Annotated in this window: 138 protein-coding genes (1 of these 138 cut by a window edge); 63 read left to right on the forward strand and 75 right to left on the reverse strand. The window is 44.0% G+C overall.

Features of this window, described 5'->3' with window-relative positions:
• Both R7H07_RS05425 and R7H07_RS05430 read right to left on the reverse strand, forming a co-directional pair.
• Window positions 1–435, reverse strand: the beginning of a protein-coding gene (locus R7H07_RS05425; RefSeq protein ID WP_172563276.1) for an Hsp70 family protein. 1,530 nt of this gene lie to the left of the window's left edge; only the first 435 of its 1,965 coding nucleotides appear in the window; it begins with the start codon at window positions 433–435; its stop codon lies beyond the left edge, outside the window.
• A complete protein-coding gene (locus tag R7H07_RS05430) occupies window positions 435–1,067 on the reverse strand; it encodes a DUF2760 domain-containing protein (RefSeq protein WP_005389474.1) in 633 nt (210 codons plus the stop codon). The genes R7H07_RS05425 and R7H07_RS05430 overlap by 1 nt, the downstream gene beginning before the upstream one ends.
• Window positions 1,068–1,358: 291 nt before the next feature.
• Here R7H07_RS05430 and R7H07_RS05435 point away from each other — a divergent pair, with 291 nt between their 5' ends.
• Both R7H07_RS05435 and R7H07_RS05440 read left to right on the forward strand, forming a co-directional pair.
• Window positions 1,359–2,900 carry a sensor domain-containing diguanylate cyclase gene (locus R7H07_RS05435; protein WP_064376582.1) on the forward strand — a complete coding sequence of 514 codons (1,542 nt, stop codon included), beginning with the start codon at window positions 1,359–1,361 and terminating at the stop codon, window positions 2,898–2,900.
• An 83-nt stretch (window positions 2,901–2,983) separates the two neighbouring features.
• Entirely contained in the window at window positions 2,984–3,514 is a 531-nt protein-coding gene (locus R7H07_RS05440) for a 3'-5' exonuclease (protein WP_005377684.1), read from the forward strand.
• A gap of 241 nt (window positions 3,515–3,755) precedes the next feature.
• On the opposite strand, the gene R7H07_RS05445 is transcribed toward R7H07_RS05440, so the two are convergent.
• The 3 genes from R7H07_RS05445 to R7H07_RS05455 form a co-directional block, all read right to left on the reverse strand.
• The gene (locus R7H07_RS05445) at window positions 3,756–4,196 is read right to left on the reverse strand and encodes a TerB family tellurite resistance protein (RefSeq protein ID WP_017820644.1); all 441 of its coding nucleotides are present in this window, start codon (window positions 4,194–4,196) and stop codon (window positions 3,756–3,758) included.
• A gap of 190 nt (window positions 4,197–4,386) precedes the next feature.
• The gene (locus tag R7H07_RS05450) at window positions 4,387–6,327 is read right to left on the reverse strand and encodes an alkaline phosphatase D family protein (protein WP_054576905.1); all 1,941 of its coding nucleotides are present in this window, start codon (window positions 6,325–6,327) and stop codon (window positions 4,387–4,389) included.
• 9 nt (window positions 6,328–6,336) lie between these two features.
• Complete coding sequence (locus tag R7H07_RS05455) at window positions 6,337–6,681, reverse strand: hypothetical protein (protein WP_042522920.1); 345 nt, start codon at window positions 6,679–6,681, stop codon at window positions 6,337–6,339.
• A 235-nt stretch (window positions 6,682–6,916) separates the two neighbouring features.
• On the opposite strand from R7H07_RS05455, the gene R7H07_RS05460 reads away from it, so the two are divergent.
• Window positions 6,917–8,221, forward strand: a complete 1,305-nt coding sequence (locus tag R7H07_RS05460) for a MipA/OmpV family protein (protein WP_054574175.1) — start codon at window positions 6,917–6,919, stop codon at window positions 8,219–8,221.
• A gap of 75 nt (window positions 8,222–8,296) precedes the next feature.
• A complete protein-coding gene (locus tag R7H07_RS05465) occupies window positions 8,297–8,671 on the forward strand; it encodes a hypothetical protein (RefSeq protein WP_025766684.1) in 375 nt (124 codons plus the stop codon).
• 94 nt (window positions 8,672–8,765) lie between these two features.
• Here R7H07_RS05465 and R7H07_RS05470 read toward each other — a convergent pair whose 3' ends face one another.
• On the reverse strand, window positions 8,766–9,350 hold the full coding sequence (locus R7H07_RS05470) for an FMN-dependent NADH-azoreductase (protein WP_206959210.1): 585 nt from the start codon (window positions 9,348–9,350) through the stop codon (window positions 8,766–8,768).
• A 185-nt stretch (window positions 9,351–9,535) separates the two neighbouring features.
• Between R7H07_RS05470 and hrpA the strand changes: the two genes are divergently transcribed.
• The 5 genes from hrpA (at window position 9,536) to R7H07_RS05495 (ending at window position 17,358) form a co-directional block, all read left to right on the forward strand.
• A complete protein-coding gene (hrpA, locus tag R7H07_RS05475) occupies window positions 9,536–13,522 on the forward strand; it encodes an ATP-dependent RNA helicase HrpA (RefSeq protein WP_170960422.1) in 3,987 nt (1,328 codons plus the stop codon).
• A gap of 182 nt (window positions 13,523–13,704) precedes the next feature.
• Window positions 13,705–14,184, forward strand: coding sequence for an outer membrane beta-barrel protein (locus R7H07_RS05480; RefSeq protein WP_021033871.1), 480 nt, complete (start codon window positions 13,705–13,707; stop codon window positions 14,182–14,184).
• Between the two features lie 199 nt (window positions 14,185–14,383).
• Window positions 14,384–14,899, forward strand: coding sequence for an outer membrane beta-barrel protein (locus R7H07_RS05485; protein WP_042522922.1), 516 nt, complete (start codon window positions 14,384–14,386; stop codon window positions 14,897–14,899).
• 362 nt (window positions 14,900–15,261) lie between these two features.
• Window positions 15,262–16,842, forward strand: coding sequence for a BCCT family transporter (locus tag R7H07_RS05490; RefSeq protein WP_005377659.1), 1,581 nt, complete (start codon window positions 15,262–15,264; stop codon window positions 16,840–16,842).
• Window positions 16,843–16,968: 126 nt separating this feature from the next.
• Complete coding sequence (locus tag R7H07_RS05495) at window positions 16,969–17,358, forward strand: ATP-binding protein (RefSeq protein ID WP_005377656.1); 390 nt, start codon at window positions 16,969–16,971, stop codon at window positions 17,356–17,358.
• A 19-nt stretch (window positions 17,359–17,377) separates the two neighbouring features.
• Here the strand turns inward: R7H07_RS05495 and R7H07_RS05500 are convergent, their stop codons facing one another.
• The 16 genes from R7H07_RS05500 to R7H07_RS05575 form a co-directional block, all read right to left on the reverse strand.
• Complete coding sequence (locus R7H07_RS05500; RefSeq protein ID WP_005377654.1) at window positions 17,378–18,016, reverse strand: sugar transferase; 639 nt, start codon at window positions 18,014–18,016, stop codon at window positions 17,378–17,380.
• A gap of 10 nt (window positions 18,017–18,026) precedes the next feature.
• Window positions 18,027–19,217 (reverse strand): glycosyltransferase family 2 protein, encoded by a 1,191-nt coding sequence (locus tag R7H07_RS05505; RefSeq protein ID WP_206959211.1) that lies wholly within the window; start codon window positions 19,215–19,217, stop codon window positions 18,027–18,029.
• Window positions 19,210–20,328: a glycosyltransferase gene (locus R7H07_RS05510; protein ID WP_206959212.1), complete on the reverse strand. Its 1,119-nt coding sequence runs from the start codon at window positions 20,326–20,328 to the stop codon at window positions 19,210–19,212. The genes R7H07_RS05505 and R7H07_RS05510 overlap by 8 nt, the downstream gene beginning before the upstream one ends.
• Before the next feature lie 221 nt (window positions 20,329–20,549).
• Window positions 20,550–21,983, reverse strand: coding sequence for a GumC family protein (locus tag R7H07_RS05515; protein ID WP_005377649.1), 1,434 nt, complete (start codon window positions 21,981–21,983; stop codon window positions 20,550–20,552).
• Entirely contained in the window at window positions 21,980–23,104 is a 1,125-nt protein-coding gene (locus R7H07_RS05520) for a glycosyltransferase (RefSeq protein WP_158173879.1), read from the reverse strand. The genes R7H07_RS05515 and R7H07_RS05520 overlap by 4 nt, the downstream gene beginning before the upstream one ends.
• A gap of 115 nt (window positions 23,105–23,219) precedes the next feature.
• Window positions 23,220–24,584 carry an O-antigen ligase family protein gene (locus R7H07_RS05525; RefSeq protein WP_005377645.1) on the reverse strand — a complete coding sequence of 455 codons (1,365 nt, stop codon included), beginning with the start codon at window positions 24,582–24,584 and terminating at the stop codon, window positions 23,220–23,222.
• The gene (locus tag R7H07_RS05530; RefSeq protein ID WP_017820656.1) at window positions 24,581–26,011 is read right to left on the reverse strand and encodes a lipopolysaccharide biosynthesis protein; all 1,431 of its coding nucleotides are present in this window, start codon (window positions 26,009–26,011) and stop codon (window positions 24,581–24,583) included. Before R7H07_RS05530 ends, R7H07_RS05525 begins: the two co-directional genes overlap by 4 nt.
• Entirely contained in the window at window positions 26,004–27,176 is a 1,173-nt protein-coding gene (locus R7H07_RS05535; protein ID WP_017634933.1) for a glycosyltransferase, read from the reverse strand. The genes R7H07_RS05530 and R7H07_RS05535 overlap by 8 nt, the downstream gene beginning before the upstream one ends.
• 11 nt (window positions 27,177–27,187) lie before the next feature.
• The gene (locus R7H07_RS05540; protein WP_158173880.1) at window positions 27,188–28,372 is read right to left on the reverse strand and encodes a glycosyltransferase; all 1,185 of its coding nucleotides are present in this window, start codon (window positions 28,370–28,372) and stop codon (window positions 27,188–27,190) included.
• Window positions 28,373–28,516: 144 nt separating this feature from the next.
• Window positions 28,517–29,587 carry a glycosyltransferase family 4 protein gene (locus R7H07_RS05545; RefSeq protein ID WP_053303084.1) on the reverse strand — a complete coding sequence of 357 codons (1,071 nt, stop codon included), beginning with the start codon at window positions 29,585–29,587 and terminating at the stop codon, window positions 28,517–28,519.
• Window positions 29,562–31,088, reverse strand: a complete 1,527-nt coding sequence (locus tag R7H07_RS05550) for a sigma-54-dependent transcriptional regulator (RefSeq protein ID WP_158173881.1) — start codon at window positions 31,086–31,088, stop codon at window positions 29,562–29,564. Before R7H07_RS05550 ends, R7H07_RS05545 begins: the two co-directional genes overlap by 26 nt.
• A 308-nt stretch (window positions 31,089–31,396) precedes the next feature.
• On the reverse strand, window positions 31,397–31,777 hold the full coding sequence (locus R7H07_RS05555; RefSeq protein ID WP_005377636.1) for an Hpt domain-containing protein: 381 nt from the start codon (window positions 31,775–31,777) through the stop codon (window positions 31,397–31,399).
• A gap of 11 nt (window positions 31,778–31,788) precedes the next feature.
• On the reverse strand, window positions 31,789–32,475 hold the full coding sequence (locus R7H07_RS05560) for an AAA family ATPase (protein ID WP_005377635.1): 687 nt from the start codon (window positions 32,473–32,475) through the stop codon (window positions 31,789–31,791).
• Window positions 32,475–34,577 (reverse strand): SLBB domain-containing protein, encoded by a 2,103-nt coding sequence (locus tag R7H07_RS05565; protein ID WP_206959213.1) that lies wholly within the window; start codon window positions 34,575–34,577, stop codon window positions 32,475–32,477. The genes R7H07_RS05560 and R7H07_RS05565 overlap by 1 nt, the downstream gene beginning before the upstream one ends.
• A complete protein-coding gene (locus tag R7H07_RS05570) occupies window positions 34,574–35,440 on the reverse strand; it encodes an OmpA family protein (RefSeq protein WP_191116135.1) in 867 nt (288 codons plus the stop codon). The genes R7H07_RS05565 and R7H07_RS05570 overlap by 4 nt, the downstream gene beginning before the upstream one ends.
• A gap of 26 nt (window positions 35,441–35,466) precedes the next feature.
• Window positions 35,467–35,787 carry an STAS domain-containing protein gene (locus R7H07_RS05575; RefSeq protein ID WP_017634929.1) on the reverse strand — a complete coding sequence of 107 codons (321 nt, stop codon included), beginning with the start codon at window positions 35,785–35,787 and terminating at the stop codon, window positions 35,467–35,469.
• 420 nt (window positions 35,788–36,207) lie between these two features.
• Here R7H07_RS05575 and R7H07_RS05580 point away from each other — a divergent pair, with 420 nt between their 5' ends.
• Window positions 36,208–37,053, forward strand: a complete 846-nt coding sequence (locus R7H07_RS05580; protein ID WP_206959214.1) for a DNA ligase — start codon at window positions 36,208–36,210, stop codon at window positions 37,051–37,053.
• Between the two features lie 15 nt (window positions 37,054–37,068).
• On the opposite strand, the gene R7H07_RS05585 is transcribed toward R7H07_RS05580, so the two are convergent.
• Complete coding sequence (locus R7H07_RS05585) at window positions 37,069–38,067, reverse strand: DUF3080 domain-containing protein (protein ID WP_042522941.1); 999 nt, start codon at window positions 38,065–38,067, stop codon at window positions 37,069–37,071.
• 134 nt (window positions 38,068–38,201) lie between these two features.
• Window positions 38,202–39,572 carry an MATE family efflux transporter gene (locus R7H07_RS05590; protein ID WP_206959215.1) on the reverse strand — a complete coding sequence of 457 codons (1,371 nt, stop codon included), beginning with the start codon at window positions 39,570–39,572 and terminating at the stop codon, window positions 38,202–38,204.
• Between the two features lie 392 nt (window positions 39,573–39,964).
• Here R7H07_RS05590 and R7H07_RS05595 point away from each other — a divergent pair, with 392 nt between their 5' ends.
• Complete coding sequence (locus R7H07_RS05595) at window positions 39,965–40,576, forward strand: riboflavin synthase (protein WP_054579486.1); 612 nt, start codon at window positions 39,965–39,967, stop codon at window positions 40,574–40,576.
• A 75-nt stretch (window positions 40,577–40,651) separates the two neighbouring features.
• Here R7H07_RS05595 and R7H07_RS05600 read toward each other — a convergent pair whose 3' ends face one another.
• Together R7H07_RS05600 and R7H07_RS05605 are read right to left on the reverse strand one after the other, a co-directional pair.
• Entirely contained in the window at window positions 40,652–40,846 is a 195-nt protein-coding gene (locus tag R7H07_RS05600) for a CPXCG motif-containing cysteine-rich protein (RefSeq protein WP_017634925.1), read from the reverse strand.
• A 253-nt stretch (window positions 40,847–41,099) separates the two neighbouring features.
• Complete coding sequence (locus tag R7H07_RS05605; protein ID WP_206959216.1) at window positions 41,100–41,966, reverse strand: fructosamine kinase family protein; 867 nt, start codon at window positions 41,964–41,966, stop codon at window positions 41,100–41,102.
• Window positions 41,967–42,190: 224 nt separating this feature from the next.
• On the opposite strand from R7H07_RS05605, the gene R7H07_RS05610 reads away from it, so the two are divergent.
• From R7H07_RS05610 to R7H07_RS05620, 3 genes are all read left to right on the forward strand, one after another.
• Window positions 42,191–43,165, forward strand: a complete 975-nt coding sequence (locus R7H07_RS05610) for a response regulator (RefSeq protein ID WP_021033872.1) — start codon at window positions 42,191–42,193, stop codon at window positions 43,163–43,165.
• The gene (locus tag R7H07_RS05615; protein WP_025766666.1) at window positions 43,165–44,127 is read left to right on the forward strand and encodes a GGDEF domain-containing protein; all 963 of its coding nucleotides are present in this window, start codon (window positions 43,165–43,167) and stop codon (window positions 44,125–44,127) included. Before R7H07_RS05610 ends, R7H07_RS05615 begins: the two co-directional genes overlap by 1 nt.
• 190 nt (window positions 44,128–44,317) lie before the next feature.
• A complete protein-coding gene (locus R7H07_RS05620) occupies window positions 44,318–44,662 on the forward strand; it encodes a DUF3802 family protein (RefSeq protein WP_005377620.1) in 345 nt (114 codons plus the stop codon).
• Between the two features lie 45 nt (window positions 44,663–44,707).
• Here the strand turns inward: R7H07_RS05620 and R7H07_RS05625 are convergent, their stop codons facing one another.
• A complete protein-coding gene (locus R7H07_RS05625; protein WP_064353906.1) occupies window positions 44,708–45,202 on the reverse strand; it encodes an NlpC/P60 family protein in 495 nt (164 codons plus the stop codon).
• A 134-nt stretch (window positions 45,203–45,336) separates the two neighbouring features.
• On the opposite strand from R7H07_RS05625, the gene R7H07_RS05630 reads away from it, so the two are divergent.
• The 5 genes from R7H07_RS05630 to R7H07_RS05650 all read left to right on the forward strand — a co-directional run bounded on the left by R7H07_RS05630 (window position 45,337) and on the right by R7H07_RS05650 (window position 49,231).
• Window positions 45,337–47,355, forward strand: coding sequence for a methyl-accepting chemotaxis protein (locus R7H07_RS05630; protein WP_206959217.1), 2,019 nt, complete (start codon window positions 45,337–45,339; stop codon window positions 47,353–47,355).
• 207 nt (window positions 47,356–47,562) lie between these two features.
• Entirely contained in the window at window positions 47,563–47,982 is a 420-nt protein-coding gene (locus tag R7H07_RS05635; protein WP_054574143.1) for an NUDIX domain-containing protein, read from the forward strand.
• Window positions 47,972–48,385, forward strand: a complete 414-nt coding sequence (locus R7H07_RS05640; RefSeq protein ID WP_206959219.1) for an NUDIX hydrolase — start codon at window positions 47,972–47,974, stop codon at window positions 48,383–48,385. The genes R7H07_RS05635 and R7H07_RS05640 overlap by 11 nt, the downstream gene beginning before the upstream one ends.
• A gap of 198 nt (window positions 48,386–48,583) precedes the next feature.
• Entirely contained in the window at window positions 48,584–48,964 is a 381-nt protein-coding gene (locus R7H07_RS05645; RefSeq protein WP_053307088.1) for a hypothetical protein, read from the forward strand.
• A 48-nt stretch (window positions 48,965–49,012) separates the two neighbouring features.
• The gene (locus tag R7H07_RS05650; protein ID WP_005389537.1) at window positions 49,013–49,231 is read left to right on the forward strand and encodes a hypothetical protein; all 219 of its coding nucleotides are present in this window, start codon (window positions 49,013–49,015) and stop codon (window positions 49,229–49,231) included.
• A gap of 103 nt (window positions 49,232–49,334) precedes the next feature.
• On the opposite strand, the gene R7H07_RS05655 is transcribed toward R7H07_RS05650, so the two are convergent.
• Window positions 49,335–50,150: a sterol desaturase family protein gene (locus R7H07_RS05655; RefSeq protein WP_206959222.1), complete on the reverse strand. Its 816-nt coding sequence runs from the start codon at window positions 50,148–50,150 to the stop codon at window positions 49,335–49,337.
• 140 nt (window positions 50,151–50,290) lie between these two features.
• Here R7H07_RS05655 and R7H07_RS05660 point away from each other — a divergent pair, with 140 nt between their 5' ends.
• Both R7H07_RS05660 and nagK read left to right on the forward strand, forming a co-directional pair.
• The gene (locus tag R7H07_RS05660) at window positions 50,291–51,040 is read left to right on the forward strand and encodes a tRNA-uridine aminocarboxypropyltransferase (RefSeq protein ID WP_053350551.1); all 750 of its coding nucleotides are present in this window, start codon (window positions 50,291–50,293) and stop codon (window positions 51,038–51,040) included.
• 175 nt (window positions 51,041–51,215) lie between these two features.
• Complete coding sequence (gene nagK, locus R7H07_RS05665; protein WP_017820672.1) at window positions 51,216–52,124, forward strand: N-acetylglucosamine kinase; 909 nt, start codon at window positions 51,216–51,218, stop codon at window positions 52,122–52,124.
• 202 nt (window positions 52,125–52,326) lie between these two features.
• Here the strand turns inward: nagK and R7H07_RS05670 are convergent, their stop codons facing one another.
• From R7H07_RS05670 to R7H07_RS05695, 6 genes are all read right to left on the reverse strand, one after another.
• On the reverse strand, window positions 52,327–52,593 hold the full coding sequence (locus R7H07_RS05670; RefSeq protein WP_005377584.1) for a DUF2960 domain-containing protein: 267 nt from the start codon (window positions 52,591–52,593) through the stop codon (window positions 52,327–52,329).
• 76 nt (window positions 52,594–52,669) lie between these two features.
• Window positions 52,670–54,448, reverse strand: a complete 1,779-nt coding sequence (locus R7H07_RS05675) for a bifunctional molybdopterin-guanine dinucleotide biosynthesis adaptor protein MobB/molybdopterin molybdotransferase MoeA (protein ID WP_206959224.1) — start codon at window positions 54,446–54,448, stop codon at window positions 52,670–52,672.
• Window positions 54,445–55,032: a molybdenum cofactor guanylyltransferase MobA gene (gene mobA, locus R7H07_RS05680; protein ID WP_005389527.1), complete on the reverse strand. Its 588-nt coding sequence runs from the start codon at window positions 55,030–55,032 to the stop codon at window positions 54,445–54,447. The genes R7H07_RS05675 and mobA overlap by 4 nt, the downstream gene beginning before the upstream one ends.
• Window positions 55,010–55,729, reverse strand: coding sequence for an energy-coupling factor ABC transporter ATP-binding protein (locus R7H07_RS05685; protein ID WP_017820675.1), 720 nt, complete (start codon window positions 55,727–55,729; stop codon window positions 55,010–55,012). The genes mobA and R7H07_RS05685 overlap by 23 nt, the downstream gene beginning before the upstream one ends.
• 50 nt (window positions 55,730–55,779) lie before the next feature.
• The gene (locus R7H07_RS05690; RefSeq protein ID WP_005389524.1) at window positions 55,780–56,478 is read right to left on the reverse strand and encodes an ABC transporter permease; all 699 of its coding nucleotides are present in this window, start codon (window positions 56,476–56,478) and stop codon (window positions 55,780–55,782) included.
• Between the two features lie 6 nt (window positions 56,479–56,484).
• Complete coding sequence (locus R7H07_RS05695) at window positions 56,485–57,303, reverse strand: substrate-binding domain-containing protein (RefSeq protein ID WP_005389522.1); 819 nt, start codon at window positions 57,301–57,303, stop codon at window positions 56,485–56,487.
• Between the two features lie 334 nt (window positions 57,304–57,637).
• Here R7H07_RS05695 and R7H07_RS05700 point away from each other — a divergent pair, with 334 nt between their 5' ends.
• The 3 genes from R7H07_RS05700 (at window position 57,638) to R7H07_RS05710 (ending at window position 62,927) form a co-directional block, all read left to right on the forward strand.
• On the forward strand, window positions 57,638–59,089 hold the full coding sequence (locus tag R7H07_RS05700; protein WP_017820677.1) for a sigma-54-dependent transcriptional regulator: 1,452 nt from the start codon (window positions 57,638–57,640) through the stop codon (window positions 59,087–59,089).
• On the forward strand, window positions 59,079–61,118 hold the full coding sequence (locus tag R7H07_RS05705) for a cache domain-containing protein (protein WP_017634912.1): 2,040 nt from the start codon (window positions 59,079–59,081) through the stop codon (window positions 61,116–61,118). The genes R7H07_RS05700 and R7H07_RS05705 overlap by 11 nt, the downstream gene beginning before the upstream one ends.
• 216 nt (window positions 61,119–61,334) lie before the next feature.
• Window positions 61,335–62,927 (forward strand): ABC-F family ATPase, encoded by a 1,593-nt coding sequence (locus R7H07_RS05710; protein ID WP_017634911.1) that lies wholly within the window; start codon window positions 61,335–61,337, stop codon window positions 62,925–62,927.
• 240 nt (window positions 62,928–63,167) lie between these two features.
• Here the strand turns inward: R7H07_RS05710 and R7H07_RS05715 are convergent, their stop codons facing one another.
• Entirely contained in the window at window positions 63,168–63,992 is an 825-nt protein-coding gene (locus tag R7H07_RS05715) for a formate dehydrogenase accessory sulfurtransferase FdhD (RefSeq protein WP_017820681.1), read from the reverse strand.
• Between the two features lie 323 nt (window positions 63,993–64,315).
• Here R7H07_RS05715 and R7H07_RS05720 point away from each other — a divergent pair, with 323 nt between their 5' ends.
• The 12 genes from R7H07_RS05720 to R7H07_RS05775 all read left to right on the forward strand — a co-directional run bounded on the left by R7H07_RS05720 (window position 64,316) and on the right by R7H07_RS05775 (window position 80,476).
• Window positions 64,316–64,780 (forward strand): DUF3305 domain-containing protein, encoded by a 465-nt coding sequence (locus tag R7H07_RS05720; RefSeq protein WP_017634910.1) that lies wholly within the window; start codon window positions 64,316–64,318, stop codon window positions 64,778–64,780.
• Window positions 64,770–65,399, forward strand: a complete 630-nt coding sequence (locus tag R7H07_RS05725; protein WP_206959226.1) for a DUF3306 domain-containing protein — start codon at window positions 64,770–64,772, stop codon at window positions 65,397–65,399. The genes R7H07_RS05720 and R7H07_RS05725 overlap by 11 nt, the downstream gene beginning before the upstream one ends.
• A gap of 308 nt (window positions 65,400–65,707) precedes the next feature.
• Window positions 65,708–67,369 carry a 4Fe-4S dicluster domain-containing protein gene (locus R7H07_RS05730; RefSeq protein ID WP_206959228.1) on the forward strand — a complete coding sequence of 554 codons (1,662 nt, stop codon included), beginning with the start codon at window positions 65,708–65,710 and terminating at the stop codon, window positions 67,367–67,369.
• Between the two features lie 9 nt (window positions 67,370–67,378).
• The gene (locus R7H07_RS05735) at window positions 67,379–68,005 is read left to right on the forward strand and encodes a molecular chaperone (RefSeq protein WP_017820684.1); all 627 of its coding nucleotides are present in this window, start codon (window positions 67,379–67,381) and stop codon (window positions 68,003–68,005) included.
• Between the two features lie 73 nt (window positions 68,006–68,078).
• Window positions 68,079–68,279, forward strand: coding sequence for a twin-arginine translocation signal domain-containing protein (locus tag R7H07_RS05740; protein ID WP_005377542.1), 201 nt, complete (start codon window positions 68,079–68,081; stop codon window positions 68,277–68,279).
• Window positions 68,280–68,289: 10 nt separating this feature from the next.
• Entirely contained in the window at window positions 68,290–71,145 is a 2,856-nt protein-coding gene (locus R7H07_RS05745) for a formate dehydrogenase subunit alpha (protein ID WP_005377539.1), read from the forward strand.
• 11 nt (window positions 71,146–71,156) lie between these two features.
• Window positions 71,157–71,765 (forward strand): formate dehydrogenase FDH3 subunit beta, encoded by a 609-nt coding sequence (gene fdh3B, locus R7H07_RS05750; RefSeq protein ID WP_005377536.1) that lies wholly within the window; start codon window positions 71,157–71,159, stop codon window positions 71,763–71,765.
• Between the two features lie 14 nt (window positions 71,766–71,779).
• Window positions 71,780–72,832: a formate dehydrogenase subunit gamma gene (locus R7H07_RS05755; RefSeq protein ID WP_065274532.1), complete on the forward strand. Its 1,053-nt coding sequence runs from the start codon at window positions 71,780–71,782 to the stop codon at window positions 72,830–72,832.
• On the forward strand, window positions 72,816–73,232 hold the full coding sequence (locus R7H07_RS05760; protein WP_005377532.1) for a membrane protein: 417 nt from the start codon (window positions 72,816–72,818) through the stop codon (window positions 73,230–73,232). The genes R7H07_RS05755 and R7H07_RS05760 overlap by 17 nt, the downstream gene beginning before the upstream one ends.
• A gap of 423 nt (window positions 73,233–73,655) precedes the next feature.
• Window positions 73,656–78,035, forward strand: coding sequence for an RHS repeat-associated core domain-containing protein (locus R7H07_RS05765; protein ID WP_206959230.1), 4,380 nt, complete (start codon window positions 73,656–73,658; stop codon window positions 78,033–78,035).
• Between the two features lie 16 nt (window positions 78,036–78,051).
• A complete protein-coding gene (locus tag R7H07_RS05770; protein ID WP_065274534.1) occupies window positions 78,052–78,933 on the forward strand; it encodes an immunity 49 family protein in 882 nt (293 codons plus the stop codon).
• Window positions 78,934–79,255: 322 nt separating this feature from the next.
• Window positions 79,256–80,476: an ammonium transporter gene (locus R7H07_RS05775; RefSeq protein ID WP_053307100.1), complete on the forward strand. Its 1,221-nt coding sequence runs from the start codon at window positions 79,256–79,258 to the stop codon at window positions 80,474–80,476.
• Window positions 80,477–80,508: 32 nt separating this feature from the next.
• On the opposite strand, the gene R7H07_RS05780 is transcribed toward R7H07_RS05775, so the two are convergent.
• Window positions 80,509–80,682, reverse strand: coding sequence for a hypothetical protein (locus R7H07_RS05780; RefSeq protein WP_005377524.1), 174 nt, complete (start codon window positions 80,680–80,682; stop codon window positions 80,509–80,511).
• 118 nt (window positions 80,683–80,800) lie between these two features.
• On the opposite strand from R7H07_RS05780, the gene cobB reads away from it, so the two are divergent.
• Window positions 80,801–81,532: a Sir2 family NAD+-dependent deacetylase gene (cobB, locus tag R7H07_RS05785; protein WP_065274535.1), complete on the forward strand. Its 732-nt coding sequence runs from the start codon at window positions 80,801–80,803 to the stop codon at window positions 81,530–81,532.
• A gap of 88 nt (window positions 81,533–81,620) precedes the next feature.
• Here cobB and R7H07_RS05790 read toward each other — a convergent pair whose 3' ends face one another.
• The 5 genes from R7H07_RS05790 to potA form a co-directional block, all read right to left on the reverse strand.
• A complete protein-coding gene (locus R7H07_RS05790) occupies window positions 81,621–82,658 on the reverse strand; it encodes an extracellular solute-binding protein (protein ID WP_025766646.1) in 1,038 nt (345 codons plus the stop codon).
• Window positions 82,659–82,907: 249 nt separating this feature from the next.
• Window positions 82,908–83,939, reverse strand: coding sequence for an extracellular solute-binding protein (locus R7H07_RS05795; RefSeq protein WP_017634902.1), 1,032 nt, complete (start codon window positions 83,937–83,939; stop codon window positions 82,908–82,910).
• A gap of 102 nt (window positions 83,940–84,041) precedes the next feature.
• Window positions 84,042–84,812, reverse strand: a complete 771-nt coding sequence (gene potC, locus R7H07_RS05800) for a spermidine/putrescine ABC transporter permease PotC (RefSeq protein ID WP_005389180.1) — start codon at window positions 84,810–84,812, stop codon at window positions 84,042–84,044.
• On the reverse strand, window positions 84,812–85,672 hold the full coding sequence (potB, locus tag R7H07_RS05805) for a spermidine/putrescine ABC transporter permease PotB (protein ID WP_005377512.1): 861 nt from the start codon (window positions 85,670–85,672) through the stop codon (window positions 84,812–84,814). Before potB ends, potC begins: the two co-directional genes overlap by 1 nt.
• The gene (potA, locus tag R7H07_RS05810; protein WP_017634901.1) at window positions 85,653–86,768 is read right to left on the reverse strand and encodes a spermidine/putrescine ABC transporter ATP-binding protein PotA; all 1,116 of its coding nucleotides are present in this window, start codon (window positions 86,766–86,768) and stop codon (window positions 85,653–85,655) included. The genes potB and potA overlap by 20 nt, the downstream gene beginning before the upstream one ends.
• A gap of 400 nt (window positions 86,769–87,168) precedes the next feature.
• On the opposite strand from potA, the gene R7H07_RS05815 reads away from it, so the two are divergent.
• The 4 genes from R7H07_RS05815 (at window position 87,169) to ttcA (ending at window position 90,563) form a co-directional block, all read left to right on the forward strand.
• On the forward strand, window positions 87,169–87,966 hold the full coding sequence (locus R7H07_RS05815; RefSeq protein WP_005377508.1) for a hypothetical protein: 798 nt from the start codon (window positions 87,169–87,171) through the stop codon (window positions 87,964–87,966).
• Entirely contained in the window at window positions 87,959–88,795 is an 837-nt protein-coding gene (locus tag R7H07_RS05820; protein ID WP_017634900.1) for a glucosaminidase domain-containing protein, read from the forward strand. Before R7H07_RS05815 ends, R7H07_RS05820 begins: the two co-directional genes overlap by 8 nt.
• A 13-nt stretch (window positions 88,796–88,808) precedes the next feature.
• On the forward strand, window positions 88,809–89,471 hold the full coding sequence (locus tag R7H07_RS05825) for a DUF2987 domain-containing protein (protein ID WP_042522976.1): 663 nt from the start codon (window positions 88,809–88,811) through the stop codon (window positions 89,469–89,471).
• A gap of 198 nt (window positions 89,472–89,669) precedes the next feature.
• Window positions 89,670–90,563 carry a tRNA 2-thiocytidine(32) synthetase TtcA gene (gene ttcA / locus R7H07_RS05830; RefSeq protein ID WP_005377502.1) on the forward strand — a complete coding sequence of 298 codons (894 nt, stop codon included), beginning with the start codon at window positions 89,670–89,672 and terminating at the stop codon, window positions 90,561–90,563.
• A gap of 140 nt (window positions 90,564–90,703) precedes the next feature.
• Here ttcA and uspE read toward each other — a convergent pair whose 3' ends face one another.
• From uspE to ccoN, 10 genes are all read right to left on the reverse strand, one after another.
• Window positions 90,704–91,651, reverse strand: coding sequence for a universal stress protein UspE (gene uspE, locus R7H07_RS05835; protein WP_054576884.1), 948 nt, complete (start codon window positions 91,649–91,651; stop codon window positions 90,704–90,706).
• A 180-nt stretch (window positions 91,652–91,831) separates the two neighbouring features.
• Complete coding sequence (locus R7H07_RS05840) at window positions 91,832–92,578, reverse strand: FNR family transcription factor (protein ID WP_005377497.1); 747 nt, start codon at window positions 92,576–92,578, stop codon at window positions 91,832–91,834.
• 90 nt (window positions 92,579–92,668) lie between these two features.
• Window positions 92,669–93,349: a sulfite exporter TauE/SafE family protein gene (locus R7H07_RS05845; RefSeq protein ID WP_017634899.1), complete on the reverse strand. Its 681-nt coding sequence runs from the start codon at window positions 93,347–93,349 to the stop codon at window positions 92,669–92,671.
• Between the two features lie 8 nt (window positions 93,350–93,357).
• On the reverse strand, window positions 93,358–93,522 hold the full coding sequence (gene ccoS / locus R7H07_RS05850; protein ID WP_005377493.1) for a cbb3-type cytochrome oxidase assembly protein CcoS: 165 nt from the start codon (window positions 93,520–93,522) through the stop codon (window positions 93,358–93,360).
• Window positions 93,523–93,537: 15 nt separating this feature from the next.
• Window positions 93,538–95,901, reverse strand: a complete 2,364-nt coding sequence (locus tag R7H07_RS05855; protein ID WP_206959232.1) for a heavy metal translocating P-type ATPase — start codon at window positions 95,899–95,901, stop codon at window positions 93,538–93,540.
• Between the two features lie 4 nt (window positions 95,902–95,905).
• The gene (locus tag R7H07_RS05860) at window positions 95,906–96,382 is read right to left on the reverse strand and encodes a FixH family protein (RefSeq protein WP_005377489.1); all 477 of its coding nucleotides are present in this window, start codon (window positions 96,380–96,382) and stop codon (window positions 95,906–95,908) included.
• Window positions 96,383–96,487: 105 nt separating this feature from the next.
• Window positions 96,488–97,462, reverse strand: coding sequence for a cytochrome-c oxidase, cbb3-type subunit III (gene ccoP, locus R7H07_RS05865; RefSeq protein WP_005377487.1), 975 nt, complete (start codon window positions 97,460–97,462; stop codon window positions 96,488–96,490).
• The gene (locus R7H07_RS05870; RefSeq protein ID WP_005377485.1) at window positions 97,462–97,635 is read right to left on the reverse strand and encodes a cbb3-type cytochrome oxidase subunit 3; all 174 of its coding nucleotides are present in this window, start codon (window positions 97,633–97,635) and stop codon (window positions 97,462–97,464) included. The genes ccoP and R7H07_RS05870 overlap by 1 nt, the downstream gene beginning before the upstream one ends.
• Window positions 97,636–97,644: 9 nt before the next feature.
• Window positions 97,645–98,265: a cytochrome-c oxidase, cbb3-type subunit II gene (ccoO, locus tag R7H07_RS05875; RefSeq protein WP_005377475.1), complete on the reverse strand. Its 621-nt coding sequence runs from the start codon at window positions 98,263–98,265 to the stop codon at window positions 97,645–97,647.
• A 12-nt stretch (window positions 98,266–98,277) separates the two neighbouring features.
• Window positions 98,278–99,705 carry a cytochrome-c oxidase, cbb3-type subunit I gene (gene ccoN, locus R7H07_RS05880; RefSeq protein WP_005396488.1) on the reverse strand — a complete coding sequence of 476 codons (1,428 nt, stop codon included), beginning with the start codon at window positions 99,703–99,705 and terminating at the stop codon, window positions 98,278–98,280.
• A gap of 257 nt (window positions 99,706–99,962) precedes the next feature.
• Between ccoN and R7H07_RS05885 the strand changes: the two genes are divergently transcribed.
• From R7H07_RS05885 to R7H07_RS05895, 3 genes are all read left to right on the forward strand, one after another.
• Complete coding sequence (locus R7H07_RS05885) at window positions 99,963–100,319, forward strand: hypothetical protein (protein ID WP_206959234.1); 357 nt, start codon at window positions 99,963–99,965, stop codon at window positions 100,317–100,319.
• Window positions 100,320–100,432: 113 nt separating this feature from the next.
• On the forward strand, window positions 100,433–101,614 hold the full coding sequence (locus R7H07_RS05890; protein WP_206959236.1) for an FIST signal transduction protein: 1,182 nt from the start codon (window positions 100,433–100,435) through the stop codon (window positions 101,612–101,614).
• Window positions 101,604–103,325 carry an ATP-binding protein gene (locus R7H07_RS05895; RefSeq protein ID WP_064377240.1) on the forward strand — a complete coding sequence of 574 codons (1,722 nt, stop codon included), beginning with the start codon at window positions 101,604–101,606 and terminating at the stop codon, window positions 103,323–103,325. Before R7H07_RS05890 ends, R7H07_RS05895 begins: the two co-directional genes overlap by 11 nt.
• Window positions 103,326–103,943: 618 nt before the next feature.
• Here R7H07_RS05895 and R7H07_RS05900 read toward each other — a convergent pair.
• The 3 genes from R7H07_RS05900 to matP all read right to left on the reverse strand — a co-directional run bounded on the left by R7H07_RS05900 (window position 103,944) and on the right by matP (window position 105,159).
• A complete protein-coding gene (locus R7H07_RS05900; RefSeq protein WP_065274540.1) occupies window positions 103,944–104,267 on the reverse strand; it encodes a hypothetical protein in 324 nt (107 codons plus the stop codon).
• A 115-nt stretch (window positions 104,268–104,382) separates the two neighbouring features.
• Window positions 104,383–104,694, reverse strand: coding sequence for a DUF3634 family protein (locus R7H07_RS05905; protein WP_005377468.1), 312 nt, complete (start codon window positions 104,692–104,694; stop codon window positions 104,383–104,385).
• A gap of 15 nt (window positions 104,695–104,709) precedes the next feature.
• Window positions 104,710–105,159, reverse strand: a complete 450-nt coding sequence (gene matP / locus R7H07_RS05910) for a macrodomain Ter protein MatP (RefSeq protein ID WP_005396497.1) — start codon at window positions 105,157–105,159, stop codon at window positions 104,710–104,712.
• 210 nt (window positions 105,160–105,369) lie between these two features.
• Here matP and R7H07_RS05915 point away from each other — a divergent pair, with 210 nt between their 5' ends.
• Together R7H07_RS05915 and fabA are read left to right on the forward strand one after the other, a co-directional pair.
• Complete coding sequence (locus R7H07_RS05915; protein ID WP_065274541.1) at window positions 105,370–107,010, forward strand: AAA family ATPase; 1,641 nt, start codon at window positions 105,370–105,372, stop codon at window positions 107,008–107,010.
• A gap of 70 nt (window positions 107,011–107,080) precedes the next feature.
• Complete coding sequence (gene fabA / locus R7H07_RS05920; RefSeq protein ID WP_005390081.1) at window positions 107,081–107,599, forward strand: bifunctional 3-hydroxydecanoyl-ACP dehydratase/trans-2-decenoyl-ACP isomerase; 519 nt, start codon at window positions 107,081–107,083, stop codon at window positions 107,597–107,599.
• Between the two features lie 140 nt (window positions 107,600–107,739).
• Here the strand turns inward: fabA and rmf are convergent, their stop codons facing one another.
• The 14 genes from rmf to R7H07_RS05990 form a co-directional block, all read right to left on the reverse strand.
• Window positions 107,740–107,913, reverse strand: coding sequence for a ribosome modulation factor (gene rmf / locus R7H07_RS05925; RefSeq protein ID WP_005377453.1), 174 nt, complete (start codon window positions 107,911–107,913; stop codon window positions 107,740–107,742).
• A gap of 181 nt (window positions 107,914–108,094) precedes the next feature.
• Complete coding sequence (locus R7H07_RS05930) at window positions 108,095–109,828, reverse strand: DUF3466 family protein (protein ID WP_065274542.1); 1,734 nt, start codon at window positions 109,826–109,828, stop codon at window positions 108,095–108,097.
• Between the two features lie 7 nt (window positions 109,829–109,835).
• Window positions 109,836–111,755 carry an ABC transporter ATP-binding protein gene (locus tag R7H07_RS05935; RefSeq protein WP_005377449.1) on the reverse strand — a complete coding sequence of 640 codons (1,920 nt, stop codon included), beginning with the start codon at window positions 111,753–111,755 and terminating at the stop codon, window positions 109,836–109,838.
• Window positions 111,733–111,975: a glutaredoxin family protein gene (locus R7H07_RS05940; RefSeq protein WP_017821808.1), complete on the reverse strand. Its 243-nt coding sequence runs from the start codon at window positions 111,973–111,975 to the stop codon at window positions 111,733–111,735. The genes R7H07_RS05935 and R7H07_RS05940 overlap by 23 nt, the downstream gene beginning before the upstream one ends.
• 21 nt (window positions 111,976–111,996) lie before the next feature.
• On the reverse strand, window positions 111,997–114,117 hold the full coding sequence (rlmKL, locus tag R7H07_RS05945) for a bifunctional 23S rRNA (guanine(2069)-N(7))-methyltransferase RlmK/23S rRNA (guanine(2445)-N(2))-methyltransferase RlmL (protein ID WP_054702333.1): 2,121 nt from the start codon (window positions 114,115–114,117) through the stop codon (window positions 111,997–111,999).
• Between the two features lie 486 nt (window positions 114,118–114,603).
• Window positions 114,604–115,146 carry a cell division protein ZapC gene (locus R7H07_RS05950; protein WP_005377444.1) on the reverse strand — a complete coding sequence of 181 codons (543 nt, stop codon included), beginning with the start codon at window positions 115,144–115,146 and terminating at the stop codon, window positions 114,604–114,606.
• A 168-nt stretch (window positions 115,147–115,314) separates the two neighbouring features.
• Window positions 115,315–116,325 (reverse strand): quinone-dependent dihydroorotate dehydrogenase, encoded by a 1,011-nt coding sequence (pyrD, locus tag R7H07_RS05955; RefSeq protein ID WP_017634281.1) that lies wholly within the window; start codon window positions 116,323–116,325, stop codon window positions 115,315–115,317.
• 311 nt (window positions 116,326–116,636) lie between these two features.
• Complete coding sequence (locus R7H07_RS05960) at window positions 116,637–121,478, reverse strand: NAD-glutamate dehydrogenase (RefSeq protein WP_206959238.1); 4,842 nt, start codon at window positions 121,476–121,478, stop codon at window positions 116,637–116,639.
• A gap of 201 nt (window positions 121,479–121,679) precedes the next feature.
• Window positions 121,680–121,898, reverse strand: a complete 219-nt coding sequence (locus tag R7H07_RS05965) for a DUF2835 domain-containing protein (RefSeq protein WP_005377440.1) — start codon at window positions 121,896–121,898, stop codon at window positions 121,680–121,682.
• 65 nt (window positions 121,899–121,963) lie between these two features.
• On the reverse strand, window positions 121,964–124,570 hold the full coding sequence (pepN, locus tag R7H07_RS05970) for an aminopeptidase N (protein WP_025766613.1): 2,607 nt from the start codon (window positions 124,568–124,570) through the stop codon (window positions 121,964–121,966).
• Between the two features lie 226 nt (window positions 124,571–124,796).
• The gene (locus R7H07_RS05975; protein WP_005377438.1) at window positions 124,797–125,462 is read right to left on the reverse strand and encodes a hypothetical protein; all 666 of its coding nucleotides are present in this window, start codon (window positions 125,460–125,462) and stop codon (window positions 124,797–124,799) included.
• A 194-nt stretch (window positions 125,463–125,656) separates the two neighbouring features.
• Complete coding sequence (gene prc, locus R7H07_RS05980) at window positions 125,657–127,663, reverse strand: carboxy terminal-processing peptidase (RefSeq protein ID WP_017634279.1); 2,007 nt, start codon at window positions 127,661–127,663, stop codon at window positions 125,657–125,659.
• Window positions 127,664–127,680: 17 nt separating this feature from the next.
• On the reverse strand, window positions 127,681–128,307 hold the full coding sequence (proQ, locus tag R7H07_RS05985; protein WP_065274544.1) for an RNA chaperone ProQ: 627 nt from the start codon (window positions 128,305–128,307) through the stop codon (window positions 127,681–127,683).
• Window positions 128,308–128,404: 97 nt separating this feature from the next.
• On the reverse strand, window positions 128,405–128,878 hold the full coding sequence (locus tag R7H07_RS05990; protein ID WP_005377433.1) for a GAF domain-containing protein: 474 nt from the start codon (window positions 128,876–128,878) through the stop codon (window positions 128,405–128,407).
• A 92-nt stretch (window positions 128,879–128,970) separates the two neighbouring features.
• Between R7H07_RS05990 and R7H07_RS05995 the strand changes: the two genes are divergently transcribed.
• The 4 genes from R7H07_RS05995 (at window position 128,971) to rsmF (ending at window position 136,270) form a co-directional block, all read left to right on the forward strand.
• Window positions 128,971–130,767 (forward strand): ABC transporter ATP-binding protein, encoded by a 1,797-nt coding sequence (locus R7H07_RS05995; RefSeq protein WP_005377431.1) that lies wholly within the window; start codon window positions 128,971–128,973, stop codon window positions 130,765–130,767.
• 24 nt (window positions 130,768–130,791) lie between these two features.
• The gene (locus R7H07_RS06000) at window positions 130,792–132,042 is read left to right on the forward strand and encodes a paraquat-inducible protein A (protein ID WP_005377429.1); all 1,251 of its coding nucleotides are present in this window, start codon (window positions 130,792–130,794) and stop codon (window positions 132,040–132,042) included.
• Complete coding sequence (locus tag R7H07_RS06005) at window positions 132,035–134,683, forward strand: PqiB family protein (RefSeq protein WP_170897057.1); 2,649 nt, start codon at window positions 132,035–132,037, stop codon at window positions 134,681–134,683. Before R7H07_RS06000 ends, R7H07_RS06005 begins: the two co-directional genes overlap by 8 nt.
• Window positions 134,684–134,833: 150 nt before the next feature.
• A complete protein-coding gene (gene rsmF, locus R7H07_RS06010; protein ID WP_031781146.1) occupies window positions 134,834–136,270 on the forward strand; it encodes a 16S rRNA (cytosine(1407)-C(5))-methyltransferase RsmF in 1,437 nt (478 codons plus the stop codon).
• 283 nt (window positions 136,271–136,553) lie between these two features.
• On the opposite strand, the gene R7H07_RS06015 is transcribed toward rsmF, so the two are convergent.
• The gene (locus tag R7H07_RS06015) at window positions 136,554–137,387 is read right to left on the reverse strand and encodes a S1 RNA-binding domain-containing protein (RefSeq protein ID WP_054702704.1); all 834 of its coding nucleotides are present in this window, start codon (window positions 137,385–137,387) and stop codon (window positions 136,554–136,556) included.
• Between the two features lie 192 nt (window positions 137,388–137,579).
• On the opposite strand from R7H07_RS06015, the gene R7H07_RS06020 reads away from it, so the two are divergent.
• Window positions 137,580–138,932: a hypothetical protein gene (locus tag R7H07_RS06020; RefSeq protein WP_005377421.1), complete on the forward strand. Its 1,353-nt coding sequence runs from the start codon at window positions 137,580–137,582 to the stop codon at window positions 138,930–138,932.
• Between the two features lie 33 nt (window positions 138,933–138,965).
• On the opposite strand, the gene R7H07_RS06025 is transcribed toward R7H07_RS06020, so the two are convergent.
• Window positions 138,966–139,463 carry a DUF4442 domain-containing protein gene (locus R7H07_RS06025; RefSeq protein WP_005377418.1) on the reverse strand — a complete coding sequence of 166 codons (498 nt, stop codon included), beginning with the start codon at window positions 139,461–139,463 and terminating at the stop codon, window positions 138,966–138,968.
• 372 nt (window positions 139,464–139,835) lie between these two features.
• Here R7H07_RS06025 and R7H07_RS06030 point away from each other — a divergent pair, with 372 nt between their 5' ends.
• Both R7H07_RS06030 and R7H07_RS06035 read left to right on the forward strand, forming a co-directional pair.
• Entirely contained in the window at window positions 139,836–140,894 is a 1,059-nt protein-coding gene (locus R7H07_RS06030) for a 3-deoxy-7-phosphoheptulonate synthase (RefSeq protein WP_206959240.1), read from the forward strand.
• A gap of 21 nt (window positions 140,895–140,915) precedes the next feature.
• A complete protein-coding gene (locus tag R7H07_RS06035) occupies window positions 140,916–141,398 on the forward strand; it encodes a YajQ family cyclic di-GMP-binding protein (protein WP_005377415.1) in 483 nt (160 codons plus the stop codon).
• 101 nt (window positions 141,399–141,499) lie between these two features.
• On the opposite strand, the gene R7H07_RS06040 is transcribed toward R7H07_RS06035, so the two are convergent.
• Window positions 141,500–142,420: a bifunctional precorrin-2 dehydrogenase/sirohydrochlorin ferrochelatase gene (locus R7H07_RS06040; RefSeq protein WP_005390199.1), complete on the reverse strand. Its 921-nt coding sequence runs from the start codon at window positions 142,418–142,420 to the stop codon at window positions 141,500–141,502.
• A gap of 460 nt (window positions 142,421–142,880) precedes the next feature.
• On the opposite strand from R7H07_RS06040, the gene R7H07_RS06045 reads away from it, so the two are divergent.
• The 5 genes from R7H07_RS06045 to R7H07_RS06065 all read left to right on the forward strand — a co-directional run bounded on the left by R7H07_RS06045 (window position 142,881) and on the right by R7H07_RS06065 (window position 148,116).
• The gene (locus R7H07_RS06045; protein WP_206959242.1) at window positions 142,881–143,909 is read left to right on the forward strand and encodes an amino acid ABC transporter substrate-binding protein; all 1,029 of its coding nucleotides are present in this window, start codon (window positions 142,881–142,883) and stop codon (window positions 143,907–143,909) included.
• A 217-nt stretch (window positions 143,910–144,126) separates the two neighbouring features.
• The gene (locus R7H07_RS06050) at window positions 144,127–145,332 is read left to right on the forward strand and encodes an amino acid ABC transporter permease (RefSeq protein ID WP_005377402.1); all 1,206 of its coding nucleotides are present in this window, start codon (window positions 144,127–144,129) and stop codon (window positions 145,330–145,332) included.
• Between the two features lies 1 nt (window position 145,333).
• Complete coding sequence (locus tag R7H07_RS06055; protein WP_005389988.1) at window positions 145,334–146,431, forward strand: amino acid ABC transporter permease; 1,098 nt, start codon at window positions 145,334–145,336, stop codon at window positions 146,429–146,431.
• A gap of 23 nt (window positions 146,432–146,454) precedes the next feature.
• A complete protein-coding gene (locus R7H07_RS06060; protein WP_005377400.1) occupies window positions 146,455–147,204 on the forward strand; it encodes an amino acid ABC transporter ATP-binding protein in 750 nt (249 codons plus the stop codon).
• Between the two features lie 249 nt (window positions 147,205–147,453).
• A complete protein-coding gene (locus R7H07_RS06065) occupies window positions 147,454–148,116 on the forward strand; it encodes a Bax inhibitor-1/YccA family protein (RefSeq protein WP_025766607.1) in 663 nt (220 codons plus the stop codon).
• A 76-nt stretch (window positions 148,117–148,192) separates the two neighbouring features.
• Here the strand turns inward: R7H07_RS06065 and R7H07_RS06070 are convergent, their stop codons facing one another.
• Window positions 148,193–148,567: a chromosome partitioning protein ParB gene (locus tag R7H07_RS06070; protein WP_025766606.1), complete on the reverse strand. Its 375-nt coding sequence runs from the start codon at window positions 148,565–148,567 to the stop codon at window positions 148,193–148,195.
• Between the two features lie 408 nt (window positions 148,568–148,975).
• Here R7H07_RS06070 and R7H07_RS06075 point away from each other — a divergent pair, with 408 nt between their 5' ends.
• Complete coding sequence (locus tag R7H07_RS06075; RefSeq protein WP_005377396.1) at window positions 148,976–149,305, forward strand: TusE/DsrC/DsvC family sulfur relay protein; 330 nt, start codon at window positions 148,976–148,978, stop codon at window positions 149,303–149,305.
• Window positions 149,306–149,307: 2 nt separating this feature from the next.
• On the opposite strand, the gene yccX is transcribed toward R7H07_RS06075, so the two are convergent.
• Complete coding sequence (yccX, locus tag R7H07_RS06080; RefSeq protein WP_017634611.1) at window positions 149,308–149,580, reverse strand: acylphosphatase; 273 nt, start codon at window positions 149,578–149,580, stop codon at window positions 149,308–149,310.
• Window positions 149,581–149,670: 90 nt separating this feature from the next.
• Here yccX and R7H07_RS06085 point away from each other — a divergent pair, with 90 nt between their 5' ends.
• On the forward strand, window positions 149,671–151,074 hold the full coding sequence (locus R7H07_RS06085; RefSeq protein WP_025766604.1) for a methyl-accepting chemotaxis protein: 1,404 nt from the start codon (window positions 149,671–149,673) through the stop codon (window positions 151,072–151,074).
• Window positions 151,075–151,234: 160 nt separating this feature from the next.
• Window positions 151,235–152,428, forward strand: a complete 1,194-nt coding sequence (locus R7H07_RS06090; RefSeq protein WP_054579311.1) for a class I SAM-dependent methyltransferase — start codon at window positions 151,235–151,237, stop codon at window positions 152,426–152,428.
• 52 nt (window positions 152,429–152,480) lie between these two features.
• Here R7H07_RS06090 and R7H07_RS06095 read toward each other — a convergent pair whose 3' ends face one another.
• Window positions 152,481–161,177, reverse strand: coding sequence for a Calx-beta domain-containing protein (locus R7H07_RS06095; protein WP_242539579.1), 8,697 nt, complete (start codon window positions 161,175–161,177; stop codon window positions 152,481–152,483).
• A gap of 389 nt (window positions 161,178–161,566) precedes the next feature.
• Here R7H07_RS06095 and R7H07_RS06100 point away from each other — a divergent pair, with 389 nt between their 5' ends.
• Both R7H07_RS06100 and R7H07_RS06105 read left to right on the forward strand, forming a co-directional pair.
• A complete protein-coding gene (locus tag R7H07_RS06100; RefSeq protein WP_021707835.1) occupies window positions 161,567–162,880 on the forward strand; it encodes a TolC family outer membrane protein in 1,314 nt (437 codons plus the stop codon).
• A 2-nt stretch (window positions 162,881–162,882) separates the two neighbouring features.
• On the forward strand, window positions 162,883–163,497 hold the full coding sequence (locus R7H07_RS06105; RefSeq protein ID WP_005377363.1) for an OmpA family protein: 615 nt from the start codon (window positions 162,883–162,885) through the stop codon (window positions 163,495–163,497).
• An 87-nt stretch (window positions 163,498–163,584) separates the two neighbouring features.
• On the opposite strand, the gene R7H07_RS06110 is transcribed toward R7H07_RS06105, so the two are convergent.
• Window positions 163,585–172,476, reverse strand: an 8,892-nt coding sequence (locus R7H07_RS06110; protein WP_318122873.1) for a tandem-95 repeat protein, incomplete at its 5' end; no start/stop codon positions are given.

Raw genomic sequence — 172,476 nt, forward strand, 5'->3', positions numbered from 1 at the left:
AGGGGATACTTTTTCCACTTCTTCTGGGCTACCTGCTGGCAGGAAAGCATCACGACGGTTCACACCTGCGTGGCAAAGCCAAGATTTCGCACTTGCAACAAGACGAATTGGTGTTTTTGAACCTAGGTTACGTGCAATTGCACCAACTAGAGCTTTTGGCTCGCTCGACCACGGAAGAACGCGTGATTGCGGGTTCATTTCGTGTTCGTGCGGCTGGTAAAGGAAAGAGCCTAATTGGCTGCGAGTCTCTACCGTACCCGGCGCAGTCAACTGCGGGATTGGCATCACTTCAACGCGAGCGTCTTCGTTGTGTGTATCAACAAAAGACATGACACAGTGTGTTGTACCTAAGTCGATACCAACACTGAATTTAGGTGTCTGTTGAGTTTCAACAGACGCTTCTTGAGAATGGTTTTCTTGGTTCATGTGTTCCATTACAGCTCAACCTCAGCTGGAGCGATCACAGAAGCATCGTAGTTCTCAGCAAGTTTAGGCAACGTCATTGATGTTGCTTTCCAGCCTTTGTGAACTAGCGTGCCGTTGAATGGCGCGCTGCCTGTTACGTTGCCAGTTAGGCGGATTTCTTGTGGGTTGAAGCCTTCTTCAACCGTAATGCGAGTTTCTTCGTCTTCGTTACGAACATGCGCTAGCGTCACGTAGTCGTTCAGTACTTTCTGACCGCCAGTGTGGATTACGCGAGCGGCTGCGCCTACTTCTTCATCAGAGAATGACGTTAGGTCTTCTTTTAGGAAGTCAATCAGGCGAGCTTCTTGTTGCATGATAGAAAGCAGCTGCATTGCAGAGTCCGTTGACGCGGTTGCAAGTTTTGATTCAACTTCCACCACTTTTTCAACGACTTTCTCTACTTCCACTACTTTTTCTACTTCAACGATCTTCTCAACTGGTTTCTCAACCTCGACGATTTTCTCGACTGGTTTTTCTACCACTTTCTCGACCACTTTTGATTTGCGCGACACTGCAACTAGAAGAAGCAAAACGCTCGATGCGGTTAGGCCAGCGTGAAGCATATCGAACGTTTGAGGAATTAGGTTCAAATCAATGTTCATGACGTTTTTTCTCTTTCTATTGATTTATTGGTGCTCAGTATTGGCTCATATTTGTTCACTAAAACGATCGTCTTTGCGATCTTGCACCAAGTTTAGACATTAAAATGATGACGGATGGTAGCATATTCAAGGCTTAAGGCTGTAATAATTCGTGACTATACCGTACGAACAGCGTGAAAAATCGACGATCAGACTCCCCAATATAGGTTGTTGCTTGATGTTTGTGCATTGCTAACGCAGTATTTCAATAGATCCCGAAGTTTAACTTACGGAAGTATCAAAAATTACGATATGACACAAAGCACCGCTCATAAGAGCTTTATAAAACGACATTCAGACTCTATTTTAGCTTTTTTGGCGACTTTATGTGTCACTGCTGGTGTAGTTGGTGCTGCTTATACAATGCAGCAACGGTATACACAGACTACGTTTGATACTTTAGCCGACCGACAAGCAGAATCACTTAAAGCAAACGTCGAGAATGATCTAAAGTTCATTGGTGCGGGCGCAAACTTTTTCCATTCGATTGAGCGAAGCTATTGGCCATCGTTTCCGATGTATGCGGAACAAGTGATTAACAGCTCGCGAAGTCTCATTGGACTTCAATGGATGCAAAAGGTCGAATTCGAAGATCTTGATGAGCATATTTTAAAGACCCGTCAAAAATTTCCAAACTTCCAACCGTTTACCGTTCCTAAAGATGGTCCCAAAACCTACGGGTACATTTTTGAACACAATGAGCCAATTTTCATCGCGTCGGATATCTACCCAAGAACACCGGAAAACCTTTCTCTATTGGGTTTCTATTTTTCGCGCAAACGCTTCGATTTAATCTTGGATGATATTTCCGAAAATGGGCGAGCGAATGTCTCGGATAAAGTTCGCTTACTGCAAGATGGTTATGACAAGTCCATACCTAAGACTGGGTTGCTGGTGTTCCATCCAGTGTTCGATTTCGAGAACAAATATTTATTAGGAGTAGTGACCGGTGTTATCCGAAGTACGGTTTACTTTGAGGATTTGATTACGAAAACCGCGACGGAGCTCGATATGTCGGTGCGCGTAGAAGACTTGGGATTCGACGCAGCAGATGACCCTGTTCTCTTTCAAAGTGCTAGCTGGGATAACATTCGAGGAACCGTTATAAGCCGAACCATTCAACTGCCTAACCGTGAATGGCGTATTGACTTTAAACTTTCTGACGCAGTCTCAGCTTGGGAGCGTTCTATTTTAGCGGGCACGACGCTAGCCGGATTGGTAATCGCCTTTTTGATCAGTTGGATTGTGAATTTACAGTCTCGAGAAAAAGAGCGCTTAGCGGTCATGTTGGAGCTCAAAACCGTTGAATTAAAAAGAATGGCAGAGCGAGACCCTCTAACTCAACTACTGAATCGCCGAGCCTTCAACGATCACTTGCTTAATCAGATAAACAAAGGTGTTAACTTCGCCTTGGTTGGTTTTGATATCGACCACTTCAAAGTGATTAATGACAAACACGGCCATTTAGGTGGAGATGAAGCGTTGCAACATGTCACTAAGCTGGTCAGTGCTAATTTAAAACCGGGAGATAAGTTTTACCGCGCTGGTGGTGACGAGTTTTGTATTATTTCTAAAGTCATTGATAGAGCGGTGCTAGAAGCTTACCTAGAAAAGTTACGGAGTGTTGTGGCAAGTACGGCTTTTGATTATGGTGATGCGTCGATCATCTGTACGTTGAGTATCGGTGCGGTTATCCATAAAGAAGAAGATCCTGAGAGCTTGTATCACAAAATGGACAGTCAACTCTATTTGAGTAAAAAAAACGGCCGTAATTATGTGTCGATCGGCGATTAAATGGGCGCACAAATTCGAGTTTTACGCCGTGTTACGATAGAATCGCACGCTTTAAATTTTTATGTTAGGAACCAAGGCAAACTATGAACCATAACCGTATTGTATGCTTCGATTTAGAAATGTGTTGCTGGAACGAAAATGGCGTCGGCAGCACGGGTGAAATTATCGAAGTGGGGTTAGCTGAAATAGATTTGTCTAAAGGTGAGATAGTCAAGCGTGCTCAATACTACGTGAAACCAGAACACGATGAAGTCTCTCTATTTTGCGCTGAGTTAACGGGCATCACACCACGTAAGATTGAAAAACAAGGACGCCCACTAGAAGAAGTGCTTAAATCCATGGTTAAGAACTTCGGTGGTCGCAACAAAATCTTTGCATCTTGGGGGCGGGATGACCTCATTCTTCTAGAAGAGTGTAAGCAAAAAGGTATTGAAGCACCATTCACAGAGTTCATCAACTTAGCGACACTCTACCGTATTCAAAATCGTCTTAAAGATAAACGTATAGGCCATCGAGCCGCTCAAGAAGCAAAAGGAATAGACTGGGAAGGGCGTCAACACTCTGGCTATGTAGATGCATACAACTTAGCTAAGCTTGCTTTGACCATGTTTTAGTTATTCGAACCTAGCTAGCTTGTAATTAAATTATCATCCAACCATTGTTGTTTTGTCATGCAGTCTGTTTAGTGTGGAAAGAGCTAAACACATACCTTGACCAGTATTTTAATAACAATGTCGTTGGCTTATTGAAAAACGCGCAGAGTGCGCGTTTTTTTATGGCTACAGAAGCGATATCTGTTGTCATCCTAGGGGTAGCTTAGAGTTAGCCAGCGACTTATATACTCATCTCGTCACTTTACTGAGACTGTAACTTCGCTCGAATGAACTCGCTGTGATCAACATAGAGTAGCTCTGCTGTTTTACGGATCACCGCGTCTTCTAGCGGGTCAATTTCGCCGTCTGCGTAAGCGACTTCCCACATGCTTTTGATTAAGTTGTAACGAGTTTCTTGAGTCAGTTCTCTTAGTTGAGAGGTAAAGTCGTACAGCGAAGCGGAATCTTTTATTTTCTGTTGCGCTTGCTCTAACAAAGTATTTGATTCTTCTTCATTTAACGACAGCAGTTTCATCAATAAAGAGCGCTTTGTTTCTTGTTCTCTATCATCGACACTATGGTCTGCACCAGAAACTTCACAAAGCAAACACGCGATAGCCATGTTAGGGGAAAGTGTGTTGGTTTGGCTTAAATCAGAGCCATCAATGAGTTGTTTAAATAATGATGTGAGAGAATTAAACATAATGAACACCGAGCTATTGTTTATTTGGTTAACATGGTAATAAATACGGAAGATCTCAAGGTGCGATACCAAATTTAGCACGCCGTTGACATTTAAGAACGGCCACTTTCTCCCCAAAAAAACCTAAACTCCTGAGTTAGTTCAAGGTGACTTGCCTCTTACAAAGGGCAAGTCATTTTGGGATTGATACTCAGCTTTCAGCACGTGTCGGTGGAAAATGAACTTCGTCACCATCACTCGTCAGAATACTAATTTGACTTGGTTTGCCTTCATCATCAAGGCGTAGCTCACCAATGGCACTATGGTTAACCAAGCGATAAAAGTTGTGCGTACTTGGTGCGCGTTTGTAAATCTTGAGTCGTTTACGTTTTGTGAACCAGTTTAAAGGTGAGCGAGGGCTGTATAGCAGTCTATCTAGGCCATCACACATATTGAGCAGTTGTGTAGGGAACTGATTTTTAATTCCACTACAGGTGATTTGATAGATATTCGGACTGTTTTTTCGATAGCGGAGCTTAATATCGTATGCAAAAGAGTAGTGCACGTCGCCAGAGAGAATAACAAAGTTAGTTGGTGTCTTTGTGTGTGTGAAAATACTAATAAGAGTATTCGCACTTCCGGGGTGAGCCATCCAGTTTTCAGCATCAACCATCAATGGTTTACCAAGCATGGTCACCACACGTTGTAGTGCTTCGATAAATTTCACACCAAACATTGGCGCGGCAGAAACAATAACAACCTTGTCTTGATGCACGAGCTCCTGATGGAACTCAATCATCGCTTCCCAGTCCATTAAGCCAGAAGGTTTGTTCATTTTAGACTCAGAACGCCAGCGTCTGGTTCGTGTATCTAGCACGACAACTTTTGGTGTCGTAGGAATGGTGTAGTGCCAATTCTCAAAGCGATACAAATATTGAATAAATGCATCTTGGGTTTGCGAGGTTCGCTCATCGATAAAGCGTTGAGCGAGGCTCATAAATTCATCATTGAATTTTTCTGGCGCATTTCCCCAACCTTGGCAAAGCCAGTAAGCAATCAAGCTATTACCGATAATGCGTTTTGCAAACGTGTTGCTGTATGCGGCTTGTTCCCAGCCTATGGTGAGATTCCAATCGTCGGTGACATCGTGATCATCAAAAATCATATAGGTTGGAATGTGAGCGAGTAAGCGTTGAACCTTGTCCAGACCTGCGACGAATTTATCAATTTGCTTTTTTTCTTCGCGCCATTGCTGCTGCCATTTGGGTTCAAGAACTTCTCCGCCGACAGTAAATTCGTTTTCTAACAAACGATCCGTTCGAACAAGCTTCCACAAGGTCGGAGACCAAACCAATAAGTACATTGCAAAGCACTCAGCAAAGCTTATTAGGTGATTCTCACACTCTTTGGCGCTGAATATTGGTGTCCCTCGGTGTGGAAAAAACTTACTTAGTAAACTGTCATCACTCACATAATGAGGCAACAATTTATCTCGACCATAATAGCAAGCAGGGTGTTGGTAGAGGTCATTGGTATTTTTTATCGGAGCTTGATCGAATTCTTCGCCTGGCAAACCCAATAAAGCTATGACTTGCTCAATGGCATCGAGAGTGGGGCCTGCAACATGGTCTGCATAGATTTGATCACCACTCATGATGAGCATATCTGGTCTCTCTTCAATGGATTGAGACGCGATTTTATGATCCGCAGCGACCAATGTATCATCACTGAAGTGATGGGGATTACGGCAAGAGCCATGTAGGAGATAATCCGCTTTTTCACTAACGAGGAACTCAATACCCAAGTTTGGCGTATTATCTCGCTCATAAGTCAGGTGAGGGAGCAGTTCCGTCACTAATCCATATTGCGTTTTTATTTGATAGCGTAACGCTTGATGGGTTGGAAACTCGCCTTCTAATTTAAGTAAGCAACACCACGCATTGAGGCCGATTTGAAGCTGTTCTTTTTGTTCACTTAAAGGGGCTTGATAAAGGATGGAGGCATTTTCATCCGTAATTTGCACCATACCCTCCAAGCGTTGGGTGGTGACTAGCCAAATATTGATTTCAGTTGCGGTCACTTTACGTAGGATCGGACCTGCAACGACAAGAGGAAGTGAAGAAATTTCAGTCGTGTTCATCAATGCTGGCAAAACGGCTCCTTATGTGTCAGCTTCTTCTTCTAATATTTCGATAACTTGCGAGCTACTAAGTTCATGTCCCATAAGGAACAAACCAAGCATCGCATCGACTTTTGACGCGTTATCACTGTCTTCATCCAAAATTTGCTGAAGCCGAGTTCTAATTAGGTCGATTTCGTGTTCGACGAAGCCACGCCCTTCTTCGTCACCTTGACCATCTTCTGGTGCATTATCAAAGTGCAAAAACAACATGTCACCATCGAGTTGAGTCCCTATCAACCTCTCTGGCAGCCATGCTTCTCCCATCACAATGTCTGTGTCTGCGGGTAAATGATTCAAGGTAGAGATGAGTTCTGATGCTTTCACTTTTTACTTCATTATGTTTGATTTAGAACTAAGCTAGAGTTTAAGCGCTTGTTGTAATGGTAAAATATTCGCAAACAAGCTCACCTAGTCGTGCAATATTAATATGATCTTGGGACTCAAACTGTCACGAGGATGACAACATTTTCCATTGTAACGGCTATCATCAGCAGAACATAAGCTTTTAATGGCAAATCATTGATGTTTGCCTGCTTCTCAACCAACATTTTTCGAACTCATGAAGAGATTAATTCTAACAACACTCGCTTTACCTTTAGCTGCGGCAGTTTCTTCTGCGCATGGTGCAGAAGAACAAACGTGGGGGATTGCTGCGATGTATCGCACAGCATCGATTCCGTTTTATACCGCCGATAATGACTCTACGGTGAGTACATTTGTACCAATGATGTTCTTTGAAAACGAACATGTGTATATCAATGGCATTGAAGGTGGCGCTTTTTTGCATAACGAGAGTGATTCCGACTGGCGCGCGAGCGCACTCATGCGATTGAGATTTGTCGATATTCCCATGTCGCTACAAAATGCTAATGAAGGAGACAGAGTCGATTTCGGTGGGCAAGTGCGTTATAGCATTAACGACAATTGGCGCGCAGAAGTAGAGCTGATGACGGACGACGAACTCCAGTTTCACTCTAATTACCGCCTTGCTGCCAATTATGTATTTGGGGATTGGGAATTAGAGCCATCGATTACGATTCGATACAAAGACGCTGATTTCAATAGTGAATATTATTCCTTTAAGGATATTACTGGCGAGAGAATTGGAGCTGGACTTGACACCAATCTTGGTATTAAAGCGCGTTACCATGTAACTTCAAATTTGTATTTATTGGGTGAGACGAGTGTTACTCGCTTAGATGATAACGCCTACAACAGTCAGCTTGTAGAAGATCGATATCAGGGAGAAGTGTTTGTCGGTTTTGGCTTTTTCAACGATCAAAGCAAAGTTCCGAAACCGACACTGAGCAATAAAGCATATCTACGTATTGCGCATGGTTGGGCGACGCCTTCGAACATCGGTGAAATATTTAGCTTTGAGAGAGAAAAAGACCCATACGACAATCAACTTACTTCATTGTTTTATGGGCATCCATTAACGGATGAGCTGTTTGGTTTTCCTCTTGATATTTATTTAACGCCAGGGTTGGTTCATCACTGGTCGTCCAGTGTTCAGTCTGCGAGCACAGAATACGTCATGGCGATTAAGGCTTATTATACGGTTAATTGGCCTACGACTTGGCGATTTGGTGTAGCGGAAGGTGTGTCATACATTGATAGCATTACCTATATTGAAGGCACAGAAATGGAAGACAAGGGTTATACACCAAGCAAGTTGCTCAACTACCTAGATTTCTCGTTTGATGTCAATGTAGGCGATCTCTTCAACCAAAAGAGCTGGAACAATATGTGGGTGGGCTATTCATTGCATCACCGCTCGGCGATTTTTGAAAGCGCTTCCCAGTTTGGACGAATTAAAGGTGGGAGCAACTACAATACTATTTATTTCCAGTTCGAGTTTTAGCGCATCGCGAGATGCATATGTCGGATTTGCAACTGACTTATTTATCGCCCATTATGAGTGATGATGAATAATACTATGCTGCTTTCAACGAGAAATTTCGTATATCGTGCCAGAGTTAAGGCTGTTTGTGATGCATCTGATGAATCGGATGGCATAAGCACCATGAGTATCGACTCCTCATTCAATCTTCAAATTGAAGCGATAAATTGTACCAACGCTGAATTTGCCAAACGCTTTTTTGCCATTCACGGAGAAGGGCACTTGGAGGGCGATGAATGGTTGGTGTTGTACGTCAACTCTCTTGACGTTAAGGCGGGAGACAATATAGAAATCCGTAGCGATGCCGCGTTTAATGCGATGATCGAGAATATGATAAGCGAAGCTGAGCGGTCTTTAGAAAAAGTCTACCTCGATGCAATACGCAACTTGGAGAAAGTGAATCGTTTTTGACGATGTAAGAGACCCTATAAATACGATCAAGGCATCAGGATCCAAAAAGGGATTGGCGCGAACCGATCCCTTTTGTATTCTGGTTTATTCTAACTTACGCCATTGTTGCAAGTTGGCTTTGCGCTTCTGAAATGCCTTTTGCAGCCGCATCTTCACCCATGTTTAGCGCTTCTGCGTAAACAAATTCCACATCAGTGATTCCTACAAAACCCAGCACAGTGCGTAGGTATGGCGTAACGTTGTCAGTTAGTGAATCTTTATGAATACCACCACGAGTCGTTATTACAATCGCCTTTTTACCTTCAATCAAACCTTGAACGCCGTTTTCTGTGTATTTGAATGTCACGCCTGCACGAGCAATCAAATCAATCCAGTTTTTAAGCTGAGTCGGGATGGTAAAGTTGTACATTGGAGCGGCAATAACCAAAGTGTCTGCGGCCTTTACTTCTTCAATAAGGGTGTCAGACAAGTCGACCACCGCTTGCTGTTCTTGTGAAAGATCTTCCGTAGCGCGCAGTGCAGTCGCAACGGCGAAGTCCAAAACAGGTAGCGGGTTTGCAGCCAAATCACGAACAGTAAGCTTGTCTTGGTCTACATTTTTGATGAAGTCTTCAACCAATTTGTTTGATTGAGAGTAATCGCCAAGGATGCTTGATTTTAGAGCTAGTACACGAGACATAATGGTTATTCCTTAAATAAGTGCTTTCGACTATGGGAGCCATTATAAGCAACGTAAGTGAGTTCAAAAGCCTAGCGATTCGCTGAACATGTTCGAAAAAATTGAATGAGCTTTCGGTTATCTTGTTACAGATCTTGTGTGATACAATCCGCGCAGTTTTTGTAATGAAAAGAATAGGAAACGCTTTGACTTCGTCACAGCCCCCAAAAAAGAATCTAGCTGAAGAGCAAGCGACACCGTCAAATGGTGCGCAAAAAGCGACAGCGAAACAAGCTCAAACACCTCAGGCTCAAGTGAATAGCGCGGCATCTCTGCGTAAAGCGCTGAATCAGTGCATGATGCGCGACCGTTTCCGCTTGAGTAAACGTATTTCTGGTGCAAGCAAAATTAAGAAGGACGCAGCGCGTAATGCTGTGTTCGACGAAATCGCATTAGACATCGCAAAATCCATGATGGTTGCAGAGCAGCGCAGCAACTACAAACCAACGATTGAATACCCAGAAATCCTGCCTGTAAGCCAAAAACGCGACGATATTGCGAAAGCGATCGAAGAAAACCAAGTGGTTATCGTCGCGGGTGAAACCGGTTCTGGTAAAACCACTCAGCTACCAAAAATCTGTGCTGAGCTTGGTCGCGGTAAATTTGGCCTGATTGGTCATACTCAGCCTCGTCGTCTTGCAGCGCGTTCGGTTGCTAACCGTATTGCCGAAGAGATGGAAACCAAGCTTGGTGAGTTTGTTGGTTACAAGGTTCGATTCAACGATCAGATCTCTGAAAATACCCAAATCAAATTGATGACGGACGGTATCTTGTTGGCTGAAATTCAGCATGACCGTTTCTTGAATCAATACGACACCATCATTATCGATGAAGCGCACGAGCGCAGCCTTAACATCGATTTCATCTTGGGTTACTTGAAAGAGTTGCTGCCACGTCGTCCTGATTTGAAAGTGATCATCACGTCGGCAACCATCGACCCAGAACGCTTCTCAAAACACTTCAACAATGCACCAATCATTGAAGTATCGGGTCGTACTTACCCAGTAGAAACACGTTACCGCCCACTAAGCGGTGATGACGACAATGATCGTGACCAGCTTGAAGGCATCTTCGAAGCGGTAGACGAACTGTGCGATGAAGGTTTAGGTGACATCCTGATTTTCATGAACGGTGAACGTGAAATCCGTGATACCGCAGATGCATTGTCCAAACGTAATCTGAAGAGCACGGAAATTGTGCCGCTTTACGCGCGTTTGTCGGCAGGTGAGCAGAATAAGATTTTCCAACCTCATACTGGTCGCCGAATTGTACTGGCAACCAACGTGGCAGAAACCTCGCTAACTGTTCCGGGCATTAAGTACGTTATCGACCCGGGTACGGCGCGTATCAGTCGATACAGTTACCGTACTAAGGTTCAGCGTCTTCCAATTGAGCCAGTTTCTCAGGCGAGTGCGAACCAGCGAAAAGGTCGTTGTGGTCGTGTGGAAGAGGGTATTTGTATTCGTCTGTACTCAGAGGAAGATTTTGAGTCACGCCCAGAGTTTACTGATCCTGAAATCCTACGTACCAATCTAGCGTCGGTTATCTTGCAAATGACGGCACTTGGTTTGGGTGATATTCAAGCGTTTCCGTTTGTGGAAGCACCGGATAAACGTAACATCCAAGACGGCGTACGTTTGCTGGAAGAGCTTGGTGCGATTAACTCTGAGGTAAAAGACCCGAAAAAGCGCCTGACTTCCATTGGTCGCCAATTAGCGCGTTTGCCAATCGATCCGCGCTTGGCGCGTATGGTATTGGAAGCGCCAAAATATGGTGCGCTTAAAGAAGTGATGATCATCGCAGCTGCCTTGTCGATTCAAGATCCACGCGAGCGTCCTTCCGACAAACAACAATCTTCAGACGATAAACATCGTCGCTTCTTCCATGAAGAGTCGGACTTCCTGACATTTGTGAATTTGTGGGAATACATCCAAAAGCAGCAAAAAGCCTTGTCTAGCAATCAGTTCCGCAAACAGTGTAAGCAAGACTATTTGAACTACTTGCGCGTTCGCGAGTGGCAAGATGTGTACTTCCAAATTCATCAGTCGATGCGTGAGATGGAGTTCAAGCTTAACGACGAGCCCGCTTCTTACCATGGCGTACACAGTGCCATTTTGGTTGGTTTGCTGTCGCACATCGGCATGAAAGACCAAGAAAAGAATGAATATCAAGGCGCTCGTAATGCTCGCTTTCATATCTTCCCAGCGTCGGGGTTATTCAAGAAACAACCTAAATGGATTATGTCAGCCGAGCTGGTGGAAACCTCAAAGCTTTGGGGTCGTATCATCGCAAAGATTCAACCAGAATGGATTGAGCCGTTAGCTAAACACCTTATTAAACGCAGTTACAGCGAACCACACTGGTCGAAGAAACGTGCGGCGGTGATGGCGCACGAGAAAGTCATGCTTTACGGCGTACCAATTGTACCGAAACGCTTGGTCAACTACGGCAGTATCGATTCGACCGTAAGTCGCGAAATCTTCATTCGTAGTGCATTGGTTGAGGGTGAATGGGAAACCAAACACGCGTTCTTTAAGCAAAACCGTAAGCTTCTGCAAGAAGTGGAAGAGCTTGAGCATAAATCTCGTCGTCGAGACATCTTAGTGGATGATGATGAGCTGTTTGATTTCTATGACCAACGTGTTGGTACTGAAGTCGTTTCTGGCAAACACTTCGATACGTGGTGGAAAAAGGCATCTAAAGAAAATCCGGAACTGCTGAACTTTGAAAAAGAGATGCTGTTCAAGGGTGATGCTAGCCATGTGACCGATTTGGATTACCCGAACTTCTGGCATCAAAATGGTTTGAAGCTCAAATTGAGTTACCAATTTGAACCAGGCGATGATAGTGACGGTGTCACAGTGCATTTGCCGTTGCCGATTTTAAACCAAGTTGAACCAGCGGGCTTTGATTGGCAGATCCCAGGTTTACGCCATGAGCTTGTGGTTAGCTTGATTAAATCGTTGCCAAAGACAATTCGTAAGAACTTTGTACCTGCGCCGAACTATGCCGATGCATTCTTAGCACGCGTTACGCCAATGGAAGCGCCGCTGTTAGATTCATTGGAGAAAGAGTTGCGACGCATGACGGGCGTAGAAGTGCTGCGTGAAGACTGGAACTTGGAACAAGTACCTGAGCACTTGAAAGTCACGTTTCGTGCGGTTGATCACCGAAATCGTAAACTGAAGGAAAACAAAGACCTTCATGAACTGAAAGAAAGTTTGAAAGACAAAGTTCAAGAAACGCTTTCCAAAGTTGCGGATGACGATATCGAACAGCAAGGTCTGCATACGTGGAGTTTTGGAGAATTGCCGAAAGTGTATCAACAAAAACGTGGCGGCTACGATGTAAAAGCGTATCCGGCGCTTGTTGATACCAAAGACAGCGTTGAAATCAAACTCTACGAAACGGAGTACGAGCAGATAACGGCAATGCGTGCTGGTCAGCGTCGCCTAATTTTATTGAACGTACCGTCGCCAATTAAATATTTGCACGCCAACTTACCGAACAAATCGAAGCTGGGTCTGTACTTTAATCCATACGGCAAAGTGCTTGATCTGATAGATGACTGCATTGCCTGTGGTGTCGATAAGCTTATTGAAGAGCAGGGTGGTTTAGTTTGGGAGCCAGAGAAGTTCGAAGCGTTGAAAGAACACGTTCGTGCTGAATTGGGTGACACCGTTGTAGAGATTGCTCAACAGGTTGAGACTATTCTGACCACGGCGTTTAGCATCAATAAGAAGCTAAAAGGCAAGATCGACTTCACAATGGCGTTTGCTCTGTCCGATATCAAAGCACAAATTGAAGGCTTGATCTTCAAAGGCTTTGCAACGGAATGTGGCTGGAAACGCTTGCCGGATATTCTTCGCTACATGCGCGCGATAGAGCGTCGTATGGAGAAGTTGCCAATCGATCCAAACAAAGATCGTTTACATATGCTGAAGATTGAATCTGTGACTCAAGACTATAAAGAGTTGCTGAACAAGATCCCGAAAGGTGTGGCCATTCCTGAAAATGTAAAAGAAGTGCGTTGGATGATTGAAGAGCTTCGCGTGAGTTACTTTGCTCAACAATTAGGCACTCCTTATCCTGTTTCTGATAAACGAGTCAAAAACGCGATTGATGCTTGCTAATCAACCAGTAAAATAGTGTCAGATTTGTAATTATCGCTTAAGAAGTTGCTGGTACACTAATTGCTAGTAACTCAATAAGCATTATTTTTTAGTTCTGGGAGGCAATAGTTCGCCTCCCTTTATTTGTAGTACCAACGACTGAGTTATGCAGACGTGGGAATAATAAAGAGTAAAGGTAGATGATGAAAAAAACTCTATTAGCAGTGGCGCTACTTGGCGCATCTTCTGCGGCAATGGCGGATTCTTGGATTTACGGTGGTGCAACAGTAGGTCAGTCTGACTACAAAGGTGAGACGGACACATCATACTCTGTTCACGTTGGTACAGGCATTCTACCTATCATTGGTGTTGAAGCTGGTGTAACACAACACGGTGAGTTCAACGTAAATGGTCAAGACACTAAGCTAACTTCTTACTACGCAGCACTTAAGCCAAGCATCGACTTCGGTCCGCTACACGTGTACGCAAAAGGTGGTTTCCATCAGTGGGACAAAAAAGTGAAAGGCGGCAAAGACGATGACGATTTGGACCTAATGTACGGTGTGGGTGCTGAGTACTTCATTTTTGGCCCGATGTCTGTTGGTGCTAGCTACATGAACTACACTGCTGGTAAAGACGATATCAGCACGTTCTCTGTTAACGCAACACTACATTTCCTATAAGCGTCAAGCTTTCTAACACCATATGAAACACACCGGCTTTATGTCGGTGTTTTTTTGTCTGGAAGTCACAAAACAAAAGTTGAACATAAATTATTCACTTTTAGAGTCTTAAAATGCCTATGCTTTCCAATATATAGTGGTGATTAAATGCGCATATTTGCGTAATGTTTCGCTTAGGAATCGATCAGGAAGGGATAGTATGAAAAAAACACTCTCGTTATTCGCTCTAACGTTGTGCTCAACGTCAGCAATGGCTGACTCTTGGATTTACGCTGGTGGCCAAATTGGTCAGTCCGATATCGACAGCGAAAATGATACAACCTACGGTATTCATGTCGGTACTGGTATTTTGCCGTTCATTGGCATTGAAGCAGGCTACTTTAATCACGGCAAAGTGGATTTATCTTTGAGTGGCAGCAGGGGTAGTGCTGATTTTGATTCATTCTATTTAGCGGCGAAACCTAGTATCGACTTCGGCCCGTTACACGTTTACGCAAAAGGCGGCATCAATGCATTCAACGTTGATTATGACGGCGGACTGAGAAACTTAGACAAAGATGATGGCGTCTCTTACATGTATAGTGTTGGTGCCGAATACTTCTTGCTTGACAATGTGTCTGTGGGCGCGAGTTATCAAGCGTTTGGCGTGGATATTGAAGGCGATAGCGATACCGTTAGCAGCGTAACAGGGAACATCACCTTCCATTTCTTATAACGCTCGCTGGATGAAAGGTTTGCTGATTTGGTTTCGTCGTTAATTGTGAAACCAAATCAGCGCAGGTCTTCTCTATTTGCGCAGTGACTGGCTATGAACTTAAGTATTTCTTGTGTCTTTTCTAGTCTACAACCTACGACAAAATCAATCGTTAGACCTCATAATTTTTGTGTTGATATTATTTCCCCTTCATCTGTCTTGAATTGAGCTTAAAATGCAATAAATCACGACTTTTTGCAAAAATATGTGATTGCTGCTAAAATTCGTCCCGCTTTAAAACTTTAGAGTTCAAATTAATGGAGGGCGGTATTGGAGTTCTTCTCACCTGAGGGGCGTTTCAAATTCACGTTAAATTTGTATTTATGGATAATGCATTTAAAAAATATAGTATTGATACAACCGATTATCAGGTTGGACAGGATAACGTTCAAAAGTGGGGATTCGATATACATAACCCGGTTTTTGGCATTAGTGCGGGGCTCGTTGTTTTCTGTCTGATTTCACTTCTTCTTGTTGAGCCAACCACTGCTCGAGACGTATTAAACGGTCTAAAAAACGGAATTATCGAACAGTTTGATGCGTTCTTTATGTGGTCGACAAACTTCTTCTTATTGTTCGCCGTTGCTCTTCTTTTTTCTCCGCTAGGTAAAATCCGCTTAGGAGGCAAAGAAGCAACGCCGGATCACTCAACCGTTTCTTGGTTGTCGATGCTTTTCGCCGCGGGTATGGGTATTGGTCTTCTGTTCTGGAGTGTGGCTGAGCCGACCGCGTATTTCACTGATTGGTGGGGAATGCCACTTAACGCAGTACCATACACCGAAGAAGCAAAATCCCTCGCGATGGGTGCCACTATGTTCCACTGGGGTGTACATGGTTGGAGTATTTACGCACTCGTTGCACTAGCATTAGCGTTTTTTGCCTTTAACAAAGGTTTACCACTTTCATTGCGCGCGGCGTTCTATCCAATTTTTGGTGACCGTGCATGGGGCTGGTTAGGTCACGTTATTGATATCCTTGCCGTTTTGTCGACGCTATTTGGTCTTGCAACGTCGCTAGGTCTGGGTGCTCAGCAGGCGACCAGTGGTATTAATCATGTCTTTGGTCTAGAAGGCGGCATTGGTACACAAATGATTGTGATCACCTTCGTTACCTTTATCGCGGTGCTATCAGTGATTCGTGGTATTGATGGTGGTGTTAAGCTACTGAGTAACGTCAATATGGTGGTTGCGTTTGCGCTGCTTATTTTCATTACCTTCATCACGTTTGATACGGCGTGGAGCTCGCTACGCGACACAACAATGGCTTACATTGAAAATATTATTCCATTGAGTAACCCTCACGGTCGTGAAGATGAAACTTGGATGCACGGCTGGACGGTATTCTACTGGGCTTGGTGGGTATCTTGGTCACCGTTTGTTGGTATGTTTATCGCGCGTGTGTCTAAAGGTCGTACGGTTCGAGAATTCTTATTCGCAGTCATCGTTATTCCTACAGTTGTTACTTTGATTTGGATGTCTGTGTTTGGTGGTATCGCGCTTGACCAAGTGGTGAATAAAGTTGGTGAGCTAGGTGCAAATGGCCTAACTGATATTTCATTGACTCTGTTCCATGTTTACGATGCGCTTCCGTATAGCTCAGTGATTTCAATGCTTTCTATCGTGCTGATTCTGGTATTCTTTATTACATCGTCAGACTCTGGCTCACTGGTTATCGATAGTATTACCGCCGGTGGTAAGATTGATGCACCAGTACCGCAACGCATTTTCTGGGCGTGTATTGAAGGTGCAATTGCAGCCGTAATGCTTTGGGTTGGTGGTAAAGAAGCCCTGCAAGCATTGCAATCAGGTGTTGTTGCAACAGGATTACCGTTTACTTTTGTTCTGCTGTTGATGTGCGTAAGTTTGGTGAAAGGGTTAAGAACAGAACTGCCAGCTTACAAATAAATACAACACGATCCATGATTGAGTTTAAATGCCGAGCCTAATGTGCTCGGCATTTTTTATTTCTACTTTTCTTTTCCAATAATTTCGTTACAGTTTAGGCTTATTCCCACCTCATTAAACTGCATTATGTCACTGGCTAAACTCATTCTTATTCGTGGACTTCCGGGTTCAGGTAAAACAACCTTAGCAAAACAACTAGCGATAGAGCTTGGTGCTAAGCATTTTGAAGCTGACATGTATTTTGAAAATGATGAAGGTGATTATCACTTTGAACCAGTTCAATTACCTCAAGCGCATGAGTGGTGTTTTCAGCAAACTAGAAAGTGGTTGAACAAAGGGAGAGTCGTGATTGTGAGCAATACGTTTGTTCGACATTGGGAGATGAAGCGTTACATGGACTACTGCATGAAGAAGCGCATCGAGGTGGAAATTAAAGTGTGCCACGGAGCGTATCAAAGCATTCATGATGTACCACCAGCGACGATAGAAAAGATGCGACGCCAGTGGCAAGAATGACCGTTACCAGAACCGGAAGTTATTGACCTCGTCCGTCAATCATCACAACGAATGTTTTGCTCATGATTGAAAGGTCCATTGAAATCCAAGAGTAAAACGAACCTAAGCTTAGTGCGTAACTGTGGTCAAACCCAACTTTGCGTCTTACATCTTCAATGCATGCATCATAGCCTTGGTTAACCTGAGCTAAGCCTGTGATACCTGGTAACACGCCATATGTGCGCTCTACAAAATAGGGGATTTCATCTTCCAATTTCTGGTAGAAAGCAGGGCGTTCTGGGCGCGGCCCAATCATCGACATTTCACCTCTCAACACATTAAACAGTTGAGGTAGTTCATCTAAACGCGTTTTGCGTAAAAAGCGTCCTACTGGCGTGATGCGGGGATCATTTTCAGTTGCCCATACTGCGCCAGAGCGTTGCTCTGCATCAATATACATGGTGCGAAACTTCATGATTTGAAAAAGATCCATTTTTTCTGGTGTGCAGCGTCCTACTCGCAATTGGCGATAAATCACAGGGCCTTTCGATGTGGTTTTGATCGCTAGCGCGATAAATGGGAATAGTGGTGCAGTGACGACCAAAATAAGCATTGCAACCAGTACATCAAACGTTCTTTTCGCGTGGCATACATTTGAATCGTAGCGTGAGTTTTTCATGATGCTTTCCTTATTGGTTGACGCGTTTCCAACGTCCATTTTCCATTCCGAGTAAATACTTCATACCGCCGATAAAGTTGGCGAGATGACCAATGACGATGTAGCTAATCAGCTTAAAAGGTTTAATTGTGTTAAGTGCTGGCATCAAGTAAGTGATAAGCGCGATGCTATAAATACCAACTTGTGCGGACATCATTACTTGAAACAGCGGATTGTGTGCCAGTAGTAGTGAGCAAATAAAGCAAACAATCATCAAATAGGGTGTTGCTAAGCGCAGAACCTTTCCCGATAGAAATGCAAAGGCAGTGCCACGATAACGAGGTAGTAGTAATTTCTTTAATTGCATGAGCTGCTGCATGTTACCCGCTGAAATTCTTAGGCGCCGCTTGAAATCTGCGTTGTCTGAGCTCTGTTCTAGTTCAAGAGCCAGCATGTTTGGCTCGTAAATAGCGCTATAGCCTCGCAAAACGATTCTCATAGGGAGAATAAAGTCGTCATTAATGGTGCTAACTTCCAGTGGTTCAAATAAGTGAGTTCTGAAAGTGTAAAACGCACCGTGGGAACCAATCGTTGAACCTAACAAGGATTCTTGGTGCTTTACTCGAGACTGGTATTGCCAATACGCCGCTTCACCTTGGTTATTAGTGCTCATTATTTGATATGTTGCGTTAACCACTCCAACGTTCTCATTTTGATAATGCTGACTAGCTAGCAACAGAGAATCGCAAGAAATCAATGCCGACGTGTCACTCAGTGCGGTAATGTCCGAGCTAACATGACGCATTTCTTCGTTGAGTAGGGCAACTTTACCGCGATTGATTTGGTGATCATTAATAATGAACAGAGTATCAGAGCAGATTGCTTCTTGAATTGTCGCTTGAGCAATCTCGGCTGTGTTATCTGTGCAGCCATCACATGCGATCACTACTCTTAACTTATCCCTTGGGTAATCTAGGCTCGCAAGGTTACGGATCTTCTCTGCTATCCATTGTTCTTCATTGTAGGCGGGCACGATGACAGTAATAGAGGGTAGCTGGCTGTCTGTTTTGGAGGCTTTGTAAGCTCGCTCTACAAATGGTGCTTTGGTTTCGTCTTGCTGTTTTAAAGGAAGCCACTTAAGGAGCAGTGGATACCCAACGTGATGATAGACAATCAAAAACGCGGATAAACCAAACCCTATAATCCAAAGTAAATCATTCATAGCTAGCCTCCTTGGCCAAACGTGAGTAGCGACTCACCATGTCTCTGATATCAAAGTGTTTGAGAATAAAAGTTCGAGGAGAATGGTGTGATGATTCCAGTTGCTGTGATAACGTTTCGGCCAACGAAAACACGCGATTTGCTTCAACCAGTGTGCTGTTGTTCGGACAGAGCGTCTCTTTCACGCCGCCAACATCCGTCGCGACGCAAGGAATGTCACATGCTTGAGCCTCGAGGGTTGAGAGAGGAAAGCCCTCTTGAAGTGATGGTAAGCAAAACAAATCTAGGCTTTGGTAAAAGCTGGGCATATCGTCCACCAAACCTAAAAAGGTTACTCGATCTTCAAGTTTTAACGTTCTAACTTGTGCTTCCAATTGAGCTCGCTGAGAACCATCTCCAGCAATGGCTAGGTGTGTGTTTGGCGCAAGATGAGAGAAGGCTTCGATAAGCACTTTATGGCCTTTAACTGCTTCTAAACGTCCAGCCACTCCAATCACGGTTTTGTTGGCTGGAAGCCCAAACAAGTTTCTCTTGGTTGCTTGGTTACCGCTTTGAAATTTCTGGCAATCGATCCCATTATGTATGGTGCAGACTTTGCGGTAATTCAGTTTTGTCTGGATTTGTTCGGCGACAAAGTTCGCATCGGCAACCACATGTGGACGAATCATTTTTAGCAAAAGGGACTGTAGTCGAGCTGATTTTTTGTTATTAAGGTGCCATGCGTCGTGTTCGGTATGAATAACTACAGGTACGTGCGCTAAACGTGCCGCAATACCACCATACAGAAGTGGGCCGATATGATGGGTGTGGACCACGTCAGGCTTAAGTCCTTTGAGCATGGAAGTCAGCGTACTGATGGTTTTTCCGCTGAATCCAGGTTTCTTATTAAGAAAGTGCAGTTGGCCTTGGTAGGGCAATAGTTTTTGCCAGCCTTGTAGTGCATGTTCTTTGCTTCCTTCTAAGCTCACGACAAAAACGGAATGGTTTGGCTGCGCAAAACGAATCATTTCTAGTACGAGCGTTTCTAGACCACCAGGAGCTAAGTGTTGCACGACGTGTAATATCACTTTTTTGCTGTGCTTAGTGTTATTGTGTTTTTGTCTGAATTCCATTTTCAAACCCTCGTTGAGTTCTTTGTTTATTTAGGAGTTGCAGACTGCGTGCCAAAAAATTAATCATTTAAAAACAATAGGTTAATATTGATGTTTGTGAGACTTTATGTTTATTCTCAATTTGAGATTCATATTAGTGGACATGCTATGAGGCTGTATAAGGCAGTAGTAAAAGAAAAGCACTCGCCGACCGAGTGCTTGTAAATGAGTTCTTATGGCGGTTAGTTTCCGTACACTACGTTAGGTAAAGTGGTGATGACAGGAACACCAAGGTGTTTTTCTAATGCTCTTTTAGAGCGGATAGAGTTATCGGCTAACTCTAGTATCGTCGCTAATCCAATGCCTAAACCAGCGCCACCAATAAATCCTAAAATGACAAATACAAAACTAGGTAAGTTAGTTGGAATCGTTGGCGTGAACGGTTCATCAATGATTTTTACGCGCTTATTCTCTTCAAACTCTCCCAAAGAACCCGTTAGTTGGGCCATCTCATAGCGTTCGACGAGTTCATCATACATTTCTCTCTTCACTGCGACGTCACGAGCTAAGCGGTTGATTTCTGTTGCTGTGCTCCCAAATTGGTGCGCATTTCGCTCTAATTCTTGGATCATGTCTCGCAAGCTGTTGGTTTCTTCCGTAAGTGCTTCAAAACGTCCGCGCATCATTTGTAATTGATGTAGTTGGGAGACAAGTAGAGGCTGTGCTTCGCCAAGACTGTTTACTGTGGTATTGCTCGCGATATCCCATAGTTGAGCACTGTTTAGTTCTGGTTGTTTAGAGTTCAAGAGTACCGAGCGTTCCTGCTCCAACCGGTTTAATTCTCGCAACTTACCTTGCACTAAACTATGCGCCTCTGTGTATTTAGCTCGAAGCAGGGTAAGTTCACTACGAATGTCGATGATTTGCTCTTCCAGTTTACCGATAACCGGGTTCGTTTTGGATAGTTGTTGATCCAAACTGCCTAGACTTCGTGAAACACCAGCAAGCTCCGCCTCCTTTTCGGCTAGCGTTTGTTTGAGGCTAGCAAGGCGAGTAAGGCTTTGAGCTTGCATTTCGGGCGTCGCGTCTGAGTAAGTATTTTTATACTCTGCAAAGGCTTGCTCTGCCTTGTCTAGTTCTTCCCTGCGTTTGTTGATATGGATAGTCAAAAAATGGCTCGAATCTTTAATCGAAGAACGCTCAGGAGCCAAAAGCTGTTCGACAAAATGCTCTCTGACAGACAGCAGCATCGACTCCATTCCTTCTGATTTACCACTTTGCAATTGAATTTGAATGAAGTCTTTACCGAGTGGCTGAACAGACAGGCGCGACGCAAGATCTTTTATGATGAACTCTTGCTCTTTTGCACTCATCTCGTCATTGATCAGCGATTGTTCTTTTGCGACAGAATACAAAACGTGTCGGCTTTTTAGCAGAGTACTGAGTGCGCTCAATCGGTCTTTAAGCATTGTTGAGACGGCAAGGTCTTGAAGGAACGGGTTCATTTTCGCTGTCTCTTGAATAAGCATGCTGGTATGAGCAACATAAGTCGTCGGAACCAGTTTACTTACGATGAAACCCAGCACAGGCAATACAAGCATAGGAATAACGATCATGTAGCGACGTCTCCAAGCTCCATGTAACAGTACGCTGAGGTTTTCTCTTAAATCGTTCATAGCGCCCTCACTAATTTCTCAACTTGGTTGGCTCTTGCTTCCCAGCTTTGCTGTTGAACATATTGCTTTGAGTTTGCTGGGGGTGGGATCAAGTGATCGAGACTGGCACATACGTCTTCTAAATTTTGAACTACATGTAGCATATGCTTGTAGGGCATTAATGCAGGAAACGGTGTGCTGATAACAGGGGTTCCTGTTGCCAAGTACTCAAGAAGTTTAAGCGGATTACATGCCTTGACTTGAGCGTTATCAACAAAGGGCAACCAACTGGCATCCCAGTGTTGGGAGTAACGTGGCAGAGTGTGATGCGCTCTCGGGCCCAGGTAGTATACGTTGCATCTTTGTGGAAGTGGATTATCACTGAACTCGTTAGGGCCGATGAACACGAGATCCCAGTCAGGCGCTTGGTCTGCGACTTGGGCAATTAAGTCGTAGTCTAACCATTCAGACAAACTGCCATAAAAGCCCAGCACTTTGCGACCATTATTAGGAAAATCTTCAGCCTTAGGTGCTGGCTCAGAAAACAGACTAAAGTCGACACCGTGAGGCAAAGTGACGGTTTTACCAGATGGAAATTTGGTGGAGAGTGTTTCGCTTGCCGTAAAGATAACGCTGGCCGCATTAACAAGAGTACGTTCGTGCTTGGCCACCGTGTCGTGGTCAACACCAGCTAAAGCGCTAAAGTCATCGCCACAATAGTAAATCAGTCCACGTGGGTTCATTTCTGCACAAAGATCGGCAGCAGTCGGGAGCGACGTCCAAAATACAGGCTTATCAAAACCAAGAGCTTGTAATTGTTTATTGAGTTGGTGTTTCATCATCTTAGCGGCCACTTTTCTTGCTAATGCAGAACTAGGGGCAGGAATGGTGAGCAAGTTGATGATGTGAATGTTTGGGTTTGTTTCAGAGTCCAATGTTGGCTTGTGTGAGCCTACGTTATGAAATACACGAGTGAGTTTGTTTAACGCACGCTGTATGTCTTTAGAATCCAGCTTAGGTTGACGAAGGCCAATGGAGTTAACCCAAAGGATTCGATGGTTCGCTGCTAGTTGCTTGACAATATGCTGAGTGGAAGAGGGTAACCCACCAAAATCTTCTCCAAATACTACGATGTCCGTCATGTGGCTCTCCTTGAGTCTTGGTTATTTGATTACTAATTAAGTGAGTAATCACAATGCGTGCCAAGGAATTAGCCATTTTAAAACAGTGAGTTATGGGTTTTGTTTATGTTTGAAACTAGGATTTCTCATTTTGACAGTCACTTTGAACAATTCGGCTAACGACAACTGTTAATGCCGCTAGAATGTAAATTGGCCAAGTGAAACCTTGAGTCAGAAACGTACCTGATACGATGGTACCGATAAGCCCACTTAACACGGCGTTTGCACCAACAGAGAGGGTGTAATCTGATTTTGGTGTCAACAATGAGATGGAATGCAAAGAGGTGCGGATCAATGACACAATTAAAGTAATGAACACCGCGAGCCCGACAAAACCCGTTTCTGCTAACACGCCAAACCAAGTGCTATGGACGGCGTGGTTGATACCATCCCAGTGTGGGCTGTAGAAATAGTAATTAAAGTAGAAGTTATCTAGACCTACGCCAGTCAACGGGTGATGCAGCGCCATTTTAAATGCCGCTTCCCACGCATAAAGTCGCCCCATCGCAGAGGCATCTATACCATCCTCAGCGGCTCCCCCCGATTCTCGTCCTGAAATACCAGCGAATGCGTAGAGTACGATCGCTGCGATAGCGCCTAATACCAAGACTAATGTTTTGCTTTTGATGTGTTTAAAAGCAAAGTAGGCAAATACAGACAGTGAACCTAGTAACCCCCCGCGGCTCTGCGTCTCAATGATCGCAAAGAACAAAACCAAACAGGTGATAAGGGCAAAGAGCCTGAGATGCTTGGGGGAATGCTTCTCCATCAATTGACTAACGGTAAAGGCAAGGGGAAACATCAGCACTAGTGCCAAATCGTTAGGATCGCCAAGTACTGAACCTATGGATCGTCCTATCGACACGCGCGTCCCTTCAACCAAATCAATGCCATTCGCAGCGTTTTGTAATGCCACTAAGCCAATCAATAATCCGGCGAAAATAATTGCTTTTGACATCTGTGCGAGCTGTGAAGGTTTAGTAATAAGCCAGGTGATGGCCAACGTCATAATGATGATTTTCCAATAGGTGTTTTTGAACACCGTTATTGCGATATCACGACTGGAAGCGAATATGATTCCGATGATCACCAGACCCCAAAATATACACAGCCACTTTAATGAAGGGTGCCAAAAAGCTGTAATCTGGCGGCTTATAAGAAGGTGAAAAGCGAGTGCGGCGAGTGCCCCCAATGATAACAGTAATGGGATCTTGAAGTTATAGATAACAGGAAAGGCTTCGTGAATACGAAAGAATGAAAAAATAACGAACAGTGTGACAAGCCAAAACGTTTGATTGAGAACAAACAGTAACGCGAGTGGTGCGAAACACAACGCAACAATCAAAATGGGATGAGGCATAACAATCCAAAGCAGGCCGATACAGACTGTAATCGTCAGTGCTGCGATGGACTGTTTTGTTCTCACCTTGGTTTCATTCATAACGAGTATCTCTTCACCTGTCCACGCCGTTTCACTATGTATCGAGTGAGAGCATTGAGCGTCTCTTTACTCATGTAGCGAGTGGCTATCCCTGCCAGCAAACTGCATGTCAAAATGCAAATTGCGATGGCGATTCCTATTGATTGTGAAGAGTGAAGCAGGAACAGTGCCACACCGGATATAATCTGTAATAAAACCATCAGACTGAGGTGAAAAGGCAACGTCATACATTGTTGGCCTACTACATAAGTCAGGCCCAACTTACACAGTTGTGCGTAATAAAGCGCAATGAACACCCCATAAATACCCAGAGAAGATAAGCCAAACAGCAAAGCAATCGCAACGCACGCAGAGACGACATTTATACCCAGTAGCCAGCGAGTACGACGCTTGTACAAAATGGAGATGTTAATCAACTCACTCCATTCTTTTAACATGGCGATAGGTAGCAAGAATAAGCTGAATAGTACCGCCTCATGATAGGTTTCTGGCAGTAAGTAGGTGATCATCACCATTGCTAATGTGCCGACCACTACACTCAAACCTGTAATGTAAATCATACCTAAGTGTGTGATGCGCACTGCTTCAGTGCTCTTGCGCCCTTCTAAGTAGTTAAATCGACGTGGCATCCACCACATGCCAAACGGCTGCACTAAAATACACATGCCCACTGCAAATTTTACCGCTATCGCGTAAATCCCTAACGTCGCAAGAGAAGTGTTGGCACCAATGAACCAGCGTTCAGCGCCATTGAGACAAAATGCTACTAAACCGGCCATCATCATTGGTAGGCAGTAGTTTAGGTATTGTTTTGCCAATGTCAGCTTAGGAAGGGTGACATTGTAACGGTTAACGATGTGCAGCCAAACAAATTGAGTAATAGCAGCCAACAAGCCCCCCCACAAAACAGAAATAACATGGGGATGAACAGACAGCGCCGCGACGATAAAAATGACCTGAAAAATGGTGGTAGTGACCATGACGTTAAGCAGTGTTCTTGCTTTGTCGTCTTGTGTTCTTAACCAGGCAGTGCCGATTGCAATACTGCCTTCTAGAACGATGGCAAACATAACAATAGCAAATTCGACTCGCGTAAAAGGCGCGGGAATGGGGGCGATTAAAATGATAGTGAGCAAGCTAAGAGCGACGACGCCAGCGATGAGTAAAGCAAGTGAGTACAGCTGGTTTAGTAGGCTTGTGCGCGTATTTTGATCCTTTTCAACGCCGACGAATCGATAAAGCGCTTCATGCAAAGCGAAACTGACAAACAAGGTCGTAACAACACCAAAGGTTGTTAGAAGCTCAAGCTTGCCCATTTGTTCTGGTGAGAGAAAGTGGGGCAATACAGGCAGCATGATTAGGCTGATGCTTTTATTGATCACTAAGGCGATAGCAAATAGCGTCATGTTGGTCATTGCTTTAGACATGATCATATCCTTTGATGTCTCGCGGTGTCTTGAGTGTGCAATCATTGTTGGTAGCAATTTCGGCAGCAAGGTGCTGGGCGATTGGCAAATAACAACGTTCGGCTGTGTATAGTTGAGAAACATTAAGTGCTTCGATACCCATCGTTACTTTCATCCACGGCGATTCATTCAAAAGGCGAATTGCGTTGTGTAGCGAAGCCACATTGTTAGGCGTGTATTTAATACAATTTCGGCCGTGAGTTAACACGCGGTCCCAATAACTATCATCATGTGGAATGACGACACACATACCTGCAGCGAGAGCCTCCAAAATAGATAACCCAAAAGGTTCGTTGATACTGGTGGAAACAAACACACCACACTGTGAACGCAATTCATCTAAGTTGTTTGGGCACTCATGCCATTCAACACCTTGTGTGTTGAAGTCCGGTGTTGAATATTCCACACCTGCCACGTTAGGTTTGATGTAACACACGGTGGATTTGATCTTTTTCGACTCATCAAGTGTTAAAGCGTCAAGCAAAAGATCGATGTTCTTCCATTTTAGTAAGCTAGCTGCCCAGAAAACGCGGCTTGAAATCGGATTCGCTTGTTTTGGCCAGCGATCTTTCGATAATCCATTAACAAACGTAGATGTATTCAAACCACACCAATAGCGTTCGGTGGCTGGCTTCTCTGTTTTGAGGTAGGCCTGTAATGCTTCTACCATTGATTCGCGGGTGTTTGCCAAGTAGTAAATTGCCGATGCTTTTACTAAGCAGTAGCCAGCAGATCTCGATCGTCCAATAGGGCCATGAACCATCTGTACCACAGGCTTTTTGCTAATTAATCGTAGTAAGTACAAAGGCATATCATTACTTGGGCAAGATAGGCCCAAAAAGCTATCTATTTTTGGCAGCTTCATGCACGCGTAGAGAAGTTGGAGAAAGTAGTAAGCGTTCATCAACCAGTAGGTCAGTCCATGAGTCGAGTTAAATGGTGATGGTTTTATTTTTATAACTTGCACACGCGGTGTATCACTAAGCAGTGACGCCCAATGCTCTGGATTTGTAGTGAGTAGATAACCAATCACGTTCAGCTTATCGCACTGCTTAAGGAGCTCTGCATTCGCGATTTTGGATCCACCTTGCATTGGGATGGCGTCGAACATCAATACACGTTTCATGACCGGGCTCCTCAATTGATGCTCAACCAGCGTGAAAGAGGCTTCATGCAGTGAGTCATTGGCATTGGTGTAATGGCGTTGTTATTAAGTTCACCTTCGTAAATACGTTCAATAGCGTTGATAGATGCAGTCGTCGTTAAGTTCTGGCTAGCATGTAGGTAAGCGTTTTCCGCCAGCTTGTTTCTTAATGCCGCGTCTTGCATGACTTGTTGAATCGCGTTTAACAGGCTCGCCATTCCACTGTTCTGGTACAGCAATGCAGAGTGATTATGCTCGAACAACTCAGGAATGCCTCCCGTTTTAGGAGCCACGATAGGCAGTTGAGCTAAAGCCGCTTCCCCGAGCACGAGACCAAAGGCCTCTTCATAGGCGCCGCTAATAAAAGCGTCTGCATTACCACACATCCACTCTCCGGCATTGTGTTGCTCCCCGACAAAGTGCACTCGCTCTTGGATACCAAGATCCGCGGCAAGCTGTTGCAATGCTTCTCTTTCTTCGCCGTCACCAACAATAACAAGGTGAGGGTTGTGGTGGTGGTAGTTGTGCATGCGCATTGCGCGAATAAGGCGGTCGAACCCTTTGCGCTTAATCAGCGAACCCACCGACAGAAAGGTAAAGGCCTGTGATGGGATTCCGAGTCGATCTTTAATGTCGATGGGTGTATCCACGCCTTGAAGTGACACGCCGTTGTGTACGACATGAAGTTGGTTTTGCGGGTAGCCGTCCTGAAGAATTTCGCGTCCAACATCTTTGCTAACGCAAATCAATTTTGGAGAGAGGTGAAGTCCGAGAGAGAAGCGATCGCGCAATGTATAATGGCAATGAAGTTGCGTGACAAGTGGTATATGATTCATGCGAGCAGCCAAACACATCCATTGACAAGGGCCGCCGCTATTGACGTGTACCAAGTCGATGCTGTGCTTTTCGATCAAAGCTGAGCCTTGTTTGATAAGGCTATTCCACCCGCTAATATCCCAGCGTGGAGCGCTCCAACCACCCACCAAATTGAAGGATGAATGTTCCGCTTCAATTCCGAGCGATTGGCACTTATCGATTAATGGTTGGCAGTTTGACCATACGAATGGCTCAAACTTATTGCGGTCGATTCCTGAAATGAGATCCAGAAGCACCACTTCACTGCCGCGAATCCAATTATCACCATAATGAACATATAGAATGCGTTTTGGCGTAGTCATAAGTCACCTCTGTCTCATCATTAATCTGCGTTAACTGCTGAGCTGCAATAGAGATGCCAAAATATGCCATTAGTTTATGTGACTGAATCTTATATGATATTTATGTTTGGAACTCATCATTCTCATATTGAGAACCAATATGGATTAGTGATCCGTTTCAATTTGATATTTTTGTAGCAATACGGGAATCACACTTTGCGCTGAGAAATCATCAATGATGGTTTGTCGAGCATTCTGGCGAATGAGTGATTGTTGCGCTTCACCAATCGACATCCAGTCATGAAGACATTTAGCAAGAGAGGGAATGTCTTCGACGATAAAACCATTTTTACCCGTTTGGATAATATCTGGAAGACGACCTACACGTAAGCTCATCACGGCAATGCCTCTCGACATGGCTTCAAGCGCCGCCATTGGAAGACCCTCATAACGAGAAGAGATAATAAGTACGCTGATATTTTCCCAAACACCTTCCATATCGGTTTGATGGCCGAAGAAAGCCACATTTGGAGGGGCAGCTTGATTAAGCGACTCTTTTTCCGGGCCATCACCGTACACACTAAACTGTAATGTTGGACAGAGCCTCGCTACCTCAATAAATTGATCGGCGCCTTTTTCCTGACTCAATCGGCCGACAAAAGCGATCTCCTGATAGTTGAGTTGACTGTTGGGAATCGAAACAAAGTTATTCAGCAGTTCTGAAGAACAAAAAACTTTGCGCTGAATACTTGGACTAACAGCAAAGCAATGGTTGGATAGGCAGCCTGAGCTTCTATCAAGCCAATCGTATAGCCATAGTTTCCCTGAGGACGATTCACCAGCATGATAAGTTGAAATCAAACGAGGAAACGTACGGGTGAGCAGTTTGGCGCAGCGCGACAAAATCGACGCTTTATAACCATGGGAGTGAACCACTGAGGGTTGGTGATTGGCGACGGCGCTTGTTAGGTGTTTAATTTTTAAAGCTTTATTGGGCTCGCCAGACAAATAGTTTAAGTAACTCACAGGGATCGCGACTTCTTTTGCCTTCTGTACAATCTGAGCGGCTGGCGAATACTCAGTGGTTAGCACAACTCGAGCTTTGTTTCCAAAGGCGATTAATCCCCGAGCTAGCTCGATAACGTGACTTTCAATGCCGCCGAATAGACGGCTATCAAGCAAGATCCAAATTTCACCAATGGCAGGTTTATCAAGATTGTTCGAGATTAATTTCATCCGCTTCCCACGCTTGTTTTTTTCGGTAAACCGTAGATGGGCTTAACTCCAGCATGACAGCGGCGTTGAGAACGTTGCCATCACAGTACGCAATTGCGTTTTGAATTGCTTCACGCTCTACTTGCCACATAGGGCGAATGGTTCCATCAGAGTTAAAGTACGGTGAGGTAGCAGCAGAGGACGGTGTACCAGGCTGCTCCGCTGCGGTAATCGACGGTTCGACCGCAGAAGGTGAAGGTTCCTCAGTATAACCAGGTGGTGGTGTGATTGGTGCAATGTTTGCTGACTCTTGAGCAACATGCGCAGGCGTCGTTGTTTTCGTCACTTTAGACTTTTTAGTAAGTTGAGCGGGTAGGTGGTTCACCGTGACTTTTTCGTCGTTATTAAGCACCACAATGTTACGTATGATGTTTTGTAGTTGCCTTACATTACCCGGCCATTCGTAATGCTTGATGATATGTTGAGCTTCGCTGTCGATTGTTGAGAATTTCTTTTTGTCCTGTTTGGCGTAAGTGGTCAAGAAGTACTTGGCAAGCGTGACAATGTCACTTCCTCGTTCACGTAATGGGGGCATATCGATAGGTATAACGTGCACACGGTAGTATAAGTCTTCACGAAAACGACCTTCTTCTACCTCTGTTAATGGATCTCGGTTAGTGGCACAAATGATTCTCACATCCACTTTCATTTCTCGAGTGCCACCAAGAGGGGTGTAAGTGCCCGTTTGTAGAAAGCGGAGCAACTTCTTTTGCATCTCTAGTTCCATTTCACACAGCTCATCAAGAAAAAGCGTGCCACCATGTGCCAGCGTCGCCGCACCTTTTCGATCTGTTGTTGCTCCAGTAAAGGCCCCTTTAACGTGACCAAAAATCTCACTTTCCATCAAATCTCGTGGAATAGCCCCACAGTTAATTGCAATAAAAGGCTTGTCTTTACGGTCGCTCTGGCGGTGGACGGCTTCAGCACAAACTTCTTTACCTGTGCCGCTTTCTCCCACAATAAACACACTGGCAGAAGTTGGCGCAACAGCATCAATGGTCTTGTATACCGCCTGCATCGGGAGGCTTGAACCGATGAATCCGTGATAGTTGTGGCGATCAAACTTGGACTGAATATTTTCCACCAAATCTTCCAATTTGGCGCGTTTGAGGTGCAATGCGACTGATGTTTTTAGGCGATCAGCGTTTATGGGCTTTTCTAAGAAATCTTCCGCACCTTTTTGAATTAGATTAACGGCTAAGTCGACGCTGCCGTGTGCCGTAGCAATAATAACGGACGTAGGAATGTCATTCTGGTTGATCCAATCCAACACGTCTTCGCCAGACATGTCGGGCAGTTTCAAATCGAGAATGATGAGCTGAGGTTTGCTTCTTTCAATAAATTGAATCGCGTCGCGACCTGTCTCGACATGAAAAATGTCATAAGGTTCGTCTTTCACATACTGCTTATAAAGTATGGCTAGTGAAGTAGAGTCCTCTACCAGTAACACCCTTGGTCTCATAGTCCCATCCCAACGTAGTTTGTTTCATTTTTTATGATTTTTGTCAGCACTACTATTTGGCATTATGAGTGGTTTATAGCTCTCTAGTGCTGAAAATTCTCAATTTGAGAAAAGCGTTATTTAAGTATTAGCACAAGGTAGGAAATTTGCGAAAAATCCATACTTTTTAATTGATTAAGTTATACCCAAATAATTTCAAGGTGTGTGGCTTGGCGAGGGTGACTGAATTTGGAGCCTAAATTTCTGAGATGATGTCGGCATCGCGCTTTATCAAACGCGATGCTTCGCTAGGGAGTAAGACACTGATACTACTCAAACCCTTGAGCTTTTCGCTTTTCTAACGCATCAAACGATTCATTGGCGAGTTGAGGAAGTGTTTCACAAAGCTCCAATGCTTTTGGTATTTTTCCTTCGACACAGTACTTCTCAATCATTCTTGCTTGTCTTGAAAGCGTTCGATTGCCTAGAGCGAGAGCAGAACTGCCCAGTGTGTGAACCTCGAACTCTAATGTTTGAAGATCTTTTGTGCTTAATGCTTGCTCTATTTTCTCCATGCGATCGCGTGACTCTTCGACATAGTGATCAATCAAGGTAGGGATGATTTCGGCGCACGTATCTTTGATCATTTGCTGAAGAATATGCTCATCCACTAATTCTTGCTCGATAGTCAATGTATTATTTATCGTCATAATAGCGCTCCCTATAACATAAACAGTTCGCTTTTTTTAATTTGCTGAGACAGTTTTTCTTTCCACTTTTTTGGTAAGAAACGCAGCTTGGAAACTTGGCGGATTAACTCATCTTTCAGGCTTGGAGTGTGCTTCATGTTCAGTACAGAACCAATCAAGTTCGCATCGCTAGCATCGAGTAGCTTTTTGGCTTGCTCGAGCTGGGTTGCAGTCGTAGAGCCATAATGCGCTACTAACAAAGTAGCATCACATACGCCAGCAATCACTTGAGGCGCAATATTGCTTCGGTTGACACTAAGAAGTGGTGATGTATCTATCACGACGCGCTCGTACTGCGTTAACCATTGTGCAATGTTTTGTTTCAGCGTTGTTGGGTCTCGGTACGCTAACTGAGTACTGGCGAGAGATGGAGCTGGGAGGCCGACTAAAGTTTGATGTGTATTCTCTCGTGTGATCAAATGGCCAACCTTCTCGTCATCATCAAATTCGTGAACAGTGTGATAAGCGGGTTTGAATAAGTTGAGGTCTACATACAAAGTATTGTGGCCTGCTAAAACCAAGCGCTCTGCAAGAGATGAAGCCACGGAAGTGACACCATCTTCAGATTTACAACCCACAACACAAATCGTTTTGTGGCCTTTCTGTTCACTCTGAAGATAAATTTGTTCAATCTCAGCGTGAGTTGCAGGAATAGTCATTACAACGCTCCTATTAACACGATGGTTGTGGTGATTTGTAAAATATCTCTTAATCCGGCCCTCGCTTTTTCAACAAAGCTTTCGTCTTTATGGGGAATGTAAATCGTGTCGCCTGCGCGAATGACTGGCAGCTCATAAATGTTGGCTGTTTTACTAAAGTTAACCAAATCAAATGTTCGGGCTTGGCCTTGGCAGCAAGACATATTGACCACACTGATCTTTTCAAGGTAGGCATTGTCAGTTGGTCCTCCTGCTTCCGCTAACAGATCAAGCACAGTCATGTTGTCATTGAATACGTACCGCCCTGGGTCTCTTACTTCACCTAATACGCGTACCGTGGACTCTTTTGAACGATCTAACCAGTTTTTGTTTTTTTCTGGAATGTAAATGGTATCACCAGGACGAACGTGGGGCAGAATTGACTCATCGCCTGTTTCAAAGTACATCGATAAATTCAATTTACTCACTTTGGCATAACCTAGGCCTCGGTGTGTGACACGGATGTTGTGAATATCTGCATCCATTGTCGGTCCATCGGCGGCAGACAAAATATCCAGAAAATGCATATCTTCGGTGAAACGATAGCGCCCAGGTGCATTGATCTGTCCGAAAACGTATATTGATGCGTCAGAGCTTTGGCTTACCCATTGCGATTTATTATCGGATGGGTCGTCAGGCAATGCATGTACCCTTACGACTGTACCAGCGGAAACTCGAGGTAGGCTTGATGTTGGCGAGCCATCCAGAATGTATTGGTCTAAGTCAAATTGTGTCATTTGACCGTTATTGGCGACTTCAATTTTGGTGGTATCAGCTCGTCGAGTTGGGCCACCAACGTGTGCAAGCAGATCAATCAAATCCATTTCGTCTGACCACTCGATACGTCCAGGGCGAACAACTTCTCCCATCACTGCGACCGCTCGACTAGGTGCTACTTTTAACCAAGACTTCTCATTGAAATCGGTTTTCTCCGGCACGAAAATCGCGTCTCCCGGTCCAACATTTGGTGGTCTGGTTGAAGATAGTCCTTCTGTATGCGCGGTAAGATCGAATTTGATGACTTTGCCATCGGCTTTTATAACGCGAATTTGGCGAGATTCTGCGTAGCGAGTGGGCCCGCCAGCGTTGGCGAGGATATCCATGAAGCTAGCGCCTTGCTTGCCTTCGTATGCCCCAGGATGGGCGACTTCACCCATCACGTAAACCACATTTGCACCTGCTTTGATTTCTTCTTCCTGTTTTGGGACAAAGATGGTGGCACCTGGCAGGATCTCTGGCAGTAGGCTTTGGTCTCCAGTATCAAGGTATTTTTTCAGGTTAAACATGGTTGGGTTATTGTTTGTTATCACGCGAATTTGCTCAACACTGGCATATCGTGTCACGCCGCCAGCTCGCATTACGACATCAACTAGCGTGGTGTTTGGCTTGTATGAGAACGAGCCAGGTGCGTTGACTTCACCAAAGACTTTGATTGCACGAGCGGAATCTGCGCTGTCACCTGAATTCGCGAGTTTTGCTGCATCAAACTCTTGCTCAATATTCCCTACGAGTGGGGAAGCGGGGACAAATAAGACATCCAGTGATTCTAGTTTTGGCAGTTGGCTATTGTCACCCGTATCAAGGAAGCGTTTGTAGTCAAATTCAATGTTTTTATTTCCACGTTTCACGATCATTTTATCAAGCTGAGCCCCAGCGCGCAGGCCGCCAGCTTCGTACACAAACATTTGAATGTTGGACCCAGAAGGTAAGGTATATTCACCGGGTTTGACCACGTAGCCTTGAACGGACACTAACAACTGTTGCTGTTTAATAAAAACTCGAGCGTTGTTAACGTCACGATACACGGTCTTTAGCCTGTCGATAATCACGTCTTGGAGTTGTTTTTCATTGTAGCCGGCCACTAATACAGGGCCGACTTCTGGTAAATTAATTCGTCCACGACGATCAACCTGAAACCCTTGGTTTAACGACGCCTCTCCAGGTAAGTTAATCTGTATTAAATCACCGACCTTAACAGTATTGCTCTCATCCGCTATGGAAGAAGGTACCCACGCGACCAGACACAACAACATTAAGAGGATAAATGGTTTCATCGTGTTCATAGCGCGCCTCCTGCCGTTGGGTTGCGGTTTATTGAGCTATCGCTATCTGAATTAGGGCTAATAACCTCGATGCTTACTCGACGATTAGTTAAACGCACGGCGGATGTTTCACCTTCATAGAGTGGCAGGTTATCTCCGACAGATTTGGTAGTGACTCTCTCTGAAGTGATACCAAATACGGTTAGGTAACGCTTTACTTGTTCCGCACGCGCTTGAGCAAGTTTCTGGTTGTAATCGGGTGTTCCAGTTGCATCCGCATGCCCCGTTACTACAAGAGATAGGTTGGGGTGGTCACGTAAAATGTAGGCTGCTTCTGCCAAATGTCCCATGTACTTCGGGTTGATTTCTGCTGAATCGACAGCAAACTGGTTGTCGATATTAAGTAGTGCATAGATATCCGAGACTATGTTTAGGTCGCTACGTAGAGCTTCAATATCATCGGGCGGTGTGCAAGTGGTTTGGCTCAGTACGTAGTCGAGTTGTTGTTCGAGCTGGTTTAAGCGTCGACGCTGAATCACAAGGTCGTTGACAGCGTCGAGTAAAAGCCCACCTTCTAACTCGCGCGCAATTCTATTTTGTTTTTCAAGGGCCTGAACAACTGCCGCAGGAAAACACCAGCGCGCGCCCTCTTGGATTAGTGCGTCTAGATGTAACTTGGTCAGTTGCCAATCAAACCTTAACCCATGTTCTGGACCTAAAGGCTCGTCAGGCATCACTGGGGAAAACTGATAATTCTCGATCGAGATATCTTGATAGCTTTCCGCCAAGCCACCTTTCCCGTGTTCTGGGTAGTCAAACGACGAACAACCAAACATGCCGACAACAAGACCGCTTACTGCATATCGTCGTATAAGATTTACCATGCCAACCTCCGTTTAAACCGGTATTTTTAGTGTCCTTTTGAGTTAACGGGAATGGCATGGTTGATACGAAGCAAGCTCATGATTTCTAAAGGTTGGCCTGATACGTTTTCAATACTCATGCTTCTTTCACGTTCAACTAGACGCTTATATAAGTAAACAATGGCACCAATCCCTGAAGAATCAAGAAATTGGACGTGCTGTAGGTTAATTTCGACTTCTTTGTGATGATTGTTGTGAATTACTTCATCAATGTGATGTTGTGCTTGTCGACAGCCACTTGCGTCTAAGTCACCAAAAAACTCAATGGCTAACTTGTCTTGATTGATTTCTAGTTTGCGTAATTCCATGACTCTGTCTCCGTTTGTTTTTCTAATTGGATATAGAGCAGGTAACGTGCCAATTTGAAATTAATTAAAAATCAAATAGTTAAATATTGTTAATGATATTGTTCAATTTGAGAAAGGACTGATTCTCAAATTGAGAATCAAAAACGCACACAGAAATGGTTTGCTTATAAGAGGTGTTGAGCCGAAAGAAGTCGTTAGAGCGGGGGGCATCATAATTAGATTCCACCTCGATTGACGAACCATCCGCCTTACGTGAATAACGTGTAACGACTAAATGCAAAACCTGTCATAAAGTTTATGATTATCTTTGCAAATTATTACTAATGTTGATTGTTATGAGTCGAAGAATAACTAGTAATAAATAGGTCATCGAGAGGACTTACGTTTCAATAAAGGCGATTTTTTGTACAAGGTCTTCTTATGCCATTAAAAATGACATTAATTGCGTTGGCTGTTATGGCTGCGTCTTCACAGCCTCAAGCGGATACTTCTCTCGCACCACCAGTTTCTCTTGCACAAAGCTATCAGGATGGCATTGATGTGTCTGAATATTGGTATAGCGAAAAACTTGATGGTGTTCGCGCTTATTGGACTGGGCAACATCTCGTGACGAGAAATGGTAAGCGAATCTACGCCCCAGATTGGTTTACAGGACCTTTGCCTGATTATCCGTTGGACGGTGAACTTTGGGCTGGGAGAGGTAACTTCCATCTTGTTCAGCAAACGGTATTAGATAAAACTCCTGTAGAGTCTGCTTGGCGACATATCGACTTTATGATCTTTGATATGCCATATTCCGCTGGTGATTATCGGAAGCGTTATTACAACATCAAAGCCTTAGTGCTTGAAGTCGACCAGCCTCATATCAAATATGTCGAGCACCGAGCCATTCAAAATGAAGCTCATCTGTTTACACAGTTGGATAAAATTTCAATATCCGACGGTGAAGGGGTGATGTTGCGGAAGGTATCAAGCCGCTATCAGGCTGGACGCGGTAGTGATTTGCTTAAACTAAAACGATACGCAGATGATGAAGCGTTAGTTGTGGGTTATAAGCCAGGAACAGGGCGCTTATTAGGTATGATGGGAGCAATGTTAGTTCGCTCACCAAATGGCATTGAGTTTTACATCGGTAGCGGATTTACCGATGAAGTGCGTCGCCAGCCTCCGAAAATTGGTTCAACCATTACATTTAGATATAACGGTTTTACACATACTGGTAAACCACGTTTTGCTCGATTCTTGCGTGAAAGGTTGAAGGAATAGAACGCTCTGCACTTACTAGTTGCCAACGGTTACGCCACATCGTTTGAAGAGACCCTGCCAAAACTGAACGTGGTTTAGGGTTTCTTGCCTAAATGTCCTATGTGCCTCAATGATGCCGTACTGGTGACCATGGAGTTGCATACGGTTCTCCACCAAAGTGGCACCATCATTAAGTTGTTGATAGGTACTGTCTAAATAAGCCAAATAAGGTTGCACTTCTTCAACGTAAATGGATTGAAAGACATTTCTTAAGTAGCGGAACTGGGTGGTGTCTCTGTTCGGCCCGCACAATACGTTGCTCTGGTTCTGCTCAAGTAGCTGAGTTGTTGCTTTTAACCAAAGGGATGTGTTTACCATCGAGTAGTAAAGTCGTCCGAGTAAACGAGATTTCTCTAACTCTTCTTGATATTGAGTAACTTCCACATCGGGTAGACGTGAGACCGCGCGGTGGGGTAAATCATACATTTCGCTGAAAATACGATAGACATCGTTAATGCGTGCAATATCATTCGTCGTATTTTGAGATAGCCAATCAGAGGCTGTTAGTTGCTTTTGCATGGCATCACTTACGAGTAGTAAGTTGTCGAGATGAATGTCTAGATGTTGCCACTTGGTTGAGTAAAGCTCTGTCAATGTCGCGCGTTCTTCATCGCTAAGTGGAAATTCGGATAAACATCGATTTATGACTCTTAAAAGGGCAGTTTGATAATCAAAATCATGAAAGGCATCCTGCACCTTTCCAAGTTGTGAGTTTTTCTCGGCAAGTAAATTAAAGAGTCCGCATTGTCGTAATTGATAGCTCTCTAGCAGGCCAATAGATAGCCTTGGCAATGGCTCGAACAAAACGCGTTTCGCAGGAATCGTTACCGTAGACTGTAATTCTATTGGAATAGCAGGAACGTCCAATACATTGGCTACACGTTGATGATACTTATCAAACATGGCGTTCTCTGGATTGAACCAGTTATCACAACCATTAAGAATCAAGATTAAGAACAATAAAATAGACCGCACAAATATCCTTTTTTATAACTTCGTATCCGTTGTCTAGAGAGCAAAATCAACCACTTCGCAATCTTGTTATAAGTATACTCAACCGTGTGATTATTCGATCAAAAAAGCCAGCGGATGCTGGCTTTTTTTACTTTTTATTGAACTGAAAAGTTCAATTGCACTTCTGGCTCTTGGCGATGCATCCAACGCATTCTGACGCCTAACATAAAGGCCGCAGAAGATAGGCCGATGATAAAACCAAGCCAGAAGCCTTGTGCTCCCATTGGCTCGACAATCCAGTCTGTACGGCCAAGGACGTAACCAATTGGCAGCCCAAGAATCCAATAAGCAATAAAAGTACGGTTGAAGATGGCTCGCATGTCTTTATAGCCGCGTAATGCACCAGCTGCGATCACTTGAACCGCATCCGTACATTGATAAACAGCGGCAAACACGAGCAGGTGCATCGCTAGAGTGATTACCTCTGGGTTGCTAGTATAAAGCTCGGCGATCCACTCACGAGACAAGACGGTTAAAATCGCTGTGAGAACGGACAATGCTAGACCAACCATAATGCCGACTCGTGACGCTACGCGCGCGCCATCTACGTTTTCTTCACCAAGTCGATGGCCGACACGAATGCTTACTGCTGCACCAATACTCATTGGTAGCATAAATACCAACGAGGAGAAGTTAATCGCGACTTGATGCGCTGCCACAATGATAGGACCCAGTGGTGAAACGAGCAGTGCAACAACAGCAAACAATGTCACTTCAAAAAACAGCGCTGCTGCAACAGGAAAGCCGAGCTTGAATAGACGAACTTGTGCTTTCCATTGTGGGCGATGCCATTCTCCAAATAGGTTGATGCTTTTCAATCGCTCTGATGTCATCACATACAGCAATAGCATGGCAAACATGACCCAGTAAACAATCGTGGTTGCTACACCACAGCCAACACCGCCTAATTCAGGTGCACCAAACTTGCCGTACACGAAAATCCAGTTTAGAGGAATGTTGAGCAGCAAACCGATAAAGCCAATCACCATTGCCGGCTTCGTCAATGACATACCATCCGTAAAGCTTCTAAGCGTTTGGAAAAGTAAAAAAGCGGGTACTGCTAATATAACGGCGTGAATGTATCCCACCGTTTTTTCAGCCATCAGTGCTTCAACATCCATCAGCCCGAGAATAAACTGGGTTTGAAGCAGGACTGCAATTATCGGCACACTGAGCAGCAATGCCAAGACGACGCCTTGCTGAATTTCAAACGGGATCTTCACTCTACGACCAGAGCCATTTAACTGTGCGACAACAGGGACCAATGCCATTAATAAACCCACCCCAAACAAAATGGATGGTAGCCAAATACTTGAAGCGACAGAAACCGCAGCCATGTCGGTGGCGCTAACGCCGCCAGCCATTACGGTATCAACAAACCCCATACCAGTTTGAGCGACAGATGCGATCAATACCGGGGTCGCCAATTTGATAAGACTTGATGCTTCTTCTTTATAGCGATGCACGAAAAATACTCCAGAGCGGAACAATAAGTTGAAAGAATGAGAGTACTCGAGGGCAAAAGATGTGGTGAACGGATCTGATGGTTGATTTTAGTCACGATAAGGTGAAAAAATGCCTCGGAGAAACTCCGCGCAAATGATAAACAATTGTATGTTTATATTCCATAGCTAGGTAGTGAATAGTCGATAACACTGACTGGACGCTCTCCAAGCTAAGGATACGCTTTTACTGAGAACAGCAGCGAATCATGGTAATGTTGAAGTATGCATGAGAACAAACCAGTGTTCATTAAGCCATGGCTTTATCGTCTGCGGTCTTTATTTCCGACCTGTAGCGCAGTGTTTAGGGCTTAGTCTTCGACTACAGTTGGTATTAAATCAATAGGTAAAAAGAAATGTTTACAGGAATAGTTCAGGGTACGGCGAAGGTCGTTAAAATTGATAAAAAAGAACGCTTTCAAACGCACGTTGTCGAGTTAAGCGATGAACTTTGTAAAGGGTTAGAAATTGGTGCATCCGTTGCACACAACGGATGTTGTCTAACTGTGACTAAGATCGAAGGCAACCTTATCAGTTTTGATTTAATGCAAGCGACATTGGCTCTTACTAATTTAGGTCGGCTGGTGGAAGGGGATAGCGTAAACATTGAGCGCGCGGCTAAGTTTGGTGACGAAATAGGCGGGCATGGTATGTCTGGTCATATTAGTTTAACGGCAGATATTGTCGATATCATCGATACGCCCAATAACCGCACGATTTGGTTCCAACTGCCGCAAGAATCAATGAAATATGTATTAGCGAAAGGTTACATTGGTTTAGATGGCTGCTCGCTAACTATTGGTGAAGTTGAAGCGTGTCGTTTTTCGGTACACCTAATTCCAGAAACCTTGCAGCGAACGCTTTTCGGAGTGAGACAAGTAGGGGAGCGCGTTAATATTGAGTTTGATCCTCAGACTCAAGCAATTGTTGATACTGTTGAGCGCGTTCTTGCAGCAAAACAGCTTTAGAATGAGAAAAAGGAGCCTAGTGCTCCTTTTTCATTTAAGCGTTTTTATATTTCTGATGTTCACATGCTCGAGCTGCTATTCGTAATTGTCATCGATAAATAGTTCGACCTTATCTTGTAACTCATCCACTCGCATATTTAGGTGGATAGCGTGGCAACAAGCTGGGCAATCATCATAAAACTCTTGGTCACCATTACTTGCATCTAATGTAATGCCGATAGAGTGTCCGCAATGCGGGCACTTTACATACCTTTCGGTATAATTTTTCATACAACAACTCCTAATCTCGCAGGGCTTTTAAACACACTATTCATCAAGGAAGCACAGCCCTTTACTTACTTTGCCTACAAGGAAAATAGGCACAATCCAAAGTTAAGTCTCCTTTGATATTAGGCAGAGTTGTTGCTAATTGAGTCGAAATAAGTACAAAACTTGACCCCAAACTCAACCTTGAGCTTAGGGTGATTTTCTGTAGTGATGTGCCTCGAGATTTTACATCTTGAAATATGCAGTGGCTTCCAAATTAATAAGAAATGATTTTATTAATAACCAGTTGAGCCTGTTCCAAGTAATGGCCGCCAAACAAATTACAATGGTTGAGAACATGGTAAAGGTTATAGATATCTTTACGTTCCTCATAGCTTGAAGAAAGTGGCATAACCGATTCGTAGCCTTGATAAAATTCTGGTTGAAATCCACCAAAAAGCTCTGTCATCGCAATATCACACTCCCTGTCCCCCCAATAGCACGCAGGATCGTAACAGATAGGACCGAATGCAGTGAGTGCCGCATTTCCATTCCATAAATCGCCATGCAACAAAGAAGGTTTCGGAGCATGGTTTGCTAGCCGCTGTTTTACGACGTCGATAAAGTCATCGATATCAACCAAGGTGACGCCTTTTTCTTTAAGGAGCTGTAATTGCCAACCTATGCGTTGCTCAGCAAAGAATACACACCATTTCTTGTGCCATTTGTTGGGCTGTAGAGTCGAACCAAGATAGTTGTCGGTATCAAAACCAAACTCTTTTTGCTCGCCCCACTGGTGTAGGTGAGCTAATTGCTGCCCAAATTTAAAGCTGTTGGGATCATCTTCTAATGGTTTCGTTGGAAGGTAGTTAAGAATTAGGAATGAGGCATTTTTGGTTTTACCAACCAATACCACCTCAGGTACAAATAGGGTGGATGTTTCACGCAAAAGATGCAGGCTTTCAGCTTCTACCTCAAATTTAGACAAAAACTCGCGATCGTTAATTTTCACAAAATAACGTTGCTCGCCATCATTGATCATGTAGCTTTCACTGATATCCCCACCAGACAGCCTTACTTTTTCCGTGATCTGGTAATCGAACAATAAAGTATCAGAAAGCTGTTGCGATATTGCTTGCCACATACAAAACCTCGCGAATCTATTTGACCACCAATAGTTTAGGATAAATAGCAGGGAGTTGGCGCTATGTTGAGCATACTTAGTAAAGAAACCTTCCTCTTAGTGTAGTCAATTTGTATAAATGTGAATCAAATCGCTTATAAGCCTCTGATTTGTTGGCTTAGCATATGGAGATGAACGTTTACAACAGGTATTATGATTTTTTTGACGTTAGTTCCATTGGTGGCATGAAAATACTGATATGTGATGACTCAGCTGTTGCAAGAAAGCTTATTGCGCGTTCTATCGTACAAGATACATCATTACATCTTATTGAAGCGCAAGATGGTTATGAGGCGCTTAATATTCTTGCTGAGCAAAATATCGATATTTTGTTTCTCGATTTAACGATGCCCATAATGGATGGTTTTGAGGTCCTCGAATCATTACCTGTTAGTCAGTACCCGACCAAAATCGTCATTATTTCTGGAGATGTTCAACAAGAGGCAAAACAGCGCTGTCTCGATCTTGGTGCTCAAGCTTTTATCGCTAAGCCTCTGACAGAAGAGCAGGTGCTACCACTATACGAACAATTAGGACTGCATTATGCGTTCAAACCTAGTCATTCGGTTGATTCTAAAAACCAGGGTTGCGAAGAGCTTTCCTTACTAGCCAAATTCCGTGAAATTGCGAACATTGCCCTTGGTAAAGGGGCTGCGATTATGGCCGACCATTTACATGAGTTCATCCAACTTCCTGTTCCTCATGTTGGACCTTTGTCCTACGGCGAGCTTCATATGACACTGGTTGATGTGGTTGGGCGTGACAGTTCCGTTGCGGTAGCGCAGAGGTTTGTCGGTGGTGGTATTCACGGGGAGGCACTGGTGTGCTTACGTGGTAGGGATATCAATCAGATTGGGGAAAAATTAGGTTACCTTCTTGAGTTTACGCCTCATAATGAAATCATCTTGAATATCTCTAACCTACTGGTTTCGTCATTTCTCACGTCGTTAGGCGATCAACTCGACAAGCAATTCTCACTTCGTCAGCCAGGCATTGTGGATACCTTAACACCTTATTGTGAAGAGCAAGGCGAGTTGGGCGAGCTCTTTACTATTGAATACACCTACATGGCAGAAGCGCTCGATTTCGAGTGCGAGGTACTGTTTTTAATTGATAAGCCATCCGTAGAAATAATCTATGAAATCATGGAGCTAATCTAATGTCCGATATCACGCTGGACATAGCAGACTTTCATTGGGTCACACAAATTCTCGATACGATGGATTCAGGGCTTATTGTTTTGGATCAAGAGTATAAAGTGTGTGTGTGGAACAGTTTTATGCAGTCATACAGTGGCGTTCTATCACAAGAAATTCTTGGTGAATGTTTATTTGAGCATTTTGAAGAGCTGCCAAGAACTTGGCTAGAAACCAAGATAAAAGCTGCCGCCGATCTGGAAACTCGTTCTTTTTCTAGCTGGGAAAACCGACCGTACCTTTTTAAGTTCAACAATTTTTCTCCGGTTTCAAACAGCAGTGATTTTATGTATCAAGATATCGTGATCACGCCGTTAATTGGGCTTTCAGGAGAGGTCAGCCACATAGCGATTCAAGTCAATGATGTTTCTGAAACTGCGAGAAATCGCATTCATTTGAAAGAAACAAATCAACATTTGTCGGAAATCAGTCGCAAAGATGGTTTAACAGGTTTATTTAATCGCGCTTATTGGGAGCAATCATTGAAAGATGAGTTTGCTCACTTAAAAGTTATCGACGGACCATGCTCATTAGTAATATTCGATATCGACCACTTTAAGAAGGTGAATGATACTTATGGTCACCCGACAGGGGACGAAGTCATTCGTCGAACCTCTGCCTTGTTGAGAAAAACAGCAAGAAGCAGTGACATCTGCGGTCGTTTTGGTGGTGAAGAGTTTACGGTACTACTTCCTCACACAAACCAGGAGCAAGCTTGCTATTTCGCAGAGCGTTTGCGCAAAAGAATTGAGCAAGAGATCGTGAAAGTGGAAGATTTTTTGATTAATTACACGATAAGTATTGGTGTTTGCGAGTATAAGCCTTATTTTGAAACTCACACTCAATGGTTAAAGAGTGCCGATGCTGCGCTGTATCGTGCAAAAGAAAATGGTCGTAACCAAACCTGTTTGCATGAAAATGACTGAAATATAAAAAGGTTTGAAGAAACCCTGTATCCGAATTCAGTGAAGCAAAGCTCAATTGTTTGAAAATCATCCAGTTGGTTCGTGAATGTTTGTTAATATGAAATAAGTTAATGAAATTTTCTCGGCATGTCTTACTATTGAAACTATTCTGCTTTCAGCTTCGAAGGCTTGCAATAAACGGAGAAAAACAGTGGTTTTAGAAACCGATGGATATCTCGCTCTTATCGAGCACTTGTCTCTAAATCTAGATATTTTTACGACCGAAATTGGCGACACTGGATCCGAAAGCATCGAAGATGTTGTCACCGATATGGTGGCTTCAAACATCATGGCGATTTTTGAGCAAAATCCAGAACTTCACTCGAGCGTACGCTTCAAATTGTTGAAAGAGGCTGATGCAGTTGTTGAAGATCTTGGTGAGATATTGGCTGGGGTATGGCATAAAAAAGCGACCAATGAACAGATCACGTTCCTTGATGAATACATCGCTCTGGTCAAAAATCTGTTCGATAATGCTGTTGCGACTTACGACTGATATTGTTTTAACTTACAGCAATGTCCGGTTAAAGAGTGAGAGGAGTTACATTGTAACTCTTCTTATTTGCCAAAACTTAGATGCCCAGTATGGGTTGTCGATTCTTGAAATAATCACACCTCTAGACGTCGATGCATGCATGAACTGCTTGTTACCCAAGTAAATTCCGACATGATAAGTTGTACGTCTTGTTTTAAAAAACACTAGATCCCCTTGCTTGGCATCCGTCCAACTTAACTCCACACCTTGCTTTGATTGCTGCTTCGTTGTCCTTGGTAACGAGAGCTGATAAGCCTCAATAAACGCTTTTTGTACAAATGCTGAGCAATCAATTCCAGATTTCTGTGTCCCGCCTAAGCGATAAGGCGTGCCGTGCCACTCTGTGTAAAAGTCGAACAAGTCAGGGTTGTCCGACAATAGCTGATTTGTAGGTGTTGTCACCTGTGCTTGCTTACTAGGCTCAGGCCCAGAAGAGCAGGCGCCTATTAGCACACTGATTATCAAAGGAAAATATACTCGACGCAAATCACCACCTGTCATCTCTATGACTCACAACTGAAATATTAGTGTCATAACCAATCCATAGTATGGGCTGCAAATCACGGTTTTGTCTCACAAATGTGACGGAATCACTGCAGAACCGATTCAACCTTAAGAAAGAATAAAAATTGATTATGGCAAAGCGAAAACGCTCACGCACATCACTTTCACTGATTCAGGCTGTCAGTGCAACATTTTTAACTATCATTGCTCTTGTTATAGCCCTTTCTGTCTCAAGTTTCAAAGGAATGGAACAGGTAGGGGAACAATTTGAAGACTTGTCGCAAAAAGCATTACCCATCGCGATGGCAAACGCAAAGTTAACCAGGAATGTATTGGAGATGGTTAAGCTACTCAACCATGGTATGCAGATTACTGAGCCGAAAGAGTTGCCTCTCATAAAAGAGCAAATCGACTCTCTTGCAACTCAAAGCACAACTTTGGTTGTGGAAGCGTCTGGTGTAGCTCAGCAACTCTCGGAGGAGTTAGACACCAAACTAGCGCGTTTACATAACATCACGCAGTCCATTTTGTTGAAGCAATCTTCGGTGATACAAATTCAAATCGATATTGATGCCGCTGTTGGTGGGTTTCGCTATGGGCTTAGCTCTATCGGTCCGGAAATGAATCGAATCAGTTCGTTCCTTAGTGCCGATAATCCTGAGTCGAGCGATGCCGCTAACCGTTTCATTGCTTCTGCAAGCTCAATGGAAAGTACGTTCTTAGTCATGATGATGCACTCAGAATTAAACAAAGCCGAAAAAGAATACCGAGAAATGCGAAATCGCATAGCAGGTATTAAACTCGCCTATGAAGACTTCCAATCTTTCCATCCTGAAGTAAGTGAATATGCAAGCTTAACCGCACCATATGAGATGGTGAAACAAGGCTTTAGTGAAAAGGGCGTGCTGCGTTTGATCCTCGCCAAACTAGAACAAGGGGAATTGCAACGTTCAGAGTTTAAACAGGCTTCGATGCTTGCGGATGAAACCATGCGGTTACTTGATCAAATCTCCCAAACCGCTGGTCAGTTGATCGATGAAAAGGAGCGGGTGGTCAACGAGACCATTGAATCGGTGAGCGTTGTGCTCGTGTTTGCGGCGTGTGTGATTTCTTTTATTATTCTGGTTACTTGGTTTAGTCTCAAGTCATGGACAAACCGAGGGTTAAGGAATGTACTAACGCGTCTTTCAGCACTTACCGAACATGATTTTCGTGACAAGGCAGAAGAAGTTGGCCCCTATGAGCTGAAAGAAGTAGCACGAAAGTTGAATCAAGTAATCGATTCCACACATGACTCCATTCAAACGGTGACGCGCAATTGTGAAACGCTTTATCAGACGGCAGAAGTAAGTCACAGTGCAGCCGAACAAACAAGTGATGGGTTGGCAACACAAAATGAAGCGTTGTCGAGTATGGTCACGACCATAACGCAGCTTGAAGCCTCTATTCGTGAAATAGCAATGGTGACAAATGCATCTTCACAGGACTCGCTCCTTGCAACCCAACACACTGAAAAAGGGGTTCAAGTCGTGGAACAAAACCGCGAACGTTTGGAGTCATTAGAAAGCTCTTTGGATGTAAATGAACAGTCAATGTTAGAGCTAGACCAGAGTGTTAAACAGATTCGTGAAATGGTGGATATGATCAGTGGGATCGCGGACAACACCAACTTACTTGCTCTCAACGCGGCAATAGAGGCTGCCCGTGCTGGTGAGCAAGGGCGTGGATTTGCGGTTGTCGCTGATGAAGTTCGCAAACTTGCAAGTGATACCTCTCAACAAACTACGAACATCCGAGAAATGATGAGCGAGCTTATTACTGCCGCAGAGCGCTCGCGCCAAGCAGTTAATGATTCAAGAGAAGAAATGACCCACGCGCTACAGTCCAGCAATGAAGTGAAATCGACATTCTCTGATATCAACCTCGCGGTTAAGCACATTCAAGAACGTGTTGAGCAAATCTCAGTTGCTACAGAAGAACAAGAACGAGCGACGGCAGATGTATCTCAATCCATCACACATATTTCTGATCTTGGCGAACGCACAAAGCTGCAGCTTGAGTCTATGGTTGAGAGTTCTGAGCAAGTGGCGGAAATTGCTGGGCACCAGCAAGCAATGCTGCACAAGTATGAGCTTCATCAGACCAAGTAAATGAGATGTTTCCACCGACTAAAAGCAGAACCTCGGTTCTGCTTTTTTGTTACGGCTACTCATTTAATGGCTCCTATTTGCATTGCAAAAGTGAGTTACATCTCATCTCGTTCATTTCTAAAGGGTTTAGTTATCACAACGTGATGTTAATGCTTTGTTCGAGGGACTCGTTGACTAGAATGTCGCCAGAATTCAAAGGAATGAATCATGCAGTTATCACAAAGAGCCAGCCTCATACTAGTTAATCATCACCAAGAACTTTTGCTTATCCATCGCGTTCGAAACGACAGACAGTATTGGGTTTTCCCTGGCGGCAGTGTTGAAGCAGGTGAGGAACCTGTTGAAGCTGCTAAAAGAGAAGCGCGGGAAGAAACCTCAATAGAACTTGGTTCGGTTAAGAAAGTTTTGGAACTCGAAAATCAAGGTCGCTTAGAAACCTATTTTCTTTCTTATGTAGGGAACTTAAAAGTGAAACTAGGGAGTGGGCCAGAGCAAATCAGAAAATCAGATGTTAATCAGTACCATTTGAAGTGGGTGCGTGTAGAGCAACTTCACTCGATTTCTTTATATCCAGAGAAAGCTAAAGCCTTTTGCTTGAACCATAAGGAGTGGTTTTGTGATCGATAAAGTTTGCCCCGTCGTTCTACGTAATCAAAATCAAGAGATCCTACTTTTTAAACATCCGTTGGCGGGTGTTCAGCTCGTCAAGGGCACTGTTGAAGTGTTTGATGAAAGTTACATCATAGCGGCCAAGCGGGAGCTCGCTGAGGAGTCTGGTATCACACATGTTCGTTCCGCACGATATTTATGCTCATGGGACAGTGGCTTTCAAAATCAAGTATGGCATTTTGTTTTGTGTGAGTGTGCTGACCTCGCTAATTCATGGCTGTTTCATACGCAAGACGATGGTGGACATGATTTCGCGTTCTTCTGGCACGATGTCGAGAGCGGCCTTCCCGCGAATACACATACTGTGTTTCAGCGCGGGCTGGAAAAGGTACGAGAGTTGATAAACCAAGGCGTGATTTAAAGGAGGGTTCTGTCGTTGCATTGGCGGATTTGGGACAATGACAAAGCAAACACTATGCTAAATAAAGAAGGTAGAGCAGCCGTTACTGTTCTCATCGTGTTGATAATGGCACTGTCGATCTCAAAAATGGCGATGGGATTACAAATGTTTAAGTGACTTCTATATGCTTTGCTCATTCATTCAGATAAGGAAACGGTAATGGATAAATTCGTCGTGTTTCTCTTATGCCTTTTTATGACAGTTGGCGGAGTGGTTCATCTTTATGACAACATTGTTGGTGGCTTTTTACCTTACGATTTTGCGCCACGCTGGTTGAATATGTATTGGAGCTCGTTGGGGCTGTTAGACTTATTAGCAGCGTATCTATTGGTCAAGCATCGCCGCTCTGGCCTAGTCGTTATGTTATTGATTCTTATAACCAATGTTATCTTTAGTTCCCACGCTCACTATACATTAGAAATATTAGATAACAACGTCGCCCTACAAATGAAGACACTGTTTTTAGGGTTCTCATTTGGGGTATCTATCTGGTTATGGAATGCGCGAAAACATAGTCAATCGCGCCAAATATTTCGTTAATTATTATTTTCACAACACTCGATTAAGGATTGTAAACAGGGACTCGTTATGAACGATTTTAAAGACTTGGCCAGTTTTGCTGGTTTCAGCGTACTGACAGGTTTGAGCTTTGCCACCACTTTCTTCAGCCTTGCTTTTCTATACAGCTCAATAGAGGCACAGCAAGTAATGAACACCAATGCTTTGGCATGTGCAGTGCTTGGTGTTGTTGGTTTATTTGTTGGTATTACTCAGTTAAACAAAAAGCGTCAGCTAGCAGAAAACTAATCTGTTCTTACACATCATGAGGATGAAGTAGTGTTTAACAGGGGTTTAGGCTTGGTCTATTCGTTTTGTTGACATACTTCATCCAACAATATTTTTTCAACCATTACTTCTTCTCTTTATTGTAGCGAAAGGGCTGCGTTAAAAGCTTATCTAATCTTTGCTCTTCTTCGTCTCTAATTTCCGGCACACCAATAACAACATCATCATGACCCAACTTAGGCTGAGCTCGGTATGTCCCAAAAAAGCGGTCCCAAACTGAAAGGAAAAAACCAAAGTTTGAGTGGGTCTCTTTTACTATCACTGAATGGTGCACGCGATGTATGTCTGGTGTAACGATGACGTTTCGCAGTTTTTGGTCTATGGATACAGCCAGTTTTGCATTACTGTGATTAAACATCGCGCTCGCATTAAGCACAATTTCAAATACCACAATTCCGATAGGTGAAACACCTAAGATAAACACGGCTGCAATTTTTACTCCCATTGAAATGATTATTTCGAAGGGATGAAAGCGTGCGCCTGTAGTGACGTCTATGTCGAGATCGGCGTGATGCATTCGGTGAATCTTCCACAGCGGCTTTACATGATGAAAGACAACATGCTGAGCGTAAATGACGAAATCAAGCAAAATGACGGTTAGAAAAATATTTAACCAAGCGGGGAGGGACAGAATATTGAGCAGCCCCCACTGTTGCTCCTGAGCTATGACCGCAGCTTGAAAGGCGGCGATAGGCATGATTAAAGCAATAACTAGGCTGTTAAAAGCGACCAATGACAAGTTATTGACCCAGCGAAACCTGCGCGAAGCGGTCAGTGTTTTTCTAGGCAATTTGTTCTCCCAAATGGCACAAAGCAATAATACGCCAAGGAAAAAGCCTAATCTGAGCCATGAGGGTTCTTGAAATGTCGTTTCTGTCACTGTCATTCCCTTATTTATTTCTTTATCTATGACCGAGATAAGTGTGAAATTATTTCAACACACTGCTGATGGGCTTATCTTGAGGCGAAACCATAATATCAGTAGAATCGCGCTCTACTTTTTACTTGGCATTACTTACCATGAGAATTCACGCTTTCCACCGTTTATATCAGTACCGACAATCTATCTCAACCAAGCCTTTCAACGCGCGTGGATGTAAAGTGGTTCGTTGCCAATATTGCCAGGTTTCTGAGCAACACTGTTTGTGCGACCTTCAGCCAAACATTAAGGCTAATATTGCATGTATGTTGATTGTTTCTGAAAACGAAGTATTTAAGCCAAGTAATACCGGTCGTCTAATCGCTGATACGATTCAAGAGACTTACGTGTATCAATGGAACCGAACAGAACCGTCTGAAGAGATGCTAGCGCTACTACAGGATGACAGTTACCAACCGGTGATTGTATTTCCTGCAGACTATGTGGATGATCCCTCTCGTTTAATTGAAGATCTAGAGCCAGGGCGATTGGTAAAAGAAGATGTCGAGAACAAAAAATGGTTGCTGATCTTTATTGATGGTAGCTGGCGTGAGGCACGAAAGATATTCCGTCGTTCTGATTTTCTTAAATCTTTGCCTGTGCTTTCCATTGAGCCGGAATCTCTGTCTGAATACATCATGCGCCGCTCCGAGAATGATCAGCATCTTTCAACCGCCGAAGTCGCGACATTAGTTTTAAAACAAGCTGGTGAGCCTAAAGCTGCGGAATGCCTTCAATTGTGGTTTGAAGCCTTCAGAGAAACTTACATGCTGAGCAAGACTCGAGTCAAAAACGACCCTAACCAGCCACACTTGAAACGTTTCAAAGAGTGGATGAAAACCGAGAGCTGACTCTAAGGAATGAGCTTTTGTTGATGGTATGTTGTTCAACTGGCTTCGGTGAGGGGATAAATCTGCATTCGGTCACGGTTTGCAGGCGTACAGATATGGATAATGCCATCAGTTTATACTTTTGACTCTAGCCATTTTTGAGAGTCGTTTGAAGCATTTTTTAGGAGAGAAATACATGTATTACGGCTTTGATGTCGGTGGCACTAAAATTGAATTTGGTGCATTTAACGAGAAGCTTGAGCGTGTAGCGACGGAACGTGTACCTACACCAACAGACAACTACGAGCTGCTGGTTGATACCATTGCGGAATTGGTGAACAAATACGATACAGAGTTTGGCTGCGAAGGTACGATTGGTCTTGGCTTGCCAGGTATGGAAGACGCCGATGATGCAACGGTACTAACAGTTAACGTTCCTGCGGCAAAAGGCAAACCACTTCGTGCTGATCTGGAAGCTAAAATCGGTCGCAGCGTAAAAATTGAAAACGATGCAAACTGTTTCGCGCTTTCTGAAGCCTGGGACGAAGATCTTCAAGATGAACCATCTGTACTAGGTTTGATCCTTGGTACTGGTTTTGGTGGCGGCTTTATCTACGAAGGCAAAGTATTCTCTGGCCGCAACCACGTAGCGGGTGAGGTGGGTCACACACGTCTTCCTATCGACGCATGGTTCCACCTAGGCGAAAACGCACCATTACTGGGTTGTGGCTGTGGCAACAAAGGCTGTTTAGATAGTTACCTATCTGGTCGTGGTTTCGAGCTTCTTTACGCGCATTACTACGGCGAAGAGAAGAAAGCGATCGACATTATTAAAGCGCACGTAGAGGGTGAGGAGAAAGCAGTAGAGCACGTCGAGCGCTTTATGGAGCTGCTAGCGATCTGCTTTGCAAACCTGTTTACTGCAACAGACCCACACACCGTTGTACTTGGTGGCGGCTTATCTAACTTCGAATTGATTTACGAAGAGATGCCAAAACGCATCCCTAAACACTTATTGTCTGTGGCTAAGTGTCCTAAGATCATCAAAGCAAAACACGGTGATTCAGGTGGTGTACGCGGCGCTGCGTTCTTAAACATCAAGTAATGACTTAAACCTTACTCGATATAAAGTAAGAAGAAATTTAAAGCCCCGTTTAGACTTTCAAGGTTAAACGGGGCTTTTACTTATATACCCAAGTAACTCATATACCTAAGTAATTTCGGTATGCTCGGGTATGGATCATGAACAAAAGTCGCATGCATAAAAAACTCACGACGAATCGTGAGTTTTCTGTTTGCAGCTAAGCTTATTTGTTCTTTTTGCCTACGCCCAGGTTTTCTTTTTGAGCTAGGGTGATTTTGCTAAAGCCTAATTTTCTGAAGTAGTTGTCGCGGTAGTTTCGCACCGCTTTAGTGTCAGACACTGCTTCGATTTGTTGCTCCATCTTTAGGAACTCAGTGATATCGATACCTTCGGCTTCTGCAACTGCTTCTTGAATGTTGCGGTGTTGCTGGTATGAGAACGTCAGTTCTTTGTCTTGGTCTTTGTAAGTGTAAAGAATGGTGCGAGCCATAGCTGTCTCTCTGAAAAGGTTTCTGTATATTAAACAAAAAGGCCAGACTCGCTGACCTTTGAATTTCTAGTTTGGGCTAGATTCTGCCTTGAAGTGGGATAATTGTCACGCTTTCTCCCGCTTTTACTGTATCAATAGCTGGGGAGATTTCGATCAAACAGTTTGCCTCACTCATTGAGCGTAAAATACCAGAGCCTTGCTTGCCTGTTGTACGAACGGTTAAACGGCCAGTGTTATCCAGTTCATAGATTCCTCGACTAAACTCGGTACGACCTTGGCGAGAGCGAAGGTTTTCAGTCGCGATGGCATTCACTTTCAGAGGCTTCCAGCCTTGTTCGCCTTGCATCTTACGCAGTGCAGGCTCGACAAAGTTGATGAATGAAACCATCACGGCAACAGGGTTGCCCGGCAGACCAAAGAACGGCTTGTTGTTGATTTGACCAAACGCTAATGGACGTCCCGGACGCATGTTGATTCGCCAAAAATCGATTTGACCAAGTTTATCCAAGGCAAGTTTGATGTAATCCGCATCACCAACGGATACGCCACCAGAAGTCATAACCACGTCCGCTTGCGCCGATGCGTTTTCCAATGCTTCAATCATTAACTGTTCGTTGTCTTCCAGAATACCGAAGTCCAAGATCTCGCAGCCGAGCTTTTCAAGCATGCCCATGATGGTAAAACGGTTGGAATCGTAGATAGAATTCGCTTTTTGCTCTGTTCCCGGCGCTTGTACTTCGTCACCGGTGGAGAACACGGCAACTTTCAATTTGCGGAACACATTCGCTTCACCAAAACCAAGCGAAGCGATCATGCCCATTTCTGGAGAGGCTAGGCGAGTGCCTGCGGTAAAGACGTCACTGCCGATAGTGAGATCTTCACCTGCTTGACGAACGTTTTGGCCTGCTTTGATATGCGCACCGTTAAAGGTGACCTTGTCACCTTCTTGAGAGGCTTGCTCACACATGACCACTGTGTCGCCGTTAAGTGGTGTTGGTGCGCCGGTCATGATTTTCACCGCTTGACCAACTTGAAGAGGCTGATCGTAAGCATGGCCCGCCATCACTTCAGCAACCACTTGGTAGCTATCACGGTCAACATCATCACTGCGGATGGCGTAACCGTCCATAGCGGAGTTGGTGTATTGCGGCACGTTTACTGGTGAAATGATATGTTCCGCAAGAACGCGGCCATAGGCGTTTTCAATCTTGCATGCTTCTATTTCCGAAACCGTGTTCACCAAAGAAAGGATTTTCTCTTGGCCTTGAACCACAGAAAGGAAAGCAGGAGAAAGTGTGTCGCAACATGCGGCTTCTTTCTCTTTGTTTTTTGGTGCTTTCGCTTCTTGAACATACTGAATAACGAACTGAGCAATCGCTTCAAGATCATTGATGTTCATTTGTGGCAGTTCAGAGTCCAACTCGCCGCCGTCTGAAGCGATAGCGATGATGTTTTCATCGTTTGGATAAAGCCAAGGCTTGCCGACTTCTTCACGGTGCAATTCGATTTTAGGAAACGCGATGTTTTTGCAGCCTTCGACCAAAACCACATCAAGCATGTCTTCATCAAAACGTGTTAATAGGAATTCAAACTCCGCTTCGGCTTCTGGCGTTTCTGTCATTAACGCAAAACGGTTGCGAGAAGCAATCAGCATTTGAGATGCACCAGCTTTGCGTAAACGGTAGCTGTCTTTACCCGGCTTATCGACATCGAAGTTGTGGTGCGCATGTTTTAGCATGCCAATGCGTAAACCTGCTTCGGTCAGCTTTGGCAATAGGGCTTCAAGTAGCGTGGTTTTGCCTGTGCCTGAATAAGCTGCAAAACCAAGAATAGGAATGTTTAGCGTGTGTTTCATGATTCTAATTGTCCAAATTGCGCCAGTTCTTCCGGAGTGTTCAAGTTGACGAAACAGTTTGGTGAGTCGCTAAAGTCAACGTAACTGGTGTTGCACTCTTTGTAGAGCAGAATGATTTTGCGGTCGCCACGTTCTAAAAACGCGGTGAGTTTTGGCAGTACGCGCTTGTGGTAGAGCGTAAAAACAGGTTGCTGATGGTCACCATCATGCGCGACCAAAATATCGCTGTCTTCTTTGACGGCCTGGCAGAAACGCTCGACAAGGTCGGTGTTAATTTGTGGACTATCGCAAGGTACAAATCCGACCCAGTCGGTTTCAGAATGCATCAAACCCGCGTGAATACCGCCCATAGGCCCAGGGAAATCTTTGAATTGATCACTAAATACGAAACCAAATTTGCTGTACGCATCTTGGTTTCGGTTGGCATTAATTAAAATGCGTGGAGTTTGTGGAGATAAACGTTCAATAACGTGCTCGATGAGTGGCTTCTGATTTAACTCAATCAGACCTTTATCTTTTCCACCCATACGGCTGGCTTGGCCACCAGCCAAAATGACCCAACTAGTTTGTGTTGGTTGAAGCATATGCATTCTCTTGGGATGTTTCTTTTGGTATGACATACAACAGAGGAGACTCTATCAAAGTCTTATCTTTAATCCACCACTGTTTTTTACATAAGTCGGTCAGTGCGTTGGCCTGATGGCTTGTCACCACGATACTGGAACCACGATCCAAAAGATCTTTCGCCATCACCACCAATCGTTCAATGGATTCTTGGTCTAAAGACGCACTTGGCTCATCCATCAACAAAATCGACGGTTTTAAGATCCAAGCTCTTGCCATGGCAACGCGCTGTTTTTCACCGCCGGACAACACGGAAATATGTTCGTCCGCTAAGGTTTCTAAACCTACCATGCGCAGCGCGTGAATAACTTGAGCTCGCTTATCTTTTTGCGTGTCTTGTTGATATTTCACTCCATAGACTACGTTTTCATATACAGTGCCGTCAAAAAGGTAAGGGGATTGATGGAGATAAATCACATCGACACGACCATTGCGACACGTCAGTCTTTTCAGCCACGTATCTTTTGGCGCAACAACATCGCCAGTAGAGGGTTTGAGCAAGCCAGCAAGGATTTTGAGTAGGGTAGTTTTGCCCACACCATTGTCACCCTTGAGATAAATGGCATCATTTGGGCCGATGGCTAACTCAGGGATGTGGAAAAGCACACGCTCTTTAAAGCGCATGGATAACTGTTCGGCGGTGATTTTTATAGTCATAATTCGCCTCGACATGGGGTTAATGGTGAGTCGTTTGTTTGCTTCATGTTCTATGTTCTGAGGTAGCCTTTGCCTCTCATGCTTGATAAGAAGAAGTTTAGAGCCAACGCTAAAGATAGTAATACAATTCCTAATGCAACTCCTTGCGCAAAAGCACCTTTACTGCTTTCCATTGCGATAGCCGTGGGAATATTTCGCGTCACGCCCATAATGTTCCCACCAACCATCATTGAGCAGCCCACCTCGGTCACGATACGTGAAAACCCTGCAATGATAGCCGCAAGTAGAGGAAAGCGGGTTTCCCAAATCATCGTAGCTGCCAAGCGCGGAATGGAGACGCCCAGCGTGATGGCAGTTTCCACTGCACGACGGTCGCTAGATTGTAATGCACCATGCATCATCGATACCAAAACAGGGAAGCAGATCACCATTTGGCCGAAGATCATTGCCTTCTGAGTGAACAGCATTTGCCAGTCTCCCCAAGGGCCAGCACGCGACAGCAACATGTACAGCAACAGGCCAATCACCACGGTAGGGACCGCTTGCAGCGTATTCACGATCGACAACAAAAACCATTTACCGCGAAAGTCGGTATACGCCAGTACAAAGGACATCAAAATAGCCGGCAATACCACTAGGGATATTGCCGTGATAGAAACACTAAAGGAGACCGCAACGATCTCCCATAGGTCTGCATCAAAATTCACCAGTAAGCGAAGCGCTTCCAGTGTTGTATCAGCAAGATTCATATTGCGTTATTTGCTCTCAGCATTCGCAACAAACAGTTGTTTACCGTTTAGGCGGAAACCATTGATAAGTTCCTGTCCGCGAGGGTTTACCAACCAATCACTGAATGCCTTCGCACCTTGGTAGTTAATCGTTGGGTAACGCTCAGGGTTAACAAGAATAACTTGGTACGGGTTAAACAGTTTTTCATCGCCTTGGAACAGAATTTCTAGATCCAATTTGTTTTGGTAAGCCAGCCATGTGCCGCGATCCGTCATGGTGTAGCCTTGCATTTCAGACGCCATGTTTAGAGTTGGGCCCATACCTTGACCTACGCTACGGTAGCCACCAAAGTTCGGTTCGATTTTAGTTTGAGCCCAGAAGCCCATTTCTTTTTTGTGCGTACCAGAATCATCGCCGCGAGAGATGAACGTTGCGTTTTTGTTTGCGATCTCTTTGAATACATCTAACACGCCTTCGTCATTTTTGATTGTTGCTGGGTCAGCTTTCGGGCCTACAATCACAAAGTCGTTGTACATTAGCTTGCGAGGTAAAACGCCGTAGCCTTTCTCAACAAATGCGCCTTCAGCTTTTGGTGCATGTGTCATCACCAAATCTACGTCACCGTTTTCGCCCATTTTTAAGGCTTTACCCGTACCTGCAGCAATAACATCGACTTTGTAGCCCGTGTCTTTTTCAAATTGTGGAAGTAGGTAATCAAGTAAACCTGAATGGTAAGTACTGGTTGTGGTTGCAAGGCGAACGTGTTCTCCGTCTTGAGCAGAAAACGCAGAGTAACTTACAAGCGTGATTGACGTTGCAGCCAGAGTTAGCGCAATTTTTTTCATTTTTATGTGTTCCTTTCCAATGATTCTTTGGAATCTCTCCAGGTTTTAGGGAGAAGCCTTTTTGGACGAGAGCGATTAGCGTAATACGCAAGTTGTCTCAGGGTGTTGGAATAAGCAAACATCAACATCCTGAGATCACTTAAATGCGCTCCGTATCCACCTTATAGCAAACAAGATGCCAACCTTTTACAAGCTTAAAGTGCTTGGTTTATGCACTAAATCATGGGGTTATTTGCATAAAAGTTTGCGTTGGTACAAAATGTCGCACTTTTTGTAGGGTATCTCTGTTTAAACTTGGTACACTCTGTCCCATCGAAATCCATCTGGGGTAAATATGTCTACTCAATCCCATCTTAGTACAAACCAACAATATAGCGCCTTTTCCGTACTGGTCGTCGATGATGAATTAGGCATGCAAGCCATCTTGAAAAAGGCATTGGGTAAGCTTTTTTCACATGTCGATACAGCTGGTAGCATCGAAGAAGCAGAACAACTGCGTAATTCTCGACATTATGATCTGATCTTACTGGATATTAATCTGCCAGGGCGTTCTGGAATTGAGTGGGAAGAAGCGTTTGAAGATGATGACAAACGTGCCGATGTGATTTTTATGACGGGTTATGCGGATTTAGAAATTGCCATTCGAGCGCTACAGCTCGGTGCTTCCGACTTTATCCTCAAACCATTCAACCTTGAGCAGATGTTAAAAGCGGTCAGTCGCTGTATGGATCGCCGTTTGAACGAACGCATGCAGTACGCCATGACACGCGATTACCAACGTCACAATACCTCAGAGATCATCGGCGGCTCAGAAAAAACGCGTCTGCTTAAGCAACTTATTAACCAATTTGCACCATCACGCGCTTCTGTTTTGGTGGAAGGTGAGTCGGGTACGGGTAAAGAACTAGTTGCACGAGGTATCCACCAGGCGAGTGGGAGAACGGGCCCGTTTGTGCCAATCAACTGCGGCGCGATTGCACCAGAGCTTTTAGAAAGTGAGTTGTTTGGTCATACATCGGGCGCGTTTACCGGTGCAAAAAAATCGCGTGAAGGTTTGTTCCGTGTTGCGAACGGTGGCACCTTATTTCTTGACGAAATCGGGGAGATGCCACTTGCAATGCAGGCATCATTATTACGTGTGTTAGAGCAGCGTACGATTCGCCCTGTCGGTTCAGAAAGAGAGATCAGTATTGATGTCCGTATCGTAGCGGCAACCAACCGAAACCTGCAAGAAGAGGTCAATCAAGGTAATTTCCGCAGTGACCTCTATTACCGTTTAAACGTTCTGAAAATTGAAGTGTGTCCGCTGCGAGAGCGCAAAACCGACTTATTTGAGTTGGTGCCATTTTTCAGCAATATGCTGACGCGCGAGCTCGGTATGCCTGCGCCCAAATGGGCTCACGAGGATATGGAAGCCATGAGTGAGTACGATTGGCCGGGAAACATTCGTGAGCTGAAAAACTTGATTGAGCGTTGTATCTTGCTTGGCAAACCACCTGCACACTATTGGCGAGAGCTGAATGGCGGGCATTCACTGCCTAATGTATCGATTACTGTTTCTCACTCTGCTGAGTTACCAACCTTTAGAGAAGGCAAAGAATTTACTGGCGAAGGCTATCCAAACAGCTGGACGTTAAAAGAAGTCGAGAAAGCACATATTAAACAAGTCGTTAACTTGCATGAAGGCAATAAGTCTGCTGCTGCTCGTGACTTGGGCGTAGCTCGCAAGACCTTAGAACGTAAGTACAAAGAATGGGATTCTGAGGATGAGGAATATGCCGACTAACGGCCCACAGCACAAAGGATTGTCAAAATGGACGCACCGTTTTAAAACCATGGTGCGTTATCGTTTGTTATTCTTAACCTCTGCGCCGATTTTCCTCACGTTGTTAGCTCTGATCGGCATTACCATTTATTGGTCTATTCATTACACGTGGCAAAATGCGCTGCTTGATGTCTCGGAGCGTCTTGGTGTTGCAAATAACAGCGTAACGTTGTTACAGCAAAAGCAAGCCAATTACGTGCGGGCGTTTGCCGATTCGTACGATTTCCGTATTCGCATTAATCAAGGAACGCCACAAGGTGACCTGCAAAAGTGGGTCACAGAGCAGAAGAAAAGATATGCTTTAGATTTTCTCTCTTTCCAACGCGTTAATTCCATGGAAAACAAATTCCGCTTTATGGATCTCACCAAGCGCGAATCGTTTTTTGATGTACTCAATAAAGAAGAACTCGAACGCCTCGATCCTGAACTCGCCAAACGAGCAGAAGTGCCTATTCTTGCTGATGGTGACAGGGAGGTGCGTGGGTTAGTCAGTCGGACCGTGATTCCGGTATACAGCCAAGCGAACGATTTGATCGGCTTTCTTGATGGTGGTTTGCTCCTTAACAACAGCACAGTGCTGGTGGATCAAATCCGCGATCTCATTTACTTAAGTGATAACGACCGCCTTCGCCCTGTGGGTACGTTGACGGTATTTCTCGATGATTTGCGTGTGAGTACCAACGTTCCTCTAGACAGCGATCATAGACTAGGGCGCGCTATAGGCACTCGCGTGAGCGCAGAAGTGTATAACCAAGTACTTTCTAAGGGTGAACAGTGGGTTGATCGCGCTTATGTGTATGACGCTTGGTATATTACGGCGTATCAACCAATCAAAGACCAATACGACAATGTTATTGGTATGCTTTATACCGGTTACCTCATGTGGCCATTCGTTAAAGCCTACATGACGAACATTGCCGAAATCAGCTTGATTACGGTTATGTTATTGCTGGTTTCCGGCGTGATGGTATATCGCGGTTCTTATGATCTGTTTCGACCGATCGAACGCATTCATAAAGTGGTGAAGCAGGTCCAACAAGGTAAAGAAAAACGGATTGGCCCGTTAGGATTAGATGCCGATCATGAACTTGCGCAGTTAGCCAGACAGTTTGATGATATGTTAGACGCGCTAGAAGAGCGCAAAATTGAACTGAAAAACTCCGCAGCTCAACTTGAATGCAAAGTTCAAGAGCGTACGGCAAGCCTGAGAGAAAAAACCCAAGATCTTGAACTGCATATTCAATTGCTCAACCAAACCCGCGACAAACTCGTTGTTCATGAAAAACTGGCAGCATTGGGAGAACTCACCGCGGGGATTGCTCACGAAATTAATAACCCAACCGCCGTGATTCTTGGCAACGTAGAATTGATCCATTTTGAATTGGGTGACGATGCAAGTCGAGTACAAGAGGAGATTGATGCGATTCACGCGCAAATTGATCGTATCCGCAATATCACGCGCAGTTTATTGCAATACAGTCGCCAAGGCGGTGTTCAAGATGAAATCACTTGGCAACATGTCAATCCTATCATTGATGAAAGCATCACCTTGGTTAAAACTGGCACCAAGAAACGCGACGTTGAGTTTGTGACTGACCTACAAGCGCATACGTCCGTTGAGATAAACCGTCACCACTTGCTACAAATCTTAGTTAATTTGCAAATGAACGCCATTCACGCAATGAGCGGTAAAGGAACTTTAACAGTAGTCAGTGAAGACTGGATTGAAGAGGGCGAAGTGAAAGGAGCCGCGATTCATGTTATCGATGAGGGCTGCGGTATTAAACCAGAAAACTTGAGTCGAATCTTCTCGCCATTTTACACAACTAAACGAGAAGGCACAGGGTTAGGGCTATCGGTCTCCCAAAGTATTCTCAGCCAAACGGGTGGTGAGTTAAAAGCAGAGTCTGAATGGGGAAAAGGCAGTAAATTCAGTATTTATTTACCTAAAAAAGCCGAACTGATCCTAGAGGTGACGAACATCGCTTAGTCACTTTTTTGAAGTATTAATGGAAAAAGAGCCACTGACGATAGTGGCTCTTTTTTGTATTTGATGAAGCATTTATGTTTACGCTTTTGCTTCTTAGAAACCTTACAATGATTTCACTTGGAGTGAATTAATAAAAACAACACTTGCAGTATGTAGCATGAACAAGTACCGTTGCCCGGTTTTTCTAAATACACCCCAATTGCTAAGGTAAAGGTTTTGATCTCCACAGCGAATATTACTCAACAATTCGGCGCTAAGCCGCTATTCGAAAACATTTCAGTTAAGTTCGGCGAAGGCAATCGCTACGGCTTAATTGGAGCTAACGGTTGTGGTAAATCAACCTTTATGAAGATCCTCAGCGGCGAGCTTGAGCAAACCAGCGGTAACGTAAGCTACGATCCAAACGAGCGCGTTGCAAAACTGAACCAGGACCAGTTCGCTTACGAAGAATTTACGGTAATCGATACCGTCATCATGGGCCATAAAGAGCTATGGGAAGTGAAGAAAGAGCGTGACCGCATCTACTCACTTGCTGAGATGAGCGAAGAAGACGGCATGAAAGTGGCTGACTTAGAAGTTCAGTTTGCTGAAATGGACGGCTACATGGCAGAAGCCAAAGCGGGCGAGCTTCTTCTTGCTGTAGGTATCCCAATGGAGCAACATTTCGGTCTAATGAGTGAAGTAGCACCAGGCTGGAAACTTCGTGTGCTTCTAGCGCAGGTTCTATTCGCAGACCCAGATGTGATGCTTCTTGACGAACCTACCAACAACTTGGACATGGACACAATCCGTTGGTTGGAAGACACGCTAAACGCGCGTAACTGCACAATGATCATCATTTCGCACGACCGTCACTTCCTAAACTCAGTATGTACACACATGGCTGACTTGGACTACGGTGAGCTACGCGTTTACCCAGGTAACTACGACGAGTACATGACGGCGGCTTCTCAAGCTCGCGAACGTCTACTAAACGACAACGCGAAGAAGAAAGCACAAATCGCTGAGCTACAAACGTTCGTTGCTCGTTTCTCTGCAAACGCATCGAAAGCAAAACAAGCGACATCTCGTGCTAAGCAAATCGACAAGATCAAACTGGATGAAGTTAAAGCGTCTAGCCGTCAAAACCCATTCATTCGTTTCGAACAGTCGAAAGAGCTGTTCCGTAACGCTCTGATTGTTGAAAACCTAAGCCAAGGATTCGAAGAGGACTTGTTCTCAGACTTCAATGCAATTTTTGAAGTGGGTGAGCGCGTTGCGATCATCGGTGAGAACGGTGTGGGTAAAACAACACTTCTAAACACGCTTGCTGGTGTGCTTGAACCGCGTGCGGGTGAGTACAAATGGTCTGAAAACTCAAACATCGGTTACTACGCGCAAGACCACGCGCATGACTTTGCAGAAGACATGAACCTAACGGATTGGATGGGTCAATGGCGTCAAGAAGGTGATGACGAGCAAGTCGTTCGTGGTTTCCTAGGTCGTATGCTGTTTGGCCAAGACGACATTAAGAAGTCAGTAAAAGTACTGTCTGGTGGTGAGCAAGGTCGTATGCTGCTTGGCAAGCTGATGATGCACAAGCCAAACATGTTGCTAATGGACGAACCAACCAACCACATGGATATGGAATCGATCGAATCTTTGAACACTGCGCTTGAGCAATACAAAGGCACGTTGTTCTTCGTATCTCACGACCGTGTATTCGTAGACTCACTAGCAACGCGTATTATCGAAATCCGCGATGGTAAAATCACAGACTTTAAAGGCACTTACTCTGAGTTCCTAAAATCTCGTGGTGTTGACGCGTAATTACTCGCAAAGCGTTTAAAAAGCAAAAGCCTCGCTATTTAGCGAGGCTTTTTTGATATTTGGCCTTAATCCTTAAACTGACCGGTTATATACGCATAGAGCCCGACCACGCCAAAGGTAATAATCATAGAAAGCATGATACCGCTGGGCGTAAGCAGAAAATTCCACAATTGGTCATTATTCATAGTCCACATCCTCTGTGAATCCGCATTATTGGTTTTAGTTTACACTGAAAAGGTGTTATTGGTTGCCTTTTACATCAAATTCAACCTTGTCGGCTCCTGTAAACACTTGGAAGCGCAAACCTTTCGCACGCGCAATGGTTGTAATACCAAATTGCTTCGCTAGATCTAACCCCATTTGAGTAACGCCAGAGCGAGAAAGCAGAACAGGAATGCCCATTTGAGCCACTTTAATCACCATCTCTGATGTAAGGCGACCAGTTGTGTAGAAAATTTTATCTTCACCTGTTTCTTCTTTGAGCCACATCTCACCTGCAAGTGTATCCACTGCGTTGTGACGGCCGACATCTTCCACAAATGACAACACTTCATTACCTTTGCAAACCGCACAGCCGTGTACTGCGCCCGCTTTTTTGTAGGTGTCGTTGTAATGAGTTAACGCTTCCAGCGCAGAATAAATTTCTGACTGCTTAAGAGGAACTTGAGGCACTTGATAATTTTCAAGCTGCTTCATCACGTTGCCATACATAGTGCCTTGGCCACAACCTGAGGTGACGGTTTTCTTTTTCAGGGCGCCTTCTAAGTGTTCAGTGTTTTCTTTAGTAATCACCGCTGCGGAATGCGTTTCCCAGTCAATAATAACGGATTCAATCGCGGCTGGGTCGGACAGGAAGCTTTGGTTTTTTAAATAACCCAGTACTAGTGCTTCTGGACGCGAACCTAGCGTCATGAGCGTGACCACTTCTTTCCAGTTCAGCATGACCGTAAGAGGACGCTCGCACGCGATTTGCTTTGTCAGTTTTTCGCCGTACTCGTCGTACACATCGACTTCAATGGTTTGCAGGGGATTTTCACTGGTTTTAATAATGTTTGGTTTCAGCACAGTCGTGTCCTAGTGATTAAGAGCGTTAGGTTGCTACGCATTTTAGCTTGTTAAGTGGTTAGCAAATCTCATTCCAAAATAGCGGTTCCCACAGAAATTGCGAGGTTTTATGTCAACAATGCATTAAAACTGCGAGTTCGCAGTAATGACACATCAATACATTTGAGTTTCGTCTAGTTTGGTACTTATAGCCTGAGGGAGTATATAGACTAAGTTATATCAGCTTGGCGCGTTTATTGCTTCGAAGACAATAAAAATGGTCGAAAACGGGGGCAAAATGTCCTGTGTGTTTTCAGACCAAAAATAGAAAGACTGGGTGAGTTATGTCGGATAAGAAAGATTTCGAAAAAAATTACGAAAAGACTGAGGATACATGGCCAATCGGCGTAGAGCTTGTTGAGCATGAGATCAGTACAGGGATTTGGGTGACAACCCAATGGCAGTTGACAGGGTTTGCGCTGAATCCGACGGAAGAGACTCCAGATGTTTGTCCGTTGCAATTACATAAAGATGAACGTACAGACTACCGCTTTAACTTAAGCTCTCTGCAACCTAAACTCTTTTTAGTGATGGATAACGTCGAGTCTGGTGAAAAACCAGCGATACAGTTACTGACGGCTTCACAATCTGTTGCGGCGCAATATATGGATGGTGATAACCTTGTACTATCTAACGATATGCCGTTAGCCGTTCAGGCTTGGATGGAAGCCTTTATCGGTCGCCACGGTGAGTTGTTAGAAGTAAGACGTAAGAAACGCAAAGGAGCGGGCAGAGCAAATGGCAACTAGTTTTTTAAGCCGTTGGTCGAAACGTAAGTTAGAAGAATCTTCCCAACATGATGAAGAGATCACGCCGATAGCAGAGACGGCGCAATCCGAAGATAGTGTCACAGCGCTTTCAAACGCTGACGAAAGCTCAGATGCTTTGAACGTCAATGAGGATAGTCAGGCTCCAGACATTACCGCGAGTGTAGAGACTGAAAAAACCGAAGAAATGTCTGTGGCGCAACTGCTGATTTCTGAAGCCTCAGAAAGCGTCAAGAAAGCTGCGCTGCGCAAAATGTTCTTGTCCGAAGAATTTAACGTGCGTGACGGCCTAGACGATTACGATGATGATTACAGTAACTTAAAGTCACTTTCTCAAGACGTCGCTGAGACGCTGCGTGATTGGGTTAAAGACAAAGTGGAAGACGAACCAGACGCTGAAACTGCGCAAGGGTCTGAGCTTAACGTTAACGATATCGCATCTGGGGTAGTTGAAGACGCAGAGTCAAACACCGACAAAAGTGGCCAAATTACTCAAGATGAAAATAAACTGTATATAAATACAGTTCCTGGCGAAGGTGATACTTTTGCTGAAGAATCACAGCCTAACGAGGTGAGACAAAATATACCACACAAAGAATAGGTACATTTTGACTAAACACTCAATGAGCCGGCTGAGACAAAATGTCTCAACCGGTTTTTTTATCCCTACTATTTGCCAGTAAAATTGATAACCTATTGATTTTTAGTTGATATTTTATTGGCATGACGCTTGCTATCTGTTGCTCAATACCAATCTGGTTGAAGTTAGTACGGACGCACTGCGTAGTATTCATCGCCTATAGATGGCGGAATAAGAATGCTCATTGATAAGTTAATCAGCAGAATCTCCGGCGCTAACTACACTAAGAGATGGAAAAGACTATCCATGTTCATAAATGGAATTGAGCAATGCTGAAACAATTATTAGAACAAGCAACTTCCAATAACGGTAAAGCGAGGCTGTACGCTTTCGAAAATACCGTAGAGTTGACCAATCTTATTCCACCAACCGTAAGCTATGAAAGCGGCGGTAATACTTTGATTGTGGGCCCAACAGCAATCATCGAAAGTGCGGCAGCGCAATTGTCGCAAATGAACAGCCTAACGCTGCTTTCTACCGATGGCGAAAAGGGCACAAATCCCGAGCTTTATTACGCCAATTCGGTTCAGGTTTCAGGGTTCTTAGGTACGTTTGAAGTTCTGATTGAAAATCATGGTTCGACCAACAATCTTGCCAAGGTCGCGATCAATAGCGATTGTTTCGATATCGTACTCGATCTTTGCCTTAACAGCTGCATGTCGGAAGAAGTCCCAGTACCGGGCTACTACCCAGTAGGTCGTGGCTATCCGAAACTGGCTGAAGCGTTGGAAGAGATTCCAACCTTAATGGGGACGTTCGATAAACCGAAATTTTTCCGTTTAGATACCGATTTATGTGCACACAGCTCTCGTGGCGTAAAAGGTTGCGAACGGTGTGTGGATGCTTGTCCGGCAGGGGCACTATCGAGTGAAGGCAGCGACAAAACGGGCCATCGCATCGCGATCAACCCATACCTATGTCAAGGCGTGGGTACTTGTGCTACAGCGTGTCCGACAGAAGCGATTCATTACGCACTGCCAAACCCTGAAGATACGCAAAAGTTTATTGAACGTACGCTCGCCAACTATGAGCAAGCGGGTGGTTTAGATCCTATCGTATTGATTTGCAGTTCTCGCCACGAGAGCTACAACGTGATGGCACTAAAAGCACTGCCAGATAATGTGATTCCAATTGTGGTGGAAGAACTGCCTTCGGTTGGTATTGATACTTGGTTCGCCGCGCTTGTGAATGGTGCTACTCAGGTGCTGTTTGCGGCTTCACGTTTTATGCCTCAAACCATTATTCGTGTGCTTAATAGCGAAGTAGGTATTGCTCAAGAGCTGCTCGGTCAGCTTGGTATCGCCAAAGAAACCATCGACATTCTGTATCTAGAGTCACTACGTGAAGGTGCTCCGACACTTTGTACCGAGTCTTTTGATTTGGCATTAGGAGACTTGCAAGGCAACAAACGTCAGCGTCTATTTACGGCGTTGGATGCGTTGTCCGCATCACGTATTCCAGTTGAGAACATTGTTGAACTTCCAGCGAACGCACCTTACGGCACAGTCTCTTGTGAAAGTAAAGGTTGTACGTTGTGTATGAGCTGTGTGGCGGTGTGTCCAACACGTGCATTGCATACGGACGGTCGATCTCCGTCGCTTAAATTCGTCGAGCAAGACTGCATTCAATGTGGGCTGTGCGAGAAAGCGTGTCCAGAGAAAGTGCTGACGCTTACTCCTCGTATGAACTGGGTGAAAGAAGAACGCCAGAAAGCGGTTGTGATTCATGAAGAAAAGGCAGCCGAGTGCATTCGTTGTCACAAGCCCTTTGCTCCGCAATCGATGATCGACATGCTACAAAATAAGTTACGCGGTCACTCTCATTTCTCTGATGAAGCGGCGATCAATCGTATCGCGATGTGTGAAGACTGCCGTGTGATCGACATGTTTGAGTCGATGGCAGAAGACCCAATGAAACAATTAAAATACTAGGAGCTCGCAGTGGACACACAACAAGAACAAACACTGAGAACAGACATTTATCTCGTTCTATCTGCACTTTTTCGTAGTGCGCCTAGTGATGAAATGCTGGCGTTCCTGAAATCGCTAGAAATTGAACCGTCTGAGAGCGCGATGCAAAAAGCTTGGCTCGCACTGCAACAAGCCGCGAACGAAGCGCAGCGAGAAGCGTTAGAAGAAGAATATCAAGATCTGTTTATTGGCATTGGACGTGGTGAAGTTGTGCCATTCGGATCTTGGCATCGCACTGGCTCGATGATGGAAAAACCGTTAGCGGAAATTCGTCGCGATTTGGATCTTTTAGGCATCGAACGAGAAGAGAACGTGAAAGAGCCTGAAGACCATATTTCTGCACTGTGCGAAGTGATGGCAATGCTGACAGGTGAAGAGGAAGAACTTCAACAAGCGGTGTTTAACAAACACATTGCTCCTTGGTTCCAATCTTTTACGCGCCAACTAGAGAGCGCCGAAAGCGTGAACTTCTACAAGCCAGCTGCACAGCTTTGCGATGCATTTTTAACGTTAGAGCAAGTCCGCTTTAGCGTGAACACCAAAAGCAGTAAGAACAAATTAAAAATTGATGTGAAAAACGTCACTGATTACGAGTAATCGAGCAGTACTTGGTCATATCGATAGAGAGGCATGAGTCTCCAAAGATCTACCGTAAGGTAAGGAAGCAATGATGAAAGATAATAAAGAAATAAACACAAGCCGTAGGGATCTCCTAAAAGGCTTCACAACCGCTGCCGTTGCCGGTGCTGTTGTTGCGGGAACCACGAAAGTGGCCGTTGCTTCAGAAACGGTTGAGCCTTCTGAAAACGACGTGAAGAAGAAAGGGTATCGTGAAACTCAACACATTCGCGATTACTACGACACACTTTAGGAGATAACGGATGAAACTTGTCAAACGCTCCGACAGTGTGAGCAAAGAAACGAACCAGCTTGGCGTATCTCGTCGTGCATTCATGAAAAACACTTCGCTTGCCGCTGGTGGCGCAGTGGTTGGTGCTAGTCTATTCGCACCGGGAATGATGAAAAAAGCGCAAGCAAAATCAGTCGATCCAGAAGCGAAAACAGAAGTAAAACGTACTATCTGTTCTCACTGTTCAGTGGGTTGTGGTATTTACGCAGAAGTTCAAAATGGTGTTTGGACGGGTCAAGAGCCTGCATTCGACCACCCATTTAACGCCGGTGGTCACTGTGCAAAAGGTGCAGCACTGCGTGAACATGGCCACGGTGAGCGCCGTCTTAAATACCCAATGAAGCTTGAAAACGGTAAGTGGAAAAAGCTTTCTTGGGATCAAGCGATCGAAGAAATCGGTAACAAGGTGATGGACATCCGTAAAGAGTCCGGCCCTGATTCGGTTTACTTCTTGGGAAGCGCAAAGCACAGCAACGAACAAGCGTATTTGTTCCGAAAAATGGCATCACTTTGGGGTACGAACAACGTTGACCACCAAGCGCGTATTTGTCACTCAACAACCGTGGCGGGTGTAGCGAATACTTGGGGTTACGGTGCGATGACCAACTCTTTCAATGACATGCACAACTGTAAGTCGATGCTATTCATTGGTTCAAACCCAGCTGAAGCACACCCAGTAGCGATGCAGCACATTCTGATCGCAAAAGAGAAGAACAACTGTAAGATCGTCGTAGCGGATCCTCGTCGTACACGTACGGCAGCAAAATCGGATCACTATGTCTCACTTCGTCCTGGTTCTGACGTAGCATTCATTTGGGGTGTGTTGTGGCACATCTTCGAAAACCAATGGGAAGATAAAGAGTTCATCCGTCAACGTGTATTCGGTATGGATGAGATCCGTGCTGAAGTGGCGAAATGGACGCCAGCAGAAGTTGAGCGCGTAACAGGCGTAAGCGAAGAAGACGTTTACCAAACAGCAAAACTGCTTTCTGAAAATCGCCCGGGCTGTATTGTTTGGTGTATGGGTGGTACTCAGCATACTACTGGTAACAACAACACACGTGCTTACTGTGTGCTTGAGCTAGCGCTTGGAAACATTGGTAAATCAGGCGGCGGTGCAAACATCTTCCGTGGTCACGATAACGTACAAGGCGCAACCGACCTTGGCGTGCTCTCTGACACGCTACCGGGCTACTACGGCCTTTCTGAAGGCGCTTGGCGTCATTGGTCAAAAGTGTGGGAAATCGATTACGAATGGATCAAAGGTCGTTTCGATGACAACGCTTATAGCGGTCAGAAACCAATGCACAGTGCAGGTATTCCTGTATCTCGTTGGGTTGATGGTGTACTGGAAAACAAAGACAACATTCGTCAACGCGAAAACATCCGTGCAATGTTCTACTGGGGACACGCAGTGAACTCTCAAACACGTGGTGTTGAGATGAAAAAAGCGATGCAGAAGTTGGACATGATGGTGATTGTGGACCCATACCCAACGGTTGCTGCGGTAATGAACGACCGTACCGACGGCGTTTACCTGCTTCCTGCAACAACACAGTTTGAAACACACGGCAGCGTTACCGCATCTAACCGCTCTCTACAATGGCGTGATCAGGTGATTGAACCTTTGTTTGAATCAAAACCAGACCACGAAATCATGTACCTGCTTTCGAAGAAACTGGGCTATTCCGATCTTCTGTTCAAAAACATCCGTGTTGAAAACAACCAGCCGGTGATTGAAGACCTAACGCGTGAATTCAACAAAGGCATGTGGACGATTGGTTACACAGGCCAAAGCCCAGAGCGTTTGAAAGCGCACCAACAAAACTGGCATACGTTCCACAAAACCACATTGGAAGCGGAAGGTGGCCCTGTCAACGGTGAAACCTACGGTCTACCTTGGCCATGTTGGGGTACACCAGAAATGAAACACCCAGGCACGCACATTCTGTACGATACGTCTAAGACGGTTGCAGAAGGTGGCGGTAACTTCCGTACGCGCTTTGGTGTGGAATTTGAAGGCAAGAGCCTACTTGCTGAAGACAGTTACTCGAAAGGCTGTGAGATCAAAGACGGTTACCCAGAGTTCACTGACAAGTTATTGAAACAACTTGGTTGGTGGGACGATCTAACTGCTGAAGAGAAAGTGGCAGCAGAGGGTAAAAACTGGAAGACTGACCTTTCTGGCGGTATTCAGCGTGTCGCGATAAAGCACGGTTGTATTCCATTTGGTAACGCGAAAGCGCGTGCGATTGTTTGGACGTTCCCAGACCGTGTGCCACTGCATCGTGAACCACTTTACACACCACGTCGTGACCTTGTAACGGATTACCCGACTTGGGAAGACAAAGATGCCATCTTCCGTGTACCTACGTTGTATAAATCCATTCAAGAACAAGACAAATCGGGCGAGTACCCAATCGTTCTGACTTCTGGCCGTCTGGTTGAATACGAAGGTGGTGGTGAAGAGACGCGTTCAAACCCTTGGCTTGCCGAGCTTCAACAAGAAATGTTTGTTGAAGTGAACCCGAAAGACGCGAACGATCTTGGCTTCAGAGATGGTGATGATGTTTGGGTTGAAGGTGCAGAGAAGGGACGAATCAAGGTGAAAGCGATGGTAACACGTCGTGTGAAACCTGGTTTGGCGTTCATTCCGTTCCACTTTGGCGGTAAGTTCGAAGGTGAAGACCTACGTCCTAAATACCCAGAAGGTACACAGCCTTACGTTGTTGGCGAATCGGCTAACACGGCAACCACTTACGGTTACGACCCGGTTACCTTGATGCAGGAAACCAAAGTAACTCTATGTAACATTCGTAAAGCGTAAGGAGTCTGACAATGGCACGAATGAAATTTCTATGTGACACCAAGCGCTGTATCGAGTGTAACGGCTGTGTTACTGCATGTAAGAACGAAAACGACGATGCGCTTGAATGGGGCATTCAACGTCGTCGCGTGGTAACACTAAACGACGGTGAAGCTGGTGAAAACTCTATCTCTGTTGCTTGTATGCACTGTACCGATGCACCTTGTATGGCAGTTTGTCCAGCAGACTGTTTCGAACATACCGAAGACGGCATCGTTCTTCACAATAAAGATCTGTGTATCGGTTGTGGTTACTGTTTGTTTGCTTGTCCGTTTGGCGCACCTCAATTTCCTAAACAAGAAGCGTTTGGTGAACGTGGCAAAATGGATAAATGTACTTTCTGCGCGGGCGGCCCAGAAACAGAGCCTGGCTCTGAGGAAGAACGTCAAAAATACGGTGCGAACCGTATCGCAGAAGGCAAGTTACCGATGTGTGCATCGCTTTGTTCAACCAAAGCGCTGCTTGCGGGTGACGCAGAGAAAGTCTCTGACATTTTCCGTCAACGTGTGGTAGAACGCGGCGCGAAAAACGCAGGTTGGACAGACGGAAACGATCTTTCTTACGATGCGACGAAAAGCTAAGTAAGGAGAGGCACATGTTAAACACGCTTAAACGTGCATCTTTAGCAATGCTGTCAATGATGACGGCATTGCTGCTGACTTTCGCAATGCCTGCTTCAGGAGAGGAACAATCTTCTAAAGTTATTCAACAGGAGATCACGCAACTCGCCGGGGCAGACTATTGGCGCGAAGTCAGAGAGGGGCAAGAAGGCTACACCACGTCCCAATCGCCAGAACATGGCGTATTGATCAGTAAACCTGGTGAGACTTGGTACATTCTAAAAGAGAAATGGATGTCTCCTGCTGGTGCTGTCGCGATTTTCGGCAGTATCGCGATGGTTATCATGGCTTACGTATTCGTTGGTCCTTTGATGCTTAGCAAGCCGCGTACTGGTAAAAAGATGAAGCGTTGGTCTCGTTTAGACCGCGCGCTTCACTGGAGTATGGCGTTTACATTCTTAACGTTGGCATTCAGTGGTTTGATGCTGGTTTACGGTAAGCACTTCTTAAAACCGTACGTTCCTACTGAGTTCTGGGGCTTTATCGTCATGTTGGCGAAGCAGTACCACAATTACATGGGACCATTGTTCTTCATTTTGCTGATGCTCGTGCTCTTTAAATGGTGGCGCAAGTCGATTCCAAACATGACTGATGTTCGTTGGTTCATGAAAATGGGCGGTATGGTTGGTAAACACAAAGGCACACATCCGTCAGCTGGTTTCTCAAACGGTGGTGAGAAGGCAATCTATTGGTTGTTAATCTTCTTTGGTGCTATCGCGGCAGTGAGTGGCTTAGTTCTGGACTTTCCTATCTTTGGCCAAACTCGCCGTGACATGGAGCTTTCTAACTTAGTTCATGCGATTTCGGCGCTGATTCTAATCTGTGGCTTTATCTTCCACATCTATATTGGTCTATTCGGAATGGAAGGTGCGCTAGAAGGCATGGTGACAGGTGAAGTTGATGAAACATGGGCGAAAGAGCATCACGATCTTTGGTATGAGGAAGTGAAGTCCAAAGAAGCGATGGGTGAAACAGATACGGCACAAACGGAAGTAAAAGGAGCGAAAGCGAATGAACAAACCTCATAACGGGATTTGGGTTGCGTACATCCTGAGCTGTCTGACCCCGTTTACGTTTCTGATCTCAGGCGTTATCGCAATTATCTATGCGGGTTACCGATTAGATAAGGGAGAAGACAGCGACGTAGTGATTTCTCATTACTACGGTTTAATTCGCACCTTCTTTCTCTACCTGACGTTTTTTGTTGTGTTGATCGTCACCGTCGCGACTTCTAACGGTGTACTCGTTGGCGTGAGTGATTATTGGTTGCATAGTACTTTGCTTGAAACCATCGCTTACTTTATTCCTTGGGTAGGGATGGTGTTTGCTGCATTAGCCATCTTGGTGTGGTTTATGCGAATGTTTCAAGGGATGCAGCAACTGCTCAATAACCAACCACACAGACCATCGACAGGTCCAAACCTTTAATCAGTATTCTTTAAGCAAAACCGCCGTAATAGGCGGTTTTTTTGTTGCTGTTTTGTCTCAAATATGAAGCGTTGAGTCGCAGTGGTGATACTTGATGCAACTTATTGAGTGAATTTACGTAACTGGGCAGAAAATCATAGTTAAGTAAGAAACATGTAAAAAAATCGCGTCACGATGAGACATTAGTCTCACTCACGCTATTGTTCATTTACTCAGGATTCATCGTCCCGTTAAAGTACGCTGCGCTCAGAAACTCAAAGAGTTGCATACGTGAAAATTGCCATCAATACATTCAGTCTACGCATACAGAGGAATCTCTATCGGAGGATGTTTGATTAAGGCATCTTGCTCTCACAAATAAAAAGAGCGAAACGAGCATTAAATGATGCGGCAAGGTAAGAAAAGGACAAACACGTTACGGCTATGATCCCTCAATTCGTCATTCCTATCACGAATCGCTTTGGCGAAAGTTATCACTTCTCTGGTCAGTTACTTACTAGCGGCGAACCTAAAACATTCGTGACCAAACAAGAGGCAATAGAGTTTCTTGAGAGCTTTGGTGAGCTTGACCTTCGCTCTGTCGAGGACTTGTTCTATACGATTGGTCAATTCAAGCCAAACATACCTGACGGTGAGCTTACTTCCCAACACTATAATTCAACGTTTGCCAATGCTTTGGTGAACGGTGATTTGCATGTCGCTCGAATTGTACCTACCGGCGAAAACTACGCACTCTCGTCAGCGGTTACGCCTCCACCGACTCAAAATACCGTCAATGCAAAACCATCGAAGGGAAAGGGGAAGTCGAATAAAAAGAGTGGCAGAAGTGCCGCATCCGCCAAGCCTCAGCAACAAAGCAGCGAAAAACATGAGAAAGCCGGTGATCCTGTATCACTTGTGACGGGTGAAGAAATTCTCGAACTCTATGATATCGAGCTACAACAAGGTACTACTTGGCAGCGTACTTACCGCTCTTCGCAGTCGGATGTAAATCATGGAATGGGCTTTGGTTGGCGACATGCATTTCAGTTTGAATTACGCGAAAAGACGGACGAGAAAGACAATGTTATCGCTTGGGAGTTTGTTGACGATAAGGCCGATATCACAGAATTTGAGCCAGTAGATATTGGAGCAACAAGTTACCAGATATACGCTGGTGCGAGCTGTTATTTCCTAAATTCAGCAACTCGGATCGTGACGCTCGCTAGTGGGCATCAATATCGATTTGAACAGAAAGATGATCGTTGGGTTGTTAAACAAGTCAGAAATGGCACGTTTTCAACGTTTCAACTGCAGTATTCTCGAAACCATCGATTGATCGAGATTGCATACAACAAGCGTCCGGTTCTTGAATGTCAATATGATAAGCAAGGACGCCTTGTAGAACTGCTAAATGCAAAGTCCCAAAAAGTTCTGACAACTTATACCTATGATGAGCACGATGATTTGGTCAGTGCAACTAATCATTTAGGCTTAAAGGAACAGTATCAATACCGCGGGCATTTAATTGTTAAACGTGTACGACCAACTGGCTTTACTCATTATTTTGAATGGGATGGCGAAGGTGCAAAAGCGAAATGCATCAGAAACGTTGGGGACGCAGGAATTTATGACTATCGCTTCCATTATCAAGGAAATCACTCTTCTTATTCTGACTCGTTAGATCATCAATGGTCTTTCTTGCATGACGAGCAGGGTAACTTACTCGAGAAAATAAGCCCCACAGGTAGAACTTGGCGATGGCAATATGATGAATTAGGGCGAAAAGCGCAAGCTATCTATCCTGATCAGTCAACGGTCAATTATCAATATAATCAGCATGGTCAATTAGTTTCTAAGTTTCATTCCTCTGGCAAAGAAATTCAATATGGTTATGACGGCTTAGGTAAGTTAGTTAAAACGGTTTCACCTGACGGGGATATCGAGAAGGCTTACTACAATAGCCTCGGTCAAAGAGTTTGGGATACCGATCAGTTCGGCTGTGTCACGGAATATGATTACGATAAACACGGTCAAGTCGTCAAAAAAGAGTCTGAAGATGGTAAGAAAAGTCAGTGGTGGTGGGATGAACAACAAAGACTTATCGCGAATGAAATAGACGGTACATTACTTCGTTATAGCTACAATGAAGAAGATTTAGTGAATGGCGTTGCTTATCCCGATGGGTGTATTGCTCAACTCGCTTATGATCAATTTGGCAGGCGTACATCAGTTCGTTATTTTAACGACGAAGACAAAGTCGGTTATAGCGAAGAATATTCTTACGATGAGCACAGCCGTGTTGCTCAGATTCGAACGCCAGCAGGCATTACCTCGTATCAATGGGGAGCACTCGCGCAACAAGAAGCAGTCATCTTTCCCGATGGCAGCCATATTTCTTACGAATACGATCAACAACGTAACCTGACTAAATTAGTTCGGAGTGACGGCTTAGAGTTCGAATTCCTGTATGACGATGAAGGCCAGCTGTCAGGAACTGTCGGGTTTGATAATCTACAAAGCCAATTTGATTATGATCATATGGGGCGAATCCATCGTAAGCAAGTCGCCGATAGGACGGTGCTGTATCGCTATGACGCTGCGGGTTATCTCAAGCACGTCAAAGCAGGAAATGGTAGCAGTATTGTAGAGAACCACTTCAATTATACGCTTGGTGGGCGACTTACTTTCGCATCCAATCGCCATCACACATTGCAATACCAATACTCTTCATTCGGGCATTTAACAAAGCGCATTCAAGGCCAGTTTGAGATAACGCAGGAGTTTAACAGAGTTGGCCAACGCGTATCTCAGGTACTGCCAGATAATACGGAGCTGAACTTCTCTTATGATCGATATGGGCGTTTTTCAGCGATTCGGTTTGGAAACCTAGATTTACCTCAAATCAAATTTCATTACGATGAAATGGGACGAGTTTCCCAAATTGAAACGGCATATTTTAATGAGCGCATCATTTATGATGGTGTTGGTCGTTTGGTTGAACAGCATTGGCCAGATAGAGAGAAAAAGTACGTTTACAATGCGCAAAACCGTATTTCATCAATCATTGATAATACGGCAGGAGCAACACACTATCAGTACGATGCCTTAGGGCAACTTAAACGAGTCAATGCTTCCGGAGATGTGACTAAATTTGAATACGATAGTTTTGGCAATCCTACTTTGCCAACTTCAGAGGTATTCGCTGATCGTATTGAAGTACACGATGGTGTCAGGTTCAAATATGACGCGCAAGGAAACCAGACAAAACGTGAGGGGCAAGGACACGTTCAGACTCGCGTATTTGATGCGTTAAATCAGCTCATTGAAGTTCACACCGACGATGGTATCAGTCAATATGAATATGATGCATTAGGGCGCAGAACGAAAAAAATTACACAAAAAGGCGTTACGGAGTTCCTGTGGGAAGGTGAACGTTTAATTGGTGAACGCTCTTCAGGTGCTTTCCGTTGGTACCTATATCAACCCGAAACTTACACGCCAGTGGCACTGCTAGAAAATGACGTTACTTATTGGTACCAGTGCGATCAAGTTGGTAAACCAGAGCGACTGATCGATTGCGAAGGGAATGTTGTATGGAGTGCCAGCTACGATGCTAACGGCTTTGCTCATGTACATATTGAAAATGTAGCAAATCCACTGCGTTTTCAAGGACAGTACTTCGATCAAGAAACCAACTTACATTACAACCTCGCTCGGTATTACGATCCTAAACTAGGACGTTTTATCCAACAAGATCCGATATCTATTGCTGGTGGTATTAATCATTACCAATATGCAGTCAACCCTATCCAGTGGATTGATCCAACAGGTTTCCTTTGTGAAGAAGGGCTAAAACGCTTGGGTCAAATGTTGGCAGAGTATCAGGCGCAAAGCGATGTTCCCCAAGAGGTTTGCGATCAGATTTTAGAAGCAGCAAAAGAGTCATCCGTCGGAGAAGATGGCGTTCGATCGCAAGTCAAAATCCGAAAACCCAAAGGTAAAAATCATATTCGATATGAATACGATTTAGACCATATTGATTGCGAGAGAAACGAGATTACTTTTTATCGTCATATCAATCATTCAGATGGCACCAGACACGAAGTGCAGTATGTTGTTGGGATTGAGGAGTTTGTAAATGCGCATGTTTTTGACTCAGAGAAAGTTGGTGGAGAGGAAGGTTGCACGATCTTCACTGAAGATCTTGTGCTGAATAAAGCAGAGTATAAAGAAAACTCAGAACTCAATATGAGTGATTATGAGCTAACAGAAAGAAACAAAGCAAAAATTGATGAATGCTTGAAAGAGCGTCAAGAGGCAATGGACGCTCGATCTGGCGAAGAGGGATATAACGCTCAAATTGGTAATATTAACCAACAGTCTGCAAAAATAGGTGAGTTGGCCGCGGATGACTTTGTCCGGAGTAAACGTCCTAATGCTAAGCTGCTTCATCCCAAAGATATTGGAACCTCAATTTCGAAGCCGGGCGACTTTGATATGGTTTACAAGGTGGAAGAGCCACCACCAGGCGAAATTATAATTGTTGAGGCTAAAGGTGGCAGCAGTTCGCTCGGTAGCCGTAAAATTGGCAATGAAGCATATCAACAAGGGACAAGCAAATATGCGGCGGAAATCGTTAAATTAATGTCTGAACAAAAAGCTGGTACAACAGAAAGAGCTGCTGCAGACGAAATTACATCAGCAGTGCAAGATGATATTCCAGTCAGGTATTTACATACCCAAGCAGAAATTGATGCTTCAGATGGCGTATCTAAAGTGAATGTAAAAGAGTTTGATATTAGCCTCGAAGAATTAGGTTAAGGGAAGTAAAGTTAGTATGAAAAAGATAAATAGAAAAGCAGCCTACGAGTTGAATACTGAGGAACTTAATTACTATACAAAACAAATAGAAAAAAACTTAGAGAAAAGAAAACATCGTATCACAATAAAGCGAGAAAACTTGATATATCTAACAGACGGGGTTTGGGAGCAAGTTAGGTTATATACTTTATTTCCAGTGTCTGAACTAAATGACCGAATAGGAACGCTGCGTCTATTTGAAGCCTCGATAATGCAAGCTAGCTATCATCGACTGGCTCAAAAACCTGAAAGCTCTTTGACGGTTAAGGTACCTGATCATCCTGAAATAACTTGGAAAGGCGAAGGTATTTTAAAAACAGGTTTCATTTGCCCCTCAATGTGGCTAGATGCGTATTTTACCTCTGTCATCGTTCGTGACAAAGCTAGCATGGACGTATTGGCAAACTTTCCTATTTCTTTGATGAGACAGAGCTCTACCAAAGCGGGTGAGCTGTCTTATATGCTAGTAGACGTCATTCAGTCGTTCCACAATCGCACATCAGATTATCCTGATAAGCTGGTTTCAGCAATGGACGCGGCGGTAGCTCAAGGAGATAACTGGGCGTTGGAAATTGCGATGGGGATCCTAGAAACCTTCGCAGCGCTCACTACTAATATTGGTTATGATTTTGAGGAAGCGCTCGTTAAAAACCTACAGTTCCAAGAGAAATATCATCTTAGAGAATTAGGACCAGATAGGATAGGCATCAGAACTTTTATCAACTTCCCTCTGCTTGGCATGGCTTGCATGTGGTACGACAAAGGCAACCGTCTATCTGTTGAAACTGGTTGGCTTCCTCCCTATCTTGTCGAAGGACGTTGGTTAGAAGATGTAAAAGCAGGGAAGATCACTCGATAAACCCCTTTAGTTAGCAATTCAGTATATAAGCCACCTCTCATGAGGTGGCTTTTACGTTTTGTTGAGCTATATGGTGCGCATTATGTTGGTGCACTAAAACCATATTGGTGCACTTATTAGCGTGTTAAGCACCATTTCAAGAATGCGTAGTTTTATTAAAGTTCATACAAAACAATAAATTAAAGTGTAAGTGTTAGAAATGTAAATTGTGGAATGAGAATTGCTCTGTTAGACGCTCTATAAATTAAGTTCACCAAATTGGTGATGAGCCTAACTTTGATGCACAGGATAAGTGCGCTACAGATCAACGGAGACAATCATAATGAGTGTAACTGCCAATCAGGTACACGGCGCTGTACAAACTCTCACGCAAAGTTCCGACACACTTTTCTTACTACTTGGCGCAATCATGGTTTTTTTGATGCATGCTGGTTTTGCTTTTCTTGAAGTAGGAACCGTGCGCCAAAAGAACCAAGTTAATGCTTTAGTTAAAATCTTGGCCGATTTCGGTATTTCCGCCATTGCGTATTTTTTCATTGGATACTGGGTCGCTTATGGCGGCACCTTCTTTGCCGATGCAGAGACGTTATCTCAAGGCAATGGTTACGAGTTGGTGAAGTTCTTTTTCTTGCTGACTTTCGCTGCAGCGATTCCTGCTATTGTTTCTGGTGGTATTGCAGAACGAGCTCGTTTTTATCCGATTCTAATCGCAACATTTTTCACTGTCGGCATCGTATACCCGTTATTTGAGGGAATGATCTGGAACGGAAACTTTGGTGTTCAAGCTTGGTTTGAAAATACCTTTGGTTATGGCTTCCACGATTTTGCAGGTTCAGTCGTTGTGCATGGTGTTGGCGGCTGGATAGCGCTTGTTGCCGTCGTGTTTTTGGGCATGAGAAAAGGCAGAGTTCGAGCAGGAAAGCACACCAACTTTGCACCTTCGAATATTCCATTTTTGGCCTTGGGAGCTTGGATCTTATGTGTGGGGTGGTTTGGCTTCAACGTCATGTCAGCTCAAACTGTGTCAGGCATAAGTGGCTTGGTGGCTATGAACTCATTGATGGCAATGGTCGGAGGCATTGTCGCGTCATTGTTGGCTGGTAAGAATGACCCTGGCTTTATTCATAACGGCCCACTGGCTGGCTTGGTTGCTGTATGTGCGGGCTCAGACTTAATGCATCCTATCGGTGCTTTAGTGACAGGTGCGATTGCTGGCGTGCTATTTGTTTATCTTTTTACCCACCTACAAAACAAAACCAAGATTGATGATGTGCTGGGTGTCTGGCCTTTACACGGTGTATGTGGCGCTTGGGGTGGTATTGCCGCTGGGATTTTTGGTCAAAGCGCATTGGGTGGGCTAGGTGGCGTGAGCATTATCGTTCAGCTTCTAGGAACGCTTTTGGGCCTTTCCATCGCAGCGCTTGGTGCACTTGTAGTCTACGGTGCGATTAATACCAGTATGGGACTGAGGCTTTCAGAAGAAGACGAATTCAATGGCGCTGACCTAGCCATTCATAAAATATCTTCGACCAACGAGGATTGAGGCCAATATGGGAGCGGCATAAAGCCGCTCTTTTAGCAATTGTCTTTCTTGGCTTGGCCCGGAGGACAGAAATTACCATTACCTCGATGGTCATCATCATTGGTGCTGACTCTTACCTTTACATCATCGACTTCGCCTTCAACATTGGTAAGTTGACAGCCTGCCAAAGTCAGAAGCAATGTAAACGTTAGAGATACTTGTCTCATTGCTGTTCCTCTTAAATTGTAATTCTAATAGTGACCATTACGACTATGGTCTAATCCATATTACTACTGTTGCTATTCTTTCAGTGTTAAGCTAATGAAAAAACAGCAAGGATGAGTTATGAATTTCCCTTATAGAAATATTGTAGTACTTACTGGTGCAGGTATCTCGGCCGAATCTGGTATTCAAACATTTCGTGCGCAAGATGGCCTATGGGAGAATCACCGTATCGAAGATGTAGCAACGCCTGAAGGGTTTGCTCACGATCCGGACCTTGTTCAAGACTTTTACAACCAACGCCGCAAGAAACTTCAAGATAATGCGATAAAGCCTAATGCAGCGCATGAAGCATTAGGTCGTTTAGAGGCTGAGTTAGAAGGTAAAGTGACGGTCATCACTCAAAATATAGACAACCTTCACGAAAGAGGCGGCAGTCAGAATGTGATTCACATGCATGGTGAGTTGCTCAAGGCGCGCTGTAGTGAATCTAACCAAGTAGTAGAGCACAATGAGGACATTAAGACAGGCGAACTTTGTCACTGTTGTCAGATCCCTTCACAAATGCGACCACATATTGTTTGGTTTGGTGAAATGCCACTGCGAATGGGTGATATCTACGCGTCATTAGAAGAAGCAGATTTGTTTATTTCTATTGGGACTTCTGGCGTTGTGTATCCCGCAGCAGGTTTTGTTCATGATGCAAAAATGCACGGCGCACATACCATTGAAATTAACCTAGAACCTAGTGCGGTAGAAAGTGAATTTGAGGAAAAACGCTACGGAAAAGCAAGCGTTGAGGTTCCAAAATTAGTTGACGAGATACTGGCTCTAGAAGGAAAAGAAAGAGCGTAATAACTTCAACAGGAAGAGTTTTTGTCTTGTCATTAAGAACAAAAAAGCGGCTCATGAGCCGCTTTTTCATATCTTTAAAACTAACGAATTAGTTGTTCACTTTTAGCTTTTGGAAGTACTCATCGTACATTACGCTCGCTTCGCCAACTTCATCTTGCCAAGTACCGCTGTCCATCACTTCTTGTGGTGGGAAGATGCTTGGATCATTAGCAAATTCTTTCGGTAGCAGATCGTGTGCCGTTTTAACTGGCGTAGGATAACCAATCTCTAGTGCAATCTTAGCTGCGTTCTCAGGACGTAGTAGGAAATCGATCATCTTATGAGCTGCGTCAACGTTCTTCGCACCAGCTGGAATTGCTAGGCTGTCCATCCAGAAGATAGTGCCTTTTTCTGGCCAGATGATGTCGATGTTCGCACCTTCTTGACGAGCCATGTATGCAGAACCGTTCCAAAGCATGCCTAGTGAAACTTCACCCGCAAGGTAAGGGTTTGCAGGAAAGTCTGAGTTAAATACTAATACGTTTGGCATTAGCTTTTTCAGTTCTTCGTAAGCGGCTTTGATTTCTTCTGGGTTAGTCGTGTTTGGTGAGTAACCAAGCTTAGTCAATGCAATGTGGAATACTTCGCGAGAATCATCCATCAGCATTAGTTGACCTTCCCACTTACTATCCCAAAAATCATCCCACTTAGTAACCGATGATTTGTCTAGCATGTCAGCATTGATACCAATACCGGTCGCACCCCAAATGTATGGGATAGAGTAGTTGTTGTTCGGATCGAACGGTTTGTTTAGGAAGTTAGTATCAAGATCGGCAAAATGAGATAATTTCTCTTTGTCGATCTGTTGTAGCATGCCTTCTTTACGCATTTTAGAGACGAAATAGGTAGACGGTACTACCAAGTCGTAACCAGAACCTTGAGTTTTTAGTTTTGCGTACATACTCTCGTTAGATTCGTATGTAGAGTAAATAACTTTGATTCCGGTTTCTTTTGTAAAGTCTTCAAGAACTTCGTTTGGAATGTATTCCGACCAGTTGTAGAAATACAGTTCTTGATCAGCAGCCATTGCAGGGGTAGCGATGAGCGTCGCTGCACATAGAGCGCTTGCGTAGAATTTACTTTTCATTTGTTTTCCGTTTTGTTTCGCGATTGGACAAGTCAATACTAGCTGGAGTTATCGAGTTGAGCCAAATCGCAGTAAGCACAAATATGTTCATTTAGCTTGAATATCGTTGTCTCCTTGTTATGAGACGATAAATCTATGATACCAAGACAAATAAACCTAGCAACGCGCGATTATATCAGCCTAAGACAAAAATAGGCAGCGTATTGCTGCCTATTTTCCTATGGTTGATGACTTGTTACACAAGCTAGATTATTGTCCCGCTTTCAGCTTGAGGAAATAATCTTCGTACTTAACGGTTAGATCACCAACCGCATCTTGCCATTCAACGCGGTCAAGGTCTTCTTGAGAAGGGAACAGTGGGGCAACGTCTTTAAACTTAGCATTCGATTCTTCCACCGCCGTTAGGTAGCCAGTATCACGAGAGATTTGCTCTGCGATTTCTGGGCGCAGTAGGAAGTCAATCATCTTGTGAGCGGCTTCTACGTTCTTCGCACCGGAAGAGATAGCGAAGTTATCAACCCAGCCGATACCGCCTTCTTTAGGAAAAACGAGTTTAAGGTTCAGGCCTTCACTTTGTGCCGCTGCGGCGCTACCGTTCCAAAGCATACCAACGCCCACTTCACCAGACATGTAAGGTGCGCCAGGGTTGTCAGAGTTGAAAACTAAAACGTTAGGCATCAACTTTTGTAGCTCAGCGTACGCTTCATCGATTTGCTTAGGGTCTTTTGAGTTACCTGAGTAGCCAAGTTTACGCAGAGCGATATGGAACACTTCACGAGTGTCGTCCATCAACATTACTTGACCTTCAAGCTCAGGCTTCCATAGGTCAGCCCAGCTTTGGAAGTCGTTTGGATCGTACATATCTGCGTTAACCGCTAGGCCTGTAATCGCAACAACGTGTGGGATAGAGTAGTCGTTACTTGGATCGTAAGGCTTGTCTAGGTAGTTTTTATCTAGGTTGCCGAAGTTTTTCAGCTTAGTCTTATCGATCTTTTGTAGCATGCCTTCGTCACGCATCTTCGCCACGAAGTACGTTGAAGGTACTACTAGGTCATAACCTTGGTTATGGGTTTTTAGCTTTGCATACAAAGTTTCGTTCGACTCGTAAGTCGAGTAGATCACTTTGATGCCAGTTTCTTTAGTAAATTGCTCTAGGATATTACTGTTGATGTAAGGACCCCAGTTCATAAATACTAGTTCTTTATCATCCGCTGTCGCTGTACCAGAGAACAGAGAAAGCGCACATGCACTACCAGCTAATAGAGTAGCCCATTTTTTCATTGACGTTAGCTCCAAACCAAACGTTGTCCAATTTTGGACGATAGATAGAAAAACAGAATGGCATGTAACCATTCTGTTTCGTGATGTTAACAGGTGCGGATTCTACTTCACTTTTTCTCTTGCTAGCAACTGAGAAATTACTACCAAGACCAAAGAAACAATCAACATCACCGTTGCTAGGGCGTTCACTTCCGGTGAAATGCCCACCTTAACCATGGAGTAAATCTTCAATGGCAAGATTTCGTATGTTGGACCCGTTACAAACGAGCTGATGATCACATCGTCCAAAGACAGGGTAAAGCTCAATAACCAACCTGCGGCAACCGCTGGTTTAGCGAGAGGAAGGATGATCTGTTTCAAGATAACCCACTCGCTTGCACCAAGGTCTTTTGCTGCTTCCAACATTTTCACATCAAAGCCATTTAAGCGGCTGTATACAGTTACCACAACGAATGGTAGACAAAAGGTGATGTGAGCAATCAATAGTGTAAAGAAGCCAAGCTGTGCGCCTAATACTAGGAACAGAGCAAGTAATGAAATCGCCATTACAATATCGGGAGACATCATCACGACAAACAGCATGCCGTTTACCGCACCTTTACCTTTGAACGAGTAACGGAATAGGGCAACGGCCGTTAAGCTACCAATGATGGTTGCTGCTGTCGCTGAGAATACCGCTACGTTCAATGAATGCCATGCAGCTTGCATTAGGCTGTCGTTATTTACTAAGGTTTCGTACCATTTCGTGGTGAAACCACCCCATTTCATACCAAATTTGTTGGCATTAAATGAGTTAACAATTAAGACGATGATTGGCAGATACAAAAATGCATACACCAGCGCCATAAAGCTAAATCTAACTGTGCGTCCCATTAGTCTAGCTCCACTTTCTTATTCAATAGTTTGCCTGCTCTGTAGTAAGCGTAAAGCATCACAGCCATTGCGAAGGTGAGGGCGATACTGGTCGCAGCACCAAATGGCCAGTCACGAGCGTTCAATACTTGGCTCTTAATAACGTTACCAATCAGTAGGTTCTTCGCACCACCAAGAAGGTCAGAGATGTAGAACATACCTAGTGCTGGTAGCAGAACCAACAAACAACCACCGATAATGCCAGGCATTGTCAGAGGTAGAATCACTTTCGTAATGGTTTGGAACTTGTTCGCACCAAGATCTTTCGCCGCCTCGATATAAGTGTTGTCCAACTTCTCGATTGCCGAGTAAAGCGGCAGAATCATAAATGGAAGCAGGATGTACACAAGACCAATCATTACTGCTGTTTCGGTGTACATAATACGTAATGGCTTATCGATGATTTCCATCGCCATTAATGATTTGTTCAAAATACCTTGTGTACCCAGAACAATCTTCAGGCCGTAAGTACGGATAAGAGAGTTTGTCCAAAAAGGTACGATAACTAAGAACAACATGAATGGGCGCCATTTCTCTGGCATTTTCGCTATGATGTAAGCAAATGGGTAACCAATTACTAAACACAACAACGTCGCCACGATCGCCATGTAGAACGAGTGCATCAGCACTTTCGCATACAAGGGGTCGAGTAGACGTAAGTAGTTGTCGAAAGTAAATGTCATTTCGATTAAGTTTGCTTCATCACGCGTTAAGAAACTCGTACCGATAATCATCACATTTGGTACCAACACGAAAAGTGTTAACCAACCGACGATTAAGGTAATGATCGCGTTTTGAAGATTAATCTTCTTGCTTATCATTGAGGACTACCTCCCAGCTCTCAACCCAAGTGATAGCGACTTTCTGGCCAAGTGAGTGGTCCACATCAGGATCATCTTCGTTAAAGAATTCGCTAACCATTACACGCATGCCCGAATCCAATTGGATAACTGAATCAAGCGTCATACCTTTATAGGTACGCTCTGTTACGTGACCTACGATGCCTTTTTCTTCAGACTCTTTGATCTCTTCGATACGTAAGTCTTCTGGGCGAAGTAGTACTTGCAGTTTTTCACCTGCTTGCGCTTCCTGATCGTAGTAAACAACAGATTCGACACCTTCGATTTCTGCACGGATACGTTTCTCGTCGATACGCTCTAGCATGGTTGCGTTGAATACGTTGATCTCACCGATAAAGCGAGCAACAAATAGGTTCTTCGGCTCTTCGTAAATCTCACGTGGAGAACCATCCTGCTCGATAACACCATCGCGCATTACAATAATGCGGTCAGACATCGATAGGGCTTCTTCCTGATCGTGCGTAACGAAGATAAAGGTAATACCAAGTTGACGCTGAAGCTGTTTAAGCTCGATTTGCATTTGCTTACGCAGTTTGTAATCAAGTGCCGATAGAGATTCATCTAGCAGCAGTACTTTTGGTTTGTTAACAACCGCACGCGCAATGGCGATACGTTGTTGCTGACCACCAGAAAGCTGATGAGGCTTACGCTGTGCCATTTTTTCTAGGCGCACCATGCGTAGCGCTTCCATTACTCGTGGTTCAATGTCCGCAGTAGGCGTTTTCTGCATACGAAGGCCAAAAGCGACATTCTCATATACGGTCATGTGTGGAAACAATGCGTAACTTTGAAATACCGTGTTGACGTGCCTTTGCTCTGCAGGAACCTGTGTTACATCCTGGTCATCCAAAATAATTTGACCGTTATCTGCCGTTTCAAAACCTGCAATCATGCGTAAAACTGTTGTCTTACCACAACCAGAAGGCCCGAGAATCGTCAGAAATTCACCATGATTAACATCCAGATTTAAATTACCGATGATTTCCTTACCATCGAAACTTTTACTAATACCAGATAAACGAATAACTGGCTTTCCTGCTTGCGGTTTTGCGTTCAACGTCTGTATTTCCCCCACGTTCAAGCCGGGATTATCCCAGCTGATGTGACACTAACCATTCACTTTTGAGGCGCGCATCATAATCACCAAAAGTGTGAAATTAAAGCATTTTCTTATCTTGAAACAGAAATAATTTTGCAGGAAAAAGCCATCATTCCTTACCATACTGTTTTTATGAGATTAATTGGCATCTAGACACAGTTTGATAGCACTAAACTTTGTTCAACAATTGTTTCAATTTCATGACCTTGAAAGTGGTCAATTATCAACCATACAGTTGAGATTGCAAGGATTGTAGGTGAGTTGTGATGTTAGATGTGGAAAGATTTCTTTATAATGACGATTACATTAATTGACTGGAATTCCAGTCAAAATTTTACAAGTTAGTCTTGGATAAACTATGAACGACGATTTTGAGAAAGATTTCAATCTTGGGGGGAGTGTAGAGCGAGCTTTGTCTGGCAACTACGAGCTTAAAGCTGGCGCGGTTTTTAACGAAGCTTGGCGAGCAACCATCCAGCACTTTTTATCATTTTCTCCTGCCATTATTGTATTGCTTTTTGTCCAGTTAGGTATTTTCTATATTGCATTAAAACTGCAGTTGGGCGATTTGACCGTTATTCTTGATGCGTTTGAGAACCCAGAGTCGTTCACAAACGATATTGTGTCTTCTATTTATGTCGCGAATTTCAGTTATGAGGTGATTAGCGCACCAATTTATGCGGGGATCAGCTTGATGGCTATGAGCCATGTCGCCGGCCTGAAGACTAAGTTGCGCCATGTTGGAAAGGGGTTGCAGTTCACCATTCCTGTTATTCTAGCAACGCTCATGAGCTTAATGCTACAAGGTGTGGTTGGTATGATTTTTCCTTTACTGTCGCTGTATCTTTCCTTGGCATTTAGTCACTCTATTTTGTTGATTTGTGAGAAAAGGGTGCCACCAATGCAAGCGTTGCTGTTATCACTTCGCGCAATCAACAAGAAGATTTTTGTGGTCGCGGGGCTTTACTTAGGCGTGATGTTAATGTTTATTATTGCAGCAATGTTCTACGGTATTGGCTTGATTTTTGTGCTGCCATTCTTCTTCCATTTGAAAGGCATACTCTACCGCGAAATGTTTGGAATTAAGCTTAAGATCGTTACAACACAGAAAAACGATAATGATCACGATGGTAACTCACAGGTGTTTGATGCCTAATTCTTTGAAATCAATAAGTTTACGAGTGGCGGCAACCTGTATAGCCGCCACTTTTATTTCTATAGGCCCATATTTACACTACGAGAAACAGTTTAAATATGTGGAAAATCCTGACGTACTCTCTGGCAAGATTAAGCATGTCGATTTATCACACTTGCCATACATCGGTGATATCCCAGACTTCAATTCAATAAAAGATACGAAAGAGAAAAAAGCTGCTTTTTTTGATTTTTTAAGGCCTAAAATTGCTCTTGAGAATCAACGAATTCGTCATGAGCGTGCCTTTCTTACCTCTTTAAAGGTGGGACAAGTGACGCAAGAACAACAAGAGTATGCTCAGCGGTTATCATCTCTGTATTCGTTGCCCTTGAGTAACGATAAGATTGATCAAGCATGGCTAGACGAGATGCTTGTGCGAGTGAACGTCTTACCTGAAGCCTTGGTTCTAACTCAAGCGGCAAATGAATCTGCGTGGGGCACTTCTCGTTTTGCTACTCAAGCAAACAACTTGTTCGGCCAATGGTGTTATAAAAAGGGCTGTGGAATTGTTCCAGCGCAACGTGGCGCTAACAAAGTTCATGAAGTTGAAAAATTCGATTCTGTACAACAGTCTGTTCATGGCTACTTTATGAATGTTAATCGAAACCCAGCGTATGCAGACCTGCGTGAAATCAGAACATCTCTGGCTGAAAAGAACAAGGGCTTGTTAACGGTTGCAACCGCGTCAGAGTTAACGCATGGGTTGCTAGCCTATTCTGAACGTGGCATCGCCTATGTACACGATCTTCGCGCTATGATTCGTCATAACAACGCCTACTGGACGCAATAAAATAACGGATAAAATGAAAAAGTTAAGCCTAAGTCTATTGGGAAGTGCGGCGCTAATTCTTGTATCGCCGATAACCCAAGCTCAAGAGTACATGTTCACGTACTCAAAGTTATACACTCAACTAAAAAACAACAATAAAGAAGGGCATGACGATGTGAAAGTTGGTGTCTTTTTTGTGGACGCAAAAACTAAACAAATTTGTACGATAGAAAAAGCTTGGATGGAAAAAGAAGAGCACTATGAAGAGTTTGTTATCCCTGCTTCACAAGAGTTGCCTTTACCTGTTGATAAAAACTTAAAGTCAGCGAATCCGTTGGTTTTTATCGATACCCCAAAAGATACACGTTGCGATTACTCACTTGTCGTGATGACCAAAGAACCATTACAGGGTAACGTTTCTTACGAGCAACTTAAGCCTCTTCTACCTCAAATGCAGACGATGCTGGAAGATTTAGGCGGTATGTTTGCGGGTTGGTTTACACCGGAAGTTCAAGGTGTGACGATGGAGTTTGCAAATCAACTGAATGATAAAGTGATTTTCTCAAACGGAACCGAAAAGCCAATTGTCAATGGCAAGATACAAGTCGCACTAAGTGAAATAGGGCAAGGTGGCACAATGACACTACCAGAACCGACGATGCGAGTGTTACCTTATCTACCTAACGCAAAGAAATGAACACTGAACGTTTAGAAAGGGCTGCAATCGCAGCTCTTTTTTAATTTTGACCGTAACTAAAGTATCTTTCACACTCTTTTCTTAAAGACTCAATAAGACAAACATTTAATCCTGCGTAAAAAGCTCGTATAATCCACGCCCCAAAGAAACCCATGTTAGGAAGTCCTAGTCGATTTATCGGCGATGTGAGAGCCCGCAATGAACCAAATAGATACAAGAAAAGAAACCCTAGAATTCAACAAGCTTCAGAAACGCCTAAGAAGACATGTTGGAAATGCCATTACTGATTACAACATGATCGAAGAAGGCGATGTTGTAATGGCATGTATTAGCGGTGGTAAAGATTCATTCGCGATGCTTGATATCCTGCTGAATCTTCAAAAAGCCGCACCGATCAAATTTGAAGTGGTTGCGGTAAACCTAGACCAAAAACAACCGGGCTTCCCTGAGCACATTCTGCCAGAGTATTTCGAAACACTGAACATCCCTTACTATATCGTCGATAAGGACACGTATTCCGTCGTAAAAGAGAAGGTACCAGAAGGCAAAACCACTTGTGGTCTGTGTTCACGCCTGCGACGTGGTACGCTGTATTCATTTGCAGAGAAGATTGGTGCAACTAAGCTTGCGCTAGGTCATCACATGGATGACATCGTCGAAACAATGTTCTTGAATATGTTCCACGGCTCTCGCCTTAAAGCGATGCCACCAAAGCTACGCTCTGATGATGGTCGTAACGTGGTCATTCGTCCATTGACTTACTGTCGTGAAAAAGATTTGATCAAATACGCTGAGCACAAGGATTTCCCAATAATTCCGTGTAACCTTTGTGGCTCTCAAGAGAACCTTCAGCGTCAATCTATAAAAGCAATGTTGATTGAATGGGATAAGAAGACGCCAGGGCGTGTGGAGGCAATTTTTAAATCAATTCAAAACGTAAGCCCAAGCCAACTAGCAGACCGCGAATTGTTCGACTTTGTTAACTTACCGCTAGATCGTGAAGGTAACCGCGAAGAGTATGAATTTAATGAGGCTGTCGTTTCTTCGACGAATATTGATGAATCGATGTTCATCGATGTTACGAACATCTAACTCGTAAAAAAGGAGGTCAATTAGACCTCCTTTTTTGTACCCAACGCTTTAACTGTTCCCAAACAAAAATCCCCCTGTATTGGGGGGATTTATTAGCGCTTATTTGAAAGCGCTCAATACATAGCGATACTAAGGAGAGATTAGGTTGCTGTATGTGGGTCGAGAGGGCTAATATAGCCTTTTGGTTTTAGAGCCAACACGTCGCAATTTATTTTATCAATTACGTGCTCCGCTGTATTACCAATAAAGACAGCCGAAAGCCCTGTTCGCCCTGTGGTACCTAAAATAACCATTGCTGCGTTCAAGCGCTCTGCAGCTGCCGGAATGACATCTTCAGGTAAACCTTGCTCAACTATCGTTTGTTCTTCATCAAGACCATGTTTTTGGCGTAGTGCTTTCATAGCCGTTAAATGATGACCTCGCACTGCATCGGTATAAGTCGTTGGGTCAAATTCAGGAAGTTCAATCGTAATATTCGCCGGTGTAACGGGGTAGGCGTTAACAAGATATGGCTTGGCCTCAAGCCGAGTGGTGATTTCTTTTAATCGCTCGACCATCGTATCGTTGAGATCAATATGAGTCGGGTTTTCTGAGCCCACATGTACTGAGGCAAGGATACTTGCTTGTTCCGGCCAAGCAGCATTCTTAATAAGAAGCACTGGAATAGGGCATTTTCGCAACAAGTGCCAATCTGTCGGTGTGAAAATGACAGACTCTAAAACATCATGCTTACGTGTGCCTTTGATGACTAGGTCATGATTGCCTGCATAGACTTCAGCAATAATCGCCTCATAAGGGCGGTTGTGCCAGACAACACAAACATCAAAGTCGAAGCCATCGTTTAGGTATGGTTGAGCAATTTTACGCATCCACTGCTCACGCTGATGAATGACACCTCGACGCATAGCATCTCTTTCATCCACTGATAGCATTGACGTCATGTCATACGAGAAATCGTAAATGGATAAAAAGAAAGTGATTCGGCTTCTAGATACACTTTTCTGAGCTAATTGAACAGCTCTTGCAAGTGCGGGCTGCTCATCATTATTGATGTCAGCTACAACAAGGATCTTACTGTATATACTCATAACTAAGCCCACTTCTATTGCAAAACCAGATACTGAATGTAAATTAAATCAGTATTTTGGAGTACTCACCGTACATTTTTACTGTAGCTTAGTTTGGAGAACTTTTTGAGGACTTTCGAAAGGAATTTATGAGAAATATGATGTAGCTCATTTTCGAGCTACATCAATAATTAGGGTGTATTATTCTTTAGTTACACCAGCAAGTTCCATCAATGCATCGTGGTCTAAGATAGTGATATATTTACCTTTTACGCTTAGGATCTCAGATTTCTGGAAACGACCTAACAAACGACTGATCGTTTCGACTGTAAGACCAAGGTAGTTGCCAATATCACCACGAGTCATAGTTAAACGAAACTCTCTAGGGCTGAAGCCACGCTGAGAAAAACGCGTTGATAGGTTGTAAAGGAAAGCAGCTAGTCGCTCTTCTGCGTTCTTTTTAGAAAGAAGCAAAATCATTTCCTGATCACCTTTAATTTCGTTACTCATCAAACGCATGATTTGCTGGCGAAGCTTAGGCATTTTACCCGATAGATCGTCTAAAATTTCGTATGGGATTTCACATACCATTGACGTTTCGAGTGCTTGAGCAAAGCTAGGGTGGGAGTCACCAGTGATAGCATCGAAACCGACTAAGTCTCCAGCTAAGTGAAACGCTGTGATTTGCTCATCACCTTGCTCTGTGATCGTATAGCTCTTGATGGTACCAGAGCGGATAGCGTATAGCGATTTTAGCTCATCACCGGCCTTAAAAAGCTCTTGTCCTTTTTGAATAGGCTTCTTACGTTCGATGATTTGGTCAAGCTGGTCAAGTTCTGCCTCATTTAGAGTGAACGGGATACACAGTTGACTAATGCTACAATCTTGGCAATGAATGGCGCAACCGCCTGATTGGATACGCTTTGTTGCAGGTTTTTCAGAAATCATAACAACCTTTCACTATTTGATATACATCAATATTTTAGCATCGCTTAATCTTAAAGGGTAGCAAAAATGTCACCTCAATAGAGTTTAACGTTATATGAAACCGAGTAACGCTAAGGCTCCTACAGCGGTATACGTACCATAGCCAATAAGGATTAATGCTGAAATATTTCTAAATATTAATGATTTTTGTAATTTCTGAAAATGATTGGCACCGTATCCAATAATAAGCATTGCAGGTAGTGTTCCGAGCCCAAACGCAAGCATAATTAGGCCGCCGTTCATCGCACTACCAGAAACCGCCGACCAAGTAAGCGCTGAATAAACTAAGCCACATGGTAACCAACCCCAAATAAAGCCAAATGGCAACGCGTGAAGAGGATGCTTTAGTGGCAACAGATTCTTCCCTGCCGGCGAGATAAAGCGCCAGATATACTGCCCTAGCTTTTCTATTAAAAGTAAGCCTTGCCACCATTTAGCAATATACAGCGCGACCAGAATCATGAATAAGGCCGCAATCAGCCTTAACCAAGCAAGAGAGTGCGTTAACCCACTAAGTTCAGATAAACCTGATATAGCACCACCGACTAATGCTCCTATTAAGGTATAACTGATCAATCGTCCGAGGTTGTAGAAGAGGGGGATAAGAGGGGTAGTTTTATTTTTAGCAGAAGAGCCCATGGTAAGCAGAGACGCGATACCACCACACATACCCATACAATGACCGGCTCCTACTAAGCCGATCATCAACGCACCGATAAAATCAGGAGTCATAAAGGTCGCTACTTTTTATCACTATTAGATTGGTCTTCTTCGTCGAGAAGAATGTTGTGCCCTTGCCGTTCAAGATCTTCAAACTGATCGCTTCTTACTGCCCAAAGAAAAACGGCGACAGCAACACAAACGAGAACGATAGCGATGGGAATCAATATATAAAGACTTTCCATGTTTGCTTTCTCTACTTATTTCTCTTTGAGCAGGCGCAAAGAGTTAGATACAACGATAATTGAGCTTGCAGACATGCCAACTACTGCAATGTAGGGAGCCACTAAACCTGCGACCGCCAAAGGCAAAATTAACAGGTTGTAACCCAAAGACCAAGCCAAGTTTTCTCGAATAATCTTTCTTGTACGCAGTGCAAGCAAACGTGCTTCTAGTAGCTTTTCGAGATTATCCCCAAGTAACGTCATATCTGCAGAAGCTTTAGCGACATCTGTACCACCGCCCATTGCGACAGAAAGGTGAGCTCCGGCGAGAGTCGGCGCGTCATTGATTCCATCACCAACCATCATAGTGATACTGTTTTCGTCCAAGCTCTTAAGGTATGCAAGCTTATCTTCTGGCTTTGCTGACGCGACGATGTGATCGATACCAATTTCATTCGCCACTGGTTGGGCGTTTGAGAGAGAATCACCAGTTAGCAGGGTTGTCTTAATTCCAGCGTCAGCAAAACGTTGAATAAAGGCTTTGCTTTCTTTTCGGATAGGGTCGCGGTAGTAAAAGCTAGCGACATGCTTGCCATCAACCGACAGATAGACCGCCTGGCTTTCACCACTTTCTTTGCCTTGAACAAAAGCAGCACTACCTATCTTAACGATTTTGCCATTCCACATACCCTCAATCCCTGAACCAATCACGTTTTGCACGTCAGACACGATAAAGTCATCATTGGTGTAAGTTGCAAAAGAACGAGCGATAGGGTGGTTTGCATGAGCCTCTAAAGCTGCAGCTAGTGATAGACAATCTTTCTGTGGGAGATCACTAAGTACCTTTGTTTCACAGATCTCAATATCACCTTTCGTTAGAGTGCCTGTTTTATCTACAACTAAGTGGTTGATCTTACATAGTGTCTCAAACACATGGCCTTTACGAAGCAAAATGCCAAAATTACCCATTCTAGAGGTAGCACAAGTGAGAGCGGTCGGAGTAGCCAGAGATAGCGCACATGGGCATGTAGCGACTAACACAGACAGCATGATCCAAAACGCATCATCTGGTTTTGTTTGATGCCAGTAAAACCAAGTACCAGCAGAGATAATAAGAATCACACCAACAAAGTAACGGGCGACAATGTCTGCAATTTCCGCAATTTTAGGTTTGGAGTGTTGAGCTTCATCTTGTAAACGCACGATGTTAGAAATCATTGAATCGGCCTTTGAGCTTACTACCTCAAGTTCAAATGATTCGTCTCCGTTTAGTGTTCCCGCATAGACGACATAGCCTTCTCGTTTCACAACGTGCACTGACTCACCCGTTAACATGGATTCATCAATATGAATACGGCCTGAAATAACTTTACCGTCAGCGGGGATATGTTCACCAGGTAGAACGCGAATACGATCGCCAACTTTTAGCGTCTTCACGGGGATCTGATCACCGTCCAGCGTTGTAGCAATTGCAGGAATCAACTTAAGAAGGTTACCACTCGCTGCAGCAGCTTTGCGACGAGCGCGCATCTCTAAGAATCGACCTACTAACAAAAAGAAGGTAAACATCGAGATAGATTCAAAGAAGACTTCGCCTTGTTCAGTTACTGTTGCAACTAAACTTGCAACATAGGCAAAGATCAACGCGATAGAAACCGGGACATCCATACCAAGGGTTCGACCTTTGATACTACGCCATGCGTTTAAGTAAAATGGAAGAGCGGAATAAAGCAAAACAGGAGTAGCAAAAATCAAACTTACCCAACGAAAGTAACTTTTAAACTCTGGCTCTAAATCACCAAAGACTTCGAGATACAGTGCAACGGCGAGCATCATGACCTGCATGGTTGCTAAACCTGCAATACCTAGTCGATATAGATATTGCTTCATCATTCGATGGTAAGAGGCTTCTTGCTTATCTGCTTCAAAAGGTGCAGCTTTGTAACCAAGTTTATGAATAACGGAAAGGAGCTCGCTTAACCGTACCTGAGTTTTATCCCAGGCTAGTAACGCTCGATTGGTGGTTGTATTAACACGGATAGATACCAACCCGGCCGTATTAGAAACTTGCTTTTCGATTAACCACGCACAAGCGGCACATGAAACGCCTTCCAAAGAAAGGGTTACTTCAGAAACATTTTCGCGATTTCGTACGAATTCAGATTGTACATCCGCATTGTCATAATGAATTAAAGCTTGGAGTTGCTCTGGTACTAGGTCTGCCTTTTCTGCAGGCGCAGTGCGGTATTGGTAATATGATACAAGACCACTATCTACAATAGTCTGCGCCACAGTTTCGCAGCCCGGACAACACATGTCGCGAATTTCACCCAATATTTCTACTTTGAAATCCGTGTTGGCTGGTACATCTTCACCGCAGTGATAACAGGATTTACACATATGCTTACTTCATTAACGGTGTTGAAGAGGCAGGAAACTCAACTTTACCTTGGATCATCCATTGCTTGTCGTGTGGTTGTAGTTCAACAAACCATGGTCCTTGAATAGATTCCTCAGCTTTTAGTCGGTAATTACCAGATGCATCCGCTGTTACAAGCTTTGTGAAGTCACGATCAGGAAGAGTACGATGAGTGAAAGTGGCCGTTAGAGCAGGGTAATGAGGTAGCTTCCCTTTAGCGAAAACAATCACAACATTGTTATTTTCAGAGGAAATCTCAGCGTTAAGACCTAGGTCACGAGCGACATTCATTTTACTAATGTCGATATTAATGCCTTTGCCTTTTTTATAGTAATCCTCGGCGACTAAAGAAACAGAGTTGTTCGAGAAAACGACCACAGTAATCACAGTCCAAACTACGACAGTAAGAGGAAGGATGATTAGGAACCACGGCCAAAATTGTTTATACCAAGGCTTTACCATAAAAAAGTTCTCAACAGCTAAATGAAAAAATGTAAGGCGTTAAATTTAAAGGAAAGACAGCCCCTATGAAAGGGGCTGTTATTGCTATGTTACGTAATATCTCAGTTACTTACTCTCTGAGTTACTTAAACTCCAGACATATGAGGCAACGAGCTGAACTTTATCTTCACCCAAAATGTCTTTCCACGCAGGCATTACGCCTGAGCGTCCGTTCATTACGGTTTCTGTTACAGCTGCACGAGAGTCACCAAATAACCAGTCTTGGTCTGTAAGGTCAGGCGCACCGACTGCAGGGTTACCCTTACCATCGGTACCATGACAAGCTGCACACACTACGAAGCGTGCTTTACCTGCCGCGGCTTCACGAGCATTTACTTTACGACCAGATAAACTAAGTGTGTAACTTACAACTTCTTGAACACCTTGCTCACCAAGGGCATCTTTCCATGCTGGCATTTGACCAATACGGCCGTGCATGATGGTTGTAACGATCGCTGCTGGCTCGCCACCATATAGCCATGCATCATCAGTCAGGTTAGGGAAGCCTTTCTGACCACGTGCATCAGAGCCATGGCATTGAGAACAGTTTTGCAAAAACAAACGCTGACCAACTTTTAATGCTTCAGGATCTTGCGCAATTTCAGGAATTGGGCGTAGACCACTGTCATTGTGCGCAAGTTTACGGAATGCTTCGCCGAAGTAAGCGTCGGCATCATCCAGTTCTTTTGCATATTGGTTTAGTTGCTTGTTCTCTTGTGCTGCAGCGATGGCTTCTTTTGACTCTTCTAGTGAGCGAACGGTTTGAGCCGAACTCTGCCAGTTTAAAAAGCCCTTGAAGCTACCTAGACCTGGGAATAGGGCAAGGTAAACTGCTGCGAACACAAATGTGCTTACAAACAGGTAAGTCCACCACTTTGGTAGAGGGTTGTTTAGCTCGCGAATACCATCGTACTCGTGGCCCATGTCTTCCCCTTCCTCGACGCCCATTTTATCTTTAGCGCACCAAGTCAGGAGAATCGCACAGCCTACTAGCGTACCGACAGTAATCACGATAATCCAGAGACTCCAGAATGTAGTCATTACTTCTTCACTCCTTGGTTATTAGGGGTCTTTTGTTCTTCGTCAGCAAACACCAAGTTGGCATCTTCTTCAAAGCGTGCTTTACGCTTTTTACTAAATGCCCACCATACGATGCCAATAAAACTAGCGAAGAGTACAACGGTATAAATACTATGAATTGTACCGAAATCCATATGATCCCCTTACTTCATTGCATGACCAAGAGACTGAAGGTAAGCGATGATTGCATCCATCTCTGTTTTACCTTCTACTTCTTTAGCCGAATTCGCGATCTCTTCATCAGTGTATGGAACGCCGAACTGATCACGAAATAGCTCAAGTTTCTTCTGAGTTAGCTTACCGTCTAAAACGTTTTCAGCTAGCCACGGGAAACCTGGCATGTTTGACTCAGGTACAAGCTCACGAGGATCTAACAGGTGAACACGGTGCCATTCGTCAGAATAACGACCACCAACACGAGCTAAATCCGGGCCTGTACGCTTAGAGCCCCAAAGGAATGGGTGTTCCCAAACACTCTCACCAGCAACAGAGTAGTGACCGTAACGTTCAGTCTCTGAGCGGAAAGGACGAACCATCTGGCTGTGACAGACGTTACAACCTTCACGGATGTAGATATCACGGCCTTCCATCTCCAAAGGAGTGTAAGCGCGCAGATTTTCTACAGGTTCAGTCGTTTGCTTTTGGAAAATCAGAGGCGTGATCTCTACAAGAGCACCCCAACTGATAGCAAACACGATAAAAATAGCCAACAAACCGACATTACGTTCTAAGATTTCATGGCGATTATTAGAATTATTACTCATTCTTAAATCTCCTTATGCCGGATGTGGGATAGCTTTTAGGCTTTCTTTAGGTGCACTTACCGTTTTGTACGTGTTGTATGCCATTAGGAACATACCAGATAGGAAGATAAATCCGCCTAGGAAACGTACAAAGTAGAACGGATAAGACGCTTCTACAGACTCAACAAAGCTGTAAGTTAGCGTACCGTCAGAGTTAACCGCGCGCCACATAAGACCTTGCATTACACCAGAGATCCACATCGCAACGATGTAAAGAACGGTACCGATTGTTGCTAGCCAGAAATGCACATTAACTAGACCAACAGAGTACATACGCTCTTGGCCAAATAGGCGAGGTACCAAGTGATATACAGAGCCGATAGAAACCATCGCAACCCAACCTAACGCACCAGAGTGAACGTGACCAATGGTCCAGTCGGTGTAGTGAGAAAGTGCGTTAACCGTCTTAATCGACATCATCGGGCCTTCAAAGGTAGACATACCGTAGAACGACAGTGAAACGATTAGGAAACGTAGGATAGGGTCATAACGAAGCTTATGCCATGCACCAGATAACGTCATAATACCGTTGATCATACCACCCCAAGAAGGAGCAAATAGAACCAGCGACATAACCATACCTAGAGACTGAGTCCAGTCTGGTAGCGCTGTATAATGAAGGTGGTGAGGGCCTGCCCAAATATATAGAGAAATAAGTGCCCAGAAGTGAACGATAGATAGACGGTAAGAATAAACAGGACGTTCAGCTTGTTTAGGAACGAAGTAGTACATCATACCTAGGAAACCGGCGGTCAGTAGGAAACCTACCGCATTGTGTCCATACCACCACTGAACCATCGCATCCACTGCGCCCGAGTAAATCGAGTAAGATTTACCAAGTGACACAGGAATAGCCATGCTGTTCACGATGTGAAGTACTGCTACTGTGATAATAAAGGCCCCGAAGAACCAGTTTGCCACATAAATATGTGACGTGTTTCGCTTCACTAGTGTGCCGAAGAACACCACCGCATATGATACCCATACTAGCGCAATTGCGATATCAATAGGCCATTCTAGCTCAGCATACTCTTTACCCGATGTTAAACCGAGAGGCAAAGTAATGGCTGCTGCCAGGATGATTGCTTGCCAACCCCAAAAGGTGAAGGCAACGAGTGGGCCACCAAAAAGACGTGTTTGACATGTGCGCTGTACAACATAATAAGACGTTGCGAACAGAGCACTGGTACCAAACGCAAAAATTACCGCATTAGTATGCAGTGGACGTAAGCGACTGTACGTCAACCACGGCGTATCAAAGTTTAGCTGTGGCCAAACTAATTGAGCGGCAATCAAAACACCAACAGCCATACCAACTATGCCCCATAAAATGGTCACAAGGGTAAATTGGCGAACGACTGTATAGTTGTAGTTTTGTTCAAGCTGCTTTACTTGGCTCATTTGCATGCTTCCAATTTCTAATTAACTACACTTTTACTTCCAACACGACTTGCGTCGTAACACCACCCAAGTAAACTCTAGAATTCAAGTGTTATCATCACCTTATTTCCATTGCTGACTTTAATAAAAAGTGGCATTTTCAGCGTGACACTATACTTGAATTAACAATTCAATGACAGGGTAGTAACCTTACTGGACCTCTGGAAATCATTTTTTATTTAAAAAGTTTGAAGTTTGTAACAAGGATATTAGTAATTATGCCTGCACAAAAGTTAACAAAGGCGCGACTTGCACAAATCTTAATCATGCTCAGTGTTTTAATAGGCGCATTTTTCTGGCGTACCTTTACACACGAGAGTGTTAATAGCGTTGACTGTTCACAAAAAGAACGATGCGATGTAACAATTGAAGGAGAAATAATCACGATTAATCGTGACTCAATGGGAATTTCGCTCGAAACGATAGAAAGTAGCACTCTAAAAATTGATCTAAATCAATCTGGTAATTTTATCAACTTCAACGAGAAGCATAAGTCAGTAGAATGGGACATCATGCCTGAATCGAAAAAAATCACCTTTAAAAAAGGTGAAAACATTGTTGTAGTTCAATTATAAATACGATCTATCACGAGATAATCGTAACTTATTAATGAAATTAACACCTTCTTACCTAGAGAAAATTGGTTGGAATGGTATAACAGCAGAGTGATATCCAATTATAAAATCGTATGCATTGCCAATCAGTTTTTACTCATATTAAAGATGAAGACTCAGCGATAAAAACGCTCAGGTCCGAATTGACACAACAGAACTTGTCTTACGTGATGTGTTACTACACGGAAGAATACAATTTCGAGTTGATTCGAGAAGCGTTTCTTGCGCATTTTCCTGGTGTGCCTTTTCATGGAGCCAGTTCATGTCAAGCCGTAATGACAGATCAGGGCTTTCATACAGGCCCAGTAATTGCGGCACTTGCTGTTTATGATACAGGTCCTCATGCTTATGGTACTGGTATTTCTAATCACAACTCAGGTGACAGCGTCACCAAGGCTTTGGATATGGCCCTTGAGAGCGCTAACCGTGTAGGAGAGGTACCAAACTTAATTCTACTTCATGCCACACCAGGGCAAGAGGAATCAATCATTGCGTCTATAGATGAAAGATTTGGAACTCTAATTCCAATTATTGGTGGTTCGGCCGCTGATAATAACATCGCTGGGAAATGGTCTGTGATAACCGCCCAAGGCTCTCAAACTTCAGGTTTAAGCTTAACTCTCTTTTACTCCTCTCAACCTGTTGATATCGCTTTTAGCGCTGGACATACACCAACTAATATCAAAGGTGTTGCAACCAAGACCAACGATAGATGCTTACTTGAAATTGATAACGAACCTGCGCTCAATGTTTATAGAAGGTGGACAAATCACCAGGATAACCAAGTAGGTAAAGATAATATGCTGTTTACAAACTCGAGTGCTTATCCATTAGGGCGGATCGCAGGTCATCTCTATGATCGCCCATATTACAAATTATCCCATCCGATCCGTGAGACGCCAGATGGTGGAATCGAGTTGTTTACACGAATAGAAGAGGGTGACGAGCTCACATTAATGAAAGGAAGTCGTGAGCATCTCGTTGCGCGCGCTGCAAAAGTCGTCAATGCCGCTTTTAACCAAAAATTAGAAGAGTCTCGAAAAATTGGAGTGATAAATATCTTTTGCGCAGGTCCCATGTTGCACTTAATGCAAGACATGAATAGCGTTTGTGAACAAATTAACCAAGAACTAGAACATTTGCCTTTTATTTGCCCTTTTACTTTCGGCGAGCAAGGTAGATTTATTGGTGGTGAGAATGGACATGGAAACCTGATGATTTCATCGGCTATATTCCATAAACCTTATGAAAGATAAATACTTAGACATATATCAACAGGAAGCGCTTCAAGAAGCGTTAGTTGAGCTAAAGCAGGCTAGACAAAGAGAACGACTACTCGCCGATGAAAACAAGGCCATTCTTTCCGCGATATCTGCGATGAGTGAGGCAAAGAATCGGCATGAGATATTTACGGGATTAAACAATGTCCTCAAAAAGTACATCAACTTCGATGATTTTATTGTACTGACTCGTGATGGTGAACGATATCCCTTCAAGACATTGATATCAACTAATAGCGTATTTGATAATGTATCCTGGTTACACGGTAACACCTATCAAAGAGCTCTCAATGGTGAATGCATTCTACTGTTCGAGCCAGATAAACTCGCTGAGTTTGTTAACTTAAACAGCTTTATAAAAAGCCATGTAAACTCGGTCGTTTTAACTGGTATACGTTCAGAAGTAACGCAAACCGTAATCCTACTTATTGGAGCTCAGAAAGGGCACTTTAGCATAGAGAATAAGGAAACCTTGAGGCGGTTTCGTCCCTTAATTGAAAGGGCGGTCATTGATATCGAGACCAAAGAGAAGTTACAACGTATCGTTGAGGTAAGAACAACTCAGCTCGCTAAAGCAAGAGAAGAAGCAGAGCTTGCGAACCGCTCTAAGTCGGAGTTCTTAGCGATGATGAGCCATGAAATAAGAACCCCTTTAAATTCCGTTCTTGGAATGCTAGATATACTGAAGCAATCAACCTTGTCAGAAGAACAAATTGATGCGTTGAGCCAAATGGAGTGCTCTGCAGAGTTACTTCTCGCGATAATCAGTGACATTCTTGATCTCTCTAAAATCGAGTCAGGTCGCTTTCAGCTCAATGAACAATGGATTAATTTAAGAGACACTGTCACTTTTGTCATTTCTCAGCAAAAACAAATAGCTAAGAAGAAAAATCTCCAATTTAAACTCAACTGTACTGTCACTAATGACAAACAATTTTGGATTGACTCCACGCGGTTATCTCAAATTCTGTTTAATCTAATAGGGAATGCAATAAAGTTTACAGACGAAGGTGAAGTAAAAGTTTCTGTATCTGAGCAAGATGCTGAACTTGTGATCTCAATATCTGACACTGGAATTGGTATATCTAAAGCAAAGCAAGAGCACTTGTTTACGGCATTTCATCAAGGAGACCGTTCCATCACGAGACGCTTCGGTGGTACAGGACTGGGGCTCGCAATAACCAAGCATTTAGTTGAAATGATGCGTGGAAAGATTGCCGTTAAAAGTGATGAGCATGTTGGTTCAACCTTTACGATTTCGATTCCAGTTTTGACTCGTTGTAATCAAAATCGTCCAGTTAGAATCGAAACCAATCAACCGACAAAAGCAATGGAACTTCTCGTCGTAGAAGATACCGAGTCGAATCAGTTCGTAATAAAGCTTATCTTAAATAAGCTTGGCCATAATGTTCATATCGCAAGCCATGGAGCAGAGGCATTAACATTTTTAGAAGAGAATGAGGATTTAATCGATTTGATTCTCATGGATGTCTCGATGCCAGTGATGGATGGAATTACCGCAACAAGACTTATTCGAGATAAAGGTCTCAGGACCCCAATTATAGCGTTAACTGCACATGCGTTAGAAAGCGATAGAGATAAATGCCTGGATGCCGGTATGGACGGATTCATTTCCAAGCCAGTTAGAAGACAAGATATCTTTGAAGCTATACAGTCATTTCAATAAGTAAAAAGGCGTTAATATAGATCTTAACAATCGATAGATTATTAAGATCTATATTAAGTATTTTATGGTAAATAACCATTATGTTTAATGCTCACAGTAAGGCCCTTAAATTTAAAATCTGCAGGGGAATAGGAGCATACTCAGACAACATTTGGCGTACGGCGATATACAATTTAACATAACACATATAATGCGCACCAAGGGGGGTGGAATCTCAAAGCAATAATGTCCGGTTTTAGCTACTTTAAAATGTCCTCCTAAGATTAACAACACTGTTTGCTTTTGAGGCTTTAACCGAGGTTCCCGTAGACTTGCAATCGCTAGTTTGGTTTGTGGTTATGCTTACGAAGCAAATCAAATCTCTTATTGAAAATTGATGCGCGCTTAGTCCTCGACTTACTTTACTGGTGTGTTCTTCCTTAAACACCTGAGAATCAATATATCTATGATGGTGACGGCCAACTCACTGAGTTCGCCATTCAATGTCATCACTACTTTAACGAACTCAAACGCGCTGCTGAGCAAAAATCAGCTAAACGCTCTAATCGCTCCGCAACGAAATCTGCCAAAAATCACGAGCTCAGTTCACTCGCTCTTAATCAAGGCGTTCTGAAACATTTATAAGCCTGTGGTTATATGGAGGCGAATGTACTTTTCGGGGTATTTGTAACGATAGCGTTTTCCTTTCTTCAAGTTGGACTTAACGTACCTACACACTTTTTGGTCACCACTGCCTGTTACTCTTTTTATTACTGCGTTTTTACTTTTGTGCTCCATTTCTATCATGACGTCACAATACCCTTGGTAGCCATCAAACTTATTGTCTACTTTCTTTTGAAGCTTAGTCTTAATCTTTTTAGCCAACAGGTTCGTTTCTGAATCGTCAGCAAAAACTGAAGTACTTGCAAAGATCAGTATCATTAAAGTTACAACGTATCTCATCGTTTTGGTCCGTTTATGTTGTTGGATTGTTCGATGATAAGTAATTTTTCTGTAGATACGAAAATGGGACGCCACATTGCGTCCCATTTAACATGATGAAGTAACTGATATGTAATTAAGCGCGCTTCTTGCCTTTGTTTGCTTTGAAGCCCTGATGAGGAAAAACGTTACGAATCCTCTGTTGAACTTTTTTGGGAATGCCTTTGGAAAAGCTTAAGCGCATTCCTGTTCGTTGGCTATACACCTTCATTTCACCAGTAAACGGGTTATGCTCACTAATATCCTGTAAGTTGTGTTTGAAAGAAGGAGGTAGATGCCCTTTTACGTTACTAATATGGCCATTATCGAACTTTACTTTTAACACCGGCCTATCGACTGCGATCAACCAAAAGATCACGATGGCTGCAATTAAGATTACATATAACATTTGGCACTCCCTATCCTAGCTAGATAGCAATTTACTCAAATCCTCTTTAATTGAGGTAACTTTTTGACTCGCTTTTTCACTTCTCGACGCTTCGGAAAGCAAATATTCAATTGCGTCAGATAACGTACAACCAAGTTCATTCGCTCTACTAGAAAGCTTTTCCCAAACTCGGTAATCTAAATCAATGGATTTCTTCTTTGTATGGACTTGCTCTGCATTGAAGTGACGTTTCCGTTTCGCTCGGATAGCCTGCTTGAGTTTATTATCTAACTCTTCTGACATGTGGTTTTCTATCCAAGCCAAGACAAGTGTAGGCTCGTGTTCAAGGCGTTTTAGTTCTGCGACCGCTGCATCTGCTTCGCTTGTATCAATATGTCGGGTAATCGCTTCACCATCTTTCCATTTTTTGATGAGATACTTCCATTTCCACCCACATTCTAGATTCTCAAGCTGTTGATATTTCATTTGTTCCGACCCATAAACATAACCTAGTGACAGCGTAACCCAGATGGTTTACTTGGGCAAATAAAACTCTTAGAAGTATCGATGTTGATCACTCATTTGTCTAAGTATTGTTCATTGAGAGTTGAATGCCGAGAGCAAACCAAATTGGTGCTAGGGTGTTATAGTCCGTTTCGTTATAATGTCGGCAAGATTGAATTACGATGAATTTTAATGAACCAACTTAATTGGCAAGACGTAACACCTTCACTTGAGCAGTACGAAGCACTTTTAAAGTCTGCACCTTCGTTACCAAAGAAGTCTTTTACTGATCTCCAACCGAGAATGTCGGCAACGATATCTCGTTTTTCAAAAATTTCCGGATTGACGCGAGTACTACTCATTAACTGCGTAGATAATTCTGTATATAGAGAGTTCATCAGTAAAGCTCTTCAGAGCCAGTCTAACGCTGCGATAGTTTTTTCGGAATCACTTGATGCCAAACGTTTATTTGACCGTTACAGTGTTGATGTAAGTGGTGATATTGCCTTCCAACCTGGTTTAATTTCACAGGCAGATAACGGTTACTTAATTGTACCGGCTAATCTAATTTTGGCTAACCCAGGACTTTGGCCAAATATAAAGTCTGCAATTCAACAAAACCTTATCGAGCCACTGAACCTAAGCCCTACTCGTTTACCTACTTCAGTACCGCAAGCTAAAGCTTATGATGTAAAACTGATTGTAACAGGAGAAAGAAGTCAGTTAGCAGAGCTAGAATACATCGATGAAGACTTCTGTTCTGGCTTTGCCATGTATACGGAAGTTGAAGAAGATATTCATCTGTCAGAGCAGAATTTGATAGATTACTTTGGTTTAGTGAACTGGATATGTTCTCAATATCAGCTGCCTCACTTAACTGAATGTGGTTTTAGAAGATTGTTGCTAGCCGGTATGAGATTTACTGAAGATCAACATTATCTGCCTTTAGGAGTAATGTGGCACTCTCAACTTCTAACGCTTGCCAGCCAGTTCAGTGATGGTCACGCATTAGATTACAAGTCGTTAGATAAAGCGATTGACGACAAGTATTACCGAGAATCTTACCTTCCTCAGCGTGCCGTGTACGATATTTTAGATGGACAAGTCATCATTGAGACAACTGGGGAACAAGTTGGTCAAATCAATGGCCTAACCGTTATTGAGATGGCTGGGCACCCTGTCAGCTATGGTGAGCCTGCACGAATATCTTGTGTAATTCATTTTGGTGATGGCGATGTTTCCGATGTTGAGCGCAAAGCTGAGCTTGGAGGCAATCTACATGCAAAAGGCATGATGATTATGCAAGCTTTCTTGAGCTCTGCTCTGAAACTGGATGAACCACTGCCTTACTCTGCCTCCATCGTATTTGAACAGTCTTATAGTGAAGTTGATGGTGACAGCGCATCTCTTGCAGAACTTTGTTGCTTGGTAAGTGCTTTATCTGAATCTCCAATTAATCAACAAGTTGCGGTTACAGGGGCTGTTGATCAGTTTGGTCGAGTGCAAGCCGTTGGTGGCTTGAACGAAAAAATTGAAGGTTTTTATCAGGTTTGTAAACATCAAGGTTTTACAGGAAATCAAGGTGTTGTGATGCCAAAATCAAACCTTAAACACCTTGCATTACATAAAGATGTAATAGAAAGCATTAAAAATGGTGAGTTCCATATTTGGTCCGTTTCTACCGTAGATGAAGCTATTCCGATTGTAATGAATAAACCTTTTAGAGGTGAAGACGATAGCATTATTGGCAAAATAGCGGAACGTATTGAAAACTTTGAAAGACATGAGCATCCAGAAGGAATTGTGCAGCGCATCAAAAACTGGTTTGTCTAGTACTGATCGGAGTTGTTTAGCGTACACGTGTTCACTAAGATGCAGCTATCAAAAATTGGAGTAATTGATAATGCAAAACAAACGTGATTCTTATAACCGTGACGATCTACTTGCTTCTAGCCAAGGCGAACTGTTTGGGCCTGGTTACCCTCAGCTTCCTGCGCCAAACATGCTAATGATGGATCGTGTTACTAAAATGTCTGAGACTGAAGGCGATTTTGGTAAAGGTTTGATCTTGGCGGAATTGGATATTACTCCAGATTTGTGGTTCTTTGACTGCCACTTCCCTGGCGACCCTGTAATGCCGGGTTGTCTTGGCCTTGATGCGATGTGGCAACTTGTTGGTTTCTTCCTTGGCTGGGTTGGTGGCAAAGGAAAAGGTCGTGCTCTGGGTGTTGGCGAAGTGAAGTTTACAGGTCAGATCCTGCCAACAGCGAAAAAAGTGACGTACGAAATCCACATGAAACGCGTTGTAAACCGTAAACTTGTGATGGGTTTGGCCGACGGTCGTGTATGTGTGGACGGCAAAGAAATCTACGTAGCAAAAGATTTGAAAGTTGGCTTGTTCCAAGACACTTCAAGCTTCTAATCACGATTTTAATCGATTTATTAAGGCTCCTATTTAGGAGCCTTTTTGTTGTCGAGTGTTAACCTACTTCCCTATGTCCCTATAATGTAGAAAAGGCTCCGTAGAGCCCTTTCGAATCCTTCTTTTTGTATGTGGAGAGTTTATTTGTAGAGACCAGATTGTCTTTCATCTCTGGCATCACGCCAACCACCTAACCAATACGACCGAGCATCAACTTGTTGATATGGGCAAGCCTCTTGAGACCTTCCATTCAACCCAGCTTTGTAGCCTTGAGATTGAGCTCGTTCTAGGCGATCACGCTTTTGTCTCTTCATAGTTAATTCCTCATACAGGTCCATTTACTAACGTACAGCTGTTATTGTGAAACTTTGATGGAGTTTTTATGACTCCACTTATAAGAATCGATCAAAGTAGGCAATTTCTCAAGGCATAAAAAAAGCAGAGACTCAAATGTGTGAGCCTCTGCTTGATTTAAAAATTACTGACGATTTTTAACTATTTTCTACGGAACCCAAACAATCCAAGCATGGTCAAAGCTAACCAACCAAGGCCTGCACCTTGACGCTCTGTCGTCGTTGAGTCAATGCTTCGAGATACGATGTCGTCCTTAGTTGCGTCAGCAATAGGTACTAGTTTGACTGCTACAATTTGCTCTTCAGAGCTACATGTAGCATTGTTTGCTGTTGTGCTATAACCACCTGCACATTTCATAGCAGTACCAGAGATCACACCTGCATCATTGATATCAGTTGCGTCGATAATACGGAACTGATTGTTTTGTTCAGAGTAATCACCGCCATTAGTCAAACTGTCTAGGAACCAAGCTTTTCCATTGAATAATGTTGCAGCACGTTCACTAGTCTCGCCACCTACGCTATATGGATAGACAAAACCGCGCTTACGACGTGGCTTGCCATCGTCTTCACGAGTCGTTTCCGCATCAAGTTGCCCGACGATTTCATTGTAAGAGTTGATACCGCCCATCTTACCGCCCGCACCGCTAAAGAAAATGCCAGTAGTTGGGTAAAAAGCGCTAATAGAATCCTTACGAACATCATCTACGATAAAGAGACGATTCGGAGCAGAGCCCGTTGGCATTAAGTATCCGCCCGAACGTTTCGCTTCACCAATAGCAACAAAATTAGAGTTAACGTCGGTTAAGCGTGAGTTTGTATGAACCGTATCATCACCTTCGCGCTGTCTAGCTCCTACAACAACTTTATTTTTCCAAGTTGCGTTTTCAACGCTACCTTCGGCTTCTAGAGTTCCGACAAAAACAGTCGCATTCAGGTAGTTATCATCACTGTAAGTGTTGTAACCTACGCCATAGACCGTTGTTCCATCAGTGACAAGGTCACGCATGCTCCCTTGAGCTAACCTTTCTCCATCTTTAGATGTGCCACTAGGCCAAGCCAATTCACTGACGGTTCCGCTTTGATCCCAAATCGCTGCTTTTGATGTGTGGTGAGATCCATTGGTATTGCTTGCTGTTCGAGAAACACTGCCAACAGTAAAAATGCCGTCTGTGCTCCAAGCATGGCTTTGCACAACACTTGCGTCACTATCGCCAGTAAGAATATTTGGCTCTACTGGTGCAACTACGGTATTTCGTGTTTCTAATGTAGAAGTATTTTCTGTGCTAACTTTACTCTGATTACCGACAGCTGCACCACCCTCGGTAAGCTGGTTGATAACATTGTTATATTCATTTTTATAAGCAGTAGAATCTTCTTCTATGAACGCTAACGCATTAGAAGTAAAGTCTTTACTACGTTCTTTATTCCACGGCGTCCAGTTTACTGAAGCCCAAGAGTCACAGGTGGAATAACGAAGCTGGTTGTAACAGTAACGCTCAAAGTCTTTGAGTTCTTGGATGTAATAAAAGCCAGCGTCTAATCCGAATGGGATTTCTTCACGATAGCTGTTCCCATCCACGGCTTGTGTCGCTGAAATCGGTGTAGTGCGAGTTTCCATTGCAAGTTTAAACTGCTCTGGCGTGCAGTTTGCTGCTGCATCAAAGCAGCCTAAAGCGAAAGGTGAACCTGTTGAAGGATCTGTACCTGCATCGCCCTGTTGAATTGCAACCCCGTAAGCCGTTTGGTAGTCACCGTTTGAACCATGATCCTGAGGTGAAACCTCAACAACTTGATACAATGCCGCCTGTGCGTTCATTGTGGTACCAACCATCATTGCAATGGCGGTCAATTTGAATTTATTACTACAATTCATTGAATTCTTAACTATCCTGTTGCATTGCTTCGAGTTCTTCCCATCTCTCGAATGCGATTTCCAACTCCTGCTCTAGTGCAGCAAGCTGTTCCAATACCGGCTGAGTTTGCTCTACAGGTTTAGCAAAGAACTCTGGATCGTTCACTTGCTCCTGAAGGCTCTCGATATCCGACTCTAATTGTTCAAGTTTAGCTGGTAGAGCCTCTAATTCTCTTTGCAGCTTATACGATAACTTCTTCGAATTGTTCTTAGGTTGCGTAGTTTTGGGAGTTTCCTCAACCACTTTCTCTTTCTTCGTTGGTTTTTCAACCTGACTGCGCGAAGCAAGAACTTGGTCACGCTGTTGTTTAGCATCATGATAACCACCAACGAACTCTTCGATTATACCGTTACCCTCAAAAATCCAGCTTGTTGTTACTGTGTTGTCTACGAACTCACGGTCGTGACTCACTAACAATAATGTACCCTGATAATTGGCAAGCATTTCTTCTAAAAGTTCCAACGTTTCGATATCCAAATCGTTAGTTGGTTCATCAAGAATAAGTAAGTTGTTTGGTTTCAACAAGATACGGGCTAGCAATAATCGGTTTTTCTCACCACCAGAAAGTGCCTTAACCGGGGTTCTGGCGCGCTTAGGTGCAAATAAGAAGTCTTGAAGATAACTCAGCGCATGACGCTGACGTCCCCCAACCATTACTTCTTGTTTCCCATCCGCTAAGTTATCGATCACTGTCTTTTCTGGATCCAAAATCTCTCGGTACTGATCAAAGTACGCGACTTCTAATTTTGTTCCGCAGTGTAAACGACCAGACTGCGCTTCCAATTGCCCCAATAGCAATTTAAGTACCGTACTCTTACCGCAGCCATTTGGTCCGATAAGTGCAATACGGTCACCACGCATGATGTTAAAGCTAAAGTCGTCGACAATTGTCTTGCCTTCGTAAGCAAAAGATACATTTTCTGCTTCAAATACAATCTTACCAGAACGAGAAGCATCATCGATGTTTAGGTTAACTTTACCTTGAACTTCACGACGGTCACGACGCTCTTCACGAAGTTTTTTAAGGGCTCGAACACGGCCTTCATTACGAGTACGACGTGCTTTAATGCCTTGACGAATCCACACTTCTTCCTGAGCTAGTTTCTTATCGAACTCAGCATTCTGCATTTCTTCGACGCGAAGCATTTCTTCTTTGTCATTCAAATACTGTTCGTAATTACCAGGGAAAGAAGCTAATTGACCGCGATCTAAGTCGACGATGCGTGTCGCCATCGACTTGATGAATGCACGGTCGTGAGAAATAAAGATGATCGAGCCTTTGAAGTCTTTTAAGAAGTTCTCTAACCATTCGATCGTTGTCACATCGAGATGGTTTGTTGGTTCATCAAGAAGCAATACATCAGGATCACAAACCAGCGCACGAGCTAAAGCAGCTTTACGTTGCCAGCCACCGGATAGATCGGTCAGTTTGGTTTCAGGGCTTAGTTTTAAAGCGCCAAGTACGTTCTTAACACGGTCATCAAAGCGCCAAGCATTAGAATGATCAAGCTGCTCTTGAACTTTCGCCAAACGGTTAATGTTCTTCTCACTTGGGTCTTGAGCAACAAGATCGAGAAGATCGTGATAAATCTTCAATTGTTCGCCGATTTCAGCCAAACCGCCAGATACGTATTCGTAAACCGTACCCTCTTGATTGCGCGGTGGATCTTGTTCAAGCCGAGAAACTACTACGTCTTGAGTTATTTGAATCTTGCCATCATCCAACAAAATGTCGCCGGCAAGCACTTTCATTAACGTGGACTTACCTGCTCCGTTACGACCAACTAAACAAACGCGTTCGTTTTCTTGAAGAGCGAACTCCGCTTTGTCTAGCAATGGGTGGTCACCAAATGCAAGTTGTGCGTTATGAATGGTAAGTAATGCCATTATTATCCAACCAATGTGTGAGTTGTTCTAAGTCAAACGGCCAGTTCAACTCAGAATCTTGATATTTTAATACGGGTATTGTGACGCCGTAACGAGAAAATAGTACATCATCAAACGCAATATCAATGATATCTGTTTGCTCGGCCAAACCGACTTGGTCTACTAGAGCAAATGCCATCTCACAAAGATGGCATCCCTCAGTGCTATACAATATCAGCACGTATTAATCCTTTTGTTTATACTACGCGTGCGTTACTAGCCAACAGTTATGAATCTGTTTATTACGCGCAAAATCTAATGGTAACGTTTGAGAAGAAATATTCTGAACCTTCAAACCCAATTCAGCGAGTGATTCTTCATCCATCTTGAAGTGACGTTTGTTATTTGAAAATACGATTGTGCCTTCACTTCTCAGTAAGCGTTTGAGGTTCTTCATTAGCTTAATGTGGTCACGTTGTACATCGAATGATGTTTCCATACGCTTAGAGTTAGAGAACGTAGGTGGGTCAATAAAGATCAAGTCGTATTCACCTTTTGCGTTTTCTAGCCATTGCAAACAGTCCGCTTGTTCATATTTATGTTGGCGCCCTACACAGCCATTAAGCTGCATATTGTCTTTCGCCCAATTCAAGTAGGTGTTTGACATATCGACAGTTGTAGTGGACCGAGCACCACCAACTGCAGCGTGCACTGTTGCACTGCCAGTGTAAGCAAACAAGTTAAGGAAATCTTTACCCTGTGCCATTTCGCCAAGACGACGACGAGTGATCTTATGATCCAAGAACAGGCCTGTGTCTAGGTAGTCATGAAGGTTCACGATCAGCTTCACACCGTACTCGTTTACTTCGAGCGTCTCTGATACCTGACCTAATTTTTGGTACTGGCTTCGACCTTTCTGCTTCTCACGAACTTTCAGTACAACTTTGTTCGCTTCAACACCGGTCACCTGAATCGTCGCACGGATAATGTCCGTTAGACGACGCTTGGCTTTTTCTTCAGGGATGTTCTTAGGTGCTGCGTACTCTTGAATCACAATTTGATCGCCGTACACGTCGATCGCTACGTTGTATTCTGGAAGGTCTGCATCGTAGATACGATAGCAGTCTAGTTTCTCTTTACGAGCCCACTTGCCAATCTTGCCAATGTTTTTCTTCAAACGGTTTGAGAAGTCTGGTGCGATTTGAACGTTAGTATCTGCACCTTTAACTTCATCAGCGCTGCGCTCGGCAATGCTGTAGTTCTTTTGGTGACACGGTAACGCACCGTTGTTCAATTTAAACTGTTTATCAGCGCGCATACGAAGGCAACTCAAGAGCTCGTCCGAGCTAGAGAAGATAGATGCTTTACATCCGCCAAACTCAGATTTTAGCTGTCCACCGAATGCGGTATAGAGCGCAATCAGCCCCGGCTCAGTTCCTAGACGCTCACCGTAAGGTGGGTTTGAAACGATAACACCGTGTTCAAATCCTGCGGGACGAGTAATAGTTGCAGCATCACCTTGCGCAAACTCAATCAACTCTTCAACACCTGCTCTGCGGGCGTTTTCTTGAGCGACTTTTAATACTTTGGGGTCGTTATCGAATCCAAAAAACTTAGCGTCAACTTTCTTGACACCCCGTCTAGCTTGAACATTAGCCTCTGATTTAATCTCAGCCCAGGTCTCCGGTTCAAAGTCTTCCAAAACTTCGAAGCCCCATTGTTTGCGCTTAACGCCAGGTGCCATGTTGGCTGCCATCATTGCCGCTTCAATAAGCAAAGTACCAGAACCACACATTGGATCGAGTAATGGTTGATGCCCATCCCAGCCACAACGCATGATAATCGCAGAAGCAAGCGTTTCACGTAATGGCGCACGACCCGATTCTGGTCGATAACCACGCTGATGAAGACCACTACCTACCATGTCTACCCCAAGCAACGCTTTATCTTTATGCAAACGAACGTGAATACGAATATCTGGGCGTTCTTTGCTGATATTAGGACGTGGCAAGCCTTTGTTCTCAAAGCAATCTACGATGCCATCTTTGACCTTCATAGCCCCGTATTGGCTATTTCTAATCTCACGGTTTGTGCCGTTAAAGTCCACAACAAAGCGTTTAGAGCTATGAAATTGGTTAACCCAGTTAATAGTGGAAGTGGATAGATACAAGTCCATGTCGTTGTTACACGTGAACTCAGATAAAACACGTACAAATCGAGACGCTAAACGGCTCCACAAACAACAGCGATAAACCTGTTCGTTTGTCGCTTTAAATTTTACGCCTGCCTGTACTGGTTTCGCATTTTCAATGCCTAGTTTAGTCAGTTCTTCAACAAGCAAATTTTCCATGCCATTTGAAGTTACCGCGAGATATTGATTCATAGTGTTCTTTCGCTGATAAAAAATGGCTTCAATTATACCTGACTTTACGATCAATGCCTCGTTTTTAAAGGTATTTTCCCACCCGTTAGTTCAAATCATCACCACTCAAATGATCTAAAACTTTCAACATCTTTAGTTTGAATGTTTTTCATTCATGAACGTATTTTGTTTCCTTTAGAAGAAGTGAATACTTATTTACGCTCATTTTGGTATATACCAGTGTGGATTGATTGATGTAAATTACTTACAAATACCCTTTATAGGGGAATAAATAGGGTTGTTTTAGGCGCTAGGTTGCCTAGTTAAAGGGGTAATCAAATTGAAATAAGTAAAATAAAAGTGACCAGCTTCATGTTTGCATGCATAGAAAACAAACAGTTTCATGGTATTTCGGATTGGAGTGTCAGAGGAAAGGACAAAAAAAATCGACCCACTAAGGTCGATTAAGGCAAACAAAGGAACGAAATAAAGAAAAATTAAACAGCTTTAACCCACCATTGCCATAGGGGTCATTGCAAAGAGGTGGTTTGCACAAGCCATGCGATCATGCATTACTTTAATCGGCTGCCCAAATTGAAGCGCCTTATTGCCATCAAGAACAAAGGCTTCTTGGTTAACATAAGCACATAAGCTCGATGTTTCGCCTGGTTCTAGAACGATGAACATACCATCAGAATATTGATTTGTGAGAAAGACCATGTCCCCTTCTTGAGGTTCATAATCAGAGGACTGTGCATCGAAGAACCAGCTCTTAGGCTGTACAGGTTTATGAAAACGCTTTGCAGCAACACAATACAGTGTTAATTCAGCTTGGCGATATTCACTGATATCGAGACAGCGAATGCGCTCATTAAACGTTTGAAATGCGCTGGCGTCATCAACGGTAAATTCACTGTTTGAGAAGGCACAGTTAACCAACAATTTTCGGGATAGATTGGTTTGGAAAATCATTTCCTCCCCCAGATCCAGCATTAAGCAAGCTTTTTGCTCGTCAAAATACCAATTCCATTTGTCGCTGGGTTTAAGCATTATTCCGTTCTCTCTTGACTAGTTAAATCAGTGGTAAAGAGGTAAGACGCTTAATTACCTACTCGTGATTTTTAAATTCTACAAACGAACGGATAAAAAAAAAGAGGAAACAAAGTCCTCTTTTTTATGTAACAGGTACTGATTTTTCAGTAGTTTTTGATGTATATGTTAAAGATTCTTAACAATATCACGTACGAGACCTGGGCCGTGGTAAATAAAGCCAGTATAGACTTGAACAAGTTTAGCGCCTGCCATGATCTTTTCTTTGGCTGCAACATAGGAATCTACACCACCAACACCGATAATTGGAAGTTTGTCTCCAAGCTCTTCATGAAGCTTACGTACGACCTCCGTAGAGCGTGATTGCACAGGGCGACCACTCAAGCCACCTGCCTCATTGGCGTGTTTCATCCCTTCTACGATCGTGCGATCCAAAGTTGTGTTAGTCGCGATCACACCATCTATATTGTTTTTCAATAAAGAATCGCAGATTTGGCAGATTTCATCGTCACTTAAATCTGGCGCAATCTTTAATGCTAACGGGACATACTTGTTGTACTTCTCTGATAACTCCGCTTGTTTCGCTTTTAATTCGGAAAGCAGTTCATCAAGCGCTTCACCATATTGAAGTGAACGAAGACCTGGAGTGTTTGGCGATGAGATGTTTACTGCAATATAGCCAGCATACTCATACACTTTTTCCATACAAATCAGGTAGTCCTCTGCCCCTTTTTCAATTGGCGTATCTTTATTTTTACCGATATTAATTCCGAGAACACAATTGAATTTTGCTCGTTTAACATTCTCGATCAAATTATCAACGCCTAGGTTATTAAAGCCCATGCGGTTGATGATCCCCTCTGCTTCCACTAAACGGAATAAGCGTGGTTTATCATTACCTGGTTGTGGTCGTGGCGTTACAGTGCCGACTTCGACAAAGCCAAAGCCCATGGCATCAAATGCTTCAATACATTCGCCGTTTTTATCTAAACCAGCCGCAAGACCAACAGGGTTACGGAATGTTAGACCCATACACTCAACTGGACGAGTTGGTAACTGTTGGCGGTAAAAGAGATCAAGTGGTGTGCCGTTAAAGCGTTGGAAGTTCTTGATTGCAAGATCATGTGCCTTCTCGGCATCGAGTTGGAAAAAGCCAGTTCTGGCTAGACGGTAAAGCATTGTGCCTCCGAAAGAAAAAAGCCCCGTATAAACGGGACAATATTATTTACCGTTTTTCATCGTAATTCAATGAAAATGAACGTAATAAGTAAAAACCTATATCTTTATAAGATTTTCAAATATAAAACAAACAATTACAATCAAGTTTCTGCGATAAAAATCGTAACTAACCGCTTAAAAGCAATCGATTTCACTCTGTTTTAATTTCAACTCAATGTGACAATGTAACTATTTTCGTTCCAAATGTGAATAATAGATAATAAAAAGCCCCGTTAAATAACGAGGCTTTTACTTATGACTTGATTATTCCACTACTCTTTCGATGAGCAGTTGAGGTTTAAAAGTACTAGCTCTCGAAGTGCTACAGAGAACTTAGCAAATTCGTGTACTGAGCCAACTTTGAACTCGTTTAAGATACTCTCCCAGCGGTGCAACGATTGCTCGTTAGTTTCAATCCAATCTTCTAACGCAGCCATCACGTCAAGCTCTTCGGTTGAGCAGCCACAAGTCAGTACCTGAGCGGTAAGTTGACGTTGTTGCCAGTCCAGATCTTCACGGAATGCCGCTCTTGCAAGTGCTTGCCAGTTGTTATCAACGGCTTGGCTATTAATTTGCTTCAAGAACCAATGCAACGATAAACGGTCACCCAAGTTAAAGTAGAGTTTCGATGCTTGCTCAACCGTTTTACCTGTTTCACTTGCTACTGATGAAATATCCAGTGCAGATTGTAAGCTTGATAAGCGGGCAACTTGGTGAGCGAGTTTCTCTTCAACCCCTTTCTCTATCCAACCTTGAGCCAACTCATTGTGTTCTTCAACTTCAGACTCAACTAACATAGTGTCTAGGGTTTCAGTGATAACATTGACATCTTGCTTGTAGATAGCAATCAACTCACCGACCGTGCATTTGCCGCTACGGTTACGAAGCAACCAGCGTGCAATTCGACGCAGTGCTCGGCGCACGTAAAACATAATTTCGTATTGAGCTTGCGCTGTCGTAACGTTATCAAGTTTGCGAGTTTGCTTGAGGATTTCTTCTAAATCAAAGATTTCTCTAGCCGCACTGTAAGCGTTGGCAATATCGACAACACTTGCACCAGTTTCTTCTTGCAAACGAGTAACGAAGTTACAGCCCATTTCATTAACCATCTGGTTAGCCAATGCTGTAGCGATAATTTCAGCTCGCAGTGGGTGATTAACCATTTGATCTTTATAGTTACGTCGTAACGCACTTGGGAAATATTCAACAAGTTGTTTTGCATGGAATTCATCATTTGCGATTTCATCCGTAACAAGTTGCTGTTTAAGTACCATTTTACCGTAGGCAACTAACACTGATAGCTCAGGGCGAGTCAGACCTAGTCCCTGTTTTTCACGCTCGATTAGCGTTTCATCATCAGGAATGTATTCGAGAGCACGGTCCAAGTACCCTGCTTTCTCCATAGTGTGGATGAATCGAATTTGCTCCTTAACAATGCCAACACCTTGCTGTTCAGTAACAGAGATCGACTCCGACTGACGGTAAGCATCATCCAAGACAATTTCACCCACTTCGTCTTCCATAGACTCTAGAATTTGGTTACGTTGCTTAACCGTAAGATCGCCATTTGAAACCAGTCCATTGAGGAAGATCTTGATGTTGACTTCATTATCCGAACAGTCAACGCCACCTACGTTATCAACGAAGTCCGTGTTCACTCGACCGCCAGTTAGTGCGTATTCGATACGACCAAGCTGAGTCATACCCAAGTTACCACCTTCGCCAACCACTTTGGCTCTTAAGTCACGGCCGTCAATGCGCAGCATGTCGTTAGCACGGTCACCAACATCTGTATGAGTTTCTGTCGATGATTTAACGTAAGTGCCGATACCACCGTTCCAAAGAAGATCGACTTTCATTTTCAAGATCATCTTTATCAGATCGTTAGGCGCTAAAGATGCTTTCTTCGTACCTAACATTTTCTGAATTTCTGGCGTCAACTGGATCGATTTTGATCGACGAGAGAAGATGCCACCACCTTGAGAGATCAAGTCTTTGTTGTAATCTTCCCAGCTTGATCTTGGCAAATTAAACAAGCGGTTACGCTCTTCCCAGCTGCTGGCTGAATCTGGATTTGGATCAATAAAGATGTGCATGTGGTTAAACGCAGCTTGCAATCGAATATGCTTCGATAACAGCATACCGTTACCGAACACGTCACCTGCCATATCACCTACACCGATTGCAGTAAAATCAGTGGTCTGACAGTTGATGCCCATTTCACGGAAGTGACGTTTAACAGATTCCCAACCACCTTTTGCGGTGATTCCCATTGCTTTGTGATCGTAACCGTTTGAACCACCTGAAGCGAATGCGTCACCTAGCCAGAAGTTGTATTCTGCAGAAACAGAGTTTGCCAAATCTGAGAAGGTTGCTGTGCCTTTATCGGCAGCCACTACTAGATATGGGTCATCTTCATCGTGACGAACAACGTTTTGTGGTGGTACCACCTCTCCTTCAATGATGTTATCTGACACATCAAGCAGTGCACGGATAAAGCGTTTGTAACAACGCTGACCTTCCGCAAAAATTTCATCACGACTGGTGAGAGATGGCTGGCGTTTACAAACGAAGCCGCCTTTTGCACCCACTGGTACAATTACAGTGTTCTTAACCTGTTGCGCTTTCACTAAGCCAAGAATCTCCGTACGGAAGTCTTCTTGACGATCTGACCAACGCAAACCACCACGAGCCACTTTTCCACCACGAAGGTGAACACCTTCAATATCTGGTGCGTAAACAAAGATCTCGAATGCAGGTACAGGCTGCGGAATCTCAGGAATATCGCTTGGCTTCATTTTCAAAGATAACCAAGGCTTAGGCTGCTTATTCTCGTCTACTTGGTAGTAGTTGGTACGAAGCGTCGCCATGATCATTTCGATATAACGACGAATAATACGATCATCATCCAAGCTCTCTACACGATCCAACTGCTCTGTTAGCTTTTTAATTAGATCGTTTTGGCCTTTCTCGCTGCCTTTGTGTTTCGGATCAAATCGCTTGGTGAACAGCTTGACTAGACCTGTCGCTAAGTCTGGGTAGTGGCTTAGCGTGTCTTCGATGTACTGCTGACTGAATGGGAAGCCGACTTGGCGCATGTATCGTGCGTAAGCGCGAAGAATGGAAATCTCACGGCCAGATAAAGACGCACCTAATAACAATCGGTTGAAACCATCACTTTCAAGATTACCCGCCCAAATGGCAGCAAATGCTTGTTGGAAACGATCACGAGCTTCACGAAGGTCAACGGTTTTCTCGCTCTTATGCAGCATAGAGAAGTCAAGGATCCAGAAGGTCTGACCGTTGTTTTTCTCGATCTCATATGGCGATTCGCCAATCACACGCAAACCAAGGTTTTCCAACATCGGCATTACGTCAGAAAGGTGAATTGGTTCATCGCGATGATATAACTTTAAGCGGACAGCTTTGGAATCTGCTCCCTCTTCTTGAGGTCGGTAGAACAACATACCAAGTTTATTATCATCACTTAACGCTTCTAAGCGCTCGATATCTGCAACCGCAGAACCTGGCATCATGTCCTCTTTGTATGAGCGAGGGAACGCACTCATATATTCTTTTGAAAGAGGAAGGCCTTTACTTTCACCAAAGTTAGCAATGATGGATTCTTTTAGTCTGTCATCCCAAGAGGTAGAAACTTCCATTAGATTTTGCTCGATCTTTTTCACGTCTACATCAATGTTGTTATTGTCTACACGAACAATGTAATGTGTTCTCGCTAGTGGGCTTTCTGAGAAGTACGTTGTAAATTCAACCTCTTGCTCGCAACCAAAGTACTGCTTAAGAATGCGTTGAGTTTGACGACGCAATTCTGTGTTGTAACGATCTTTAGTGACATAAACCATGCAACTGAAGAAACGACCAAATGGGTCTTTACGAACAAACAAACGCAGCAAGTCACGATCTTGCATTTGTACAACACCCATTCCCACCTCAAGCAGCTCTTCTTCATTAGCTTGAAGCAACTCGTCGCGTGGGTAGTTTTCTAAGATATTGTGCAATGCTTTGTATGAGTATGATCCGTGGCGGTATCCACTTGCTTCAAGGATACGGTCAACTTTTTCACGGATCAGAGGAATACTTTGTACCGCTTGGTTGTAAACGGCGGAGGTATATAAACCAGTAAAGCGATGCTCACCTATTACTTTACCGTTTTCATCAAACTTTTTAATACCGATGTAATCAGTATAAGCCGGACGGTGGATACGAGATGCTTTGTTACCTTTGGTGATGATCAGAGCGTATGGTTTTTTCGCTTCTAATCGCGCTGAATCTGATAATTCAGAGAGCTTGACGCTACGCACGCGCTTGTCATCAGCAAACAGACCTAGTCCTTTTTCTTTAGCAGGAACAAGTTCGGTATCACCATTGACCTCTTTTAAGTCATAATCTTTATAACCCATAAAGGTAAAGTTATGATCTTCTAGCCAACGAAGAAATGCGATCGTTTCATCCATACGATCAGTTTGGATAGAAACACGATCTTTATTTTTCTCAAGTTCATCAGTAACAAACTTAAGCTTATCAACCATCTGCTTCCAGTCATCAACGACTAAGCGAGTATCAGATAGAATTCTTAACAGCTCTTCTTTAAGCGCTTGCATCTCGTCTTTACTAGTAAGGCGGTCTACCTCTATGTGGAAAAGTGATTGAAGAACACCACCCTCACCGTTTACGTCTGTAACTTGGCCTTTTTTATCACGCTGAATCTGTGTTGGGTTATTCAACATTAGGTGACAAACAAGATCCAAACGTGCTAAAGCCATTTTGACTGAGTCCACTAAGAATGGACTATCTGGAACAACAATTTCTACGATTGTGTGTGTGGATTGCCAGCCTTGACGACTTACGGTCGGGTTAAATACTCGAACCGAAATCTCTTCTGGTTTTTTTTCATTGATATGGTGCCAAAGGCTAACGACAGCACCATAAAGGTCGGATTCGTTTCGCTGAATTAGATCATCATCAGCAATGTTACTGAATAAGTGTTGAGCAAGTTTAGTTACAAGCGTTTGGTGAGAAAGCTCGAGTTTGTCTTGAATCAGTTGGTAAACCTTTTCAAGCAGAACCGGCACTACATTTTCACGCGCGGTCATATTCACACTCCACATTAGAATTGTTGTTTTGTAGGGGGACTTAGTAGCTAGGTTGTTACCTTAGAAACTAAGCATAGGTAATGCATGTGCCCATTGTAAAAGCATAATTACAAATGTTTAACAACTAATCGTAGTGGTAAGAGGTGAAATGTCCGATTCTGTGACTAAGATTCCTATTTAACTCTCTGCAAATACAATACATCACAGAGTTTCTAACTTAAGAAACTTATTATTTTGGTCAGTTGTTAGTCTAAACTGGCCTCTAACGCCCAATTGACTAAGAAATGGTCTAAATCTCGCGGCGGGTAACTGCAAACGCAAACCGTTGTGTGTGACAACTTGAACAACACTTGCCGCACCAGAATAATGAGATAAAAACGTTTGATATGAAATGTTGAGATTGAAGTAGTAATAGTTCATGAAGTGAAAACTAAGTGACATAAACAAATAAGGTGGTCTTAATGACCACCCTATTGTGTTGTTTACTATTCGTCTAGTGCTTTAGTCACTTTTTCGAATAGATCTTTAGCAAGATTATCCATTGCTTTGAGCTTTTCAAGTTCTGCACGAATCATTGCTTGGCGAGCTTCATCGTATTTACGGAACTTAAGCAAAGGATCAATCATTCGAGAAGCTACTTGTGGGTTCGAATCATTTAGTTGGCGAAGAATTTCACCGGCAAATTGGTAACCTACACCGGATTTATCATGGAAACGTACAGGGTTCGCACTTAAGAACGAGCCAATTAAGCTGCGCGTACGGTTCGGATTTTTCAAACTAAATGCTTCGTGGTTCATGGTTGCTTTTACTTTTTCAAGAGCATCCTCTGCAGGATTGCTACCTTGCAGTGCAAACCACTTATCCATAACCAAACCATCGTGCTTCCATTTATCGCTATAATCAGCCATAAGTGCTTCACGACACTCGAGCTGAGCGTTATTTGCGGCACTCATCGCAGCAATCGTATCTGTCATGTTATTTGCAGATGCGTACTGCGCGTTGACTAAATCATTACCTTTTTCCGTATATGCTAGGTACTGAAGGCAACGGTTACGTAAAGCACGCTTGCCAATAGCAGCATGGTCGATCGTATACTCTGTTTGCTTAAGCGTGTGATAAGTCGCACTTAGCTCATCTTCTAATTCCTTAGAAAGTGACACTGTAATGCTGTTTAGCACTTTGTCTACGGCATCGATATCAATTTGCTGGTACCAACCAGTAATCTCATTGATTGAAGGCATAGAGAAAACTTGAGCAATGAAAGCAGGCTCAAGCGTTTCATCCAACAGCACACCGCGGAAAGCATCTATCACACCTTCAGAAAGCGATACTTCTTGTCCCGCTTGAACGTTTTTCACATTCTGACGAATGTATTTAGCCAATAGCATTTGGCTAGCGTCCCATCGAGCAAAATCGTTCGTTGCGTGCTTCATCAAGAAGACTAACTCGTCATCGCTGTAATCGTATTCTAATTTGACTGGTGCCGAGAATTCACGCAACAAAGATGGCACTGGCTGTTCTTCGACATTTTCAAATACGAACGTTTGCTTATCTTGTTTAATATCCAGCACGTTATTAACTGATTCACCGTTAATCACCAGTGGGATAACTCGACCTTTCGAATCATACAACTCGATATCGAACGGAATATGCAGCGCTTGTTTTTCTGCTTGGTCTTGCGTCGGCTCCGTAAATTGCTCTACCGTTAGTGCGTAAGTTTTTGCATCAGCGTTGTATTCGCTATTTACGCGCAGCGTTGGTGTACCCGATTGGCTGTACCACAGACGGAACTGTTTTAAATCAACACCGGTGGCATCTTCCATTGCAGAAACAAAGTCTTCACACGTCGCGGCGGTACCATCGTGACGTTCAAAATAAAGTTTCATTCCTTTTTGGAAGCCCTCTTCGCCAAGGAGTGTATGGTACATACGAATAACTTCGCTGCCCTTTTCATACACCGTTAGCGTGTAGAAGTTATTCATCTCAATGACTTTGTCAGGACGAATCGGGTGAGACATTGGGCTTGCATCTTCCGCAAATTGAGGACCACGAATAATACGTACGTTATCAATACGGTTATCAGCACGAGAGCCTAAGTCAGAAGAGAATTCTTGGTCTCGGAATACGGTTAAGCCTTCTTTTAGACTTAGTTGGAACCAGTCACGACAAGTGACACGGTTGCCAGTCCAGTTGTGGAAGTACTCATGACCGATCACAGCTTCGATGCCTAAATAATCACGATCTGTCGCAGTTTGATCGTTCGCCAGCACATATTTTGAGTTAAAAATGTTCAAGCCTTTGTTTTCCATTGCACCCATGTTGAAGAAATCAACAGCAACGATCATGTAAATATCCAGATCGTATTCTAGGCCAAAGCGTTCCTCATCCCACTTCATCGAGTTGATCAGCGATGTCATCGCATGGCCTGCACGATCTAAGTTACCTTTATCAACAAAGATTTCTAAATCAACACTGCGACCTGACATCGTTGTATATTTGTCACGCAATACATCAAAGTCGCCTGCAACAAGGGCGAACAAGTAAGCTGGTTTTGGATGCGGATCCTGCCATTGAACCCAGTGACGACCGTTCTCTGCATCGCCTTCTGCAATTCGGTTACCATTGCTCAGCAAATATGGATAAACCGCTTTATCTGCGATCACTTTTGTTGTGTATTTTGCTAGAACATCCGGACGGTCTAGATAGTACGTGATACGGCGGAAGCCCTCAGCCTCACACTGAGTACAAAATGCGCCGCCTGATTTGTACAAACCTTCGAGTGCTGTATTCGCTTCAGGATCAATTTTGGTGACGATTTCAAGTTCAAACTCGGATGGAAGATCGGTCAGTACCAGCGATGACTCCTTCACCTCGTGATGAGCCCAATCCTCACCATTTACTTTTACAGCGCGTAGCTCAAGCCCTTCGCCATCGAGTTCTAGCGTTGTTGTATCGCCTTTTTGAGCAACTTTTGATACCGCCGTAACGATTGTGTCATTGTCATATAGATCAAAAGTAAGATCGATATCAGTAATCGCATGAGATGGCTCTTTATAATCTTTACGATATTTGGCCAGGGGAGCTTGAGACATGAGCATAAATCCTTGTATGTCGAACAACAAAAATACCAGACTGCATGATCAAAAATGCAGTTCTGGTATCACTATATAAGCTATTTGTAGGGGTTGTGGTATCAGAATACAAGTCTTTCCATCAAAAAACGGAGCTTTTAGTGCTCTAGCTCCGTTTTTTGATTAACATTTAAACAACATTAATGACTTACCGTACGCACGCGTAATTTGGCGCATGTTAAAGGCATCATGGCGTAACTCTATTGAGTACGGCGTACATATCACCATTGGAATCTTCGATCGTTAGCTCATTCTTGTTGAGCTTATACGTGGTTCCATGCTCGCCATTTTCATACAACAGAACCAGAAACTCATCTTCTGTGTAAAACACACCTTGTTTGATGGACTCATCCCCTTCTTCGTTCGAAACCCTAAACATGAACACGAAATCAGGTTGAAGTATCAAATCCATCTGATTAATGTTGTTTGCCACAAGACCGTCGCCAGATACGTGAGAGCTAGACCAAATACCTGCAAGTGAATTGGATAATCCCTTAGTGAATGTTACACCATTAAGATCAAGCGTATTATGGTTGTTGCGATAGGCATAAATTTGAGGCTCGTCGGTGTTTAAACCAAGAACGATGGTGTCTTCATTTGCGTTATACAGCCCTTCCCAATGGTCAACGGAATAGTCTTTCTTTTGAATATCAATAGAAAAGCTGTAGTCAGAACCTAATGAGAGTTTGATCGCACGAAAGTTTTCAGCCGACTCTTCGGGGTTTGGGTTCATCAAATACCAGTCTCCGATGAGAAACGGCGTGTCAAAGTGACTTAATTCATCTTCTCTGGTGTTTTCTCCACCAAACACACTAAAGCAGCAAAAGCTAAGTAAAATAAAGAACCACTTCATATCGGCATCCTTATCGTTTTCTTTTAGCTTAGCCAGTAGTCCTCACTTTCGCGAAATTTTAGATGTAGATCACGTAAATTATTGGGGGAAAATAAGCGAATATCTTGCTCGATATCGAGACAGCGGAAGACAAAAAGGCATAAAAAAAGAGTGAATCTGAAAGACTCACTCTTTTTATTCTAAATTGCCAGTTATTATGACTGATTTTCCTGCTTAAGTAGATCGACCATAATCGCGACAGACTCATCTAAATAAACATCAGGAGCCTCGTAGTCTTTTGGTATGTCATCCAATGTTTTAAATGCTTTTTTACCCAAAGCAACTTGACGTTCATTTATGCGTTGTAATCGAAGGGCTTCCGCTTTATCCGATTCAGCCTTACGAACTTTTTCGTTCAAAGACAAAGTATTATCGTCTTTTTCTTTACGATATTTCTCGATGTCTTCATTGATAAAGCGGAACTCCATTTCATCAGAAATACGCTTGTTATGAAGAGCAGTAAGTTTTTCAACTAAGGCGTCGTTACTTGGAAACGTTTGATATTGTGCTTTATCAATCTGATCCCAAGGTAAAGCATTGTCTTCAACACTTTCACCTGTTTCAGAAGCCTCAATTGGCGTTGGGTACGAAATATCTGGTGCAACACCACGATTTTGCGTACTTCCACCGTCAATACGATAAAACTTCTGAATCGTGTACTGAACATAACCTAGCTCTTTATCGAAAAGATCGTAAATATGATTCAGTGAACGATGTTGCTGAACTGTACCTTTACCGAAAGAGTTTTCACCTAAGATGATTGCACGATTATAATCTTGCATTGCCGCTGCAAAAATTTCAGATGCTGAAGCACTGTAGCGGTTAATCAACACCGTCAATGGGCCATCATAACTCACTTTTCCATCGGTATCGGCATTCACCTTGATGCGGCCATAGCTGTCACGAACTTGAACTACAGGACCTTCTTTAATGAATAAACCTGTCAATGCCGTTGCTTCTGTTAGCGCACCACCGCCATTGTTGCGTAGATCAACGATTACGCCGTCAACGTTTTTGGTTTTCAACTCAGCTAGTAATTTATCGGTGTCTTTCGATAAGCCGACGTAGAAACTTGGTACTTCTAAAATACCAATCTTCTTACCGTCTTTTTCGATGATTTCTGACTTAACTGCACGATCTTCTAAGCGAACTTTGTCACGAACAATTGTGACAATGTAACTCTTCGCATCGTTACCTTCTGGCAAGATCTGTAGATTAACCTTTGTGCCTTTAGGGCCTTTGATTAACTGAACAACATCATCCAGACGCCAACCGATCACGTCGACAATTTCTTCACCGTCTTGTCCAACACCAGTGATTCGGTCCCCTTCACCAAGTTGCTTACTCTTTGAGGCCGGACCGCCAACAACAAGTGAACGAATTACTGTGTAATCGTCTGTCATTTGCAAAACGGCGCCGATGCCTTCTAGAGAAAGGTTCATTTCCGATTGGAATTGCTCGGCATTACGTGGAGAAAGGTAGCTTGTATGAGGGTCAACCTGTCGCGCGAAGGCATTCATATACAACTGAAATGCGTCTTCATTGTTGGTCTGTGTGATGCGCTTCATCGCGTTGTTATAACGCTTCTCTAAAACTTCTTTAATCTCTGGCCACTCTTTGCCAGTCAGTTTCAGATTTAACGCGTCATATTTCACACGCTTGCGCCACAACTCGTTGAGCTCTGCTTCGTCTTTTGGCCATGCGGCCTCAGAGCGGTCTAACTCTATCTCGTCATCGGTATCAAACTTGATCTCTTCATCGAGTAGAGTTAACGCATAAGCAAAACGATCGAAACGCTTCTGCATTGAGAGGTTGTAAACATCAAAAGCAATTTGGTTGTTGCCCGATTTAAGCTGATCATCAAGCTCGACTGACCAGTTTTTAAATGAATCGATGTCTGCTTGAGTGAAAATATTTCTATTGTAATCAAGCAACTCTACATAGCGTTCAAAGATCGCTTTAGAGAAATCATCATTGAGGCTGAAGTGCTTATAATGAGAGCGGGTAAATCGCGAGGTGACTCGTTTGCTAGCTGTTTCATGCTGAACTTCAGGAGAAAGAACCGGCAGGTCATCTTTATGTAGTTTGGCTTCAAGAGCCTGAGCTGATGCTGCTAGCCATAAGCTAGCAGCAATCAGGGTCACTTTTGAACGGCAATTCATGCGTAGGAGTATCTCCTTTATGCGCGCAAGTGCTCCGCTTTCACAACCATTTGTAGGCCGTTAGCAAGTTGAACACGTACATCATCCTTATTGATTTCAACAATGGTCGCTGCCATGTTTCCTTTGCCCATGTTCACGTTAACTGCGTTACCTACTGTGATTTCATCAGCATTTAGAGCGCGCGTTTCTACAGGCTTAGTTGATTTTTGTACTTTTGGTTTATTAGTACGACGAGGCTGTTGAGGCTTTTTAGCCGCAGGTTTCGCTTTCGCCTTACCCTCTTCACGAGCTTTTTGTGCTTGTTCTTTACGACGAGCCTGAACTTTCGCCTTGCTTTCTGCAAGTGTCGCTTTCGCGTGTTCAACGTGCTCTTCTTCTAGCTCACCACAAGGGTTGCCATCTAGGTCTACACGTACTGCACCTGGTTTTACACCGTGTAGGTAACGCCATGATGAAGTGTACTGTCTTAACGCTGCACGAAGCTGTGTTTTGCTTACTTTTTCGTCTTCATTTAGACGTTCCGCAAGATCTTGAAAAATACCAATTTTCAGAGGTTTTGCTTCACCTTCTAAAGTAAAGCACTTAGGGAAACATTCAGCAATATATGCAATAACTTCTTTGCTGTTTTTTAACTTTTCAGTCATGAGGGGTCCTGATTTGAGCGGATTTCCGCGAGCATTAAGAAAAAATATTCTCGTATTATAGTGACATGCCAAGGAAAAACCACACTCGAAGGCTAATTTATGCGTCGTTCGCGTGTGAATTAAGCAGCTTTTCTACTTCAACCATGAAATGAGTGAGACCTTCTTCGTCTGTTTCATTAAATCGGCCAATACTTGGACTATCAATATCAAGTACACCAACCACCTTTCCATTAATAGAAAATGGAATCACAATTTCTGAATTGCTCGCTGCATCGCACGCAATATGCCCCTCAAATTCGTGAACGTCGTATACTCTTTGTATAGTATTAGTTTGTGCAGCAGTACCGCAGACGCCTCGACCCATTGGGATACGAACACAAGCTGGTTTTCCTTGGAACGGACCAAGAACAAGCTCTTCACCTTTTGTTAGGTAAAAGCCTGCCCAGTTAAGATCGTCAAGTTCCATGAAAAGCAATGAGCTCAAGTTTGCTAGGTTCGCAATAAAGTCTGGTTCAGACTCAATTAGAGCAACAGCTTGTTTGGTTAGTCTTTGGTATTGTTCTAAGTTCATATTAACTTCCTACTTACTATAAAAGCTTCCATTCTCAATGTATGGCGCTAAAATGCAGCCCTACTTTATAATAGGACTTATTCTCAATTACAATGCTTCTGAAAAATGACACTATTAGCCGTTCTTGGTTGATAACACAAGTAAAAAAGCACAAGTCCAAGCTGATCATAGCGAACTTGATAGCGGTGCTTGCAACCTTGATTAGTGTTCCAATTCCCCTCCTCATGCCTTTGATGGTTGATGAGGTCTTATTGGACCAACCTGCAAAAGGCTTAGATGCCATGAATGCCATTCTCCCTGAAGCGTGGCACACTCCGACAGGCTATATTTTCTTCACCCTGTTCTTGGTTGTTCTTATGCGAGCTGCGAGCCAAGGATTAAATATCCTTCAAAGCCGACAATTTACGCTTGTTTCAAAAACCATCACGTTTGAGATGCGCAGTAAAATGATCGACAAACTCGGCCGTATCAGCATCCGACAATACGAAACCAAAGGTAGCGGAGGAATCAACGCACACCTTATCACTGACATTGAGACCATTGATAAATTTATTGGTTCTACGTTAGCAAAATTCGTTATCAGTTTTCTGACTGTTATTGGTACTGCTATCGTTCTACTTTGGCTCGATTGGCGACTTGGTCTGTTTATCCTGTTAGTTAACCCTATTGTCATTTACTTCTCACGTAAACTAGGCAGTATGGTTAAACATCTGAAACGGAAGGAAAATCATTCTTTTGAAATTTTCCAAAACCGCTTAGTTGAAACATTAGATGGAATCTACCAACTACGCGCGGCCAATAAAGAGCGAGAATTCCTCCAACAACTCAAAGACAGTGCGAACCAAGTTCGCGTTGATGCAGACAAGTATGCTTGGCAATCTGAAGCGGCTGGTCGCGTATCTTTCCTTCTCTTTTTGATCGGCTTTGAATTATTCAGAGCTGTCGCAATGTTAATGGTCATGTTCAGTGACCTTACTATTGGCCAAATATTTGCCGTTTTTGGTTACCTATGGTTCATGCTGTCTCCTGTTCAAGAGTTGCTTGGGATTCAGTTTTCTTGGTATAGCGCTAAAGCGGCATTAAAACGCATCAACGACTTATTAGAGTTAGAAGAAGAGCAGAGACCGGTTCCTAAGGTAAATCCTTTCAAAGAAGGTAGAGAAGTTGATGTTAAAGTAGAAAACATTAATTTCTCTTACAATAATGAAAACAAAGTCCTAGATAATCTTTCTTTACATATGCCGGCAGGAAAGAAAGTGGCGTTGGTTGGTGCAAGCGGTGGTGGTAAGTCAACCTTGATACAATTACTTATTGGGGTTTACCGTCAAAACTCCGGTAGCATTCGCTTTAATGATGAATTAACAGAAGATATTGGTTTTGAAGTAATTCGCGACAAAATTGCCGTGGTATTACAGCAACCTATACTATTTAACGATACCTTGAGGCATAATCTAACGCTTGGTGGGAATTTTGACGAAATGTCACTTTGGCGTGCGCTTGAAGTGGCTCAGCTGCATGATGTAATTTCTCAACTTAACCACGGCTTGGATACTCAAGTTGGTCGTAATGGCATTCGTTTGTCAGGAGGTCAACGACAACGGCTTGCCATTGCTAGAATGGTGCTGAGTAATCCTCAATTTGTTATTTTAGACGAAGCCACGTCTGCGCTAGATACCGCTACTGAAGCGGCTTTACACAAAGCACTGACCGAGTTCTTACGTGGTAGAACAACATTAATCGTTGCGCACCGACTATCCGCTGTGAAACAAGCCGATTTGATCTACGTGCTTGAAGATGGGAAAGTGACGCAAACAGGTACTCATGGTGAGTTAGTTGAGCAAGAAGGCTTATATCAAACCTTATATGGGGGCATACAGTCCCACGCTTAAATCGTTCAAGCTAGAGAGGTCGTTATGACCTCTCTGTCTAAGCACGCCATGCAACCCAATAACGTACGTTTGTGCCAAGGTTGTGAATTGCCTGTCGACATCGTCGACTTACCCCATGGCAAAAATGCACACTGCCCTCGTTGTGGTACACAATTATATCGCGGAGGTAGCCCTAGCCTCTCTGGTAATCTAGCCGTCGCGATAACCTGTATCCTACTATTTATTCCATCGCACTTTTTTAACTTTATTAGCATCCGACTCTTTGGTGTGATGATTCCGGCAACCCTGCCTTCAGGGATGATCACATTGATGGAAGAAGGATTTGTTCTTCTTTCATTGCTCATTCTATTTTGTAGCTCTCTAGCGCCACTGACGGTTTGTGTTTCAGTGGTAACGGCGCATATTTCTTTACATCAACGATGGTTCCGTGGGCTTCGTATCTCACTGTGGCTAATTCAACATTTGAAGCATTGGGTTATGTTGGATGTGTTCTTAGTTAGCATCGCCATTTCCTGTTTTAAACTCCAAGATTATTCCGACATTTTCGTCGGCCCAGGGTTAATTGGTCTGGTTCTTTTGCAGATATTTACCGTTTTGTTAGTTTCAAGAATCAGCGTGCGTCGTTATTGGGAAGCTTGGAAGCCAGAAAGTTTATATGCTTTTGAGCATAAAGATGTGCATTGCCATGAATGCCACTTGTCCCAGCCTGAAGGTGACCATTGCCAGCGTTGTCATCACGAGTTATATCATCGCAAGCCAAACTCCATTCAGAAAACATGGGCTTACCTCATCGCAGCAACGGTCGCCATCTTCCCCGCTAACCTGATCCCTATTTCCATCTTGCTTACCAATGGTAAGCGTTTGGAGGACACTATTTTTTCAGGCGTGGCTGGTTTGGTAAAAAGCGGCATGTATGGAATCGCTGCGATCATTTTTGTTGCCAGTATCGTTGTCCCGGTGATTAAAATACTTGGGCTCGCCTACATCATGCTTTGCATCCAATTCAAACGTTCGGTGTTTAAGAGACAACGAATGATGGTTTACTTTGTTGTTAAATGGATCGGTAAATGGTCTGTGATGGATTTGTTTGTTATTTCTATCATGATGACGTTAGTCGATCGTGGTCAGATACTGGATTTCACACCAGGATATGGCGCGGTAGCATTTGGTGTTGTCGTTGTATTGACCATGCTTGCAGCAGAAAGTATTGATCCAAGGCTAATCTGGGACCAAACAAGCCCAAAACAATCAGAAAAAGAGTCAATGAATGAGTGATCAGAACAGTTCTCAAACGTCATACGTACCAGATGTAAAGCGGAGTAAAGGCATATCTCCTCTTTGGCTGTTGCCAATTTTGACCATGGTCTTAGCTGGCTGGCTTGTTGTGAAGTCGATACACGATGCAGGACAACGAGTGCAAATCTATTTTTCTGATGCCGCTGGTCTTGTCGCCGGCCGAACCACTATCCGTTACCAAGGATTAGAAGTCGGCATGGTAAGAGACATTAACCTCACCGAAGATCTCGGCAGTATTTATGTCGATGCTGATATCTATCCTGAAGCTGCAAAGTTACTGAACGATAAAACACGCTTTTGGTTAGTAAAACCAACAGCTAGCCTAACGGGAGTTTCCGGACTGGATGCGCTCGTCTCAGGTAACTACATCTCGATTCAACCCGGAGATGGTCAAGAGTTTGAGACAACATTCCATGCGTTAGACTCTGCCCCAACAGATTTACGCGTTTCTCAAGGTTTGAATATTAAGCTCAAAAGCCGTGATTTAGGTGGTGTATCGGTTGGCTCTCAAATTGTTTATAAGAAAATCCCAATCGGTGAAGTGTACAGTTACCAGCTAGATGAAGATGCAAAATCTATCACTATTCAAGCCAACATTCAGGATCAATACCGACATATCATTAACAACCGCAGTCGATTCTGGAACGTCAGTGGAATTGGTGCCAGCATCGGTTTTGAAGGTGTCGATGTAAGACTAGAAAGCATGAGTGCCTTACTAGGTGGCGCCATCGCCGTCGACTCTCCGGATGATGGTGAGCCTGTAGAAGAGAACACCGAGTTCCGTTTGTATAAAGATTTGAAAACTGCTGGTCGAGGCATCGCGGTTAAAATCGTCCTACCTGATGACAGCAAGATCAGCGGAGAAGGCGCTCCAATTATGTATCGCGGAATTGAAATTGGCCAAGTTACGGACTTGAGCCTTTCCGAAGGTCGAGAAGTGATATTGGCGTCAGCGGCAATTCAACCCGCTTTTAGTGACATGCTGACGACAGGTACTCGATTTGTCTTAGAAGAAGCAAAGGTGTCCCTTTCTGGTGTTGAAAACATTGCTAATTTAGTGCGAGGAAACTTCTTAACGATCGTGCCGGGCGCGGGTGAACGCTCTCGCCGCTTTACTGCGATTCGTAAAAACGTGTTTAACCAACAGCAAGAAAAGTCTATCGCGATTCGGTTGGTGTCCGACAATTCGTTTGGCCTAGATAGCGGTGCCAATGTACTTTATAAAGGCATCGTTGTTGGTTCAATCATCAAAGTGAGCCTAGTTAAGGAAGATAAAAAATCACAACACGAAGTATTTATGGATGTATTGATTGACCATGAATACAAACATCTGATCAAATCAAACAATCGTTTTTATGTAACCGGCAGTGCATCAGCAGAGTTAACTGAATCGGGGCTCAGCGTTACCGTTCCTCCAGCAAAGCAGTTGTTAACCGGGTCAATTAGTTTTGTGAGCGAAGGCAAGCAGGATATTCAAAAAGAGTATCAACTGTTCCAAAATGAATCATTGGCTGAATTGGCGCAGTACAATCAAAGTGGCTCTAGGGCGCTAACACTATTTGCTTCTGAATTGCCGCCGATTTCCAAAGGCAGCCCTCTACTCTATCGTAATCTTCCAGTTGGTAACGTCTCCGATTTCCAACTAGTTGATGGCGGAGTACTAATTAAGGCTACTATCGAAAACCGCTTCGCTTACCTTGTAACGCCACAAACCGTTTTTTGGAATCGTTCAGGGATTGAGATAGATGCATCATTAGCTGGCGTCAGTGTGAAAGCTCACCCTTTGAAGTCGTTAATCGAAGGTGGCATCGCTTTTGACTCCGTACCAGGCGTTGAAAACAAAATCGGAGAAAACTGGAAGCTGTATTCTGATCAAAAAACCGCTCGCAAGTTTGGGCGCGTCATTGCTTTAGAAACCGACGGTTCGCAAGAGATTGCTAAAGGAATGCCGATTGAATATCAAGGTGTTAAAGTTGGTGAAATCACTCTGGTTGTACCGAATTTTCGTCGTAACATGGTTGAAGTCACTGCAAGGATCCTACCTGAATACGTAGAAAACATTGCGGTTGAAGGCTCACATTTTTGGCTAACTGAACCAGAAATTGGTTTAGGTGGCGTTAAAAACCTCGGGGCGTTGGTGTCGAAATCCATCAGTGTTGAACCAGGTAAAGGTAAAGCTAAATTTGATTTTCAATTAGAAAATAATTCAGAACGCGTGCATGGAATCATGTTTACGTTACAAAGTGAACAAAGAGGCTCAGTACAAGTCGGTACCCCTATTCTTTACCGCCAGATGGAAGTTGGCCAAGTGACCGACGTAAGCCTAGGAGAATTTGCTGATCGCATCGTCACGACTATCAAAATACAGCCTGAATACGCTTACCTCGTTCGTCAAAACAGTGTGTTCTGGAATGTTTCAGGAGTAGATGTTTCCATCGGGCTTACCGGCGCTAACATCAAAGCGGGAACCTTTGATAGTTTAGTTCGCGGAGGAATTGCGTTTTCAACGCCAGAGCAATCGACTATTCCACCAGCGGCAAAGAGTGGGCAATCTTTCTTTTTGTATCCACAAGCTGAAGAAGGTTGGACTCAATGGCGTACAGCGATTCCTAAGCCGTAGAATAAAGCTCAATTCACGTACAATTGAAGTTTGAGTACCTTAAAAGAGCAGCAATCGCTGCTCTTTTTTATTGCTTGGCCCTTGTCACTATTCGTTTCTGCTTCGCTTTCGTATATTATTTGCCACTAATTCTGCAAACGAGATCCCACATTGCATCCTAATGTTTACATCCCAGACGCGTTTCTGGAAAAAATCCAAACTATCCTTCCAGCTCACCTCAACATGGAAGACTTTATCGCATCGTGCCAAAAGCCACTGCGCAAGAGTATTCGAGTTAATACGTTGAAGATCAGCGTTGAAGCGTTTTTAGAACGAGCAGAAACAAAAGGCTGGAAGCTTTCTCCTGTGCCTTGGTGTGACACGGGGTTTTGGATTGAAGCGGACGAGTCAGTTGTACCATTAGGCAACACAGCAGAACACATGTCTGGCTTATTCTACATTCAAGAAGCTAGTTCGATGATGCCGGTATCTGCTCTGTTTATGAATGATGAATCTTACGATGCCGTGTTAGATACCGCAGCCGCTCCAGGCTCAAAAACCACTCAAATTGCAGCTTTAATGAACAACGAAGGTGTACTTGTGGCCAATGAATACGCCGCAAGTCGTGTAAAAGTACTGCACGCTAATGTGGAACGTTGTGGGGTACGTAACGCCGCACTAAGTAACTTCGATGGGCGCGTTTTTGGAGGTTGGCTACCAGAACAATTTGATGCGGTTTTGCTCGACGCGCCTTGCTCTGGAGAAGGCACCGTTCGCAAAGACGAAGATGCGATGAAAAACTGGACGCAAGCTTCCGTACTCGACATCGCTGACACGCAGAAAGATCTTATTGAAAGCGCCTTCCATGCATTAAAGCCCGGTGGTGTGATGGTTTACTCAACATGTACGCTCAGTACAGAAGAAAACCAACAAGTTTGTCATCACTTGAAAGAAACCTTTGGGGATGCTGTAGAGTTTGAAAGCCTTGAGAACTTGTTTGAAAACGCAGAGGCAGCCCTAACTGAAGAAGGCTTTTTGCATATTTTCCCACAGGTCTACGACTGTGAAGGGTTCTTTGTTGCAAGAATTCGCAAACTGGCTGCTGTTGAGGCGCCAGAAGTCAAAAAGCGCATGGGGAAATTCCCCTTTGCCAAAACATCAAAAAAAGAATCGACAGAAATTGCTCAACAACTCCAAAGCGCGTTAGGTATTAAACTTCCAAATGACAGTTCTGTATGGCTTCGCGATAAAGATGTCTGGTTATTCCCTAATGCTTTAGAAGCGATGATCGGCGAATTACGCTTCTCCCGTATGGGTATAAAGATCGCGGAAGCCCATAAAAATGGCTACCGTTGGCAACACCAAGTCGCGACCGCCCTGGCGACAGGTTCTGAAAGCAACGCCATTGAACTCAGTATTGAAGAAGCGCGCGAATGGTACATGGGGCGTGATGTTCGCCCACAAACCATTCCTGAGGGAATGAAAACAGGTAAAGGCGAAGTGCTTGTCACCTATCAAGGCGCAGTTATTGGCCTTGGCAAGTGGGTAAGCAACCGAATAAAGAATGGCCTCCCTCGCGAATTAGTACGAGATAAGAACTTATTTTAAAAGACGTAACGAACCATAAATAAATGAAAAGCCATCGTATTTGCGATGGCTTTTTAATTCATAAGTATGAAAGCAAGTGGGCTCGCTAGCGATCCGGACACGCTGTACTAAACTAGTTGTATCAAAGTAATGCTTTGATGTGGCATTTCTCTCTATGTTCTCCAACAAAATTATTGTTGGACAAGTTTAGCGCAGGCTCTGCGGAGCCGTTTCCCCTAGGCCCAAAAAAAGGAAAAGTTTGGGCCGTTTTTTTGGCTGTAGATCCGCTATACGTGAGTTTGGACTACGCTAGACGAATACCGTCTTTCTCAATGACAATTTTACCCTGCTTGTATAAGCCACCGATGGTCTTTTTATAAGTCCCTTTACTTGTGCGGAAAGCATCAAAAATCGCTTCAGGAGACGACTTGTCATTCAAAGGCAAAAATCCGCCTTTCTTCTCTAGCAGGTCAAGGATCTTACTAGAAAGATCGTCCATTTTCGCCACACCTACTTTTTGTAGAGCAAGGTCGATTTTACCATCTTCACGAATGTGCTTAACAAAGCCTTTCAGCTTTTTACCGATGTAAAGCTTACCAAAAACATCCGATGGGAAAATCATGCCCCAATGCTTACCGTTAACGATAGCTTTATAACCAAGTTGACTACGCTCTGCGATGATCAAATCAACTTGTTCGTTAACTTCATAATTCGCTGGAGTTTTATCTAACCATTTATTGAACTTAGTCGTACCAACAATGCGACCTGACGCTTTGTCGGTATAAACATACACTAAAATGGTTTGTCCGGCAGAGAAGCGAGTGCGTTGCTCACTAAAAGGAATCAGTAAGTCCTTTTCTTTGATGCCCCAATTTACAAAAGCACCTGTCGCGTTCACACCCTCAATCTTCATTAAACCCCATTCACCCACTTGGGCAATTGGTCTTTCAATGGTCGCAGCAAGTTGGCTTTCTGAATCGAAGTACAGAAATACGTCTACATGCTCACCAATTTCAGTACCCTCTGGTACATACTTACTAGGTAGTAGAACAGAACCGTAATCATCGCCATCCAGAAATACGCCAAAATCAGCCTTTTTAATGACTTCTAAGCTGTTAATTTGACCAATTTTAATCATTGATTTTGTCTCTTTTTAAATTTACGTGGAATTATACCTAAACTAACAAGAAAATCAGAGAGAAAAGCATAGTGCTCTGTTATGCTGTTGTCGTTCAGCTATATGCCCCAGTCACTCTTTTAGCACTCTTATACTTACCTGCTCAACGGAACGCATAAGTTAAGAATGCTTTAGCAAAGTCAGGAGCTTTCTTTGGTCACCGTCGATAAACAAGACTCAATAACATTAAAAATCAGTCATGCACTCGCAAAGAGCAAAAGTGTCGACCTAGATATTTACTTTTTTATACCTGGTGAGCTTGGTTTAAACGCCGATATCATCAGTGAATCCGAATTTTATTACACCTCAATCACACAGCAACGATCTTATTACAGTACTGAAATCCTTCTTCCGCTAGTACACAGTCGACTTGCCAAACGTGGACGCCTGTCGAATCAGCAATACCGAGTAAGTTTGAGTTTGTTCGCTTACCAATACGTTATCGCGCTAGACAAAGCGGTAGCAAGTTTAAACAAGCATGAGAACAACTCCGTAACGGAAGATGAAGTGGACGAAGTTATCGAGCTCACGCTTGAGATCTTAAAGCGCTTGCGGCGTTCTATTCCTTATGAAGAGAACTTAAAACGCTACTACGTTAACATCGATAACTATCTGTCTTGGTATACCGAGCAAAAGTTCCTGTCACTGGTGGCCCATCTACCACGTGAAGGCGACTATGGCACGATTAAAAAGCGTCTGATCACGCTATGTGAGAAAGAGCAAGCCCATCGTAAACTCAACAAATACAACTCATCAAGAGTCGTTGAAGACGTTACTCGCCTATCTAACAAAATGCGCTTGCTAAGGCGATTGATTGAACACCCTATCGTGCTTCGTGAAGAAACCATATCGATGGGTAACAACATTAAGCGCGCTATCAAAGGTATTGCAACCGGTTTAGTGATGGTTGTCGTGACCTCAACCGTGATTCTCGCTCGCGATTATCTGGGGGAAATTTCTGCCTCATTCATTATCGCGATGTCTTTTATTTACGCTTTACGAGAAATCTTTAAAGATGATTTACGCGATGCCATGTGGCGATGGATCCGTAAAGGCAAGCCAAAATGGCGTAAGAAGTATGTTGACCCAACGACGAAAAAAGTGGTTGGCAAAAAATTGGAGTGGCTCGATTATCGTACCTTAAGTAGCTTGCCGGATAAGATTCAAAGAATACGTAAAAAGCGCGTCGTGCAACGTGAAGAGCAGATTCTTCATTATCACGAGAAAACCGAAATGGCGACCTCTCTTTTCTTGAGTGGTTACGAACAAACGAGAGAAACATTGAACATCAGTTTGCGCCCTATCATCCGCTTGATGGATAAAAGCTCAAACCGAGTTTACCGTTTAAATGAAGGTCAAGTAACCAAAGAGTCAGTAGAGAAACGTCATTTGCTCAATGTGATTGTCAAAGAGGACAACCACACCGATGAGCCTGTTTATTACCGCTGGAAAGTGGTCTTAAATCGCTCCAAAATCGTCTCTATCGAGAAGATTGAACTCAATTAAGCCAACGCCTTTAAACAAACTAGCCACAAACCACTAGGCAGCCTCTTTTCTTTGTTGGGCTGCTTTTTTTATCGAAAGAGTAAGCGAAAATTCAGCCATTGGCTCGTCACCATGTAAGTTAGGACACAGCGCGACAATTTTTACGTCACGATTTACTCGTTCACCCGTTGCCAAGGTGTGCTCGAGCATCTCATCAATGACATGACCATCGTTACAAACAAAGTGCACATCGGCTTCCGGGCGCTTTAAAAACTCGGCTTTCACACCTTTAAATGCTAGCGAGATCGCTTCTCCCTTTTCTTGCGCTTTACTCATAGCAAGAAAACCACCAGCAACATCAGCGCCAACGGCTAAAGCGCCGAAATACATGCTATTCAGGTGGTTCTTCGTTCTTCTGCGCAATGGGATACGAACCTCAACATGCTTGCTATCTATCGCAATGATTTTAGGGTGGCAAAGCCAAATCAGCGGCACTTTCGAAAAGCCAAACAGATTTAGATACAAATTCGCACGACGTAGAGCTGATAACATTTTGGTCTCCTTACCAATCTAGTCAGACCAGTTAATCAACGAAAGAAATAGATGTCAAAGAAATGTTAACAAAAGCTCGATCTCACGAGTTATTTAACCTTCAGGAAGTGACGGCGTCACCCGTGAGGTATGAAGTTTATCGCAGTTACTTAGATTACCTTACAGCGAGATAGATAAAATGGTTATAAATTCAAATGTATATATATTGATTTAATGATCAAGTTTTGTCATTTATACATAAGTCATTTAAATGAATACCTACACCTTTGTATACAATTCGGTATTTCCTGGCGAAGATTCCCGTGAAACGGTTTATTCCTGCCTGTAATTCCGTTATCTTTACCCCTTCGCAATAGAGAATAAAGCTATAACATGCCTATAAAAACAGATGAATTGAGAACCCAACCTTTGGGTCCAATGCCTACCCCAGCAGAGCTAGGTAGTGTACATCCTATTACGGATGACGTTGCAGACCGTATCGCTCAATCTCGTCGTCAGATTGAAAACATTTTATCGGGTGAAGACAATCGCCTTCTTGCGATTGTAGGTCCGTGTTCTGTTCACGACACTGAAGCTGCCATTGATTACGCCACTCGCCTGAGTGAAATCCAAGACAAGTACAAAGACGAACTGTTTATCGTGATGCGTACTTACTTTGAAAAGCCTCGTACAGTAGTTGGTTGGAAAGGTTTGATTACGGACCCTAACCTAGATGGTTCTTACGCACTTGAAGCTGGTCTTCATAAAGCTCGTAAACTACTACTGGATATCAACAAGCTTGGTCTTGCGACTGCTACTGAGTTTCTTGATATGATCACTGGTCAATACATCGCGGATTTGATCACTTGGGGCGCGATTGGTGCTCGCACAACGGAATCACAAATTCACCGTGAAATGGCGTCGGCACTATCTTGCCCAGTTGGTTTCAAAAATGGCACAAATGGCAACGTAAAAATTGCAATTGATGCAATTCGCGCATCGAAAGCATCGCATTACTTCTACTCGCCAGATAAGAACGGTCGAATGACGGTTTACCGCACAAGTGGCAACCCTTACGGTCATATTATTCTGCGCGGTGGAGAAAAAGGCCCTAACTTTGATGAAGCATCAGTCAAACAAGCATGTGATGCTTTAGCTGAGTTTGGATTGCCACAACGTTTGGTTGTGGATTTCAGCCATGCAAACTGTCAGAAGCAACACAGAAAACAAATCGACGTAGCTCAAGACATTTGTAACCAAATTAAGTTAGGCAGCACTCGTATTGCGGGTATCATGGCTGAAAGCTTTATTCTTGAAGGCAATCAGCCAATGACTGACATCAATAACCTAACGTATGGTCAGTCTATTACAGATCCATGCCTAGGTTGGGAAGACACTGCTACAATGCTAGATATGCTGGCAAGCGCTGTTAAGTCCCGAAAGTCCCTATAACAAAATAATCAAGGAATCTTCATGCCATCGTTTGATATTGTTTCTGAAATCGATACGGTTGAACTACGTAACGCCGTTGATAATGCTAACCGTGAATTGTCTACTCGTTTCGATTTCCGCAACGTAAATGCGAGCTTTGAGCTAGTAGAAGAAAACGTAAAAATGTCTGCGGAAGGTGACTTCCAACTTAAGCAAATGCGCGACATTTTACGCGGCCACTTAGCGAAGCGTAACATTGACGCGAACGCAATGGATGCACAAGACCCAGACGTTACTGGTAAAAACTGGCACCAAACTCTGCTTTTCCGCCAAGGTATTGATACTCCAACGGCAAAAAAAGTAGTGAAACTTATCAAGGACGCAAAGTTAAAAGTACAAGCTTCTATTCAAGGCGACAAAGTACGTGTTACTGGTAAGAAACGCGACGACCTGCAAGCGACAATGGCAGCGATTCGTGAAGCAGAGATGGGTATCCCATTCCAGTTTAACAACTTCCGTGATTAATCAATCTGAGAAGTAAATAAAAACGCCAGCGCATAATCCGCTGGCGTTTTTTATTGGCTTTAGTGTAACGAACTACGTATCCACTTTAGTATTTGGCATTGCTAGATAACTAAGTCCTGCCCTTGCAATAATACGAATTCGCTCGTTCCTTGTGGTATGAACACGCAAATACGAAGCTTTTCAGCTTTAGCCTTGGCCAGCATATCCGAAAGCTCAGCAGCGCTCGAGAAAGCTTCTCTTTCTGCATCTCTTCGTATTAGTTCTAACACATTCGCTTCACATCGAGTTGAGTACAGAGCCAGCTCCGCTTGTTGCATATAGCGTACGGCTTTTATTGGCAACATCTCAACATCTTTCCCAACATGAACCCAAGTACAACTTCCCTTTTCATCTAAAGGTGTTGCCATGGTCGCTTGGTAAATTGCTTCTAACTCACGATTATCTCGCGCGTTTTCCACCTCGGGATTCGAGAAGAATTGCTCCCAAAACTTGCGGCGTAAATCGACGCTAGGCAGTGCCTCTTTAATTGAGTTTCGCTTTGAGTTAGCAAAATCCGCCATCAACCCCATGTTTTGTGGCAGTATCGATTCAAGCTTTTCACGGATGTTTCGAATTAAAACTGGCGAAGCTCCACCACTAGAGATAGCGATTTGGATGCGGCCACGATTAATCATAGACGGCGTGATGAAATCACAATAAGGCTTATCATCCACAACGTTAACCAAGATGCCTAGCTCTTTGGCATCTTTGTACACTTGGTGATTTAGCTCAGGATTGTCTGTCGTCGCCCACACTTGAACAAAGCTTTTAGTGACAATGTCACTCGAATAGAAACGTTGTACCCAGCGTAGTTGATGCTCAGAAGCAAGCTTAGACAGAAAATCAACCAACGTCGGAGAAACGATAGTCACATCCGCCCCAGCCTTTAGCAACGCTTCCACCTTTCGGCTTGCCACCTCACCGCCACCCACGACGAGAACGGGTTTATTAATTAAATCTAAGAACAGAGGAAAATATCGCATTTCAATCCATGATTACTCTAATTAGCTGTTGTAGACCATGCTACCAAAAATGGGGCAAGCTCATCACCCTGTTTCGGTATCACAAATAATTTTTGTTTGAATTTTTACTGAACTTCACCTTGCTCAGCTAATGACAGTTTTAATAACAACTTTTTATTCTTTTGTATTGTTCACTCTTCTATTGATTGTTCTGATGCACCAAATTGTCCATGAATTGCACTATTTACAAACAATTAACATTTCGTCATTCTAAATCTCAAGGCACTTTGTAAGTTCTCTCAAAACTTCATTTAAATTATATATTTGAGAATTAACAGATCCTTTCCTACGCTTATAACTGGTTGATCTATCGAATGCCGTTTCTTCGAAAATCAATCACGTAGGACGATAACTCTAACGAATTGGACACGTTATTTCAGGTCACTCCTGATTAAACATGGATCATACAGGAAGGATACAAATGGCAAATAAACTCACAGTTCTTGCTTCCGTCGTAGCGGCTTCTACTGCGATGATGGCAACATCAGCTCAAGCAGCAGACACTACTCTGGACAAAGTCACAAAACAAGGCTTTCTTACTTGTGGCGTAAGTACCGGTCTACCTGGTTTCTCTAACCCTAACTCAAAAGGCGAATGGGAAGGTATCGACGTAGAATATTGCCAAGCACTGGCTGCAGCCGTTCTTGGGGATAAAACGAAAGTTAAATATGTACCCCTAACCGCAAAAGAACGTTTCACTGCGCTTCAATCTGGTGAGATTGATGTGCTTTCCCGTAACACGACCTGGACTCTCCACCGTGACACTGCACTGGGCCTAAACTTCGTAGGTGTGAACTACTACGATGGTCAAGGTTTTATGGTGAAGAAGGAACTTGGTATCTCAAGTGCTAAAGAGCTTGATGGTGCGTCGGTATGTGTTCAATCAGGTACAACAACCGAGCTAAACCTTGCAGATTATTTCCGCAACCAAGGCATGGCGTACAAACCAGTGGTATTCGACACAGCTGCGCAAACTTCGAAAGGTTTTGATGCGGGACGCTGTGACGTATTAACAACTGACCAATCTGGCCTTTATGCACTGCGTTTGAATTTGAAAGATCCGTCCTCTGCGGCCGTTCTTCCAGAAATCATCTCTAAAGAGCCACTAGGTCCAGTCGTTCGTCAAGGCGATGATCAATGGTTTAACATCGCTAAGTGGACATTGTCTGCGATGATTAACGCTGAAGAATACGGTATTAGTTCGAAGAATGCGGATGAAATGCTGAAGTCAACAGATCCAAACATCAAACGTATCCTCGGTGTTGATGGCCCTAAAGGCAAAGGTTTGGGTATTCGTGACGATTGGGGCTACCAAGTTATCAAACAAGTTGGTAATTATGGTGAAAGCTTCGAACGTACAGTCGGTGCTGGTTCGCCGTTAGAAATCTCTCGTGGCGTTAATGCGCTATGGAATGCAGGCGGCTTTATGTACGCGCCACCAATCCGATAGAAAGAGTTAATCAGGGCGGTTCATGCCGCCCTTTTTCTTGATTATATCTCACTGTATGAGTAAGGATCGCTCATTGGATGGCGAAAAGCGCTCGCTTGGTGGAACGGCTTTAAAGGTTCGTACGTCACCAGACATGGAGCGTTATTCTTTAGCCAGCAAGGACGAAACTTCGTTATACAGGCCGATATCTATAACTAAGGTTTGAGGTTATCGCTGTATGAAACCGACACAAGATGCATCGCCAAGTACGATGTCCAAACCAAGCGGAAGCAAGAGCCTGATTTATAATCCTGCCTTTCGTTCTGCTATTTTCCAGATCATTGCCATTGCTGCACTGGTATTTTTCTTTTACACGATTGTAAACAACGCTCTCAATAACTTAGATGCTCGTGGTATTGCAACGGGCTTCGGTTTTCTGAATCAAGAAGCCGGGTTTGGTATTGGGTTAACATTAATTGAATACGATGAAACGTACTCTTACGGTAGAACATTTATCATCGGCCTTCTTAATACGGCGTTAGTCTCCGTATTAGGTATTATTCTGGCTACTGTGATTGGCTTTACCATGGGGGTTGCCCGCCTCTCTTCTAACTGGTTAGTTAGTCGTTTAGCGGCAGTTTATATCGAAACTTTCCGAAATATCCCCCTTCTTCTGCAAATATTCTTCTGGTATTTCGCTGTTCTTCAAGCATTACCCTCACCACGCCAAAGCTTAAGTCTTGGTGAAGCTATTTTCCTGAACGTTCGTGGCTTATATTTCCCTGCACCGACTATGGAACCTGGCAGTAGCTACGTTATTGCCGCGTTAATCTTCGGGGTAATCGCAAGCTTATTAATTAATGTATGGGCGAATAATAAGCAACGTCTCACTGGGCAACAAACCCCAATGGGAAGAATAGTTTTGGGTTTAGTTGTTGGCCTTCCATTGGTTGTGTACTTCCTTGCTGGTATGCCAATTTCACTGAATTATCCTGAACTAAAAGGGTTTAACTTCCGAGGTGGTATTAGCATTATTCCTGAATTGGCTGCGCTACTTTTGGCATTGAGTGTTTATACAGCTTCTTTCATTGCTGAGATTGTGCGCTCTGGTATTAATGCGGTTAGCCATGGTCAAACCGAAGCAGCGATGTCGCTAGGCTTACCACGCTCGAAAACTTTAAAGCTTGTTGTCATTCCTCAAGCGTTACGAATTATTATTCCACCTTTAACCAGTCAATATCTCAACCTCACCAAAAACTCATCGTTAGCGATGGCGATTGGTTACCCAGATCTTGTCTCTGTGTTTGCTGGTACTACCCTGAACCAAACGGGACAAGCGATTGAGATCATTGCGATGACGATGGGCGTGTACTTGACATTAAGTCTGATTACGTCTGCATTAATGAACTTGTATAACCGTAAAGTCGCGCTGGTGGAGAGATAATATGAGTACTCATCAATTTCAACCGGATCTCCCACCACCCGCCAATACTGTAGGCTTCGTTGGTTGGATGCGGAAAAATCTATTTAATGGCCCTATCAATTCCATTGTTACTGTCATTCTTGCGTATATTGTCGTAACTGCAATATGGTATATCGTGGATTGGGCGTTTATTAACGCAGACTGGATTGGCTCAACGCGTGACGACTGTAGCCGAGATGGTGCTTGCTGGGTATTTATCAGCGTGCGCTGGGAGCAGTTCATGTATGGTTTTTATCCAGAGTCCGAACTATGGCGCCCTCGCCTTTTCTATATCACATTGGCCATATTTACTGTTTTACTCGCGTATGAGAAGACACCGAAACGGATGTGGATTTGGCTTTTCTTCGTAAACATCTACCCATTCATCATCGCTGGACTTTTATACGGTGGTGTCTTTGGACTAGAAGTGGTCGATACACACAAATGGGGTGGACTACTCGTTACGCTCATTATTGCGTTAGTTGGTATCGTAGTTTCACTGCCAATTGGTGTGGTGCTTGCGCTTGGTAGACGTTCAGAGATGCCGATCATTCGCAGCATTTGTACCGTCTACATTGAAGTTTGGCGTGGCGTTCCGCTGATTACGGTTTTGTTCATGGCTTCGGTTATGCTTCCATTATTTATGTCTGAAGGTTCAGAGACAGATAAACTGATTCGCGCCCTTATCGGTGTGGTTATGTTTGCCTCCGCTTACATGGCAGAAGTGGTACGCGGTGGTCTACAAGCCATTCCGAAAGGTCAATATGAAGCCGCTGATGCGCTTGGGTTAAGTTACTGGAAAAAGACTGGGCTTATTATCTTGCCACAGGCGCTAAAGATTACTATTCCTTCTATCGTGAACACCTTCATCGGTTTGTTTAAAGACACCAGTTTGGTACTCATCATTGGTATGTTTGACGTACTCGGTATAGGGCAAGCAGCAAACACCGACCCTGAATGGTTAGGTTTTGCTACAGAAAGTTATGTATTTGTCGCGTTAGTGTTTTGGGTATTTTGTTTTGGCATGTCGCGCTATTCGATATGGCTTGAAAACAAACTTCATACCGGTCACAAACGATAACTCATCAAGATCAAGGACGTATTATGACGCAACAACAAGATTACATGATCCAATTGAAGGACATGAATAAATGGTATGGTGAGTTTCACGTACTAAAAAATATTAACCTCGACGTTAAGCGCGGCGAGAAAATCGTTATCTGTGGCCCATCTGGGTCGGGAAAATCAACGATGATTCGCTGTATTAACCGCCTTGAAGAGCACCAAGCAGGCAGCATTTACGTCTCTGGTACGGAATTAACTGAAGACTTAAAGAACATTGAAGCAGTACGCCGAGAAGTGGGCATGTGCTTTCAACACTTTAATCTCTTCCCTCATTTAACCGTACTGGAAAACTGTACGCTCGCGCCTATCTGGGTGAAGAAGATGCCAAAAGATGAGGCAGAAGCGGTTGCGATGAAATATCTGGAACGTGTTAAAATTCCAGACCAAGCGGAGAAGTATCCCGGTCAGTTGTCTGGTGGTCAGCAACAACGCGTAGCGATTGCTCGCTCTTTGTGTATGAACCCTAAAGTCATGCTTTTTGATGAGCCAACATCTGCACTCGACCCGGAAATGGTTCGCGAAGTACTGGATGTAATGGTCGAACTCGCCGAGGAAGGCATGACTATGCTTTGTGTGACACATGAAATGGGCTTTGCTAAAGAGGTTGCCGATCGCGTGATATTCATGGACGCAGGAGAGATCATCGAAGAAAACAACCCTGTTGATTTCTTCGAAAATCCTCAATCGGATAGGACCCAAAATTTCCTAGCGCAAATCTTACACCACTAAGATTTAGCCGAATCGACATAAAAAAGCACTGGTTTCTATGAAGCCAGTGCTTTTTGTTACTAAATTCAAAAATCTGTGTAAGAATCAACATAGCTATGCTAGGCAGTAATATTGTGTTACAAGTTGCCAAATACATAACATCTTATTTCTATTATTATTTTATCTAAGTTACGTATGGTTAGGGCTTGATTTTTTGAACTTTCAATCCCATAAATGTACTTAAAAGAAAGTCTCTTATCGAGGAAGATTATGAACAGTCCAATGTTTACCCGCACTTCAACTCAAGAAAGTGCTCTACAAACGAACAAAGTATTGCGTAATACTTACGCTCTACTTTCAATGACACTTTTATGGTCGGCAGTCGTTGCTGGCGTTGCAATGGCATTTAACCTTCCACATCCAGGTATCATCCTAATGCTGGTTGGTTTCTACGGCCTATTATTCTTAACAGAGAAAAACCGTAACAACAGTCTTGGCCTTGTGTTTACGTTCCTATTTACTGGCTTCTTAGGTTACACCGTTGGCCCTATTCTAAACATGTACATTGGTGCAGGCATGGGCGATATCGTATTAACCGCACTCGGTGGTACGGCACTATCTTTCATGGCAGCATCGGCATACGCACTAACAACGAAACGTGACCTATCGATGATGGGTGGCTTAATGCTATCACTATTTGTTGTGCTGGTTGTGGGCATGATTGCAAGCTTCTTTATTCAATCAACCCTCTTACACTTGGCGTTGAGCAGCTTGTTTATCATTTTCTCTACTATGGCGATCCTGATGACAACACAAAGCATTATTCGTGGCGGTGAAACAAACTACATCTCTGCGACAGTAACTTTGTATGTATCAATCTACAACATCTTCATCAGCCTACTAAGCATTCTAGGTATTATGAACGACGATTAATCGTTTCTCGTTAAGTAGAATAAAAAAGCCCGAAGGTAATTCCTTCGGGCTTTTTCTTTGTGTGCAATTCAGTGTATTACGCCTGCTCTACTGACAACTCGATAACTTCGTCAGCTTCTGGATTTTCTCTAAAGCGTCTCACTTTGATCGTTTCCTCTCCTAACATGATTTGCTTGGCGATTCGGTGCATACCGTCAAAAACACGATAGTCACTGGTTAAGATTACCGGATACGACAAATCAGCATTGTTGATTCGTCGGCAATGTTTTGCAATTTCACGGCAGGTTGGCTGTGGCCCTTCATGACTAAACCAAGTCACTTCATTTGGGCCTTTTATATCATCAATCGCAATTTCTTCTACAGGTAAGGATTCTGCAAGTTGCCAAATTCGCTCGATGGACCAAGTGGATTTTACATTGTCATTAATCTCAATGTAACGTTGTTTCGACATGACTAACTCCTTGTCATCATTGTTGTTTCTAACCTGAATACAGGCTTTTCATTAATCAAAGAGAATATCGGTCTATGAAAACAAACACAACGTTGTCAGCTATTCATTCACCCATAAAATCCCATAATCAGACAAGTAGCCAAGAAAAAACCAAAACAAAAATGAATAAGCCTGGATATCCATGCAATTTCGTTGGTACTCACACCGTAAAATTTCTAACAAACTGAATAGTTTCTTATTTATTTGAATAAAAGAGCATTTATATCAAAGTGCCTAGCTCAGTCAAAAACACTCACCATTTTGTACGCTTTTGCTTCGCTCGATACGACTTCGAGATTCTTTTGTTGAGAACATTCTCGGCTGTCGCTAATCTATAAACATCCATGTTTACTTAACGGATAAAACGTTATGTTCGTTTACAACGGCAAAGAAATTGAAACGGATGCTCAAGGCTACTTATTGGATCATACTCAATGGGAAGAAGGTATGATTGAGCTTTTAGCAAAAGAAGAAGACATCGAGCTTACGGATGCTCATTTGGAAGTTGTGCATTTTGTGCGAGACTTTTATGAAGAGTTTAATACCTCCCCTGCAGTGCGTATGCTTGTGAAAGCGATGGAAAAAGCGCACGGCCCAGAAAAAGGTAACAGTAAGTATCTATTCAAGCTGTTTAAAAAGGGGCCAGCCAAACAAGCAACCAAATTAGCCGGCCTACCAAAGCCAGCTAAATGCTTGTAGATTCATAAAATTTTAAAACCGCGTAACGGCTTATACGACGCAGGTTCCTGCATCACATGCTCTACTGTTGCCGTTCGCGGTCCTTCTTGTAACCATTCCGAAAACGCAACTATTTGCGCGTCTGTTCCACACGCCATCACTTCAACATCGCCATTGTTTAGGTTCTTCGCATAACCTGTTAACCCTAGCTTCAATCCTTGATGGGAAGTATGGTAACGAAAGCCGACGCCTTGAACGTGACCTTTTACTATAAATCTCTCACACTTTACGTTCATCTTTGTACCGCTTCTTTTTACTGAATGATATATTCTTTTCGTCTATTCACCCCACTAAGGATAGTGGGTTTTTGCACGGTTATTATAATTATGAAAGAAATTCCATTCCGCTGGATTGATAAGTATCTCATTCACTTAAAGATTCAAGAAAAGTTCTATTTGCTCTTCGTTCTCCCTCTTCTTGCTTTAGTCATTCTCACTCTCGTCCTTAATAGCGCGGCTAATACACTGATCTCAAGTATGTACCAAGAAGAGCTCATGCTTATGAAAGGTCTGATAGAGGCAGGCAACCTTTCTCAATCTCAAGTAGCAAGCCTCATCGCTGGTTCAGAAACCGTTTCTATTGGCTCTGGTTCGCAATCCGTGTCTGTTTTAAATGGTACGTACAGTTTGGTTGCGAACCATGAACTTTCTTTATGGGCTGCCCTATCAACGACTCAAGTAAGCATTATCTGTGTGAGCTTGTTTATTCTCGCTCTTGGCGTTTACTACATCATGACGTTTATTGGCGGCGCGATGTTCACGATGAACAAAGCATTAAACACTCTTGCGGGTGGCGACTTAACTGCGAGAATGAACTTCTTCCCTGTTCGCGACGAGTTTAGTGAAATTGCTATTACGATAGACAAAGTTGCAGAACGAGAGCAACAAATGGTGCTGTCGATTCAAGAGTCTGTGGCGTTAATGCAACAAATTAGCTCAGATCTGAATCAATCGATTCATCACAGTTCAGATATTTCAGCGACTCAGCAGGAACACCTCAACTCTCTTGCGAGTGCAACTGAACAGATGGCATCAACGATTCGAGAAGTCGCGACACTAGCTCACGATTCAAGCACGCAAACCGATGATGCGCGAAACGTGGCTCAGTCTGGACAAGTGAAAGTTGAGAATACGCTTCACTCGATTTCGAACCTTTCTAATGAGATTCAATCTGCGTCTCAAGCCGTTGCCGAGTTAGATGCCAATGCAGCACAAATTGATGAAGTCGTGACAACCATCAATGGGATCTCCGAGCAAACCAACCTACTTGCTCTGAACGCGGCTATTGAAGCTGCACGTGCTGGAGAACAAGGTCGTGGATTTGCGGTCGTTGCGGATGAGGTTCGCGCTCTTGCGGGACGCACTCAGCAAGCGACAGTTGAAATCCAAACGATGATTGAATCGTTACAGCGTAACAGCCAGTCGCTTACTAAGCTGATGGAAGTGACAGTTAATAATGCAAATGAGGGACAAAACCTCATGACGGAAGTGAATCACGAAATCGGCTCTTTGGCAGATAAAAATCAAACTATCTCCGACAGTAGCATTCAAATTGCAACAGCAGCTGAAGAGCAAGGTGTAGTCGCGGACAATATCGCCTCAAGCGTTGAAGAAATTCGAGTTCAAGCAGATAACGTGTGCAATATGATAAGCACGACTTCACAAAACGTTGATCAACTGCGTAAGCAAAGCGACACAATGGAAGCACTACTTACTGGACTTAAAGCATAGCAACGGAATCTATTACAGCAAATTCAATAAAAGGGTCACTTTAGTGACCTTTTTTGTATTTAAAAGTCACTACAATGTACTGGATTGCCGAGGGATATTGCTTTTACCATTTACATCCCGGACAATACGCCCCTTTCAAAATTCAACAAGAGCTAATGAAATGACAGCTGCTATCTATTTGGTTAAAGGTCGTGAGAAATCGGTCAAGCGCAAGCACCCTTGGATCTTCTCTCGAGGCATCAACAAAGTTGAGGGCGAACCTGCTCTTGGCGAAACGGTTGATGTATTCACTCACGACGGTAAATGGCTAGCTAAGGCGGCATATTCGCCAGCTTCACAAATTCGTGCTCGTATTTGGAGTTTTGATAAAGAAGAAATCGACACCGCGTTTTTCGTTAAACGACTTAAAGACGCACAACTTCTTCGTGAAGACATTATCAAACGTGATGGCCTTACGGGTTATCGCCTTATCGCAGCAGAGTCTGACGGCTTACCTGGCGTTACGATCGACCGTTACCAAAATTTCTTTGTGTGCCAACTTCTCAGTGCTGGCGCAGAACACAATAAGCAGGCTATTGTTGACGCTCTGGTTGAGTGCTTCCCTGATTGTAATGTGTACGAGCGCTCTGACGTGGCCGTTCGTAAAAAAGAAGGTTTAAAAGAGAGCACGGGCGTTTTGCACGGCGAAGAGCCACCTAAATCGGTCGTCATCGAAGAAAATGGCGTAAAGATTAGTGTAGATATCGTTGGCGGACACAAAACAGGTTTCTACCTAGATCAACGTGATAGTCGCCAGCAAGCGATGAAATATATGAAAGGCAAAGAAGTTCTTAACTGCTTCTCTTACACAGGTGGCTTCGGACTTTACGCTCTAAAAGGTGATGCAAAGCGTGTGATTAACGCTGACGTGTCGCAACCTGCTTTAGATACCGCAAAATTCAACGCAGAGCTAAACGATTTTGATATTTCGAAGAAGCGTGCCGTGTTCCTAAATGCAGACGTGTTTAAGCTGCTTCGTGAGTATCGTGATCAAGGAACTCAGTTCGATGTGGTTATTATGGACCCACCGAAGTTCGCAGAGAGCAAAGCACAACTAAACGGTGCATGTCGTGGTTACAAAGACATCAACATGCTAGCAATGCAAATTCTAAAACCGGGCGGCACTCTACTGACCTACTCGTGCTCTGGCTTGATGGATCAAGTTCTGTTCCAGAAAATCATCGCTGATGCAGCCGTAGACGCTAACCGCCAAGTAAAGTTTGTGGAGCGTTTTGAGCAAGCCGCTGACCACCCAACCGATACAGCATATCCAGAAGGCTTCTACTTAAAAGGTTTTGCATGTAAAGTGCTTTAGGCTACGAATAAGTAAGACAAAGCAGAAGAAAAGGGCCTACTGGCCCTTTTCATTATGGCTCTAAGTTAACCTTAGTTAGTGCGGATAACACATCTCTCTCAAAGTCCGCATTTCCCACGATTAAATCACTAAACTCTGTCGCCCCGTTTTCTATTACGATAGTTTGAATTGAGTTTCCATCGTTATGGGTTATTTCTAGAGATAAGTCATCGCCATCAATGTTCAAGTCAATACTATTAAGAAGTTCTTCTATCGTATTGTGCCCTGCATCTTCAACGACTTCACTCAGATCTAAGGTGTCCAAATCTCTCTCAAAACCTCTAATTAGATCTGTTCCTGTATCCAAGGAGTCGTTGACCCATTTAAAGACATCTGCCTCGTTATCATTACCGATCAAGATGTCATGACTTACGTCTACTTCAGCTTCAATAATATTTGCAGAGCCATTACTTGAAGCATTTACTCCTCCGTTTTCATCAATAACGAATTGCAGGGTATTCTCACTTTGATCGCCATCGTTATCCGTCAATACATAATCGAAGTCTAACGTTTCAACTGTATCACCCACTGCACCATAAAATGCATACGCACCATCGTTTAGGTCGATTTCCAGAGTATGTTTGCTGTCGATATAGATAGTAAGCTGCATCGTTGTGTCGTCAAATGCATGCGAAATACCATCGTTATTGTCAGTTACTATTAGGTCTGTACCATCAAACGAATAAGTGACACCGTCATGTTCTATTTCGCTAATATAACCACCATCTGCACCAATACCTGTATCTGGAGAAGTGGTATACATCAAGTTCCCCCCAACAGGTTGAATCACTGACTGCAACATAACCGGAGGTAATTGAGTTACGTCAGGAACCACAACACCATCAAGGTCTTGATTCAAAAAGCCATCATATGCTACGCGATCTAATTGCTCCGGCATAAGATTAACGCCCATACCATACGCTAGGGCTGTTATCTGATTATCAGGATCGGTTAGGTGATCAATCCAACTCTGCTCGCGAGCGTCGTTTATAAATGATGACGCAGGGTTTGGCTGACCATCTGACAAGAAGTAACTAACATTCGACGCACTGGTTAACTTACCTACATCATCCCATGACTGTTTTGCTTCATTTAGCGCGTTGTTATAGTTAGTCGCGCCACCCGCAGTTAGCGTCTCAATATACGCTTTGGCCTCCTCGACCGTCAGCCACGTCGCAGCACCTATAGCGTAAGTGGATGCTGTACTGCTATAAGTAATAATTTGAACTCGCGTTTGACCGATAGACTCATATTGATTCAATAACTGAGTTGCCGAATCTTTCATTATCTGCAAGCGATTATCCGTTCGCATAGAACCCGAGACATCCATTATGAGCTGAACGTTGGCACTTTCTTTAGTTTCTGCAACTACATCGTGAATAATAGATGCAGAATCTGGTGAGTCATCTTCCACAATAACGTTGACCGTTGTGGAGTTAGTAAGGCCACGAGCATTCGAGACAAGCACAGGCACCTCAATATTTAAGGTGTCTTCTCCAGATGGGTTGGAGTGATCAATCGGACCAAGAAGCTCCGTAGATACCACTCCAGTATCATTGACTGATATTTTGATAACCTCTTCACCGTTCGCTGAACCGATAAGCATTTGGTCGTTATTTGATAACGTCCACGTTACAGAGATCCCGTTACTAGTAAGAGCTCTAGATGGTTCACTGAGCGTAACAGAATCAACGGTTTGACCCAGCGTCAATTGTTCTACATCAGAACTCGAGTCAGTTGTGTCATCAAAGCCGTTTAGAGCAGAGTCATCAGCAATGGCGTTGCTTAAGCCTTCCTCAGAAACGTTTAGTGTTACACCTTCTACGATTGGTGGGGCGTAAGGGTTGACAGAAAAGTACCCCGTTTTACTGTCGCCATCATTATCAGTAATAGTGTAGTTAAAATCGATATCCCCATCGCCATAAGGTGAGGTCAAAGGCAAGTATTGGAAGAACTCCCATTTTCCAGTGCTAGGTGTAAGTTGAACTTCGAATGCAAGCTCTCCATCAGCCTCTGCAATCAGTCTATTAGAGTTTTGTGGATCGACGTATATCAACACGTCTTTACCATCTAGAGTCTCTAAACCAGCCTCACCTCCATTTAAGACTATAGAACCAGGGCCATCAGCTCCATATACAGCACCGAGGTTCCCATCCGCACTAGCAATTGGCACGCCAGAGTACGCACCTGTAAAGGTTATTGATTTAACGGTAAAGTCACTGTTGTCTTCAGTATCCGGGCCATTGCCATTACTGGTCGCCTCGAGGATGATTTTATCAAAGCCTCCCTGTTGAACATTGAAATTTGCCGCGTAATCACCACTGCTTGCGTCAGAGCTGAACGATTGCTGAGCAATTAATACACCATCTCTATAAAAAGATGCGATTCCTTTCTCAAGTTCACCACCAAACATTTTCTCAAATTCTATTTCTGCTCCGTAAGCAACTTTATTGCCTAAGTCTATGATTAACTGCTCTGATACACCCTCATTACCCGCGAATCGATAATCGACTTCGTTTTCTAATTGGAAGCCGTTGTTACCAGAACTTTTAACGCCAATCCCTTCTGATGATTGATTGATTTCAGCTGTTCCCAGCATCACAGATTCGTCAGACACAAAACCGTTTGCAGTCACAACAACGTCCCCAAATGTTCGACTGGTTGCATCTGCCTCACTTCCTGCAAAATCTATGCGCCCTGTCAGAACGTTAGGTGCACCAGTAAGCGACACATCGACGGGTTGAACAACAACAGGCACGTATGGGCAATCATCTTCAACGGCCACATTTAAGCTTTGAGATGTTGTTGTTTGTCCATCACTTACAGAAATCTGTAAATCAAAGTTGATGATGTCTTCCACATCATTAACAGGATGATCAAGTGGCTCAAACAGAGTAATAGTATAGTCCCAAGAGCCTTGACCTGAAGCTGAAGGCTCGCTCAGCACAACAGTAGCAACAACGCTCAGGTGAGCAGTTTTCGCAGTCAGCGTTTGAGTACTGTTGTCCCACGTCCACGATATAGGCTCCCCTCCTGATGTTAGGTTGTTAGGACCTGCCAATACCACTGAAACATTCGCCGTGTCTGGATCGGCAACTGTGAATGTTCCTGAGAAACTTGCGGAGTTAGTAGTGTCTGAAGGTGATCCTGTATTATCAGGGATACCATTAGCTAAACCTTCTTCCGAAACAACTGCATTCACAACATTTGAAATAGAAGGAGGAGCATCATTATCAATAATCGTTGCCGTACCGGTATCGCTGCCTTGCACTGCACCAATGCCGGTTACTGTCACGCTGAAATCTTCAGGGCCTTCATAAACAGCGTCATCAATGGAAGCGATACGCACATCAAACTCAGTTTGCCCTGCTGGCACGGTCACCACACCATCGTTTGGCACTGTCACCCAACCACTTCCGGTGTTGTATTCCAAGGTACCTAAGTCACCGGCTTCGGTGTCACCCAAGTTCAGGCCTAGTTCGACTTGAACTGTAGACTCGGCGGCGTTCGACAACGTTACTTTGAAGTTCGCTGTGTCACCCTCATTAATGGTGCCAGCATCTGAAATAGTCACGCTTGGACGGTCATCATCCGGATCAGGGCCTGGCCCAGTGCCATCGTCCACGATCGTCGCCGTCCCCGTATCGCTGCCTTGTACTGCGCCAATGCCGGTTACTGTCACACTGAAATCTTCAGGGCCTTCGTACACCGCATCATCAATGGAAGCAATACGCACATCAAATTCGGTTTGCCCAGCTGGCACCGTTAACACGCCATCATTTGGCACTGTCACCCAACCGGAGCCTGTGTTGTATTCTAAGGTGCCTAAGTCTCCAACTTCGGTGTCACCTAAGTGCAGGCCTAGCTCGACTTGAACTGTAGACTCGGAGGCGTTCGATAGCGTCACTTTGAAGTTCGCTGTGTCACCCTCATTAATGGTGCCAGCATCTGAAATAGTCACGCTTGGACGGTCATCATCCGGATCAGGGCCTGGCCCAGTGCCATCGTCCACGATCGTCGCCGTCCCCGTATCGCTGCCTTGTACTGCGCCAATGCCGGTTACTGTCACACTGAAATCTTCAGGGCCTTCATAAACGGCGTCATCAATGGAAGCGATGCGCACATCAAACTCAGTTTGCCCCGCCGGCACGGTCACCACGCCATCGTTTGGCACTGTCACCCAACCACTTCCCGTGTTGTATTCCAAGGTACCTAAGTCACCGGTTTCGGTGTCACCTAAGTTGAGGCCAAGCTCGACTTGAACTGTAGACTCGGAGGCGTTCGACAACGTCACTTTGAAATTCGCTGTCTCACCCTCATTGATGGTGCCAGCGTCTGAAATAGTCACATTCGGGCGGTCATCATCCGGGTCAGGGCCTGGACCACTGCCATCATCCACTATCGTTGCCGTACCGGTATCGCTGCCTTGCACTGCCCCAATGCCGGTTACTGTCACGCTGAAATCTTCAGGGCCTTCATAAACGGCGTCATCAGTGGAAGCGATGCGCACATCAAACTCAGTTTGCCCCGCTGGCACCGTCACCACGCCATCGTTTGGCACTGCAACCCAACCACTTCCCGTGTTGTATTCCAAGGTACCTAAGTCACCGGCTTCGGTATCGCCGAGATTAAGACCCAACTCCACTTGCGTTTCCGCTTCAGAGGCGTTCGATAAGGTGACTTTGAAGTTCGCCGAATCCCCCTCATTGATGGTGCCAGCGTCTGAAATAGTCACGCTTGGACGGTCATCATCTGGATCGGGGCCCGGACCCGTGCCGTCATCCACTATCGTCGCCGTACCGGTATCGCTGCCTTGCACTGCGCCAATGCCAGTCACCGTCACACTGAAATCTTCAGGGCCTTCGTACACCGCATCATCAATGGAAGCAATACGCACATCAAATTCGGTTTGCCCAGCTGGCACCGTTACCACGCCATCGTTTGGCACTGCAACCCAACCGGAGCCTGTGTTGTATTCTAAGGTGCCTAAGTCTCCAACTTCGGTGTCACCTAAGTTCAGGCCTAGCTCGACTTGAACAGTGGACTCGGAGGCATTCGACAACGTCACTTTGAAATTCGCTGTCTCACCCTCATTGATGGTGCCAGCGTCTGAAATAGTCACATTCGGGCGGTCATCATCCGGATCAGGGCCCGGACCACTGCCATCATCCACTATCGTTGCCGTCCCCGTATCGCTGCCTTGCACCGCCCCAATGCCAGTCACCGTCACGCTGAAATCTTCTGGACCTTCATAAACGGCGTCATCAATGGCAGCGATACGCACATCAAACTCAGTTTGCCCTGCCGGCACGGTCACCACACCATCGTTTGGCACTGTCACCCAACCGCTTCCGGTGTTGTATTCTAAGGTGCCTAAGTCACCGGTTTCGGTGTCACCTAAGTTGAGGCCTAGCTCGACTTGAACTGTGGACTCGGAGGCATTCGACAACGTCACTTTGAAGTTGGCTGTCTCACCCTCATTGATGGTGCCAGCATCTGAAATAGTCACGCTTGGACGGTCATCATCCGGATCGGGGCCTGGCCCAGTGCCATCGTCCACGATCGTCGCCGTCCCCGTATCGCTGCCTTGTACTGCGCCAATGCCGGTTACTGTCACACTGAAATCTTCAGGGCCTTCGTAAACGGCGTCATCAACAGAAGCGATGCGCACATCAAACTCAGTTTGCCCTGCTGGCACCGTTACTACGCCATCGTTTGGCACTGCAACCCAACCACTTCCCGTGTTGTATTCTAGGGTGCCTAATTCTCCAACTTCGGTGTCACCTAAGTTCAGGCCTAGCTCGACTTGAACAGTGGACTCGGAGGCATTCGACAGCGTCACTTTGAAGTTCGCTGTCTCACCCTCATTGATGGTGCCAGCATCTGAGATAGTCACGCTTGGACGGTCATCATCCGGATCAGGGCCCGGACCACTGCCGTCGTCCACGATCGTCGCCGTCCCCGTATCGCTGCCTTGCACTGCGCCAATGCCAGTCACCGTCACGCTGAAATCTTCTGGGCCTTCGTACACCGCGTCATCAATGGAAGCGATGCGCACATCAAACTCAGTTTGCCCCGCCGGCACCGTCACCACGCCATCGTTTGGCACTGTCACCCAACCGCTTCCCGTGTTGTATTCTAAGGTGCCTAAGTCACCGGCTTCGGTATCGCCGAGATTAAGACCCAACTCTACTTGCGTTTCCGCTTCAGACGCGTTCGATAAGGTGACTTTGAAGTTCGCCGTATCCCCCTCATTAATGGTGCCAGCATCTGAAATAGTCACGCTTGGTCGGTCATCATCCGGATCGGGGCCCGGACCCGTACCATCATCCACTATCGTTGCCGTACCGGTATCGCTGCCTTGCACCGCCCCAATGCCAGTCACCGTCACGCTGAAATCTTCTGGGCCTTCGTACACCGCGTCATCAATGGAAGCAATACGCACATCAAATTCGGTTTGCCCAGCTGGCACCGTTACCACGCCATCATTTGGCACTGCAACCCAACCGGAGCCTGTGTTGTATTCTAAGGTGCCCAAGTCACCGGTTTCGGTGTCACCTAAGTTGAGGCCTAGCTCGACTTGAACTGTAGACTCGGAAGCATTCGACAGCGTCACTTTGAAGTTCGCCGTATCCCCCTCATTGATGGTGCCAGCGTCAGTGATGGTCACATTCGGACGGTCATCATCCGGATCAGGTCCTGGACCCGTACCGTCATCCACTATCGTTGCCGTCCCCGTATCGCTGCCTTGCACTGCGCCAATGCCAGTCACCGTCACACTGAAATCTTCAGGGCCTTCGTACACCGCGTCATCAATAGAAGCAATGCGCACATCAAACTCAGTTTGCCCTGCTGGCACCGTCACCACGCCATCGTTTGGCACTGCAACCCAACCACTTCCCGTGTTGTATTCTAAGGTGCCTAAGTCTCCAACTTCGGTGTCACCTAAGTTCAGGCCTAGCTCGACTTGAACAGTGGACTCGGAGGCGTTCGACAGCGTCACTTTGAAATTGGCTGTCTCACCCTCATTGATGGTGCCAGCATCGGTAATAGTCACGCTTGGACGGTCATCATCCGGATCAGGTCCTGGACCCGTACCGTCATCCACTATCGTTGCCGTCCCCGTATCGCTGCCTTGCACTGCGCCAATGCCAGTCACCGTCACACTGAAATCTTCAGGGCCTTCGTACACCGCGTCATCAATAGAAGCAATGCGCACATCAAACTCAGTTTGCCCTGCTGGCACCGTCACCACGCCATCGTTTGGCACTGCAACCCAACCACTTCCCGTGTTGTATTCTAGGGTGCCCAAATCTCCAACTTCGGTATCACCAAGATTAAGACCCAGTTCCAACTGCGTTTCCGCTTCAGACGCGTTCGATAAGGTGACTTTGAAGTTGGCTGTGTCACCCTCATTGATGGTGCCAGCATCTGAAATAGTCACGCTTGGACGGTCATCATCCGGATCAGGGCCCGGACCACTGCCATCATCCACTATCGTCGCCGTACCCGTATCGCTGCCTTGCACTGCGCCAATGCCAGTCACCGTCACACTGAAATCTTCAGGGCCTTCGTACACCGCGTCATCAATAGAAGCAATGCGCACATCAAACTCAGTTTGCCCCGCTGGCACCGTTACTACGCCATCGCTTGGCACTGCAACCCAACCGGAGCCTGTGTTGTATTCTAAGGTGCCTAAGTCTCCAACTTCGGTGTCACCTAAGTTCAGGCCTAGCTTGACTTGAACAGTGGACTCGGAGGCATTCGACAGCGTCACTTTGAAGTTCGCTGTCTCACCCTCATTAACCGTACCTGCATCACTCATCGTTACCGCTGGGCGATCATCATCAGGATTTGAGCCAGGTCCACTACCATCATCTAAAATAGTGGCAGTCCCAGTAACAGGTGTGCTTTGTTCTTCTGTCGTGCCAGAGAGCGTAAACGTTTCTGGGCCTTCAAATATAGAGTCGTCAATAGAGTCTATAGAGACCGTAAAGTCACTTTCACCCGGTGGGATCGAAATGGTAAAGGTTCCGCTTTCACCGACTGAAACTTCTTCTGTTGTACCATCAGAAAATGTTATGAGGACACGCTCATTGACGTAGTCACTCCCGTTCTCGTCAGCTGAGCCGCCTGTTGCGGTTCCATCAAGGAGAGAAAGAATGACATCAGTGTTGTCTTCAGTAGTTGTTTGACTTAGAGTAATATCGAATACAACTTGGTCACCTTCGTTGATAGTCGGACTAGATATTTCTTGAACTAAGATAGTCGGTGGTACAGGGCCATTAATTACTCTGAAAAGATCCAACAAAGATAGTGCTTGAGTTGTAGATAGTCCGATTCCATCAATACCGACGGTCTCAAAATTCGTACTAGCCAACAATTCAGCGCCAGTACGATCTATTGCACCAGTATTTTGGGGGCTAGAACCACTTTCCTCACCTGCAGCTGGCTCAAAATCCTCACCAAGAGCAGTAGGGTCTTCTCCACTAGCGATAGCCTCGATTAGCGCAGTGACATCATCAGTAACGTTAATTGAACTACCTTGCGGTGTTACCTGTTGTACAATTAATTCTGATGTATCAGAAACTTCCTCAATAATTAATTCACCAGGCTGAGGTAGCTGACCACTTTCAAGACTTCTCAGGTTCCCATCAAGCCCTATAACCACGACATTGCTCATCAATGAACTTAACGCTACTCGATCCATGCTCTTCATCCTTGTATTAGTTTAATTAAAGGCTTGTTACTGCACTAAACACGTCTATAGTTTAGACAAAATATGAATTTTTCGTTTTATTCCAAGAGGATTTAGTTTTTTGAGAGTAATAAGGAAAATAACCGAAGAATTTGCCTTCATTTAAACCAGTTTCCGCTATGCTCTTAAGATAAAAAGGTTTTCTACGAAAAAATCGACCACTTACCAAGCAAGCTTTGCCTCGTATGCTAGAGTTTAGAGAGTAAGATTGTTGTTTTTTATTGAATTAAACATTTAAACATCAACAAGTTGATAATACGCACTAAGAAAATTCATTGTTTGTAACTTCTCGTCTCAAATATGAAACAGAATAAGAGCGACATGATTTTAGGAGAACTAACGTGAGATGGAATCGAGTACATATAGCCTGCTGTTGCTTAATAGTGTCTTCACCAGTTTTCGGTCAAACTCTAGAGCAAGCGGTTGCACAGACGCTACAAAATAACCCCGATATTAAGAGTGCATTTAACGAGTTTATGAGCCAGAAGTACATAAATGAAGCTTCATCAGGTGCTTACCTCCCCTCTGTTGATCTAGATGCTGGAATTGGATATGAAGGATTAGACCCGTCAGATGAAGTTGGTCGAGGAGACACGGATTACACTCGAAAGGAAGCTTCAGTGACACTGACCCAACTAATATGGGATGGTAGCGCTACATTAAATGATATTGATCGAACCGCAGCTGATGCTGAATCTGTTAGATTTCAACTCTTAGCAGATGCTTCAGATAAGGCACTTGAAGTGACTAAAGTGTACTTGGACGCTGTTAAAGCGTATGAAGTCCTAAAGCTTTCAGAAAACAACCTTGCTGTTCATAAAGATATTTACGATGACATTAAAAAACGAGTCAACTCGGGTATCGGCTCTACTGCTGACTTGACGCAGGTAGAAGCACGTTTGGCAAAAGCACACGGAAACTTAGCTGCTGCTCAAAATAACCTGTATGACTCTCACACGATGTTCACTCGTTTAGTCGGTCAAACACCACAAGGGTTAATCTTTCCGAGAGCGGACCAAAACTTTATCCCGTACACGGTTGATGAAGCGGTAGGCTTGGCATTTGAACTTCATCCCGTTATTCAAGTGGCGCTCGCAGACGTAGACTCGGCTAAGTTTCAATACAAACAGTCTAAAGGTGTTAATTACCCAACCATTTCAATTGAAGCTTCGCAAACATGGCGTGACGACGCTGATGGTTTAAAAGGTCGAAGTGATGAGACACTTGCCATGCTGCGTCTACGCTACAACCTATTCAATGGTGGCAGTGATGCAGCGAACTCAGAAAACTTTGCCTACCAGCTAAATAAAGCAAAAGACTTGCGTGAAGGTGCCTATCGCAATGTTGAAGAAGGATTAAGGCTTTCTTGGAGTGCGCTTGATTTAACATTACAACAAAAAGAGTTTCTATCAGATCATGTAGACTCTGCGTCTGAGACCGTAATTGCTTACGAGAAGCAATATCGCATCGGTAAACGAACACTGCTTGATCTATTGAACACTGAAAACGAGCTCTTTGAGGCGCGTAAAGACTACTTAGATTCTAAATACGCAGAGCAGTACGCCAAATATCGAGTGATGAACGCAACTGGGCAACTGTTGAGTGCATTAAGGGTTGAAATGCCTAAAGAATGGCTAGAAGAAGTGGAGTATTAATTATGAAACACATAGCTTTTATTACACTCTCATTAATGCTCTCCGCATGCAGTTCATCAGATCGTGGTGATGAATATGATTACATAGATACCCCAATTGCCGATCAGTGGGCTGATCATATAGATGATGACTCTGACGGAGTCATTAACGAGCGAGATTTGTGCCCGGGTACACCTTTGGGTGCCGAAATAGACAACGACGGTTGTGGTTCGTACGTTGACTCCTCACAAGAAATGCAAATTCGAGTACTATTTGCGAACGATTCCGATGTGATCAACCCTATCTTTACGCAACAAATTCTTGAACTATCAGACTTTTTGAAAGAGTACCCGAACACGTCTATAGAGATTCAAGGTTATGCTAGTCGCACTGGTACTGCAGAACATAATCTTGACCTATCTAAGCGCCGCGCTGAAAACGTTAGAAAAGAGCTAATGAAGAATGGCATTAGTGGAGATAGAGTTACCATTGTCGGCTATGGAGACACAGTACTTGCAACACAAGGTACAGACCAAGTTAGTCACGCATTGAACCGTCGAGTAACCGCAACAGTGATTGGCCACAAGGGTGAAGTGAAGAAAGAATGGACCGTTTTCACAACACTTCCAAAAAGCTAGCACAACAATAAACAGACCGTAAAAATAAAAGGTCTAGCAAATTGCTAGACCTTTTTTGATTTTAAATTTGACTACAGTTTAGCGCTACTACATGTCTTTGTACTGAGCTTCTAAACTCGCAATTAAGCTTTGAGTCACATCATCAACACTTGCACCGTCAAAATGGATGTCCAATGTCGAGCTCCCTTTTGTAATACTCAGGTTTGCCTCAGATCCCCCGTCTGGTGCCACTTCTACATGATACTCTCCGACATCACCAGTATGATCACCTGATTGAAGATCATTAAGAAGCTCTCCAATTTCATCTTTAGATAAGTCGTCAAACAGATCTGAGAAGTCTAGAGCGTCTTCATTTTTATTGAAGTCAGTGACAGTATCAACATCGTTAGTGACTTCACTCCACTTAAAGATGTCCGCCCCTTCTGACCCTGTTAAAGTATCACTACCTAAACCACCAATCAGAATATCATCCCCTTCACCGCCAACGAGTATGTCGTTGCCACCATGACCAAATAGTAAGTCATCACCAGCGCCGCCATATAAATTATCCGATTTATCTCCTTGGTGAGTTTGGTTGAATTCTTCCAAGTTATTTCTAACGTACTCATGTATATCTTCGCCGTCAACGGTAGACACATCCTGACCCGTTTGCTGCGCCACATGTGATTGAATCGCACTTAAGCCTTGTTCATTACCACCAAACTCAATTAAGTCACCTAACAAGATATCGTTACCTTCACCTCCTTGAATAGTGTCTGAACCTTGTTTGAGAGGTACATCTTGACCCAATATCGTTTCAGCAAGCTTAGTAACATCAATATCTGACTCTACCACACCATCAGTGTCATACTGCTTGAGTGTATGTTCATCAACGCCACTCCCAAGACCTATCGCTTCTATAGAGGACAATGCCGCTAGTACTTGATACATGTGTTGAGCTTGTGTCGAGCTATTCCCTTCATCGTAATAACGGATAGAGCCATAATATCTGTCGATATCGCCAAGGATTCTTCCTGTTAGCGGTGAATAAACCTTACCGTAACTATCTATAACGACATCACCTTTGTAGGTAACTGTTTGTCCGTATGAGTAATTGTTTTTACTCGCAATATCTTGCAGGGTAACAAGCTTGCCAGAATTATCGACGTCCAAAATCACTTTCGAGAATTCACTCGGTGCTACACCATAGAGGTATGTTGCTCTATTTGGTTGACCATCCGTAACAAAGTACGTGATATTTTGGCCATTAGGGTTAGGTTGACTGCTGAACCATTCAACGGCCGACTGTAAGCCCGCCTCATAGTTTGTGCCGCCAGAACCCTCATCATCAATTACACGATTCAACTCTTCTACAAACTCTTTTCTTGCTGTAAGAGAACTCAAGTCAACAGAAATCACCGCTGATGCACTTGAAGCAAATTCACTAAGGTGAATATTCACTGTCCCTGGCTTCTCTCCTTGATTTACCGCACTTAACAGCTCATCAAACACATCTAGCACTTCTTGCTTCGCAGTTCCTACCCAGTTACCCATGCTCCCTGAAGTGTCCAGAACAAATGCGATGTTGTAGTCCTGACCTGCAATGATCTCCAATCCTTGAACATCACCAACAATAATATCGTGATCGTCACTACCCGTTATCTGATCATTCCCATGCGATCCCGATTCCAACACATAGTCACGAGCTGTAAGCTCAACGGATTCAGTTGTTGAAGCTGCGTCATTATTTGATCCTTCAACAGACGTAGCAGTAACGCTTAGCGGGAACTCTAAGCTGCCTTCATAATCGAATGGCACTCTGATATCCAGGGAAAGCTTACCATCTGTACCAAGAGTGACAGGGTAATCTCCATTTGAATCTTGCTTAATTGCGACCCCATCAACATACACGTCAACACCGTCTGGTAGATCTTGTACAAGAGCAGTCTGCGCTAAATCCTCACTTCCATCGACATCAACTAGATCAACATCCACATCGACCGAAATCCAGCGATCTTGAAGCACTTCATAAGTGCCATCAGGTTTCAAATCAACAATTTTGTCTGCAAAAACAACGCGTTCAATTTCATATAAATGATCACCTCGGTCATCACTACCTGTATGATCGTTTACCGAATCGATAGAACGACTATCTAATAAAATCCAATATGGAACTTTACCTCCATGATCGTCTTTGAAGGTCATTTTGTAGTCATCAAAGTTCCCTGTTAAGTAGACTGTATCTTTACCATCATGCAGAGTAAGACTGGTCGCGTCATCACCATAAAACGTATCATTGTTACCACCGCCAACAAATACGTCATCGCCACCGCCACCATAGAATACATCGTTGAAATCTGTCCCAACAAACAAGCTGTCGGTGTCACTTAAGTCAGTATTGACTCCCAACACAACACCAGCGTGTGTATTAATTTTAGGTACTGCATTATCCAACCCAAGGTTGGCTGCGACAGCCTCATTTTCGGTATTGGTATTATTTATTGCCGATGTAGCTAAGTGATGGTTTGGATCAATAGCATCTCGTTTAACTAAGTCGCCAACATTGATCGTGATCGTAGGTGCATCTGCGATAGCAACAACATTGATATCAAGTGTATTTGTTACGCCAGTATTTGTGGTATAGCTAATTAATGGAACGTCACCTGACCAATGCTCAGCAGGTTCAAATATGTAACTACCATCTCGGTTTACTAGTAACGTACCACTAGTCAAAGAAACACTTTCGCCTACCTCGTAATCAGCACCATCGATAGTAAGATGATCTACCATCAGAATATTGTCGCCGTCAGAGTCATTAAGCAATACATTCCCTTGTAGAGTATTGTCTTCTATGGTTTCGCCCAAATCACTTTCCGTTTCCGTCGGTAAGTTCTCATGTACTACAACATTGATCGCCAAGTTAGATTCTGCTGAATCACCATTCGAGCTTTCTGTACTCGTTGCAGTCAAATTGATAGTGAAGTCATCATGGGAGCCCGCAGGTGGAGTCACAGTAAGTGCATCTAATGCCCAACTTGTCACGTCCAGTTCTTCATCAATAGTTGCGACAGTAATAGAACTATTTCCATCTGAAAGGATCGCACCTACAGGTAAGCCAGTTAGCGTGACTTTAAGTGATTCAGAGCCATCTGTATCATTTAAGCTTGCTTTAATTTCAGAGAGCGGTATCGCTGTATCTTGTAACCCTTCGTTCAGCTGGTATGTTTCGTAAAACGCAACACCATTAACTTCTTGTAGTTCAGACGTTCTGATATCAGTTGCTTCTAGTGCACTTTCATCACTAACTACGTAAAGACTACTATTGCTCAGGTTGACAGGCGCTTGTCCATTAATGGATACATCCACATTAAAGTTACCCGGACCACTTTGGTTATGGTGATAAATTTCAATTGGATAAAAGCCAGATACCGAAGGGGTAAAGCTAGCTCCCTTAATATCACCACTGTCGCTCCCCCAACGAGCTTGATCAAGTAACGTACCACCCAACTTAATTGCAAGGCTATCATCGGCTTGACCGACAAAGTCGTAACTCGAGCCAGCTTCGAGATAAACAAGAGATGTGACTAGAACGGCCTCATTTGCCAAGGTTGCATGAGTCCCTAAATCTTCCACATTTGCCCAACTCAATCGAGTACCATCGGCTTCATTAAGAGCGTTGATCGCTGAGATTAGAGTCTCTCCATTGACCCCCATACCATCACTAGAACCAACTTGAACATTACTCCATGTCGTAACGTTAAACTCTTGTTGAGGCAATGAGTTTAATGGCGTCACTGCAATTAAGTTCGGTTTGTCAGCTACAGGGTTCACGTCTATTGTCAGTGTCGACTCTTGACCAGAGCTCTGCCCATCTGTCGGTTTAAAACCAATTTGAGCGTAACTAGATTCCTGATCTCCGACTTGATTTCCGCCGAAGCTGTCACTGCCTGATTCATTTAATTCAGGTACAAAACGAACACCGTTTTCCTCAAAAAGCGATTTATCGAGGACTTGATCGATTTGTACAGACTGCCAATCGCCTTGCGAATCTCTGTACTCTAATGAGCCATCGCTAGGAAGCGTTGTAATTTGGACGGATAGATCTGATACATCAGAGTCCACATCGCTAATACCGAATGATGACCAATCAAGCATCACTTGAGTATCTTCATTCATCTCAACCACTGAAGGCGAAGATTCAGGAGCATCATTCACATTTACCAGAGAAACATTTACCTCGGCAGTATCAATCCCGCCAGTTCCATCGATAACCTCAACCTGAAGCGTATAATCGCCCAAGTCAACATCATCGATTGTCTTGTTCAATGAAATCTCTCCACTTGTCGGGTCGATATCAAAAATACCATTAGTGCTCGAGCCATCTGCAAAGCGGTATACAAGCACGTCATTATCGTGATCTTCAGCAACGACCGTGCCGATAACGGCCCCACTCACCGTGTTTTCGTTAACTGACCCGAAGTCGTAAACATCATCATTTGGTTTGTCACCAGCACTATCGCCGCCAGAAATAAACTCTGGAGCGTGCTGAGCATCTATAATAGAGACTGTTACTTCATTCGAGTCACTTGCAAGCGTCGAATCTGCACCAACCGTATCAATTAGAGTCACGGTTAGGTTTTCAAGATCTTCGTAAATACCATCATCGAGAGTTTTTATATCAATCGGCGCCGACGTTTTACCCGCTGGAATCGTGACTGTGTACGTACTTGGAGCAATATAATCTTTGTCATCAACATTCCCTCCGATTGTGAATGTTACCAGTACATCTTCATCTGCTTTTTGGTCAATGTTGACGATAAATTTTGCATCACTACCTTCATCAACTGAGGATTGATCTGAGCTAATAGTCACTTTCGGTGCACTTTGGGCATCAACGATCACAACACTTGCGCTGTTATTTGAAGCAATGCTCGCATCAGCGCCATCAACCTCTTTAATGGTTACTGTGAAAGATTCTGCGCCCTCATAAATACCATCGGTGACCGTCAGTAAGTCAAGAGCAGCTGAAGATTGACCCGCAGGAACTTCAACACTCAGAACGCCAACAAAATCTTTTCCATCTTGGGCCACGCCACTATATTCGACATGAACCGTAACACTCTCATCTGCAACTTTATCAAGTGTCAGCGTAAAGCCTGCCGTTTCACCTTCATTTACGCTGTTTTGATCGGCACTAATACTAACTAAAGGTGCAGGATCAGAATCCACAATATTTGCGTTACCAGTTGCAATACCATTACTGGTGACACTACCGATTTCCGTAACCGTCAGACCAAAGCTCTCATCACCTTCATGGACATTATCTAGTTTGGTCGGGACTGCGACTTTAATTTCAGCGACACCTGGAGGTATGGTAACGTCTCCATTAGGCGCCATATCTAATGTTTGAGTTTGACCATGAGTATCCACATAGGTCACTACCATAGTGCCTAAATCAACATCTTCCGCAGTATAGCTATCATTTGTTGTTGACTTCAGATTGACGACAACGGCCTCTTGAACAGGGTTAGAGAGTAAAACGGTAAATATTGCGTCAGTTCCTTCAATGACATCGCCGGCATCTACTACGCTAAGTTTTGTACTGTCATTATCAAGAACTGTTGCCGTCCCCGTTTCACCGCCGATCTCAAGAACGATCGTTTCGCTGCTTTCCACAACCAAGTCATCAATAGTCGGAATCGATATTTCGAAGCTACTTATACCTGCAGGAACAATCAAGTAACCACCTAAGAAAACAACACCATTTGTATAGGTTGCATTTGATAGATTTACGTCATTCTTATCAACTGAAGAACCTTGAGCAAGCATATCAACTTGGTACTTAACGGCAGTGCTAGTGGTTTCATTTAGAACAACCGAGAACGTGACATTGTCACCCTCAGTCACGCTATCACCGACCACAGACAGGCTTGGCCCATTTTCAGCAATATTACCATCTAGCATTTCATTAACGATATTGACTGTAGATGGATCGCTAACGCCATTTTCAGAGTCGACTGCCACATATCCAAAGCTGTCTTCGGCAGGTACACCTTCTACATAACGTAACTCCCAGTTCCCTTCATTTTTCGTAGAAAAATCTAACTGAGTAATGACCGAACCTTCAGGAAGAGCTAGATCTTTCCCATAACCAACGCTTGTTTCTTGGAATAGCATGAAGTTGCCTTCAGGCTTCAAAAACTCGAACGTTTGAGTCTGTTGGACATTATTTGAATCTAAGTATGTAACCGTAATAAGTGCTGCGTTGTCATCACCGTAATCAAACAATCCACCTAATCCATCTAAGCCAAGGTTTACGCTGCCCACAGGATTATTAGACAAATCGATCGTAATCGTTTCACCTTTCTCAATACCCTGCCCATCATTGTCAGCGATACCATTGCCGATGTGTGACACCTGGCGGTTGTACTGCGCAAGCTCACCGCTATCAGAAGAAATGGTGATAGAAGCTCCATTTGCTAAATGCTCAGTACGGGAGTGTGATGGACCTCCGTCCTCACTTAGCCCCCAATTATTGAAATCTGTTGTAGACTCGGAACTATTTAGTGTATCTGGGCGATCCTTGATACCTAATAAGAAACCCACATTATCAGCCTCATAGTAAAGGCTGTCTTTGTCATAAAGCGTATCGCTTACTTCTTTAATTTCGTGCAACTCACCATCACTATCTTTAAAGAACAACGTACCTGAGGTTGGCAGTTCAGTAATTCGGACATGTAGATCGTTGCCTTTTAAGTCGTCTTCAACATCCGCGATATGATCTTGAGAGTCACCGTGACCCAGAGGCTTCGTATCGGTATCAAACACAACGTGCGTAAGCTGATCATCGGCCACATGCGTAAAGTCTTCACTGTCAGGTTTGTCGTTTACTGGCGTGACATCGACGTTAACAATGGTGGATTCACTGACACCACCGGAGGTGACGATGTAGGTGAAGCTGTCTGCCCCGTGGAAGTTGTCGTTTGGCGTGTAAGTGACGCTGCCGTCCGGGTTGACCGAGACCGTGCCGTTAGCTGGACCGTTATTGGTATCCAGCGACACCACTTTGTCGTCGCCTTCGAACGTGTCGTTACCTAAAACCTTGATGATGGTTGGTGTGTCTTCCACAACCGTCGCGCGGTCAGATTCAATATCTGCCACAGGCGCCACTGTGAAGTTCACCGTTTGGCTAACGCTTTCACCGCTTGGATCGGTGGCGGTAAAGGTTAGGGTTTCTGAGCCGTTCCAGTCCGCAGTTGGGCTAATGGTCGCGATGCCATTTTCAATCGACACCAACACGTTGCTGTTGCCGGACACTGAGAAGTTCAGTGCGGAGTCGCTGTCTTTAAATGCGTCGTTTAAATCAATCGTGTAGATCGTAAAATCTTCTGCTAACACTTGATCTGAAATCACATTGTCGACTGTTGGTGCATCGTTAACGCGATTCACAATCAAACTATCACTGTCGCTAACCGTTGGATTAACACCATCCGATACTGATGCGCTGATCGTTAGGTCTTTAAGGTTGAGTTCGTCGTTGTTAACCGCGTCAACACCCGCTTGAGTCAGTTTGACTTCATCGCCAACTAGCGCAAAGTAGCCGTTTGAGTTGTTTTCTAAAGAAACGGTTAATTGCTCTTCTGGCGTGTCGATATCAGCGACTTCCAACGTTGCCACTACCGTATCGGTATTCACTGCATCTTCAGTGATACTTTCTACAGCATCGACCTTAATCGTTGGCGCATCGTTTACTGGGTTAACGGTAACAGCTACTTTCGCTTGGTCAGTCAGCGAACCATCAGTGATGGTGTAAGTGATTTCGGCGTCACCATTGAAGTTCTCGGCCGGTGTAAAGACCAATTTTCCATCAACAATCTCAACTGTGCCTTGCGCTTCAGGTACAGACGCCGATTGGATAGACAACTTATCGCCATCAATATCGGTGTCGTTTGGCAGGACATCAATCGTCACTGGCGTGTCTTCGTCAGTAACGGCATTGTCATTGGTCGCCACTGGCGCATCGTTCACTGGCGTCACATCGACGTTCACCGTGGTGGACTCTGACACCCCACCTGACGTAACGATGTAGGTGAAGCTGTCTGTGCCGTGGAAGTTGTCGTTTGGCGTGTAAGTGACGCTGCCATCCGGGTTGACCGAGACCGTGCCGTTAGCTGGGCCGTTATTGGTATCCAGCGACACCACGTTGTCGTTGCCTTCGAACGTGTCGTTACCTAAGACCTTGATGATGGTTGGTGTGTCTTCCACAACCGTCGCTTTATCTGCCACGATATCCGCCACTGGCGCTACTGTGAAGTTCACCGTTTGGCTAACGCTCTCGCCGCTTGGATCGGTCGCCGTAAAGGTCAATGCTTCTGAGCCGTTCCAGTCTGCCGTTGGAGTGAACGTAGCAATCCCATTGACGATCGCCACTTGAATGTTGCTGTTGCCAGAGACGCTAAACGTTAACTCGCCATCCACGTTATCCACATCGCTGAAAGCGGTATTCAGATTGATGCTGTATGGGGTGAAATCTTCCGCCAAGGTTTGGTCTGCAATGCTACTTTCAACCACAGGCGTGTCGTTCACCGCATTCACGGTGACGTTGACCGTCGCTTGGTCAGTCAGTGCACCATCGCTAACGGTGTAAGTGATTTCAGCGTCACCATGGAAGTTCTCAGCCGGTGTGAACACCAACTTGCCGTCAACAATTTCAACTGTACCTTGGTCACTCGGCACAGACGCCGAATCAATGCTTAACGTATCACCATCGATGTCAGTATCGTTTGGTAGGACATCAATCGTCACTGGCGTGTCTTCGCCAGTGACAGCGGTATCATCTTTTGCCACTGGCGCATCGTTGACTGGCGTGACATCGACGTTCACCGTGGTGAATTCCGATACCCCACCGGAGGTAACGATGTACGTGAAGCTGTCTGTACCGTGGAAGTTGTCGTTTGGCGTGTAAGTGACGCTGCCGTCCGGGTTGACCGAGACCGTGCC

The sequence above is a fragment of the Vibrio sp. Vb1127 genome, from assembly GCF_033338735.1.
GTDB classification, from domain to species: Bacteria; Pseudomonadota; Gammaproteobacteria; order Enterobacterales; family Vibrionaceae; genus Vibrio; species Vibrio alginolyticus.

Coding starts and splice junctions, on each gene's coding strand:
- R7H07_RS05430 (WP_005389474.1), bottom strand. CDS start 1,067: ATGAACATTGATTTGAACCTAATTCCTCAAACGTTCGATATGCTTCAC.
- R7H07_RS05435 (WP_064376582.1), top strand. CDS start 1,359: ATGACACAAAGCACCGCTCATAAGAGCTTTATAAAACGACATTCAGAC.
- R7H07_RS05440 (WP_005377684.1), top strand. CDS start 2,984: ATGAACCATAACCGTATTGTATGCTTCGATTTAGAAATGTGTTGCTGG.
- R7H07_RS05445 (WP_017820644.1), bottom strand. CDS start 4,196: ATGTTTAATTCTCTCACATCATTATTTAAACAACTCATTGATGGCTCT.
- R7H07_RS05460 (WP_054574175.1), top strand. CDS start 6,917: ATGAAGAGATTAATTCTAACAACACTCGCTTTACCTTTAGCTGCGGCA.
- R7H07_RS05465 (WP_025766684.1), top strand. CDS start 8,297: ATGCTGCTTTCAACGAGAAATTTCGTATATCGTGCCAGAGTTAAGGCT.
- R7H07_RS05470 (WP_206959210.1), bottom strand. CDS start 9,350: ATGTCTCGTGTACTAGCTCTAAAATCAAGCATCCTTGGCGATTACTCT.
- R7H07_RS05480 (WP_021033871.1), top strand. CDS start 13,705: ATGAAAAAAACTCTATTAGCAGTGGCGCTACTTGGCGCATCTTCTGCG.
- R7H07_RS05485 (WP_042522922.1), top strand. CDS start 14,384: ATGAAAAAAACACTCTCGTTATTCGCTCTAACGTTGTGCTCAACGTCA.
- R7H07_RS05490 (WP_005377659.1), top strand. CDS start 15,262: ATGGATAATGCATTTAAAAAATATAGTATTGATACAACCGATTATCAG.
- R7H07_RS05495 (WP_005377656.1), top strand. CDS start 16,969: ATGTCACTGGCTAAACTCATTCTTATTCGTGGACTTCCGGGTTCAGGT.
- R7H07_RS05500 (WP_005377654.1), bottom strand. CDS start 18,016: ATGAAAAACTCACGCTACGATTCAAATGTATGCCACGCGAAAAGAACG.
- R7H07_RS05505 (WP_206959211.1), bottom strand. CDS start 19,217: ATGAATGATTTACTTTGGATTATAGGGTTTGGTTTATCCGCGTTTTTG.
- R7H07_RS05510 (WP_206959212.1), bottom strand. CDS start 20,328: ATGGAATTCAGACAAAAACACAATAACACTAAGCACAGCAAAAAAGTG.
- R7H07_RS05515 (WP_005377649.1), bottom strand. CDS start 21,983: ATGAACGATTTAAGAGAAAACCTCAGCGTACTGTTACATGGAGCTTGG.
- R7H07_RS05520 (WP_158173879.1), bottom strand. CDS start 23,104: ATGACGGACATCGTAGTATTTGGAGAAGATTTTGGTGGGTTACCCTCT.
- R7H07_RS05525 (WP_005377645.1), bottom strand. CDS start 24,584: ATGAATGAAACCAAGGTGAGAACAAAACAGTCCATCGCAGCACTGACG.
- R7H07_RS05530 (WP_017820656.1), bottom strand. CDS start 26,011: ATGTCTAAAGCAATGACCAACATGACGCTATTTGCTATCGCCTTAGTG.
- R7H07_RS05535 (WP_017634933.1), bottom strand. CDS start 27,176: ATGAAACGTGTATTGATGTTCGACGCCATCCCAATGCAAGGTGGATCC.
- R7H07_RS05540 (WP_158173880.1), bottom strand. CDS start 28,372: ATGACTACGCCAAAACGCATTCTATATGTTCATTATGGTGATAATTGG.
- R7H07_RS05545 (WP_053303084.1), bottom strand. CDS start 29,587: ATGAAATTAATCTCGAACAATCTTGATAAACCTGCCATTGGTGAAATT.
- R7H07_RS05550 (WP_158173881.1), bottom strand. CDS start 31,088: ATGAGACCAAGGGTGTTACTGGTAGAGGACTCTACTTCACTAGCCATA.
- R7H07_RS05555 (WP_005377636.1), bottom strand. CDS start 31,777: ATGACGATAAATAATACATTGACTATCGAGCAAGAATTAGTGGATGAG.
- R7H07_RS05560 (WP_005377635.1), bottom strand. CDS start 32,475: ATGACTATTCCTGCAACTCACGCTGAGATTGAACAAATTTATCTTCAG.
- R7H07_RS05565 (WP_206959213.1), bottom strand. CDS start 34,577: ATGAACACGATGAAACCATTTATCCTCTTAATGTTGTTGTGTCTGGTC.
- R7H07_RS05570 (WP_191116135.1), bottom strand. CDS start 35,440: ATGGTAAATCTTATACGACGATATGCAGTAAGCGGTCTTGTTGTCGGC.
- R7H07_RS05575 (WP_017634929.1), bottom strand. CDS start 35,787: ATGGAATTACGCAAACTAGAAATCAATCAAGACAAGTTAGCCATTGAG.
- R7H07_RS05580 (WP_206959214.1), top strand. CDS start 36,208: ATGCCATTAAAAATGACATTAATTGCGTTGGCTGTTATGGCTGCGTCT.
- R7H07_RS05595 (WP_054579486.1), top strand. CDS start 39,965: ATGTTTACAGGAATAGTTCAGGGTACGGCGAAGGTCGTTAAAATTGAT.
- R7H07_RS05600 (WP_017634925.1), bottom strand. CDS start 40,846: ATGAAAAATTATACCGAAAGGTATGTAAAGTGCCCGCATTGCGGACAC.
- R7H07_RS05605 (WP_206959216.1), bottom strand. CDS start 41,966: ATGTGGCAAGCAATATCGCAACAGCTTTCTGATACTTTATTGTTCGAT.
- R7H07_RS05610 (WP_021033872.1), top strand. CDS start 42,191: ATGAAAATACTGATATGTGATGACTCAGCTGTTGCAAGAAAGCTTATT.
- R7H07_RS05615 (WP_025766666.1), top strand. CDS start 43,165: ATGTCCGATATCACGCTGGACATAGCAGACTTTCATTGGGTCACACAA.
- R7H07_RS05625 (WP_064353906.1), bottom strand. CDS start 45,202: ATGACAGGTGGTGATTTGCGTCGAGTATATTTTCCTTTGATAATCAGT.
- R7H07_RS05630 (WP_206959217.1), top strand. CDS start 45,337: ATGGCAAAGCGAAAACGCTCACGCACATCACTTTCACTGATTCAGGCT.
- R7H07_RS05635 (WP_054574143.1), top strand. CDS start 47,563: ATGCAGTTATCACAAAGAGCCAGCCTCATACTAGTTAATCATCACCAA.
- R7H07_RS05645 (WP_053307088.1), top strand. CDS start 48,584: ATGGATAAATTCGTCGTGTTTCTCTTATGCCTTTTTATGACAGTTGGC.
- R7H07_RS05650 (WP_005389537.1), top strand. CDS start 49,013: ATGAACGATTTTAAAGACTTGGCCAGTTTTGCTGGTTTCAGCGTACTG.
- R7H07_RS05660 (WP_053350551.1), top strand. CDS start 50,291: ATGAGAATTCACGCTTTCCACCGTTTATATCAGTACCGACAATCTATC.
- nagK (WP_017820672.1), top strand. CDS start 51,216: ATGTATTACGGCTTTGATGTCGGTGGCACTAAAATTGAATTTGGTGCA.
- R7H07_RS05670 (WP_005377584.1), bottom strand. CDS start 52,593: ATGGCTCGCACCATTCTTTACACTTACAAAGACCAAGACAAAGAACTG.
- R7H07_RS05675 (WP_206959224.1), bottom strand. CDS start 54,448: ATGAAACACACGCTAAACATTCCTATTCTTGGTTTTGCAGCTTATTCA.
- mobA (WP_005389527.1), bottom strand. CDS start 55,032: ATGCTTCAACCAACACAAACTAGTTGGGTCATTTTGGCTGGTGGCCAA.
- R7H07_RS05685 (WP_017820675.1), bottom strand. CDS start 55,729: ATGACTATAAAAATCACCGCCGAACAGTTATCCATGCGCTTTAAAGAG.
- R7H07_RS05690 (WP_005389524.1), bottom strand. CDS start 56,478: ATGAATCTTGCTGATACAACACTGGAAGCGCTTCGCTTACTGGTGAAT.
- R7H07_RS05695 (WP_005389522.1), bottom strand. CDS start 57,303: ATGAAAAAAATTGCGCTAACTCTGGCTGCAACGTCAATCACGCTTGTA.
- R7H07_RS05700 (WP_017820677.1), top strand. CDS start 57,638: ATGTCTACTCAATCCCATCTTAGTACAAACCAACAATATAGCGCCTTT.
- R7H07_RS05705 (WP_017634912.1), top strand. CDS start 59,079: ATGCCGACTAACGGCCCACAGCACAAAGGATTGTCAAAATGGACGCAC.
- R7H07_RS05720 (WP_017634910.1), top strand. CDS start 64,316: ATGTCGGATAAGAAAGATTTCGAAAAAAATTACGAAAAGACTGAGGAT.
- R7H07_RS05725 (WP_206959226.1), top strand. CDS start 64,770: ATGGCAACTAGTTTTTTAAGCCGTTGGTCGAAACGTAAGTTAGAAGAA.
- R7H07_RS05730 (WP_206959228.1), top strand. CDS start 65,708: ATGCTGAAACAATTATTAGAACAAGCAACTTCCAATAACGGTAAAGCG.
- R7H07_RS05740 (WP_005377542.1), top strand. CDS start 68,079: ATGAAAGATAATAAAGAAATAAACACAAGCCGTAGGGATCTCCTAAAA.
- R7H07_RS05745 (WP_005377539.1), top strand. CDS start 68,290: ATGAAACTTGTCAAACGCTCCGACAGTGTGAGCAAAGAAACGAACCAG.
- fdh3B (WP_005377536.1), top strand. CDS start 71,157: ATGGCACGAATGAAATTTCTATGTGACACCAAGCGCTGTATCGAGTGT.
- R7H07_RS05755 (WP_065274532.1), top strand. CDS start 71,780: ATGTTAAACACGCTTAAACGTGCATCTTTAGCAATGCTGTCAATGATG.
- R7H07_RS05760 (WP_005377532.1), top strand. CDS start 72,816: ATGAACAAACCTCATAACGGGATTTGGGTTGCGTACATCCTGAGCTGT.
- R7H07_RS05765 (WP_206959230.1), top strand. CDS start 73,656: ATGATCCCTCAATTCGTCATTCCTATCACGAATCGCTTTGGCGAAAGT.
- R7H07_RS05770 (WP_065274534.1), top strand. CDS start 78,052: ATGAAAAAGATAAATAGAAAAGCAGCCTACGAGTTGAATACTGAGGAA.
- R7H07_RS05775 (WP_053307100.1), top strand. CDS start 79,256: ATGAGTGTAACTGCCAATCAGGTACACGGCGCTGTACAAACTCTCACG.
- R7H07_RS05780 (WP_005377524.1), bottom strand. CDS start 80,682: ATGAGACAAGTATCTCTAACGTTTACATTGCTTCTGACTTTGGCAGGC.
- cobB (WP_065274535.1), top strand. CDS start 80,801: ATGAATTTCCCTTATAGAAATATTGTAGTACTTACTGGTGCAGGTATC.
- R7H07_RS05790 (WP_025766646.1), bottom strand. CDS start 82,658: ATGAAAAGTAAATTCTACGCAAGCGCTCTATGTGCAGCGACGCTCATC.
- R7H07_RS05795 (WP_017634902.1), bottom strand. CDS start 83,939: ATGAAAAAATGGGCTACTCTATTAGCTGGTAGTGCATGTGCGCTTTCT.
- potC (WP_005389180.1), bottom strand. CDS start 84,812: ATGGGACGCACAGTTAGATTTAGCTTTATGGCGCTGGTGTATGCATTT.
- potB (WP_005377512.1), bottom strand. CDS start 85,672: ATGATAAGCAAGAAGATTAATCTTCAAAACGCGATCATTACCTTAATC.
- R7H07_RS05815 (WP_005377508.1), top strand. CDS start 87,169: ATGAACGACGATTTTGAGAAAGATTTCAATCTTGGGGGGAGTGTAGAG.
- R7H07_RS05820 (WP_017634900.1), top strand. CDS start 87,959: ATGCCTAATTCTTTGAAATCAATAAGTTTACGAGTGGCGGCAACCTGT.
- R7H07_RS05825 (WP_042522976.1), top strand. CDS start 88,809: ATGAAAAAGTTAAGCCTAAGTCTATTGGGAAGTGCGGCGCTAATTCTT.
- ttcA (WP_005377502.1), top strand. CDS start 89,670: ATGAACCAAATAGATACAAGAAAAGAAACCCTAGAATTCAACAAGCTT.
- uspE (WP_054576884.1), bottom strand. CDS start 91,651: ATGAGTATATACAGTAAGATCCTTGTTGTAGCTGACATCAATAATGAT.
- R7H07_RS05840 (WP_005377497.1), bottom strand. CDS start 92,578: ATGATTTCTGAAAAACCTGCAACAAAGCGTATCCAATCAGGCGGTTGC.
- R7H07_RS05845 (WP_017634899.1), bottom strand. CDS start 93,349: ATGACTCCTGATTTTATCGGTGCGTTGATGATCGGCTTAGTAGGAGCC.
- ccoS (WP_005377493.1), bottom strand. CDS start 93,522: ATGGAAAGTCTTTATATATTGATTCCCATCGCTATCGTTCTCGTTTGT.
- R7H07_RS05855 (WP_206959232.1), bottom strand. CDS start 95,901: ATGTGTAAATCCTGTTATCACTGCGGTGAAGATGTACCAGCCAACACG.
- R7H07_RS05860 (WP_005377489.1), bottom strand. CDS start 96,382: ATGGTAAAGCCTTGGTATAAACAATTTTGGCCGTGGTTCCTAATCATC.
- ccoP (WP_005377487.1), bottom strand. CDS start 97,462: ATGACTACATTCTGGAGTCTCTGGATTATCGTGATTACTGTCGGTACG.
- R7H07_RS05870 (WP_005377485.1), bottom strand. CDS start 97,635: ATGGATTTCGGTACAATTCATAGTATTTATACCGTTGTACTCTTCGCT.
- ccoO (WP_005377475.1), bottom strand. CDS start 98,265: ATGAGTAATAATTCTAATAATCGCCATGAAATCTTAGAACGTAATGTC.
- ccoN (WP_005396488.1), bottom strand. CDS start 99,705: ATGAGCCAAGTAAAGCAGCTTGAACAAAACTACAACTATACAGTCGTT.
- R7H07_RS05885 (WP_206959234.1), top strand. CDS start 99,963: ATGCCTGCACAAAAGTTAACAAAGGCGCGACTTGCACAAATCTTAATC.
- R7H07_RS05890 (WP_206959236.1), top strand. CDS start 100,433: ATGCATTGCCAATCAGTTTTTACTCATATTAAAGATGAAGACTCAGCG.
- R7H07_RS05895 (WP_064377240.1), top strand. CDS start 101,604: ATGAAAGATAAATACTTAGACATATATCAACAGGAAGCGCTTCAAGAA.
- R7H07_RS05900 (WP_065274540.1), bottom strand. CDS start 104,267: ATGAGATACGTTGTAACTTTAATGATACTGATCTTTGCAAGTACTTCA.
- R7H07_RS05905 (WP_005377468.1), bottom strand. CDS start 104,694: ATGTTATATGTAATCTTAATTGCAGCCATCGTGATCTTTTGGTTGATC.
- matP (WP_005396497.1), bottom strand. CDS start 105,159: ATGAAATATCAACAGCTTGAGAATCTAGAATGTGGGTGGAAATGGAAG.
- R7H07_RS05915 (WP_065274541.1), top strand. CDS start 105,370: ATGAACCAACTTAATTGGCAAGACGTAACACCTTCACTTGAGCAGTAC.
- fabA (WP_005390081.1), top strand. CDS start 107,081: ATGCAAAACAAACGTGATTCTTATAACCGTGACGATCTACTTGCTTCT.
- rmf (WP_005377453.1), bottom strand. CDS start 107,913: ATGAAGAGACAAAAGCGTGATCGCCTAGAACGAGCTCAATCTCAAGGC.
- R7H07_RS05930 (WP_065274542.1), bottom strand. CDS start 109,828: ATGAATTGTAGTAATAAATTCAAATTGACCGCCATTGCAATGATGGTT.
- R7H07_RS05935 (WP_005377449.1), bottom strand. CDS start 111,755: ATGGCATTACTTACCATTCATAACGCACAACTTGCATTTGGTGACCAC.
- rlmKL (WP_054702333.1), bottom strand. CDS start 114,117: ATGAATCAATATCTCGCGGTAACTTCAAATGGCATGGAAAATTTGCTT.
- R7H07_RS05950 (WP_005377444.1), bottom strand. CDS start 115,146: ATGCTTAAACCCAGCGACAAATGGAATTGGTATTTTGACGAGCAAAAA.
- pyrD (WP_017634281.1), bottom strand. CDS start 116,325: ATGCTTTACCGTCTAGCCAGAACTGGCTTTTTCCAACTCGATGCCGAG.
- R7H07_RS05960 (WP_206959238.1), bottom strand. CDS start 121,478: ATGACCGCGCGTGAAAATGTAGTGCCGGTTCTGCTTGAAAAGGTTTAC.
- R7H07_RS05965 (WP_005377440.1), bottom strand. CDS start 121,898: ATGAACTATTACTACTTCAATCTCAACATTTCATATCAAACGTTTTTA.
- pepN (WP_025766613.1), bottom strand. CDS start 124,570: ATGTCTCAAGCTCCCCTGGCCAAATATCGTAAAGATTATAAAGAGCCA.
- R7H07_RS05975 (WP_005377438.1), bottom strand. CDS start 125,462: ATGAAGTGGTTCTTTATTTTACTTAGCTTTTGCTGCTTTAGTGTGTTT.
- prc (WP_017634279.1), bottom strand. CDS start 127,663: ATGAATTGCCGTTCAAAAGTGACCCTGATTGCTGCTAGCTTATGGCTA.
- proQ (WP_065274544.1), bottom strand. CDS start 128,307: ATGACTGAAAAGTTAAAAAACAGCAAAGAAGTTATTGCATATATTGCT.
- R7H07_RS05990 (WP_005377433.1), bottom strand. CDS start 128,878: ATGAACTTAGAACAATACCAAAGACTAACCAAACAAGCTGTTGCTCTA.
- R7H07_RS05995 (WP_005377431.1), top strand. CDS start 128,971: ATGCTTCTGAAAAATGACACTATTAGCCGTTCTTGGTTGATAACACAA.
- R7H07_RS06000 (WP_005377429.1), top strand. CDS start 130,792: ATGACCTCTCTGTCTAAGCACGCCATGCAACCCAATAACGTACGTTTG.
- R7H07_RS06005 (WP_170897057.1), top strand. CDS start 132,035: ATGAGTGATCAGAACAGTTCTCAAACGTCATACGTACCAGATGTAAAG.
- R7H07_RS06015 (WP_054702704.1), bottom strand. CDS start 137,387: ATGATTAAAATTGGTCAAATTAACAGCTTAGAAGTCATTAAAAAGGCT.
- R7H07_RS06025 (WP_005377418.1), bottom strand. CDS start 139,463: ATGTTATCAGCTCTACGTCGTGCGAATTTGTATCTAAATCTGTTTGGC.
- R7H07_RS06030 (WP_206959240.1), top strand. CDS start 139,836: ATGCCTATAAAAACAGATGAATTGAGAACCCAACCTTTGGGTCCAATG.
- R7H07_RS06035 (WP_005377415.1), top strand. CDS start 140,916: ATGCCATCGTTTGATATTGTTTCTGAAATCGATACGGTTGAACTACGT.
- R7H07_RS06040 (WP_005390199.1), bottom strand. CDS start 142,420: ATGCGATATTTTCCTCTGTTCTTAGATTTAATTAATAAACCCGTTCTC.
- R7H07_RS06045 (WP_206959242.1), top strand. CDS start 142,881: ATGGCAAATAAACTCACAGTTCTTGCTTCCGTCGTAGCGGCTTCTACT.
- R7H07_RS06050 (WP_005377402.1), top strand. CDS start 144,127: ATGAAACCGACACAAGATGCATCGCCAAGTACGATGTCCAAACCAAGC.
- R7H07_RS06055 (WP_005389988.1), top strand. CDS start 145,334: ATGAGTACTCATCAATTTCAACCGGATCTCCCACCACCCGCCAATACT.
- R7H07_RS06060 (WP_005377400.1), top strand. CDS start 146,455: ATGACGCAACAACAAGATTACATGATCCAATTGAAGGACATGAATAAA.
- R7H07_RS06065 (WP_025766607.1), top strand. CDS start 147,454: ATGAACAGTCCAATGTTTACCCGCACTTCAACTCAAGAAAGTGCTCTA.
- R7H07_RS06070 (WP_025766606.1), bottom strand. CDS start 148,567: ATGTCGAAACAACGTTACATTGAGATTAATGACAATGTAAAATCCACT.
- R7H07_RS06075 (WP_005377396.1), top strand. CDS start 148,976: ATGTTCGTTTACAACGGCAAAGAAATTGAAACGGATGCTCAAGGCTAC.
- yccX (WP_017634611.1), bottom strand. CDS start 149,580: ATGAACGTAAAGTGTGAGAGATTTATAGTAAAAGGTCACGTTCAAGGC.
- R7H07_RS06085 (WP_025766604.1), top strand. CDS start 149,671: ATGAAAGAAATTCCATTCCGCTGGATTGATAAGTATCTCATTCACTTA.
- R7H07_RS06090 (WP_054579311.1), top strand. CDS start 151,235: ATGACAGCTGCTATCTATTTGGTTAAAGGTCGTGAGAAATCGGTCAAG.
- R7H07_RS06095 (WP_242539579.1), bottom strand. CDS start 161,177: ATGGATCGAGTAGCGTTAAGTTCATTGATGAGCAATGTCGTGGTTATA.
- R7H07_RS06105 (WP_005377363.1), top strand. CDS start 162,883: ATGAAACACATAGCTTTTATTACACTCTCATTAATGCTCTCCGCATGC.